We start from the raw sequence: 175,623 nt of genomic DNA on the forward strand, positions 1-175,623 counted from the left end.
ATGGCAACTCCGACTTCCTACAGGCTGCATATCGCGGACATGGATTGCGCCTCCTGCGCGATCAAGATCGAAACGGCAATCAAGCGGCTTCCCGGCGTGAGCGACATCGAGGTGAACGCCGGGTCTGGCCTCCTGTCGCTGAAGCTCGACGAGGATCGCACCCAGCCCTCTGATATCGCGGCCCGCGTGAAAGCACTTGGCTACAAGCCTGTGGAAGCGGGCGAGGGCCACTCAGGGCACCTTCATAGCCACGCCCACGGGCACGACCATGATCACGGTGAGGCTTGGTGGCAGGGCACGAAGGCGATACTTGCAGCCCTGTCCGGTCTGCTCTTTGCGCTGGCTTTCGCTGGAAGCTATCTGTTTCCCGAGCAGGAAGGGCTCTTCTTCACCATTGCCGCCGCCCTCAGCGTGCTGCCGTTCATGCGGCGTGCGGTGGCCGGGGCGATGCTCGGCGCGCCCTTTTCCATCGAGACACTGATGAGCGTGGCCGCCATCGGCGCCATCATCATCGGTGAATCTGCAGAGGCTGCCGCCGTCGTGTTCCTGTTTGCCGTGGGCGAGTTGCTGGAGAACGTGGCGGCAGGACGCGCGCGCGCCGGCATAAAGGCGCTGGTGAACCTCGTGCCCCGCACGGCAAGGCGCGAGACACCGGACGGGCAGATCCAGGAAATTGCGGCTGTAGAGCTTGCTGTCGGCGATGTTGTGCAGGTCCGCCCCGGTGACCGGGTGCCTTCCGATGGCGAGATCATCGAGGGTCGATCGCAGCTTGATGAGTCGCCCGTGACAGGCGAGTCGGTGCCCGTCGCGAAGGATGTGGGGGCTGCGGTCTATGCCGGAAGCGTCAACAGCGATGGTCTGCTGCGGGTGCGAATCACGCGGACCGCTGCAGACAACACAATCGCGCGCATCATCCATCTCGTGGAAGAAGCGCAGCAGACAAAGGCGCCCACGGCTCGGTTCATCGACCGTTTCGCCTCGCGCTACACGCCTGCGGCGATGGTGGTCGCGGCGCTGATCGCCATCGTTCCGCCGCTGTTTTTCGGCGGGACATGGCACGTGTGGATCTACCGTGGCCTTGCAACGCTGCTCATCGCCTGCCCCTGTGCGATGGTCATCTCGACGCCTGCTGCAATTGCTTCTGGTCTGGCCGCCGGTGCGCGGCGTGGATTGCTGATCAAGGGCGGTGCGGCGCTTGAAACCCTCGGGCACGTCAAGACGGTCGGCTTCGACAAGACCGGCACGCTGACGATTGGCAAGCCGCAGGTGACGGATGTCGTGGCACTGGCCGGACTGGAGGATGCCGTGCTTGCCAAGGCTGCTGCCGTCGAGCGCGGCTCCAGCCATCCCCTGGGGCTCGCCATCGTGCAGGCGGCAGAGCAGCGGAACCTCGACATTCCCAACGCCTTCGGCGCAACGGCGACGGCTGGCAAGTCAGTCCGTGCAAGACTGCGGGACGGATTTGTGGACGTTGGTTCACCCCGCTTTGCCGAAGAGGCCGGCGTTCTGGACGAGGCTGCGCGGGTGAAGATCGACGCCCTTGAGTCAGAGGGCAAGACGGTCGTCACCGTGATTTCAGGGAACAAGTTGCTTGGGTTGATCGCTCTTGCCGACACGCTGCGCGACGATGCAGCGGACGGCATGCAAAAGCTTCAGAACCTTGGCGTCAAGCCTTTCATGCTGACCGGCGATAACGCCCGGGCGGCAAAGGCGGTAGCAGCCCGGCTGCGGCTCGACTTCGAGGCCGAGCTGTTGCCGGAGGCGAAGCTTGCAAAGATCAATGCGCTGAAGGAGCGCGGCCCGGTTGCCATGGTGGGCGATGGCATCAACGATGCGCCTGCGCTTTCCACTGCAAGCGTTGGCGTTGCCATGGGCGGCGGCACGGACGTGGCGCTGGAAACGGCGGAAGCTGCCATTCTCAAGGACCGCGTGGTCGGCGTTGCTGAGCTGATCGCGCTGTCGCGGGCGACGCTCGGCAATATCCGGCAGAATGTCACGATCGCCATCGGCCTCAAGGCCATCTTCCTCGTGACGACGCTCCTCGGAATGACATCGCTATGGATGGCGATCCTGGCGGATACGGGCGCTACGGTTCTGGTGACGGCCAATGCGCTCAGGCTGCTTGCCTTCAGGCCGAAGGTATAAGCTCAAATGAAAGGGCGGCTTTGAGGCCGCCCTTGGTCAATGTTTTCACGTGAATCAATGTTATTTAGCAGTCCTTATCGGCCTTGGCGGCCATGGTCTGCTGGCCTTCCTGCTGAGCTTCAACGTCCTGCTGCGAAGTGGCAATGTCAGCGCCGCTCTTGTCGGATTCGCTGCTCTGAAGCGGCATGTTGTTGCCGTCCTTCTGAACCGTGTCAGCTGCTGCAGTGTCTGTCGACTGGCTGTCGGATGCGGCACCCGCCGGACGTTCGGCCGTCTGAGTGCTGTCCGTGGAGGCGTTTGGTGTGGTCGCGCCAGACGAGGTGTCCGTGGATGCCTGTTGTTCGCTCGACGTCTGCGCTCCTTCCAGAGGAGCCCTCGAGCCGTCCTTGGCAATCCGGTTGGCGTCGGCCGAGCCGGCGTTCGTGTCGCCTGAAGCTGAACCGGTAGCGGCCGGATGGTTCGTGGAGGCGGTGGTGCTGGTATCTACGCATTCATCTGCTAGGGCAAAGCCTGCAGACATGGAGAGTGCAAGTGCGCTGATTGCTGCGATCCGTGTAAATCCGGACATGGGCGTTTCCTTCCTTGTTTCCCAGAATTGGGGCTTGTGAACCGAACCGCATCGGACGCGAGATGTTCCCCGCACTGCTGTTTCTTTCATCAGCAAGCGGGGCTCGACACTCTCTTGGTCAGTCAAGGAAGGCAGTCGTGGATCACCCAGGCTACTGGGTGATCGGCTTGTCGTTCTCGTCCAGAAGCGGGACGTTGTAGTCCAGCAGGAGCTTGTTGATCTCCTCCTGGTTATCTTGGATCAGACGGTTTAGCGTCCGTTTCCACTCCTGATCGGAGGGGCGCACTCCCATGGTGATACGATAGCTCTGACGCGAGCTACCTTGCTCCTTCACCAGCGGAACCATGGTGAGCTCTTCCGAAGCATTCTTGACGTAGTAGCCGGCCATCGGTCCCCAAACGGCGGCAGCGTCGATGTTGCCGCTCAGCAAATCGCGGACCATCAGCTCCGCTGCCGGAGGCACTACGCGGGTATCAACCATCAGGGGATAGATCTTTGCCGTCTTCATCAGCCCAGCCTTGATCAGGCTCGTGCCAGGGGGTGTGGTATCGACCACCCCCACACGCTTGCCCGCGAGCTTCGGGTCGCTGATCGTTTCGACACCGTCCAGATCGCCGCCCTTCTTGTAGATGAGCACGTACGAGGAGCGGTAATAGTGGTTGGTGTTCTGAACCTGCTCGTCACCCTGAGGATAGCCCATGATGATATCGCAGCGGTTTGCACGCAACGTGTTGCGCACGAAGCCGGTCGCCATTGGATACCAGGTGTATTGCACGGACTTGCGGCCGAGCTTCTCGGCCACCAGTTCCGCGAGCTTGTTCTCGAATCCCTCGCCCTTCTCGTTGGAGTAGGGCATGCTGGAGGGATCCGCGCAGACGCGCAGATGTTCAGGATCAACGAGTTCCAGAGCCCGCTGCACCGCCCCATTCGCTGCATTGCCCTCGGACGGGCTCGCCAGATGGAAGAGGGCGAAGGCTGCAGCCAGCGCGAGGCCGCGTGAAACGTAGTTCCTGCACGATACTGTGGCGCTGGCGCGCGGTGATCCTTGGCTATTGAACATGGTCAGCCTTCCATGCAGCTGCGCTCTGCTTCGGCTGCCGCCTCTGTCTTGTCTTCACGCTTCGGCGGACGACCGCGCGGCATGCCGCCGACGGCACGAGCCCGAAGGTAGACATAGAGATCGTCCATGTAGCAATAGACGTTCTTGTTGTCGCCAAAGGCAGGCATCACGTTTTCCTTGCCGCCGCCGACGTTCTTACGTCCTTCCGCGACGATGGAGATGAACGTGCCGTAATCCATTTTCTTCAGAGATTCGGCGAGTGCGGGAGCGTAACTCGATCCCACCCCGTCAGGTCCATGGCAGACATGGCAATCAGAGTGATAGCGACGGTAACCGCTGAAGGTGAACCAGTCGACGACGCCTTCGGGTGAAATATTGTAAGTAGGCACTCCGTCCGCATCGAAATACTTGCCGTCTTCATTCGACACCGCCTTGGCGGCTTCCTTGGAGTCTTGTGCGTTGACGGGAGTGAGAGAAGCAATAGCGATGATAAATGCCGAAACGGCCAAGCGAACTGCCATGAGAGCCTCATATTGTGGATAATCGAACAAGAAAGCCCGGCCGGTTTTTGCCGGGCTTTCTTTAGACAAACCCATTTCTGGGCACGGATCAGTTCGATCCCGGGTTGGTATTAGTCCGGAAGACCGAACACGGTCAGCTGACCACCGAGAGCGGTGTAGTCAGCCAGAGCTGCGTAACCACCCACTGCGCCGAGACCTGCGGTGCCGATCGCCTGCTGCTGATCGGTCGGAGCGCGGTCACCAGCCACTGCCTGCTGCCAGGCTTCCGCACCTTCAGCCTGCAGGAGGCCGCCCGCCAGACCGATACCGGCCCAGCCGCCGACGCCCGACAGAACAGCGAGGTACTGCTTGCCGTCATGCTCGAAGGTGTTCACGTTGCCGATGATGCCGGACGGGGTCTTGAACTTGTAGAGTTCCTTGCCTTCCGTATCGACGGCCTTGATGTAGCCTTCCAGCGTGCCGTAGAAGATCACGTCGCCAGCGGTCGCCAGAGCACCGGACCATACCGAGAACTGCTCAGGGATTGACCAGACGATTTCACCCTTGGCAGCATCCCAGGCAATGAAGTTACCCATGCCGCCATGGCTGTCTGGGGTCGGATACATGGACACCGATGCGCCGACGTAAGGCTGGCCGGCGGTATAGCTCACCCGGTAGGGCTCGTAGTCCATGCAGACGTGGTTGGTCGGCACGTAGAAGAGCTTGGTCTTGGGTGAGTAAGCAGCTGGCTGCTGGTCCTTGGTACCAAGAGCTGCAGGGCAGATGCCGGTGGTGTTGGTGTCTTCACCGTTCTGGTGGGTCGAGTACTCGGCAACTACCTGCGGACGCCCGTATTGGTCGCTGTTTGGATCCATTTCAACGTGGGTTGCCCAGTTGACCTTCGGATCATACTTCTCGGCAACGAGAAGCTCACCGGTTGCGCGGTCAAGCGTGTAGGCAAAGCCGTTGCGGTCGAAGTGAACCACTACGTCACGGGGTTCGCCGTTGATCTTCATATCGTCAACGAGAATGTTTTCATTCACGCCGTCGTAGTCCCATTCGTCATGGGGCGTCATCTGGTAGACCCACTTGGCGGTGCCCGTGTCTGCATCGCGCGCAAACAGGGTCATCGACCAACGGTTGTCGCCGGGGCGCTGTACCGGGTTCCAGGTGGAGGGGTTGCCGGTACCGTAATAGATAAGGTTCAGTTCAGGATCATATGCGTACCAGCCCCAGGTGGTGCCGCCACCGGTCTTCCACTGGTCACCTTCCCAGGTTGCAATGCCTGAGTCAGGTCCGACTGGCTTGCCAAGATGGGTCGTGTTTTCAGGATCCATCAGCGTTTCAGCGTCCGGACCCGTGGAGTAGGCGCGCCAGGCGACGGAACCGTCAGACAGGTTGTAGGCCGTCACGTGGCCCCGGACGCCGAACTCAGCACCGGAGATACCAACCAGAACCTTGTCCTTGAACACCATGGGTGCGGAGGTACCGGACTCTGACAGGCTGCCGTCCTTGTGCTCGCCGTTCAGCACTTCCCAGACCACCTTGCCCGTCTTGGCATCCAATGCCACGAGGGTCGTGTCAGCCTGGTACTGCAGGATCAGAGCAGGGCGGTCGCCTTCCGGCGGCGCATAGGCAACACCACGGTTGACGGTGTCGCAGCACATGATCGGAATAACATTGGCATCCTGCTGCGGCTCGTATTTCCAGAGGATCTTGCCGTCGTTATTCAGGTCAAGGGCATATACGATGTTCGGGAACGGCGTATTGAAGTACATCACGCCATCATGAACCAGTGGACCACCTTCGTGGCCGCGCAGGACGCCAGTGGAGAAGCTCCACTTTACCTGCAGATTCTTCACGTTGTCCTTGTTTATCTGGTCAAGTTCTGAATACCGGGTGTTGGCGTAGTCGCCAGTCGGCATGATCCAGTTCTTTGAGTCTTTCGATAGCTCGATAAGCTGCTCATTGGCCTGTACGGCCAAAGGCGAGCAGCACATCAGCGCAGCCACCGATAAGAAGGCTGTAGTCTTGAGCACACGCATTAAAAGTCCTCCCGACGATCAAAAGTGACAATCGCTGCGCAGGGCTTCTCCCAAGCGCTACACGCGACCATTATGTCAGGGGAATATTTCCGGCAGCGTGTCACGACCGAAGCCCAGGTGAGCAGCGGGCACCTTAAGCTGCCCACCTCACTTGGCCTACGAAAGACAAGCTCCGCTCCCTAGACGAAGAAGTCCTTTGAAGCCGGAAACAAAAATAGATTAAGACAGATTGTCACAACGCACAAGCTTAAAAGTCTGCCCCAAGATGTTGCAATGCAAAATATATTTATTGCAACGCAATATTGCTGATTTTTGTAAAATTCGGGAGTCAATCAGCAAGCAAAAAATTCTTTCAAGCAAGACTTTGGGTGTTAGTATGACTCAGCCAATGGACATATGAATTGTCTCGACAAGATGTCGATGCGGAGGAATTTCATGAGAAAAAGGGGCCTGGCCGCAATGGGCGGTGTGCTCGGGATGCTTGCCGTCTCCGTCTCACCCGCCAGCGCGGCGAACGACTATCCTACGGTCGCAGTTGCAGACTACGTGGTGGCCTGCATGATCAGCAACGGCCAGACGCGTCAGGTGCTGGAGCGCTGTTCTTGCTCCATAGACGTCATCTCGTCCATCATGTCCTACGATGATTACGTGAAGGCGGAGACGGTTGCCCGCATGCAGCAGATGACCGGCGAACGAAGTGCAATCTTCCGTGAGACAGCACCTTCAAGGCAGTCTTTGGCGGCCATCAGGCGTGCCCAGGCGGAAGCCGATATCCGTTGTTTCTAAAGATTTCCGTCAGATCTTCCGCACAACATCCGGGTTTACGCATTCCCAGCGCTTGACGCGGAATCCGGGATGGCTATCCATCCAGCGGGCGATGTGGGGCTGAGCGCGGACCATGCACTGCATCTCAGTGCCGTCGTTTTCAAAGTAGATGTGCTCGGTGCGGCAGTGGCTTGCATCGCTCGCAAGGCAAACTGTCAGCATGAGATCAAAGACAATCATGGGCACCTCCATTCGGTGAATGGAACTTTATGCGTGTGTGCGGATTACTGCGGTGCCAGACAGTCGTCTTAAGTCTAAGCTAGGGTCCTTCGTGGAAGCCGTCAACGGAATAGAGGCAGAGCCTGAATTCCACAGGCGGACGGATGCGGCGTTGCTGTCCTTGACTTCCTGGTTGTGCCGGATAGCTTTGTGATATAGGGACGGAAACGGTTTAGGGGATCCGATACCCGAAAAATGGGCGCCCCCACAAGATCAAGGATAGTAGTGAAATGTTGCACAAATATATGCTTGCGCTCGTGCCAGTAGCGGCGCTCATGGCTGGTTCGGCCCATGCGCAGGACGCGGCCGCCGGTGAGAAGGTGTTTGCGAAGTGCAAGGCCTGCCACGTGGTGGAAGAAGACCAGAACAAGGTAGGTCCGTCGCTCAAGGGCGTAGTAGGCCGCAAGGCTGCTGCCCATGAGGGCTTCAAGTATTCGCCTGCAATGATTGAAGCTGGTGAAAACGGTCTCGTGTGGGATGAAGAGAACCTCGCCGAGTTCATCGCTAACCCGAAGGGCAAGGTGCCGAAGACCAAGATGGTGTTCCCGGGCCTCAAGAAGGAAGACGAGATCACCAATCTCATCGCCTATCTGAAGCAGTTCAGCAGCTAATCAGCTGATCGGAACGCCGCTCTGATGGCGGTCCGAACACGGCAGATTATCCGATAGCCAGGCCTCGCGGTCTGGCTATTGTCGTTTGGAGAAGTTGAGCGGCGTGGTTGGCCTGGAAAGAAGCTAACCCTTCTTGTCCGCGATCAACGGAACGATCGTATTCGCCAGACGGTAAAGGCGCTGTTCGATGAGCGTGGGAACCTCGCAGACATAGGTGATGGACTGCGCGCGTTCCTGGAACATTCGGGTGCTGAAGTTGAAGGCTTCAGTCTGGCGCTGGACTTCCGTCGGGTTCGCCTTCGGATCGCGGGTGAGGGAATCAAGCGCAAGGTTTTCCTTGCGGATGCTGTCAGCCAGCCTGATCTGCTTTTGCGCAACGCGCTCGATGCCGGACATGACATGCGAACGCTCCTGGTTCATGTGCTCGAACAGCCCTTCGGCGAGCTTGAAAAGCCGCTGATCGTGTTCTTCAGGCTTCAGCGATTCAGCGAAATCGCGAATTCTCTGCTGCGCTTCCTCCATGGGGACGCGACGCTGCGCAAGCTCCTGAACGAGGTCGGCCACCTCCCGATCCTCCCGCCAGTCCTTTGCCTCCTCCGGAATTTCCGGGCCGTTCCAGATCTGCGGCAGCGATAACTCGGGCACCTTGCGCTGGACGCAGGGCCAAAGATCTTCAGGTTCCGTCTGCTGCGATGGCTGTTGAGCCGCCGCCTGCGACAGAAGCAATGCAAGCACTGACATGACCACGCCCGTTGTTCGGGCAGGCAGACGCATCATGAGTTTCCTCCTGCGGCCGGTTTACGGGACATGAGCCCGCGCGAAGGATCATAGGCTATGACCGCTCCGGTGAGAAAGACAATAGTGCAGCCGGCAACAACCAATAATGATGTCATATGCAGCTGACCGTAGAAAGCAAAGCGAATCAGTTCCACGGCGTAGGTGAAGGGATTTGCCTGACAGATCTTGTAAAGGAGCGGACTTGCCTCCTGTATTCGCCACAGCGGATAAAGCGCTGAAGAGGCAAAATACATCGGGAAGATGACGAAGTTCATGATGCCGGCGAAATTTTCCAGCTGCTTTATAATCGAGGACAGCAGCATGCCGAGGGAGCCCAGCATCAGGCCCGCGAGCAGAAGCGCCGGCAGGACGGCGATGTAGCCGAAGGGCGGAGGCTTCACGCCCCAGAACCAGGCGATGCCAAGGAAGACGTAGACCTGGGCGAGCGACACGGCGACACCGGCCAGCAGTTTGGAAACGAGCAGATACCAGCGTGGGAAGGGACTGATCAGTAGCGTGCGCATGTTGCCCATCTCACGGTCATAAACCATGGAGAGGGAGGACTGCATGCCGCTGAAAAGCAGGATCATGCCGGCGAGACCGGGCGTGATGTAGATTTCATAAAGCACATAGGTCTTGTAGGGCGGCACGATCGAGACGCCGAGCACCTGGCGGAACCCTGCGGCGAAGATGAAGAGCCAGACCAGCGGTCGCACGAGCGAGGAGATGAAACGCTCCCGCTGGTGCAGGAAGCGCAGCGCCTCGCGGATCAGGATCCCCTTCATGCAGGTGAGGTAGGGTCCAATCCCATAAGGGCGTGAGAGCGGCTCGGGCGTCGTGACCTGCGGAGTGTCAAGGCTCATGGCTCAGGACCTCCTGCAGCTCCACCTTCCGGCAAAGCTTGTTGAATGCTTCCTCCACGGTGAGGGTGCCAGCATGGGTCATGATCGCCTGCAGCGGCCCCGCCGCAGTTACAACACCCTGTCGCAGCATGACGCCATGGTCGCGAACGTCCACCTCATCGATCAGGTGGGTGGCCCAGAGAACGCTGATGCCCTGGTTGGCCACGAGCTTGCGGATGAAGGCGACGATGCTCGCGCGGGACTGGATGTCGAGGCCCACGGTGGGCTCGTCCAGTAACAGAAGCCTCGGTTCGTGCAGCAGCGCGCGTGCGATCTCGACACGGCGCATTTGGCCGCCTGAGAGGCTGCGCACCTTGTCTTTCAGCCTCGTTTCCATTTCAACCGTGTGCAGCACCGCTTCAATACGCTGCTTGGTCTGCGCGTGGCTCAGACCATGGAGTGCGGCGTGATAGGCAAGGTTCTGCTTCACGCTCAGGTCCAGGTCGAGCGTGCGCGACTGGAAGACGATGCCGATGCGGCGGAGCGCCTCACGGGGCTCCCGCGCAATGTCGTGGTTGAAGATGCTGATGGAGCCCTTCTGGATACCGAATAGCCGGCTGATGAGCGAGAACAGCGTGGTCTTGCCCGCGCCGTTCAGCCCGAGGAGCATGGCGATCGATCCGGCTGGAACGGAAAAGTTCACGTCCTTGAGGGCAGGGTGCCTGCCATAGGAATGGCTGACACCCTGGACCGCAATGGCAGCGGGCTCGTTTCCCCCCGGAAATGGATGGATGTGCTCCATGTGCTCCATTGGGTGAGAACCCTGAGGGTTGCCACCCAGTTCCCGTTACTTGATGGTAATCGTGCCCTTCATGCCGCGACCTTCAAGATCGGCGACATGCCAGGTGTGCATGCCCGGACGGACGGCGACGAATTGTACCTGGATCGTGCCCTTGGCATCGAACTCAAGCCAGGCTGGCGCGCCGTTCATGTGGACTTCAAGCTCTTCGATGACGATCTGGTTCATCCAGGCGTTGCGGAACAGGTCGGTGAAGAACTTGTACTCCAGATTTCCCTGGGAGGTAATCTTCCAGCGATAGGCCTGACCGGCAACGAGTTCAAAGTCGGTCTGGTTGACGGTGAAATCGTCATCTGCCGAACCGAGGATCAGTTCGGGAAGATCCTTGCTCGCCCTGGTTACCTGCTGCGTCGCCTGCGCCTGGGGGGCATCATCATCGTCGTCGTCCTTGTCCTGCGCCAAAGCCGGCTGGATGTGAAGCATGGCCGCGATCGACGCTGCAACAAGGGCATAGAAATACTTACGCATGAATTTCTCCTCCTTACATGGTTGGTCAGACAGGACAGCCTCCATGTCCCATATGCCTCAAGGCGTTGGCATCAGTTTGGAGCAACAACCACGCCCCATGGCTGGTCCCCGACCGTTACCGACTGCACCGGTTCATCGGTTGCGACATCGATGAAGGTCACGTCGTTGGAAATGCCGTTCGTGCTGATGATGTACTTCTGGTCAGGGGTGAACGCGAGCTGCCAGACGCGCTGACCGACCAGCACATATTTGGTCACTTCGTAGGTGCTGGTGTCGATCACGGCCACGCGGTTTGCCGGCCCAAGCGCCACATATGCCTTGGTGCCATCCTCGCTGATACGAACGCCGACGGGCTGGATCGATTCGGTGCGCAGGCCGGGGATCTCGAAGGTGATCTTGTGCTTGATTTCGCGGCTTTCATTGTCGATTACCGAAACCGTGCCGCCGATTTCAGCACTGACCCAGACTTCCGAGCCGTCCGGATTGAACTCGGCAAAACGCGGACGCGAATCCACGAGCACGTTGTGGGTGATCTCATGCGTTTCCGTATCGATGAAGTGGGCCATGTTCGTCGTTTCCGACGTATTGACCAGCGTCTTGCCGTCCGGGCTCATGCCCATGCCTTCCGGCTCCACACCCACCGGGATCTCCACGATCATGCGCTTGGTCTCGACGTCGATCACGGTGACGAGGTTGTCGTCCTCGTTGGCGACGTAAAGCCTCTTGCCGTCAGGCGACAGAACGAAGAGCTCAGGATCCGGACCGGAGGGCAGGGTGCCGACGATCTTGTTCGTCGCGGTGTCGATGATTTCGACAGTGTCGTCATCGCTCGCGCAGAGATAGACGTACTTGCCGTCGTGCGAGATGGTAATGCCGCGCGGCCGCTGCCCCACGTTGATGGTCTCGATGACCTCCATGGTTTCCGTATCAACGATGGAAACGGAGTTCCCGCGCTCGTTCGAAATATAGGCCTTGTAGGCCAGAGCCGGCGTTGCAGTTGATGCCATCAGCGATATCGCTAAAAGCGGCAGATATCGTCGCATGCATTTCCTCCCTATTTGTTCTTGAACTGCCGAGTGCTTGGATCAGAGCTGACATGCGGTCTCGGGTTGATCGACGCCGAGCGTGTCGAGTTCGGATACCTGATGCAGGAAACCCTCCTGTGGTGACGTTGAGACAACCTGGCTGCCATCGCCAAGGAACACAGGCTGGCGAAGCTGCTGATTCCACTTGCGGTAGGTGAGCCGCTGGCCACGGAATGCTGCGACCTGGAAGTCATCCGAGCGAATGAACTCGGCGAGCTTTTCCGTTTCCCCGCTCTGGGTGCGGGTGGCCGCTTCGCCGATGCTGCGCACAGCCGTCCAGGCGTTCATGTCGACGGAGATCATGCGGCGCTTGACGGCCTTTTCGAACCGATTCTGGATCTGCGTCCCGCCCCATTGCTCGCTTGCCGGATGCCAGGAGGAGGGCCGCAAGCCGGCGCTTCCTGCAACAGGCCTCGGAACCCACGTCCGATAGGGAAGATATCCGGCAAAGACCTCACTTTCGTCAGCCGCCAGCAACACGTCATGGGCCGGCAGGTCCTGGGTGAAGACCGGCATCAGGCGCTGGATCTGCGTTACGCCCGTGTCACTGCGGCGGGCCGTGCCTGTATCTTCGAACTCCTTTTCGGCCACGATGCTGCCGCCGAAACGTTCAGCGGCGCGGCGGAGCGCTTCCGCAAACAGCTTGTCCTCCTCATGGGAGCCATAGATCAGCACCCAGTTCCGCCACTGCTTCCAGATCAGGTACTGCGCCAGCCCGTCCGCCAGCATCGAATAGGTTGGTGCGGTATGGAAGACATTGGCGCGGCACTGTTCCTCACGCAACGCATCCTCGCGCGAAGCAACATTGAAAACAATGATGCCCTGCTCGCGGCCCGCATCGGCTATCGCCAGCAGTTGCTCAGCAGAAAGATCGGCAAGCACGAATTTCACACCGCTCTGAACCATCTGGTTAAATGGTTCGACAGCATCTTCATTCGGTTTTATCTGTACCACATCGAGCGTAAACTTCTGACCGAGGAAGGAACCGGTGGTATTGTTATCGACAATCGCAACCTGGGCGCCGGCAACACCAGCATCGGCGGGTGGAATGTCCATGACGGACAGTGCCAGCTCCGGCTCATATGCGCGAAGGTAACCGATCTTGATTTCGATCGGCGTTTGACCGCCGGCTGCGTTTGACCCGCCCTGCGCGAACGCTGCGGAGACATTGAAGACGAAAAGAACCAAAAGAGGCAGCAAGAAGTTGGGCACTCTTTTATTTGTCACAACAACCCTCCTGCTGAAGATCGCATCTTCGCAGCCCAAATTTGTCAAATGGATAGGTGCCTAAACATCAGTCTAGTGAGATTGGATATTTTGACAATGGCATATATTCCCGGTTCATATGGCAAAAGTTCCCGAACCATCGTTTGTGGTTTGCATTTGGCGTAAATATTGTAGCAATTGGTGCTATGTACGGGTCAGCGGGAGGTGTCGATGGTTAGGTTGCTGGCGAGCGTCAATGGCGTAAACGAGGCTGAAACAGCGCTACTCGGCAATGTCGATATCATCGACCTGAAGAACCCCGCCGATGGCGCATTGGGTGCCCTGCCACCGCAGGCGGTGCGCGAGGTGGTGGACTTCATCGCTGGCCAGAAGCCGGTGAGCGCGGTCTGCGGAAACCTCGCGATGGACCCCGGGCAGGTTCTGAAGGCAGCCGAGACCTATGCCGCTACCGGCGTCGACTATCTGAAGATCGGACTGCTGCGGGAACCGGAAGCAGCCGCCTGCATCCGCGCACTCGGGGAATTGGCCAAAAGCGTTAAAATCGTCGCCGTGCTTTTTGCCGATCAGGAGCCGGACCATGAGTTGCTGCCCCTGCTTGTCGAAAATGGGTTCCATGGCGTGATGCTGGACACGGCAGAAAAGAGCACGGGCGGGTTGTTGCGCAAACTCTCCGTCGATCGGGTGGCACGCTTCGTGGCCCAAGCCAAGGCGTTGCAGCTCAAGGTGGGCCTCGCCGGATCGCTGGAAGCGCCTGACATTCCCCGGCTTCTTCCGCTGGAACCGGATTTTCTCGGCTTCCGCAGCGCACTTTGCACCAGTGGCCGCGACAGCGCGATCGATGAAGACGCGATCCGCAGCATCCGTTTGCTCATCCCTGAAGAAGTGAAGGCCAACGGTGCGGCGCCTGCCGATTTTCGGCTGCTTGCGCGCGGCTACACGCCGGCGGAGGTGGATCTCGGCACGGACAAGATCTTCGTTCGTGAGTTCGTGCTGCCGATGGAAATCGGCGCCTACAGCCATGAACGCGGGCGCACGCAGAAGGTTCGTTTCGACGTCACGGCAGAGGTGCAGCGCGTCACCGATAATCCGCAGGACATGCGGCACGTCGTTTCCTATGACATCATCATGGACGGGATCCGTACGATCGTCGCCTCCGGGCACATCGACCTCGCCGAAACGCTGGCGGAGAAGGTGGCGAGCCATGTTCTCGCCAATCCGCGCGTGGTGCGAGTTTTCGTGCGGGTCGAGAAGCTGGAGGTTGCGCCGGCGAGCGTAGGCGTGGAAATTGAGCGTGTGCGTCAGGAGGGAAGCACGAGATGAGCCTGATAGTCGTGAAGCTCGGCGGAAGTACCGCTGCCGACACACGGCTCTTCGCTTGGATCAAGGCATTGACCAAGGCCAATGTGCCATTTGTAGTCGTGCCTGGTGGGGGATCCTTCGCGGACCAGGTGCGGGAGGCACAGGGTAGGATCGGCTTTTCCGATGAGGCTGCGCACGAGATGGCGATCCTCGCCATGGATCAGTTTGGCCTGATGCTTTGTGACCTCAGCCCCCGCTTCCGGCCAGCCAGGGAGAGGGAGGAGTTTTGGCAGGTGCTTGAGGAGGGAAACATGCCCGTCTGGCTACCGTCAACCATGACGATCGGGAGGAGCGATATCGCAGCTTCTTGGAGCGTTACGTCGGATTCGCTCTCCGCCTGGCTTGCCGGAACAATCGGGGCGGAAAAGCTCTTGCTGATCAAGCAGACCGACGAATTTTCGGAGGAGGATGACATAGCAGCGCTTCAGAGCAGAGGAATTGTCGACGAGGCGTTCGGCGCGATGATGCGGTCGAACGTGCGCTTGTTTGTGGCTGGCCCACAGCATCTCGCCGAGGCCGCTTCCCTGATGGAGCAGGGCAGGCTGCCGGGGCTCAACATCGCACACGGAACCAGAGCAAGGAGCGCAAGCGCATGACAAAGCTGCATACGCCGCGCTGGGCCTGGGTGCTGACCGGCTCCGGCCACTTCTTCACCGAGAGTTTCGACATGATCCGCGAGCTCGATCATTGCGATATCTTCGTCTCGAAGGCGGCGGAAGAAGTGCTGCGCATGTACAAGCTGAAGCTCGATTTTCCCGAGCATATGCGCATCCTGCGGGACAAGACCGCGAGCTCGATCCCGGTGGGCGAGTTCTATCATGGCGTCTACCATACAGTCGTCATTGCGCCGGCGAGCTCGAATTCCGTGGCGAAATTCGTCTGGGGCATCTCGGATTCGCTGCCCAGCAATGTCTATGCCCAGGCGGGCAAGTGCCGGGTGCCCTCGATCGTGTTCGCCTGCGATACATCGCCCGAGATGATGACGCGAGCACCGCACGGCATGGTGCCGGTCTATCCGCGCCGCATCGATCTGGAGAACACCGAGCGCCTGAAAACTGCCGATTACACGGTGGTGGTGGAAACGCTTGAAGAGCTTACGGATGCCATCAGGGCGCGACGCAAGGTGCTGGAAGGCCATGGCTGAGATCCGCGCGTTCCTCACCGGCAAGCTTGCGCGTCCAAGGCTAGAGAAGGTGCTCACAGGTCTCGGTCAGACGGATTTCGAGTGGCGGATCGTCGACACCGGCGTGAAGATCGCGGCGCTGATGACGGAGGAAATCATCAAGCGGCGGGTTGAGCTTCCGGAGGGGACGTCGCTTGCCGTTCTGCCAGGGCGGTTTCGCGGTGAACCGGAGCGGCTGGCGGAGCACTTCAAGGTTCCTTTCACGCGAGGGCCGGACGAATTGGCGGACCTTCCCGCGTTTCTTGGCAGTGAAGGTGGGCCGCCGGATCTTTCGGAGTATGACATCCGCATTTTCGCGGAGATCGTCGATGCCTCGGCCTTGCCTATCGAAAAGATTGTCGAACGTGCGCAGGCCATGAAGGCTGCGGGAGCCGATGTGGTCGACATCGGCTGCCTGCCGGATACGCCGTTCCCGCATCTTGCCGAAACGGTGCAGGCGCTGAAGCGGCTGGGCATTGCCGTCAGCGTTGATTCCGCCAACCCTGAGGAATTGCGCACGGCGAACCGCGCTGGAGCTGATTTCCTGCTGAGCCTTACCGAGGAGACCCTTTCGATTGCCTATGAAGGCGAGGCGGTTCCGGTGCTGATCCCAGCCGTTCCCGGCGACCTTGCATCGCTTGACCGCACCATCGAACGCGCGAAGGAGAAGGGCCTTCGCTTCATCGTCGATCCGGTCCTGGACCCGATCCATTTCGGCTTTGCTGCGTCGCTGCATCGCTATTACGAGACGCGCCAGCGCTGGCCTGACGTCGAGATCCTGATGGGGACGGGCAACCTGACGGAGCTCACGGATGCCGACAGTGCGGGCATTACGGCAACGATGCTGGGGCTCTGTTCGGAGCTTGCGATCCGCAATGTGCTGGTGGTCCATGTCAGCCCGCATACGGTGCGAACGCTGGAAGAGCACGATCTGGCGCGGCGGATGCTGTTTGCAGCACGCCGGGATGGATCGCTGCCGCGCAAGTATCATGCGGGGCTGCTGCAGGTGCATGACCGCAAGCCCTTCCCGTCGTCAACGGAAGACGTGGCGGAACTCGCCAGCGAGGTGCGGGACAGGAACTTCCGCATCATGACGAGCCCCGAAGGCGTGCATATTTTCAACGCGCAGGGGCACCATGTGGCGCGCGATGCGTTTGAGCTTTTCCCGAAGCTTGGTGTTGAGAACGACGGCGCGCATGCCTTTTATCTCGGCGCGGAGCTTACCAAGGCGGAGATCGCCTGGAGCCTCGGCAAGCGCTACGCACAGGATGAGCCGCTCAACTGGGGCGTGGCGGTGCCGGAGCGGGTGGAGGAGCGTTCGCGCCTGAAAGAGGCCGGGCACACGCTGCGGCTGAAGAAGAACGCTGGCAACAGCGACGAGGAAGAGGAAGGCTGATGCCGTATATTCGCGAGTCAATCCTCACGACCGTGGACGGCGAGGGCGAGGTTCACATCGCGCCGCTCGGAATCATCCAGGATGGCGAACACTGGATCATCGCGCCGTTCCGCCCCTCCAAGACGCTCGACAATCTCCTGATGAACCCGGTCGCCGTTGCGAGCTACACGGATGACGTGCGGATCTTTGCCGGATGCCTGACCGGGCGCAAGGATTGGCCGATCGTGAGCATCAAGGACTGTCCGGTGCCGCGGCTCGCAGCCGCTCTCGCCCATAGCGTGCTGGAGGTCGTCGGTACGCAGGATGACGAGGTGCGTCCGCGCTTCCGCTGCCGTGTGATTTCAGAGGAAGCGCACGCGCCGTTCCTCGGCATGAATCGCGCCAGGGCGGCGGTTCTGGAGCTCGCCATTCTGGTGAGCCGCCTCAACATGCTGCCACAAGAGAAAATCGAAGCCGAGCTCGCCTATCTCAAGATCGCCATCGACAAGACCGCCGGGCCGGAGGAACTCGAGGCATGGGACTGGCTGATGGAACGCGTGAACGACCATTTTCGCGATCAGCTGCCGACGATCTAAATCATGTGCAGACCAATCTGAAGCCCTCGTGGTTCGGCAAGCTCACCATGAGGGAGTTTGTGCTTGGTTCACAACCCAGGTACGGCCAATAGTGCTACCGCAGCGGCAGGGGCTGCGTCGCTTGCGGAAATGCGGCAGCTGTCTTCCGAGGGGAGCAATTCCGCAAAATCGATGAACTTCCGGTCCAGCCGCTGGGCGAGGCGCTTCACCTGCCAGCGGCCGATGCCGGCGCCGATCAGCGGTGCGTCATCCGGCAGGTCGCCCGAGACAAGGATCGCGGCATCGTGGATGGTGCGCAGCTGCCGCTCGGCAAACCAGAGTGCGATCTGCCGCCACTCGTAGTCGCGGAGGTCGCCGGCGTCGTGTCCCACGAGCCGTGACACCCGGGCGATCGAAGCCTCGACGGTCTTCGGGCCATTGTCGGCAGTGCGGTGCTGGTCGTCCTCGTCGCGTAGCACACCGAGGATGCGGTAGACGTCGGACATCGAGGCAAAATACTCATTCATCAGCGGCGTGAAGCGCCCGCGAACCGGCGCTTCGGATGCCACGGCGATGGGGAAGCTGCGGACGAACCCAGTGTAGACGAGCTCGCCATGCGCGAGCCGTTCGGCGTCGGTGTAACCCGAGGCCTGCACCTTGCCATCGCGGATGCGGAGTATGTCTGTGGTGGTCGAGCCCATGTCAACGAACAGCGCGTCGGGGCGGAGCGAGCCCACGAGCGATGCGGTGGCGTGCCAATTCGCGGAGGCAACCTCCATCGGTATTTCGGCGGCCCGTTCCACGGAAACGAGGCCGGAGCGGGTGGCGTAAATCAGGTTGCGCGTGGTTGGAAATCGTTGTGCGATCTCCCGCAGGAGACCGGCGACGCCCTCGGCGCGTGTGGGATAAGCCTCGGATAGCTCACCGGTCATGGTGAAGGCGCAGACCGGCGCATCTTCGTAAAGGTGGCGCGATTGGTGGAGGGCGGCGTCCAGCGTCTCCATGCCCATCCAGAGCGGCATGCCGACGGTCATGGCAGCCACGACGCGGCCGTGCTCCACCCGCACCACCTTCAGATGCGCGCCGCCAATGTCGAAACCGACAACAGGATTTGAGCGTTCCGGCATCCGAGTTCACCTTGCTGCGTGATGAGACTAGAGTGGCGCATCATGCAAGCGAGGAGGCGCTGTTGCAAATCATTCCGGTGCTGGATCTGAAGATGGGCCAGGTGGTTCGCGCCGAAGGCGGCAAGCGCGACAGCTACCGCCCGATCGTCACGCCGCTGAGTGATACGTCAGAGCCCCTTGGCGTGGCAAAGGGGTTGCTGCGCCTGCATCGCTTCAGGACATTCTACGTGGCGGACCTCGATGCGATTGAGGGCAGGGGCGACAATCTTGATGTCATCAGCCAGTTGCGCGGCTTGGTGGGACGGGTCTGGGTCGATGCCGGGGTTGAGGATGAAGCCACGCTCGTCAAATTGCTTGCGGAAGACCATGTGCGCGTGGTTATCGGCAGCGAGAGCCAGGCTGACGCCGCGTTGCTTCTACGGTTTCGGGATGATCCGCGCATTGTACTATCGCTCGACTTTTTCGCCGACGGCTATCGGGGACCGCGCGAGATGCTTGAGAAGCCGGACTTGTGGCCGGGCGAAGTGATCGTCATGACGCTTGCGAAAATCGGCGGAAGTTCTGGCCCGGATTTCGAGAAGCTCGAGGAAATCATTCGCCTCGCGCCCGACAGAAAAATCTACGCTGCGGGCGGTGTTCGCTCCGAAGACCACCTCAATAGGCTCGAGGAAATGGGTGTCGATGGCGTGCTTATGTCCAGCGCACTGCATGGGAACAGCTTGAAAAGCGAGATTTTCTCGCAGTACGACTAGCAACGACAATAAAAATGCTGTCAGTACATCCTGGAACATCGATGGCAAATGCTCTCAGCGCAAGCGGCAGCCGCAGTATGTGCCGGCCTCGCGTCGCCTCCGCTTGGATCATTTCAGTGTTTCATAGAAATGCTGCGATGATGCGAGCCGTTGTTAATTCCGGACGGAAAATCGGTTCCCATTTTTCCTGGTTTGCTCCAGGTTGTACTCAATGTTGCACACATGTGCCGCTCAGACAGCCTCGTGCCCCGCGATAAAGCAGGCAAATAGCAACGATCGCGAAGCATATACAGCATAAACACCATGAAGCAGGCGCAGAGTTGCGCCCGCATTTAAGGCTACGGGAGGCAATAACCGTATCGGCTCAGCTCTTTTGCTGAGGGCCGAGGCCAACCATCGATTTCAAGTAGCTCCAGAGGGACCAGTATTCAGGGGTCCGCTCCGAGCGGTCAGTTCATGACGGAGCACCAAACGGATGGGTAACGGAATTGCGCCGCTCGGTCACTTCGGCAGCTGTCGGTGTACCGTTTACAGCACGCTCGATCGCTTCCTTGGTGGCGCGATAGTTGTAATCCTGGATCTTCGCATCATCGCTGGCTTCCCAGTGGATGAAGACGCCAACACAGATAAACACGTCGTCCGCTTCGTCGGCCGGAATAATGCCTTCGGCGACCGCGTCCTGCACTGCCTTGGCAACGCCGTACTGCGCAGGTCCAAACATCTGCACCGCCTGCTTGGCACCCTTGATCGTAACCTTGTTGAACATCACGGTGTTGGGTTTGCAGGGAAGATTTGGTGCAATAACGGCAAGCAGTGTGGTGAAGCCGTCCTTGTTGTTTGTCAGTGCGTTACAGAAGGCAGCCTCTACCGGGCTTCCACGCGGGCCAATGAGCAGGTCGATATGCGCCACTTCATTGCCATCACCCACCAATGACTCGCCAACCATTACTTTATTGATTTTCGCCATACCAATGTTCCTCCTAGACATGGTGAAAGTCCAAGGGTGCCGCACCAGGCAGACACCCAGTGGACCGACTATCCTTGTTGGCAGCACCCGGTATTCTACCAGGCCGGTTGGCTAGATAGTCACGGAAACTCGTCCTCCGCGAGTAGATTGAAGCATCAAGTTGGACTTATTGCAAGCTGGTCATTGAATGATGATTCAAGATTACGAATATTCGTGGGCTAAATACTTCCGCGCTCGATCGCGCGGATTCTTGTGCGCTGCAAGAAAGTGCAAGTCTGTAGAAAAATCGGACCCTGGTCAGCTTGCAGCCCGGCTCATTTTTCTTAGTTCGCTGGCAAAACAAGTTGCGACCGTCAGGTCAGCCGAGGTTCCGGGATTGAGACCCCGCGCTTTCAGCGACTGGTCGAATGCCAGCAGCTTTTCCATGCGTGCCTCAGGGTCTTCAGAGCTCAGATCGCGAAGGATTGCAGCGGCTTCGCGCCTTACTTCCGCTGCAGCGGGCTGGCCATGCTTGCGCAGGATGTGGCTGTCTTCGAAGAGGGAAAGAAAGGCGAGATAGGCAAAGATTGTCGGCCACATGCCGGTTTCACCGGCGTGAACGGCAGCTTCAAGTGCGGGTACGCCGGTTTCGAAGATGTCGGCATATCCGTTGGTATATTGCCTCGCGATCAGATCGCGATCGGCGGCGAGCGCCATGGCTTCCAGGATGCCGGTTTTCGGCTCCTCACGCACATCGTGCTCACCAGCGGAACCAAGGCCACCCGGCGAGGTCAGACGGATCGCTTGGTAGATCGCGCGGGTATCTTCCAAGTCGAGCGATGTCAGGATTTTTCCGACTGAGCCCCGGAGGTTTGCTGCGTTCCCTTCTGCGGCGCTGGCGAGCGGAACGCAGAGCAGGAGGATGCCCAGATTGGTGTTCGTCCGGACGGTTTCGCGGGTTGCCGCAACTGCCTGAAGGATGCGCTCGCCCGGCGACTGGATCGGGTCGGCGACGATCGGCGCAGTTACGCGCGCGCTCTCCAGAAAGTCATGGATCGTCATCCGGTGGCCGTCAGCGAAGCGGTGCACGTTGCCCGGCTTCAGCGCATCGATCTCAGCTTCGCAGGCGGAACGGTACGCTTCCTCGATCTGGCGGCGCGAAAGCATGTCAGACTGGCACGGCGGTTTGCAGCGGGATGGAGCGTGTCGCGTCGAGCGCGGAGAGCATGCCCTCCACGATTGCCTCGCCGACATCGGTTTGCGCCACTGTCTGGAGCCCGGCCCAGGCAGGCATGGAGTTTACCTCGATCACAGGAAGCGAGCCGTCAGCCGCAGGAACGATGTCCACGCCAGCGAAACCCGCCCCCACGGCGCGGGCAGCCCGGAGGGCGAGGTCAGACAATTGCGCGCGAAGCGCCAGCGGAACAGCCTCGGGCACTGCTCCACGTTGAACGTTCGTCACCCAGTCGTCGCCGCGACGGATCATCATGTCGACCACGCGACCGGCGCAGACGAAGACGCGAAAATCACGATAGGGCGGGCCATCGCGCCGGATGTAGCGCTGGAGGTAGTAGGTATCTGCCATGAGATCAGGCGCGGGCAAGTCTTGCACCTTGCGGATGAGCTTGATGCCTTTTCCCTGCGCACCGAACAGCGGTTTGAGCACAAGTGGACCGTTGGATAGCTCGCGCTCGGCCACCGCTTGGGCCTGCTCCAGACCCTCCACCGCGAAGGTGGGAGGGGTTGGAATTCCGGCCTGCTGCAGGAGGAAGGTGGTCATGGATTTGTCGACGCAACGCTCGATCGATTGGGCAGAGTTCCACACCATGACGCCGAGGGAGCCCAACGCATGCAGAATGCTCAGTCGCCGCGTGACAGCCTCGAACGTGCCCGCGCCCATGGAGCGGACAAGAACGGCATCCGGAAGCGTGTTGCCGAAGCCAGGCATGGCAAAGCCCGAAGGGCTCGTGCTGTCAAAATGGACGGCTTCCAGCCGGGTGAGGTGAACCTCACAGGCGCGCTTTTCGAAGGCTCGAGCCAAGGACTTGCTGCGGTCGCCAAGCTGGCTAGAGATCATCAGGATCTTCCACATTCAGTGCGGCTTTCCCTTTGCCACGCTCAGCCTTGGCCCCAGTCCAGGCGGCCGAAATCACGCGCGCCAGTCCGGAACGTCTCGCCCGTTTCCATTGAGGTCACGATCACCTCTGCAGGGCTGAAGAGCAAGGGGTCGATCGCATAGAAGTCGCCCTTGAAGCGTTCGAACACCTTCGTGAACGGCTCGCCATAGTCGCGCGACGAACTGCTGGGAAGCTTTTGCGCCAATTCCCGCGCGGCGTCGAGCGGACCGGTGACGAAGAGCTGTGCCAGACCGCCGTAGATGATCGCGTCATTGGTGCGGCCCATGGCCTGCATGAAATCAGGATGCGGTGCGGGGACGGGCGCGCGGGCAATGCCCTCGACAATGTCATCGATCGGAAAATCAATATCCTTCGCCTTGTGCAACGCCACTTCGAGAACGCGGGCAACGATCTGGATCGTGCCGGCAAGGCTTTGCGTGGGCGCATAGATGAAGGTCAGGTTTTCCGGGGTGACTCCGCTCGCTTTCGAGACCTTGCGCACAAGCGCTTCTGGTGGCGGGTCGGCGGTTTCCAGCACTACCACGGAGTGGCTTGCCTGCTCACGGTAGGTCAGAATTTCGAACAGCGGTTCCACGCCCGCGAGCACCCGCACGGGGCCGGACCCCATGGCGAAATACTTGCCCTCGGAGAGGTTCCAGCCGGCATATTGGCTGCCGAGGCAGGCCAGCACCGGCTGCGAGGAGCGAACCTCAATGTTCAGTGCCCAGGGCTCCGAAGGCCCCATGGCGAGCTTCACCGTCCCGAGGCCGCCCATGCAGATTTCCGCAATGCGCAGTCCTGCCTCTATGCTTCCGCGCACTTTCGCGCCGGCGTCGATCAGGCGGCAGTCGAGCGGCCCTTTCGCCACGGCAATGCGCAAGCGTTCCGCCTCATGGACCATGCCGTCCGCGATGGTATTTGCCCGTTCATTCAGAAATGCGGAGCCGTCCTTCATGCCGGCCCTCCCTTCTATCTCGATCCCGACACGATTTCTCTCAGATGCCCCTCCCGCTGGAAGAGCAGCTCCTGCGCTTCGTAGGCCGTTTTCCCTTCGGCGAAGATGGTGCAGATCGGCTCATCGCGCCGGATGTGCGTTCCTGCCGGCTGGCGGTCGGCGAGCCAAGCGGGCCAGTCGATCTCCGGAAAGGTTTCAATATCTTCAAACGCATAGACGACCATGGACGCCATGGAGTTCTCATGGACCGGCAAGGGCGCTTCTTCGCCACGGCTTGCCGCAAGATGAGCGGCCAGAAGCGGCGCATCCTCGTGATCGAAGATGTCGAGCGTTGCGCCCGGACGGGGATTGATCTCAAGCAGATGGTAGGTCTGGCCAGACTTGATGAAGTCGGCGCTGCACATGCCGATGAGGCCCGCGCTGCGGCTCAAGGCGGAGAGCCATTCTGCGATCATCGCCGCATCTTCATCGGGGAAGCTTTCGAGCCGTACCGCGCCGCAGAAACGATAGGGGTATTTGGGAGTCGGGCAGGTCCATTGGTGGCTGAAACCGACCATCCGTGCGCCGGTCGCATCGGCCATGAACAGAGCCGAGACGCTCGAACCCTGCACGGCGCGTTGGTAATAGATGCCGTGGGTCTGCTCGGCTTGCGCCGCCGGGAAGATGTGCAGACCGCCCGCGCCGCCGGTCAGTTTCGCAAGCCATCCTTTCGGCTCAGAAGGCAATCCAAGCTCGATCTCCGGGAACGGAATGCCGATACGCGCGCATTCGTCCGCCAGGAAGATGGGGTGCTTGATCCTGCGAATGGCGTCGCCACTGCATCCTGCAACGGGGAATTGTTGTGCCAGTTCGTCAACAAGTTCGGGATGTTCCTCGAAGCCCGAGCCGCAGATCAGTGCCGCAGGGGTTTCGCCGTCGCTGAGGCCCTGGAGCGCTTCGGCGAGCCCTTCGGCGGCGAGCCCCCCTTCAAGAGCGCCGGAAACGCGGACGGTCTTCTCGGCCAGATCCACGGTATCGAGGTCACAGAAGAGATCGGCCACAAGCGGGCGGTAGCCCGCACGCCGTGCGGCGGCGGCGAGGCTTCTTCCTGATACAGCCGCGATCAGCAGTGGCTCGTTACTTGGCGTAGGTGCGGGCAAGGGTGAACGCGTCCTGAAAATCGAGGGTAACTGGTTTTTCCGGCTCAATCATCTGCTTGAAGAGATTGAATTCCGTCTTGTACTTCACATTGCCGATGGCGAGTGCGCCAATGCCTAAGGCCGAGGTACCGGGGATCTCCACCGAATCCGCGTGGACATCCACGCCTTCGATGCCTGCCGGCGGGACGGCGTTGACATCGGCCGCGACGCAGAGCTTCTCGGCACCGTCGAGATGCGCCTTGGAAAGAACCTGAACGCCGGCCTTCGCGGCGGCAAGGACGATCTCGGCGTTGCGGACGAGCGATTTCTTCGCCTCATCCGTCGAGCCGTCGGCGGCTTGCACCTCGATGTCGTACCGCGACTTCATCTGATCGGCGATCGCCTGCACGCGTTTCGTGCCGTCGTGACCGGCAAGCGTGACCTTGGCGCCTTCGCGCGCCGCAATGACCGCGCAACAGTAGCCCACGACACCAGTAGCGCCGAAGATGACGAGTTCTGCGCCATCAAGTTTGCGGTTGAACTTCTTTTCCATCGCCTTTTCCACCTTGGCCAGCATCGCCGCTGCCGTGGTGAATGAGCCGGAAGGGTCGGCAAAGATGCTCAGGGTAAATGGCGGAACCAGCGCTTTGCGCGCGGTATCCAGCATATCAAGCGCAAGGGTGACGTCTCGTCCGGCGATGAACAGGCCCGAGTTTACGCCTGCATCGGGTGGGCGGGAGAAGATGGCATCCTGCACGAGGCCGGTCACTTCGGAAAGCTCCACGCCCGTGTAAGGGACGACGACATCGAAACCGGCATCAACGGCCATGTTCACGTCAAACGGGCTCATCTGGCGCAACGGCGTGATCATGTGCAGAATATTCTTGCGAGGCATGGCATTATCCGTGTGTTGAAGCAGGTGGAGTTTCGCAGGGCATCCGTAATAGCGAGGAGCCCTAGCTCATGGATCGCGCCCGGCGTTGCACAGGTGCGTCGGGCTCCTCGGTGATACTGGCACCGTGGTTTCGACCCCTGACGATCCGCAGCTCGATGGCGGGCTCCAGCGCGCCCTGCGCCTCCTTGATGAAGCGGCGTGCATCCAGCTCCGACGGCGCGAAGACGAAGCCCGTTGGCCCCCAGGAGCTCTGGCCGACGCCCCTCGCGCCGACTTCGCGCAGGCGCATCGCAGCGCGTTCCACCCGGGGGCTGGTGAACAGGCCACCCTGGGCCGGGGCGAAATACGTACCCATTTCCATCTGAATCACCTCGATCGCCTCGCCAAAGGCCGGGAAATCCTGCTCAACGACAGCCGGAAGCGCCTGCATCAGCACGCGCCGGCAGATCTCGCTCGCGCTCTCTACTGGGAAGGGCGGCAGCTTGCGGAAGGCGGCAATTTCATCCTCGCCGTGGAGGCCGACCGTGTTCGTGTGATCGAGGATCAGGATGGCGCGCCATTGATCCGGGAAGGGGTGGCGAGCCACGACAGGCGGTTCCGCGTCACTATGGTGCCGCCCCGCATCAACGATGAGACCGCCATCGCTGAAAGAGGCGATCCCGATGCCGGAGCGGGAGCCGCGGCCCAAGAGACGCGCATCTCCCGAAGCGTTGCCGTCGAAGCCGTGCAGACGGCGCAGCGCGGCGGAAACCGCCATGGCCATCTGCGTTCCCGAGCCCAAGCCCACATGCGGGGGAATGGCGTGATGGACGATGAGGCGATGGTGCGTGGTGATGCCCAGATGCCGGCAGAGTTCATCAAGGTGCCTTGAGGCGCGAGCGGAGTCCGGTCCTTCAACCGTGGTCGTGTCGGCATGGGTGAGGCTTACGAGCGTCTCCGGCTCGTTGAGGGGCAGGCCAAGGCTGCCAAACCGGCGCCCGGTGCTGCCATTGAGGTCAAGAAACCCCAGATGGAGGCGGGCTGGCACCGACGCAGTGACGCAATTCATCATTTGCTCCCCTTCGGGTGCGCAATGCATGGATCAGTGTTCGGGTGCCCGCGTTCATGATACTGGTTTTCCAATCGGGAGCAAGCGACGCGTGCGAGTTGGGAATATTGGTAGGCATAATTGATCGGTCCCCCAGCACGCCCAGGATACGGAGGAAGACATGTCCGAGAGGCAGAAGGATCGCGTTTACACTGAAGAAGAGATCAAGGAGCGTCTGAGCCGGGAACTGCCGAAGTGGTTCTACGAAAACGGCTGGATCCGGCGGAAGTACAAGACCCACAGCTGGAAGGGCACGCTGATGGTGATCAACACCGTCGGGCATCTGGCGGAGGCTGCCTTTCACCATCCGGACATCACGGCTTCCTATGCCTGGGTGGAGGTGCGGCTGACGAACCATGCTGCCAAGGGCGTGACCGACAAGGACTTCGCGCTGGCGAAGAAGATCGAGGAGGTGGTTCATTGGCAGCCCGGCACCGAAGGGCAGGGCCTGGAGGGGACGCCAAACAGCGACCAGCGGTTCGCCTATATCAAGTATGACTAGGCTTCACAGTCCATGACGAGCTGTCGCACACCTGTTCGAACGAAGGGGCTTCACGCACCCCAAGGATTATTCTAAAGTTCAGTCGGGCACCAGAAAGTAGCGGATAGAATGACGGTTGCATGGATCGGCAACCGGGACGCACAGGTGCCTCTCGCCATTGAACATGCGACGGCGCTGCTGGTGAAGAGCCGGTGCCCGGTTATTACGCTTGATACGGACGTGGACGCCACGCGGGCGGCGCTTGCGCTTGCACGCCGAGCAGGCGCGGTTTGCGACACCCTCAGTGATGGCGTGAGGCAGGAAACGGCGCTGTTCACCAGTTCCGGCGGTATGTTCATCGCGCCGACTGAGGCCATCCGGCGAGCGGATGTGGTGCTGATCGTGGGCACCTTGCCGCCATCCGCCATGGAATTCCTGCAAAAGCTGGCTCAGACGGAGCCAGATCTCGCAGGCGGTAAGTCGCGCACGGTTTTCTCACTTGCGTCGGGCGATCTGCCGGACGAGGTCGCCAAGGTGGCGCGTGTTATTTCTGCTAGGGATACAAGCGTTTCCGGAGCAGCGGCGCTGCTGCGCTCGATGCATGCCGTGCGGCGGACGGCCGTATCGCTCGAGGGCTTTGAAGAGCTTGGCGCGGCGCTGGCGGAGGCCCGGTTCGTTGCCATCGTCTGTTCGGGCCATGGCTGCGATGCACTTGCGCTCGAGATGCTGCAGGGCTTCGTCAGCGACCTGAACACCTCCGTACGCGCTTCCATGGTTCTCTGGCCGGCGAGCGAACGGGGTTGGGGCAGCGCGCTGGTCTCCACATGGAATGCCGGATTTCCTCTGCCTGTGAGCTTCCAGTCTGGTGTGGCGGAACATGATCCGCGACGCTTCCGCGCTTCACGACTGATCGAAGAGGGCGAGGCTGACGTGTGGCTGCACGTCGGATCCGAGCCCGTCAGTCCGCCTGATGGCATAGAGTTGATCGTGCTGGCGGATGTAGCGAATCCCATCGATAGGGCAGCCGTTACCATCGCCACAGCCGAGCATGACTCGGTGGTGTTTTCCGGAATGGCCGGGACGTTTGTCGCCAAAGCGGCGGAAGCTTCAGCGCCGTCGGCAGCTTCGGTCCTGAGCCAGATCCTCGAACAATTGCCCGAGCGTGAGGTCGCGCCATGCTGACGCTGATCAAGGGAGGGCACGTCGTTGATCCGGCAAGCGGGCGGAACGGCGTCGGCGATGTCTGGATCGAGGACGGACGGATCAACGCCGCACCGGAAAGTCGGGAGCCGGACGAGAGTTTTGATGCTTCCGGCTGCATCGTCATGGCCGGGGCGATCGACATCCATTCGCATATCGGCGGTGGCAATGTGAACACGGCGCGCCTGTTGCTGCCGGAATATCACAAGGCGCATCTGCTGCGCCCGAACGCGACACCGCTGTCGAACCTCGGCTGGAGCACACACCAGACCGGCTGCCTCTACGCGCAGATGGGGTTCACCACGGTCGTGGAACCGGCGATGTCGCCAGCCAACGCGCTACACACGCATCTGGAACTCGCCGACATTCCGATCATTGATCGGGGGACGCTCGCGATTCTCGGCAATGATGACTTTCTGCTGTCGCTCATCCGCGACAATGCCTCGCCTGACATGATCGAAGACTATGTCGCCTGGACGGTAGCTTCCGCGCGGGCGCTTGGCGTGAAGACGATCAATGCAGGCGGATCGGCGGCGTTCAAGGAGAACGTGCGCACCTTCTCGTTTGATGACGAGGTGCCATCCTACGGCGTCTCATCGCGGCGGATCGTCAAGACGTTGCAAACGGCAGTCGCGAGCCTCGGCATTCCACACCCGCTGCATGTTCATTGCAACAACCTCGGAGTTCCGGGCTCCTTCGAGACGGCGGCGACCACCATGGGTGCTGCGGAAGGCGTGCCGATGCACCTCGCACATCTGCAGTTCTATGGTTACGGCACCGAGGGCAAACGCCGCTTTTCCTCGGCTGCGGCGCAGCTGGCGGAGATCGTCAATGCCTCGCCTGAGATCACGATCGATGTGGGGCAGGTGATGTTCGGCCAAACGGTGACGATCTCGTCCGATGCGCTGCGCCAGTTCGCGGCCCGTGGCAGCGCACGGCCCAAGAAGAGCGTGATCTATGACGGCGAAGGCAATGGCGGCGGCATCGTGCCTTTCGCCTACAAGAACGATTATTACGGCTCGCTGCAATGGGCCGTGGGGCTCGAGCTCTTCCTGCTGATCAACGATCCGTGGCGGGTGTTCTTCACCACCGATCATCCGAACGGCGCGCCATTCACCGCCTATCCGGCGCTGTTCAAGCTGCTGATGAGCCGCGAGGCGCGGCGGGAGGCGATGGAGAACCTCAACCCGCAGGCGCTGAAGCACACGACGCTTGGCTCTCTGGATCGGGAGTATTCGCTTGAGGAAGTAGCGATCATGACGCGCGCCGCACCTTCGAAGCTGCTCGGCCTCGCTGATCGTGGGCACTTGGGCGACGGAGCGGTGGCGGACGTTGCCGTCTATCGCCGCGATGAGGATGCCGAGCGCATGTTTGGCGCCGCAGAACTTGTGTTCAAGAATGGGGAACTGGTCGTGCGCCAGGGTGAAGTCGTGAGCCTGCGCCCGGGCAAGACGCTGCGGGTCGCGACCCAGCCAGACAAGGCGATCGTGAAGAAGCTCGAAGGCTATCACCAGCAACGTTACGGACTTTCGCTCGACTGGTTCGACTTTCCCGACTGGGCGGTCGGCCGCGACGAGCCCTTTGGCGAGGTGCCATGCAGAACCTGACAGTCAATGGCGTGATCATAGACGATACATTTGCCGAGGCCTTCGGCATGCGCGCGACGGCCATCATCATCACCGCCCCGAGCCGGCAATGGGCGCTGGAGGCAGCGCGGTCCATGACGGGTTTTGCGACGTCGGTGATCGGCTGTGGCTGCGAGGCGGGCGTCGACGTGGAGCTGTCGCCTGACGAGACGCCTGACGGTCGGCCTGGCGTGCGGGTGCTGATTTTTGCCGTCAGCACGGACGAGCTGCAGAAGCAGCTCCTGAACCGGGTCGGGCAATGCGTTCTCACCTCGCCGGGCAGCGCCTGCTATGCGGGTTTGGAAGGGACAGAGCCGCTGAAGCTTGGCTCGGCCATGCGTTATTTCGGTGACGGCTGGCAGATATCGAAGAGGCTTGGTAATCGCCAGTTCTGGCGCTTACCGGTGATGGACGGGGAGTTCGTCTGCGAGGCGACGACGGGGCTCACCAAGAAGGCGGTGGGCGGCGGCAACCTGCTGCTGCTGGCGCATGGCGGGGCGGAGGCACTGGCCGCTGCCGAGGCCGGTGTGGAAGCGATGCGCGCGGTGCCAGGCGTTATCATGCCGTTCCCGGGCGGGATCGTTCGCTCGGGGTCGAAGGTCGGCAGCAAGTACAAGAGCCTCGTTGCCTCAACCAACGACGCCTATTCGCCGGTTCTGCGGGCACAGGTGGCGAGCGAGCTTGATCCGGACATAAATGCCGTGCTCGAAATCGTCATCGACGGGGAGACCGACGAAGCCGTTGCGGCTGCCATGCGGGCGGGGCTGAAGGCGGTGATCGACCTTGGGCCAGAGCGGGGCGCGCAGCGGGTGAGCGCCGGAAACTACGGCGGCAAGCTCGGCAAGTTCCAGTATCATCTGAAGGATCTCCTGCCGTGAGTGGTCTGACTTTCACATTGTTGGCGGAGCCTACGCAGCGGCTCGACCTGTCGCCTCTGACGCCGCAGAAGCTGGCAGGCCTCAGCGCTGGCGAGATCGAGAAGATCGAACTTGGCGGTGGAGGGGATCAGGTCAAGGTTGGCGACTGCTTCAAGGTTGAGGGCAGCGACCCGGAGACAATCGTCTTCGAAGGCGGGAGCAAGCGGCTCGACTGGATCGGTACGGATATGGAGGCCGGCAGCATACGCGTGACGGGCGATGCTGGTGCGCTGCTCGGTCGCCGCATGACCGGGGGCTCCATCGTCGTCAAAGGCTCGGTCGGACCATACGCCGGTTCGCAGATGCAGGACGGGCGGGTGGAGATCCAGGGAGACGCTGGCGACCTTGCTGCGGGACCAATGGCTGGTGAACTGCGCGGCATGTGCGGTGGCACGCTGATCATCCGCGGTCGGGCAGGGGAGCGTCTTGGCGACCGGATGCGGCGCGGGCTGGTGGCTGCACTTGGCGGCTGCGGCGATTATCCCGGCAGCCGGATGATCGCCGGAACGATCGTTGTCGCGGGGGAGGCGGGGCGGATGCCGGGCTATCTCATGCGGCGCGGCTCCATCCTCCTCGACCGGCCACCGCAGGAGCTGTCGCCCACGTTCATCGAAAGCGGGCCGTGGTTCAGCGCCTTCGCGTCGCTCCTGGAGCGGCATCTGATGCAGGAAGGGATCGTCGACTACCCCTTCCTGGGTGAAGGCCCGATGCGCTATGTCGGCGACAATGCCGTGCCGGGCAAGGGCGAGCTGGTTATTTCGTCTCTGAAGGTCTGACCTGCCGCTGCAAGACTGCATCGGCAAAGGCCAGTGCATCGCGATTGAACGGGATGTTGTGGACGCGGAAGATGAGCGCGCCCTGCATCCGCAGGAGCACGCTTGTAGCTGATGTGCCAACGTCGCGTGAGAGGCGATCGTCACCTGCCAGATGGCCGATCATGCGTTTGCGCGAGGTGCCAACGAGGATCGGGTAGCCCAGCGCATGCAGTTCGCCGAGACGCGCCATGAGGGTCAATTCCTCCTCGCGATCCTTGGCGAAGCCGAAGCCAGGGTCCAGCACGATCTGGCTGTCTTTCACGCCTGCATCATGGGCGATCTCCAGCGAACGGCGGAGGAAATGGAACTGATCCTCGATCACGTCCGGCAGTTTTTCGCGCCCGCGTCCGGTGTGCATGATCACCAGACCAGCGCCTGTTTCCGCAGCCACGTGGGCGATGTCAGGCTCTCGCTGCAGGCCATGCACGTCATTGACGATGTGGGCACCGGCCTCGACAGCCCTGCGTGCAGTTTCAGCCCGGTAGGTGTCGACCGAGATGATGCAGTTGCCTTCCGCTGCCAGCGCTTCAATGACCGGCAGGATGCGGCGCTGCTCCTCCTCGGGGGTCACTTCCGTTGCACCGGGACGGGTGGATTCGCCGCCCACATCAATGATTGCAGCGCCTTCTGCGATCATCTGCCGGGCGTGCGCCTGGGCGCGTTCCACGTCGTCGTGATCGCCGCCATCGGAGAAACTGTCGGGCGTCACGTTCAGGATGCCCATCAGCATTGACGTGGAAGAGAGCGTCAGCTGCTTGCCATGGGCAAGCCGCCATTCATGCGGTTTACTATCCAACAATGTACCACCCAACAGGATCTGATGCCGAAGCATCCACGGCCACAGGCTAGCGCCCAGGATATCGCTGCGCCGGGTTCGGGTCCAGCTGTTCATGGAAGAGAAAGGCAGCCCAAGAGAGGACCGCTCAATCATGTTCTGCTTAATCGTGGATAAACACCGCGCCAGCGCTTGGGAGCATTACGGTCGCGTGGTCAGCTATTCCCTGCCCTTTGGAGGCGGCGCCAACGCATTGCGCTGACTGCCGCCTCAAGATGATTGCGTTTTGCCGGTACGGCTGGCGTCAGATTCTGGCGCCGGATTCCGCGATCACGCGCTCAGCCCTTCGGCGCAGGTCGACCGCCGCGCGCTCTGCCGCCGCCTGTTCGACGAGAACGCCGTTACGCTTCAGCACCCTGCCTTCCACCATGACGGTGTCCACGTTGGACGGGTTAGCGAAGGACACGATGGCATCCACCGGATTGATGGCGGGGGCAAGGTTTACGCCTGTCCTGCGGATGAGGGTGATGTCCGCGCTCTTGCCGACCGTGAGCGAACCGATCCTGTGGTCCAGCCCGAACGCCTTGGCATTGCCCATGGTGGCCCAATAGAGGGCGTCATAGGAGCCAGGATTGATACGCGGCGGCAGCGGTTTATCGCGGCTCACAGCGTTGGTCGAGGCGGGCGCTTCCACGGTTTCCTTGCGCGCCTTCTCGATGTTGTTGAAGAGACGCTGGATGATCAGCGACCAGCGCATGCATTCCAGCATGTCGGCGGACGTGTTCGCTTCGGAGTCGGTGCCAATTGAGGGGGCGCCGCCAAGTTCCTGTACCCGGCGGATCAGCGGCTCGCGGCCCCCGCTGCCGATTTCAGTTTGAGAGGTGGCGGTGATGGAGCAGCCGTTGTCGAGGAGCGCGAGTAGTTCCTCGTCCTTGGCGGAGTTCAGGTGAACGCCGTTATGGCGGCCTTTCAACAGTCCCTCCTTGGCGAGTCCGACGTAGCCGCCGGGAACCTTGCCGGGACGGCCATGCGCATGAGCGCTCGACCAGATGCCGAGCTCATGCGCCAGCTGAAAGTCCTGGCGGCAGACTTCGATCGGAGAGTATTCCGGTCCGAGGAAGCCGAGCGCGAGGGTTATCCGTGCATCGTCGGAGCTATGCAGACGGCGCAGGCGGATCGCCTCCTCACGGGGATGCGGAATTTCCGAAAAATGCGGCTGGCCGGGCTGCGGCAGCGTCTTTACCGTTCCGTGAATAAATTTCGCGCGGATGCCGGACTTGTCCAATCCATCAATGGCTGCATCGCTGTGATCCGGCGTGCGGTTGCCGTGGCACCATTCATAGACGGTGGTGATGCCTCCGTTGATGAGGTTGAGTGCACCGAAATATTCGGAGGCGCGAATGTCGTCGGGCGTGTAGACGGGAACAAACTCCGTCTGCATGTGGAAATGGTGCTCGATGCCGGTCCAATCCACGCCGAAGCCGCGGACGGCCGTCTGCCACATATGAATGTGGGCGTTGATCAGGCCCGGGATGGCGATCAGGTTGGTACCGTCGATGACTTCGCATGAAGAACGGTCGATGCTGGAGGCGAGATCCGTGCCGATGGCTGCAATCCTGCCGTCCTCGATCAGCAGGTCGCCGACAGGCAGAATGCCGTGCTCATCGTCCATCGTAACAAGGGTGGAATTGGTAATCAGTGTGCGCGTCATGAAACTCTCGCCGGATGCCTGATGCGGGGATGCACCGGAGGTGCTCCGGTGCATCACAGATCTTGTGAAGTTAGTTGGCCTTTGTCACGCCATCCAGACGGATCATGCCGTCGGGGTAAGCGCGGAAGTTGCTAACTTCGTTGCGCACACCGTAGATCCACGGCTGGAAGTAGAGGAACACCTGCGGAACCTCTTCCGAAAGCACTTCCTGCACCACGGCGTAGTGTTTCTTGCGCTCTGCAGTGTCGGTTGTCTCGCGGGCAGCCTGCAGGGCAGTGTCTACCTTTTCGCTGCAGAAACCGCTGTCGTTTAGGGTGCCCTTGCACATGATGTAGTGGGCGATGTTGCCATCAGGATCGACGCGACCGGCCCATCCGGCTTGCGAAGCCTGGAAGTTGCCTTCCTTCATGGATGCCTGAAGCCCGGTGAACTCTACGGCGCGCAGCGACACGTCGAAGCCAGCTTCGGCCGCCATGGCCTGCACCAGCTCGTAGATCTGCTGCTGTTGCGTCGTGTTGGTGAACTGGATCTCTACGGGGACGCGGTCGAAGCCAGCTTCCTTGATCAGAGCGCGCGCCTTCTCGACGTCGCGCTTGATCTCGAAGCGCTCGTCATAGGCGAAGCTTGTTGGCGGGAACGGCATGGAGGCCGGCAGGAATGCGTTGGCGCCGACAACCTCAGCGATGACATTGCGGTCAATGGAGATGCTGAGGGCTTGGCGGAGACGGGCATCCTTGGCGATGGTGCTCTTCTCAGCGCCGCTGCCCTTCGTCAGGTTGATCATGAAGCCCTGATAGCCGAGGCCGTCGGCCTTCACGATGCTGCTTTCCTTGTCACCCTCGATGATCTCGATGTCGGTCGGAGACATGCGCTCGATCACGTCGAGGCTGCCTGCCCTGAGGTTCGCCATGCGCACCGTGGCGTCGGGGATCGGCATGAAGGTGAGGCGGTCGAAATGATACTGGTCGGCGTTCCAGTAGTTCTCGTACTTGTCGAAGACGATCTTGTCGTTCTGGACGCGCTCGACAAACTTGTAGGGCCCGGAGCAGGCGGGTTCCTTCGAGAAGTCGCCCTTCTCGGCGGCAGCAGGGGAAATGATCATGCCGGCCCAGCCGCTCAGCTGCGAGATGAGCGTACTGTCAGGACGCGACAGGTTCAGCTTCACGGTGTGCTCGTCGACCACGTCGACGGTGTCCACGGCTGCTATCTCACTGCGGCGCAGGCTTCCTTCCAGGTTCTTGGAGCGCTCCAGATTGTACTTGATGGCCTCCGCGTTGACCGGCGTGCCGTCATGGAACGTGGCGTCGTCGCGAATCTTCATGGTGAGCGACTTGTTGCCGTCGCCCCAGCTCCACTCGGTGGCGAGACGCGGGACGTAGTTCATGTTCTGATCGATATCGATCAACGTATCGCAGAACGAGGTGAACACGATGCGGTTCACAAAGGCGCGGGAGCGATCCGGATCGATGATGTCAATGTCGTCCTGTAGGCCAATCCTCAGGTCAGCTGCCTGGGCTGCCGAAGCGGATAGCAGGAGCGCCGCCAGGACCTTTGTTATGTGAAACTTTCTCATCCGTCCTCCACTTATACTGCGAAATCACCGGCGGGGCCGGTGACGAAACTGATTTTCTGGAGAAGAAGAAGCGATCGGACATCCCCCTCCAGATGTGGCTGATGCTCAGCCGAGATCGACCCGGGGAGCGCCTTTCCCCCTCAAGCCGTTCCGATGCGGATTTCTATCACGCCGGAAGGTGTGCCTGAAGGCGGACGCCGGATCCCAGATGGCGCTTTTCATAATCTGAAAATGCGTTCCGCGGAAGCTTACCGATAAAAGTTAGCTTTGTGACCAAACTTCATCCAAAAGCTACGCAGTTAAACGATTAACGCGCCTGTTCTGCGGAATTTTCCCTCAATACTACGACATTATGAAAATGTTTTTTATGGATGCGGAGTAGATTGACGTTTTTCACCCCTACAGCCAAGTTGAATTCAGGAGTTGAGGGAGTGAGCTAAGTGTCTACATTTGATGATGTGCAGCGCAAAGTGGCACTGACACCATCGGAACAGCGATACGTCGAGACCAAGCTGGCGACCGAGGCAAGAACAACCGACACGCGGTTGATCCAGTCGGTGGATCGCGCATTGGTGCTCATGGAAACGCTCGCCGGTCAGGACAAGCCGGTACTGCTGAGCGAGCTCGCCAGGGTTTCGGATCTCAACGTTTCGACATGCCACCATCTGCTGGCGACGCTGGTGGCGCGAGGATACGTGCTGCATGCCGGTCGTGGACGTGGCTACACCTTGAGTTCCAAGCTGCGCGAGCTGTCGGACATGACCAATCGCGAGCTCGACCTGCTCGATTTCGTGCAGGCTGACCTGCAGCGTCTCAATGCCGATCTGCGCGAGAGCGTGCAGATGGCGGTGATGCGCGGGACCGCCCTTATCACCCAGGTCCGCTACGGTTCGATGATGCCAACGCATATCGAGCCGGATGAAATCAAGAAGATGCGCGCAGCGCACGCGACGGCAACGGGCAAGGCCATTCTTGCCTGGCTTCCGGAAGCGGAGATGGCGCGGGTGGTCTCCGAGAATGGGCTGTCGGCCTTCACGCCCCACACGATCACGACGATCTCCGGACTGATCGAAGAACTGCGTCTCGTGCGCCGGTCCGGCTTTTCCATCGATGAGGAAGAGCTGCAGGAAAACGTCATCTGCTATGGCGCCGCTCTGCGTGACGGAAGCGGCAGGGTTATCGGATCGATCAGCTGCTCGATCCCGAAGAACCGAGCCACCCCGGAATATCGCTCCCACATCGCGCGCTCTGTCGTGAAGTGCGCCCAGGAGCTTTCAAACCGGCTGCGCGTCAGCCGCTGAACCGTTTGCTTACAATTGGAGGGATGTGCCTTATGGCTATGCCAGAGAACGTGAAAACGCACCCGGATTATCCGGTTCCGGAGAAGATGAAGGCCTGGGTACTGGGCGACCCCGGTGAACTGAACCTGGTGGAAAAGCCGGTTCCGGCGCCGAAGAAGGCTGAAGTGCTGGTGCGTATCGACGCCGTTGCCATCTGCGCAACCGACCTCGAGATCATCCATCATGGTCCGCCCGCGCAGATCCAGGGCGGTCTGCCGTTCAACAAGAACTACACGCCGGGCCACGAGTACATGGGCACCGTCGTTGCGCTCGGACCGGGCGTCGACGAGTACAAGATCGGCGAGCGCGTCACCGTGGAAATCCACGCTGGTTGCGGCCAGTGCAAGCGCTGCCGCATGGGCATGTACACGTCCTGCCACAACTACGGCAAGAACTACGGCGACGTCGACAAGGGCCATCGTGCCAACGGCTTCACCACCGATGGCGGCTTTGCCGAGTACGCGGTCAACAACATCAACACGCTGATCCACGTGGACGATTCCATGTCCGACGAGGAAGCGACGCTGGTGGTGACCGCCGGCACCTCGATGTATGGCCTGACAGAGCTTGGCGGTCTGATCGCTGGTGAAGGTGTCGTGGTTTCCGGTCCCGGACCGATAGGCCTGCTGGGCGCAGCGGTGGCAAAGGCCCTCGGCGCCTATCCGGTGATTCTGACCGGCACGCGTGACAACCGGCTGGAGATCGGCAAGAGGCTCGGCGCGGATTTCGTCATCAACGTGCGCAACGAAGATCCGGTCGCAGCCGTCCGTCGCCTGACCAATGGCAAGGGTGTCGACTATGTGGTCGAGTGCTCGGGTGCTCCAAACGCCGTCAACGAAGCTGCTCAGATGCTGAACCGTGGTGGCAAGATCTGCCTCGCCGCTTTCCCGGGCGACCAGGTGCCGATCGACGTGGCCTACCTCGTGCGCAACAACATCTACCTCTACGGCATCCGTGGTGAGGGCAAGACGGCAACGCACCGCGCCGAGGCTTTCATGCGCCAGAAGCGCTTCGATGCTTCCCTGATCCACACGCACACCTTCATGATGGACGATCTGAAGGAAGCGCTGCGCTACGCCAAGGATCGCGTGGAAGACGCGATCAAGGTGGTTGTGCGCAATCGTCCGGCGGAAAGCCAGCGGATCGCTGCCGAGTAAGCTTGAAATAATGTGCGCCGGTTCCGCCGGCGCACATGAACTGCCTACGTGCTGGGAGGCACGGAAATGGGAGGGAGGAAATGAAAGCCGCGGCCGCCGGCAAGCAGGTTTTCTACGCCCCCGTCAAGAATTGAGGCAGATCCGGCAGAGCACAAGCCGCACGGAATGCCAACGACAGAGCATCGGAAACGAAGGTTCCGCATTCGGCCATTCCGATGCTCCGAAGAATGCACTGCATGAGAATGTTGGAGCGTAACCCATGCTTACCTTTGACCAATACCTGACCCCGGATACGCTCGAAGAGGCGTTGTGGCTCTGGCGCGATGCGCCAGAAGGCACCCGCCTCATTGCAGGCGCGACAGACATTCTTCCGTGGGCAAGGGAAGGCCGAGCCGGCGACGTGCATCTGCCCGCGCTGATCGACGTTACCAAGATCCAGGAACTCTCCGGCTACACGGTCGAGGGTGGCCGCGTGCGTCTTGGCGCGAACGTCGTGTACCAGGATTTTCTGACGGACGAGACGCTTCGCAGGCTGCTGCCGTGCATGCCGTTCTGCTCCATCTGGTTCGCTGACGACCAGATCCGCGAGCAGGCAACGCTGGCCGGAAACCTCGTCAACGCTTCGCCCGCCGCCGACGGCACGCCGGCTGTTCTCGTGCTCAACGGCTCGATCGAACTGGCCCGGCTTGAGGATGGCGTAGTCGAGCGCCGCACGCTTCCCGTCGCTGAGTTCATCCAGGGTCCGGGCCGCACACTGATGGAACGCGGCGAGATCGTCACTGCGGTGACCATGGATGCGCTGGATGGTTACGGCGGCTCGTTCGAGAAGGTCGGCCATCGCCGTTCGCTGGTGATCTCCGTCGCCTGTGTCGCCGCTGTCGTGAAGACCGATGCTTCGGGCCGGAATTTCGAGGATGTCCGCCTTGGTCTTGGCGGCGTCGGCCCGATGGCTGTGCGGCTGACGGATATCGAAGAGCGCCTCAAGGGCCAGCCCATTTCGTCCGAACTCATTCGTGAAGCGTGCGCGAGCGCTGCAGACCGCGTCGCCTCGCGCTCACGCGTCGCCTATCGCCGGCGTGTCGTGCCCGGCTTCGTTGAAGCAGCCATCGAGGATGCGCTGGCTCACGCCGGCGCGCCGTACCGCGGCGAACATCAAAGGGAGATTATCAATGTCTGATGGCATGCTGCGTATGACAGTGAATGGCCGCAAGGTGGCAAAGTCCGCTGCCGGCCGTTATCGCCTCATCGACTTCCTGCGTGAAGAACTGTTCCTGACCGGCACCAAGGAAGGTTGCGGTGCAGGTGAATGCGGTACCTGCTCCGTTTTCGTCGATGGCAAGCTGGTCAAGTCTTGCCTCATGCCCGCAAGCAAGGCTGAGGGTGCGGTTATCGAAACCGTCGAGGGCCTCGCCTCTGGTAACGATCTTACGCCGGTTCAACGCGCCTTCCACAAGACCGGCGCCAGCCAGTGCGGTTACTGCATCCCCGGCATGGTGATGGCTGCCACCTCGACACTGCGCGAGAACCCGGACGCGGACATCGAAGAGATCAAGGAACGCATGGGCGGCAACATCTGCCGTTGCACCGGTTACACGAAGATCCTGGAGGCCGTCGAGCTCGCCCGTGACATTCTGAACGGCAAGGCTGCACCGCTGGCGCTTGAACCTGAGCCCATTGGTGAAAGCTTCATCGGCACCAACGTCCGCCGTATCGATGCGCCCAGCAAGGTGACCGGCAAGCTGCGCTATGCAGGTGACATGGTGTTCCCGAACATGCTGCACATGCAGGTGCTGCGCAGCCCGCATGCTCACGCGCGGATCGTATCTATCGACACGTCGGCGGCGGAAGCGCTGGAAGGCGTGGAGTCCATCATCACCGCAGCAGATGTGCCGGGCACCGACGGTTTTGGCGTGTTCGTTCATGACCAACCGATCATGGCCCGCGACAAGGTTCGCTATGTGGGTGAGGGCATTGCGGCAGTTTCCGCCGAGTCGGAAGAGATCGCCCGCAAGGCGCTCTCGCTGATCAAGGTCGAGTACGAGCTTCTGCCCGCTGTCTTCGATGCCGAAGAGGCGATGAAGGAGGGGGCGGTCGTGCTGCACGACTATGCGCCGACCAACATCGTCAAACACATTCCTGTTCGCAAGGGCGATATCGAGAAGGGCTTTGCCGAGGCAGATCTCGTCTTCGAGAACACCTACACGACCCAACAGGTGGAGCACGCCTATCTCGAGCCGGAAGCCGGCATCGGTTATGTGGATCACGATGGCGTGGTGACGGTCATTTCGCCCAGCCAGAACATCACCCACCACCGTCACATGCTCGCGGGCATCCTTGATCTGCCGATCAACAAGGTCCGCTGCATCATGAGCCCGGTGGGCGGCGGCTTCGGCGGCAAGGAAGACATGATCTATCAGGGCATGCTTGCCCTTGCCGCGATGAAGACGGGCCGTCCGGTTCGCCTCGTCTATACCCGTGAAGAGTCGATCACCACGACCGCCAAGCGGCATCCGTCGCGCGTCACGCTCAAGATGGGCATCAAGAACGACGGCACGATCACCGCTGTCCAGTTCAAGATGATCAGCGACGGCGGCGCTTACGGCATGTCCACGGAAGGCGTGATGCGCAAGGCGGCGATCCTGTCCGTCGGACCGTACGAGTACGAGAACCTTCAGGTCGACACCATCGGCGTCTACACCAACAACACGCCGTCCGGTGCTTTCCGTACCTTCGGCGGCATGCAGGCGCAGTTCGCAACGGAGTCGCATCTCGACATTCTGGCGGAAAAGCTGGGCCTCGATCCGTTCGAAATCCGCCGCAAGAACATGATGAAGGCGGGATCGCTCACCCATACCAGGCAGCGCCTCGATACAGCGGCGATTGGCGAAGTTCTCGATGTGGCTGAAAGCTTCAGCCGCTGGGAGAAGGGCGCTCCGACCAGCCGCGGCGCAACCCGCGGTGACCTTGGCGGACCGGATACGCGCCAGCCCTGCACCCTGGGCGCGCGCTTCCGCAAGCCGGCAGATAACAACAAGAAGCAGGAGGTCGCGTGATGGCTCGATGGAAAAAGGGACGCGGCGTCGCAGCATCCTGGTATGGCATTGCACGCACCGCAACGATCGACCGCGCAGGTGCATGGGTCGAGCTCGATGATGGCGGCACGGCGAAGGTCGTGACCGGCGTGACGGAAATCGGTGAGGGCATCCTCACCGTGCTGGCGCAGGTAGCGGCGGAAGAGCTTGGCGTGCGGCCGGAAGACGTCACCATCGGTGACAACGATACGGCGCGCTCGCCGGAAGCCGCGCATGCCGGTGCGACCCGCCAGACCTACATGATCGGCAACTCGGTTGCGCTGGCATCGCGTGACGCTCGCTCCAAGCTCGACGCCTTCCTCGCCAACCACTGGGGCGTCAGTGAATCGTCGATCAAGGCGTTCAACGGCTTCATCTGGTCGGAAGGCACGAACAACCGCATCACGATGGAAGAGGCAGTCGACCTCTGCAAGAAGAACGGCGTTGTTCCCGTTGGTTCGGCCTCGTTCACCGCGTTCGGCACGGGGCTCGATCCGGTCGATGGCTCCGGCGCGCCGTGGCAAACCTACGTGTTCGGCTGCCAGGTGGCGGAAGTCGAGGTCGATACGCTTACGGGCGAAGTTCAGGTGCTCGGCATGTGGGCCGTGCATGACGTTGGTCGCGTGATCAACCCGCGCGGTGTTGAAGGGCAGATCGAGGGCGGTATCGTCCAGGGTCTAGGTCAGGCGCTGATGGAGAACTATGAGCTCCACAACGGCCACACCACGACGCCGAGCTTCTCCAAATACATCCTGCCGACAGCGCTCGACGTGCCGCAGATCAACTGCCGCCTTGTTCAGGACATCGACCCGAAGAGCCCGCTGGGCGCAAAGGGTATCGGCGAACCCGCGCTGGTGCCGACGGCGCCGGCCATCATGAACGCGATCTATGACGCCATCGGCGTCCGCATCTCCAGCCTGCCGGCAACGCCGGAAGCAATCCTGGAAGCTCTGCAGAGGAAGGCAGAGGGAGAGGTGCGGCTGGCGAGCTGAGTTTTTGATCAGTGCAACCCCAGGCGGGAAACCGGTTCCCGTTCTTCCTGGAATTGCACCGGTGAAGGATGGCCGGCTCTGCCGGCCTATGGGGGGTCCAGCATGGCGAGTTCACGCTGGGGGTTCAAACGGAGGAGAGAACCATGAAGAGCACATTGAAAATGGCAATGGCCACGGCGCTGCTTGGAAGCGCGATCGGGCTGGCGTCGCCAGCCCTCGCCGATTTTCCGGAGAAGCCGGTGGAAATGACGATCCTGTTCGGCGGATCGGCGCAGACGGTCGGCCAGATCCTGGCTGACGGCATGTCGAAGGCGCTGGGCAGCCCGGTCGTTGCAGTCAGCCGCCCGGGTGGCGGTGGTGCGATCGGCTACAGCCACGTCAACGGCACCGATGCCGATGGCTACTCGATCGTCTGGAATTCGAACTCGATCTCGACGGTCCATTACCAGGGTAACATTCCGTTCGACTACAAGGCCTTCGCTCCGATCGCCCGTATCGGATCGGAAGTTCCGGTTCTGGCGGTCAGCACGAAGTCCGGCTGGACGGATCTGAAGTCCATGGCAGAAGCTGCCAAGGCCAAGGGACAGCCGCTCAAGGTTGGCGTTTCGGGGCTGGGATCGTTCACGCACCTCGCGGCCGCAGCGCTGTTCGACAAGCTGGGCGTCAAGGTCGTCTACATTCCGTACGGCGAAGGCCGTGCACCGGCCGAACTGCTGGCGGGCCGTGTTGACGCTGCGATCCAGTGGCCGGGCCAGTTCATCCCGCACGTCCAGAACAACACGATCGCTATGCTCTGCTCGACGGGCATGGAAAAGATCGCCATCGAGATCGACGTTCCGACCTGCCATGAGGCAGGTGCTACCGATCTCAACGTTACCATGTGGCGTGGCCTTGCCGCTCCGGCTGGTACACCCGACGACGTAATCGCCAAGCTTCAGGATGCCGCAAAGGCCACCGTGGAAGACGAGGCTTTCGCCAACGCTGCTCGCAATCTCGGCTTCGAGCCGGGCTTCCTGCCAGCAGCGGAATTCGGTGAGCTCATCGCCTCCGACGATGCCGTCATCAGCGAACTCATGACGACGCTTGGCCTGAAAAATAAGTGATAGCTAAATGACAGAAGTCTTTCGTGACAGGTTGCTTGGCGTCGTTCTGATGGCCGTGGCAATCGCATGGTTGGCTGCATCGAGGTTCACGATCCCGGAGGGTTACTCCGGGTCGTTCTTCGGCCCGCGCGCGTTCCCCAATGCACTCGGGTTCCTGCTGCTTCTATTGTCGGTGATCCTGGTCGCCCAGACTTTCTCCAAGAAGACCGTCGATGACGACGAGGAAGAAGAACTTGAGTGCAAGCCAACCTTCCAGCAGGAACTCTGGGCAACACTCGTTACCTTTGGCTTTTTGATCTCTTACTTTGTCGCTCTGCCGATTTTCGGTTTCGTTCTTACCACCACCTTGCTCATCGGAATTTTCCTGTTCTTCGTGCTCAGGAAACGTTCAATCCCGCTCATCATTTGCATGCCGCTGGGCTTTTCGATCGGCCTCTGGCTGCTGATGGGCAAGCTGCTTGGCGTCCACCTGCCGACCGGCATGTTTAGCTGGAGCTTCTGATGGATATTCTCCTTTCAACTCTGGCAATCTCCTTCGCCCCGGAAGTCGTGGGCGCCCTTCTTTTTGGTTCGATCTTCGGCCTCGTCTTCGGCGCAATTCCGGGTCTCACCTACACGATGGCGCTGGCGCTCATCCTGCCGCTCACGTTCACGCTCGACCACACGGCGGCGATTGCCATGCTGCTTTCCACCTTTATCGGTGGGGCAAGCGGGGGCACGGTTGCCGCGATCCTCGTCGGCGTTCCCGGCACACCGTCCTCTGCGGCGACAGTCGTTGACGGCCACCGGCTGGCGAAAGCCGGCAAGGCGAGCCTCACCGTCGCGATGGCGACGGTCGTCTCCACCATCGGCGGTCTGTTCAGCCTGATCGTGATGGTCTTTTCGGTCGATTTCCTCGCCAGTGTCGCGCTGCACTTCGGTCCGGCCGAGATCTTCGCGCTGCTAATCTTCGGCATGTCGACCATCTGCGGACTGGCGGAACGATCCATCGTGCGCGGCCTGATCGGCGGCGTCATCGGCCTGATGGTCATGATCGTCGGACAGGATCCGATCGATGGTGTCTCGCGCCTGACTTTCGGCCAGGTTCCGCTGTTGCAGGGCGTGGAGCTGCTGGTCGCGATGATCGCGCTTTTTGCAATCCCCCAGGTGGTGGAAGCCTTCTCGCAGCACCATAGCGGTGGCGAAACCGTCGTTGATCCGAACACGGTCAAGGTAGAGCTGCCGCGTCCCCGCTATGTCTGGGGCTTCCGCTGGAACATCTTCCGCTCGAGCCTTCTCGGCACCGTTATCGGCGCGATCCCCGGCACCAGTGGCACGATTGCAGCCTTCCTCGCCTATTCGCAGGAAAAGAAGCTCAACAAGGACAAGGTGGCCTTTGGCCATGGCAACATGGGCGGCGTTGTCGCGCCGGAAACGTCGAACAATGCCGTCACCGGCGGGTCGATGATCCCCGTGCTGGGCCTTGGCATCCCGAGCGATCCCGCGACGGCGCTGATTCTCGGCGGCCTCCTGATCCACGGTATCCAGCCCGGACCGTTGCTCTTCGTCGAGAACCCGCAGGTCATCTACAGCATCTACATGCTGTTTGCCGCTTCCTACGTCATCGTGATGATCTTCATGCTCTTTGGCGTGAGGTTGTTCGTCAAGGCGCTGCACGTGCCGCACCACCTGCTGGCGCTTGCCATCATGGTGCTCTGCATCGTCGGCTCCTACTCCGTCCGCAACTCGATGTTCGACGTTGGGACCATGATCGTCATCGGCTTCCTGGGCTACCTCCTGCAGAAGGCGCGCATCCCGCTGACGCCAATCCTGCTCGGGCTGGTGCTCGGACCGGCCATGGAACGCGAGTTCCGCACGGCGATGATCATGTCCAGCGACGATCCATCGATCTTCTACACTTCGCCAACCGCACTGCTGTTTTTCGCTTTCGCAGCGATCGTCGTGTTCAAGCACACGCTCAGCGGTTTGCGCTCCCGCAATAATCAGAAAAAAGAGGCCTGATATGCTCGAACGCCGAGATGTATCTGATCCCGCAACATTGATGCGCGAACGCGCTGAGTCCATCAGCAAGGCTGGCAATATCTCCCAGCTGCTGAAGGAAGGAACCCTGCCTGCGCGGATCGAAACCTCGCTTTCGGAGGCTCTCATTCTGGGGCTCCTGAAGCAGGGTGTGACGCAGTACTACGCCATCTTCGGCCATGGCTCGACCGATCTCGGCGAAGTCATGCGCATCTATGCCGAAGCTGGTGCGATCACTGTCATCAACTGCCGCAACGAGGTGGAGATGGCGCATGCCGCCACTGCCTATGCCTGGCAGTACAAGCGTACGCCGGCGGTCATTACGTCCATCGGACCGGGTAGTCTGCAGGCCATGGCCGGTTCGCTCGCAGCCGCTTCAAACGGCATCGGCGTCTACCACATCTATGGTGACGAGACGACGCGCGGCGAAGGCTACAACATGCAACAGGTGCCGAAGCCCGAGCAGGGGCTGTTCGGCCGGATCACGGCACTTATGGGCGAGTCCTATACGCTGCACACGCCGGAAGCACTGCGCGAGTGCATGCGTCGCGGTACCGCCTGCGTCCATCATCCCTACAAGGCTGGTCCCTTCTACATTCTGCTGCCGATCAACACGCAGCCGCAGATTACTTCGGTCAATCTCGGTACGCTTCCGGAGCGCATGGAGATTGCCCCAGTCGCGCCCGTGGACGAAGCTGTTTATGACGAGGCCGTGAGGCTCATCGGAAGCTACGAGAAGATCGTCATCAAGGCTGGCGGCGGTACGCGCGCCCATGCAGAAGCCGTCCGCAAGCTTGCGGAAGCTGCGGGTGCTGCCGTCGTTCTGTCGCCGGGATCGACCGGCGTTCTGCCGGATGCGCATCCGCAGAACATGCATGTCGGCGGTTCCAAAGGGTCGATCAGCGGCAACTATGCCATGAGCAATGCGGAGCTGGTGATCTTCATTGGCTCGCGTGGCGTCTGCCAGGCGGATTGCTCCGGCATCGGCTACCCGAACGCGAAGGCGGTCATCAACATCAATGGCGATATTGATGATGTCAGCCACTATGCGAATACGCTGGCGCTGCATGGCGATATTACCGCAGTGGTAAACCGGCTGCTGCCGCTCATCGAACAGAACCAAAAGACGACCATCAATACCTGGCTGCCAGCCTGCGCCGAGAAGAAAGCGGAATGGTCTGCCTGGAAGCAGTCGCGCACCAGCGCAGCACCGATCATGGATGATGCGTGGAAGCGTCCGGTGCTGACGCAGCCCGCAGCGATCCAGACGGTCGCAAGCTTTGCAAAGCGCGTCGGTGCTACCAAGTTCTTTGACGCAGGCGACGTACAGGCAAACGGGTTCCAGCTGGTCGAAGACGATCAGGTCGGCGAGACCTATACGGAGACCGGCGCTTCCTACATGGGCTTTGCGACCTCGGCGCTGCTCGGTTCCGCAGGTGTGAAGAACGCACAGTACGGTATCGCGTTTACCGGCGACGGTTCGTTCATGATGAACCCGCAGGTGCTGATCGACGCTGTCGAGCATGGTGTGAAGGGCATGATCGCGCTGTTCGATAACCGCCGCATGGCCGCGATCACCAGCCTGCAGTATGCGCAGTACGGGGTCGAGTTCCGCACCAATGACAGCGTACCGGTGGACTACGTACAGCTGGCGGGCGCTGTATCCGGCGTCAAGGCAATCTGGGGGGGCACGACGCAGGAAGAGCTGGAGGCAGCGCTTGCCGAGGCTCATGCGCATGACGGTCTGTCGCTGGTGCACATCCCTGTTTACGCGGGGCGCGAGCACATTGCCGAGATGGGCGCCTACGGCAACTGGAACGTCGGCAATTGGGTGGACGACGTTCAGGCCCGGTATCTCGAACAGAATATCTAGACTAGAGTGGCCCGGGGGGAAGGAAGAGCCTTCCGGGTCCAGCACCATAGAGGCTCCCATGTATCGCGATTTGCAGCTTTATATTGATGGCGACTGGCGCGCGGCCGCTAGCGGCGCCACCCGCGAAGTGACTGACCCGGCGACCGAGGAGGTGCTGGGCACGATCGCTTCCGCCGACGAGAAAGACCTGGATGATGCGCTTGCGGCTGCTGAGGCCGGCTTCAAGGTCTGGCGCCGCACAGGGCCATGGGACCGTGCCAGGATCATCCGCCGGGTGGCCGATCTGATCCGCAGCCGTGCTGACGAGATCGCCATGGTCATGTCGCTGGAGACGGGCAAGCCTATTGGCGAGGCCAAGGGTGAAGTGGGCGGCGCTGCCGACCAGTTCGAATGGTATTCGGAAGAAACCAAACGCATCTACGGTCAGGTAATCGAGGGCCGCACGGGCGAAAGTCGCATGGCCGTCATCCACCAGCCGGTCGGTGTCGTCGCTGCGTTCTCGGCGTGGAACTTCCCGGCGCTGCTGCCCGCCCGCAAGATGGCAGCCGCACTTGGTGCCGGTTGCAGCATCATCGTCAAGCCCGCCGGCGAGGCTCCCGCCTCCTGCGCGGCTCTGGTTCAGGCATGCCACGACGCTGGCGTGCCGAAGGGCGTGGTCAATCTTGTCACCGGCAACTCCGACAAGATTGCCCGCCACCTCATTTCCTCGCCGATCGTTCGGAAGGTTTCGGTCACCGGCTCCGTGCCGGTGGGCAAGCAGATCCTGCATCTTGCTGCTGACGGCGTGAAGAAGGTATCCATGGAACTCGGCGGGCACGGCCCTGTGCTCATGTTCGATGACGTCGATGCGGAAAAGGTCGCCGAGATGTGCGCCCGCACCAAGTTCCGCAATTGCGGACAGGTGTGCATTTCACCCACCCGCTTTTATGTCCATGAGTCGAAGTATGCCGCCTTCTCAGCGAAGTTCGCGGAAGTCGCCCGCTCGCTGAAGGTGGGTCGTGGTCTGGACGAGGGAACGGAGATGGGTCCGCTCGCCAATCGCCGCGGCCTGCAGACGATCCAGGAGATGGTTGAAGACGCCAAGTCTCGCGGCGCCGAAGTTCTGGCAGGCGGTCAGGTCCCGCCCGGTTCCAACCGCGGCTACTTCTTCGAGCCGACCGTTCTCGGCCGGGTGCCGGATGACGCGCTGATCATGCGTGAGGAGCCGTTCGGCCCGGTCGCTCCGATCGCGACTTTCAGCAGCTACAACGAGGTCATCGAGCGGGCCAACGCATTGCCGTTTGGCCTGGCCGGTTACGTTTTCTCGAACAATCTCAGTGTTGCGACGCGCGCCTATGAAGATCTTGAAGTCGGCATGGTCGGCGTCAACGAAATGCTGCTTGCCACGGCGGAAGCGCCGTTCGGCGGCATCAAGGAAAGCGGCATGGGGCGTGAGGGCGGCTCGTTCGGCCTCCATGATTACCTCGAAACCAAGTATGTGAAGATCAGGCTTCAGGAACAGGCATCGTAAATGACCAAGGACAACTCTCAGGACCAGCAGCCGCAAGGCCTTGCACGCGGATTGACGAACTACGGCGACATGGATTTCTCAGTTTACCTGCGAAATTCATTCGCCGCCTCGATGGGTTATTCCCGAGAGGTCCTGAAGAAACCAATCGTCGGCATCGCCAACAGCTTCTCCGGTTTCAACAATTGTCACCGGCACTTCCCCGAAATGCTGGAGGCGGTGAAGCGCGGCGTTCTCCTGGGCGGTGGCCTGCCGATCGAGTTTCCGACCATCTCGCTCGGCGAAGTATTCCTGAGCCCGACCAGCCTGAAGTTCCGCAACCTGATGTCGATGGACACGGAAGAAATGATCCGCGCCCAGCCGATGGACGCCGTGGTGCTGATGGGCGGCTGTGACAAGACCGTTCCTGCGCAGCTGATGGGTGCGGCTTCGGCTGGCATTCCGGCGATCCAGATCGTCGCCGGTCCGATGATGACGTCGCGCTATGAGGAAGAGCGCCTTGGCGCCTGCACGGACTGCCGCCGCTTCTGGGGCAAGTATCGCGCCGGTGAAGTCTCGACAGCGCAGATCAACGACATCGAAGGGCGGCTTGCCACGACCTCCGGCACCTGCGCAGTCATGGGAACCGCTTCCACGATGGCCTGTATCGCCGAAACGCTCGGCATGTCGCTGCCCGGCACGGCGGCAATTCCGGCTGTTCACGCCGATCGCCTGCGTGCAGCTGAGGCCACGGGTCTTGCGGCTGCCCGCATGATCGAGCGCCCGATCTTGCCCAGCGAGATCATCACCGAGAAATCCGTCGAAAATGCACTGCGCGTGCTGCTGGCGCTTGGTGGCTCGACGAACGCCATCATCCACCTGACGGCAATCGCCGGTCGATTGGGCATTCCTGTTTCGCTGCAGAAGCTCAACCAGCTTTCGGACGAGACTCCGGTGCTGGTGAACCTGAAGCCGGTCGGCTCGCACTACATGGAAGACTTCTTCTTCGCCGGTGGTGTGGGTGCGGTACTGCGTGAGTTGCGTCCGCTGCTCAATCTCGACTGTATGACGGTGACCGGTGAGACGCTGGGCGACCGCCTTGAGACGGAGACCGGCTGGGTCGACCGCCGCGTGATCGCGAGTGCGGCCGAGCCGCTGGAGCCGCAGGGTGGTCTGGTGGCGCTCTTCGGTAACCTTGCGCCGCGTGGTGCAATCCTGAAGCGTTCGGCTGCCGACGAGCGGCTGTTCGAGAAGGAAGGCCGTGCGGTCGTCTTCACCTCGCTCGAAGATCTCGCTGCCCGCGTGGACGATCCGGAGCTGGACATCACGGCGGACGATTTCATGGTTCTGCAGAACGCCGGTCCGCGCAGCGCCTCGGGCATGCCGGAGGCCGGCTATCTGCCGATCCCCAAGAAGCTGTCGTCAAAGGGCGTGAAGGACATGGTCCGCATTTCGGATGCGCGCATGTCCGGCACCGCGTTCGGCACGATCGTTCTCCATGTTTCGCCGGAATCCGCCGTGGGGGGGCCGCTCGCGCTGGTGCGTACCGGCGATCGCATTCGCCTCTCGGTCAAGAACAAGTCGATCGATCTGCTGGTGGATGAGGCCGAACTGGAACGCCGGAGGGCGGAACTTCCGCCGCAGCCGTCAACGGCAAACCGTCGGGGCTATGACAAGCTCTACGCGGAGCAGGTGTTGCAGGCGGACGAAGGCTGCGATTTCACCATGCTTCAGCCTGTGAAGGGGTAGTTAAACACCTTACAGGAGTTTCTGCTTTTCGCCGTTCAACTTGCCGATCCTAAGGGTGGGGCAGGTTGGACGGCATTTTTGTATACGAATACGCTCCAACGCCCGAAGGGGCCAAATGACGAGGCTGATAAGCTGTCGGTATATCCTGCGCGCGTGTCCGGTTATCCAGAAGCTATACTCGAAAATAGCCCTGTAACCCCATAGGCTTACAAACCGGGCAATCTCCCGTTAAGCACAAATGAACCAGATGGTTCACGAGCCCGATCTCCTGTGATATGAATTAGGAAAATACGGAAAAATCCGTCACATTCTAAGAACACGATACGGAGACTAGGGAAGCGTACCTCGGTATAGGGGACGAGGGATTTATATCGGTCTATCGGGCCGATGTGGGGGTTTGTGGGGGCAAATGGGGTTCGATCCCAGCACACTGTTTTTTGCAGCGGGCATCAGTGCTGTCGCGCTGGCTTTGACCATGTTCGGAGCCTGGCTGCAGAACCGTTTGGATGTATTCCTGATAGGCTGGATGCTCGGCATGTCTTCGCTGGGCGCTGGCGCCGTCATTTATTCGGCGTATCCGCCACAGCCGGTCGTCATCCTGATCTGTCTGACGCTGCAGACCGTGGGCTTCGTATCCGTTTATCTCTCCGCGCGGTTGTTCACGGGGACACCCGTCCACTGGCGAATAGCCATCATCCTCGCGCTCGCTGCGGTCGCGGCCGTGATCGTGCCGATCTCGTCGGGACGTGACGGCGTGGGAGTCGCCATCTTCAATGTCATAGCAGCTGTGCTGCTGTTCCTGTGTGCGCAGGAATACTGGAGGGCGAGGGAGCAATCTCCTCTCTCGATTGTGGCTCTGTCGGGTCTGTACGCGATTGCCGGCGTCTCCTTCCTCGCATGCGGTCTGGTGCTGATCTACGAACGGCAGTGGCAGTTGGTTGGACGTCCCGCCAACTGGGCCGAGAGCTTCAATGCCGTTGTTTCCATCGCCGGCATCACGGGTATCGGTGCGCTGTCGCTCGGTCTCAATCATTCGCGCATGGCAAGCCGGCTGTCGAAGGAGGCCGCCACGGATGCGCTGACGGGGCTCATGAACCGCCGCGCGCTCTTTTCGAACTTTGTAGCCAACAGGCTTCGTCCGGGTGACGCTGTCATTGTCTTCGACCTTGATCGTTTCAAGTCGATAAACGACCGCTACGGTCACCGCGCCGGCGATATCACCCTGCATCAGTTTGCCGAGGAGCTTCGCAGCAATGCGCGGCCGCAGGATCTGGTTGCGCGTCTTGGCGGCGAGGAGTTCGTGCTGGTGATGCGTCAGGTTTCCGTTGCCGAAGCCACCGCTACGGCAGAACGGATCCGAGCGGCCTTCTCGGCGACGCCGCTCAAGGTGAACGACACTGCCGTCCTGGTAACCGCCAGTGCCGGCGTAGCCTTCGCCGTCAGCGAAGACGACGATTTCGAACACGTGATGCACCGCGCCGACCTCGCGCTCTATCGCGCCAAGAACAGCGGCCGCGATCGTGTGCTCACCGAATTGCAGGTCGTCGCTTAACTCCACACCTGCAGGAGTTGCAGGAACATTTTAATCACTTAACACTTGATCGATAATCCGCAGGGGCGCATACCCGAGCCCTTCCGGTAACCCTCAGCCCTGCACTGAATTCCGCCGGGGCTATCAAACGCGCGTAGTTCAAATGGAATTTTTTACAGCTCTTTTGCAGGTCATCATGATTGACCTGGTTCTCGCTGGCGATAACGCCGTTGTTATTGGCTTGGCCGCAGCCGGTCTTCCCAAGGAACAGAGGTCCAAGGCGATCCTGGTCGGCATTCTGGCGGCCACGGTCCTGCGCATCAGCTTTGCGGTGCTGGCGACGAAGCTGCTGTCGATCGTCGGACTTCTGCTGGCGGGTGGTCTCCTGCTGCTTTGGGTCTGCTGGAAGATGTGGCGCGAGCTGCGTATCAGCGCGGAAGAGGAAAAACAGGCGCAACAGGCCCTGGAACAGGGCATTGCAGGCGGCGAAGGTGCCGGCAACGGCGCACCCCGCAAGACCTTCATGCAGGCCGCCGGGCAGATCATCCTCGCCGACGTTTCAATGTCGCTCGATAACGTGCTGGCTGTGGCCGGTGCAGCCCGCGAACACCCGACGGTGCTGATCATCGGTCTCGTGTTCTCCGTCGGCCTGATGGGTATTGCGGCCAACTATATTGCAAAATTGCTACACCGCTTCCGTTGGATTGCCTATGTGGGCCTGCTCATCATCGTCTATGTGGCACTTGAAATGATTTATCGAGGTGCTATGGATGTATGGCCAGTGGTAGCCGGCTAATCACTTTTCCGTGTTTAAGAATGCGGCAATTGAGCGTATGCAAGGCTTGGAGCGGGATGAACCAGTAAAACCAGGTGAACCCGCTGCCTCTCACGCGGTTCTTCTCCTCAAATACCGCAGGAATGTTTACCCCAATTGGGGGTATCGAGCTCGTACCGCCCGATGTATCATGGAAAAATCCAGGGTTTGGGGTTTCCCTGGCGGGGGTATGCTTGGGCATTGATTTAGAAAAACTTGATCGGGCGCTCGACCGCGTTCTGGACGCGGCTGTAGATTCCGCGTTGTGGTCGGTTTTCCTGGAAGAGGTGACCGAGGCGACCGGCTCTTACGCCGCGTCGATCGTTCGCTTCGACCGTCTGTCGCCGAGCACCACGCTGGTGACGCGTAACATCGCTTCGGCAAGTGAAGAATATTACCAGTCGGGCTGGCCTTCCAGCGACTGGAACCTGCACGCCCGCAATCTCCTGGCACGCGACGGCATTGCCCGCACGCAGCAGTTCACGCCGCCGGAATTTCTGGAGAAGCACGACTTTTTCCGCTTCATGGGCAAGCATGCGCTCAGGTATTCCTGCATGATCGAATGGCATGCGGTGCCGCACGAGATGCTGTGCCTTGGCCTGCACAGGACGCCGGATCAGGAACCCTATTCGGACGAGGAAGCGGCCATTCTCCTTGGCATTCGCGAGCGCCTGATGGTCGGCGCCCGCATGGCTTACCGGATTTCGCAGAACAGGGTTTCCGGCACGATCAGCGGCCTTGATATTGCACGCATCGCTGCGATCTTCTTTGACCCGCTCGGCCGGATCACGCACGTCAACAAGGCGGCGCTGCCGCTTCTCGACAGGGATCTGCGCGTGGTGGACCAGGAGCTGCGTTCCTTCGACGATGCCGAAACGGCGCAGATCCGTCGGGCCATCCGCTCTGTTCTGAATCACGAAGGTTCGGTCGGCAGCGAACATGTGGAAGGTGTGGCGATCGTCCGGAAGGAGCAGCCTTCACTTTTCCTTCGCATCCAACGGATTGCAGGTGAGATTGATCTCTTCGCACATTCAGCCGGGCTCTGCGTCATCGAGATTCCGGAACAACAACGCACCGCGCAACCGGATACGCTTCGCAAGGCTTTTGGTCTGACCGAGCAGGAGGCGCTGATTGCCGTGCGCCTCTGCGAGGGCCTCTCGCTGCGTGAAATCTCGGAAGCGACAGAACGTTCCTACGAGACCGTGCGCACGCACATGAAGTCGATCCTGCAAAAGACAGGAACGAGCCGGCAGGGCGAGCTGATCGCCCTCGTCGCGAAGATGAAGATGTATGAGTCCAACGCGGCGTAAAGCCGGACTCCGAAGCGCAACCCAGTTTTTCTATTGTAAATTAGCCGGCTTAGTAATATGCTTGAAGAAGTGTATAGTAGTACTTCGTGCGGCTAAATCTGGCGGGTGGCGATTTGAACACTTGTTGCAAGTATCCGATCCGGAGTTGCCGCACTCTGGCAAAAATATCACACAGATAGACTCCAAGATTCTGTTAAGCATTTAGAGGGTGGTTTCCACCCACTTGGGGTATTCAGGGTCTAAACCGGCAATGCTATCGACGCAGATAGTTATTTCTGGGTAGTGGCTGGGGGGCCGCTCTTTTCGCATCTGCGCGCCTCCCGCCCTTTGTCCTCCGGGGGGACCATGTCGAATAAGGTTGGTCGTAGCCGCGTACGTCGTAATGCAACTGTTTCCAAGGCTCTTAAGACGCAGCCGCGTACGTGGCGAGCCTCACTGCTCTCTGCAACTGCGCTTGTAGTTTTTACCGGCTCAGGCGCTGTGATGACGCCTCAGGAAGCGCTGGCGGCTTGTACTGGGTTTTCGACTGTCACTTGTTCAGGCAATACGACGACGACAAATGTTCTCAACCGTGAGAAGCTCGTGAATATCACGGTTAACAACGGGGCGAATGTTAACGGTATTGGCCTCGGAATGACAGGTGTACTGGGCGGTGGCTCAGTTACCAACAATGGTACGGTCCAGAGCAATCTGGGTACAAGCAGAAATGCTCTCGACATTACTGTTACTAATGTCAATATCATTAGCGGTACTGGCACAGCCACGTACACTGGCAATGCGGGAAGTGTGCTTAGCGGCGATCTAAGTGGTTTAAGCATTTCAACTTATACTGCCGGAAATGCCAACACGAATGTTATCCTCAATGGCGCGCGAGTGCAGGGTAACAAAGCCAATGGTATCGTAGCGATTTCCGGATCGCTCCGTAACGCGACAACTTCCATTACCGGAACTGGTGACAACACGGTCACCGGTGACACAAACGGTATTCTGGGTATTGCAGTTTCCGCAAACCGTGATGCCACCACGAATGTAAACCTTTCGGGCTACATCACTGGTGACAACGGCATAGTTGCCGTTGCTGGCAGCGTCGACCTCACGTGGTCCTCCCTGGGAGACTTTATCAGTAATCCAGCTGATCTGAATAATATCCTGAGTGGCGCGGCTGGCGACGGCAAAGCGACTGTTGATGTCATTCATAATGGCAACATTACTGCCACGAATGGCATAGGCATCGTTGCCATGGGTATCGGCAACGGCGGCAACGACGTCTCCGCCAGATCCAATGGATACATTGATGCGACGGACAGCCCCTTCGGCATCGGTATTCTTGCGGGCTCCATCGGCGAAGACGGCAAAGTCTCGGCGACGGTCACCGACGTCGATGCGAGCCTCGCGGGCGTAATTGCCTTCAACCCGGATGGCGATGCCAGTGCACACGGCCGCGGTGACATCAATCTCACAGGCGACATTAGCCTGGTTGGCGTCGGAGCGTTCGCGCAGAACGGCGATGCTCGGGCATCGCTTGGCCGCAACGGCAGCATCGAGGCTGACGGCCTGGGGATCGCAGGTCTGGCGGCGGTGTCTGTCGGCGGCAGGGCCATCGTCAGCAACCGCGGTGATATCTCGGACGTGCTGGTCGGCGCGGTTGGCGTTTCCCTCGGCGACGGAGATGTCATCGTATCGAACCGGGGATCGATCGAGGCTGGCCTCGTCGGTATGGCAGGATTCAACTATGGCAATGGCGACGTTCGCCTGATCAACCGAGGCGATGTCTCGGGCGGGCTGATCGGCATGGCTGCCGGTAACATTGGCAATGGTGACGTGGATGTCATCGTCGGCCGTGGCGCGGATGTGTTCGGCGGTCTGGCTGGTGTACTGGCGATCAGCGGCGGTGGCGACGGCGATGTCGACGTCAATGTCGGGCGTGGCGCCGATGTTATAGGCGGTCTCGCCGGTGTCGTCGCCATGAAGACCGACGGCGCAGGTGACGTCGATATCAACATCGGGCGATCTGCCACCGTCGGCGGACTGCTGGCCGGCGTCGTCGCAAGCAACGAAGTTGGCGACACGACTGTCACAAGCGGTCGCGGGGCGCGGGTCTTGAGCCTGGGCACCGCCATCGACGCGAGCTCGGATAACGGCGATGTATCGGTTGAGACCGGTGACCGCAGCATCACCTTCTCGCTGCTCGGCTCGGCGATTTCTGCCGATGCAGAAAACGGCTTTGCCGATGTTCACGCCGATGGTCTGGTGATCGGCGGCGCGCTCGGTACGGCGGTCGTTGACATCAATTCCGGAACCGGTGCGCACTTCGTGAACGACGGAGTCGTTGCAGCACTCGGTCTCGGCATCGGCAACGCGGCAGAAGGATTGGCGCTCAACGCTAAGGGCGGCGGCAGGATCTCTGCCCGCAACGAGGGTCTGATGGTTGGTCGCGTCGACCTTACCGACTATAACGACCGTATGGTCAACGATGGAGCCTGGCTCGTTCGCGAAACCAACGACTTCGGCGATGGCTGGGACCGCCTCAGGAACGATGGGTTTATCCAAACGGCCTTCGACGGTGGGGAGGCAGAGCAGACCTACTTCGATAACCTCGAAAGGTTCCGCAACCGTGGCATCCTGTCGATGCAGGATGAAGACGCGGGCAACGATGTCGATGTTGATCGTGACTACACCTACATTTCCGGGGCCTTTATCGGCGGCGGCTACCTCGGGATCGATGCCTTCCTGGGCGGCGTTGACTCGACGGCTGACGTGCTTGAGATCGATGGCAGCGTAAGCCGTACAACGCGGGTAAACGTCAACGATGTGAACAGCGGTCCAGGCGCCTACAATGCCGAAGGTATCACCTTCGCAGTTGTGAATGGTGGCGGGGCAGAGCTCGACAACTTCATCATGGATGAGGACAGTGCCAACGCTGTGCGCGGCGGCCGAAATGTCATCGACAAGGGCATGTTCTTCTATGACATCGCGCTTGTCCCAGCTGCGCCTTCGGCGCCAAGCGCTGACATATATAGCTTGGCAATTGAACCGGAGGTCATGCCCGAGCTGCCGGGCGATGAGTTCCGTCTGATCGGTGTGCCGGACCATGAGGCCATGGAGATGCCGACGCTGGCGACCGCAGCTCAGGGCATCTGGCACGATACCGCAGGCGTTTGGCTTGACCGTCAGGTCGACCTGCGCAACCAGATCCTGATGGCCGGCACGATGGAGCAGGGCGCGGACCTTCCGGTTGCGGCTGATCCGGCCCGCAAGCCGGGCGGAGCCTGGGGCAAGGTCATGGGCAGCTGGACCAGCCGTGACAATGGCGCAGCGCTCACCATCCAGGGCAACGACTATACGTACGACCTCGGTTACCGGCAGAATACCTTCGGCTTCCTCGGCGGCCTCGACATCGGTGATGAAGACGTCTTCGCCTCGGGTGATACGCTGCTGTTCGGCGTGATGGGCGGCTACATCGACTCGTCGCTCGACTTCAGGGCCTCGACCACCAGCATCGACTACTCGGGCGGCACGGTCGGCGTCTACGCCACCTACCTGAACAAGGGCTTCTTCGCGGATGCCCTGTTCAAGGCGGACATCCTGACCGCGACCTACTCCGCTCCGACACTCGGCGTGGAGGAAGATGCAAGGGTTCGCACCTACGGCTTCACGCTCGACACGGGTTACCGCTTCGAGCTGCCGAGCAGCCTGTTCATTGAGCCGGTCGCGACGCTGTCTTACGCCAAGACCCGTTCCCGTGACCTCGATCTGCCGGGTGCGACGGTCGAGTTCGGCGACAATGAAAGCTTCCGCGGAAGCCTCGGTGTCCGCTTCGGCGGCGAGGTTGCCCGGACCGATACGTATCGCCTGGAAGCATCCGTCACCGGCCGTATCTGGGACGAGTTCAAGGGTCAGAACTCCGCAGTCATCTACAATGCGGGTGATCCTCTGACGGTCCGCGACAGCTTCAACAGCGCCTTCGGTGAAGTCGGTGCGACGCTGAACGTGTACTCCGCCGACGACCACTGGTCGGGCTTCGTCAACGGTGCGTACAAGTTCAACGGCGACGCACAGACCGGAAGCGTCAAAGCTGGCCTGCGGTACAGCTGGTAACAGCAAGGGTTTGCCAGAGGATCCAAAAGGTTTCCTCTGGCAGGCAGCAACTTCGGAAGATCAAGACCTGGATCGTCTCGTGTTTCGCAGAAACACCGATGCGGTCCAGGTCTTTTTGATTCCGGAGTGGCTTGGAGCCGTTAGGACTTCCGCATAAACTCTGGCCTGCTCTAACCATCTGTTCTTCCGGGCTCCTGGACGGAAAGACCGGTTCCCACTTTTCCTGATGCTGCGCTTGGATGAAGAACAAGACCATGCTTCGCAGCTTCATCCTTTCAACCATGCCAACTGATCTTCGCAGTGTGGAACGGGCCTCCTTTTTGCTTGAATTCTGCCTCTGCTCGACATAGTGATCGCGTAATCAGGCCGGGCCCCTCTGGTAGTTCCCGCAGGAACTGCGATGTCGGACTGAAAGTCAAAATGGGTGGCTCGGCCATGGTCTAGCGATGATGTTCTCCGCAGGACGCTTGCACAGTTCAGTGCAGTTCTTGCTTTTCCATCAGGCGCGATCGCTTGCCGCTGCCCTTTGAGCTACAAACGGGAGCCAAATGAACGAACTTTTTACAGTCGAAGCCCTAACGGCGCTTCTCCAGGTGATCATGATCGACCTGGTGCTGGCAGGCGATAACGCCATCGTCATCGGCCTTGCAGCCGCGGGCCTGCCCAAGGAACAGCGCACCAAAGCAATTATCATCGGCATCGTCGCCGCGACGGTGCTGCGCATCATCTTTGCTGCGGCCACGACGCAGCTGCTCCAGATCGTCGGCCTGCTTCTCGCCGGTGGCGTCCTGCTTCTGTGGGTCTGCTGGAAGATGTGGCGCGAACTCAGGACCGGCCACGATGAAGAGGTCCAGGGAGAAGAGGCGCTCGCAAACGCCGATCTGGACAAGGATGGGAAGGTTGCGGGCGGTGCGCCGCGCAAGACCCTCGGTCAGGCTGCTCTGCAGATCATCATTGCCGACGTGTCCATGTCGCTCGACAACGTGCTTGCTGTCGCTGGTGCTGCGCGCGAGCATCCGGAAGTGCTGGTATTCGGCCTCATCCTGTCGATCGCGCTCATGGGTATCGCGGCATCGTTCATCGCCCGCCTGCTCGGCAGGCATCGGTGGATCGCCTATGTCGGTCTGGCCGTCATCCTCTATGTCGCACTCGAGATGATCTACCGCGGCTTCCACGAGGTTTGGCCCTACGTCAATGGAGCCATGTAGGCCGTTTGACCTGCTTCCATAACAAAGCTTCTGCGGCGCAGGTCACTGCGCCGCAGTTTTGTTTTCAGCCGGTCCCTGCTGAACCAGCCGCCGGCTGAACTGGCCCGGCCCTTATCCTCTCCCAGATCGCTCTTGAAGCCGATCAGCCTGTACAGCAGGTGAAGGTGCGGCTATTCCTCGGCGACGACGCGTTTCGCTAGCTGCGGGGAGAATAGCATGAGCTCGACACCGAACGATGGCCTTTGGAATTTTGCGCTGGCGCTCTATGGGTCCAAGGGCGTGGGTGATGCCTGCCTGCAGCTTCAGGATGAAAGCGGCGTCGACGTTCCCGTGCTGCTGTTCGCGCTCTGGCTGGCGGCAAATTCCGTAGAGCTGACGGAGACAGAGCTCGCCCGCATCGACAGCCTCATCAAAGGCTGGCGGGAAGAGGTCGTGCGGCCACTCCGCACGATCCGCCGGCGGCTCAAGGAAGGGCCGCATCCGGCACCTTCGGCCGATACCGATGCTCTGCGCAACAGCATCAAGGCCGCTGAACTCAATTCAGAAAAGATCGAGCTCGCCTTGCTTGAGGCGGAGGGCCGTTCCCTGATGACGCGAGCTGAAAACAAGCCCGATGCGGCGCGGGGCAATGCCGTCACTGTTGTCAGGCACTATCGCGAAGCTGATCTCGACGAGCCGGGACAGCAGGCATTGGACGCGATCCTGGCGGCGTTCGATCGGCTCTGAGAGCGTAGCTCGCCGAGGGGTGAGAAGCCGCCAAACCACCGCGCAAGTGGAGGGCTTGTTACTGCCCCTCCTGGCTCGCCAGATAGTCGAGCAAGGCGAGCGACTTGTCCCCGGTCACGACCAGGCGTGACATCAGGTTCCGCAAGATGTGAAACTCCTCCGCCGTCAGGTCCGCGAAAAGTGCATCATTCGCCGGACGCTGGATGACGGTAAGCGACTGCAACAGGTCCCTTGCCTTCTGGGTCACCGTCAGCAGAACCCTGCGGCGGTCGGAGGGATTGGTGCGCTTCGTGACCAGCCCTTCCTTCACAAGCTTGTTTACCTCGATCGTGACGAAGGCGCCGCTCAGATGCAGGTGGTCGGCAAGCTGGTTGACGCCGATGCCGTCATCACCCTGCAGGTGGCGGACGGAAATCAGGATGGTGAAGGCGGTTCCGGTGAGGCCGATCCGCTGTCCCAACCGGTTGCGGACTTCCTGCACACGTGAAGCAAAGGCCAACGTGTCGTAGATGAGCTGGCGGAACGCCAGATCCGTATTATCAACGAGAAGTTCTGGACGGGAGACCGTCAGGCTGGATTCGGGACCAGCCTTGGTATGTCGCGTCCGTTCGCGGCTCTTGGTCGTCATGCTCCCACCATCCTTCATCGCTTTCCGTTTATGCAATACGCAAAATTGCAGGACAACCAACGTTTCGCCACCGCATTACACAACTTTCCTGTTGACGCGACGGGTATGTTGACGTTCTATCAAAATTAGCTTTATAACCAAGCTATCTTGCAAAACGACACTGTAGCCCGACGAGGACAGTCTTGCCAACACCAGAAGCTGAAACAAAGAAGCAGGCACAGGACAGTGGAGCTGAAGACAGCCAGTTCGATGGGCGGGCATTCCGCCACGCGCTGGGTCAGTTTGCAACGGGCGTAGCCATCATCACCGCCATGGGGCCCGACGAGCAGCCGATCGGCATGACCATGAGTTCCTTCAACTCGGTCTCGCTCGATCCACCGCTTATCCTGTTCAGCGTCGAGCGGAAATCCTACAGCCTGCAGGCGATGCAGGATGCTGAGGGCTATGCGGTCAACATCCTCAGTCGGGCGCAGGAGCAGCTGTCGAACAAGTTCGCACGGGCTCTTTCCGACAAGTTCGCCGACGTGGAGCATGAGCCGGGCTTTGCCCAGGCGCCGCTGCTGCGGGACGCTCTCGCGCATTTCGAGTGCGCACCCTACGCCAACTATGATGGCGGCGATCACGTCATTTTCGTCGGACGGGTGGTTCGCTTCTCTGCGCGGACGGATCTCGATCCGCTGGTGTTCTTCCGTGGCAAGTACGCGGATCTGACGACTGAAACGAGGCCGGCGCCGCAGTGGCCGCTGCCGATACACTACTAATCAAAAAATCTTCCGAGAGGGATGATCACGATGGTCAAAGACGGACGTCAACATATCGAATCTCTGCGCGACGGGCGCGAAGTATACCTCAACGGCAAGCGCGTCGAGGATGTCACCACTCACCCGGCATTCAAGAACGTCGTCGCCTCGGTCGGCCGTCTGTTCGACTTCCATTCGGCGCCTGAAAACCAGGAACTGATGACCTTCGAGACAGAGACTGGTGTCCGCGCCAACAAGATCTGGCAGCTCACCAAGAGCTACGATGAGATGCGCGAGCGTCGCAAGGCCCTGGAGGCCTGGACCGAGCTGCACGCTGGCTTCATGGGCCGCGCACCCGACCACGTCGCTTCCTGCATCTCCGGCATGGCGATGGGCGTGGAAGTGTTCGAGGCCTATGATCCAAAGCGCGCAAAGGCGCTGGCTGACTACTACCGCTACGCCCGCGACAATGACCTTTACCTCACCTATGTGATCATCAACCCGCAGGCCGACCGCTCCAAAGCGGCGAATGCCCAGAAGGACGAGTTCCTGACGACCGCCGTCGTTGAACGCGACGAGGAAGGCATCACCGTCCGCGGTGCGAAGATGCTGGCGACGGGCGGCATCATGGCGAACGAAGTCTTCGTTTCCTGCATCCAGCCGCTGCAGCCGGGCGACGAGAAGTATGCGCTCTCCTTCGCTGTTCCCATGAACGCCAAGGGCCTGAAGATCCTGTCGCGCAAGTCCTATGAGGAAGCTGCGCCCAGCACGTTTGACAACCCACTCGCCAGCCGCTTCGACGAGAACGACGCCGTTCTCTACTTCGATGACGTGAAGGTTCCGTGGGATCGCGTGTTCGTCGATGGCAGCATCGAGATGTGCCAGAAGCAGTTCCACGCAACGCCGGCACACGTTTACCAAAACTACCAGGCGATGATCCGTCTGTCGGTGAAGCTGAAGTTCCTGCTCGGCATCGCTTACCGCACGGCTGAGACGAACGGTACGACCGTGTTCCCGCAGGTCAAGGAAATGCTTGGCCAGCTGGCGGCAGAGGCCGGCATGGTCGATGCGTTTGTGGCCGCAATGGAGGCCAAGGGCCGTTACCATGGCGATTACTACGTGCCGGATCGCCACACGCTCTATGCTGCTCAGACCCTGACGCAGCAGCTTTACAGCAAGGTGCTGAACACGCTGCGCGAGCTCGCCGGTGGCGGCATGATCATGCTGCCGTCCTCGATCGACGATTTCACCAATCCGGAGCTGGCAGCTCTCATCGAGAAGACCCAGCAGTCACCTGCTGCAAGCGCGCAGGACAAGGTGAAGTTCTACAAGCTCGCCTGGGATGCGGTCGGTTCCGAGTTCGCCTCGCGTCACAACCAGTACGAAATGTTCTATGCCGGCGCGACCTTCGTGACAAAGGGACACTCCTTCCGTACCTACGACTGGAAGGGTGCAACCGGCCTCGTGGATCGCATGCTCGACAGCTACGATCTGAATGAAGAGCTGGCCGCGCGGTCGAAGAAATAACAGGTCCGGACGGAGTATTGAAATGCCGGTAAACAAGAAGCACGACGAGTTCTATACGCTCGACATGGAAAGCGGTTGGGAAGTGCCTCCGGGCTACCCGTCCGGGATCAAGCAGAAGATCCTGTCGGGTGCGCTGGACGAGGTAAACAAGAGCGGCACGCGTACGCGCCTGCTCAAGTTCGACCCGGGCGTCTACACGACGAAGCCGTTCGTTCACGATTACTGGGAAGAGGTGTTTCTCTTCTCAGGCGACCTGACGGTTGGTAATGACGAGAACGGCGAGGGTGGTGAAGGTTTTACGCCGAACACCTATGCGGTGCGTCCGCCCGGTGCGTTCCACGGACCGTTCAAGTCCAATGGTGGATGTATCCTGCTGGAAATCCACTACTACGACCCGGTCTGAGTACAGTAGTGGGGCGGCACGTCTGATGAGGTCCACCTGGCACTTTCAAATGACGTGAATTGGAGCGTCTGCGTGGTAAAGTCCACGCAGGCGCTTCATCGTTGATGGGTTCAAAGCGTATGATTCTTGCAGTTCCGGACGGAAAGAGGGGTCCTTTCCCTGGAACTGCTCTAGCTGCTGTATGGTGGAAAAATGACTTCTAGTCTCAAGACGCTACAATCACTTTCTGAGGACCTGGCAGCTGGCCGTACGACGAGCCGCGCGCTGGTGGAGGACTGCCTGGAACAGATCGCATCGAGCGGTGGGCAGGGTGCTACGACCTTCCTCCAAGTGGATGCCGATGGCGCACTGCTGGCCGCGGACGCGATGGACAAGCTGCGGGCGGCCAAGGCAGAGCCTTCGCCCTATGCCGGCATTCCGGTCTCGGTGAAGGATCTGTTTGACGTTCGCGGACAGGTGACGCGCGCCGGATCGAAGCTGCTCGACGGCGCCGAGCCTGCAGAGGCGGATGCAACGGCGGTTGCTCGGTTGCGCCGTGCGGGCTTCGTTGTCATCGGCCGCACCAACATGACCGAGTTTGCCTTCTCTGGCCTTGGCATCAATCCGCACTACGGCACACCGCTCAATCCCTGGGATCGTGAAAACAAGCGTATTCCAGGCGGTTCGTCCTCCGGTGCTGCGATCTCTGTTGCCGATGGCATGGCGCATGGAGCGCTGGGTACGGACACGGGTGGTTCCTGCCGTATTCCAGCAGCGTTTACCGGGCTCGTCGGGTTCAAGCCGACTGCCGCACGTGTGCCGCAGAAGGGCGCGCTGCCACTTTCCACCAGCCTCGATTCGATCGGGCCGATCGCACGCAGTGTGGCGTGCTGCGCGGCGCTTGACGCTGTGCTTTCAGATGAGGCCTATACGCTTACGCAGCGGGACGTGCGCGGCCTGCGCTTCCTTGTGCCGGAAACGCTGGTGTTTGACGGCATCGACGAAACCGTCGCGGCCGACTTCGAGCGGACGATCAAGCGTCTGGCTGATGCCGGTGCGACTATCGTCCGCGCGCCGTTCCCTGAGCTTGGCGACATCGCCACCATCAACGCGAAGGGCGGATATTCCGCGGCCGAGAGCTGGGCATGGCACAAGGCTCATATCGAGAAGAGCGCGGACCTCTATGATCCCCGCGTCATCAGCCGTATACGCCGTGGCGAACAGCAGACTGCTGCCGATCTGATCGAGCTTGGCTATGCGCGCGAGAAGCTGATCCAGGGCGCGGAAGCGCGGATGTCGGCCTACGACGCCGTGCTGATGCCGACCGTGCCGATCGTTGCACCGCGTCTGGCAGAGCTTGAGACGGACGAGGAGTACACCCGCATCAACCTGCTGGCACTGCGCAATCCAACGACGATCAACATGATCGACGGTAGCGCGATTTCCATTCCGATGAGCGAGAAGGGCTCTGCACCAACCGGCCTGATGATTGCGGCAGCACGCGGCAAGGACAAGACGGTGCTGGAGATTGCTTCCGCGATCGAAGCGCTTCTGGCTGCCTGAATTCAATACGGTAAATAGAAAAGGGGACGCCGAGCGAACGGCGTCCCCTTTTCATTTGAAGGGCTTGTAACTAGCCGAGAACCGGGAGCTCCACCACGTCGTAGCCGTGGGAGATGCGGCGGCCGAGAACCGGATCCTCGATCTCGAACTCGAAGCGGCTGGCCGGGCGGATACCGCCCTTTGCGGCGAGCGTGCCGCAGAACATGACGGAATTTTCCGGCAGGCCATCGGCGGAGTAGCCGGCCATCACGTCTTCAGGGGCCAGCATCGAGACGACGTTGCCTTCCTGATAGAGCACGCGTTCGCCGTTGATCACAGCCCAGGAGCGCAGGATCAGCTGATCCCAATGATCCTTGACGTCATCGAAGGCCCAGAGCTCGGAAGCCATCGGCTTCTCGCACATCTGCTTCGACACGGTCACGTTGAAGGTTTCCGCCTTGCGGTCGGTGTGGTCGGAGCCAACGCCGATGTAGGTCTTGCCGCCGGAGCGCACGATAGCGAACTCGACTTCACCGCTCGACTCGCCGCCGCTCACTTCGATCACAGAGCTGGTAGTCAGGCGGGCATTGGCAACGCGATAGTAGATCGGCGTCGATGCGGGGCGAGCAACGCCCAGCTCTTCGAGTTCACGAATGTGCTTTTCAAGTGCAACCGGATCACGTCCGGTCCAGCCGGCGATGATCGTGGTCTCGATCGTCACCGTTTGCGCAGCACTCTGCTGTCCCTGATGGATCGTAAACTCAATGTGGGCTTTGCTCATGGCGTTATATTATTCCTTCGTAGTAGGCGCGGCCGGGAGAAACGGCATGCGAATTCGATCCGAGACGCCTCTATTGGCGGCTGGGATGAAGTCGCAAATTGCCGGGTAGAGTAGCGCAATTTTCTGCCTGCACAAATAGCTTTTTTACAAAGTAAATAATGTTTGTCTGACCCTTGAAAGCACCGACGTTGTACGGTGCAAGGCGAGTCATCACAGGGGAGATTCTCCTTGACTGGCTTTGTAAAATAGCTAACTATTTTAGCAATTGTGACGGAGCGCGACCTGCTGTATCGCGGGGAGCGAACGGATAAACGGTGGGGACATGACTCAGCAGATTTTGGATACGCGTTTTCGGTCGGCCTTGGGTCGTCTGTCAGAGGCCGGTCGGGTTCTGACCTACAATGAGGCCGTTGATCCGCATCTGGAACTTGCCGCCTACATGAAGAAGCTCGACGGGGACAAGCTTCTGCACTTCCCCAATGTCAAGGGCTACTCGATGCCCGTTATCGGCAACCTGCTGAGCAGCAAGGATGATTGCGAGGCGGCGTTCGGCACCGATTTCAACGGCATTCGCGGACTGGTGGAGCGCGCAATCGGCAATCCCATTCCGCCGCAGGTGGTTGAGGATGCTCCGGTCCACGAGGTCGTGCTGACCACGGGCTTCGACGTGCGCGAGCTGATCCCGGCGCTGTTCCATGCGCCAACCGATGCTGGCCGCTACATTACCGCAGGCATCGTTGTGGTGCGCGATCCGGTTACCGGTATCTACAACGCGTCCTACCACCGCCTGCAGCTGCTCGGGCCGGATCGGCTCGGCATCAAGCTCGACTTTGGCCGTCACCTGCGCCTTGCCTACGAGCGCGCCAAGGAACAGGGCCAGTCGCTAGAGGTCGCTGTCTGCCTCGGTGCTGATCTTGCCCTGCACTTCACCGCAGCCACGATGGGCTCTCAGATGCCGGAAGAGGCGGACGAGCTGGCAGTCGCCGGCGGTCTCTCCGGACGCGCGCTGACGGTGACGCAGGCGAAGACGGTCGACCTTCTGGTGCCGTCGGAAGCCGAGATCATCCTCGAAGGCTTCATTTCCGCTGCTGATGAAGAGGTCGAGGGGCCGTTCGGTGAGTTTGTTGGTTTTGCAGCGCCCGCTGCAGCTGCGCCAATCCTCAAGATCTCCGCGATCACGCACCGCAAGAAGCCGATCTATCACGCGATCAACGGCTATGGTCGCGAAACGATCATGCTGCGCAAGTATGTGCTGGAGGCGAGCCTACTCAAGGTTCTCCGCTCCGCTGTGCCGATCGTTGTGGATGCTGACATGACCGCAGGCGGCCTGCACCGTTTCCACGCCGTGGTTCAGGTGAAGAAGCAGTCGCGCCAGCACGACGGCCTGCAGCGCAATGCGATCCTGGCTTCATTCGGCGCGCTCAAGGATCTCGATCTGGTCATCGTCGTGGATGACGACATCGATATCCGCGATCCGATGGATGTCGAGTACGCCATTGCAACGCGCATGGAAGCTTCCAAGGACCTGATCAAGATCCCCGGTGCGCGCGGTCACGAATATGTCCGCGTCAGCGATGGCGGCATTCGCACCAAGCTTGGCATCGATGCGACGGTTCCGTTTGAGGAGCGCGATCGGTTCAAACGCGTGAAGTTCCTCGACATCGACGTCGATCCGAAGAAGTTCACCAACACTCCTGTCGATACAGCGTCCTGAGGCGATGGGTCGATCAACAAAACCAATAATCAAGTACCTAACGAGGGGTCTAAAATGAAGAAGATTACTGGAGCTATTCTGGCAGCAGCGATGTTGACGTCGGGCGCGGCATACGCGCAGGCCTGGCCGGCAAAGACGATCACGCTCGTCGTGCCCTATGCACCGGGCGGCTATACCGACTCCGTTGGCCGCATTACCGCTCAGTTCCTGGAGAAGGAACTCGGCCAGACCGTTGTCGTAGAGAACAAGGCCGGTGCCGGCGGCATCGTCGGATCCGACTACGTGGCGAAGTCCGCGGCTGATGGATACACGCTCTGCATGTGCAGCGTAGGCGCGATTTCCGTTGCGCCGGTTGCCCAGAAGGTCGAGTACGACCCGCTCACCTCGTTCACCCCGATCAGCATCGTCAGCGAAATCCCGCAGACCGTGATCGTGAACCCGAACGTGCCGGTCAACACCATTGAAGAGTTCGTTGCCTATGCCAAGGAGCATCCGGGCGAGCTCGACTACGGCTCGAGCGGTGCGGGCGGCCTGATGCACTTCGCCGTGCAGCTGTTCGCCTCCAAGACTGGCACGGATCTGGTTCACATCCCGTTCGGCGGTGGTGCACCGGCAACGGCGGCAGTGGTTTCGGGCGAAGTGGACTTCACCTTCACCAACATGACCGACGCGCTGCCGCAGCTCGAAGCCAACACGGTCAAGGGTCTGGCTGTGACCTCGGAAGAGCGCAGCAAGTTCCTGCCTGACCTGCCGACCATCAACGAGACCGTTGTTCCGGGCTTCTCGGCTGTGTCCTGGAACGGTGTAATGGCGCCTGCCGGCCTTCCGCAGGAAGCTGTGGCTCGCCTCTCCGATGCGCTGAAGAAGATGGCTGCAGACGAAGGCGTCATCGAGGCCATGGGCCGCGTCGGTGCCTCCACCGTGTTCATCACGCCTGAGGAATACTCCAAGCGCCTCGCTGACGAGGTTGCCCAGTGGACCGCAACGCTTGAAGAGATCAAGTAAGTCCCGGCCATTTGCTGGTTGACTGATGCTTCGATTGTCCGCCGGGAGAAATACCCGGCGGATGTCGCCATTGCGATGCAACAGCATGGTCAACTGGTAAACGCTTCACCCGGGCCGCCGCCCTGGGATTGAGTATTCCGTACCTGGAAGTCTTGCCGCCACGCGGAGTCAGTTCGCGGACCAAGCCGGCCAACAGGACTGTGAGGTTTTCCATGAAGCAATTCACATTGCGTGGCAGCGCTGATCTCTATCTCGGGTTGCTGCTGCTCTTCATATCCGGTGTCATGTACTGGTACGTCTCTGATCTGGAGATCGGTACGGTGCGCCGGATGGGGACCGGTTTCTTCCCCCTCGTTCTTATCGTTATCCTTGCAGGCTTTGGGGTAATCCTCGCCGTCAGGGGCGTTCTGACCAAGTCAGTGCGTGTCGCTCCGATCACCCTGCGGCCGCTCCTCATCATCCTGGTCTCGTTCGTGGCCTTTGCGCTACTGGTCGATCGCGTCGGCCTCATCCTTGCGATTTTCGCGCAGGTCGCGGTGGCTCACTTCGCCTCGGATGAAACCAAACCAGCCCAGAGCCTCCTCTTCGGCATCGTGCTTGCCCTGCTCTCGTCCGGCGTCTTCGTCGGCCTGCTCAACATGCCCGTGGAGCTCCTCCCATGATGGAAACCCTCGGTCTTCTCGGCCACGGTCTGTTCGTGGTTCTCACGCCTGAGAACCTCCTCCTCTGCCTCCTCGGCGCAGTCTTCGGTACACTGATCGGTGTTCTCCCGGGTCTCGGGCCCGTCGCGACGATCTCGCTGCTGATGCCGATCACCTTCTCGCTCGACCCGATCGGCGCCATCATCATGCTTTCGGGCATCTACTATGGTGCGCAGTATGGCGGCTCGACGACGGCCATTCTCGTTAACATCCCCGGTGAATCGACTTCCGTCGTGACGGCGATCGACGGCTACAAGATGGCCCAGCAAGGCCGCGCCGGTGATGCGCTGGCGATCGCGGCTATCGGCTCGTTCATTGCCGGCTGCTTCGGCACGCTCATCATCGCGTTTGCCGGTCCGCCGTTGGCAAAAGTTGCCCAGCAGTTCACCTCACCCGAATATTTCTCGCTGATGGTGTTTGGTCTGGTCGCGGCCGTGGTGCTCGCCAATGGATCACTGATCAGCGCGCTTGCCATGATCTTCCTCGGGCTGCTGCTCGGCATGGTCGGCATGGACGTCAACACGGGTGCGGCCCGCATGACCTTCGGCCTGATCGAACTGTCGGACGGCATCAGCTTCGTTGCCATGGCGCTCGGCCTCTTCGGCGTGGCGGAAGTGATCTGCAACCTTGAGGATGCTGCAACGCGCGGACTGAACAGCTCCCGCATCGGCCGGATCTGGCCCACTCGCGACGTGCTGAAGAGCGCACGCGGAGCGATCGCACGCGGAACCTTGCTTGGAAGCCTGTTCGGAATCCTGCCGGGCGGCGGTGCGACCATGGCCTCGTTCTCGTCCTACGCTCTGGAAAAACGCGTCGCCAAGGATCGCTCGCGGTTCGGCCGGGGAGCGATCGAAGGCGTTGCTGGTCCTGAGGCTGCGAACAATGCCGCCGCGCAGACGTCGTTCATTCCGCTGCTCACCATGGGCCTGCCCACCAGTGCGACCATGGCGCTGATGATCGGCGCGCTGACGCTCCACGGCATTGCGCCCGGACCGAACGTCATCGTGCGCCAGCCGGACCTGTTCTGGGGCCTGATCGTCAGCATGTTCGTCGGCAACGTGATGCTGGTCATCATCAACCTGCCGATGATCGGCCTTTGGGTGAAGCTCTTGCAGATCCCCTACCGCCTGCTGTTCCTCTTCATCGTGGTGATCAGCGCAATCGGCGTCTACTCGGTCAACAACTCGCCCTTCGACATCTACCTGATGATCGGCTTCGGCCTGCTCGGCTACCTGCTGAGGAAGTTCAACGCGGAGCCTGCGCCAATGCTGATGGGCTTCGTGCTCGGGCCGATGCTGGAAGAAAACTTCCGGCGCGCAATGCTTACCTCGCGCGGCGATCTGATGATCTTCGTTGAGCGGCCAATCAGCCTCGGGCTGCTGATTATCAGCGTGCTCCTGATCATCTCTATCGCTCTGCCTTCGGTGCGGGCGGGCCGAGAAGACGTGTTCCAGGAATAGACTTCGAGACGGCGGCTTCTGGCCGCCGTTTGCATATTCAGGTTTTGGGAGTGGTGGATGAGTTCTGTTTCAAAAGTTGCCTGCTTCATCAACGGCGAAGAGCGCTTAGAGGATAACGTCTTCGAGAAGTTCAATCCGGCTACCGGAGAGGTGGCCGCGCTGGTGGTGGAATCGAGCCAGAGCCTCGTCGATGAAGCAGTGATGGCCGCGCGCGCAGCCCTGAAGGGGCCGTGGGGGAAGGCGACGCTGGAACACCGCGTGGATGCACTGCGCAGGCTGGCGGTGCTCATGCAATCGCGGTTCTCAGAGATTGTCGCCGAGGAAATCCTTGACACCGGCAAGCCAATCGCGGCCGTGGCGACGAACGAGATCAACCGCGCCATCGCCAATCTGAATTCCTTCGCGGACATCGCGCTTTCCGAACGGATTGAACCCTTCCGCACTGAAATGGCCAATGGGGCGAGCGCGATCAACGAGACCGTGCGCACACCTGTGGGTGTGATCGGCATTGTCGCGCCGTGGAACCTTCCGCTCTTGCTGCTAACCTTCAAGGTTGCGCCAGCACTTGCCTGCGGCAACACCATCGTTGTGAAGCCTTCCGAGCAGACGCCGCGCACGGCTGTTCTCCTGGCAAAGCTTGCGCTGGAAGCCGGCATTCCGGCTGGAGTGATCAACGTCGTTCACGGGCACGGTGCGAATGCTGCGGGCAGCTTCCTGACGGCTCATCCGGGTATCGATGCGATCTCCTTCACCGGCGAGACCAAGACGGGTGAAGCCATCATGCGCAGCGCCTCGGTCGGTCCCCGCGCGGTTTCGATGGAGCTTGGCGGCAAGAACCCCGCACTCATCTTCAGCGACTGCGATTTCGATGCGGCTGTCACCGGGACAGTGCGCTCCATGTTCGACAATGCCGGGCAGGTGTGCCTGACGACGGAGCGCCTCTACGTTCAGCGGCCGATTTTCGACCGGTTCGTGGAGGCCCTGGCCGAAAAGGCCCTCGCACTCAAGCCGGGTGATCCGATGGATCCGAGCACAACCATGGGGCCTTCCATCAGCGCGGAACAGCAGGCCAAGGTGCTGGGCTTCTACGAGCGGACCGCCAGGGGAGGTGCGACCGTCATCACCGGTGGCGGACGGTTCGAAATGCCGGCACCTTTCACCAATGGCTACTGGGTGCAGCCGACCATCTGGACCGGGCTTGGCGACGACGCGGAAATCTGCCGCAACGAGGTCTTCGGACCTTGCGCCCATGTCGCGGTGTTTGATGATGAGGACGAGGTGATCGAACGCGCCAACAATTCCGAATACGGCCTCGCTGCTACAATCTGGACCAAGGATTCCGACAAGGCCTCCCGGGTTGCGCGCCAGCTGGAAAACGGCACGGTGTGGATCAACTGTTGGCGCGTGCGCGATGAACGGGCGGCGTTCGGCGGGTTCAAGAAGTCCGGCGTCGGACGGGAAGGCGGCAGCTGGTCGCTCAACTTCTACTCCCATCCAAAAACGATCTGTCGGCTGGATGGCTGAGTTTGGCCAGACCGGTTTCGATTTTCTCCGATACCGGTCTAGGCTAGAACAATGCGAGTCCGGCGAGTGCAAAAATCAAGGGGGACAACAGTGTCACAAGAAAAGCAGATGCGCAGCGGTGGTGAAATTCTTGTAGAGGCTCTCCGTATCCACGGCATCGATACCGTGTTCGGTGTGCCGGGCGAAAGCGCGCTTCCCTTCTTCGATGCCGTGGCAAACCCCGATGCCGGCGTTCGCTTCATCCAGTGCCGCCACGAGGCCAGTGCTTCCCACATGGCTGAAGCCGATGCGAAGCTGCGCGGTGCCCCCAGCGCCCTTATCGTGAGCCGTGGACCGGGCGCCATGCATGCGGCCATCGGCCTGCATACGGCGCGGCAGGACTCGACGCCGATGCTGATGATCGTGGGTCAGGTGCCGACCACCGAGCGCGGACGCGAAGGCTTTCAGGAAGTCGACTATTCGCGGATGTTTGCCGACATGACCAAGTTCGTGGCCGAAGTTCATTCGCCCGAGCAGATCCCGGAATATGTTCATCGCGCGCTTCATTTCGCGACGCATGGACGACCGGGGCCGGTCGTTCTCGTGGTGCCGGAAGACGTGCTCGAAACCATGAGCGATGTGGCGGATTTCCCGGCCTTCAAGCCGGCGCTGAGCAGCCCGTCCAGGTCTGACATTGCCGAGGTAGCCGAGCTTCTGCGCAAGGCCGAGCGTCCGCTGGTCATCGTGGGCGGCAGCGGCTGGACGCAAGAGGCTTCCGCGCAGGTGACGCGTTTTTGTGTGGCGAACAATCTGCCGGTGGTGGCAGGCTTCCGGTCGCAGGACATCGTCGACAACAGGCTGGATCAGTACATCGGCGACACGAGCCTTGGCGGCAGCATGGCGCTTGCCGAGCGCATCAAGCGGGCCGACGTGCTGCTGGTTATCGGTGACCGGTTGAGCGAGATCACCACGAAGGCCTACACGGCGCTCAACGTGCCGGTGCCGAACCAGACGCTGATCCATGTCTTCCCTGGACCGGAGGACATTGGCAGCGTCTACAATCCGCATCTTCCAATCGTTTCCAACCCCACAAGATTTGTCGAAGCGCTGGCTGAGGTTGGCCGGCTCGACTCTTCAGCCTGGGATGCGTGGACGCGTGATGGCCGCCACGCCTACGAGGCCTTCCAGGCGACGCCGAACAAGGCCGTCGGCATCAACAATGCCAATATCATCAAGCATCTGAGCCAGACGCTGCCGGAAGACGCCATCGTTACCAACGGCGCGGGCAACTACGCGATCTGGCTCCACCGCTTCTTCCGCTACAAGAAGTTCGGCACTCAGCTTGCGCCGAAGTCCGGTGCGATGGGCTATGGGCTGCCCGCGGGCATCGCCGCGAAGCTGCGCAATCCGGACAGGACGGTGGTGACGCTTGCGGGCGATGGCTGCTTCATGATGGCTTCGCCGGATTTCGCGACGGCCGTGCAGCACAACCTCGGTCTGGTAGTCGTGGTGTTCAACAACAACATCTACGGCTCGATCCGCATGCATCAGGAACGGCAGTTCCCCGGGCGTCCGAGCGGCACGTCGCTCACGAACCCCGACTTCGCGCAGCTTGCGAAAAGTTATGGCGTGTTCGGAACAGTGGTGGAGAGCGAGGACGAATTCCCGGCAGCGCTTGAGCAGGCTCTTGCATCCGGCGGGCCCGCCATCATAGAGGTTCGCACGTCCGAGCGGCAGCTGACGCCCGACTTCAGCATCTGAACTTCCTGCAAAAAATCCGTTCGGGAATGCTGGCATGACCAGCCTTTCGGGCGTCGAAAAGAGAGTGACCATGACCAATCCCCCGAAGAAGCGCATCGTTGTCGGTATCAGCGGCGCGTCGGGTATCATCTATGGCGTGCGGGTGCTGGAAGCACTCAGGATGGCGGGGGTGGAGACCCATCTCGTCATGTCACGCTCGGCCAAGGTCACGCTGGCACACGAACTTTCGCTCAAGGTGCGGGATGTCCACGAGCGGGCGGATTTCGTCTATCCCGCCGAGGATATCGGTGCGCGCATCTCCAGCGGCTCGTTCATCACTGCCGGCATGATCATCGCGCCTTGCTCCATGCGCACGTTGGGCGAGATTGCCACTAGTACTACGTCCACGCTTCTCAGCCGCGCGGCGGATGTAATGCTCAAGGACAGGCGCAGGCTGGTGCTGATGGTGCGCGAGACGCCGCTGCATCTGGGCCATCTGCGAACGATGACGCAGGTTACAGAAGCAGGCGCGATCATCATGCCGCCGGTGCCTGCGTTCTATGCCAAGCCCGAGACCGTGGACGATATCGTCAATCACAGCGTCGGGCGCGCGCTCGATCTGTTCGATATTCCAAACCAGCTCGTGCGCCGCTGGGGCGAAGACGAATAGGAAGAAGGGCTCACGGTCGATCAACCGCGAGCCCTTTCTTCTTCATGGCAATGGCTCAGGCTGCTTCCGCGTCCGTCTCGATAGAACCACGCTCGATGCGGATCATCTCGTCGGAGATATCGGCGAGCAGCTGCGGGCTCGATTCCGTGATGAAGAGCGTGAGCTCCGGCAACTGTTCGCGAAGCCTGCCCAATGTACGGGCGTATTCCAACGCGAGGGCAGGGGCGAGACCCTGGAACGGTTCATCGAGAAGCAAGGCCGAGCGCGTGACCATCAGGGCGCGACCGAGGGCCACCATCTTGCCCTGACCGCCTGAAACACCGCCGCCCGGGCGCTTGCGCATCCCCTCCAGCTCGGGCAGCAAGCGGTAGACACGAGCCAGCCGCTCCTCAGACTCTGCGCGCGAGAGTTTCAACGCGAGCGCGGGAAGAAGGAGATTGTCCTCGATGGTGAATTCCGGGATCAAACGTCGATCCTCGGGCGCATAGCCGATGCCAAGGCCCGCACGAGCATAGGCCGGGAGCGTCGTCAGTTCCGTGCCGTCCACCTTGATGGAACCACTCGTGGCAGGCAGCAGGCCCATGATGGTCCGTAGCAGCGTGGTCTTGCCTGCGCCGTTTCGGCCAATCAGGACTGTGGTGAGGCCCGGCTTCAGCTCGAAGCTGATGTCGCGCAGGATCGGAATGCCAGCAATGCTGGCGCTGACAGATGAGAGGCTCAGCATCAGACGGCTCCCACAACGGTTTCGATGACGCGCTGGTCCTGGAACACTTCCTCGGGACGTCCCTGGGTGAGCACATGGCCGCGGTTCCAGACGAGCACGCGCTCGGCGTAGCGGCGGACAACATCCATGTCATGCTCGACGAAAAGTGCCGTGACCTTCGCCTGCCGGAGGGCCGTCATAAGCGTCTCCATGAGGCCGAAGCGCTCGATGGCGCTGACGCCGCTGGTCGGCTCGTCGAGAAGCACCAGACGGGGTTTCAGCGCGAGGGCAACGGCGATGTCGAGCAACTTGCGGCGGCCTTCAGGCAAGGTCGAAGCCAGGTCGTTCGCATGGTCTGCGAGGTTGAACATTCTCAGCAGTTCCATGGCCTCATCCCGGTAGCGGGGTCGGTCCAGCGGCGACAACATCTGCCAGAGGTTCAGGCGGGCCGCGTTCGACAGCATGACGTTGTCGATGACACGATGGTCGGTGAAAAGCTGCGGGATCTGGAAGGCCCGCGCAATGCCGCGCTTGGCGATCTGGCGTGGCGAGAGGTGCGTAATCTGCTTGCCATCCAGATAGACGTGGCCGGCGCTGGGCTTCAGGTAGCCAGTGCACAGGTTGAGCAGGGTAGTCTTGCCGGCACCGTTGGGGCCGATGATGGCAAGGAACTCGCCTTCGTTGATCTCCAGGTTCACGCCGTCGGCGGCCTTCACCCCGTGGAACGAGATTTCCAGGTTTTCGGCTTTCAGCAGTGGCTTGCTCATACTGCGCTGCCCCCACGCTTCTTGTTGATGAGGCCGTAGAGGCCGCTCGGCAGGAAGAAGATGACGAAGAGCAGTGCAGCGCCGACGATCATGCTCCAGGCATCCGTGAAGCTTGCAGCAAAAGTGTGCACCAGCTCCAGGAAGATCGCGCCGATGAACGGTCCAGCAACGCCGCCGATGCCGCCGAGTACCGCCACAAGGATGAGGTGGCCGGATTCGGTCCAGAAGGCCATTTCGGGAAGGACGTGGCCGATGATCATGGCTGCGAAGGAACCACCGAGACCGGCGAGGGCTGCAGAGATGGTGTAGCCGACGAGTAGAACTCCCCAGACCGGAATGCTGATGTACTCCAGCCGGATCTCGTTGGTGTGGACGGCCTTCAGGGCCTCACCCAGGGGGCTGCGGAAGTACGCGCTGACGGCGAAGCCAACGAGCATGACGACTACGAGGCTGGTCAGGAAGACGATGAGTTCGAAAGTCTGCTCACCGGGAGCAATGCCGAAGAAGGTTGCGCGGGCAACGCGCATGCCGTCGGTGCCGCCGGTGATGTTGTAGAGCTTCGACAGAAGCGAGAACAGGACCATCGATACGGCGAGGTTGAGCATCGCGAAGAAGATCGCGCGGTAACGCACCATGAATGCGCCGACCACGACGCCAGCTGCGGTGGCAATCAACGTCGACAGGATCAGAAGCGAGACGAAGTCGGTGATGCCGTTGCGGGTCAGGAAGGCAGTGGCGTAAGCGCCGATGGCGAAGAACATGGCGTGACCGATGGAGATCAGGCCAGCGCGCAACAGGATGGCAACGCCCAGTGCCGCCAGGCCCTTGGCAATGGCAAGCGAGAGCAGGAACTGAAGCCAGGGGGCGGAGATGCCAGCGATCGCAACGATCACCAGCGCCGCGAGGCCAAGAAGAAACATGCGCATGCGGTCAGATCCTTCTTGTCGTGTCGGTGTGGAACAGGCCGTAGGGGCGGACCAGAAGCACGACAAGCATGACGAGGTAAGGAGCCACGGCATCGAGCTCGGGCGCGTAGTAGATGGCGAGAACGCGGGCGAGCGCTACAATGATCGCGGCAACGGCTGCGCCTTCGATCCGGCCCAGACCTCCAATGGCTGCGACAGCAAAGGCCAGAACCATCGTGTCGGCACCGAGGCCCGGTGATACGCCGGTCGTGGGCGTTGCAAGTGCGCCGCCGAGGGCCGCCAGGAACACGCCGAGCGTGAAGGCGAGCATGAAGATGCGGTTGGTGTTGATGCCGAGCGCCTGGGAGATTTCGCGGTCTGCCACGACGGCGGCGATCAGCTTGCCCATGCGGGTGTGGCTGATCATCAGCTTGAGACCGACGAGGGTGAGAATGGCAAGCGCGATGAGCAGCAGCTGGTAGTTCAGGTAGACGATGCCGCCGATCATCGTGCTGCCAAGCAGCCGCATGGGCGTGTCTTCATAGAGCGAGTTCACGCCGAAAACGATGCGCTGCAGGTCTTCCAGAATGAGGAAGAGGCCAAAGGTCACAAGGATCTGGAGAGCTTCGGACTTGCCGTAGGTCCAGCGGATGAGCAGGTGCTCGACAAACGGGCCAAAGATCGCTGCGACGAAGGCCGCGCTCAGGACCAGCGCCGGGAAGGTCAGCCATTCAGGCAGACCGGCTGAGACAACCCAAAGGCCGAGGCTCGCCGCCGCATAGGCGCCGATGGAATAGAAGCTGCCGTGGGCGACGTTAAGAACGCGCAGGACGCTGAAGACCAGCGTTAATCCGACGGCCACGAAGAAGATGATGGCTGCATTCGCAAGCGCATCAACGGTCAAGGGAATGAGTACCTGGAGCATCCGCTATGTCACCCGAACGGGTTGGGAAGGGGAGGCCCGAGAGCCTCCCACGACATATTACTTGTAGGAACCCGGCTGCGGCAGGGATGCCGGGAAGTCAGCCGGCAGCTTGCCGATCCATTCGATTGGGTCCTCGCCAACCGGCGGCATCAGGGCTTCGCCGCTATAGCGAACCATGTTGCCGAGCACGGGGAAGTCGAAGCCTTCAACCTTAACGGTGGTGCCGATGATCTGGTCGACGACGCCGTCATTGTCTTCGCGGACCGTCGTGGTGCCGGTGAAGGTCTCGACGACGCTTCCCTTCATGGCTTCTGCCACTTCATCACGGCTCGGCCACTTGCCGCCGTTCTTTTCCAGGGCGGTCTCGTAAGCCTTCTTGATGAAGAGGAAGCTGTTGGCCATCTTCATGGACGGGAAGACCGGGTAGGAGCCGAACTTTTCCTTGTAGGCTGCAGCGAACTTCTGGGTCTCTTCGTTGGCAGCCGCATCCGGCGAATTCCACCAGCCGTCACCCAGAACGCCGACGATCACGCCTTCGGGGATCTGCACGTTCTGCAGCGAGGATTCACCGAGTGCCAGAACGGCCTGGCTCATGGAGAAGAGGCCGCGTGGCGCTGCCTGGCGGACGAAGTTCTCGAGGTCGCCGCCCCACAGGTTGGAGAAGATCACGTCCGGACGGGCAGCGGTCAGGCGGGAGATTTCGGTCTGGAAGGTAGCCGCGCCGAGCTTCGGGAACAGTTCCGCAACGATCTCTGCGTCAGGCTTGAAGGCCTTGAGTGCTGCCTTGAAGATGTTGGCCGCATCGTGGCCGAACGCGTAGTCCGGGTTGATGATTGCGATGCGCTTGGCGTCCGGCTTCACCGACAGCATGTAGAGCGCGTAGGCCATGAATTCGGGAACGGTGTTGCCGTTCGGGCGGAAGTAATAGGGGTGAGCTTCCGAGGCGAAGAGCTGGTGGGTGTCGCAGTTCCAGCCAACGGTCGGGATCTTCAGCTGGTCAACGAGCGGTGCGAGCGCCATGCAGTTGCCGCTGGAAAGAGCAGCGATCATCACCTGGTTCTCTGCGTCGCCGGCTAGCTTGCGGAAGTCCGCGATAACGCCTTCGGTGCCCTGACCCTCATCGACGTAGGTCGCCTTGAGCGGAACGCCGCCGATGCCGCCGGCTGCATTGATCTGCTCGATCATCAGCTCTGCCGCGTTGCGACCGGGCATGCCGTAGGCAGCCGTCGCGCCAGACGTGAAGCTGAACACGCCGATACCCAATGACGCCGGCTTCTCCTGAGCGTAGGCAAGGGCAGAGCCGAACATGCTCAGGCCAAGGGCCGCAAGACCCAGATATTTCTTCAATCCATCCATATTGATCCCCTCGGTGAACCGAACCCAATCCAAGCTTTTGGCGCTGGATTTTAACGGATCATTGCGCAAAATAGCTTTGTCTGCAAGATGAAAATCTCTGTGAAATATCACGCGGTGATTAATTGTGCTAAATGTTTATAGCGCTTAAAGATTGGGCTCTGCAGGCGGTGCATGCTTCGGCTGGGCTTCAGTCTGCCGGTCACTCAGTTTGGAATGCAGCGATGACAGAAACGATCAAACCCGGTGCCACAGAAGCAGGTGAGCCTACGCGGAAGCCCCGTTCTGCCATCCAGTCTTTGCGCGACATTGCCTATGAAACCATCAAGCGGCAGATCATCACCTGCGAGTTGCGACCGGGCGAGGTACTAAGCGAGGCGGTACTGAGCGATACCCTGCAGATCGGTCGGACGCCCGTGCGCCAGGCCATCGACCGGCTGGTTACGAGCGGGCTGGTCGACGTGATGCCCCGCAAGGGGCTGATGGTGAAACCCATCTCGTTCGACGAAATCTTCGACATCATTGAAGCCCGGCTGATCAACGAGTCCCATTGCGCACGGCGCGCCGCCCTGCAGGCCGATGACAACGAAATCGCCCGCCTGACCGCCAATGTCAGCGCCATGTGGAAGGCGACTGAAGGTGCGGACATCGACACGATGATGGACCTCGACCGCGAGTTTCATTCGATCATTTCGCGAGCCGCAAGAAACCACGTGATTACGGAAATCCTTGCCAACCTGCACGACCGCTCGACGCGGTTGTGGTTCATCTCGCTGCGCGCAATTGAACAGCACGTTCGCGTCGGTGAGCAGCATGCCGCGATCGTTGAAGGGATCAGGAAGCGGGACCCGGATGCGGCTGAGGCTGCGATCCGCGCTCACATCGAGTCGTTCCGCGATAATCTTGCGCGACAGATCTAAGCGCTGCCGGCGATATTCATCTTTACATCCTCCGATTGGAGGCCTTGCCATTCGGGCCTGCACCCGTCTCAATGGTGGTGGGCTTGGAGAAACCTGCTGTTGTTCTGGCAGCGGCGGGGCAGTTATGGGGGGCTTTTAAGATGGTCGATCTGCTGAACGTTCATCCCGTCTTGCTGTGCGGCGGCTCCGGCACGCGGTTATGGCCGTTGTCGCGCCAAAGCTATCCCAAGCAGTTTACCCGCCTGATCGGCAACCAGAGCCTGTTTCAGGCTTCGGCCCTGCGGACGCTCGCCGAAGGGTTTGCTGCACCCGTGGTGGTCACCGGGGATTCCTTCCGCTTCATCGTGCTGGAGCAGCTTGCGGCGGTGGAGATGTCGCCCGCCGCCGTGCTGATCGAGCCCGACGGGCGCAACACCGCGCCGGCCGTGCTGGTGGCGGCGCTCTGGCTGATCCAGCAGGATCCGGAGGCGGTCATGCTGGTCTCGGCGTCCGACCATGTCATTCCAGATGATGCGGCGTTCCGCGAGGCCGTCATGGCCGCCGTGCCAAGCGCGCTTGAGGGCAAGCTTGTTACCTTCGGCATCCAGCCGACGCGGCCAGAAACAGGGTATGGCTACCTGGAGCTGGGCGAAGGCTGTTCGGCCGAAGCCAACGACCCGCAGCCGTTGCGACGGTTCGTCGAAAAGCCCAACGCCGAACGCGCCGCGCTGATGCTCCAGTCCGGCAATTTCCTCTGGAATGCCGGCATCTTCCTGTTCACCGCCCGCGCTGTGCTGGATGCGTTCAAGATCCATGCTCCTGAGCTGCTGGAGCATGGTGGAGCCGCACTTGCAGAGGCGACGCGGGACCTCAGCTTCACCCGGCTTGCACCGGAACCCTGGTCGAAGCTTGAGAACATTTCCATCGATTATGCCATCATGGAGAAGGCCACCAACCTGGTCGTGATGCCGTATCGCGCTGGCTGGTCAGATCTTGGAGGCTGGGAGGCGGTCTGGCAGGAGACGGGCCCCGACGAGACGGGTAATGTGGTTTCCGAGCATGCTACGGCAATCGCCTGCAGCGGGAGCCTGCTGCGTTCGGAAGCACCCGGCGTTGAACTCGTCGGCATCGGGCTTGAGGATATGATCGCAGTCGCAATGCCTGACGCGGTGCTGGTGGCAAAGCGGGCGGACGCGCAGCGCGTGAAGGATGCGGTGGCGGCGCTCAAGGAACGTGGCGCGAAGCAGGCGGGGGCATTTCCGACCGAACTTCGGCCATGGGGTTCTTCCGAGCGCATTGCGGGCGGCGAGCGCTTCCAGGTAAATCATGTCGTAGTCAAACCCGGTGGCGTGCTTGCATTGCAGAGCCATTTGCACCGGTCCGAACACTGGATCGTGGTTCAGGGAACGGCCAGAGTCACGATCGATGACGAGACGAGGCTAGTGGGTGAAAGCCAGTCGGTCTATATCCCGCTCGGCGCTCCGCATCGGATGGAAAACCCCGGCAAGGTGCCGCTGGTGCTGATCGAAGTGCAGACGGGTGGCTATCTCGATGAGGACGACATTGTCCGTCTGGAGGAGGTTTATGGGCCCGCGACGGACTAGCCGCGGCCTTCACGGTCGCTCTTCCAGCCTTCCTCGCCGATCAGGCGCACGAACATCACGAGCCCGAGATCCTCTTCCTCGAAGCGGGATTCGTGCGTTCGCCTGATCCGGAGGAGATGCTGGGTCTCATTGCCAACCGGCACCACGAGCCTGCCTCCGATGGCGAGCTGGTCCTTCAATGCTCGCGGCGCGGCGGGGCCGCTGGCTGCCACAACGATAGCATCGAAGGGCGCGGCCTCCAGCCATCCCTTCGTGCCGTCGCCCGTGCAAAGATGAATGTTGCTGTAGCCGAGCGTGTCGAACTTGCGCCTTGCTTCGTCGCTCAACGGCGCGTGACGCTCGATGGTGAACACTTCCGAGGCGATGCGGCTCATGACGGCAGCGGCATAGCCCGACCCGGTGCCTACATCCAGCACCCGCTCGTCGGGCTTGAGTTCGGCAGCTTCAATCATCACCGCAACAATGTAAGGCTGCGAGATGGTCTGGCCGGAACCGATCGGCAGAGGGCAGTCGTCGTAGGCCGCCTCCGCCTGATCAGTGGGGACAAAAACCTCGCGCGGAACCATCCGCATCGCGGCGAGCACACGTTGATCCCGCACGCCGCGACTGGCGATTTGCTCTTCAACCATCTTTTCGCGCGCGTCCCGGAAATCCATCGGCTTCAGCTCCTGCCAATAGACATAGAGCGAGCGCGATCAGGCAGTAGGTTCTCCGCTTGGGAAGGTCGGTTCCGGCGGGATCTCGGGTGGACCGTCAGGTGGGTCGCGAAAGGGTTCTTCCTGCGGTGACGGTATGGGGTCGGGCGTGGGCGGCGGAATGCCGGGCGGCGGATCGATCGGAGGCGTCTCCGGCGGTGTCGGTGGAGATGGCGGCAAGGGATTGGGATTGTCGGGGGCGGGGTTCGGGTCGTTTGGATCGTTAGGATCGGACATGGTCAAGGCTCCTTCAAGGATCCAACCCGCTGAAGTGCGACCGGTTCCCGCAAAACCCGAGAAGGCAGAAAACCCATCTCCACATTTCCCGGAATTGCACTATAGATGCGCGCAGCGCTCACCCTTGCCACCAGGATCGACGATGTCCGCCGCTTCGACAGATATGCTTGAAATTGTGCCGCCTGCAGGTCCGCTCAGGGGCGCTGTCACGCCGCCCGGATCAAAGTCGATCACCAATCGCGCGCTGCTGGTTGCCGCACTTGCAAAGGGCGAAAGCGTGCTCACCGGCGGACTTACCAGCGACGACACCCGTTACATGGCAGAGGCGCTCAGAGCGATGGGCGTGGCGATCGAGCAGGATGGCACGACGTTCATGGTCGCCTCGTCGGGAAGGCTAGCGCAGCCTGAGAAGCCGCTCTTCCTGGGCAATGCCGGCACGGCCGTGCGGTTCCTGACCGCCGCCTGCGCGTTCATCGATGGTCATGTGGTGCTCGACGGCGACGAGCACATGCGCAAGCGCCCCATCAAGCCGTTGGTCGCAGCGCTCAACAGCCTTGGCATTGATGCGCGCAGCGAGACCGGATGCCCTCCGGTCGAACTTTTCGGCAATCCGAAGGCTTTCGAGGGCAAGGACCATATCGTCGTTGAAATCGATGGCTCGCTCTCGAGCCAGTATGTTTCCGCGCTTCTCATGGCTGCGCCGCAGGCACCCGTGCCCGTGCTGGTGCGGGTCGCCGGGGATGGTATCGGCTCCAGGGGCTACATCGACATCACGCTTGAAACCATGCGGGCGTTTGGTGCCGCCGTGCATCAGGAAGACGCGCTCGCCTGGCGGATCGAGCCGACCGGCTACAAGGCCGCGAATTATGCCATCGAGCCGGACGCTTCCGCCGCGACCTATCTCTGGGCGTGGGAAAAGCTCACTGGCGGAGCGATCGACATTGGCATCCGGCCCGAGGAGATGAGCCAGCCCGACGCCGTCGCCTACGAGTTCATAAAGCAGTTTCCGCACCTGCCCGCCGAGATTGCCGGAGCACAGATGCAGGATGCCATTCCGACACTTGCGGTCATGGCCATGTTCAATGCAACGCCGGTGCGGTTCACGGGGCTCAGCAACCTGCGCGTTAAGGAATGCGATCGGGTCAGCGCGCTTTCGACCGAGCTCAACAAGATCCTTCCCGGACTTGCACGCGAAGAGGGCGACGACCTTATCGTCAACGGCAGCCCGGACCATGCCAACCTGAAGAAGCCTGTCGAGATCTTTACCTATGCGGACCACCGCATCGCCATGAGCTTCGCGCTCGCGGGACTTTGCAGGGAAGGGATCCGCATCCTCGATCCTGGCTGCGTTGCCAAGACGTACCCGAACTATTGGCGCGACCTTGCCTCAGTCGGCGTGGAGCTTAAGACGCCGAGCTGACTGTCGCCCGAGCCAGCTGTTGCATCCGCGCGTGCTTCTTCCTGCATGGCAGCCAATCTCATTAAGTATATTTACTTAACGAAGATCCAATAAGATGGTACTGCGGTATGGAAGTGGCGGGCGTCTAATGGGAATTCATCCTATCTCTCACGACAGTGACAAGGTGTTCGAGCTTGCGCCGATTTCGCTATGGCTCGAGGATTACAGCGGTCTTCGCAAACTTTTCGAAGAGTGGTGGGCACAGGGCATCACTGACCTGAAGGCGTTCCTGCGGGAGGATATCAGCCGTCTGCATCTGTGTACCCAGCAGATCCAGGTGCTGCAGGTCAACCAGAAGACGCTATCGCTCTATGAGGCCCGTGACCTTGCGCACCTGGTCGAGAACCTGGGTACGATCTTCGGCGGCGATATGCTGGAGCCGCACATTGAAGAGATGGTGCAGCTCTGGAACGGATCTTTGATCTTCGAAAGCAACACGATCAATCATTCGCTCAGCGGCAAGCAGATGCACATCCAGCTCAAGGGCAGGATCCTGCCGGGCTATGAACAGAGCTGGGACCGTGTTCTTCTGTCCATCGAGGATGTAACCGCGCGGGAAGAGGCGCGCGCTGGGCTTGAACGCCAGAGAAGCTATGCCGAAGGGCTCTTCGAGCATTCGCCTGTCTCGCTTTGGGTGGAAGATTTCAGCGCCATCAAGCGGCTGATGGACGAGGTGCGCGAGAGGGGCATTACGGATTTCCGCGTGTTCACCGATGTGCATCCGGAATTCGTCGAGCGCTGCATGAGCGAGATCAAGGTGCTGGACGTCAACAAAGAGACGCTCTCGCTCTTTCTCGCCCCTGACAAGAAGACCCTGCTGCAGAACCTGCAGAGCGTTCTACGGTCAGAGATGATCACGCAGTTCCGCGAGCAGCTGATCGAGCTCTGGAACGGAAGCCTGTTCCAGCGCCGCGAGGTGGTGAACTATGCGCTCGATGGTTCGGAGCGCCACCTGCTCATGCAGCTCTCGGTCCTGCCCGGATACGAGGAGGACTGGTCGCTCGTTCAGATCGCGATGACCGACATTACGGCGCGCAAGAAGGCCGAAGCCTACCTTGAGTATCTCGGCAATCACGATGTGCTGACGCAGCTCTACAACCGCGCCTATTACGTCAACGAATTGAAGCGGCTCGAACGGAAGGGTGAAAGCCCCGTCTCGATCATCTACATTGACCTCAACAACCTGAAGCTGGTCAACGACCGCTGGGGTCACGATACCGGCGACGGGTTGCTGCGCCGCATTGGCGAGATCCTGAACAAGGCGGTTGCGTATCCCAGCCACGCCGCGCGCATCGGCGGCGACGAGTTTGCCGTCGTGATGCCTTTTGTCGATGAAGCGGGCGCGGAGAAGATGGTCGAGGATATCCTCAAGCTCGTCGAGCTCAACAACCAATACTATTCGCAGATGGAGCTCAATTTCTCAATCGGCTGCGCCACGTCTCAGCCAGGCGAACGGCTGACCGCCGTTGCCCGCCGCGCCGACCTGCTGATGTATGAAAACAAGCGGGCGAAAGACGCTGCTGCCGGGACAGCGTAGGCGAGAAGGCCGTCTGGACAAACAAAAACCGCCGCAAGAACCCTGCGGCGGTTTTTTATTGGTCCGATTGGGCTGGAGCCAACTGCTCCAACTCTTTGTTTTCTCGTGGTTCCGGACGGAAAACCGGTTCTCACTTTTCCTGGAACCGCGGTAAAGGCTCCAAGCCAGGGATCTTCAGCCGGTCAGAACTTTACGTTCAGGCCGATCCGGCCACCATGCTCACTGACGCCCGAGCCAAACTGGCCGCCGTAGGAGAGGCTGAGGGTCGTCTCGGGTGCAATGGCGAAGTCCACGCCTGCTTCCACGACCGCAGTGTTCTTCGCAATCGGCGTACCGGTAACGGAGAAAGCTTCGCCGGACTGGAAGCGATGGTTGCTGACCGGGTCAATGTCGCCAAGCGCATGCTGCCAGCCAACCGTTCCGCGTGCCTTGATCTTGTAGCCTGCCACGTCAAGATCGCTCGCTGCATGCAGACCGACGGTCACGAACGTGGTGTCCATGGTGCTGGAGGAGGCGCTGAGCGATGCGTCGCCACCCGTTTCGCTGAAGCCATCGGTGTGGAGACGAACGTGGGCCAGGTTCGCGAAGGGCTCGATGGTAGCGCCGCCAACATTCATCTCGTAACCGATCTCACCGAAGGCGTGGAACGCACCGGCATTGTGATCAGCGGAGAGCGAGTCGGTGAGGCCACGGAGAGCTACGGCACGGTTCGTCTCAACGCTGGACCAGGCGTAGGCGATGCCGCCGCGGACGCCCAGGCCGTTCCAGCGATTGCCACCGTAGACGCCGACATGGAAGGTATCCGCGGAGGCCGAGGATGCACGGGCGTTGGCGTGGAGGCTCGAATGGCTGTAGCCCACGAGGCCGCCGAGGGTCCATCCTTCGAGCTGTCCATCGATACCGGTGAGGAAACCGCTGCTCGAACGATCGAGCTTCGCTGCATTGCCGTTGCCTGCGATGGATCCGCCGCTGGCAAAGGCATGTGCCCAGAGATTGTACCCAGGCTGGCTTTCATCCTGCGCGAAGCCAGCGCGGACACGGTCGTTGGCGGTGGTGCGGATGCGACGCGTGTCTTCAATCAGCGCAGTTCTGGCCGAGGCATGAATTTCGCCGGAGAGGACGTCGAAGGCCGATGGAGCTTCGTCTTCCGTTAGCTGAAGGATCGCCAGCTGAAGCGCACTGTCCTCGTCGGTTGTGATCAGAGCTTCAGCAACAGACGTCTGGTTCGCCGTGTTGGCAGCCTCTGCGAAGCCTGCCAGGTTGCGTTCCATGATCAGGCTGATCTGGCCCCTATCGACGACGACCTTGGCATCAAGGAAGGCGAAATCATCAATGATTTCAGCGAAGGCGCCTTGCACTGAGCCTGTGGTCATGAAGGTGTACGACGTGGAAGGCAGGAAGGAGCTTGCTCCTGCCAAAACGCGGAGCGTGCCGCCTGACAGGATTGCTCGCCCGTCAACCTGCAGCACATCCATGTCGCTGCCGTCAATTTCAGCCTCGTAGATGAGCCCACCGAGATCCAGCTCGTCTGTTACGATCAGCCTTGCGATGGAATTTCCAGGGGCAATCACGCCACCTGTCTGCCCAAATACGCTTCTGATGCTTCCGACAGTGCCGTTGCCGCCGAGCGTGCCGCCGGCACCGATCTCGATGTTGGCTTGGCCGTAGTCGTTGTTGATCGACAGCAATCCTCCATTCACGGTCATCAAACCAGAGAAGGTGCTTGCACTGCTGCCGGCCAGGTTGAGCCTGCCGGTTCCCGCCTTGATCAGCGTGCCGTTGCCTGAGATGGTGCCTTCAAAGGTGGAGGAGGAGTTGTTCGAGCCGACCGTCAGGTTGCCAGTGGAGAGGTCGATGAGGCCTGTGCCAGCCAGACCCGCGACGGACTGATTGAACTGATTGTTGTAGGTTGAGCCTGCCTGAAGCCTCAAGACGGAGGCAGCAGACATTACGCTGTCGGCGCCCGCTGCCAGAGTGGTTGCGTCGCCTACGATGGTTTCACCCGACCAGCTGAGGCTGCCGGTCAGGGTCACATCACCGCCGGTAAAGGTGACGTTGCCAGTGCCGGCGCCATCGCCTGCAAGGATGGCCACGCCATCGACGTCCACCGTGCCACCGGCTTCCCCGGCGACAAGGTCATTGGACAGCGTGAGGTTTTCCGTCAGTCTCAGCGTTCCACCGTTGAGGGTGGCAGCTCCTGCGCCAAGCGCATTGGCGTTTACTGCTTCAACTACGCCTGCCTGGATTTCGGTGCCACCTTCGTAAGTGTTTGCAGCGGAGAGGACCAGCTTGCCTTCGCCGACCTTTACCACGCCACCAGTTCCGCTCAGCAGGCCGGAATAGGTGAGGGTGTTGCCGTTCGAGTCGAAGATCGCGCCGTCGGAGCCGACCGTAGCATCGTGACTGACGGTAAGGTTTGATCCTGTACGTGCGCGCAGAGTACCGCCATTGAAGTTCAGATGGCTGGTCGCTGTCGAAGCAATCGTTCCACCGGCCTCCAGAACGCCGCCATTGAGGTTCAGCGTGCCATTGCCCTGGCCGAAACGGATGGTGCCACCCACGGTGACCAAACCGCCATTCACGTTAACCGTGCCACTTCCGAGAACACCTTCGGAGCCCTGGTAAAAGGCAATCTTGAGATTGCCCAGCAGACGTGCCTCACCGCCATTGACGTTGAAAACCGCTGTTGAGGTATTCGCGTTCTCGCCGACACCAACCTGGAACTCTGTTGCAATCCCCTCGCGGCCAACCTCCAGGACGCCCCCATTTAGATTATATTCACCGTAAGAGCCTGCGCCGCGACCGATGCCGACCAGAGCCAGTCCGGACAGATGGACATACGAATCATCGCCCTCTTGAGTGAACGTCCCGTTACCTCCGCCATAGCCGATCACGAAGTAACGGTCGTCGATGCCTGCATTGGTGCCGCCGCCCTTGATCACAATCGAGGAATTGTCCACGGTAACAGTTGCGGTGCCGGAGCCTTCGCCAACGCGGAAATGGCTCGCTGCATGAGAGCTATCGATTATCGAACCGTTGCGAAGCTCCAGGTTGGCATCGGCAGATATACCCAAGCGCACGGATGCGCCCTGGTCGCCTATGACAACGCTGCCGTTGTCCATCACCAGCTGACCGTTGCCGCCGGAATAACCGATGAAGAAACCGCTGTAGTTCTTGGCGCCCTCGTCGGTGCCAAGGTTCAGTTGACCGCCGTTGGTAATGCGCAGGATGCCGGTGTGGCCGTTGGCGTAACCCACCTGAATGTGATTACTGCCAGTATACGCGTTATCAAGATTGACCGTGCCGCCGCTGATGTTCAGCTCGCCAGTTTTCCCGGAGGACCCCAGCTGAATCTTTGAAAAGCCTGTCGTTGTGCCCAGGTTGAGCTGGGTGCCAGGGTTGATCGAGGTGATGCCATCCTGGATCAGGAGCTCGTTCGCTCCAAGATCGATCTGGAGGGAATCGTTGGTGCCCGGGGCAGAAATCGTTTGATCGATTATCAGAGCCTGCCCAGCTGGCCCACTATACGTCAGGTAGCCTGTACCCGTGCCTGTCGTGACGATATTCTGCAGCTCGGACTGGAATTGGGCGGGATCGCTGAAGGTGCCCTCTGGTACGTCGGCTGCGGCCAGATTCGGCATTAACAGAGCGGCCAGCGCACCGAACACCACGGATCTTGCGGAAAGCGCAGACGTAGTACGGCAATGCTTTGCTATACGTTGGGTGACGCTCAAACGAAAAAAATGGTTTACTTGCGGCACGCGGATCGCTCTCCGCTGCCTGGCGTGTGTTCAACATGGACTTCTCAGCTTTCGGATAAAGGCTTCAGGCTCGACCAAAACCTCTGGAGTTATGCGCGATCTAATCCAAATGAGTTATAAAAGTGTAGCTATTCGGCAATCCGGTATATTACATAACATGAAAATCAGTTCATAACGTGTTACCGCTGCAACGCCTGATTGGGTGCATCTTCACCGTCGGACTGGCCATTTTTCAGGGTAAGTCGTTAGATCCTATCGCTCTTTTCCAAGCCAATAATGATAGCGCGGACGGCTGCGATCCTGTTGTGGCTGATCGCTTTCAACCCGAAGATATTATAGGACGCTGGGGAAATCTGGCGGAGAGAGCGGGATTCGAACCCGCGATACGGTTCCCCGTATACACACTTTCCAGGCGTGCGCCTTCAACCACTCGGCCACCTCTCCAGCACGGATGCTTCGCCGAAGCGAAGAACACCATGGCGTCTTGCGACGCAGGGCTCATCTAGTCGATATGAACCAAAATGCCAAGATGGCTTTGCAGGTTTTGTGGCCATCCCCCGCATTTTTTCTCGCAGCATCCGAAAGTCCCCCAGGTTCAGCAAACTTCGCAAAGGCTTCCTGGTCGGCCGGCATACGTCCAACCGGCGACGATCAAATCTTTGTAAGGCAATTGTAAAGGATAGTGAGGAAGACTAGTTGTGATACCCGGCAAGGGTATGAACATGCGCATCAGGCCTGACGGGCTGATGCCGGTCGCGGGGCGGTAAAAGATCATGCGGTTCCTCAGTGTTATGCTCTCGTTGTTTCTGCTGGCGATCGGCGTGTTGCTGGCGGTGGTGGATGCCACGCGGTGCATTGCCGCCAATGAGTGGGTCTACACGCCGCTGATCGATTCCTGGCAGGCGTTCGCACCAAGTCTGCTCGCTGCGATGGAGCTGGCGATCAAGTCGAGCTCGGCTGACTTCCTGTGGGACAAGGCGGTTGTCCACGTACTGCAGGCGCCAGGCTGGGCAGTCTTCTTCGTGCTCGCCTTCGTCTTTCATGCTGCGGGCTGGCGGCGCAAGAAGCAGAACCACTTCGCCCACGTCTATCGTTGAAAAAGCGAAGGGGGTCGACGCCTCCGCTGGTCGTGCACGGCTGATCAAATCTGTGGCTGGAAGGCGCTTTGAGCGGCTAGCGCTCTGGCATCTGTGCCCACAATTCCTACCTTACCGGTGAAAACCACGGGCATTCCATTGGAGTGCCCGCAACTGGAGGCTTCCCCATGTTCTATCACGTTCCGGAAGAGAAACTCAGAATGCCAAGGCCGGAAGAGGCGCTGCCGGGCCGCTCGGACCCGGTCCCTACCGCGCAGACCCATTTCGTCAATGGCAGGCCGCTCAAGGGGCCCTATCCGGAAGGTAGCGAACGCGTTCTGTTCGGCATGGGGTGCTTCTGGGGCGTCGAGCGCCTGTTCTGGCAGATTGAAGGCGTCTGGGTCACCGCAGCGGGCTATGCCGGCGGGGTGACGCCGAACCCGACCTATCGCGAGACGGTAACGGGCCTGACCGGCCATGCGGAAGTGGTGCAGGTGGTCTACGATCCAAAGGTGGTGAGCTTCGAGCGCCTGCTGAAGACGTTCTGGGAAGAGCATGATCCCACTCAGGGCATGCGCCAGGGCAATGACGTCGGCACGACCTATCGTTCGGCCATCTTCTATACGACCGAAGAGCAGAAGGCCTTGGCCGAGGCTTCCCGGCAGGATTACCAGCGGGCGCTGACTTCGGCCGGTGTTGGCGGCGTGACGACAGAGATCACCGAGGCCGGCGAGTTCTATTTCGCAGAACCGGAGCATCAGCAGTATCTTGCGAAGAACCCGGGCGGTTATTGCGGCCTGCAGGGCACGGGCGTCTCCTGCCCGGCGCCGCGCAGTGCTGCCTGAGCTTGAAGCTGGAGTGATGCAAAGGGGCCTCGGGGCCCCTTTGTTATATAAGCATAATGGTTGGCTGCATCAGGCAGCGACCAATCGCGTAAATTGCTTGAACGCATTTCCTTCTGTCGTCAGGATGGAGTAAAGCTCTCCCCGTGCCGAGCGAAATAAGGAACGTACCATGGCCGACGTCGAATCCGTGTTGAACCATCTTGATAGCCAGCTGGAGGCCAGCCTCGAAAGGCTGTTCGGCCTTCTCGAGATCCCGTCGATCTCCACCGATCCTGCCTACAAGAATGATGTGAAGCGCGCCGCCGAATGGCTTGTCGAAGATTTGAAGAGCATCGGGTTTGACGCAAGCGTGCGCCCGACCGAGGGACATCCGATGGTTGTGGCGCATCACGACGGCCAAGGTCCGCACGTGCTGTTCTACGGTCACTATGACGTGCAGCCGGTCGATCCGCTGGAGCTGTGGAACGAAGATCCATTCAAGCCGGGGATCAAGGAGATCGGGCCGGATCATCGGGTGATCACGGGCCGCGGCACGTCGGATGACAAGGGCCAGCTCATGACCTTCGTGGAAGCCTGCCGCGCCTACAAGGCGGTGCATGGCAAGCTGCCCTGCAAGGTGACGATCCTGTTCGAAGGCGAGGAAGAGTCCGGCTCGCCGTCGCTGATCCCGTTCCTCAAGGCGCATGCCGATGAGCTGAAGGCTGATTTCGCGCTCGTCTGCGACACCTCCATGTGGGACCGCGAGACGCCCGCCATCTGCGTCGGTCTGCGCGGCCTCGTTGGCGAGGAAGTAACGGTGAAGGCCGCCAATCGCGACCTGCATTCGGGCTACTACGGTGGTGCAGCTGCCAACCCGATTCGCATCCTGGCCAAGGTTCTGGCGGCGCTGCACGATGAAAACGGCGGCGTGACCATTCCTGGCTTCTACGAAGGTGTGGAAGAGACGCCGACGGAGATCCTGCGCAGCTGGGAAGCGCTGGGCGAAGACGCTGAATCGTTCCTTGGACCGATCGGCCTCAGTGAGCTCGCGGGCGAGCGTGGCCGCTCCGCCCTGGAGCTCGTCTGGGCGCGTCCGACCTGCGAATTCAACGGCATTTCGGGTGGCTATACAGGCGAAGGCTTCAAGACGGTCATTCCTGCCGAGGCCTATGCCAAGGTTTCGTTCCGCCTGGTTCACAGCCAGGATCCGGCGAAGATCCGCGAAGCTTTCCGCGAGTTCGTGCGCGAGCGCATCCCGGCCGATTGCTCGGTCGAGTTCAGCCCGCATGGTGGTTCGCCAGCGATCCAGCTTTCCTACGATTCGCCGATCGTGACGACGGCGCAGGCGGCGCTCACCGAGGAATGGGGCAAGCCGGCGCTTGCCATCGCCATGGGCGGATCGATCCCGATCGTCGGCGACTTCCAGCGCCTGCTCGGCATGGAATCCCTCCTTGTGGGCTTTGGCCTTGCTGATGATGCGATCCATTCGCCCAACGAGAAGTATGAGCTTACGTCCTTCCACAAGGGGCAGCGCTCCTGGGCGCGCATCCTCGCTGCACTGGCCAACAGGTAATTCCTAGATGATCCGATTTCACAAGAACGACCTTCCCGATCTCAGCCACTACGAGAATGCGGAAGCTGTGGCCATCGACACGGAAACGCTGGGGCTGAACCCGCATCGGGATCGCCTCTGCGTGGTGCAGCTGTCGCCGGGTGACGGCACGGCCGATGTGGTGCAGATCGCGGCCGGGCAGAAGAAGGCGCCGAACCTGGTGGCGTTGCTGCGCAATCGCCGCCTGCCGAAGATCTTTCATTATGGCCGGTTCGACATCGCTGTGCTCTATCACACGTTCGGGGTGACGACGGAGCCGGTGTTCTGCACCAAGATTGCATCCAGGCTCACGCGCACCTATACGGATCGCCACGGGCTCAAGGACGTGACCTACGAACTGCTTGGCATCAACATTTCCAAGCAGCAGCAGTCGTCCGACTGGGCGGCGGAGACGCTCTCGAAGGAGCAACTGGAATATGCGGCGTCTGACGTCCTGCATCTCCACAAGCTTCGGGAGATCCTGTTGCAGCGCCTGGAGCGCGAGAAGCGGATGGATATGGCTGAGGCCTGTTTCCGCTTCCTGCCGACGCGCGCCAAGCTCGATCTGGCCGGTTGGGCGGAAGAGGATATCTTCTCCCACAGCTAAGTCAGCTCCGACAAGGCAGAACTGACAGAACTGCTCTTAACCTCCCTTAAATGGCCATGATCTAGCCTATAGGCGGGGCTGCGTGGAGTTGCTGCGCGGTGCGAGAGTATCTGTATGGGCAAGAGCAAAAAAGGCAGGCGCATAGAGCCGCATTTCGATGCGCCTTCCGCCAAGCGCAAGGGATCTGCGCTTTCGCTGACGTCGGAGGACCGTGTCTTGCCGAACGCCTCCGCTAAGCGCCGAAAGTCTGCGCGCGCGCGCCCATCCAGTGGGGCCAAGCGCAAGAAGCGCGGGTTTTTCCGCGGCCTCTTCTATTGGACGCTGGTTCTCTCCATCTGGGCAGGCGTCGCGGTGGTTGGCGTCGTTGCTTATTACGGTGCGCAGCTGCCCAGCGCCTCTTCCTGGAACATTCCGGACCGTCCGCCCAACGTGAAGATCCTGTCGGTCGACGGACGCCTGCTCGCCAACCGCGGCGCGACCGGCGGCGAGGAGGTGGGGCTACACGAGATGTCGCCCTATATCCCTCAGGCTGTCATCGCCATCGAGGACCGGCGGTTCTATTCGCATTTTGGCGTTGACCCCATCGGGCTTGTGCGCGCTGCCTTCCAGAATGTGGTCACCGGCGACGTGTCACAGGGCGGCTCCACCATCACCCAGCAGCTTGCAAAGAACCTCTATTTACAGCCGGACCGCACGTTGAAGCGCAAGGTCCAGGAAGCATTGCTGGCGATCTGGCTGGAGCGGAAATACACCAAGAACCAGATCCTGGAGATGTACCTGAACCGTGTCTATTTCGGTTCGGGCGCCTATGGCGTGGAAGCCGCATCTCGCCGCTATTTCGGCAAGTCGGCCCGTGAAGTGGATCTTGCGAGTGCTGCGCTTCTGGCCGGTCTCCTGAAGGCGCCGTCGCGACTGTCTCCCGCACGTGATCCGCAGGCAGCGGAAGCGCGGGCGCAGACAGTGCTTTCCGCCATGCGGTCGCAGGGCATGATCGGCGACAGCGAACTGGCCGCGGCCATAAGCGCGCCCGCAGTTCGTGCGGCATCGTTCTGGACCGGCTCCGAGCACTATGTTGCCGACAGAATCATGGAAGAACTGCCGGGCCTGATCGGCCCGGTGGAGAAGGATGTGGTCGTGACGACCACCATCGATCTCGAGTTGCAGAAAGCGGCAGAGAAATCGATCCAGACCGCGATCAACGAGAAGGGCAAGGAACTTGCCGTGTCGCAGGCTGCGCTCGTCTCGATCGATCGCGCCGGTGGGGTTCGGGCGATGGTAGGCGGCTACGACTATGCGCACAGCCAGTTCGACCGCGCGTCGGAAGCGCGACGCCAGCCGGGCTCTGCGTTCAAGCCCTTCGTGTTCATGGCGGCGATGGAGCAGGGGCGCTCGCCCACGAGCGTACGCAACGACGCTCCGGTGCAGATCGCCAACTGGCGGCCATCGAACTACCAGAACAAGTATCTGGGACCTATTACTCTGGCGGAGGCGCTCGCCCGCTCGTCCAACTCCGTCGCAGCACAGCTGACGATGGAAGTGGGGCCCAAGACGGTGGCAGAGGTCGCCACCCGCATGGGGATCGAGTCCAAGCTCCGGGCGGATGGTTCGATCGGTCTGGGCACCTCCGAGGTGACGCCGCTGGAACTGACGGCGGCCTATGTGCCCTTCGCCAATGGCGGCTACCGGCCTGAGATCTATTTCATCGAGAAAGTGACTGATGCGTCGGGCAAGGTGCTCTTCCAAGAGCAGGGTTCGAACCCACCGAGGGTGGCGAGCCCGGAAATCATCGGCATGATGAACTACATGATGGCGGGCACCATTTCCTATGGCAGCGGGCGGTCTGCGTCCTTCGACTGGCCAGCGGCAGGCAAGACCGGCACGACGCAGGATTCGCGTGATGCCTGGTTTGTCGGGTATACCGCAAACCTCGTGACCGGCATCTGGGTCGGCAATGACGACGGGAAACCCACCAACGCAACAGGCTCGTCCCTTCCCGCACGGATGTGGAAGGAGTTCATGGTCGAAGCGCATCGCGGCCTGAAGCCGCGCCCGCTCCCCGGGGGCTGGCAGCCGCAGCCGGCAGTGGCGACCGGCCAGCAGGCGAACCCCGACCAGGAAGGTGCCTCTTCGCAACGACGGGGGCCGCTCTCCATCATCGAGGCCATCCTCGGGCATTGAACCGAGGCAACTTCGCTCGTCACGAGGACGCTTCTGCACGTCGCAACATCCCGCATAAAATCTGAATATTAAAGTTAAGTTTAGTCTGAGAGCAAAGCTTTACTTTTGGATTGACGTAAATTCGCAACTTTATAGCTGTTGCCTGAGTGTCGTTGTCATATAATTTCAAATCGAACAGCCGTTATAGCTAAATAGTGGCGCTAGATATATTTCCAGTAGCAGTGGAGATCTCGGCTGACGGAGATATCAAAGTAATGGGAAGTGGTATAAAAAGTGAATGTATATCAATAACATAGCTGGTTAAGCTGAGGGGATTCCACCGTCGCCCCTCGGTCAACGTGCTCTTGGAGTTTTCAACACCTGTTTCTTTTATTTTGGATGTTCTTCGTATAAGTTACGGTGACATTTGAGAAATAAGCGCAATTAAAGTTATCTGTATTATTTTTATTTATCATACAGTTTGCGCCTTTGTGGTGGAGAAGTACATTTATGGGTGATGTGATTTCATATTCCAGTTATATTATTTGGAATTATATTCTCATATATGTGCTAATAGGCGTGGGGCTGTTTTTCACAGTCAAGTTGCGGTTCATTCAGGTTCTCTATTTCTCAGAAATGTGGCGGGCCCTGCGCGGCAAGGCCGCGGATCCGGGCGGCATTTCACCCTTTCAGGCACTTGCCATCAGCCTCGCTTCCCGCGTTGGCACCGGCAACCTTACCGGCGTGGCGCTGGCACTTTACCTCGGCGGGCCTGGCACCGTGTTCTGGATGTGGGTCGTGGCCAGCCTCGGAATGGCGACCGCCTACGCTGAAAGCATGTTGGCGCAGCTCTACAAGATCAGGGGCGTGGACGGACGGTACCGCGGCGGTCCTGCCTTCTACATCTCGCGCGGACTGCATGCACCGAAGGCGGCTGCCGTCTTCTCGATCTGCCTCATCATCAACTTCGGCCTCATCTTCAATGCGGTGCAGGCCAACTCCATCTCGGATGTCATGGAAGGGGCGCTCAACATTCCCAAAGCTGCCTCAGGCGCAATGCTGATGTTGCTCGCTGCGGTCGTTCTCTTCGGCGGATTGCGCTACATCGCCAAAGTCGTCCAAGTGGTCATGCCGATCATGTCGGTATCCTACCTCCTCCTGGCGCTGTCGATCATCGCGGTGAACTTCTCCGTCGTCCCAGACCTGCTTGCAGAAATCGTCCGCAGCGCATTCGGGGTCCGGGAGGCGGCCGGGGGCATTGCGGGCAGCATGGCCGCCGCTATGCTCAACGGCGTGAAGCGCGGGTTTTTCTCCAACGAAGCAGGCATGGGATCGGCGCCCAACATCGCCGCGGTCGCGCGTCCCGATCCTCACCACCCGGCTGCGCAGGGACTGGTGCAGGCGCTGGGCGTCTTCATCGATACCATCCTGATCTGCACGGCGACAGCAATCATCATCCTCCTGTCCGGTGTGCTCGAGCCGGGTTCTGGTCTCAACGGCGCACAGCTCACGCAACAGGCACTCTCCGTTCACCTCGGAGATGCAGGGCGCTACTTCATCGCCGTCGCAATATTCTGCTTCGCGTTCGCCTCAATCCTCGGCAACTACACCTATGCCGAAAACGCCATGAACTACCTGGGTGCACGGTCCCGCTTTTCGCTGACGCTGCTGCGATGCTTTGTGCTGGCAACCATCATGTGGGGCTCTGTCACGCATGTGGAGACCGTCTTCTGCATCGCCGACATCACCATGGGGATCATGGGTGCGATCAACCTGACAGCCATCCTCCTGCTCTCGGATGCGGTGATCAAGGTCACCTACGACTACTTCCATCAGCGTAAGGAAGGAGCTGCCCCGGAGTTCAATCTTGCCAGCTTTCCGGACCTGCGCGGTACGGTCGACAGCAATATCTGGTCACCCCAGCGGGCATGACGTTAGGCATTGCAACCAAGGGACGCGGCAAAATTGCCGCATCCGGGAAACCATGAGCGATTTCTTCAAGTTTATATTGACAGGGCGGCCCCGACGCTGTTTTGTGCACGCGTCGCATAACGTTCTTGATGTCTGGGCCTTGAACCCATTCCATCGGATACGCCCAAAGCCGGTTCCCCTCTCAGGCGGCACAGTCTCCGGCGGGCTCTTCCTGGGTCTCAAGCTTCTGGTGCAAGTGCGTGAGCGGCACGCATTGAATGCTCCAAACGGCTTGGGAAAAATGCTCGTCTGCTCCTGCAATGTCATCACGTTGAGAGAGATTGAAGACACGATCCGCGAGATGCTCGATGAGGATCCGTGGCAACTAATTGTGCCGGCAAAAGTTCTCCACACGATGAATAGCAGAGGGCGGTGTTGCGGTTGCTTTCCAAATCTGGTCGAAACTATCATCCGGGTAACGGAAGCATACCACCGGGATACTGGCGCTCGCGAAGCAGATGTCATAGCTTATCTCGACAAGGTCCGAGAGTTGCGCAACAAGTTTGGGAGCAAGTTCAATGAAAGGCGATATAAAGGTCATAGAGCGGCTTAATCAGGCTCTTTTCCTGGAGCTGGGTGCCGTCAACCAATATTGGCTGCATTACCGCCTACTTGAAGACTGGGGCTACCTCCGCCTCGCCAAGAAGGAGCGTGAGGAATCCATTGAAGAGATGCACCATGCCGACCGTCTGGTCGCGCGCATCATCTTCCTCGAAGGCCATCCGAACCTCCAGACGCTTGCTCCCCTGCGCATCGGACAGAATGTTCGCGAGGTGCTGGAGGCGGATCTCGCTGGCGAATATGACGCCCGCACGGCCTACAAGGACTCCCGCGACATCTGCCACGCTGCCGGTGACTACGTTTCCATGAAGCTGTTCGAGGAACTGCTCGCCGACGAGGAAGGTCACATCGACTTCCTCGAAACCCAGCTGCAGCTGCTCGACACGATCGGCGAAGAGAAGTACGGCCAGCTGAACGCTGTTCCCGCCAACGAGGCCGAGTGATACGGCCGCGGCGAGCCATAGGGTTCGCCGGTTCGAATTCGAGGGAAGGGCGCAATTTTGCGCCTGACCCCGATAGACCGTCCAAGCGCAAAAGAATTGTCGTCGCGAGCGCACCTTTGATGCGCCCCCGCTTGCCGGAACCCGGCTCTGCTGCTACACGCGCGGTATGACAAACACGCCCCTTTCACGCATCCGAAATTTCTCCATCGTCGCCCACATCGACCATGGAAAGTCGACACTTGCCGACCGCCTCATCCAGATGACTGGTTCGGTGGCAGATCGTGATATGAAGGATCAGATTCTCGACTCGATGGACATCGAGCGCGAGCGCGGCATCACGATCAAGGCCAACACCGTCCGGCTGGAATATAATGCCAAGGACGGCGAGCACTATGTGCTGAACCTGATCGACACGCCCGGGCACGTGGACTTCGCCTATGAAGTGTCGCGGTCGCTGGCTGCCTGCGAAGGCTCGCTGCTGGTCGTGGACGCATCACAGGGCGTGGAAGCCCAGACACTCGCCAACGTCTATCAGGCGCTCGACAACAATCACGAGATCGTTCCGGTCCTGAACAAGGTCGACCTTCCGGCGGCAGAGCCGGAGCGCATCAAGGCTCAGATCGAAGAGGTGATCGGCCTCGACGCTTCCGACGCCGTCATGATCTCGGCCAAGACTGGTCTTGGCGTGGATGAAGTGCTGGAAGCCATCGTCAAGCGCCTGCCCGCGCCGAAGGAAGGCGACATTACGAAGCCGCTCAAGGCGATGCTGGTCGATAGCTGGTACGATGCCTATCTCGGCGTGATTGTGCTGGTCCGCATCATCGATGGCGAGCTGAAGAAGGGCCAGACCATCCGCATGATGGGCACGGGCGCGAAGTACCCGGTCGAGCGCGTTGGCGTCATGACGCCTTCGATGGTCATGGTGGATTCGCTTGGACCTGGCGAAATCGGGTTCATCACCGCCTCCATCAAGGAAGTGGCCGACACCCGCGTGGGTGACACGATCACGGAGGACAAGCGCCCAACCTCCGAAGCCTTGCCGGGCTTCAAGCCTGCTCAGCCGGTGGTGTTCTGCGGTCTTTTCCCGGTCGATGCTGCCGAATTCGACGACCTGCGCGCTGCCGTGGGTAAGCTTCGCCTGAACGACGCGAGCTTCACCTTCGAAATGGAATCCTCGGCCGCTCTCGGCTTCGGCTTCCGCTGCGGCTTCCTCGGCCTGCTGCATCTGGAAATCATCCAGGAGCGCCTGTCGCGCGAGTTCGACCTCGATCTGATCGCGACCGCACCTTCGGTCGTCTACAAGATGAACCTCACCGACGGTAAGACCGTCGAGCTGCACAATCCGGCGGACATGCCGGACCCGGTGAAGATCGACACCATCGAAGAGCCGTGGATCCGTGCCACCATCCTCACGCCCGACGAATACCTCGGCAATATCCTGAAGCTCTGCCAGGACCGCCGCGGCATCCAGGTGGATCTCTCCTATGCCGGCTCGCGTGCGATGCTCGTCTATGACCTGCCGCTCAACGAAGTCGTGTTCGACTTCTACGACCGTCTGAAGTCGCTGTCGCGCGGCTATGCATCCTTCGACTACAACCTGACGGATTACCGCGAAGGCGATCTGGTCAAGATGTCGATCATGGTCAATGGTGAGCCGGTCGACGCGCTCTCCATGCTGGTGCACCGCTCGCAGGCCGAGCGCCGTGGCCGCGCCATGGTCGAGAAGCTCAAGGAACTCATTCCGCAGCACATGTTCAAGATTCCGATCCAGGCGGCCATCGGCGGCAAGGTGATCGCGCGTGAGACCCTTTCTGCGCTCCGCAAGGACGTGACGGCCAAGTGTTACGGTGGTGACGTTTCGCGTAAGCGCAAGCTGCTCGACAAGCAGAAAGAGGGCAAGAAGCGCATGCGCCAGTTCGGTAAGGTCGATATCCCGCAGGAGGCCTTTATCCAGGCCCTCAAGATGGACGATTGATCCGGCCTAGCTGCAGCAGGCAGTGGACGTTGGCATCGGAAAGCAGTTGCGCTATATTAACTTCCAAATGGAATGGGGATTCTCGTTCGGCGTCAGGCCTCGGTTCAACCGGGGCCTTTCGCTTATCTAAGGGAATATCTTGGGTGGTCCTGCCGAAAACTTGGTTTCAATAATGTCGTAAGACCGGTTTGGCTGAAGTGGTCGCATGCACTTGATGCCAATGGGTCGAGCAACGAGATCGGCTAATTGCAGACCGATTGAGTTGCTCGTCTTTGGAATAATCTTCAGATCCAGCCCCTTAAAACCTGAGCGCGCTAAGTAATGCTGGCCATCCATGATGCGCCTGAACTCAAGTTCCAATATGCGATCTTCCTGCCCACCTCCGGTCCTGCCGCCCCGTTGTTCAAAGACTATGTGGGTCAAGTAATCAGCTCCTCCGTTCTCTGCCAGATGTTCCGTAAGACGCTCGATACAGAACAGCAAAGCCAGATGATATGGGTTGTCGGGACTGGTGTATCTCCTCTTTGAGATGCTCTTTTCTGATGACCGTCGCGATAATCGCCATTGGCGCTTCCGCGATAATTTGGGTTAGTTGGCCGATAAACTGTTTCTTGATGTATGCGGTTTTCAGGAAATCAAAGGGTGCTAGATCCTTTCTGATCTCTCTTTCATGCAAAATGCACGCATCATGGCCAAACCAACGAAGCTTGAAGGCCTGAATGCTGGGGCATACATTCGCGATGTAGTCCGCCTTTCTGAACACGCAGAAGGCCAAGACGAAAACAGGAAACTCGGGGTTGATCACTTCGAGATTGTGATCCCCACTCTCATCGACAAAAACGATGTAGTCGCTGAACTCCATATCCCTCCGTCGCCACGGCAGGAAGGACTTGAGCGAGCCTCCTTGAAACCGTGACTGTCCCCAGCACCCATCATGGACATGGGAACGGTAGGGTCAATACCCTCTCGCTCGATCCACTAGGTGCTTGAGTGGCTCGCCGCGTTCGAAGGCTTCCATCTGGGCGACCATGAGGGGGCCGAGGTGATCCGGGTCTGAGCTCGCGGCAGCGTGGGGCGTGACGAAGATGCGTGGGTGCTGCCAGATCGGGCTTTCCTCGGCCAGAGGTTCGCGCTCGAAGACATCGAGGCTCACTTCCTTGAGGAGGCCGTCATCAAGCGCGCGCAGGATGTCCGCTTCCTTCTGGAGGCGGCCGCGACCGGCGTTGACCAGGCAGGGGCCGCCAAGTGGGCCGTCTTGCCGGAGGTTCGTGAGGAGATCGTAGTCGATCATTCCTTCTGTCTCTTGTGTCAGCGGTAGCAGGACGACAAGGATATCGGTCTTCTGCAGGAAGGGCGTCAGGCCTTCCGGACCTGCGTGGCAGTCAACACCCGGCAGTTCGTGCTGGGTTCGGCTCCAGCCTGCAAGGTTGAAGCCCAGCGCGCCTAGCTTTGCAGCGACCGAGCGGCCAAGTTCGCCAAGGCCCATGATGCCAACGGTGACCCTGTCGGTAGTAGGCTGGGGCGTGTCATTCCAGGTTCGCTGCGCTTGCTGATGGCGGTAGAAGGCACCCTGACGGTGATGGTCCATCACGCGCCAGAGGACATATTCCACCATGTGCTGCGTCAGGTTCGGCGCCACGACGCGGACGATCGGCACATTGGCATGCATGCCGTGGATGTCAGGGTCGGACATGATGTGATCGACACCCGCACCCGCCGAAAAGATGAGCTTCAGGTTGGGGAGCCGCTTCAGAAGGCCATGGGGGTAGCGCCAGAGCACGGCGTAGTCGATTGACGGGTCCTCGCCTGCTGCCGGTTCCAGCACCACGTCGCGACCGCCTGAGGCGAGCACGCGGGTCCAGTGGTCGGAATTCATGCCCTGAGCTGTGAGCAGCAGGCGGCCTTTGGTGTTGGCTGACATGTCTGTGGTCTTACTCGCTTACAACGCCCGTGGGCGCGGTCTTGATATCGAACGCGGCGGCAATGAGCGCGCGCGTGTAGTCGGTCTGGGGCTCGGTGAAGATCTGTTCCGCCGTGCCTGTCTCCACCACCTTGCCGTTGCGCATGACGATCACCTCATTCGCCAGCGCGCGCACAACCTTCAGGTCATGGCTGATGAAGAGGTAGGCAAGGTCGTGACGCTTCTGCAGGTCACGCAGAAGGTCGACCACCTGTGCCTGCACGCTCATGTCGAGCGCCGACGTAGGTTCGTCCAGCATCACGAAGCGCGGTTTCAGCACCATGGCGCGGGCGATGGCGATGCGCTGGCGCTGGCCGCCGGAGAACTCGTGCGGATAGCGGAAGCGCGCCGCCGGATCGAGGCCCACTTCCTCCAGCACGTCCACCACCATCTGGTCGCGCTCCTCGGCGGAGAGCCTCTTCTCGTGGATCTTCAGGCCTTCCTCGATGATCTCGCTTACCGACATTCGGGGGCTGAGCGATCCGAACGGGTCCTGAAACACGATCTGCATCTCGCGGCGGAGCGGGCGCATTTCGCGGAACGAGCGCTGGTCGATCCGTTGACCCCGGAAGGTGATCTCGCCCTGGGAGGAGATCATGCGGGAGAGGGCCAGACCAAGGGTCGTCTTGCCGGAGCCGGACTCACCCACCACGCCGAGCGTCTGACCGGCGCGAACTGTCACATCGATACCGTCGACCGCCTTCACATGGTCCACGACCTTGCGCAGGAAACCCTTCTTGATCGGGAACCACACGCGGACGTCGCGCCCGGTCATCACCGTCTCGGCCTCAAGATCGGCCGCAGGCGGTTGGCCCTTTGGCTCGGCAGCGAGCAGGTGACGGGTATATTCGTGCTGCGGGTTGGCGAAGATTTCTGCGGTCGGGCCGGTCTCGACAATCTTGCCCTTTGTCATCACGCAGACGCGGTCCGCGATCCTGCGGACGATGCCGAGGTCGTGCGTGATGAAAAGCATAGAGAGGCCGCGCTTGCGCTTCAAATCTGCGAGAAGCTCAAGGATCTGCGCCTGAACGGTGACGTCGAGCGCGGTTGTCGGCTCGTCCGCGATCAGCAGCTTCGGCTCGTTGGCGAGCGCCATGGCGATCATCACGCGCTGGCGCTGCCCGCCTGAGAGCTGGTGCGGGAAGGCATCAAGGCGCTTCTCAGGCTCGCGGATGCCTACCTGATGGAGAAGCTCCAGCGTGCGTGCGCGTGCCTTCTCGCCGCTCATGCCGCGATGGAGCTTCAGTACTTCGCCGATTTGCCGCTCGATCGAGTGGAGCGGATTGAGCGAAGTCATAGGCTCCTGGAAGATCATGCTGATGTCGTTGCCGCGCACGCCACGCAGCTGCGGCTCTGCCGCCTTCAGCAGATCCATGCCGCCATAGTGGATTTCACCCGAGGGGTGGCTTGCTGCCGGGTAGGGCAGAAGTTTCAGCACCGACAGGGCGGTAACCGACTTGCCGGAACCGGATTCGCCAACAAGCGCCACGGTTTCGCCGGGCTGGATGTCGAAGGAAACGTGGTCAACGGCGATGCTCGTCCCGCCGCCCTGCGAGAATGCGACGGACAGGTCGCGGACCGAGAGAAGTGGCTGGTTCATCTGAATGTCTTCCTCGGGTCAAACGCGTCACGCACCGCCTCGCCGATGAAGATCAGCAGGGACAGCATGATGGAGAGGCTGAGGAAGCCGGAAATACCAAGCCAGGGCGCATTCAGGTGACGTTGGCCCTGCCGCAGCAGTTCGCCGAGCGATGGCGAGCCGGGCGGCATGCCGAAGCCGAGGAAGTCGAGCGAACTCAAGGTCGTGATCGAGCCGTTCAGGATAAATGGCAGGAAGGTAAGCGTCGCGACCATGGCATTGGGCAGCAGGTGGCGCAGCATGATCGTACGGTTGGGCACGCCCAGCGCGCGCGCGGCGCTCACATATTCGAAGTTGCGGGCACGCAGGAATTCCGCGCGCACGACGCCGACGAAGGCCACCCATGAGAACAGGAGCATGATGCCGAGCAATATCCAGAAGCCCGGCGGTAGCACCGCTGCGATGATCAGGATGAGGTAGAGGACCGGGATGGAGGACCAGATTTCGATGAAGCGCTGGAAGAGCAGGTCGGTCCAGCCGCCGAAATAGCCTTGCACCGCTCCCGCCGAAACGCCAATCACGGCGGAGGCGAAGGTGAGGATCAGGCCGAAGAGCACCGAAATGCGGAAACCGTAGATGACGCGGGAAAGCACGTCGCGTGCCTGGTCATCGGTGCCGAGCCAGTTCCAATTGCCGACGGTGCAGTTCGGGTCATCGACGCCGAGGTCATAGCGCCCGCAGCGTTCTTCCTTGGTGTAGAGCCAGGACGGCTTGGCAGGCGCCGCGCCCGGGATTTCGTTGTTCACCGTACGGTAGGAGTAGCGAATGGGCGGCCAGATCATCCAGCCATTCGCGTTGATCTCTTCCTGGATGAAGGGGTCGCGATAGTCGGTGACCGCCAGGAAGCCGCCGAACTTTTCTTCCGGATAGTCCACCAGCACAGGGAACAGGATCTCGCCGTTGTAGGAGGCGACGAGCGGTTTGTCGTTGGCCAGGAACTCGGCAAAGAGCGAGAGGATGAAGAAGCCCAGGAAGATCCAGAGCGACCAGTATCCACGGCGGTTGGCCTTGAAATTCTGCCAGCGGCGCTGGTTCAGCGGTGACAGGAACGGGCGCCTGACGGTGTTGCGCACGCGCTCAACTTCAGCTTTCGCCTGTATCTCCGACATCTAGACGTCTCTCCGTTCGAAGTCGATGCGGGGGTCGATCAATGTGTAGGTGATGTCGGACAGAAGGCTCACGAGCAATCCCATGAGAGAGAAGATATAGAGCGTGGCGAAGACCACGGGGTAGTCGCGGTCGATCACGGAGCGGAAGCCGAGAAGGCCCAGCCCATCGAGCGAGAAGATGCTCTCGATCAGCAGCGAGCCGGTGAAGAAGGCGGAAATGAAGGCCCCGGGAAAGCCAGCTATGATGATGAGCATGGCGTTGCGGAACACGTGCCGGTAGAGAACCTGCTGCTCAGACAGGCCCTTGGCACGAGCCGTCACCACATATTGCTTGCGGATTTCCTCAAGGAAGGAGTTCTTCGTGAGCAGCGTGGTAGTGGCGAAGGCCGAAAGCACCAGTGCTGTCAGTGGCAGCGCCAGATGCCAGAAATAGTCGAGAATGCGTTCTGGCCACGACAATTGTGCCCAGTTGTCAGAGGTGAGGCCGCGCAGCGGGAACCAGTCCAGGAACGAGCCGCCGGCAAAGAGCACCATCAGCAGGACGGCAAAGAGGAAGCCCGGGATCGCATATGCAATGATGATGACGCCGCTCGTCCAGACGTCGAAGGCCGAGCCGTCCTTGACTGCCTTGCGGATGCCAAGAGGGATCGAGATCGCGTAGGATATCAACGTGATCCATAGGCCCAGCGAAACCGAGACGGGCATCTTCTCCAGGATCAGGTTCACCACGGAGATGTCGCGGAAGTAGCTCTCGCCGAAATCGAAACGGATGTAATGCCAGATCATCAGCAGGAAGCGTTCGTGCGCGGGTTTGTCAAACCCGAACTGCTTTTCCAGCTGCTCGATGAACTGTGGATCAAGACCTTGCGCGCCGCGATAGCGCGACGTGACGCCGGACGTGTCCATGCTCTGTCCAGCGTCCATGGACGAACCGCCGCCGATGCGGGAATCGGCGCCTCCGGCCTGTCCCGTAAGCTGTGCGATCACCTGTTCAACCGGGCCACCCGGCGCGAACTGGATGACGACGAAGGAGATGAGCATGATTCCCACAAGGGTGGGGATCATCAAGAGCAAACGCCTGAGGATGTAGGCTCCCATCAGCCAGCCTCTCCACTACGAACACTTTGATTTGCAAGAGTTTCCGTCAGGAAAGCTGCCAGTCGATGATGACTCATTCGCTCAGAGATGCCTCGTCACTTGCCAATGGCTTTTGCCTTTGCCTCGTCGTACCACCATAAGGCCTCAACTGGAAAGCCATAGTCCGGCTTCGGTTCCCTGAAACCGAACTTGTTCCAGTAGGCCACCCGGTGATTCGGTGTGTCCCAATTTGGAATCCAGTCGAGCCGCGCACGCAAGACCCGATCCAACGCTTTCATTGCCACCACGAAATCTTCGCGATTTTGGGCCGCGGCAGCAATTTCCACCAGTTTGTCCACGGCTTCGTCGGCCATGCCGACGTAGTTGTTACTGCCTTGGAGATCGACAGTGCTGGAATGGAAGAACTGCAGCAGCGTGTCGCGTGTCGGCGTTGCGCCCAACGAGAACGCGGTATCGATCAGGTCAAAATCGAAACTGTTGACGCGCAGCTGATACTGCGAGGAATCCACCTGCCGCATGGTCGCATTGATACCAATGGCGCGCAGATTGCGTATGAAGCCGGGCGAGATGCGAAGGAAAGTCTCGTCGTTCACCAAATATTCGATGGCGAATGTCTCTCCGTCCTTTTGCAGCCAGCTGTCTTTCCGCTCCCATCCGGCTTCCCGCATGAGACGGGCTGCCTCGCGCAGGATGGTGCGGTCGCTGCCGCTGCCATCGGTCTTGAGCTGGATGGGCGCTTCGCCGAATGCCTCCTCGGGAATCTTGCCGCGCAGGGGCTCAAGCAGCGCCAGTTCTTCCTTGCTCGGCGTGCCTTCGGCCACATAAGGCGAGCCTTCGAACGTCGATTGGCTGCGCCTGTAGAGGTCGTAGAACAGGTTGCGGTTGATCCACTCGAAATCGAAGCAGGCGGCAATAGCCTTGCGAACCCGGGGGTCACGAAAACGCTCGCGCCGCTGATTCAGGGCTTTGCAATAGAAGCTCGGGCGGAGCTCGTCGGGGAATTCGCGTTTGACCACCTTGCCCTCGCGGATCGCGGGAAAGTCGTATTGCGTTGCCCAGACTGAGGAAGTGAACTCACCACGCCACTCCGTTTCGCCCTTTTTAAAGGCTTCGAAAGCCGCATTGCGGTCAGAGAAGAAGTCGATGCGGATCCGGTCGAAGTGATAGAGCCCGTTGCGGAAGGGCAGGTGGTTTGCCCAATCATCCTCCACCCGCTCATATTCAATGTAGCGGCCGGCGGAGAAGCGGCCGACCTTGTAAGGACCGGACCCAAGGAAGGCCTCGATTCGGGAGCTGTCGAACGGCTTTTGCTCCAGGTCCTTTTCCGAGAGGATCGGGAAGCCGGCCGCGCCGAGGATCGTTCTCTGAGACTGCTTGCCTGAGAAGGTCAGGCGGAACTCGCGTTCGCCGACCGCTTCCGCAGCCGTCATTTCGGCCAGCACCAGCATCAGCGAAGGATGGCCTTCCTTCTTGAAGAGGTTGTAGCTGAAGGCCACGTCTTCCGCAGTGATAGGCGAACCGTCGTGGAAACGGGCTTCGGGGCGCAGCTTGAAGAGGAAGCTGTTGCGGTCCTCCGAGATGGTTACCGTTTCAGCAACCAGGCCGTAGATGGAATCGGGCTCGTCGAGGCTTCCGTCCATCAAGCCGTCGAAGCAGAGTTCCATTCGTGGCGGAGCGCTGCCTGTGCGAACGAAGCTGTTCAGCGTGTTGAAGGTCTGGACGTTCTGGTTGAAAAGCCAGTTGCCTGGCTGGAGCCGGATGATCCCGCCTTTCGGGGCGTCCGGATTGGCGTATTCGAAGGTGGTGAAACCAGGGGGATACTTCAGATCGCCAAAGGCTGACAGGCCGTGTACCGGCGTGTCCGCCGGTACTGCTGCAAAGAGCGGGCGGCCAGCGGCCATCGCACCCAGCGACGCCGCACCCAGGAGGAACCGTCGTCGGGTTGTATCCAGCATGGCCGCTACCTCGTGGCCGCTTCTGGCAGGATCCACCAGGAATCAAGGTCGATCCCGGCATACTCCGGCTGCTTTTCCGGAATGCCGAACTTGTTCCAGTAAGCGAAGCGGAGGGTCGGCTGGTAGTATTGGGGAACGGTGTAGTAGTTCCAGAGCAGCACTCGATCCAGCGCATGGGTGAGGGCCAGCAGCTCGTCGCGATTCTCAGCGAAGATGATCTTGTCCACGAGCGCGTCGATCACCGGATCCTTGATTCCCGCCACGTTGCGGGAGCCCGGCATGTCCGCAGCCTTGGTGCTCCAGTAGTCGCGCTGCTCGTTGCCGGGGGAGTTCGACTGGGAGAAGCCGCCGGTGATGGCGTCAAAATCGAAGTTCTGCACACGCTGAACATATTGGGACGCATCGACGATGCGCAGGCTGGTCTCGATGCCGAGCTTGCGGAGATTCGGGATGATACCGTCGCTGATGATCTCGGCCGTCTCGCTGGCACCGAGGAATTCGATCCGGAATTGTTCGCCGGTCTGCGCATTGACCAGCTTGCCACCCCTCGTCTCCCAGCCAGCTTCCTTCAGCAGGCGGGACGCTTCACGCAGGTTCTGACGCTCGGCAGTCGGGCTGTCCGATACCGGCAGCTTGAACTCTTCGGTGAAAAGCTCAGGCGGCAGCTTGTCGCGGAACTGCTCGAGGATCTCCAGTTCGCGGCCTTGCGGGATGCCGGTGGAAGCGAGCTCCGAGTTCTCGAAATAGCTGCTCAGCCGCTTGTTGAGGCCGAAGAAGTGCTTCCGGTTCTGATCCTCGAAGTTATAGGCGAGCGTCAGCGCCTGGCGCACGCGGCGATCGGCAAACTGCGGGCGGCGCAGGTTGAACACGAAGGCCTGCATGGGCTGCACCGTGCCGCTCTGGAACTCGTGCTTGACGACCCGGCCATCCTGAGCCGCGGGGAAATCGTATTCCGTCACCCAGCGGCGGGTGGAGGTTTCACGTCGAATGTCCTGAATGCCGCCCTTCTTGAAGGCGAGGAAGGCTGCGTTGTCGTCCTGGAAATAGGTGAAGCGGCGACGGTCGAAATTGTTGCGGCCGACGTTAACGGGGAGATCCTCGCCCCAATAATCCTTCACCCGCTCCCAGGTGATGTCGGAGCCGGGGCGGAACTGGCCGATCCTGTAGGGGCCGCTGCCGAGCGGGGGTTCAAGGGTGGGCTGGGAGATATCGCGCTTCTTGCCATTGGCGTCCTCGCCTTCCCACCAGTGCTTCGGAAGAACGGGAAGATCGCCCATGATATGCGGCAGCTCACGGTTGCCGGCCTCGTCAAAGCGGAATTCGACCTCATGGTCGGAAATGGCGACCGCCTCTTTCACGTTCGCGAAATACTGCTGGTGCATCGGGCTGATCTTCTTCAGCGTCTCGAGCGACCAGATGACGTCCTCCGCAGTAATCGGCTCGCCGTCGTGCCAGCGGGCATTCTTGTTCAGACGGTAGGTGGCCGACGTGTAATCAGCCGGGTACTTGAACGCCTCTGCGATCAGGCCGTGGCTCGTTCCCGGCACGTCGAGGGCCTGCTGCATGAGGGTTTCCCAGAGAAGGCCGCCGAACTCCGTCAGCCCTGCCGCGACCGTTCCGCGAACGATGAATGGGTTGAAACTGTCGTAGGTGCCGAACCCGATCTGGTTGAGGGTGCCGCCTTTGGGAGCCTCGGGATTGACGTAGTCGTAGCGCTCGAACGGGGCCGTCTCTTCATCGGGGTTGATGATCGAACTTGCTGTCCGCCACTCCTCCTGAGCGCTGAGGTTGGTGGCCGTCAGGCCGATGGCCAATCCAGCAAGTGCTGCATATCTGAGGGCAGCCGTAGCCGTTCTTCGCATCGATTAGCTCCTGATACTTTACCATCAAGAAACTATTCCATTCGCGGAAGAACGCAATTGCAGACGCATAACAAAAGAGCCGACCCAAGGGCCGGCTCTTTCAACGTTTGGTGATAAATCGGCTTACTGAGCGGGCCGTACAACCGGTGCATCAGTTGCCGGAGCTTCCGTCGCCGGTTGCTCAGCAGCAGGTTCCTGGGCCGGCTCAGCCGGAGCCGCATCCGTTGCCGGCGCTTCTTCAGCAGGAGCTTCCGTTGCAGGCTGCTCAGCAGCGGGTTCCTCTGCAGGAGCTGCATCGGTGGCCGGAGCCTCTTCAGCAGGAGCCGCATCGGCCGGTGCTTCCTCTGCGGGAGCTGCGTCAGCCGGAGCTTCCTCTGCAGGGGCGGCTTCTTCGGCGGGCGCTGCTTCTGCGCCAGCTTCCGGAAGCGGAGCAGGTGTTGCAGCCAGCGTGCGCAGGTAAGCGATCACGTTGGCGCGATCCTCAACCTTCTTCAGGCCAGCGAACGCCATTGCCGTGCCAGGAATGAAGCCCTTCGGGCTGGTGATGAAATGATCGAGGTTCTCGTAGGTCCAGTGCTTGGAACCACCCTCGGAGAATGCCTGAATGGCGCCCGAGTAGGAGAAACCTTCATGCGAAGCGATCGGACGATCAACGACACCGTAGAGGTTCGGACCGACCTTGTTGGCGCCACCTTCTTCCGTGGTGTGGCAAGCCGCACAACGCTTGAAGACGCCCGCGCCAGCTTCAGGATCGGCAGATGCCAGAAGAGGCAGGATTGATTCGGCGGCTGCGCCACCTTCGTCACCACCCTCTGCTGCTCCAGCCTCCACTGCCGCAATGGCGTAGCCAGGAGTCTCCGGTGCATGCGAACTGAAGATCGCATCCGAAACCAGGCTTACGGAAAACACGACAAAGACAGTGCCGAGGACCGCGCCTAAAACCTTATTGAGCTCGAAAGAATCCATGCGCCCTGAGGCTCCTTCTCCACACGCTGCAAGTACCTACCGCTATACGAGCGGCCAATAGTCCTCACGCAACCGCTGCCCGTAAAAACCGCGCGGAAACTAGGTCTTTTGCTCAAGCCTTGCAACACCTATAAGACGTTCCGCTACTGCTACTTTTTGACACTTTTCACAGAACCCAGATCCGGAAGCAACTCCATGAGCGCCATAATCCTGATCCCGGCACGGATAGATTCCACAAGGTTGCCCGGCAAACCCTTGGCGGATATAGCCGGCAAGCCCATGATAGCCCAGGTTGCAGCCCGCGCGCTAGAGAGCAAGGTCGGGCGCGTCATCGTGGCCACCGATTCGGCGGACGTAGCCGATGCCGCCAGGAAAGAGGGCGTCGAGGCTTTCGTCACGCGCGGGAATCACCAGTCAGGTTCTGACCGCATCTTCGAAGCTTTGCAGGCGATCGACCCTAAGGGTGAGGTCGATATCGTCATCAACCTGCAGGGCGACCTGCCGACGATTCCGCCGGCAGACATCAGCGCCGTGCTGCGGCCTCTCGATAATCCGGAAGTCGACATCGCCACGCTCGGTGTCGAGATCACGGATGAAGAGGAAAAGACCAATCCGAACGTCGTGAAGATCGTTGGTGTTCCCACGGGCGATTCCGGTAGCCGCCTGCGCGCACTCTATTTTACGCGTGCGACGGCGCCGTGGGGCGACGGCCCGCTCTATCACCACGTGGGGATTTATGCGTACCGGCGCGCGGCGCTGGAACGTTTTGTGTCGCTTCCGGCCGGCTCGCTTGAAACGCGCGAGCGGCTGGAGCAATTGCGGGCGCTTGAGGCGGGGATGCGAATCGACGCCGAGATCGTCCAATCAGTGCCGCTCGGCGTGGATACGCCGGCGGATCTTGAAAAGGCGCGCCAGATGCTGGCGCAGAAGGTGTAACGATGGGTCCTACAAAGACAAACAGGATCGCTTTCCAGGGCGAGCCGGGTGCAAATTCAGATACCGCATGCCGCAACATGTTTCCCGGCATGGAACCCCTGCCTTGCCCCACCTTTGAGGACGCCTTCAACGCGGTCGAATCGGGCAAGGCCGATCTGGCGATGATTCCGATCGAAAACACGCTCGCCGGACGCGTCGCCGACATCCACTACCTGCTGCCCAACTCGAAGCTCTACATCGTCGGCGAGTACTTCCTGCCGATTCGCTTCCAGCTGATGGTGCTGCCGGGCGTGGCCCTGTCGGAGATCAAGTCGGTGCACAGCCATATCCATGCGCTGGGCCAGTGCCGCAAGATCATCCGCAAGCACAAGTGGAAGCCGGTCGTGTCGGGCGACACCGCGGGCGCTGCCCGTGAGGTTGCAGACCGCCAGGACCGCACGCAGGCGGCACTCGCCCCGCGTCTGGCTGCCGAGCTCTACGGTCTCGACATCGCGCAGGAGAACGTCGAGGACGAGGAAAACAACGTCACGCGCTTCGTGGTGCTGTCGAAGGAAAAGCGCTTTGCGGCAAGAACTTCGCCAGAGCAGGCGATGCTCACGACTTTCATCTTCCGTGTCCGCAACGTGCCGGCAGCGCTCTACAAGGCGTTGGGCGGCTTCGCGACAAATAGCGTGAACATCACCAAGCTGGAGAGTTATCAGCTTGGCGGCAAGTTCTTCTCATCGCAGTTTTATGTGGATGTGGAGGGCCATCCGGAAGACCGCAATCTGCGGCTGGCGCTGGAGGAACTCAGCTTCTTCTCGCACGAGGTGCGGTTCCTCGGCGTCTACGAAGCGCATCCGTTCCGGCTTGAGCAGGTTCAGGACGACGATTGATCAATGGGAAAGCCGCCCTGTTCTCCGTTGACCTGAACCAGAGTTGAGGTCGACGGCAGGGCGGCTTTTCTGTGGGGTTCTCAGTAGCGTTTGCGCAGGATCATGCGATCAAGCGAGAGGTAGCCGCCGCCGAAAGCTGCGTACAGGAAGGCAATGCCGGCCCAGAACAGCGAGAGCAACTCCGCTTTTCCCTGCGCCAGTTCTGCAAAGTGGCGTCCGCCATCCTTCAGCAGAGTATATCCCGTTTGCGTCAACATGTCGGGACCCGCGGTGAGTACCTGAAGGCCCGCACTCGTGATGAGTTGGTTGTCGAACGGATGTGCCAGGTGAAACCAGAGGGTCACGAGCAGCATCACGCCGACGGCAAATGCAGCAGGCCGCGTATAGAGGCCGAGGGCGAGAAGCGCGCCTCCGACGACCTGGACGATCAGCAGGGTGACCGACCAAACGTGGCCGGGCAGGAAGCCGATCCCCTCAAAGAAGCTCGCCATGCTGAGCGGATCCTTGATCAGTGGGATGCTTTGAACAACGAGGATAGCCCCCGCCGTAAAGCGTAGCGCCACCCAGGCAAAGGGTTGGGCTACGCGGTCGTAGAATGTTGCGAGTTTCGGGAAGTGCAACTCTTTCTTGGTATTCGTAAATGGCAATGCGGTGGCCATACCTAGACTCCAAATGTTTCAGACATGGGACTGCAACGTGCAGCCTCGTCCGAAAGCCTGCGTGGAGCGGGAGCAGGGCACAAGAAAAGGGGGAGGGCGTTACGCGATCAAGGACGCGTAACACCACTGAATTTACGGCCACTCGCTGTCAGCCCAAAGCGCGACCAACTGGCGGGCAATGGCGCCCTTGGTGGCGGCCCACAGTCCGTCTGGATGCGTCCCGTCCAGCATCTGGCGCACCTCAGCCCGGGAGAACCAGCGGCAATCCTCAAGCTCGGTGGCGTCCGGGTCGATCTCGTCGCTGATGGCCTCTGCAATGCAGCCAATCATTAACGAGAAGGGGAACGGCCAGGGCTGGCTTGCGATGTAGCGTACCGTACCGATACGGATGCCAGACTCTTCGAACGTTTCCCGGCGGACGGCAGACTCAATCGTCTCGCCCGGCTCGATGAAGCCGGCAAGGCAGGAGTACATGCCTGGGGCAAAGCGCGCGCTGCGGCCCAGAAGGCAGCGGTCGTCCTTCACGGCAAGCATGATCGCGACAGGATCGGTGCGCGGGAAGTGCTCTGCTCCGCAGCTCTGGCAGACACGCCGGTAACCGCCGGCACGCATCTCGTTCTGGCCGCCACAGCGTCCGCAGAAGCGGTGCGTGTTGTTCCAGGAGAGCAGAGCTGCCCCCTGGGCGAGTGCACCAACGATCTCCGATGTCAGCAGATTGTTCGAATAGGTGCTGCGCAGATCGACCACCTCGATGCCACTCACCACTGGCACTTCGGCAGGTCGCATCGGAACCGCGAGGACCGGACCATCAGGGCCGTTGCCCAGCAGAATCGCTTCATCCAGGTTCATGCCCAGCGCCTGAGCGCCCTGAGGCTTGAACAGGGCATTTGGCTCGACCCCATCGGTCCGGATGCAAACCTTGCCTTCGCCGATCAGGAGGATCCTCGTAGCCTCATTTTCCAAGGCGATCTGCACGGCGTCGTCCGAGCGCTTTTCGGAAAGCGGGTCGATGACATTGCCGGTGAAGGCGAGCCATTCCCTGGGCTGCGGACGGGTTTCCTCGGGCGAAAAGAAGTTCATTTGCTGCTCGGCTCAGGGCGGGTTTCAGATGGCGTCACGAATCTGGTTTGCCAGATCTGCGAGAACGTCTTTGTGGTAGGGCAAACGCTCGCCGTAGCCCCAGACAGGTCCGGGCCAGTTGGCATCGCCTTCATTGCGGGCGATGACATGCACATGCAGCTGGCGGACGATGTTGCCGATTGCCGCCACGTTGATCTTCGTGCAGCCGGTCAGGTCTTTCAGTGCCTTGGACACAAGATTGGTCTCAAAGCTCAGCATCGCCTGGTCGAGCGGGGTCAGGTCGTGCGGTTCCTCGATCTCAGGACGCTGCGGCACCAGAATCAGCCATGGCCAGCGGGAGTCGTCACGCAGGCGCAATTGGCAAAGACCAAGATTCGCCACCAGAAGGCTCTCACCTTCCAGGCGGGGATCAAGTTGAAATCTTGGCCTGCGGCCGGGTTCGGAAACTGGCTTATCCATAAGGAACCAAGCTAATTTGCAGCCGAACCGGCTGCAAGCTTTATCGTAACAGCGTACTTGCAATTCTTCGCGCGATTGACGATATGGAACCTGGGAGGTTGGTGGTGGACGAGCCACTCGCCAACCGGGTCAGGTCCGGAAGGAAGCAGCCCCAACGAGCCCGGCACGGGTCATTGTGCCAGCCTCCCACCTTTCAGGCTTTCGGCCAGCAAATGGCTGCCGAACTTGCCGTTGCACGATTTAGCGACTACCCGTTCATGGGGAACATTCGCACAGCCATCATGGAGAGCGCGACCGCATGAATGACGCCGGGCAGACTGTTGGCAGCAAGGCCGGCGCCTATCGCGTTCTGGCTCGAAAGTACCGTCCGCGCGATTTTTCGGGGCTGATCGGCCAGGAGCCGATGGTCCGCACCCTCACCAACGCCTTCTCCACCGGCCGAATCGCGCAGGCCTGGATGCTGACCGGCGTTCGCGGTGTGGGCAAGACCACCACGGCTCGTATTCTGGCGCGTGCGCTCAACTACAAGACAGCGACGGTCAACCAGCCGTCCATTGATCTTTCCGAAACGGGCGAGCATTGCGAAGCGATTCTCGAAGGCCGCCACGTCGACGTGATCGAGATGGACGCCGCTTCGCACACGGGTATCGACGATATCCGCGAGATCATCGATCAGGTGCGCTATGCGCCGGTGTCGGCCCGCTACAAAGTCTACATCATCGACGAGGTTCACATGCTCTCCACGCAGGCCTTCAACGGCCTGCTGAAGACGCTCGAGGAACCGCCGCCGCATGTGAAATTCATCTTCGCGACCACCGAAATACGCAAGGTTCCGATCACGATCCTGTCGCGTTGCCAGCGCTTCGATCTCCGGCGCATCGATGCGGCGCTGATCAAGGAGCATCTGGCGCGTATCGCCGTGTCGGAAGAGGTGCAGGCGGACGACGACGCCCTGTCAATGGTGGCGCGTGCCGCCGAAGGTTCGATGCGCGACGCGCAGTCGATCTTTGATCAGGCGATCGCCCATTCCGGCGGCAATGTCACAGCGGAAACCGTGCGCGACATGCTGGGTCTTGCCGACCGCGCCCGCGTGATCGACCTGTTCCAGCATCTGATGCAGGGCGACGTGGCGGCGGCTTTGGCCGAGTTCCGCGCGCAATATGATGTGGGTGCCGATCCGGCGACCGTACTGACCGACCTTGCCGAGTTCAACCATCTGGTGACCCGCCTGCGGTTCGTGCCCGAGGCAGCGCATGACAATGCGCTGTCGCACGAGGAGCGCCGGCGCGGTGCAGAACTTGCCGAGCGGCTGTCGATTCGCGTGCTGTCTCGCACCTGGCAGATGCTGCTCAAGGGCATCCAGGAAGTGCAGAATTCCAACCGTCCGGTGGCGGCCGGCGAGATGGTGCTGATCCGCATCGCTCACGCTGCAAATCTGCCGACCTTGGACGAGGCGCTGCGTTCGCTTGAAGGCATGGCGTCAGGTAATGGCGGTCCATCTCATCCAGGCGGCAACGGTGGTGGCGCGCCCCGGGGCAATGGTGGCGGCGTCAATGCCATGGGCTCTGCCTATGTGCCGAGTGGCGGCGGTGGCGGCCAGACAATGCGGCTGGTGCAGTCGGAGCCCGCGCCGATGCAGGCGGCTCCGGTCCGTGCGCCAGAGCCCGAGCCAGTTGCCGATGTTCAGGTCAAGACGCTCGCGGATATCGCGGGTCTAGCCGAGACGCATCGCGACATCGCGTTCAAGATCATCTTCAAGCGGAATGTGCGGCTGGTGAGCATTGAGCCGGGACGGCTCACCGTCAATCTCGTGCCCGATGCGCCGAAGACGCTGCTGGGCGACCTGACCAACCGTCTGCAGAAGTGGACAGGGCGTCGGTGGATCGTTTCGGTCTCGAACGAGAAGGGTGGTCCGACCCTCTGGGAAGAGGAGAACAATCGCCGCGAGATGGCAATTGCCGACGCGCGGTCAGACCCGACCGTCGCCGCCATACTCAAGGCGTTTCCGGGTGCCAAGATCGTCGACGTGCGGATCCCGGATGCGGTGGCGCAGGAGATGGCGGCCGACGAGGACATGCCGGCTCCTGAACTCGATGCCGACGACGAAGACGAATAACTAAATACAACCGGATGCGGAGACTATCATGCGTGACCTGATGGGCATGTTGGGCAAGGCCAAGGAAATGCAGGCCAAGTTCCAGGCGATGCAGGAAGAAATCGCCAATATCGAGATCGAAGGCCTGGCTGCTGCTGGCGCCGTCAAGGTGACGCTTTCGGGCAAGTTCGAGATGCGCAAGCTCTCCGTTGACCCGTCGCTGCTCAAGGCAGACGAGGCGGAGATCCTCGAGGACCTTATCCTTGCCGCACACAATGATGCGCGCGTGAAGATCGAGTCCGAGATGCAGCGGAAGACGCAGGAAATGACGGCTGGGCTGCCGATCCCGCCCGGGTTCAAGCTGCCGTTCTAAGCGGCCGCCCCTTTCTGCATGTTCTAATGGGCGGCCGAATGTGCCGCCCGTCCCATTTCTGACTACGTGACGAAGGTTCCATGTCCAAGCGTATCGCAGGACCGGAGATTGAACGGCTGATCCAGCTTCTGGCCAAGGTGCCGGGGCTTGGGCCCCGATCGGCCCGCCGGGCGGCACTGCATCTGATCAAGAAGAAGGAGCAGCTCTTCGCTCCCCTGAGCCTTGCGATGGGTGAGGCGCTGCAAAAGGTGCGCGTCTGCTCCACCTGCGGCAATGTCGATACGGTGGACCCCTGCACCATCTGCAGCGACGTGCGCCGCGATCCGGCAACGCTGATTGTCGTTGAAGACGTTTCTGACCTCTGGGCGCTGGAACGGGCGGGCGCGATGAACGTGCGCTATCACGTGCTCGGCGGAACGCTGAACCCGCTCGACGGCGTTGGACCTGACGATCTCAACATTGCCGGGCTCATCAGCCGCGTTGCCGAAGGCGGGATCTCGGAAGTGATTCTGGCTGTGAACGCGACCGTCGAAGGGCAGGCGACCGCGCATTACATCACCGACCAGCTTTCCGGACTTGAGGTCAAGGTGACGCGTCTGGCGCATGGCGTTCCGGTCGGCGGCGAGCTCGACTATCTCGATGAAGGGACTTTGACTGCGGCTATCAAATCGCGGACAACTTTCTAAGGAGTTCGGGATTCGGGCAGCTTCGATCGGGAGGATTACATGCGGCGGAGACTACGGGCACTCTTCGTTTCAGTTGTCATCGCCGCGTCGGGCGTACTTCCCGCTGCCGCACAATCCATCGACAAGCAGTTCCAGCAATGGCTGGTGAGCGATCTCTGGCCTGAGGCGCGCGCGCGAGGCATCGACCAGCGCGTGTTCAAAAAGTCATTCGCAGGTATCAAGCCGAACCTGAAGCTGCCTGACCTCGTTTTACCTGGCCAGAAGGAGCCGACCGGCAGTAGCGGCCAGCATCAGGCTGAGTTCCGCGCACCTTCCGCCTATTTCGATTCGGTCCGGGGCATCGTTGCTGGCGGACGATCCCGCGCTTCCCAATACGCGCAGGCTCTTGCCGCCGTGGAGCAACGCTTTGGCGTGCCGCGCGGTATCGTGCTTGCCGTCTGGGGACGCGAGTCCGGCTTCGGCGGCGCGAAGATCCCCCACAACGCCTTTGAGGTGCTGGGCACCAAGGCGTTTCTCGCTACCCGCAAGGCAATGTTCCGCGAGGAGGTGCTTGCCGCGCTGGAGATGGTGCAGAAGCGCGGCGTCAGCCCCGATTCCATGCGCTCGTCCTGGGCGGGAGCGCTGGGTCAGCCTCAGTTCATGCCGAGCTCATACCTGAAATATGCCGTGGATTTCGACGGGGACGGACGCGCCGACATCTGGAACTCGGTGCCGGATACGCTGGCCTCCATCGCCAACTATCTGCGCAGCCACGGCTGGGTGCCCCGGCGTGACTGGGGTTTCGAGGTTCGTCTGCCGGCACAGCTCTCCTGCGCTCTGGAAGGGCCTGATCAAGGCCGTAGAGTTGCGGATTGGGCGGCCATGGGCGTTCAACGAATTTCAGGCAAGCCGTTCCCGCAGCAGGAGATGTCGGGCGAGGGCTTCCTGATGCTACCGGCCGGCCGTAATGGGCCGGCATTTCTGGTGACGCCAAATTTCTACCGGCTGAAGGACTACAACGAGAGCGATCTCTACGCGCTGTTCATCGGCCACGCAGGCGACCGGATCATGTATGGCGATGTCGCTTTCACGGCCCCGTGGGGCAAGGTGGAAGGTTTTTCGCGATCCGAGGTCGCTGCCATGCAGCGCGCGCTGGAGCGCCTGGGCCATGATGTCGGCGGCTCCGACGGGCTGGTCGGCTTCAAGACCCGGCGCTCGATCGGACTTTGGCAGGAGAAAGCCGGAATGGTTCCAACTTGCTATCCGGACAAAGGCCTTGTGGCAAAGATACGCTAGATCGTCTCAGCTTTTTGTTGGAACGGTGAAACGATCCAAGCTTCTGTTTTCTGGCAGTTCGGGACGGAAAACCGGTTCCCACTTTTCTGGAACTGCGCTAGGCCAGCCAAATCAATAGTTTACGTGTGATCCAATTGCAGGCACTATGCTGCTAATTGTTATCCAGCCATAGGAGAGGGTTGCCGTGCGTATCAATCAAGGACTCGGAAAACTCACCCTTGTCGGTCTCGGCCTCTTAGTGCTGAGCTCTTGTGCGGTCGTTGTGGACGAAGGTCCGCGCCCGCTACCGCCCCGACCAGGCGGGCCACAAGCCTGCACGATGGAGTATAATCCGGTCTGTGGCGAGCGTGGGGGACGTCAGCAGACGTTCGGCAACAGCTGTTCGGCCCGTGCTCAGGGCTTCCGCGTCGTTCATGGCGGTGAATGCCGCAGCCAGTGGAGGCCTCCGGTTCCGCCGCGGCCAGCTCCGCCCCAGAGCCAAGCGTGTACGCGCGAATTCAGGCCTGTCTGCGGACAACGGGGCAATACGCTACAAACGTTCCCGAACGCTTGTGAAGCTGACAGGGCCAATTTCCGCGTCGCCCATCCGGGCGAGTGCCGTCCTGTCAGAGGGCGCTGAGCCGCTGCATGGCCCATTGGGCCAGTGGCGTCTGGGTGTAGGTGATCAATCCACCTATGCCCAGCGCAACGCCATATGGAATGCCAGCCTTGGCATCGGCGAAGTGGCGCAAAAGAATGTTGTTGCCGGTAAACGTGGCCCACACCGACTTTCGGTAGACCAGCAGGCCGAGCGTCAGCGCGCCGCCGAGTACAGCGGATGTGGTCAGGTATTCGACCAGTGAGAGATTGAAGCCGAACCACACGGCTGTAGCAGCCATCAGCTTGGCATCACCGCCGCCCATCACGCCGAGCGCGAAAAGCGTGAATGTAACCAGCAGGACTATGGCGCCCGTGCCGAGATGCAATCCTATGTCGGTGGAAGGCATTCCGGTGAGGAACGCGAGGAGGAAGAAGGCGCCGACCAGCAGAAGAGAAACGCGGTTAGCGATGGTCATGGAGATCATGTCCGACACGGCGGCGTACACCATGCAAAACGGGAAAATCAGAAGAACCGCACTCTCGACCATGACTCACTACGCAAAACAGATAAACCGATGTTGGCAGAAACGTCTTAACAATGCGTGAGAGTAAGGCCATCGCCCGATGAGGCGATGGCCTTAATAGTGTTATTCGCCGCTCTCGGGGAGTTCTCCTGCAATTTTCTTGAAGGTTGCTTCAAGGCCATCACCTACGGTGCTAACCGCACCAATAATCACGACAGCGATGAGCGCAGCGATCAGACCGTATTCGATCGCGGTTGCTCCTGATTCATCCTTGGCAAAACGTGCAAACAGCTTCGTCATAAGACTGCTCCTTAGCTCCGATTTTTAACAGCACTTCCGTGGGCGTTCTGTTGTGCCGTTCGAAAGTAGCCTGACCCTAGAGCGCAACTCTTGAAAGCTGTTTAATAAACAAGCTTACCTAATCCTTGCTTTGGAAGTTGCGGGTTGCGGTTAATTATTCCTTGCTGGTTGTTTACTCAATTGGAGGTACCCGCCGGTTCAGCTTTAACATCGGATTCACCTCTACAGCGCATGATGCAAACGGGTATCCGTTGGGGTGACATATGGCGGGACGTATGAAGTTTGGTCTGGCGCTTCTCTGCGCATTCTACGCATCAGCTGCGTTTACAGCTGCAGCATCCGCTGAGGCGATCCATGTCTTTATGAACCAGGCCAAGATCGTCAAGCTGCCGAAGCCTGCCGATACGATCGTGATCGGCAATTCCGACATAGCCGACGCAACGGTGCAGGACCCGCAGACTGTGGTGCTGACGGGCAAGGGTTTCGGTACGACGAACCTCGTGGTGTTTGATACAGACGGCAAGGTGGTACTGGATTCCCAGCTGGCCGTGTCGCGCTCCACAGAGAATTCCGTGCGCGTTTACAGGCCTGGTCAAGTGCAGACCCTCTCCTGCTCGCCCTATTGCGAAGCGTCCTTTAAGTCCGAAGCCGAAGAGAGATCAGACGCTGAGATGGGTCGCTGAGGCGGTCTTGCGGGGGGTGAGATGACGGGGCTGCGCTTCGCATTCGGCATGGCAGCATCCTGCTTCAGGAGAAGGCTGCGCGGCTTTGCGGGGGATCGTCGCGGTGCTGCGGCGCTGGAGTTTGCGATCCTCGCGCCCATCTTCTTCATGCTGCTTTTCGCCATTCTTGAATGCTGCATCACGTTCGGCGCCCAGCAGATCCTGACCAACGCAACGGACGATATAGGGCGCGACATGCGTACCGGCCGGATCAGGCCGGAAGGGCTGACGACTGCCGTCCTGCATGACATGTTCTGCGATCGCATGCCGGCCCTGTTTTCCAGCGGCTGTCCCGGCCTGAAGATCGACGTCCGCAACTTCGACACGTTCGAAAAAGTAGCGGATGAATTCTCCAAAGGCATCGTGCCGGCAACGTTCCGTGTCGATCTGGGGGGGCCACTCTCCAAGAACATCATGCGGGTCTTCTATGAGTGGCCCGTTATTCTGACGGTTTTCAACGACCGTGTGGAGGACCCCAAAAGCGGAAAGACCCTGCTGTTCGCCACACAGACCTGGCAGAACGAGCCGTTCGACTGATGCGCCGGCTTGTGAGATCAGCAAGGGCATTCCTTCGCCGCACACAGGGCGTGGCGGCGGTTGAATTCGCGCTGCTGGCGCCGCTGATGATTGCCCTGTTCATTTTGACGATGGAATTCGCGCAGGCGATCGATACCAGCCGCAAGGTCGCTCGCATGACCGTGCAGATCGGCGATCTGATCACCCAGCAACCGGACATGACGCCTACAACGCTGCAGTCGATCGTCAAGATCGCTGAAGCGACGATACAACCCTACAAGCGCAGCACTGCAGCGGTCCGTGTCACGGCGATCGACATCACCACGGGTTCAGCGCCGCAGCCGAAGGTCGCATGGTCAAAGTGCTACTACGACTGCGCCGCACTGCCTTCTGCCACGAAGGGTGCGACGGTGACGCTCAGCAACGACCTCAAGATCCCCGGCATGTATCTGATCCGTGTGGAAACGAGGCTTGCCTATCGGCCTATGGTCGCGTGGTCAGAGGGAGCGAAGCAGGTGCTGGGGCTCTTCTCCCTGGACAATATCATGATGGGCGACCGCTACGACCAGCATCCGCGCGTGAGCACGAAGATTCCCTGTAACAACTGCTGAGATCGTGTGGGGTGTTAGAGGCTAGTCGAACACTTCGCCGGGATAGACGCCCCAGATCATGCCCTGCTCGATCCAGCCTTCGTGGGTGCCAAAGCGCATCAGGCACCATGCGCCGTCACATTCCTTCACCTGGCCAGTCACGCCTGGCTCCACGTTGGCGATACGGCGCGCATTGATGTCGCGAGACGCCACGACCGGGAGCGTTGTTTCCTTGCCCTGGAGCCAGGGCGAGACGATTGCCGTGCGGGTGCCGGAAAGAAGCGCCTGGTTGACCCAGCCTTCGGTGCCATCGACGTCGCGAATGCGCCGCCAGTTGTCGAACTCCTGGATGATCTCCACCGGCAAACCTGCCTTGAGGTACATCCAGTCGACCGCATAGCTCGTGCCCGGCCCGACGCGGAGGTTAACCCTTGCCGATTTCAGGCTGACAAAGCGAGGGATCGGCAGGCCGCTGGAGCCCACCTTGACGGAGGCGCTTCCCTCCTCCGACTGGGCCATTGCTGGTGCTGAAGACAGGCCAATTGCGACAACGAGAATCGACAGGAACCCACAAAATACATCACGACGCCGCATTTCTTACTCCTGGAGCGGGGATGCCGCGCTGCCAGTATGCCTGCCGGCATCTTCAGTGCTGCGCCCCACGCAAAAAAATCGATGGCCTTTTCCTTTGTCTTGACTGCGCTTGCTTGCTAGACATCATCGCCTTCTGGCGACACAGGACCGGCTCCGCCTTGCAGTATTTACGGTCTTGGTTAAAGAGGTCTGAAGGAAAAGGGGTTGAGCTTTCATGTCAGGTCGCAAAAAGCCGCTGGTCGTCATCACTCGCAAGCTCCCGGATCAGGTCGAGACGCGCATGCGCGAGCTGTTCGATGCGCGTCTGAACATCGACGATCAGCCGATGTCGCAGCCTGAGCTGGTTGCCACCGTCAAGGAGGCCGAGGTTCTCGTTCCCACCATCACCGACCGAATCGATGCTGCCCTGATCGAGCAGGCAGGACCTCAGTTCAAGCTGATCGCGAACTACGGCAATGGCGTGGAACACATCGATGTTGCCGCGGCCGCTGCCAAGGGGATCGTCGTTACCAATACGCCCAACGTGCTCAACGAAGATACGGCCGACATGACCATGGCGCTGATGCTGGCCGCACCGCGCCGTCTCGTGGAGGGCGCTGAAATGCTGCGCCGGGGCGAGAAATGGGCCGGCTGGTCACCGACCTGGATGCTTGGTCGCCGCGTCTGGGGCAAGCGTCTCGGCATCGTCGGCATGGGCCGAATCGGCACCGCTCTGGCACGCCGCGCGAAGGCCTTCGGCATGTCGATCCACTACCACAACCGCCGCCGCGTGGCGCCGATGATCGAGGACGAGCTGGAGGCAACCTATTGGGACAGCCTCGACCAGATGCTCGCCCGCATGGACGTTATCTCGGTGCACTGTCCGTCGACGCCCGCGACCTATCATCTGTTGTCTGCTCGGCGTCTCGCCCTGATGCAGCCGACCTCCTATCTCGTGAACACGGCGCGCGGCGATATCGTCGATGAAGAGGCGCTGATTCAGCTGATCGAGGATGGCAAGATCGCCGGCGCGGGTCTCGATGTGTTCGAATATGAGCCCGCCATCAACAAGCGGCTCGTCAAGCTTGCGGAAAAGGGCAAGGTCGTGCTGCTGCCGCACATGGGCTCGGCCACAATCGAAGGCCGCATCGACATGGGCGAGAAGGTGATCATCAACATCCGCACCTTCTTCGACGGCCATCGTCCGCCAGACCGGGTGATTCCCCGCAAGGTGTAAAGCTCAGGCTGAAGCTGGGGCAGGGCCTATCCCTGCTTCACCTTCCTGCGCCGGTAGATGATCGTATCGAATCGCGCGGCCAACCCGTCATAGAGCAGAAGGCGACCAACCAGAGGCTCGCCGATTCCCGTGATGAGCTTGATGGCTTCCATGGCCTCAAGCGTGCCGATGACGCCCACCAGTGCGCCGATGATTCCCGCCTCGGCACAGCTCGGCACCAGCCCTTCCGGTGGAGGCTCGGGAAAGAGATCACGGTAGGTCGGGTTTTGCCGTCCCTCGGAATCAGCCTCGTAAGGCTTCAACACTGTCACCGATCCGTCGAATCGACCTACGGCAGCAGTCACCAGAGGTACGCGAGCAGATTCGCAGGCATCCGCCAGCATGTAGCGGGCGGCAAAGTTGTCGGAACCGTCGACCACGAGGTCATACCGAGAGATCAGCTCCAACGCATTCTGCCCGTTCATCCGGATTGGAAGGCGTTCGACCCCAACGTTCGGGTTGAGTCGCACGATCGATTCGGCTGCGCTTTCGACCTTCGGCTGGCCCACCGACTCGGTCGAATGGATTACCTGCCGCTGGAGATTGGAGAGTGATACCGTGTCGTCGTCAACGATGCCGAGCGTGCCGACGCCTGCAGCTGCCAGATACTGCAGGACGGGCGTGCCGAGGCCACCCGCACCAAGCACCAGAACACGCGCGCGCTTCAGCTTCTGCTGGCCGGCTCCGCCCACTTCAGGAAGCAGGATGTGGCGGGAGTAGCGCTCGAGTTCCTGGTCGGTGAGTGGCGTGACGGTCAAGGCGATTTCCTCCCGCGGCTCGATCACGCTTCCGTAATGCTGCCGCCTGAAACTTTCAGGAACTTAGCTCTGCCTACGAGGCTCGAGAAAAGCAATGGCTCGGTTCCGGTCATGAAAGACTGGCAGTTCAGCTCCTCAAGGATCTCGAAGAGCGCAGCGCGCCGGTCCGCATCGAAATGGGCCGAGATCTCGTCGAGGAGCAGGATGGGTGCTGATCCCGAAAGCTCTGATGTAAGCCTTGCATGCGCAAGCACAAGGCCAAGCAGCAGAGCCTTTTGTTCTCCGGTCGAGCAGCTTGCGGCCGGCATTGCCTTCGGCTTGTGCCAGACCAGCATGTCGGCGAGGTGCGGGCCTTCCAGTGTGCGGCCGGCCGCGCGATCACGGCCCCGTTCGGTGTTGAGCCGCAGACGGAATTCCTCCTCCACCTCCACAGCCGGACGGCCATCGAGAATGCCTTCCACGAAACCGGAGAGTGCCAGCTCAGCCTTGGGGAAGGCACCTTCGGGCAGGCGCTCGAACATGGAGGTGAGAAGCCGCAGCATCTCAGCCCTGGCGGCGGCGATCGCCACGCCTGTTTCGGCCATCTGCACTTCGATCGCGTCGAACCAGGCGTCGTTGCGGATGTCGTCGGCGAAGAGCCGGTTGCGCGCACGCATGGATTTTTCATAATCCAGCGTCCGCCGGCCATGGGCCGGGTCGATGGCGAGAACCATGCGGTCGAGGAAGCGCCGGCGCTCCGAGGAAGGGCCTGTGAAGAGCGAATCCATCGACGGGGTGACCCAGATAACGCGGAGCCAGTCGAGCAACGCCTCGGTGTTCTTCGCCGGCTCGCCATTGATGCGCACGCGGCGACCTTCCGGAGAGCCGTTCGTACCGGTGCCGATGCGGCAGTCGCCAAAGGGACCTTCAAGCTCGGCGTGGATCACAAAGCCGTCGGGCGCGCTCAGCTTTGCCACTTCATCAAGCTTGGCGCGGCGCAGTCCGCGGCCGGGCGACAGGAATGAGACGGCTTCAAGCAGGTTGGTTTTGCCCGCACCATTTTGCCCCGTGAGCACGATCGCTCCGGGCTGCAGCGGCAGGGAGAGGCTGCTGTAGTTGCGGAAATTGGTCAGCGTCAGCTTGCTGACATAGACCTGAGCCGGCTTGTCAGCCGGCCCCAAGGCTTCATTCGTTTGCGTGGTCACACTCGCATCGGCATCAAAACGTAGAGCACGCGCTCATCGGCCGTATCCTGGATCAGGGTCGGCGATCCGGCATCCGCAAACAGGAAGCGGGCATCGTTGCCCGAAAGCTGTCCGGCGACATCCAGCAGGTAGCGCGCGTTGAAACCGACCTCAATGGGCTCGGCTTCGTAGGAGGCCGGCAGCTCGTCGGTCGCACTGCCCGAATCCGGGTTGTTGACGGCGAGCGTGACGTGACCATCGCCGATGGAAAGTTTTACCGCCCTGCCACGCTCGGTGGAAACGGTGGAGACGCGATCCACGGCAGCAGAGAAGCTCTGGCGGTCGATCACCAGTTCCTTGTCGTTGCCGGTCGGGATGACGCGCTGGTAGTCCGGGAAGGTGCCGTCGATCAGCTTGGAGGTCAGCACAACGGTGCCGATCTGCAGGCGGATTTTGGTGTCGGAGAGCTGCACCTGGACGGTGACATCCGGCTCGTCGAGCAGCTTCTGCAGCTCGCCAACGGTCTTGCGCGGGATGATGATGCCAGGCATGCCTTCCGAGCCAGACGGCGCCTCGATCTCGGCGCGGGCCAGACGATGGCCGTCCGTCGCCACGGCACGGAGCATCAGCTTGCTGCCGACCTCGATCGTGTGGAGGAAAATACCGTTCAGGTAGTAGCGGGTTTCTTCAGTTGAGATCGCGAACTGGGTCCGGTTGATCAGGAGCTTCAGGTCTTCCGCCTGGATGCTGAAGGTGTGGCTGAACTGACCGGCGGAAAGTTCAGGAAAATCCGTCTGCGGCAGGCACTGCAGGCGGAAAGTGGAGCGGCCAGCGACGACGGACATGGAGTTGCCGCTGTCGTCTGTCTTCAGCATCACTTCAGCGCCGTCAGGCAGCTTGCGCACGATGTCGTAGAGAAGGTGAGCCGGAACGGTGGTGCCGCCGCCCTGCTCGATGCTTGCCGGTGCGGCTTCCGTCATTTCCAGATCGAGATCGGTCGCCTTCATTTCGAGATTGCCGCCTTCGGTGGTCAGCAGCACGTTCGAAAGGATCGGAATCGTGTTCCGACGTTCCACCACGCGGTGCACGTGGCCGAGTGACTTCAAAAGATTGGAGCGTTCCAGAATTACACGCATGACTGCAGAATCTCGCCTGGATTAGAACAAGAAGGGTGCCGCAGCACCCTTCCACGCGGCCTTAAAGCCAAGTTTTCGCAAACTGCCGGTAAATAGGCAAAAACGCAAGCCCGCGACCATGGAAGCCGCCATTTTACACGGAAATGCGCGCGTTCGCAGAGCAATTCCTGCGTAATGGCTGCAGGAATTGCTAAGCCGATAAGTTTAGGCTTGGTCGCTGATCAGCCGCTTCAGGAGCTCGATCTCCTGGGCGAGCTGGCGGTCTTCACCAAACAGTCCCTCAATCTTGCGAACAGCGTGAAGAACGGTGGTGTGATCGCGTCCGCCGAAACGACGGCCGATTTCCGGAAGCGAGCGCGGCGTCATGACCTTGGCCAGGTACATGGCGACCTGGCGCGGCTTGACGATCGTGCGCGTGCGGCGGTTCGACAGGAGCTCCGTCTTCGACACGTTGTAGTGGCGGGCGACGATGCGCTGGATGTCCTCGATGCGGACCCGGCGCGGCTCGCCGGTGCGGGAGACCGGTCCGAGAATCTCGTCGATCCGATCGAGCGTGATTTCCTGCTCGAAGGAGTGACGGAACACCAGCTGGTTGAAGGCGCCTTCGAGGTCACGTCCGCTGCCGGTGATCGTGCTTGCCACGTGCTCCAGAACATCGTCCGGAATGGAAAGCGACGGGTCGTCAACCTGCGCCAGCTCAAGCCGCTGTTTCAGCATGACGAGGCGCATCTCGAAGTCGGGCGCGCCGATTTCAAGGGAGACGCCGCCGTTGAGGCGCGACTTGACGCGAGGCTCCAGCGATTCCAGTTCGGAAACCGGGCGGTCGGCTGCAACCACCACCTGGCGGGCGCTGTCGAGCAGCAGGTTCAGGAGATGGCAGAACTCGTTCTGGATCGACTTGCCCTGCAGGAACTGCAGGTCGTCGATGATCAGAAGGTCGATGTCACGCAGCTGTTCCTTCAGCGTCAGGGCATTGTTGTCCCGAATCGCGGTGGCGAAGCGCCACATGAAGTACTCGGCCGTAAGGTAAACCACGCGGGACTGCGGACGCGTCTTGAGCGATGCGGCAGCGATTGCCTGCAGGAGGTGAGTCTTGCCGAGGCCAACGGAGGCATGAAGGAAGAGCGGGTTGAACCGCACTGCTCCACCCGGAGCCGATTCCGCGACCGTGCGAGCGGCTGCACAGGCGACTCGGTTGGAAGATCCCTCAACGAACGACTCGAACGTGTAGCGGCTGTCGAGAGGAGAACCGAGAACGTTGGGGCGAGTCGTGATGTCCTGGCGTGGCGGGGGCGGCGTCTGGCCACGCACGTTAACGGCTGCAGTGCCCGAGGACAGGCTTGCCGCAGACGGAAGAACCGGCTTGCGAACCACAGGAGCCTTGGGCTCGGCGCGGGCAACAACGTTGCGCGTTGCGGTGCGCACGACAACTTCCACCTTGAGAACGGAGGCGTCTTCGGCCTGCCAGAGCTCGGTGATCAGGTCGAGGTAGTGTCCGTTGATCCAGGCGCGCAGGAATGCGGTGGGTACGGAAATGCGGACCAGGCCCTTGGAAGCTTCAGCCAGCTTCATGCGGCCGAACCAGCTGGAATAGACCTCGGTGCCCAGTCGGGCCTTCAGTTGTGCACGCACCCTCTCAAAGGTGGCGGAGGCTAGATCGCACTCCGCGTCAGGCGTGGCATCCGTAGATGAATACCCGCTGTCAATGTCCCTCTCAACGCCGCTCTGCATCCTCGTCGTCCCTGTAAAAAATGTTCTTGTTATAAACGGGCGCGTCAACCGACACGCAAATTACTAAAGGGGTTTCGCCCGTCCCGGTACTCACACTCGCTCAGGTCCTTTCGTGGCACTCAGTATTTCCTTCCGGCCAGACCCTCATCCAACCAGACGGGTACTCCTTACAAAGCTCAAGAGATCAACTCTCCATCTTACCCATACGCAAAACGATGCCCTGCAGTGGCGGGGCCACGCATCTTATCGCCCTGTGTTGACTAAATCTTCTCAGGCTCGCTGGCCTTTGCTGAAGGTGAGAAGACCTTACCGAAAACCTCCCGCAAAGAGCAAGTCCGGGGGATAGTGAATCTTTCCTCTTGCCAACGAGAATCGGTGCTAAAAGGTCGCGGGCAAATCAGCGGTTTTGCGTTAAGCCATTTTGATTCAATACGGATTCTTTCAGGCCTCGGCAAAAGTCGTGGAGGAAGAAAAATTTGAAAAAAATTGCTTGACTTCATTGGGCGGAATGGACCCCGCTGAGTCCTTGTTCAACCTGTGGATAAACTTCTCTAAGACCCTGATTATGTTGTGATATCGTCAGCGGGCATGGGTTTTCCGCAGGTGTCCGCGCGGGGCATTGCCGCACCTAAAAATCATATGCCGGCAAATGACAAAACCATGCCCTATGTGAGGCGCGTGAGCGTAACAATTTGGCGCAAAAGAAAACCCGGCCACAAGGACCGGGTTTTCAAAAAATCAAAGCTGGAACTGACGCTTGTTAAGCGCTGATCTGCTTCACGCGATTGGCGAGGCGAGATACTTTCCGGGAGGCGGTGTTCTTGTGAATGACGCCCTTGCCAGCAGCGCGCATCAGTTCAGGCTGAGCAGCCTTGAATGCGTTCTCCGCTGCAGTCTTGTCGCCGGCAGCAATCGCCTCTTCGACCTTGCGAACAAAGGTACGAACGCGTGAACGACGGTTCTTGTTCACTGCAGTGCGAGCTGCGATCTTACGCACTGCCTTCTTGGCCGAAGTGGTGTTGGCCATGTGTCCTCTCTCATATCTCTCAAGGAGCCGGAGGTTAGCACGAATGGCGACCTTCGGCACAAAAACAAATGGGCAGCCATCCGGCCACCTCAGTCGTCGTGGCTTATAGAGGAGCTTTCGGGCGGCGTCAACGCCTTGAAACGACTCTGTTTGCGCATTCTTCGGTGGCAGTTTGGCGCGGTGATCGGGCGTCCGGAAGGGAGCACGTGGCGAGGGCGCCAGTTGATACTAGCGCTGGCAGGTCGGGCAGTAGAATGTCGAGCGTCCGCTCTGCACGATGCGGTGGATGGTGCCGCTGCAGTCGGGCGACGGGCAGGGGTGTCCCTCCCGGTCATAGACATTGAATGTGTGCTGGAAATAGCCAAGCGAGCCGTCTGCCTGCCGATAATCGCGCAGGGAGGATCCGCCCGCAGCTATGGCGTCGGCGATAACGGCGCGGATTGCGGTGGCGAGTCGCTCGCTGCGCACTGTCTGCTTGCCGCCCCTGCCTGATATCGTGCCCGCAAGCCTGAGGGGCGATAGTTTTGCCCGCCAGAGGGCTTCGCAGACGTAGATGTTGCCGAGGCCGGCGATCAGCGTCTGGTCGAGGAGTGCTGCCTTCAGGGGCGCCTTCTTTCCCGCAAGCATCTTAGCGAGCACCGCTCCATCCAGCATGTTGCCGGTGGGCTCGACGCCAAGATTGCGCAGGAGCGGGTGTTCGTGCAGCTGATTCTCAGCGGAAAGCAGAAGAAATCCGAAACGCCGCGGATCATTATAGATGACGGACGCCCGCTTGCCGTCGGGCCGGGCAAGATCGATCACCGCGTGGTCATGCAGCGGGCTCTTCGAGCGATCGTGGTGGAAGACGCCGGGGACGGCAGCTTCGCCTTCCCAGTCGATGCGGAAGGAGCCTGACATGCCCAGGTGCGAGATCAGCACGGTGCCGTCATCCAGATGCATCAGCAGATATTTTGCGCGGCGGGAGATGCTCGTGAAGGTGCGCCCCTCAACCGCCTCCGCCAGACCTATGGGGAAAGGAAACCGCAGATCCGGGCGGCGCAACTCCACTTTCGTCACACGCGCACCTTCCATCACGGGCGCAAGGCCGCGACGGACGGTTTCTACCTCAGGCAATTCGGGCACGGTCGACCACCACTTGCTTGCACTTGTCTGTCAATATGACCCTGAGCGCGGCCGCCACTCCCTTATTTCTTCGGGGCTGGTTCCGGTGTTGTCGCGGGTGCGGGGACGCAACTGATCGAGCCGATCTGGTTTGAACCATAGTGCACGTAGGGTGCGCCTTCTGTCGGCGTGTTCTGCGCAATGATCGGCATGTAGATGTAGCAGATGGCGCCGGTTTCCGGATCCCGCCAGCGCTGGATCAGCGTGTCCTTCATGGGACCCCGGTAGAAGCCCTGCAGCTCCATCATGGGCAGTTCTTCCCAGCTCTGCTGGGCGTGAGCGCCGGTGGATAGCAGGCCGAGAACGACGAAGGCGACCTGGAGCCGCCTCACTGAAAGCAGGCCCTTGCGGGCCTGCAAGACTTTGGAAGAGGAGTTAGAACTCAAAAGACATTCCTACGCGGCCGACATGCTCGTTGCCGCCGCCGTTTGCATAACCGGCGTGAACCATAACAGGAATGTTGAAGTTGAGTCGATGGGCAACGCTGACGCCGACGCCAACTTCACCCTTGTAGAAGCCTACGGACCCGTTGACCGTGGTCTTGCCGGGCGCCGAAGGCATCAGCGGGCTCGCCATCGCAACCGCAGCGGCGATGCCGCGACGGGCTTCGCCACGCACTTCGCCGATCTCCTGCGAAAGGCCGGAAAGCGCGTTCGAGACGTTGTTCAAGGCGGAATTGAACTGGCCCACGTTGACGGCGTCCGTGGCATTGACCCCTGCCGCCACATTAGTGATGCGACGTTCTGCGCCGAGCGATCCCACGGAAACCGTGTTGGCTTCGCTGGCGACCGAACCGCTGCCCAGGGCAACCGAATTTGCAGCCGTTGCACTGGCGCCCGAGCCCATGGCGATCGCATTGGCGGCGGTTACGCTGGCGTTCGAGCCGTACGCAATCGCATTGGTCGCACCCGCGGCTACGGAAGCCTGGTAACCCAGTGCCGAAGAGTAGTTGGCGCCTGTCCCGACCGAGGCTCCGTAACCGAAGGCTGTAGAGTAGGTGGTGCTGGCCGCCACTGAAGCGGAGGTTCCAATGGCTGTCGAGTTGGATGAGTTTGCGCCAACCGAAGCGCTCCTGCCGAGAGCCAGGCCATTGGCGGTATTGTCGCCAACAGATGCTCCGTGGCCGACCGCCGCGGAGCTGTCGGCATTGTTGCCGATGGTGGCGGAACGGCCCGCAGCCAATGCGTTGGACGCATTGTCACCCACGATTGCCCCCGTGCCGAGAGCAGTCGAGTCGTTCGCATTATCGCCAACTATTGCCGAGCGGCCGATCGCGTTCGCGCTTTGGGAGTTGTCTCCGACGGTTGCGTCCACGCCAACGGCAGCAGAGCCAGCGGAGTTATCTCCAACGCTTGCCCTGGCGCCGAATGCCGTGCCGCTGTTGGAATTGGCGCCGACCGTTGCCTGGTCGCCAAAAGCTGTCGCGCTGTTTGAACCCGCGCCAACTCCGGCCTGATGTCCTATCGCAGTTGCGTTAGCTGAGCTCGCACCAATTGTGGCAGAATGGCCAGCAGCAAGCGAGCTTGCTGATCCGTTGCCGATCGTTGCATATGCGCCAACTGCCGTTGAGTGCGCGGCATTGTCGCCGATTGTCGAAGAACGACCGAACACAGTGGAAACTGAGGAGTTGGTGCCAACGGAAGACTGAATCCCGACAACGGTGGAGACGGAAGAATCCGCTCCGACCGTGTTTCCGAAGCCAATTGCGTTGGAGAAGTGCGAGTTCGCACCGATGGATGTGGCATTGCCAATAGCCACGGAGTGGTTCGTACCCCCGGTTGTGGCAGCATCACTTCCGCTACCTGTCGAGATGGCAACGCCGGATGTGTTTCCACCGGTATTGCCGGTGCCCAGTTCAAGCGCATTGGCGTGAAGCGCGAAGATCGTTAACGCGCTCGTAAGGACGAGTGTATGGTACGCACGGCTACGCGCGCCTCTATAGGTGTTCAAATTGCCAGCCCCCGTAAATATGATAATTATTTTTTATGATGCTTAAACAGAATACGCAAGTGCAAATTGCAGCTGATACTTGCATATGCAGATAATTAACAACCAGCTGTTGCTTCGCTCGTGTAACGGAGGCTTGCTTGCTTCGTCCGTGGAAGCTAGGTACGTGGAAGATCCTCTTGGAATCTGCGCGTTGGAAGCCTCCAGCATCAGGGTCCAGCTCCAATGTGCAGCATCAAGTTTACCCTGAAACCGTGTTCTCGCGAGTGGTGACAGCAAGGAGTTTACCTTGCGCGAGGTGAGGAGAGGGCGCGCTAAACCCTATAAGCGTTTATTATTCAGTTCCTGCCGAAGTAGTGCTCAACGAGACTGCGAACGCTGGTGAATGCTTCTCTTGCGCCATCAATCACGAGGTCTTCGTCTGCCTGCGGCAGGTCGAGCGCATCCAGCGCGGCTGTAAAGTTGCGCCAGTAAGCGCCGCGCCCTTCCGAAGGGGCTGCCAGATGCCGGGCGCCGAACGCGGGGGTCAGGCCTAGGCTAGCCGCCTCCTTCAACAGAAAGGCCGCACCCAGATTCGAGCCTTCGGCGACATAGAGCCAGCCAAGAGCTCGCGGCAGATCTGAAAGAGCAGGTGACGCGAGGGGAAGTGTTGCGTGGTGATCGGGGCGAGCCCCAAGATCTGCTAGATCCTGTTCAATGAGGCTCAGCCGGTATATACATTGGAACGTGGAGAGGCGTGGATCCCTCGGAATGCCTTCATAGATCGGCTGCAGACCGCCTTGGAAACGGTACTGCATCTGCAGAAACAGGCGGTATCGGGCAAGGTCGGCGAAGGGCTCATACCCCATGATCGTCTGATCCAGTCGGTCGTGCGCAGCACTGGTGGCCTGCTTGATCCGCTTAGAGCGGCCGAGTGCGACAGGCATTTCCAGAGTATCAAGATCCATCGTTCACCACATGCTGGAGGGGTTATAAATAAAAAGCAGGTTTCCGGCCCCTCTGTCCCGCCTGATCATTGATCAGTAGTGAAATATGATTAGCAGGGCAAATAATGGTTTCAGTTTTCGCTGAAATATCCCAAACTGGTACAAAAGTGGAATATGGAAGGGAATAGTCGGATGCTTGAACGGGTCGCGACAAATCTTACGAATTGCGACCTGGAACCGATCCACATCCCCGGATCCATCCAGCCGCATGGGTTAATGATCGTAGCGGACGCCCACGGCACAGTCGTCGGAAGCGCGGGTTGCGGTGCCGAAGCCAAGCGGCTGCGCGGCAACAGGCTGCAGGACGTGCTTGCGATTGATCTTGCCGGCTTTTCACACCAGAGCCTGCCGCAAACGGGCTTTTCCGTTTTGGGACAGGCCGAGTGGAACGGAAGGCTGCACGATGTCATCGCCTATCGCAGTGGCGAATATGCTGTCTTCGAGCTGACGGAGGCCGAGGCAGGCTCGCAGTTTGGCGCCACGTTCCTGGCGAGACTGGAAAGCATCGGCTCAAGGCTCAGCCGATCGATCACCCTTACGGATCTCGCCAACCAGACGGCAAAGATTTTCCAGGAAATCACCGGCTACGGTCGCGTCATGGTGTACCGCTTCATCGATGACGAAGCCGGCGTTGTGATCGGCGAGAGCATCGCCGACGGTTCCGACAGTTTCATGAACCATCATTTCCCCGGTTCGGATATCCCGAAGCAGGCGCGCGCACTTTATCTGCGCAACCGCGTGCGGGTGATTGCAGACGTCAACTATACGCCGGTGCCGATCGAGAGCTACAGAGAGGATCTCTCCGCGCTCGACTTGAGCGACTCAACGCTGCGCAGCGTGTCGCCGGTCCACATCCAGTATCTGAAGAACATGGGCGTAAATGCATCGGCTTCCATGTCTATCATCAAGGACGGGGTGCTCTGCGGCATGGTCGCATGCCATCACCATGAGCCGCGTGTCCTGTCGCTCGCCACGCGCCTGACCTGCCAGACGGTTGCTTCAGCAGTCGCCCGGCAGATCAAGATGCGGGAAGAGGGAGAGCTCAATCGCGAGCGCGTGCGACTGCGCGCGCAGGAGGACCTGATCGTCAACAGGCTCGGCACCGATGAGAACCTCAGGTCGTTCCTTGGCGGTGCTGCACGAGATCTGACGCATCTATTGCGTGCCGACGGGTTTGCGGCAGTCCAGGGCAATGAGGTTTATCGCTCGGGCACCTGCCCCGCACCCGAGATGGTATGCGCCATTGCGGAATTTGCGGGAGAGTCCGGACACTCCAAGCCATTCGCCAGCAGCCATCTTTCGGAAGACATGCCGGCGGCGGCGAGCTGCAAGGATATCGCGAGCGGCGTCGTCGCGGTCACGATGGACACCGAAGTTCCGTCGACGCTCCTGTGGTTTCGCGCGGAAAAGGTGCAGACGGTCTACTGGGCGGGACACCCGCACAAGAACGTTACTCAAGCCGAAGAGCGCAAGGCGCTGACGCCACGCGCATCGTTTGCCACCTGGGCGCAACAGGTGGCCGGCCGTTCCGAGGATTGGCTCGACGCCGAGAAGGAGTCCGCGATTCGGCTCACCAAGCGGATGCTGGATGCCTGGAATAACAGGCGGATAAACCGGCTCAACCAGGACCTGCTTTCGACGCTGAGAAAGAACGAGAGCCTGATCCAGCAGAAGGACTTCCTGCTGAAGGAGGTCAATCACCGCGTCCAGAACAGTCTGGCGATTGTCTCCGCGTTCCTGCGCATGCAGGCCCGCAATGCCGAGCCGATCGTGCAGGAGCAGCTGGCGCAGGCCGAGCAGCGTCTGCGCGCCGTCGGTCTGGTCCATCGCCGGCTCTATCAGGAGAACGACGTGCAGACCGTCGATCTTGGCCGCTATCTGGATGAGCTGGTAGGAGAACTGGCAAGTACGCTGGACCCGCGCTGGCGCCAGCAGTTGAGCCTCGACCTCAATCCCACCTGGATCGACCCAGAGCGGGCCATCAGCGTCGGCCTTATCGTCAACGAGCTTCTCACTAATTCCGTCAAGTACGCCTATGGCGGTGAGCCCGGGCCGATCATGCTTTCGCTTGAGCCGGCGCGGGGCGGTTTCCGCCTCACGGTGGCCGATCGTGGCCGCGGCGTCACCGGACAGGTGGAAGGAACCGGTTTCGGCTCGCGCGTGATCAACGCGCTGGTCGAGAGGCTGAACGGAACCATCAGCAGCGAGGACAACGAGCCTGGACTTCGGACCATTCTCTCGGTGCCGACGAACGCTTAGACGTACCTCGTCTTCTCAGTGGCTGTAGTTGTCAGGATTGTTTGCGGTCCCTCTTCATCCCGCCAGTTTGTCCCGGCATACTCTTCAGACAAAGAGGAGGGTTCGGGATGTCACTTGTCCGCGTGCAGCACTTTGCCATTTCCCTCGACGGGTTCGGGACCGGGGAAGGGCTCAGCCTTGAAGAGCCGTTCGGTCATGCCGGCCAACGACTGCATCAATGGATGCTCGGAACCCGTTGGTGGCACTCTCTCGTTGGTCAGGCGGACGGTTCTGGCGGCATTGATGACACGCTGCTCAGAACCTTCGATGTCGGTATTGGCGCAGAGATCATGGGCGCGGGGAAGTATGGCTATCCGGGCTGGCACGAGAACCCTGACTGGAAGGGCTGGTGGGGGGACAATCCGCCATTTCACACGCCGGTTTATGTTCTGACGCACCATCCGCGTCCGCCTCTTGAAATGGAGGGCGGGACGACGTTCTATTTCCTCGACGCCTCACCTGAAGAAGCGCTCGCCGAAGCGCGCAAGGGTGCAAAGGGCAAGGATATCCGCATCGGCGGCGGCGTGCGCACGCTGCGTGACTTCCTCAAGGCCGGTCTGGTCGACCAGATGCACATCGTGCAGACGCCGATCCTTCTCGGTCGCGGTCAACGCCTGTGGGACGGGCTGGAAGGGCTTGAGCAAAGCTTCGACGTCGAAACGGTCTCATCTCCCAGCGGCGTGACGCATATGATGTTTACGCGGAGGGGATGACACGCTCCAGGCGGGCAGCAGGCGGCACATTCTCGATAAGAACCTGCGACGAAGCCCAGGAGAGTAATACTTTCGGAGTGCCCGGATGCAACGGAGGTAGTGCCGGGCAAGCCCGGTTCGCCGAATTGCCAGCATGTGTACGGCCAAGCCGCCTGCGATAAAGGCTTGCAGCAGATCCGACTGGTCATGTTCCAGAGGGGCTGCATGTGAGTGGGACGGGGGAACAGGTATGTCGGCTGGAAGCATTCATGGTGCGCATGCGTCCACAAGAGTAGGCCCGATAGACGCGCTGCGGTGTTTCGCAATGACCGCGGTGGTTGCGCAGCATAACGGCCTGCTGCCGTTCGGCTGGACCGGGGTCTGGTTATTCTTTGTCATCTCCGGATTTGTGGTCACGCAGTCCGTTATTTCACGACCTTCAGCAGACAGCCCAGCGCAGGGTTTATCCCGTTTCTTCGAGAGACGGGTGCGGAGAATTGTTCCAATCTACTATGCCTATATCGGCGCTGCCCTTCTCTTCTGCCTCTTCGTTGGGGGAGAGGCAGATCCAATCGTCTTTGCTTCGCTTCTCGGCTTCTTCAACAATATTGCAATGACGCTCGGGCATGGAGCGCTGCGCCTGTGGCCAGTCGGGCATCTCTGGACCATCTCGGTGGAGATGCAGTTCTATGCGGTCTACGGTGTGCTCTTGTTCCTTATGTCGCGCAACCGGTTGATGGTGCTGCTTGCGTGTTCCGTCGTTGCCGCACCTATTCTGCGCATGCTGGCATCCATTTATATCTCCGGGTTCGGCTGGGACAGTGAGGCCATGGCATTCGCCATCTATGCGGGATCGTTTCTGCACGTCGACGCCTTTGCTGTCGGCGCGCTCCTGGCCATGGCTACACAGAAAGGCTTGATCGATCGGATCGCGCGCCCACTGGCGGTAACAGGTTTCAGCGTCCTCGGATGCTACGCGACCATCTATGTCAGTATCAATTACAGCACCGGCGCCCGCGGCATCGACGCCTTCCGGAATGTGATCTCCGGCATCATCTGGGGCCAATATCGCGAGGTTTTTCTCTACAGCGCAGTCGTCATGGCCAGCGGTGGGCTGGTGGCGCTTGCCGCCGTGAAGGACCCGCTGGTGGACTGGTTGCTCAGGTCACGTGTGCTGCAGAGGATCGGCGAAATCTCCTACGGTGCCTATGTCTACCATGCGCTGGCAATCGTTCTGTGCTGGAGCTTCCTCCGCGAGATCTTTGGCGTTCCAGGGGATGACTGGCCGCTGCACTGGCGCATCGCACGCTTCGTGCTCTCCTACACATTGACGATCGTTGCTGCAGAACTTTCGTATCGCTATTTCGAAACGGGCTTCATCCGCGGCAAGCGCGGGAAGACAACAGCAGCGCAGGTCCCGCCATATTCAACGGCGGACTTGAGGTAGGACTTGGCAATCCCAAGTCCCAACGTCTCACACGTATGCCGGTTGGGGCCAGGAGAACGAGGCGTGTCTCTGGCACCCTGCCTGCGGACGGGGCATGCCCTGGCCATAGAGCTCAAGCAGGTCCGTTGCCTCCTCGAAGGAGACTGCGCGTGAATAGTAGAAGCCCTGGCCGAGCTTGCAGCCCATGCGGTGAAGCTCACGGGCCTGCTCACGCGTTTCCACGCCCTCGGCGATGATCCGCATGCCAAGCTTGTTGGCGATCTCGATCAGCGCGGAGACGATAGCCTGGCTGCCCCGGTCGTGGCAGAGGCGCTGAACAAAACTCTGGTCGATCTTGATCAGGTCCACCGGAAATTCCAGAAGGTGTGTGAGCGAGGCATAGCCTGTGCCGAAATCGTCCAGCGCCACGAGCATGTGGTTCGTGCGCAGGTTCTCGACACTGGCGGCAACAGTGTTGTCACCGCCGTGGCCCATGAAGACCTTCTCGTTGACCTCCAGCACCAGGTGTTTGAGGGGCACATTGTGCCGGCCGAACACCTCGGAGATTCGTGCTTCAAGATTCCCGCGATGGAAGTCCGGCGAGGTGACATTCACGCCCACGTGCTGGATCGGCAATCCCATGTCGAGCCAGAAGCGCAGGTCGGAAGCGACACGCTCGAGCACCGCGTCGGTCACCATGTAGGCGAGGCGCGGTTCGCTCAGCGCCTGATGAAATTCGCCAGCGGTCAGCACGGTGCCATCAGTGTTCCGGATGCGCACCAGCGCCTCAACGCCGACCACTTCCGCCGTCTCGATCTTGATCACCGGCTGATAGTACGGAATGACCCGCTCTTCGCGCAGGGCTTGATCAAGCAGGGAAACAGCGTTCAGACGGTGGGTGATGGCGGTGCGCATGCCCAGTTCGAAGGGAACGAAACCGCCGCGCCGGGTCGACTTGCCGTGGTAGAGCGCGAGATCGGCGTTCTGGGCAATCGCCTCGGCTTCTCCCGGTGGATTGCAGAACACGCCGCCCACGGTGACGTAGCAGTTGAGGGTGCTGCCGTGAAACTCCACCGGAAGATTTACGGCCTCGAGGATGGCGGTCGCCCACTCGGCCATCTGTTCTTCGCTGGAGCATGCGGGAACAAGAACGCCGAATTCGTCGCCCCCCAGCCGATAGGAAATGATGTTGTCGCCGAGCGAGGAAAGGCGGATGCCAACGGCGCGGATCAATGCGTCGCCCGCGGCGTGGCTCAGGCTGTCGTTGACGCCCTTGAGGTCGTTTAGGTCGAGAAGCAGCAGCGCGAAGGGACAGGATCCCCGCGCAAACTTGGAGAGATCGTCGAGATAGCCGTTACGGTTGCGCAAGCCTGTGAGGGGATCGCGATAGACGAGCGACAGAAGCTCAGCGCGGGTCTTCTCGTTTTCGATGGCGATGGCACAAAGCTGGGTGCAACAGGCAACCAGTTCACGCTCGAAATCGGTGGGTCCGGTTCTGGTCTTGAAATAGAAGGCGAAGGTGCCGATCACATCGCCTGCACGGGAACGGATGGGTGAGGACCAGCAGGCCTTCACCTTCAGATGCGACGCCAGATCCTGGAAGGGAGCCCAGTTGGGATGCCGGTTGAGATCGACGGTGGTGACTTCGTGTCCGTGATAGGCGGATGACCCGCACGAGCCAATGTTGGGGCCAATCGCAAGGCCATTGAGCGCCCTGGAATATTTCAGGGGCAGGTTGGGGGCGGCGAGAGTGCGCAGTTGCTTTTCAGGGGTCACCGCGAGGATGGAACAGAGCACGTCATGGTTCGCGGCATGCTCTGCCTGCCGGCAGATGAAATCCATGATGTTGGGCAGCGCAACCGCATCCCCGATCATCTGGATCACGGCATTTTGCAGGGTCCATATGATGTCACGATGGCTCTGTTGACCAGTAGTCTGCATCCATGCGTCCCGTGTGGAGGTCACACCTTGCGCACCCTCGACAATCCGGTGACGCAAATCAAGCGGAAAGCGAGCCTGAGACGAATTTTGGTTGGCAGACTTTTTCCAGGACGGCACAGGCTTAATGTGCGTCCCAAGTATTTGTAATGCTTTGGCTTCTCCTTGATGAAGATGCAGAAAGAATATGGCTGTCTGCAGGGGTGTTATGCGAAATATGATGGAAATACAAAGCAGACAGCTCGGAGGGGCGAAACCTTACCTGGTGCTGATTTGGGCTACTGCTTCCACCTCCATCAGAAAGTCAGGTGACAGCAGACCCTTGACGATCACGGCCGTGCCGCAGGGCGGATTGGCGTCGAAAAGCGCGTTCTTCACGCCCGCATAGGCCTGATAATACTCTGCATCGACCAGATAGCAGCGGAGCGCCACGACGTCATCCAGCGTGGCACCGGCAAGCTGCAGCACTGCCATTATGTTGGCGAAGCATTGCCTTGCCTGCGCCACCGGGTCGCCGATGCCGACGACCTTTCCTTCCTGCAACGAGACCTGACCCGAAACATGGATCAGATCGCCCTTCAAAACGCCTTGGCTCATGCCCGGAAACTTCATGCCCGGTGGGTTGAGGTTCCTGCGTTCCATGGTCTTCTCCTTCCGAGTCACGGACACGCGCCGCGGGCGGCGGGTACGGTCACCCGGGCCACATCGATCCGGCCGCCACGCTTTTCCAGCGTTTCCGGCCGCATGCTGGGATTTGCGACGCAGATGTAGAGGTCGCGGCCGTCCTCTCCGCCGAGCATGCAGGCGAACGCGCCGGCACCTTCAATGGTCACGGTCTCCACGATTTCACCACCCTCACGGACACGGACGACCGAGTTGGTGAAGGGGGAGGCAGCCCAGATGCATCCTTCCGCATCGAGGCAGATCCCGTCCGGGACGTGGCCCGGCATGTCGGCAAACACCCGTCGGTTGGAGAGACTGCCGTCTGGGGCAATGTCGAAGGCCGTAAGCCTTGGAGCGAGGGACTCCGCTATGATAAGAGTCTGCCCGTCGGGTGTTATCACCGTGCCGTTCGGACAGACCAGTTCGTCAGCCACGATACGTGAGGTTCCATCGGTGTCGACCATCACCAACATGGTCGGCGTGACGGAGTCACCTGCCTCAAAGTTGAACCCGATGTTGCCGACGTAGGCTCGGCCCTTGCTGTCGACGACCATCTCGTTGGTGAGATGGCGGTGGATGTGGTTGAGGTCGCAATGAAGCGACAGGCCGTTCTTGCCACGGCGGAACAGCTTGTGCTCCTCCATGGAGACCACCAGCAGGTCGCCGTCAGGAAGCCAGCCCATACCGGAAGGACCACCCTCGACATGGAAGCTGTCGACGCGCGTACCATCCGCAGCCAGGATGTGGACGGTTTCGTCGTGCTGGTCGGCAAACCACAGCTGGCCTTCATGCCAGCGCGGTCCCTCGGGGTAGGCAAACCCCGAGGCGATGGTGCGTGCTACATTCATGCGGGCACCCGCACGCATTCGCGCAGGATGGCGCCGAGACGAGCGAGACCTTCTGCGATGACCTTCTCGCTGACGTGTCCGTAAGAGATGCGCAGGAACTTGCGGTCATCCGGCACGCCTGCAAAGCGCTCGCCGGGACGGAAGAAGATGCCTTCCTTTGCAGCACGGGCGGCGGCGGTGTCCCAGTCCACGCGGTCGTCGATCTCAACCCAGATGTAGAACGAACCCTGCGGCATGTGAAAACGGACGAAATCGCCGCAATGCTCGCGCAACGTCTGCGCCGCGATGTTGGCCTTGCGGCCATAGACCTTGCAGACGCGCTCCAGATGCGGTTCGAGCAGGCCTTCGTCCATGTAGGATGCCATGAGGCGGGCGATCCACTGGGCGACGCCGAGATCCTGGCGCATGATCGCCAGCGGCTCGATCGCCTTCGGGTCGCCGACGAACCAGCCCATGCGCAGGGCAGGAGCAACCATCTTCGAGAAGGAGCCGCACTGGATGACGCGGCCGTCGTCATCGAGGCTCAGGAGCGAGGGCAGGGGTTCTCCGGCAAAGCGCAGATCGGAATAGACGGCATCTTCAACGATGAGGAAGTCGTGCTTCTTGGCCGCTTCTACAAGCATCTTGCGGCGGGGGATCGACATTTCCGTGCCCGTCGGCGTCTGGAAGGTCGGGATGGTGTAGACCAGCTTCACCCGCTTGCCTTCAGACTTCACTTGCTCGATCAGTGCTTCCAGATCCTCGACCACCATACCATTCTCGTCGATGGTGATGGTCCGGATCTCGCCGCCCTGCATGGTGGCAAAGCGCAGCGCGTAGGGGAATGACGAGGCTTCGGCGATGACGACGTCACCCGGATCGATATAGCCAGCCATGGCGAGCGCCAGACCCTGTACGGAGCCGGAGGTGAGGATGACGCCATTGTGCCCGAAGTCATGGCCCTGCATCTTCCTGGTGCGCTCTGCGATGCGGGAACGCAGGCCTCGATAGCCGAAGATCAGTTCTTCGTAGCCAACACCCGGGTCGAAATAGTCGAGCACCGATGGTCCCGCCGAGTCCAGGACCTTCTTGGCGAGGCGCGTCAGGTCCTCAACAGGGTAGGTCTCAGGGGCGGCGAGGCCCTGGTCGAAGTTGTAGATCGCCGGGACTTCCGGGTCCGGGAAAAACAGCGCGGGGCCAGTGTTCGCTGCTTTCGCGCGAAGTGCTTCTACAGACATGGGGTTTCCTCCTCCTCCAGTTTGTTATTGCCCGCTTCCCGCGCCGGATTGCGCGGTGATTGGACTTTCATGGTTCCTGCCTTTGAGCAGGCGGCTGATGACGCCGGTGAAAGCGGCGAATGCTTCGCGCGGGCTTGCCTCCAGCAGGCCGGCGCGGACGACCCGATGGCCAGGATAGCGCGGGCGAGGGCTGCGGGTAACGGCGAGGCCCATCAGTCGCCAGAACACCGAGCGTTTTTTCAGGGCGTGGTCATCGTGCATGGCTTCGAGTTCAGCGACAGAGAACGCCTCCTCGTGCAGATAGCAGGCGGCGATCGCCTCCTGGATGAGATCCACGCCGCGCTTGGTTCGTGCGATGTGGATGTTCCAGCCGTCTCCAGCCTCGCGATGGCTCGGCTTGCCGTTCTCCATCACCCAGCAGTCGCCTGCGACCACGTCGGCATGTTCGCTGATGCCATCAACGCAGATCTTGCAGCGGAACATGAGTTCGTAGCGCAGGCCCGAATACCAGGTTTCGTCATAGGTCTGGCTGAACTGCCGACCGTCCTCGGTTCGCACGAAGGTCGGACCAGGCCAGCCATGGCCGCGATAGCGAAATTCGGTCACCTCGGAAGGATCGACGCCGAAGCGGCGGACGACGTTGTGTGTGGCGTCAATGCTGGGCGAACCGCCGCAGAACATCGCCAGCATGTACGGTACCTGTCGGTCGATGCGCGGATCGGTAAGCGCCATGCGCCGCAGTGCGGCGACGTCGCACGGCTTACCGATGAAGGCGAAGCGGCGGCCCTCGTCGAGGAGCTTCCCCACGATGCGCAATGGCGCAGCCGGGCCATAGCGCGAGCCGCTGCAGGCCAGCACTTCCTCCCGCGTGGTGTTGAAACGGGCCTCGTTTTCCATCGGATTGCCTGAAGCGGTGCCGATCTGCAGGATGCCGTCCACGCGTTCGCAATCGATGAGAAACGTCGCAAGTGCCGTCAGTACGCCGCCGGTCGCGCCGCGAAAGCGTATTTCCGGATCGGTGGCATGGCCACGTCCCATGTGCAAAATGCGCCCGAACATCCGGTGCACCGGCCCATCCGCTTCCGGTGGGTGCGGCATTGCCCGACCCGTGCAGACGGCTAAAACTCGCTCCTCTGTCTCGTGGCTCAGTTCGCCCGTGAGGCTCGGGCGCATGAAGCCTTCCGGCGACAGACCCATGCGCAGGACTTCACAGCTCGCGATGCTCTCACAAGCGCCGCAACCGGTGCACAATCCGTTCGTCACGATGTCGTTGACACTGGCTGCGCGCATCTCTCCCCCAATGCATAGCCGAAGCCTTGCCTGCACTATTCAAGGGAAGAGCGGCAGCCGCAAATTTCATTTTGCAATATGGGTTATCACTGGGATGAATGACCTGCAGCCTGCTCATCACGAGATGCCGTCAAACGCTGCATGATCTGCTTGACCCAGCCGTGAGCGGGGCTGCGTTCTGTCGCCGGATGCCAGAGCAGCCATGTCTGCAGCGGCGCCATGGGGAAGGGCGTTGGGCGCATCGCGAAACCTTCGTCCGGGAGGAAGCGCTCGACGAATATGCGCGGAATGGTCACGCAGAGGTCGCTCATTGCCAGGATGGAGCCTACGGCAAGGCAGTGCTCTATGCTTACCGTGACCCGGCGGCGCTGTTTTGCGGCGGCCAGCGCGCCGTCCACGAGGTTGGAAAAGCGAGGGCGGTTGAAGATGTGGAGGTGTTCGAGCTGCAGGTAAGCGCCGAGCGTGAACTCGCCCTCAAGAGCGGGATGCCCGCTACGCATGACGCAGACGAACTCGTCTTCCATGAGCAGGACGCGGCGCAGGTTCGGCTCGGAAGGAGGTCGGAACTCGATGGCGAAATCCAGCTCGCCCGAAGCGAGCTTCTCGTGCAGGTCACGCTCGGGCACGAAGAAGTTCTCGACTTTCATGCGCGATCCGGTGCTGCTGAGTTCGCCCACCAGCGGTGCAAGTAGGATCGCTTCGGCGAAGTCACTCATGCTGAAGCGGAGGATACGGTGCGAGGTGGCAGGATCGAAGGGCTCATGCTCGCCGAAGGCGCGTTCTAGGGTGGAGAGCGCCTCGCGAACCGGCACGATCAGCCGCTGTGCAAGCGGTGTTGGCGCGACGCCGTTCCCGGCACGCACAAAGAGCGGGTCACCGAACAGGCTCCGCAGCTTGGCGACGCTGTTGCTCACCGCCGGCTGGCTCAGATTGAGCACTTCCGCGGCCCGCGTGATGCTCGCCTCCTGATGGATGACGACGAAGACGTGCAACAGGTTCAGGTCTATGCGAGACAGATTGCGCAGCAGCATGGCGTCCTCCCGCTCCAGCAGCCTGAGGCATTCTGCTACGTCAGGGTCGCACCGGCTTCGTCCAAACCAACTATGCTACCTGCAGTTGAAGCCACTGTTCAACGATCAGCAGGGCTGCAATGACGATCATCACCAGGCCGGAGGTCTGGCTAACGAGCCGGGCGATCTGTGGCCGGGTCTTTAGAACCGCGCTGGAGCTCAACGAAACGGCCGTATAGACGAGCGTGCAGTTGACGATATGGATCGCGCCGAGTGCCACGATCTGGCCTGCGATCGGCCAGTGGGCGACGCGGCTGGTAAACTGCGGCAGGATCGCCAGGAACAGCAGGAGCGCCTTGGGATTGATCCCGCTCACGCCGAAGCCGCGCACAAACCATTGCGACCACGAGACCTTCGCCTCTTCGCCGGCTTCCGGAACGGGCGGATTTCGCAAAACGCCGACGCCCAGATAGAACAGATAGGCGGCGCCCACCAGCGTGATCGCCGTCATGGCAACCGGCATGCTCGACACGAGCGCACCCACGTCGGCAGCAACGACGGCTGTGATCACCACGTATCCGAGCATCATGCCGCTCAGCGCCGGTGCAATCGCGCGTTCGCGCAAGCCGGCGGCGATGGCGTAGGCCCAATCGGCGCCCGGCGTCAAAGCCAGCGAGATGGAAAGTGCCCAGAATGCGAGGAGGAGTGCGGAGTCCATTTGATCCGTGTGTGGTCAAAGAGAATGGCAGCCCACGCATCGCTGTGCAGGCTGCCATTGGTGTTGTTGCCAGGGCTCTTAGTTGAGCGTGTTCTTGACGATCTCGCCGCTCTTGATGATGAGCTTCATGTTGTCAGGCTTGGACAGCAGCGTTACGTCTTCGGCCGGGTTGCCCTCGACCAGAAGCAGGTTCGCCTTGGCGCCGACGAAGACGTTGCCAAGCTCGTTCTCCTTGCGGAGCACCTTGGCTGCATTGATCGTGGCGCTCTGCAGGACGTCCTTGGCCGGCAGGACGCGCGACCGGTAGGTGAACTCGTCCGACTGATGGTGGTGCAGGCTGATGTGCGTCAGGTCCGTACCAAAGGCCATCGGAACGCCTGCTTCCTTCAGGATTACCATGGCGTTGTATGCGCTTTCGCGGGCCTGGCGGGCGCGTTCCTGCTGCTCCGGGGTCATCGAGGAGGACTTGCCTTCCAACGTCTCGAAGGTCGCCATGGTCGGGACTGCGATGCAGCCCTTTTCCTTCATCATCTGCGCCGTCTCTTCGGAGACGAAGACGCAGTGCTCAATGGTGCGCACGCCGAGGCGGACGCAGCGCTCGATCGACTTGTCGGTGTAGGCGTGGGCCGCGACGTAGGTGTCGGCGATGGCCGCTTCCTCAACGATGGCTGCGATTTCTTCCTCGGAGAAGGCGAGGTGGTTGATCGGCACACCGGTCGGGGCAAGACCGCCGTTTGCAATGATCTTGATGTAGTCGGCACCAGCGCGGATTTCCTGGCGTACAGCCTTGCGCACTTCCGGAACGCCATCGCACATGTGCGACTTGGAGCCGAGCTGGAAGCGAAGATACTCCGGATCCTGATTGTCCCACTTGGCGCGGACATCCTGATGGCCGCCGGTCTGGCACAGCATCTTGCCGCAGATGACGAGATCCGGACCGACAATGGTGCCCTCATCGGTCGCGATGACGTAACCCTTGTCGGCGCCACCGGTATCACGCACCGTGGTGAAGCCGCGCATCAGCATGCCATTGAGGATGCGCGTAGCACGTGCCGCGACGAGCGAGTTGTGCAGCGCTGCATTCTGTGGAGTGGACCAGGACGACATGTTGATGTGAACGTGGCAGTCGATCAGACCCGGCATCAGCGTCAGCCCGCCGCAATCGATCACGTCCTTGCCGTCTTCGGAGGTCGGGGCGGTATTGATCTCGACGATCTTGCCGCCCTCGAGGACCACGTTGTCATAGCGGGTGACCTCGCACGATTCTGTGTCCAGGACGCCGACGTTCTTCAGCACAAGTGCCGTCATATGAGGTCTCCTCAAGGTGTCTATGTATCTAGTGCTTCGGGTAAAAGGTTTTAACCAAAAGCAAATTGTTGCGTGGACAACCTAGGGATACAGCGTCGCACCGTTCGTTGGCAGGATCCGCGCAGCGCGCGACTATTATGAACCATGCTGGCTGATTGCAATGGCGAAGAACGGGATAAACACCTGCAAAATCGCTGTTTCAGGTGGATACCAGCCGTCGCGGCCTCATGCGCCACGGATCCTGATCACAAGTTATATCCCATAGCAGACGGTATCTTGTGGAAGGCCCCCCGCTCTGTCAAAGAACCATCTGAACAAGAAGCCATGCGACTTGCGGCCGACGCCCTCGCAGCGCCAGACGCCTAACATGCTTCCTGCCCGTTCAGAATGGAGTTCCAGTGTGATGAGAAGTATTTTGGTTCGCGGCATCGCCGGCGCCATGGTGTCCATGGCTGCGCTGGCCGTGCATGCTCAGGCCGCTGAGTTGCGGATCGGCATGCAGGACGATGTCGATATCCTCGATCCGGCACAATCCCAGACCTTCGCCGGTCGCCTCGTTTTCAGCAACCTGTGCGACAAGCTTGTCGACATTTCTCCCAATGTCGAAATCGTCCCGCAGCTTGCGACGGACTGGTCGGTTTCCGACGACGGTCTCAAGCTGACGATGAACCTGCGTCAGGATGCGGTTTTCCACGACGGCACCCCGTTCAACGCGGAAGCGGTCGTCTACAACATCGAGCGTTCCAAGACGCTTGATGAGTCACGCCGCAAGTCCGAGCTGAAGTCGATCGAGAAGGCCGAGGCAACCGGACCGTACCAGGTCACCTTCACGCTGACGAATCCGGATGCGACCCTGCTGTCGCAGTTCTCCGACCGTTCCGGCATGATGGTTTCGCCGAAGGCCGCTCAGGAAGCTGGCGCACAGCTCGCGCAGAACCCGGTTTGCTCCGGTCCGTTCAAGTTCGTCCAGCGCGTCGCACAGGACAAGATCGTTCTGGAGAAGTTCGCGGACTACTGGAACGCTGACAACATCCACATCGACCGCATCACCTATCTGCCGATCCCGGACTCCACCGTTCGCCTGGCCAACCTGCAGTCGGGCGATCTCGACATGGTCGAGCGCATGGCTGCAACCGATGCCGCTGCCGTCGAGGCCGACGCTAACCTTCAGCTGTTCGACGTTGTCAGCCTCGGCTACAACGCGCTCTACGTGAACGTTGGCGACAAGGCCAAGACCCCGATCGGTCAGGACAAGCGCCTGCGTCAGGCCTTCTCCAAGACCATCGACCGCGACGCCCTCTACCAGATCGTCTACGAAGGCAAGGGTCAGGGTGGCAACCAGCCGTTCTCCCCGTCCAGCATCTGGTACGACAAGAGCCGCCCGGTGGAGCCGCGCGACATTGAAGGCGCCAAGGCCCTGATCAAGGAAGCCGGCTTCGACCGCGTGCCCGTCGAGCTTCGTCACGCCAACAACCCTGTCGTTTCGCAGATGGCCCAGGTCATCCAGGCGATGGCTTCCGAAGCTGGCTTCGATGTCAGCCTGCAGGCGATGGAATACGCCGCCATGCTGGCTGAGCAGACTGCCGGCAACTACGAGATGGGCCGCATGAACTGGTCGGGCCGTCCTGATCCGGATGGCAGCATCCATCAGTTCCTCACCTGCGCTGGTGGCCTGAACGACGTTCACTACTGCAACCCGAAGGTTGACGAGCTGCTCAACAAGGCCCGCACGTCTTCCGACTTCGACACCCGCAAGGCTCTCTATGACGAGGCCAACGCGATCCTGCTGGACGAACTGCCGATCATCTACCTCGGCCACGAGGCATACCTCTATGGCCTGAACAAGAAGATCCAGGGCTTTGAGCTCTACCCGGACGGTATGCTGCGCCTCGCAGGCGTGAAGATCGTCGAGTAACGGATTCCTTCAGAGACAAAAAAGATGGGCCGGAAGCAGATGCTTCCGGCCCATTTTCTTTTCCGCAAACGCGGACCGAAAAAGGTTTCCCTCTTTTCTGGAACCGCACTATTCCGCCGATGCGGATTGTTCCTCTTTCTTGATCAGGGCGCCGATGGAGTCGGGGCGTGGCGTTGGTGTCGGAGCGTTGAAGGAAAGAGCCTCCGACTGAGGCGCGGAAGCTTGAGCCTCTGCCACCTGCGGCTGTGAGGCTGGTGCCGGCGCTTCGGCAACCTGCGGAGCGGCCTTGTTCTCCACGCGACCTTCAGCAGCGAGCTGAGACTGGCTCCGGATGCGTTGACCTCGGCTGCGCTTCTCGTAGAAGGCATTGCCGCCCGCGACGAGCACGTAGTGCATGTTCTTGTAAGGGAATTTGAGCCCAGCCGTATGGAAGAACTTGGCATTTCCGACTTTCGGATGCCGCTCTCCCTTCAGCACGGCATCGGCCGCGGCCATCACATCGGGCAGGGCCTTGGAATTCATCTTGCGGGTCATGACGCCGGGCGCGAACTGTTTCTTTTGTGCGACGACCCCGCAAATGGTGTCGGGGTATTCCTCTGACTTGACGCGGTTCATCACCACACTGCCAACGGCGACAAGCCCTTCACGGCTGGAACGGTGGGATTCAAAGAACATCGCACGGGCCAGGCATTCCCGGTCGCTCGCAGTGTGGGAGGTGGGGCCAACCGACGACGTCACAACATCATCGAGCAGATTGCTTGAGCTACAACCGGACACAGCAAGCGACAGTACGGCTGCCGTGACGGCAGCTGGGAGCCGAATGGACACGTTACAAACCTCTTCGAACGGCCCCCGCCGCTGATACCCGTTTTGAAAAGACCTTTTTGGGCGAAAAATGGGCGAAGGTGGCGAAAACCTTTCCCAGTTGCCCTAAAGGCTTATGCCTCAAACCAGATGAGGCCATTGTGCAGGCAAGTTCTTGTCAGTTGGTTAACGAATTAACTTATTATTGACTATGCTGCCGCTGCTGCCGACCGATCGAATACTCAGGCGGCTGGGCTTCCCGTCAACGAGACAAACACTGCACTGTAGTGAATGATGGCGCCGGCCAGCACGAAGCCGTGCCAGATGGCGTTCTGGAAGCGCAGGCTGTGCCAGACGTGGAACACCACGCCGACGGAATAAACCACGCCGCCAGCAAGGATCAACCAGAGCACCGTGGGCGACAGGCTGGTGAGCATCGTGTCGAAGAGCGCGGCGCCGCTCCAGCCCAGCCCCAGGTAGAGGAGGATCGCCAGACGGTCAAAACGACCGGGAAAGACGATCTTCAGGAATACACCGGTGGCTGCCACCGACCACATCCAGACAAGCAGGCCCGTGGCCTCCATCTGCAGCGCAAAGGGCGTATAGGTGCCGGCAATCAGCAGGAAGATGGCGGCGTGGTCGTATTTGCGGAGCTTCCATTTCACCGGGCTCACCGGCCACATGTTGTAGACCGCCGACATGGTGAGCGTCGCCACGAGTGTCACCGCATAGACGGAGGCCGCAAGCGCCACGCCGGGCTCCGGATGCCACAGGTTGCCGATGATGAGTGCGCCAGCGCCCATGAGGGCGAACAGCACACCGGCGACATGGATCGCGCCGTCCGCAATGGACTCGGATCGATCATAGCGCCAGGACATCTCGTTCATGCAACCCTCTCCAAGCCTAAATCTCGCCCATGATTATGGCGTCAGAAGGAAAGCATGGTGACAAACCTTTGACGCCGGCCATGGCCGTTCGGACGACGATCCATGGAATGACGAAGCAGTGCGGAGGTTCCATGCGCGGCGGAATGTGCGCAGCGCAACGCACGGCACGGAACCACGCACCTTACCGTCCTGATCCAGAGTGAAGCTGGACAATCCTGACGCAGTTGGACTAGGCGGTTTTCTGTCTGACCACGTAGTTGATTCAAGCTATCCGAACAGTATTCAGTCGAAAGCCGCTCTACCATGACCGCAAACTCTCCCGTGACCGTGCGTGAAGCCACGATTGAGGACGCATCCGAAATACTTGCGCTGATCAAGGAGCTTGCGGCTTTCGAAGACTTGTCCAATGCGGTCGCCATGGATGAAGAACGGCTGCGCGAGGATGGGTTCGGCTCCGCCCCCCGGTTCCATGTTCTGCTCGCGGAAGATGTTGAGGGCGTGGTCGGCTACCTCAGCTACATGATCCGCTATTCGATCTGGGGAGGCGGCGAGTTCATCAATCTGGACGACATCTATGTGCGCGAGAGCGCCCGCGGCAGGGGCGCCGGCCTGGCACTGATGCGCCGGCTGGCCGAAATCGCCGCAGCACGGAAGATGACGGTGCGCTGGGAACTGCTCGTCGACAACCTGCCGGCCAGGAAGTTCTACACCATGCTCGGCGCAACGATTTCCGAGAAGCTCATCGCACGGTGGTCGGTTGAGACTGTTCAGGCGTTGGTGAGAGACGGACAGGACTAGCGGACGAGCTGCTTAGCCCGTTTGCGTATTCAAGTTACTCAAAATGAAAATGGCGCACCCGACAGGATTCGAACCTGTGACCTCTGCCTTCGGAGGGCAGCACTCTATCCAGCTGAGCTACGGGTGCCTGTTCCAGCGCATCGCCGGAAGCCGAACTGCCGCCTTCATAACCTAAGCCTCCCCATGCATCAATGGAGAATGTGCGTTTCTCCCAAGGCAGTGGTCACAGGTTCGAAGCCTGTCGGCTGCGCGCCGAAAATGTGCCGGGAGTGGCGGGGATGTGGCGGTAGGTGATACCGACGGAAGCGCGTCGATGAAGCCATTCCAAGCGCGTTCATCAATCGAGGGAGACCAGAGCGTCCATGCAACAATAGCCAGCTCTCTAAAATCCGTAGGCCTGTCCATTACGTTGACGCGGCGGTCCACAATGCCCATGCCAGTCTCTCAAGTGTCCGCAACAAGCCGTATCGATGCGGCCGTGCAACGTTGCATTTTCGTGCTCTGTGCGGGAAGTTGTCTCGCCGTGGAATCGGCGTGGCCGCTTCGGCGAGACGGTAAGGTGGACCACTAGATGCTTTAGACGGAGAGCTCCTTTCGGATGATTTCCGCTCCTGCGCTCAAAGCCTTCAGCTTGCCTGTCGCTACGTGACGAGGCAGCGGGGCCATGCCGCAGTTGGTGCATGGGTAGAGCTTATCTGCATCTACGAACTGAAGCGCTTTTCGCAGCGTATCGGCCACTTCCTCCGGCGTCTCGATTGTATTTGTCGCCACGTCTATGGCGCCTACCATCACCTTCTTGCCTCGAATGAGTTCGATCAGATCGATTGGAACATGCGAGTTGTGGCATTCAAGCGATATCAGATCGACACTAGATTTCTGGAGTTTGGGGAAGGTCTCCTCATACTGTCTCCACTCCGACCCGAGGGTTTTTTTCCAGTCTGTATTGGCCTTGATGCCGTAGCCATAGCAGATGTGGACTGCGGTTTCGCACTCGAGCCCTTCCAATGCCCGTTCCAGGGTGGCTATCCCCCAATCGTTCACCTCGTCGAAGAAGACGTTGAACGCAGGTTCGTCGAACTGGATGATATCGACGCCAGCAGCCGCCAATTCCTTCGCCTCTTCATTGAGAATTTTGGCGAATTCCCAGGCCAGTCTCTCACGACTCTTATAGTGGGCATCGTAGAGCGTATCGACCATCGTCATGGGACCAGGCAGTGCCCATTTGATGGGCTGCCGGGTTTGCTGGCGCAAAAACCTGGCATCTTCGACAAAAACCGACTTCGGACGGGAGACCGCGCCGACGACCGTCGGCACACTCGCATCATAGCGGCTACGAATTCTGACCGTCTCACGTTTCTCGAAATCAACGCCGTCAAGGTGTTCAATAAATGTGGTGACGAAATGCTGGCGCGTTTGCTCGCCGTCGCTGACGATATCGATACCCGTCTGCCGTTGATCGTCGAGTATCAGGCGCAGGGCATCCTGCTTTCCCGCAATCAATTCCTCATCTTCCAGTTTCCATGGCGACCAAAGTTTCTCCGATTCCGCAAGCCAGGAGGGCTTTGGCAAGCTGCCGGCGGTGGACGTGGGCAAGAGTGTTTCCAAGACAGATGACCTTGTGTTTCGGTTGATCAAAGAGTGTAATTGGCAGACCACTGCGCAAGGATGGCCCCGTATGGTTTGATGAAGCGCTCCTCGGCGAATTTCCCCTGTTCGACAGCAAGCCGGCTTCGCTCTTCGCGGTCGTAGACAATTCGGGTCAGTGAATAGTCCTGATGCTTCAGACTTGGCTGATAGCAGGCGCTTGCCGCAGAATTGGCATTGTAGATCTCGGGCCGGTAGATTTTCTGGAAGGTCTCCATGGTGCTGATGGTGCTGATCAGCTCCAGATCAGTGTAGTCGCCGAGCAGGTCTCCTACAAAATAGAAGGCTAGAGGCGCAACGCTGCCCTCGGGCATGAAGTAGCGAGCCTGCATCCCCATCTTCTTGAAGTATTTATCGGTAGATGAGAATTCGTCCTGTTTGTATTCGACGCCCAACACAGGATGCCGGTTCTGGGTCCGGCGATAGGTGTTGCTGCTAGAAATGCTCAAGCAGATGACCGGTGCCTTGGCGAAATGCTCGTTGTAAGCGTCGGATTTCAGGAAACTCTTGAAAAGGTTCCCATGCAGATCACCGAAGTCGTCCGGCATGCTGAAATCAGGCCGGTTTTTATTGTGCTCTGACAGGACTACGCTGAAGTCGTAATCCCGAACGTAAGAAGAAAAATTGTTGCCGACAATTCCCTCGATCCGATGGTTGTTTCTTCGATCCAGGATCGTCGTATTCAGGATCTCAATCAGCGGAAAGGCTTCGATCTTTCCGTATGCAGCGACTGTCATCTCGACGGAAATGATATCGAGCTCGACAGAGTAACGATCGCCTTTGGGGTTGTCCCAATGCGCCAGAGCGTTGAAGCGATTGTCAATCATCCTCAAGGCGCTGCGCAGGTTCTCTGACCGGTTTTCCCCTCTGGCCAGATTGGCGAAATTCGTCGTTATGCGCGTATTTTCTGCCGGACGGTAATCCTCATCAAAACGAATACTCTTAAGGCGGAACGTGAAGTCGTTTCCCGTCGCGCTCGGCTGGGGATCGACGGGCGACACGGCCGGAGCGGCTATACGAGTTGCGATTTGCGACATGGCTTACCCCAATGAGTTGGGGGCAAGGATCAGCGGACACATAGCAAATGAGGCCGTCACGCGGCCTCCGCTACGGCACACCGGGACACCCCGCCCGTGGACGTTACATGTCAGGGCAGGTCTCCTGGCTCGCGGGTCGTAGCCTCCTTCCGTCTTCCCAAGGCTCACGCCTCAGTGACATTGATGGATTTGGCTCGCCGCATACAGTTGCGGGGGCAGCGCCGGCATTGCACTCGCGCACCGGCTTCCCTCTTAGCTCTGGCCGCTCCCAATGGGTGGCCAGAGAACCATGACGCCGCGACTCTGGGACAAAAAAACCGCAGCGTCAATGGGACATAAAGAAATATTTATATCTTTACGTCTGCATGGCGTTCGAGGGGTTTAATCTCAGTAACATCTTGCGTGGGCGCTTCTAGTGTGTCGGCGGCCCTGACAGATCCGACGTGCAATTTCCCTCATATACTGATTGGGAATGTCCTGCAGCGGCGAACGCTTCATACGTTGCTTTCACCACTTGACGCAGAGTTGCGCACTGGCGAGCGCCTGCGGCTTGGAGGCTCACCATCGCGCCAGTGAGCTTCTATGAGTCAATGGATGCTTGCGCTGTAGGTGCTTTGTTCAGGAATGACCCCACGATTTTCATCGTTAAAGATCGCGCCTGCGAGCTCGCTGGTGCCCGGTTGGATCCCCATGCATCAATGGAGAATGTGCGTTTCTCCCAAGGCAGAGGTCACAGGTTCGAATCCTGGCGGGTGCGCGGGGATGAAAGGGGAGTGGCTGGGTTGTGGCGTGGGTGTGGGTGCGAAATGCCTAACGAGTGCACCCACCCTCACTGAGATGGCTTACGCTTCGAGCCTATATCGAGCTCTCTAGAAGAGCAATTTCTTGTTCGGTTAATTCGAACAGCTCATAGACGATGCTATCTATCTGGGCTTCAGCCTGGGCAATTTCCGCGGTCAGGCGGGCGATCTCGGCGCGGTCACGGTTGATCCAGTCTTCCCAGTCGGAGCGATCGGCCAGCGGGATGTCGGCCTTGAACACCTTCTTCACCTCGGCGCGGAAAGTGGCGAAGTCGGGCAGGGTCCACCATTCCTGAAGCCGGGTTGTCAGCTTTGGTTCACGTTCAGGCGGGCAGAGATCGGGAATCCGGCGCGTCAGGGCCGTTTGCAGGGCCAGACGTTTATGCGCGGCACTACTGGCGCGCTTGCTTTCAGCGGCGAGCTGCGCACGCCTTGTCTCATCCCATTTTGGGATTGGCAGCTTTTCAACGTATTGCACCCGCAGCTCATGGTAGCCGCCCCGCACTGGCGGGCTCATGGATGATAACATGAACCAGAGGACCTGACTGTTTAGGAGCGCCAGCAAGGCCTGGTCATCGGACGGGATCAGATAGGACTTGTCGTTCGAGAAAGCCCCTTGGGGTTCGAATGAAAAATTTCGCTCGGCGTTGAAATGCGGATAACTGATCTTCGGCGCGACAAAGTGCGGAGCATAGGCTTCTTGCGCTTGTTGCAGCTCGAACCATTCCTGTTTTGTGGCGCGCTTTTCCAGCTTGTCCCTAAAGGGCAACAGCCATTCCCGGATGGCCGGATAATCGTCAATGTCGATCCGATTCTTGGGAATGTAGATGAGCCACAGGCCGCGCGGTTCGGCCCGCCAGCGTTTCAGGTCCTTGCCTTCGAGGAAGGGCTTCAGCAGATCGGCAGACTTTGGGTCTTGCGCACAGAGGCGTTCCTTGGTGGCGTTGTCGATCACAAAGGCTCCGTTCAACCCTGTAACAATTCCCCGGCAGGGTGCGCCATATACGCTTTTCAGGGTCTTCCTACCCTTTTTGATCTTGTCCCGCAGGGCGCGCAGGGCGGGGTTTTCCAGTTCCCATGACCCGGCCCCCAGGGCCATTTGTGGATACGGGCCGGCAGCGGCTTCCCAAGTGGCGAGGAAGTTGTTTTCTGGAAGGGCATCCACCTTCCAGAAGCGCAGCTCATGCCCCTCGGGCGCAACTCCGCGTTTCATAGTCAGGATGGCCGGATAGGTGGTCACCCCCTCGAAGACTTGCAGGTCGCCAAAATCGACTACGCTTTCAATGGTTGCCTCTTTCAGAAGGTATTCGCGCAGGGGCTTGCCCGAGCCGGTCTTGAAGAAGGTGTTCGAGGAAATGTAGCCCAAGCGCCCGCCCAGCTTCAGCAGGCGCAGGCCGCGCTCGTAGAAATAGCAGTAGAGATCAGCCCTGTCGGAAACCACCTCATAGCGCTTTTCCAGATAGGGTTTCAGGAGCTTCAGAAACTCCATGCGGACGTAGGGCGGATTGCCCAGAACCACGTCGAACCCACCTTCGGCAAAGACGCTGGGGAAGGCGGTTTCCCACGTAAAGGCTTGATCGAGATAGGCGAAGTTGCTGTCCTCGATCAGGCTGTCGCCGACGCGGATGGTGCCCGAGAGGCTGTCCAAAACCTTGCCGCGCCGCGCGGTCTTGATCCAGAGTGATAGCTTGGAGATCTCGATGCTTTCCTCGTTCACGTCCACGCCGAAGAGGTTGTCGGTCAGAATTTCACTGTCCGGGACATAGTCGAGCAGATCGCCAAAATGCTCCGCCTTAGGCAGCAGGTCTTTGATTTTGTCGTTCACGCGGGTCAGTTCGGCCTTCATGAAGTCGAAGGCCATGATCAGGAACACACCGGAGCCACAGGCGGGATCAACAATGCGCAAGGATTTCAGGCGATCGCGATAGGACTGCCAGGCTTCCAGCTCGGCCGACTTTTTCCGCCAGGGGATGTTTTGGTAGTCGGTGACATCCGCGCCCTTCTTGGCGTGCGCGCGCAAGGTGTCTTCGAAGATTTCCCGCAGGTGCGTGCCCAGGGTTTCGGCCACGATGAACCGCGCAATGTAATCAGGGGTATAGACCACCCCGTCACGTTTGCGCCGTCCGCTTGTGCCAGTGGTTTTCTCGGGCTCTTCCTCTTCACCGCGGGCGATCGCTTGCAGACGTTCCACGTCCGCGATGGACTGTTCGAAGATATGGCCGAGGACCGTGACAGAGACTTCGGAGGCGAAGTCATACTCGCCCAGGGTTTTGAACCCTTCGCAGATGTCATCGGGGATGTTCAGCCCATTGATCACCGCGTCTTCGCGGAACAGACCCCCGTTGTAGCGCGGGATTTTCAGCTCGTTGTTACCCTCGTCGATGGCGCGGAACAGACCCTTGAAATTGTCCCAGACGGGGCGCGGATTGTAAGGGTCACGTGCGATGAAGGCGTTTTCCAGCGTGTTGTCTGGCAGCAGGCCGGTATCTTCGGCAAAGGCGATAAACAACACCCGATCGAGGATCTTCTGCGCCAAGGCGATCGCATCGAGGGGCGCGATCGCGGCGTCTGCCTTCTGGACGGCGCTCAGGAGCTTGAGGCGTAGGTCCTTGTAGTCCTGATACAGGCTGTCGGTGATGTCCTTGTCTTCGCGGCGGCTTTCTTTCAGAATCTCAACTGTGCGACCAGACAATAGATTTTCCGCCGACAGGAGCAGCATGAAGCGCGCATATTCTGCCGGGTCAGTCAGCTGGTCGAGACGAAACACTTCATAGGCCGCGGTGCCTTCCCCGAAGCCGTAGAGCCGCAGTTCAACCATGTTCGAGACCAGCACCCACTGCACACCCCGCGCGTTCATGGCGTATTCCCACGCCTGTTGAACAGGGCTCTTGTTTCGGCCTGGCATTACCGCGTCAAGGTTGAGTGTATCAGCGCCCTTCAACTCAAAAGGAGCGATGATTTCGGGGGTCTTGCCTCCGAAGCGCCCCAGTGCCAGATCTACACTTCCCCTTAAGATGGATTGTTCGGTGGAGAGATTATATTCGGCGCCGCCCGCCGGGCCGTGATAGCCAAGGATGCTTTCAACGATCTTGGAAGCAAATTGCCCATGAAGAGCCGTTTCTTTAAGATTGTTGATTCGGCCAGAGGTAATCAGATCTGCCCAGGCCTCGAGCGTCGCCAAGTGTTCTGATGGGATCGCTACCGCCTTTATATAGCGACTTAATGTTTTACGGTTGAACAGATTCATGAATGCAATCCCGCCGCATGGGCTTGAGGCGCTGAATTCTAGCCGTCTTAGACGGCGAGCCATTGAACTTCTGGGTTCTGAAGTTGGCTCTTCCTAGCGGGTTTCGAACTTCGCGTTTGGTGTAACGCAGCTCCCCATCCGATTATTGCGGCAGAGACAATCAACGTTTTCAAAATTCTTCCCCATCCCATATATCCCTGAAGCAACGTCTATCGCCTTGGTTGCTGGTGTCAACGGGATCCGCGCCGGAAATAAGTGCAGTGATCTCTCTAGGTAGGTGTTCTGATCGTCATGGAGTAACGCTGGCGAAATAGTCTTCATCCACTGACCGGATAAGATAGGTTTGTCGAGTTCTAACACCCACGCCATGCAGGATCATCAACTGCGCCAATCGTTGCCCGTTGATCAACACCACACGGTGCTGAACGCGTCGAAGATAGTCATGGGCTTCGCGTGAAAAGTCCGAGGTCGTTACAAAAACGCCCTTTGTTGCTCCTTCGCCGGTCAAAGAGCCGATAAAGCGCTGAACGTCCGGCCTGCCGACCCGATTGTCCTCTGCGTAGCGTTTCGCCTGGATGTAGACGGCATCTAACCCTAAGGCGTCTTCATGGATAATCCCATCAATGCCACCATCACCCGTCGCCTTCGTGAGGCTGCCGCGTTCAATATTCCCTCCACCGTAGCCCATTGCACTCAAGAGATCGAGAATGAGCCGTTCAAACCGCTGGGGCGAAAGTTGGAAAAGCAGCGCAAGCAGTTCATCCCTGAGAGCAGCGTTGAGGAGTGTAGATGCAGCCTCTATTGCATCTTCCGGAGTTTGGCTGTCATCTATTAACGTAACGTCCCCTGAGACGGGCTCCGTCGAAGTGGCCCTATAATCCTCCCGTCCTGGTGCCTTCGAGTTTTCGATCCACTCGGAAAAATTCGTAAACTGCGCGAGATATGCATTATCGATCTTAACAGGCTCATCAGCGAGAACGTTGCGTCCGAGCTCCGTAATCACGTGTAAATTCCGTCGCGGAGAAGTAAGTAGGCCGGCCTTAGCGAGATACGTGCGTGCCCAATGAGCTCGGTTCTGAAGCAAGGTTTGGGTGCCACTCGGAATTAGCTCGGCGGCCTCTTCGTCAGTGATGTTGAACTGCACTCGGAGTTTAGGAATACAGCTTTGCACGTTCGGCAGGCCTTCGGCAAAAAGGCGCAACAAAGGGAGCATGAGTGTTTCGTAGTCTGGGATGGGCATGTTCCCCACATTCCTCGTTATTTAGGTGCTTGCGTCAGCTTATTTGCCGCAGCGATGCCATTGCATCTGATAAGCGAACTGGCCGGGACGGCCATAGCACCATCCCATTGCGGTAAGGGCAGTGTCCGTATATTCGCGCTCATCGCATGATCGCCAGGTGTCGGTTGAATCTCCAGAACCACCGCGGCATTTCCCATTTCGTTCATGCCAGCGCACGAGCATTCCGTCGGGCTTGGCTGATTGACCTTTCAAGACCTGGCCCGTCTCTTTCAGGATGCGAAGGTTTTTCGTATCAAGGGAGAAGCTGAATATCGCAACGCCGCTGGAGCGCTTCTTCCGACTGGGGCTGTAGGCGAACCAATCGACCGTCGCTGACACGATGCAAAGCGCTCCTTGACAATCCGTCAACAGACTTCCTTCCCGAAGGCTGTAGTCCCGAATAGGCCATCTCTGCGCAAATTTTTGTTTCTCATCCATCAAGCTGTCCAAGGTGATTGGCTTGCCGTAGAAGTTGACGTTCCTCGCATAGACGCTGCTCATGAACTCCAACGCGTCTTCGTTCGGCATGGACCAGGCGTCGTGATAGACACGCGCGAAGGCTGCCGCGAGATCTGATGGACTAACAGTCGATACGGTCCCCTCTTGCCTGGTAGCAACTTGCGACTGGGCAACAGATTGAGTCTCTTCATCTCCATAGCAGAGAAGCTGAAGCACACCTGGCGTTGTAGTTTCAGCCAGATCGGCAGTCGATAATGCCTCCGAGCCGGCCGACTTTTGATATGCAATGGACCTGCTTTGTAGAAAGAGCTCAAGCACCATCGACCGAATGGCGAAGTTGACGTTTTGTGGGAGAATGCCTGTGTTCTCAGCGAACTTCGTCCCAAGAACTGCGGTGGCTACACCAATTACGGCACCGGAGCGATCCACAACAGGACCGCCGGAGTTGCCTGGTTGAAGTGCCGTCGAGATTTGCAGGTAGCGCGTATCGTTGTCGATCCCGACAAGCGAGTTGATGATGCCGGTTGTAATCTTGATCGAGTCTGAGAGGATGCCGTGAAGAGGATAACCAAGGGCCGCGATGTCGTCACCCAAACGCGGTGGTGTGTCGCGCAACGCCAAGAACGTCCGTGAGTTAGAGCCTGCCTCAAACTTCACAGCTGCAAGGTCATTCTGCCGGTCTATGATCCAGTTTAAAGCCTCCCCGATACCAGGAGCGGCCACTCTCGAGCATTCCTCGAGAACGTGAGCGTTGGTGACCGCCCATCCGTCTCCGTTCACAAAGAACGCTGTCCCCGATGAGTGTGGGCGGTTATCTGCAAAGGCAGAGCTAGACAGAACACCGGCAGATAGACCGATCGTCAGCAATACTTTCCACAGCATCTATCCCGCCTCCTTAGCTCACCGTGAGTTTCGCCGGTGAGCTGATGCTTGCCTCAGAATCTCTCGTGCGTGGTCAATGTCTACCCAACGGGAATGCAGAACCATAGCGCGATGAATGAGACGATGGCAGTTGGCGCAGAGTAGCGCGAGGTCTGAAAGCTTGGTCTTACGCTCGCCGGCGTCCGCAAGCGGCACCAGATGATGCGCTTCGAACATGGCCTCCTGCATTGATGTATCCAGATCCTGGCGGGTGACCTCACATATTTCGCAGCAGAGTCCTTCGCCTCGTCGAGCTTCTAGCAAGAGCTTTCTCAGCTTCGGATTTCGCTCGCGACGAACATGCAACGCAGTAAGTAAACGTCCCTCGGGAAGCTCCTGATCGATTTCTGGTAGGGGTTCCAGCCCTGCGACTTCGATGCCTGTTTTGATAGCACTGGCAATTCGATGCACTTCATCTTTCCTGTGCCCGAACTCAGCCCATACTTGGCGATCCATACTCGAGACATTGCCTAATCCCTTGCCGGTTGCCACCTGGCGGATATTCATCAGTTTGAAACCTACACCGTCAGGGTTTCGGAACGTTGGCTGCTTCGCCGCTTCCTGATGATAAGGCAGCGACCGGAGCATGTTCGACAGTTCAATGACAGATGCAGACTTTGGGGAAGGCACCACTCCATCTAGCTGGAGATAGAGATCGAGAGCGAGGATTGTCTCGTCTCGTGTCCATTTAGGATTACCATGACCTTGTGTTCTCGCCATTCCGAACCCCGACAGCTCTCTCTTCAGATATACGGGCCTGGCCAGGTCGCATCATGCATGGGCTTGCCGGCACACAGATAATCAGCCACGAAGCGTCCCGTGGCGCGATCACGGCAGCGCCACATCGAGCCGTAGGGACCATAGAATTGATCCCAAGCAGTTCCGTAGCTGGGAGAGTAGCCCCCGCCATAGCCATTGTGTGCTGCTGCTCCAGCGGCAGCCGCAGCTCCCGCAATAGCGATGCCTGTGACGATAGCTCGATCATTAGCCATCAATCGTTGACATTTCTCGAGGGAAGCTCCTCGACGGACTAGTAAGTTCGCAGCCGCCTGTCTTTGACCCTCATCAGAATTACCGAGCCACTCACGGCAAAGCGTGTTCGTGCTCTCTGCGGTAAGGTCACGTTGCACTGCAGTTGTATTGGTGGCGCAACCGCTTAGGATCCCCACGGCAATGAGAAAATATGCCTCTAACTTCATTGTATTCCCCCAACCCTACCCAGTTTAAGCATACTGATCCAGGAGTAGTCCAGCAGGGAACTCGCCGGCGATCGCTTACGATCTCGTTGCATTCCACCGCGCTAGTGAGCTTCCCTGACCCGATGGCAGATGCTCGTGGCGAAAAGCTGATGGTTGCAAGCTGGGCGCAATGGATGAGGCCAACTGCATCAAGGTGACGGCAGGCTATTCATGTGGGGATAGAAGGCCCGCAGTCACCAGGACTCAGAAGCACTGAGTCCTTTCCGATAGATTATGACCATGAGCCATGACGAAACCGGCGATAAGTGGTTGTAGTCGATCCCGGTCCGCAATTCAAGATTGTATCTAAGAACGCTTACGATTCTAACTTTATCGAGTGCCCACCTGTGGAACTCAGACAATCGCGATTCGCCGCATGTATCCGCAGCCTCTCGCATCTGCGCTGTATGAAATGAGGCTCACCGGCAGCGTTCGCATCCCCGATGCCCGCGGAGCGTTGGGCGACAATGGTTGCGTTACTGGTAAGCGCGGAAAGCCAACGTCAGCTTACTCTCTTTGCCTCAGGGAAGCTCCCTAGCGAGCGTTTGCGGTCCAGATGCTCTCTGTGCGCTCTTCGGCATTGGTCGTCCCGGTGAGCTTCTCTCGGCATGCGAACCGTCAGCTACCTCACTGTGTTCGCTATCTGGTTTATGTGCAGCCAGTTCAGGCATTGCCTGGTTGTCTGCAGGACGTCTGACCTTCTTGCGGTAAAGGTCACTATCAGTGTGAGACATGATATCGCGAAAGCTTGTTCCAGGTCGACATTGTTGCGCCCCTACGGAGATCGATAACGGGACGTTTTTCAGCCCACTTCTGGTGCGGAACTCTTGAGCTGCAATCATGTTTATTTCGGCAGAAAGCTGTTCTGCCTTCTTCACTTCAGCGTGCGGGACAAAGGCGCAAAACTCATCTCCGCCAATCCGCGCTATCAGGCACCCATCGCCAATAACGGCCGAAAGTGCCGAGGCCGTGGCTATGATCGCGTCGTCTCCGATAAGATGACCATGTCGGTCATTGATCTGCTTGAGGTAGTCAACGTCGGCCAGAATGAACTTGCCGGCTGACCGATGCCTCATGGCGCTATCAAATTGAGCCTCGAAGCTACGTCGGTTCAATAAGCCGGTTAATGGATCCGTATTGGCTTGTTTTGCAAGATCCTGGGCTTCTTTCAAGAGTTTCGTGTAGGCGGTTTCCAGCCTCTCCAGCCATGAGAACACCACGACGGAAATCGGGAACGCGATGACAAGCGGCAGGATTGTTCGAACCAAGATCGTGATGTTGTCGGATTTTACGCCCGCTAAAAGCCGAATTCCCGTGGAAATCGAGATCGACATTGTCGCGACGACCAATGTGATAGTGGCTGCCCGCTTCAGCACGAACCGTGAAGGAAATTTCACTGCCCTGACCCCCCGATCGCATTGGCATAGTAACGCAAGCTGTTCTGACAGTGCAGACGCGAGAAGTCCAGCGGTGCTGTCCATGTGGAGATGCTCTGGTTGACTCGGGGAAGCTCGCTGGCGAGCGTCTGCATGCTGGGCGATCTCAGAGTGCTCTGACGCCACCGATCGCGCCTGTGAGCTCGTATGAATCAATGGCGGCTCGTGCAAAGACGCCGCGCTGAAGGCTGATCCACCAGACGGGGCGAAGACTGGCTGACTATTCGGTCTGCGACGTTGGACCTGGTTGATCACGCCAACCCTGCTCATGCGTGCAGCCGTCCAGGCAGCGATGTCGTCCGGAACAGTGGGCAGTTTGGTTGCTTGAGTATGTCCTGGTTGACTCAGGGAAGCTCGCTGGCGAGCGTTTGCTGTCCGGACGGTCTTCTTGACCGCTTCCAGGCATGGATCGCGCCAGTGAGCGTCTATGAGCGTGCAGGCGCGCCGATAGCTATCCACCTACCTAGAGCGACTGGTCAATGAAGAGCATAAGAATGCGCTCAGCATCGTGGTTATAAATGAGATGGCTAGAAAACACGGGGTTTCATTGTGAGTTGCTACGAACGGCCGGAGTGCCTAACGTCTAAGCGCCTGAGCAGTATCTATATCATGGTGTGGATGCCTAAAATACCTCATCCAATCACATCCACGACATCAGAACGCCGCGGAAACGTAGTTCCGTTGGTTGCATTCGGCTCAAAAAAGTTATTCCGCAGCGTCCTAATGTAAACTTGATGTAAACTTACTCAACGTTCCGGAACGTTGATGAGACAGAAACTGGTTGCGGATGTAAACTTAGTGTCCCGCAGGATGCTCTCTGTGATCCTGAGAAGTTGACAAGTTCCTGCCTCTTGGAGAATACCTCACAAGCTGAGACAGCCAGGCCGGACGTTGGATCGGAGTCTTGGCTTTCTTCGCCATCACTCGTGGAAGGACTGAGAGCACGTGCTTCCTGCAGTCAGTGTAGATCTCGTCCGTGAGTGACCTCAGACAATTCGTGGCTGCCATCCAGTCGCCATTGATTGGACGACGAGGGGCGTAACGAAACTTCGTGCGCCTCATCTTCCAAGCGTCCTTAGCAACATAGTTCGTCCACCAGATACCGGGGTTGCGGCGCAGCTTCACTTGATGCTGGCGGTTCCTATTCCATTCACCGCAGGCAAGCCGCATTGCTTTGCGACACTTTTCAATTGTCGCCAGATCTTCATTGATAGTGATCTCGCCGTGAAGGTGGATTAGGCCGCGATCGCTTTGTTCAATAATGAACCAGAACTCCGGGGAATAACCTAGCTGTTGTTTGAGCCGCCTGGAGAGACGATCACGCAGCCAACGAGCTGCTGAAGGCTTCACCTTTGCTTGTTCAGACACATCCGGCGCAAGATTCGCCGTAAAGTCAAATGCCGGGCCGGTAACTCTGAGTGTGTGATGAAACCATTCGAGGCTGGCTTGATCCGAAAGATCTCGGAACGCAGCTGGTGTTCGATGAAGACGTGGTCCGTCCGCATAGAATTGACTCCAGTGTCTCGCGTCAGCAAAAAGCTCGGCATCGTCGAGTTCTTCTGGTTGAAGAGGAAATGGGGGAAGCTTCTGCAGAGAAGAAAGATCCTGTTCGTTTATGCGTAGGATGGGAAAGAGGGGATGATGGGGATTGCAAACTATAACTGAAGTCTCGCCATCGGCTCGAGCAGCATGAAGATGTGCCAGGCCTTGAAATAGAGGGCGAAAGTGGGCGTCGCGATAGGGCGATTTTGGTCTGGTGTTCTTTGTCTTCTTGTCAATTTCCTGTCTGGTGCCGATCGTTTCGTAACCTACTTCCTGGGTATTATTCATGATCAATTATCCTATCTCGTCCAGCAGATGGGTGAGATGATTCATTATAGCGAGATCGGGACGGATTGCTCTTTCGGAGAGTCGTTTTTGGATGGGTGGATAGGATCCCGAAACCTGTCGGCGCCAGAATGCATCCGGATTGGTCAGGTCGGATTTTTCTAGGACTTCGCTCCAGGCAGGCGCTGGGCTGAAATCAGCCCAGACGCGACACCAGGTCTTCTGCCCGGAGGTGTGAGTAGCGCTGAAGCATGCGAAGCTCCTTATGACCGGATACGGTCGCGACCTCGATCACGTTCCAGCCTTTCTCGAGCAGGCGTGTGACAGCTTCATGTCTCAGATCATGAAAGTGTAGATCAGGGGAGCCAGCTCTCTCCCGGAGATGCTGCCACGCTTGCTCGACAGCGCTCTTGGTGGTGTTGAAGACCCGAACACTGTTTGCAGTCTCCTTCAGCCCCTGAAGAACTGAAACAGCGCGTGTCGACAATGGGATGTCCCTACTGTCACCGTTCTTTGTGAGCGGCAGGTGCGCAAGGCGTCGATCCAGGTCGACGTTGTCCCACGTCAGTCCTAGAAGCTCGCCCTGTCGCATGGCTGTCTCGAGGGCGAGAATGATCAAGGGGCGCATGAGAAGGTTGCGTCCGGTGCAAGCAGCTTCGAGCAAGCGTGCTTCTTCTCCCGGTTGCAAGCGGCGATCTCTTCCACGGGGAGGCTTAGGACGACGGATCATCCGGCAGGGGTTCTCTGACAGATGCACGCCCCACTCTTTACGTGCGATGTCGATCGCATGTCCGAGAGAGTTGAGTTCTCGAATGACGGTGGCAGGTGAGGCTACGGCCAACCGCTCATCCCGGTAGGTGGCGATGTGCTGTGGCGTCAGCGTTGCAAGCGTCCTATGAGCGATGTCACGTTTGAGCATCGCCTTCAGCCGATAGACCTCTGTTGAGGCCGAGCGCTTGTGTGGTGTGATCTCTCTGAGGTAGCGCTCGAATAGCTCCCGCACTGTCATCTGCTCAGCCAGGCGTGTATCTGGAAGTGAACCGCAGCGGTCGAGTTCGGCTTCTAGATTGCGTGCCCACTTCTCTGCGTCGATTTTCGTGTCGAAGGACTTGGCACGCGGGGGAATTCCTTTACGTCTAACTTGGGCCTGCCACCGCCCACGAAGCCGTCTGATCGTTGCCATGAAGCACCTCCTTGTTCTGTGCCTCATGATGCGTAGGACGCCCCGTAGACGGCGCCAAGGAGCTTTCCCGGTCCGATGTGACCGGATTGTGCCGCGGCACTGAACGGCGCTGTAGGGTGCCTTCCTAAGTCGCTGCGGGGCTTTGCAGGATCAACGGGTTAGACCAGAGGATATGTGCCGGAGAGTGCTGCCTTAGTTAGGCAGCGGTCACAGGTTCGAATCCCGTGGGGGGTCCAGCAGCCGAAACTATGACTGAAAAAGGGAATATGGAACAGTCTGCATATCGGAATGTCGAGAAAAGGCGGCGTTTGGCGGCAAAAAGTTCGCATCGCTTACGGTCGATTAGTCGCCTTGATCCTTCGCAGTAGCCAAATTGTGCGGCTGTGCATGGCAGCTATGCGCCCTTGATGTCAGCGGCCCTACGAAATCAGCAGGGGAGTGCTAAGGCGCGCATTGGCGCATTGAAAGCCTGGATTCGGTCCGGATCTTTAAGTCTGGGAACATCCACATCGACAGCATCAGCTTGTTGATGAGACCTCGTAGGTCCATACCCTAAACCCCTTCAGGGCGTGTGGTCCGAAAGAATTTATCAGCGGTATGTCGGTTGCGTCGCGGCCGCGCGCCACCACGATCCTGCCGATTCGAGGGACGTTGTTGCGCGGATCGAAGGTGCGCCATTCGCCATCGATGAATACTTCCATCCAGGCGCTGAAATCCATGGGATCGACAACCGGCAAACCAATGTCACCGAGATGGCCGTTAACGTAGCGCGCGGGGATGTTGAGGCATCGGCAGAAGGTTATTGCCAGATGCGCGAAATCGCGACAGACGCCAACCCGCTCACTGGATGTCTCGCATGCCGTCCGCGTAGATCGAGCCTGCATGTAGTTCGAAGCGGATGTGGTTGTGCACGAAGTCGCAGATCCCTTGCACGCGACCCCAGCCCGCAGGGATCGCACCAATAAGGTCCCATGCGATCTGGCTGAGCCGATCGGTTTCGCAATAGCGGCTACCCATGAGGTAGACGAGGCAGCCGTCCGGCAGGTCCCGCACCGCGTGTTCGCGCGCGCCAGGAAGCACCCTGTCCAGTTGTCCGCTGTCCCGGATTGTTGCGTCGCGCCACATGGTCAGGTCACCAGCCGGCGCGACCAGACGGAGGCAGCGGTTGCCGAAGAGATCGCGGTAGGTCGAGACCGGTAGCTCAGGATTGGTAAACTTCGTTTCCGGCACTGTGATGTCGGCGGCGCGGTCCTCATGGACCGATAGCAGGCAAACCAGGGCAGTCTGCTGCTGGCACGTCAGTGTGATCTCATACCCATAGCGGATCAGCATCGAGCGATGTGCTTACCGGAAATCGGCGGCGGTAAGCATATAGTAGGTTTGGCGGCGATGGGCGTAGGCCTCGTGCGCGACATCTTCGATCGACCCGCGCGCAGAATCGAAAGTCGAAAGATAGAATTCTTCCGATAGCTCCATGCTGCACAATCCGGCAGAGGACATGGCGAGCCTGGTGAGCGCCTTGACTTCGACAAAGAACGGCACTTCGGACATGCCGTCATGCCCGACAAAGCGAATGGCGTTGCGCGCTTCGTCAAAGCTGCGGCTGGGGTTCAGGAATTCAAGGGTCATCGTCGATCTGCTCTAGCTGTTGGCAATAGCGGTGTCACACCCAAAAGGCGGGTGATGTCCTATTTGCGTCGGCCCTCATTCCGACGATTCAGGGAACGCATGCCATCGGTTGCGACCGAGCGGCTAAGGCCGATCATCTCCCGTCCTTCGCGGCGGGCTGGAATGCCGGTGAAGACATGGTAGATGGTCCAGGATCGGTCGGCTTCGATGCGGCGGCCATATTGTTCGTCTCCTAGTGTGCGGACGGATGCACCGCCTTCATTGTCCCAGACGTCGATCGCGCGGTCGTGCCGCTCCCGTTCGGTTTCATCTACGTATCGGGTCATGATCGTGGCCTTTCTTAGTTACGAGACATCGACGATGCCGGAAAATAGCGCGTTACCGGATAAGTCGGTAATCGCGATGGCGTCGGGCCTCTGAGGCATGTCGAGCGTCTGCGAAAGCAGGCGCGCTACCTCAATGGCTTCGGCGAGATCGCCGGCCTCTATCGTCTCTCGCCCGACGACCGCATGGGCGTCATCTGTCTCCCGCGTGCGGTAAAACTCGATGACAAATTTCAAGTTGCCCATTGCTCTTTCAGCCGGAGTAGCACTGCCTCAGTGCTTGCCTTTGCCGTAAGATGGGTTGGCATTTGCAGCGATCTTAATCTGGTTGCCGAAGGTGTTTTCAGTTTTTGGAGGGGCCTTCACCTGCTTCTGCTTTCTGATCTCGCGATTGCTTCGTTTCTGCCCTTTAGCCATGTCCGAACGTCCTTTCGAAGAAAGTTGCGCCAACGCCAGACTTCTGGAGGCGGAGAGCCTCTCCGATCGGGAAGAGGTGAGCAGGAGCATCATGCCGGGCGCGTCGGTTAGCGCGTCGGTTTGGGTTGGTCGATATCATGATAGTTGGTGACCCTTTTCGATAGCGGCATCGAGATCGGCGGGATCAATCGGCGCCATTTGATGTGTGTGGCCGTCGATGCCAATGGCGGGCAGGTGAATAAAGGCCGCGACACGTCTCCAGGCGAGGCGGGAGGATACCTCCAGCAGCTCTTCGTCCTGGTCCACCAGATAGTCGCCGACAGGCTGTTCGGCGTCGAAGCCCGGCAGCATGAAGGGTGCGGAGAACCGGACGATGGTTTGTGTGGTGCGCGTTGTCATGGTCTTCTCCTCCGGAGAAGCACGTAATCGCCCCTCCTGCTTTTCCTTTTCGAACCGAAAATCCGTGCTGCCAGTAAATCGGTTGTCAGCGGCGGCTTCCATTCCAGGGTTCGAACAGAGCGATATGTGCGCCGGGTCGGCGCTTGATACATTCGCTATCGAGAACTCGGTGGTAATTGGCGGGGTCTCTGACACCGCAAGAAGCCAAGTCTGCCAAATCAACGAGATTTGTATATGGGAATTACCCTTAACGTTCGCAAGGATCGATCAGATTATATTTCATTGAATAACGTCTCTTCAATAAAAGACATCGCTGCAAAATAAAAAATTCGCTTTGAAAGAAAGCTAATTTCGCTGAAAATAGCGGCAATGTAATTTTTCCATGCGTCCCGATTTCTTTCAGGAAAATACATTTGGCACGTTGTCATCCGATTGCCAGATGATGGAGAAATTTCTGATGGGTCGAGTTTGGAAGAGAGCCGTTGCTCCGAAGCTATAACGAGGCGTGTGCGACCAGAGTGTGCCGCTCCGTTGAACGGCGCTGTGTGGGCAGACACTGCTGCTAGATCGATCCCAGACGCGTCCTCTCTTCGAACTTCTCGGCTGTTTCCTTACGCTCGCTGTAGCGGTCCGTGAGATGGTCTGCGATCCCGCGCGTCAGCAATGTGAACTTCACAAGTTCCTCCATCACATCAACCACGCGGTCGTAGTAGGATGATGGATTCATTCGCCCCTCCGGCGTGAACTCCTGCCACGCCTTCGCAACGGATGACTGGTTTGGGATCGTTATCATCCTCATCCAGCGACCGAGAACGCGCATTTGATTGACCGCATTGAAGGACTGTGACCCACCGGAAACCTGCATCACAGCCAAGGTTCTTCCTTGGGTGGGGCGGATGGCTCCGCCAGGGAGCGGGATCCAGTCGATCTGTGCTTTCATGACACCACTCATGGCCCCATGACGTTCAGGACTGGTCCACACCTGGCCTTCAGACCACAGCATGGCCTCTCGTAGTTCCTGCACCTTTGGATGGGTATCAGCCTCATCATCAGGAAGCGGCAAGCCGTCCGCATGAAACACACGTGTCTCAGCCCCTAGAGCAGTGAGCAGGTGCTCCGCTTCAAAGGTAAGGAGGCGACTATAGGAGCGCTCCCGCAACGAGCCATAAAGGAGAAGTATGCGTGGTTTGTGGTCGATCTTCGCAGGCGTCAGCCGCGCAAGGTCCGGGAGTTGAAATGCTTCCGAAAGAAGGTTCGTGAGCTCCTCCATGTCAGCCATCTGATGCACTTCGCGACGGCACGACTTCACCATCCTCCTTGGTGAAGTCACCGATATCGGGATTGGGCAAGATCTCGAGGACGACCTCAGAGGGTCGTGCCAGGCGCACGCCTTTTGGCGTCACCACAAAAGGCCGGTTGATCAGGATGGGATGAGCCTCCATCGCGTCGAGCAGCGCCTCGTCGCTCAATATTTCGTCATCGAGGCCGAGTTCCAGATATGGCGTTCCCTTTTGGCGGATTGCCTCGCGCACGGCAAGCCCCGCGGCCGCGATCATCTGTTGCAAGCGCTCGCGCGATGGCGGCATCTTGAGGTATTCGATGATCTCGGGCTCTTCACCACTCGCTCGGATCATCGCGAGCGTGTTACGCGAAGTGCCACACTTCGGATTGTGATAGATCGTGATGCTCATTCTGCCGGACTCTTGAACCCTGTTGTTGTTTGGACGGCGGCGCCACGCTCATACCAGCCCTTGCTTCTGTTGACGATCCACACGACCGAAAGCATCACGGGCACTTCCACCAGGACGCCCACGACCGTGGCAAGAGCCGCACCGGAATTGAAGCCGAACAAGCTTATGGCGGCGGCTACTGCCAGCTCAAAGAAGTTTGATGCACCGATCAGCGCCGAAGGTCCCGCCACGCAATGTTGCTCACCGGATGCTCTGTTCAGCAGATAGGCCAGGCCCGAGTTGAAATAGACCTGTATAAGGATCGGGACCGCTAGAAGCGCTATCACCAGCGGCTGTGCGATGATCTGCTCGCCCTGAAAGCCAAACAGCATCACCAGCGTTACCAGAAGCGCCACGATGGAAAGCGGCTGTAGAAAGGCGAGTGCCTTGTTGATCGCCTCCATGCCGTCCTGTGACAGAAGATACCGGCGCAGGATCTGCGCTGCGATGACCGGCACAATGATGTAGAGAGCGACCGATAGAACGAGGGTTGCCCAGGGAACGGTGATGGCAGACAACCCAAGGAGGAGAGCCACAACCGGGGCGAATGCTACGATCATGATCGCGTCATTTAGTGCAACTTGCGACAGCGTGAAGTGGGGTTCGCCCCTGGTCAGATTCGACCAAACGAACACCATGGCCGTGCAGGGCGCGGCTGCCAGGATGATCAGGCCGGCGATGTAGGATTCGATCTGCGCTTCGGGCAGTAGCGGACGAAAAAGGTAGCCAATGAACAGCCAGCCCAACAGCGCCATCGAGAATGGCTTCACGGCCCAGTTTATGAACAGCGTCACGCCGATCCCGCGCCAATAGTTGGTTACATGCCGCAGGCTTGCGAAATCGATCCGCACCAGCATGGGGATGATCATCAGCCAGATCAGCACCGCCATGGGTATATTGACGTTCGCATATTCAGCAGAGCCCAGGAGCTGGAATACACCTGGTATGAAATGTCCAAGTGCGACACCGATGATGATGCAAAGACCAACCCAAATGGTCAGGTAGCGTTCAAATATAGACATGGTTACGCGTCCTCGCCATCTGGGCTGGTTGTGCCATCCATAGCTCCAATGCCTCGCAATTTGGACTGAAGTGACATGCGGTCGATAGAGGTAAGCGGCAGGCTCATGAACGCTGCTATGCGGTTGCGCATGAACCGGGATGCATCTTCGAAGGCTGCTTGCTTGACGAACTCAGGGCCATCTGCATCCGCAGGATCTTCGATCCCCCAATGGGCCGTCATAGGTTGCCCTGGCCACACTGGGCAGACTTCACCAGCTGCATTATCGCAAACGGTGAATACGAAATCCATCTTTGGAGCATCTGGGGTGGCAAACTCGTCCCAAGCCTTCGAGCGTAGTCCTTCGGTGGAGATCCCCACATTGGTTAGCGTCTGGATGGCTAGAGGATGCACCTCCCCCTTTGGCATGCTGCCGGCCGAAAAAGCTTTGAAGCGCCCTTGTCCAACGTGGTTCATCGTGGCTTCAGCGAGAATCGAGCGAGCGGAGTTACCGGTGCAAAGAAAAAGGACGTTGTAGATTTTCTCGGTCATTGGGTGGCCTCTTGCGGTGAGCAGCAGGGGGTGAGTTCAGCGATTAACGGTGCGCAGAGGTCGGCATTGCCACCGCAGCAGTCCTTGAGCAGAAACAGCATAAGCTCTTTGAGGCCATCGAGCTTGGCGCGGTAGATGATGGATCTGCTTTGACGCTCACCTTCAATAAGCCCAGCCCGGGCAAGGGTGGAGAGGTGCGACGACATGGTGTTTTGCGGCACGTCGAGCAAGCGGGCTAACTCGCCGGCAGGAAGACCATCCGGTTCATGCTGAACAAGCAGCCGGAAAGCTTCGAGCCGAGTTGTTTGGGCGAGCGCGGCGAGCGCGGTGATTGCGTTATCTGATTCCATATATCGAGATTACTCGATTTGTGGATCAATGCAAGATGATGGAGTCCCGGTCTGCTAGCGGTGTCCGGGAAGTGGCGTGGCTGTGCCGTTCCAGCACGTGCCTGATCACGCGGGATTCACAAATCCTTGCCCGGCAAGGCGTTGAAACAGTAGGGCAATTTCCGATGGGCCGAGTTCGGAGGGCAGCACTCTATCCAGCTGAGCTACGGGTGCCTGTTCCAGCGCATCGCCAGAAGCCGAACTGCCGCCTTCATAACCTAAGCCTCCCCATGCATCAATGGAGAATGTGCGTTTCTCCCAAGGCAGTGGTCACAGGTTCGAATCCTGTCGGGTGCGCATTGGAGACGTGCCGGGAGTGGCGGGGTTGTGGCGGTTGGCGAGCAGTTGTTTCGCAGGAGGAGCAGTATAAAATGTTCACCAGAAGCGTTGCCGGGTAATCTAACTGTGGCTATCCCCTTCGAAGTTTTGCCGCATACAACGTCGCCTCATTTCGCGCCCAGGCATCATTCACAAGGTCCTGCCACTGGATGACTTCAATGGAGCCATTTACATCCCCTTGCAAAGGCATGAACCGCCCCTGACCATTCGCCGACTTCGCCCATGTGGACAGTTGCCGTTTTAAGTCACCTTCGATGTCGGCCACCACATAGCAATAGAAGACACAATCGGGAGCGATGCGAATGCGCTGTCGTTGGAAGCCTTCAATCTCCCCACCACGTAGCTCGTCTATATATTTAGTAATCTGGAAGTGGATCTGGTCTTCAGGTCCGTAGTGGGTTCTGCCTGGCTTTTTGAACTCTACAATCATGACCTTATCGAGGGGTCGGCTCGTGTCCACCGTTTCACCATCGCGCAGAGGGTCCGTTACGCCCAGACCGCTCGCAAAATCCCATACAATCAGGTCGGAACGCTCAGCATTTTCTGAAGCTCTAAGGAGCGTATCGAATCTCTTGTCTGAAGAAAAAGCTCTCGTGAATGCTAGGCGCTCATCTAATATCCAGAGGTCGTGTGCTCTTGAACGCTTCTCGGCGGCGTCGTGGCCCATCACGTGCATGGGCACAATGAAGGAGTGCAGGGTTTGCTCGAGATGGTAGTCATCCGGCCTGCCGTCTCGTTCTCTGACACGTGTCAGAAGCTTTCCCATTAGGTCGAGAACCAGTTTCCTACGAACTACGTGCTGAGCAAGTGCAAGCTGCTCTGAAGCTTGCACTTCTCGCACTGCGTTGTGCACTCGTTGGGCGAAACTCTCAGGAACGTCTTCTCCCCGAGCGAGCAGTTCGATAACATTCTCCATCGCCGATTGGCGTTCCTCGTCGCGCCGGATTTGATATTTCACCAGCCCCGTCGCAAATTCCTCCGCGGTTTGGGCACTGAATGGCACACGATCGAGCTGGACTTCCGGGTCATCAAAGCCATAGATGGGGTGTCGTGACACGAAATCGTTGTAGCTAATCCGTCGGCGTGCATTGTAGCCCACCATTTGTTGGTTTCCACCCAGAACTGAGCCGGTTAGGCGCATAATTTCCATTGAGAATTGAGCCATGTGAACCTTCCCCCCAACGCGGTGAGCGACGGGGGCAACGGAGTGATCCACATGGGACTTTTAAA

The 175,623-nt window shown here is 59.9% G+C and carries 157 protein-coding genes, 2 tRNA genes, 1 other RNA gene, 2 pseudogenes and 1 riboswitch; of the genes and pseudogenes, 72 read left to right on the forward strand and 90 right to left on the reverse strand.

Annotated elements, in window-relative coordinates:
• On the forward strand, window positions 1-2,145 hold the full coding sequence (locus IEX27_RS05305) for a heavy metal translocating P-type ATPase (protein ID WP_188719893.1): 2,145 nt from the start codon (window positions 1-3) through the stop codon (window positions 2,143-2,145).
• A 64-nt stretch (window positions 2,146-2,209) separates the two neighbouring features.
• Here the strand turns inward: IEX27_RS05305 and IEX27_RS05310 are convergent, their stop codons facing one another.
• From IEX27_RS05310 to IEX27_RS05325, 4 genes are all read right to left on the reverse strand, one after another.
• Entirely contained in the window at window positions 2,210-2,713 is a 504-nt protein-coding gene (locus tag IEX27_RS05310) for a prolipoprotein diacylglyceryl transferase (RefSeq protein ID WP_188719894.1), read from the reverse strand.
• Window positions 2,714-2,864: 151 nt separating this feature from the next.
• The gene (locus IEX27_RS05315) at window positions 2,865-3,773 is read right to left on the reverse strand and encodes a substrate-binding domain-containing protein (RefSeq protein ID WP_188719895.1); all 909 of its coding nucleotides are present in this window, start codon (window positions 3,771-3,773) and stop codon (window positions 2,865-2,867) included.
• A 2-nt stretch (window positions 3,774-3,775) separates the two neighbouring features.
• Window positions 3,776-4,294 (reverse strand): c-type cytochrome, methanol metabolism-related, encoded by a 519-nt coding sequence (locus IEX27_RS05320; RefSeq protein ID WP_188719896.1) that lies wholly within the window; start codon window positions 4,292-4,294, stop codon window positions 3,776-3,778.
• A 110-nt stretch (window positions 4,295-4,404) separates the two neighbouring features.
• Window positions 4,405-6,318, reverse strand: a complete 1,914-nt coding sequence (locus IEX27_RS05325) for a methanol/ethanol family PQQ-dependent dehydrogenase (protein ID WP_188719897.1) — start codon at window positions 6,316-6,318, stop codon at window positions 4,405-4,407.
• A gap of 435 nt (window positions 6,319-6,753) precedes the next feature.
• Here IEX27_RS05325 and IEX27_RS05330 point away from each other — a divergent pair, with 435 nt between their 5' ends.
• Entirely contained in the window at window positions 6,754-7,104 is a 351-nt protein-coding gene (locus IEX27_RS05330) for a hypothetical protein (protein WP_210315501.1), read from the forward strand.
• 9 nt (window positions 7,105-7,113) lie between these two features.
• On the opposite strand, the gene IEX27_RS05335 is transcribed toward IEX27_RS05330, so the two are convergent.
• Window positions 7,114-7,323, reverse strand: coding sequence for a hypothetical protein (locus IEX27_RS05335; protein ID WP_188719898.1), 210 nt, complete (start codon window positions 7,321-7,323; stop codon window positions 7,114-7,116).
• A gap of 269 nt (window positions 7,324-7,592) precedes the next feature.
• Here IEX27_RS05335 and IEX27_RS05340 point away from each other — a divergent pair, with 269 nt between their 5' ends.
• Window positions 7,593-7,973: a c-type cytochrome gene (locus IEX27_RS05340; protein WP_188719899.1), complete on the forward strand. Its 381-nt coding sequence runs from the start codon at window positions 7,593-7,595 to the stop codon at window positions 7,971-7,973.
• Window positions 7,974-8,096: 123 nt separating this feature from the next.
• Here the strand turns inward: IEX27_RS05340 and IEX27_RS05345 are convergent, their stop codons facing one another.
• The 6 genes from IEX27_RS05345 to pedA1 form a co-directional block, all read right to left on the reverse strand.
• Window positions 8,097-8,750 carry a hypothetical protein gene (locus tag IEX27_RS05345; protein WP_188719900.1) on the reverse strand — a complete coding sequence of 218 codons (654 nt, stop codon included), beginning with the start codon at window positions 8,748-8,750 and terminating at the stop codon, window positions 8,097-8,099.
• Entirely contained in the window at window positions 8,747-9,613 is an 867-nt protein-coding gene (gene pedC, locus IEX27_RS05350; protein ID WP_188719901.1) for a lanthanide ABC transporter permease protein PedC, read from the reverse strand. Before pedC ends, IEX27_RS05345 begins: the two co-directional genes overlap by 4 nt.
• A complete protein-coding gene (gene pedB, locus IEX27_RS05355; protein ID WP_188719902.1) occupies window positions 9,603-10,394 on the reverse strand; it encodes a lanthanide ABC transporter ATP-binding protein PedB/LutE in 792 nt (263 codons plus the stop codon). Before pedB ends, pedC begins: the two co-directional genes overlap by 11 nt.
• 45 nt (window positions 10,395-10,439) lie before the next feature.
• Window positions 10,440-10,919 carry a cupredoxin domain-containing protein gene (locus tag IEX27_RS05360; RefSeq protein WP_188719903.1) on the reverse strand — a complete coding sequence of 160 codons (480 nt, stop codon included), beginning with the start codon at window positions 10,917-10,919 and terminating at the stop codon, window positions 10,440-10,442.
• 71 nt (window positions 10,920-10,990) lie between these two features.
• Window positions 10,991-11,962 (reverse strand): YVTN family beta-propeller repeat protein, encoded by a 972-nt coding sequence (locus tag IEX27_RS05365; protein ID WP_188719904.1) that lies wholly within the window; start codon window positions 11,960-11,962, stop codon window positions 10,991-10,993.
• A gap of 42 nt (window positions 11,963-12,004) precedes the next feature.
• A complete protein-coding gene (gene pedA1, locus IEX27_RS05370; protein WP_244630222.1) occupies window positions 12,005-13,231 on the reverse strand; it encodes a lanthanide ABC transporter ABC transporter substrate-binding protein PedA1 in 1,227 nt (408 codons plus the stop codon).
• Between the two features lie 210 nt (window positions 13,232-13,441).
• On the opposite strand from pedA1, the gene IEX27_RS05375 reads away from it, so the two are divergent.
• The 5 genes from IEX27_RS05375 to IEX27_RS05395 are packed head-to-tail and all read left to right on the forward strand — an operon-like array spanning window position 13,442 to window position 17,723.
• On the forward strand, window positions 13,442-14,551 hold the full coding sequence (locus IEX27_RS05375; protein WP_188719905.1) for a (5-formylfuran-3-yl)methyl phosphate synthase: 1,110 nt from the start codon (window positions 13,442-13,444) through the stop codon (window positions 14,549-14,551).
• Window positions 14,548-15,186: an amino acid kinase family protein gene (locus IEX27_RS05380; RefSeq protein WP_188719906.1), complete on the forward strand. Its 639-nt coding sequence runs from the start codon at window positions 14,548-14,550 to the stop codon at window positions 15,184-15,186. Before IEX27_RS05375 ends, IEX27_RS05380 begins: the two co-directional genes overlap by 4 nt.
• On the forward strand, window positions 15,183-15,734 hold the full coding sequence (locus IEX27_RS05385; RefSeq protein WP_188719907.1) for a flavoprotein: 552 nt from the start codon (window positions 15,183-15,185) through the stop codon (window positions 15,732-15,734). Before IEX27_RS05380 ends, IEX27_RS05385 begins: the two co-directional genes overlap by 4 nt.
• Entirely contained in the window at window positions 15,727-17,148 is a 1,422-nt protein-coding gene (locus tag IEX27_RS05390) for a DUF6513 domain-containing protein (protein WP_188719908.1), read from the forward strand. The genes IEX27_RS05385 and IEX27_RS05390 overlap by 8 nt, the downstream gene beginning before the upstream one ends.
• On the forward strand, window positions 17,148-17,723 hold the full coding sequence (locus tag IEX27_RS05395; RefSeq protein WP_188719909.1) for a DUF447 domain-containing protein: 576 nt from the start codon (window positions 17,148-17,150) through the stop codon (window positions 17,721-17,723). Before IEX27_RS05390 ends, IEX27_RS05395 begins: the two co-directional genes overlap by 1 nt.
• A gap of 68 nt (window positions 17,724-17,791) precedes the next feature.
• Here IEX27_RS05395 and IEX27_RS05400 read toward each other — a convergent pair whose 3' ends face one another.
• The gene (locus IEX27_RS05400) at window positions 17,792-18,829 is read right to left on the reverse strand and encodes a hydantoinase/oxoprolinase family protein (protein ID WP_188719910.1); all 1,038 of its coding nucleotides are present in this window, start codon (window positions 18,827-18,829) and stop codon (window positions 17,792-17,794) included.
• A 62-nt stretch (window positions 18,830-18,891) separates the two neighbouring features.
• Between IEX27_RS05400 and IEX27_RS05405 the strand changes: the two genes are divergently transcribed.
• Entirely contained in the window at window positions 18,892-19,581 is a 690-nt protein-coding gene (locus IEX27_RS05405) for a HisA/HisF-related TIM barrel protein (protein ID WP_188719911.1), read from the forward strand.
• Window positions 19,582-20,035: 454 nt separating this feature from the next.
• Here the strand turns inward: IEX27_RS05405 and fae are convergent, their stop codons facing one another.
• The 7 genes from fae to IEX27_RS05440 all read right to left on the reverse strand — a co-directional run bounded on the left by fae (window position 20,036) and on the right by IEX27_RS05440 (window position 26,660).
• The gene (gene fae / locus IEX27_RS05410; RefSeq protein WP_188719912.1) at window positions 20,036-20,548 is read right to left on the reverse strand and encodes a formaldehyde-activating enzyme; all 513 of its coding nucleotides are present in this window, start codon (window positions 20,546-20,548) and stop codon (window positions 20,036-20,038) included.
• A 297-nt stretch (window positions 20,549-20,845) separates the two neighbouring features.
• Window positions 20,846-21,694, reverse strand: a complete 849-nt coding sequence (locus IEX27_RS05415; RefSeq protein WP_188719913.1) for a triphosphoribosyl-dephospho-CoA synthase — start codon at window positions 21,692-21,694, stop codon at window positions 20,846-20,848.
• A 1-nt stretch (window position 21,695) separates the two neighbouring features.
• A complete protein-coding gene (locus IEX27_RS05420; RefSeq protein ID WP_244630223.1) occupies window positions 21,696-22,604 on the reverse strand; it encodes an ATP-grasp domain-containing protein in 909 nt (302 codons plus the stop codon).
• A gap of 41 nt (window positions 22,605-22,645) precedes the next feature.
• The gene (gene mch, locus IEX27_RS05425) at window positions 22,646-23,599 is read right to left on the reverse strand and encodes a methenyltetrahydromethanopterin cyclohydrolase (RefSeq protein ID WP_188719915.1); all 954 of its coding nucleotides are present in this window, start codon (window positions 23,597-23,599) and stop codon (window positions 22,646-22,648) included.
• Window positions 23,600-23,613: 14 nt separating this feature from the next.
• Entirely contained in the window at window positions 23,614-24,738 is a 1,125-nt protein-coding gene (locus IEX27_RS05430; RefSeq protein ID WP_188719916.1) for an ATP-grasp domain-containing protein, read from the reverse strand.
• Window positions 24,716-25,612 carry an NAD(P)-dependent methylenetetrahydromethanopterin dehydrogenase gene (locus tag IEX27_RS05435; protein ID WP_188719917.1) on the reverse strand — a complete coding sequence of 299 codons (897 nt, stop codon included), beginning with the start codon at window positions 25,610-25,612 and terminating at the stop codon, window positions 24,716-24,718. Before IEX27_RS05435 ends, IEX27_RS05430 begins: the two co-directional genes overlap by 23 nt.
• A 61-nt stretch (window positions 25,613-25,673) precedes the next feature.
• Window positions 25,674-26,660 carry a beta-ribofuranosylaminobenzene 5'-phosphate synthase family protein gene (locus IEX27_RS05440; protein ID WP_308642603.1) on the reverse strand — a complete coding sequence of 329 codons (987 nt, stop codon included), beginning with the start codon at window positions 26,658-26,660 and terminating at the stop codon, window positions 25,674-25,676.
• Window positions 26,661-26,820: 160 nt separating this feature from the next.
• On the opposite strand from IEX27_RS05440, the gene IEX27_RS05445 reads away from it, so the two are divergent.
• From IEX27_RS05445 to IEX27_RS05465, 5 genes are all read left to right on the forward strand, one after another.
• Window positions 26,821-27,201, forward strand: coding sequence for a 4a-hydroxytetrahydrobiopterin dehydratase (locus IEX27_RS05445; RefSeq protein ID WP_188719919.1), 381 nt, complete (start codon window positions 26,821-26,823; stop codon window positions 27,199-27,201).
• Between the two features lie 108 nt (window positions 27,202-27,309).
• On the forward strand, window positions 27,310-28,362 hold the full coding sequence (locus IEX27_RS05450) for a molybdopterin-binding domain-containing protein (RefSeq protein ID WP_188719920.1): 1,053 nt from the start codon (window positions 27,310-27,312) through the stop codon (window positions 28,360-28,362).
• The gene (locus IEX27_RS05455; RefSeq protein ID WP_188719921.1) at window positions 28,356-29,987 is read left to right on the forward strand and encodes a formylmethanofuran dehydrogenase subunit A; all 1,632 of its coding nucleotides are present in this window, start codon (window positions 28,356-28,358) and stop codon (window positions 29,985-29,987) included. The genes IEX27_RS05450 and IEX27_RS05455 overlap by 7 nt, the downstream gene beginning before the upstream one ends.
• Window positions 29,975-30,883 carry a formylmethanofuran--tetrahydromethanopterin N-formyltransferase gene (gene fhcD / locus IEX27_RS05460; RefSeq protein ID WP_188719922.1) on the forward strand — a complete coding sequence of 303 codons (909 nt, stop codon included), beginning with the start codon at window positions 29,975-29,977 and terminating at the stop codon, window positions 30,881-30,883. Before IEX27_RS05455 ends, fhcD begins: the two co-directional genes overlap by 13 nt.
• Window positions 30,880-31,698 carry a formylmethanofuran dehydrogenase subunit C gene (locus IEX27_RS05465; RefSeq protein ID WP_188719923.1) on the forward strand — a complete coding sequence of 273 codons (819 nt, stop codon included), beginning with the start codon at window positions 30,880-30,882 and terminating at the stop codon, window positions 31,696-31,698. Before fhcD ends, IEX27_RS05465 begins: the two co-directional genes overlap by 4 nt.
• On the opposite strand, the gene folP is transcribed toward IEX27_RS05465, so the two are convergent.
• From folP to IEX27_RS05480, 3 genes are all read right to left on the reverse strand, one after another.
• Entirely contained in the window at window positions 31,676-32,467 is a 792-nt protein-coding gene (gene folP, locus IEX27_RS05470; protein ID WP_244630247.1) for a dihydropteroate synthase, read from the reverse strand. The genes IEX27_RS05465 and folP overlap by 23 nt on opposite strands.
• Window positions 32,468-32,816: 349 nt before the next feature.
• Window positions 32,817-34,223: an amidohydrolase family protein gene (locus IEX27_RS05475; protein ID WP_188719925.1), complete on the reverse strand. Its 1,407-nt coding sequence runs from the start codon at window positions 34,221-34,223 to the stop codon at window positions 32,817-32,819.
• 70 nt (window positions 34,224-34,293) lie between these two features.
• Window positions 34,294-35,796 (reverse strand): ABC transporter substrate-binding protein, encoded by a 1,503-nt coding sequence (locus tag IEX27_RS05480; RefSeq protein ID WP_188719926.1) that lies wholly within the window; start codon window positions 35,794-35,796, stop codon window positions 34,294-34,296.
• A gap of 440 nt (window positions 35,797-36,236) precedes the next feature.
• Here IEX27_RS05480 and IEX27_RS05485 point away from each other — a divergent pair, with 440 nt between their 5' ends.
• From IEX27_RS05485 to IEX27_RS05565, 17 genes are all read left to right on the forward strand, one after another.
• The gene (locus tag IEX27_RS05485) at window positions 36,237-37,097 is read left to right on the forward strand and encodes an IclR family transcriptional regulator (RefSeq protein ID WP_188719927.1); all 861 of its coding nucleotides are present in this window, start codon (window positions 36,237-36,239) and stop codon (window positions 37,095-37,097) included.
• 32 nt (window positions 37,098-37,129) lie between these two features.
• Window positions 37,130-38,293, forward strand: a complete 1,164-nt coding sequence (locus IEX27_RS05490; RefSeq protein ID WP_188719928.1) for a zinc-dependent alcohol dehydrogenase — start codon at window positions 37,130-37,132, stop codon at window positions 38,291-38,293.
• Window positions 38,294-38,552: 259 nt separating this feature from the next.
• The gene (locus tag IEX27_RS05495; RefSeq protein ID WP_188719929.1) at window positions 38,553-39,470 is read left to right on the forward strand and encodes an FAD binding domain-containing protein; all 918 of its coding nucleotides are present in this window, start codon (window positions 38,553-38,555) and stop codon (window positions 39,468-39,470) included.
• Complete coding sequence (locus IEX27_RS21550) at window positions 39,463-41,346, forward strand: molybdopterin-dependent oxidoreductase (RefSeq protein ID WP_188719930.1); 1,884 nt, start codon at window positions 39,463-39,465, stop codon at window positions 41,344-41,346. The genes IEX27_RS05495 and IEX27_RS21550 overlap by 8 nt, the downstream gene beginning before the upstream one ends.
• A complete protein-coding gene (locus IEX27_RS21555) occupies window positions 41,346-42,356 on the forward strand; it encodes a xanthine dehydrogenase family protein molybdopterin-binding subunit (RefSeq protein WP_188719931.1) in 1,011 nt (336 codons plus the stop codon). The genes IEX27_RS21550 and IEX27_RS21555 overlap by 1 nt, the downstream gene beginning before the upstream one ends.
• 143 nt (window positions 42,357-42,499) lie before the next feature.
• Window positions 42,500-43,459 (forward strand): Bug family tripartite tricarboxylate transporter substrate binding protein, encoded by a 960-nt coding sequence (locus IEX27_RS05510; protein WP_244630224.1) that lies wholly within the window; start codon window positions 42,500-42,502, stop codon window positions 43,457-43,459.
• 7 nt (window positions 43,460-43,466) lie between these two features.
• Entirely contained in the window at window positions 43,467-43,961 is a 495-nt protein-coding gene (locus IEX27_RS05515) for a tripartite tricarboxylate transporter TctB family protein (protein ID WP_188719932.1), read from the forward strand.
• Entirely contained in the window at window positions 43,961-45,460 is a 1,500-nt protein-coding gene (locus IEX27_RS05520) for a tripartite tricarboxylate transporter permease (RefSeq protein ID WP_188719933.1), read from the forward strand. Before IEX27_RS05515 ends, IEX27_RS05520 begins: the two co-directional genes overlap by 1 nt.
• 1 nt (window position 45,461) lies before the next feature.
• Window positions 45,462-47,351: a thiamine pyrophosphate-dependent enzyme gene (locus tag IEX27_RS05525; protein ID WP_244630225.1), complete on the forward strand. Its 1,890-nt coding sequence runs from the start codon at window positions 45,462-45,464 to the stop codon at window positions 47,349-47,351.
• A gap of 58 nt (window positions 47,352-47,409) precedes the next feature.
• On the forward strand, window positions 47,410-48,861 hold the full coding sequence (locus tag IEX27_RS05530; protein ID WP_188719934.1) for an NAD-dependent succinate-semialdehyde dehydrogenase: 1,452 nt from the start codon (window positions 47,410-47,412) through the stop codon (window positions 48,859-48,861).
• Window positions 48,862-50,586 carry an IlvD/Edd family dehydratase gene (locus IEX27_RS05535; protein ID WP_188719935.1) on the forward strand — a complete coding sequence of 575 codons (1,725 nt, stop codon included), beginning with the start codon at window positions 48,862-48,864 and terminating at the stop codon, window positions 50,584-50,586.
• A gap of 409 nt (window positions 50,587-50,995) precedes the next feature.
• Entirely contained in the window at window positions 50,996-52,138 is a 1,143-nt protein-coding gene (locus IEX27_RS05540; protein ID WP_188719936.1) for a GGDEF domain-containing protein, read from the forward strand.
• Window positions 52,139-52,280: 142 nt separating this feature from the next.
• Window positions 52,281-52,913, forward strand: a complete 633-nt coding sequence (locus IEX27_RS05545; RefSeq protein WP_188719937.1) for a TerC family protein — start codon at window positions 52,281-52,283, stop codon at window positions 52,911-52,913.
• Window positions 52,914-53,125: 212 nt separating this feature from the next.
• A complete protein-coding gene (locus IEX27_RS05550) occupies window positions 53,126-54,241 on the forward strand; it encodes a helix-turn-helix transcriptional regulator (RefSeq protein WP_188719938.1) in 1,116 nt (371 codons plus the stop codon).
• An 873-nt stretch (window positions 54,242-55,114) separates the two neighbouring features.
• On the forward strand, window positions 55,115-58,339 hold the full coding sequence (locus IEX27_RS05555; RefSeq protein WP_188719939.1) for an autotransporter domain-containing protein: 3,225 nt from the start codon (window positions 55,115-55,117) through the stop codon (window positions 58,337-58,339).
• 548 nt (window positions 58,340-58,887) lie between these two features.
• Window positions 58,888-59,547, forward strand: coding sequence for a TerC family protein (locus tag IEX27_RS05560; RefSeq protein ID WP_188719940.1), 660 nt, complete (start codon window positions 58,888-58,890; stop codon window positions 59,545-59,547).
• A 216-nt stretch (window positions 59,548-59,763) separates the two neighbouring features.
• Window positions 59,764-60,273 (forward strand): TIGR02444 family protein, encoded by a 510-nt coding sequence (locus IEX27_RS05565; protein ID WP_188719941.1) that lies wholly within the window; start codon window positions 59,764-59,766, stop codon window positions 60,271-60,273.
• A 58-nt stretch (window positions 60,274-60,331) separates the two neighbouring features.
• Here IEX27_RS05565 and IEX27_RS05570 read toward each other — a convergent pair whose 3' ends face one another.
• The gene (locus IEX27_RS05570) at window positions 60,332-60,901 is read right to left on the reverse strand and encodes a MarR family winged helix-turn-helix transcriptional regulator (protein WP_188719942.1); all 570 of its coding nucleotides are present in this window, start codon (window positions 60,899-60,901) and stop codon (window positions 60,332-60,334) included.
• Window positions 60,902-61,083: 182 nt separating this feature from the next.
• On the opposite strand from IEX27_RS05570, the gene IEX27_RS05575 reads away from it, so the two are divergent.
• The 4 genes from IEX27_RS05575 (at window position 61,084) to IEX27_RS05590 (ending at window position 65,113) form a co-directional block, all read left to right on the forward strand.
• On the forward strand, window positions 61,084-61,662 hold the full coding sequence (locus tag IEX27_RS05575; protein ID WP_244630226.1) for a flavin reductase family protein: 579 nt from the start codon (window positions 61,084-61,086) through the stop codon (window positions 61,660-61,662).
• Window positions 61,663-61,692: 30 nt separating this feature from the next.
• On the forward strand, window positions 61,693-63,168 hold the full coding sequence (locus IEX27_RS05580; RefSeq protein WP_188719943.1) for a 4-hydroxyphenylacetate 3-hydroxylase family protein: 1,476 nt from the start codon (window positions 61,693-61,695) through the stop codon (window positions 63,166-63,168).
• Window positions 63,169-63,190: 22 nt separating this feature from the next.
• Window positions 63,191-63,571 carry a cupin domain-containing protein gene (locus IEX27_RS05585; protein WP_188719944.1) on the forward strand — a complete coding sequence of 127 codons (381 nt, stop codon included), beginning with the start codon at window positions 63,191-63,193 and terminating at the stop codon, window positions 63,569-63,571.
• A 192-nt stretch (window positions 63,572-63,763) separates the two neighbouring features.
• On the forward strand, window positions 63,764-65,113 hold the full coding sequence (locus IEX27_RS05590; protein WP_188719945.1) for an amidase: 1,350 nt from the start codon (window positions 63,764-63,766) through the stop codon (window positions 65,111-65,113).
• 70 nt (window positions 65,114-65,183) lie between these two features.
• Here the strand turns inward: IEX27_RS05590 and IEX27_RS05595 are convergent, their stop codons facing one another.
• Window positions 65,184-65,873 carry a DUF2848 domain-containing protein gene (locus IEX27_RS05595; protein ID WP_188719946.1) on the reverse strand — a complete coding sequence of 230 codons (690 nt, stop codon included), beginning with the start codon at window positions 65,871-65,873 and terminating at the stop codon, window positions 65,184-65,186.
• A 322-nt stretch (window positions 65,874-66,195) separates the two neighbouring features.
• On the opposite strand from IEX27_RS05595, the gene IEX27_RS05600 reads away from it, so the two are divergent.
• The 7 genes from IEX27_RS05600 to IEX27_RS05630 all read left to right on the forward strand — a co-directional run bounded on the left by IEX27_RS05600 (window position 66,196) and on the right by IEX27_RS05630 (window position 74,666).
• A complete protein-coding gene (locus IEX27_RS05600; protein WP_188719947.1) occupies window positions 66,196-67,587 on the forward strand; it encodes a UbiD family decarboxylase in 1,392 nt (463 codons plus the stop codon).
• A 54-nt stretch (window positions 67,588-67,641) separates the two neighbouring features.
• On the forward strand, window positions 67,642-68,592 hold the full coding sequence (locus IEX27_RS05605; RefSeq protein ID WP_188719948.1) for a Bug family tripartite tricarboxylate transporter substrate binding protein: 951 nt from the start codon (window positions 67,642-67,644) through the stop codon (window positions 68,590-68,592).
• Window positions 68,593-68,804: 212 nt separating this feature from the next.
• Window positions 68,805-69,254: a tripartite tricarboxylate transporter TctB family protein gene (locus IEX27_RS05610; RefSeq protein ID WP_188719949.1), complete on the forward strand. Its 450-nt coding sequence runs from the start codon at window positions 68,805-68,807 to the stop codon at window positions 69,252-69,254.
• Complete coding sequence (locus IEX27_RS05615) at window positions 69,254-70,753, forward strand: tripartite tricarboxylate transporter permease (RefSeq protein WP_188720058.1); 1,500 nt, start codon at window positions 69,254-69,256, stop codon at window positions 70,751-70,753. Before IEX27_RS05610 ends, IEX27_RS05615 begins: the two co-directional genes overlap by 1 nt.
• Window positions 70,754-70,810: 57 nt before the next feature.
• The gene (locus tag IEX27_RS05620) at window positions 70,811-72,277 is read left to right on the forward strand and encodes an aldehyde dehydrogenase family protein (protein ID WP_188719950.1); all 1,467 of its coding nucleotides are present in this window, start codon (window positions 70,811-70,813) and stop codon (window positions 72,275-72,277) included.
• Window positions 72,278-72,367: 90 nt separating this feature from the next.
• Window positions 72,368-74,017: a thiamine pyrophosphate-dependent enzyme gene (locus IEX27_RS05625; RefSeq protein ID WP_210315502.1), complete on the forward strand. Its 1,650-nt coding sequence runs from the start codon at window positions 72,368-72,370 to the stop codon at window positions 74,015-74,017.
• Between the two features lie 70 nt (window positions 74,018-74,087).
• Window positions 74,088-74,666 carry a UbiX family flavin prenyltransferase gene (locus IEX27_RS05630; RefSeq protein WP_188720060.1) on the forward strand — a complete coding sequence of 193 codons (579 nt, stop codon included), beginning with the start codon at window positions 74,088-74,090 and terminating at the stop codon, window positions 74,664-74,666.
• A 55-nt stretch (window positions 74,667-74,721) separates the two neighbouring features.
• Here IEX27_RS05630 and IEX27_RS05635 read toward each other — a convergent pair whose 3' ends face one another.
• The 5 genes from IEX27_RS05635 to IEX27_RS05655 are packed head-to-tail and all read right to left on the reverse strand — an operon-like array spanning window position 74,722 to window position 79,322.
• On the reverse strand, window positions 74,722-75,390 hold the full coding sequence (locus IEX27_RS05635; protein WP_188719951.1) for an ATP-binding cassette domain-containing protein: 669 nt from the start codon (window positions 75,388-75,390) through the stop codon (window positions 74,722-74,724).
• Entirely contained in the window at window positions 75,390-76,136 is a 747-nt protein-coding gene (locus IEX27_RS05640) for an ABC transporter ATP-binding protein (RefSeq protein WP_188719952.1), read from the reverse strand. The genes IEX27_RS05635 and IEX27_RS05640 overlap by 1 nt, the downstream gene beginning before the upstream one ends.
• Window positions 76,133-77,062: a branched-chain amino acid ABC transporter permease gene (locus tag IEX27_RS05645; RefSeq protein WP_188719953.1), complete on the reverse strand. Its 930-nt coding sequence runs from the start codon at window positions 77,060-77,062 to the stop codon at window positions 76,133-76,135. Before IEX27_RS05645 ends, IEX27_RS05640 begins: the two co-directional genes overlap by 4 nt.
• A gap of 4 nt (window positions 77,063-77,066) precedes the next feature.
• A complete protein-coding gene (locus IEX27_RS05650) occupies window positions 77,067-77,966 on the reverse strand; it encodes a branched-chain amino acid ABC transporter permease (RefSeq protein WP_188719954.1) in 900 nt (299 codons plus the stop codon).
• Window positions 77,967-78,023: 57 nt separating this feature from the next.
• Window positions 78,024-79,322: an ABC transporter substrate-binding protein gene (locus IEX27_RS05655; RefSeq protein WP_188719955.1), complete on the reverse strand. Its 1,299-nt coding sequence runs from the start codon at window positions 79,320-79,322 to the stop codon at window positions 78,024-78,026.
• 221 nt (window positions 79,323-79,543) lie between these two features.
• Between IEX27_RS05655 and IEX27_RS05660 the strand changes: the two genes are divergently transcribed.
• The gene (locus IEX27_RS05660) at window positions 79,544-80,239 is read left to right on the forward strand and encodes a GntR family transcriptional regulator (RefSeq protein ID WP_188719956.1); all 696 of its coding nucleotides are present in this window, start codon (window positions 79,544-79,546) and stop codon (window positions 80,237-80,239) included.
• 140 nt (window positions 80,240-80,379) lie between these two features.
• Complete coding sequence (locus IEX27_RS05665) at window positions 80,380-81,822, forward strand: mannose-1-phosphate guanylyltransferase/mannose-6-phosphate isomerase (protein WP_188719957.1); 1,443 nt, start codon at window positions 80,380-80,382, stop codon at window positions 81,820-81,822.
• On the opposite strand, the gene IEX27_RS05670 is transcribed toward IEX27_RS05665, so the two are convergent.
• Both IEX27_RS05670 and IEX27_RS05675 read right to left on the reverse strand, forming a co-directional pair.
• Window positions 81,819-82,478: a protein-L-isoaspartate(D-aspartate) O-methyltransferase gene (locus tag IEX27_RS05670; protein WP_188719958.1), complete on the reverse strand. Its 660-nt coding sequence runs from the start codon at window positions 82,476-82,478 to the stop codon at window positions 81,819-81,821. The genes IEX27_RS05665 and IEX27_RS05670 overlap by 4 nt on opposite strands.
• 39 nt (window positions 82,479-82,517) lie before the next feature.
• Window positions 82,518-82,754: a hypothetical protein gene (locus IEX27_RS05675; RefSeq protein ID WP_188719959.1), complete on the reverse strand. Its 237-nt coding sequence runs from the start codon at window positions 82,752-82,754 to the stop codon at window positions 82,518-82,520.
• Between the two features lie 142 nt (window positions 82,755-82,896).
• Here IEX27_RS05675 and IEX27_RS05680 point away from each other — a divergent pair, with 142 nt between their 5' ends.
• Window positions 82,897-84,174 (forward strand): 3-phosphoshikimate 1-carboxyvinyltransferase, encoded by a 1,278-nt coding sequence (locus IEX27_RS05680; RefSeq protein WP_188719960.1) that lies wholly within the window; start codon window positions 82,897-82,899, stop codon window positions 84,172-84,174.
• 127 nt (window positions 84,175-84,301) lie between these two features.
• Window positions 84,302-85,750, forward strand: a complete 1,449-nt coding sequence (locus IEX27_RS05685; RefSeq protein ID WP_188719961.1) for a sensor domain-containing diguanylate cyclase — start codon at window positions 84,302-84,304, stop codon at window positions 85,748-85,750.
• Between the two features lie 182 nt (window positions 85,751-85,932).
• On the opposite strand, the gene IEX27_RS05690 is transcribed toward IEX27_RS05685, so the two are convergent.
• Both IEX27_RS05690 and IEX27_RS05695 read right to left on the reverse strand, forming a co-directional pair.
• Window positions 85,933-89,391 (reverse strand): autotransporter domain-containing protein, encoded by a 3,459-nt coding sequence (locus IEX27_RS05690; protein ID WP_188719962.1) that lies wholly within the window; start codon window positions 89,389-89,391, stop codon window positions 85,933-85,935.
• Between the two features lie 474 nt (window positions 89,392-89,865).
• A tRNA-Ser gene (locus tag IEX27_RS05695) sits at window positions 89,866-89,955 on the reverse strand.
• A 329-nt stretch (window positions 89,956-90,284) separates the two neighbouring features.
• Between IEX27_RS05695 and IEX27_RS05700 the strand changes: the two genes are divergently transcribed.
• The 9 genes from IEX27_RS05700 to lepA all read left to right on the forward strand — a co-directional run bounded on the left by IEX27_RS05700 (window position 90,285) and on the right by lepA (window position 100,716).
• Window positions 90,285-90,608 (forward strand): hypothetical protein, encoded by a 324-nt coding sequence (locus tag IEX27_RS05700; protein ID WP_188719963.1) that lies wholly within the window; start codon window positions 90,285-90,287, stop codon window positions 90,606-90,608.
• 167 nt (window positions 90,609-90,775) lie between these two features.
• Entirely contained in the window at window positions 90,776-91,432 is a 657-nt protein-coding gene (gene msrA / locus IEX27_RS05705) for a peptide-methionine (S)-S-oxide reductase MsrA (RefSeq protein WP_188719964.1), read from the forward strand.
• A 169-nt stretch (window positions 91,433-91,601) separates the two neighbouring features.
• Complete coding sequence (locus tag IEX27_RS05710) at window positions 91,602-92,984, forward strand: dipeptidase (protein WP_188719965.1); 1,383 nt, start codon at window positions 91,602-91,604, stop codon at window positions 92,982-92,984.
• Window positions 92,985-92,991: 7 nt separating this feature from the next.
• The gene (locus tag IEX27_RS05715; RefSeq protein ID WP_188719966.1) at window positions 92,992-93,609 is read left to right on the forward strand and encodes a ribonuclease D; all 618 of its coding nucleotides are present in this window, start codon (window positions 92,992-92,994) and stop codon (window positions 93,607-93,609) included.
• 114 nt (window positions 93,610-93,723) lie between these two features.
• Window positions 93,724-95,787, forward strand: a complete 2,064-nt coding sequence (locus IEX27_RS05720; RefSeq protein WP_188719967.1) for a transglycosylase domain-containing protein — start codon at window positions 93,724-93,726, stop codon at window positions 95,785-95,787.
• Between the two features lie 489 nt (window positions 95,788-96,276).
• Window positions 96,277-97,698 (forward strand): alanine/glycine:cation symporter family protein, encoded by a 1,422-nt coding sequence (locus tag IEX27_RS05725; protein ID WP_188719968.1) that lies wholly within the window; start codon window positions 96,277-96,279, stop codon window positions 97,696-97,698.
• 280 nt (window positions 97,699-97,978) lie between these two features.
• On the forward strand, window positions 97,979-98,290 hold the full coding sequence (locus IEX27_RS05730; RefSeq protein ID WP_188720061.1) for a (2Fe-2S)-binding protein: 312 nt from the start codon (window positions 97,979-97,981) through the stop codon (window positions 98,288-98,290).
• Window positions 98,256-98,741 carry a bacterioferritin gene (bfr, locus tag IEX27_RS05735; protein ID WP_188719969.1) on the forward strand — a complete coding sequence of 162 codons (486 nt, stop codon included), beginning with the start codon at window positions 98,256-98,258 and terminating at the stop codon, window positions 98,739-98,741. Before IEX27_RS05730 ends, bfr begins: the two co-directional genes overlap by 35 nt.
• Before the next feature lie 166 nt (window positions 98,742-98,907).
• The gene (gene lepA, locus IEX27_RS05740; protein WP_188719970.1) at window positions 98,908-100,716 is read left to right on the forward strand and encodes a translation elongation factor 4; all 1,809 of its coding nucleotides are present in this window, start codon (window positions 98,908-98,910) and stop codon (window positions 100,714-100,716) included.
• A 126-nt stretch (window positions 100,717-100,842) separates the two neighbouring features.
• On the opposite strand, the gene IEX27_RS21320 is transcribed toward lepA, so the two are convergent.
• The 9 genes from IEX27_RS21320 to IEX27_RS05780 form a co-directional block, all read right to left on the reverse strand.
• Window positions 100,843-101,247 (reverse strand): DUF3800 domain-containing protein, encoded by a 405-nt coding sequence (locus IEX27_RS21320; protein WP_507763572.1) that lies wholly within the window; start codon window positions 101,245-101,247, stop codon window positions 100,843-100,845.
• The gene (locus tag IEX27_RS21325) at window positions 101,144-101,578 is read right to left on the reverse strand and encodes a DUF3800 domain-containing protein (protein WP_244630228.1); all 435 of its coding nucleotides are present in this window, start codon (window positions 101,576-101,578) and stop codon (window positions 101,144-101,146) included. The genes IEX27_RS21320 and IEX27_RS21325 overlap by 104 nt, the downstream gene beginning before the upstream one ends.
• Before the next feature lie 93 nt (window positions 101,579-101,671).
• The gene (locus IEX27_RS05750; protein WP_188719971.1) at window positions 101,672-102,637 is read right to left on the reverse strand and encodes a 2-hydroxyacid dehydrogenase; all 966 of its coding nucleotides are present in this window, start codon (window positions 102,635-102,637) and stop codon (window positions 101,672-101,674) included.
• Window positions 102,638-102,647: 10 nt separating this feature from the next.
• Window positions 102,648-104,276 carry an ABC transporter ATP-binding protein gene (locus tag IEX27_RS05755; RefSeq protein WP_188719972.1) on the reverse strand — a complete coding sequence of 543 codons (1,629 nt, stop codon included), beginning with the start codon at window positions 104,274-104,276 and terminating at the stop codon, window positions 102,648-102,650.
• Window positions 104,273-105,424 carry an ABC transporter permease gene (locus tag IEX27_RS05760; protein ID WP_188719973.1) on the reverse strand — a complete coding sequence of 384 codons (1,152 nt, stop codon included), beginning with the start codon at window positions 105,422-105,424 and terminating at the stop codon, window positions 104,273-104,275. The genes IEX27_RS05755 and IEX27_RS05760 overlap by 4 nt, the downstream gene beginning before the upstream one ends.
• Window positions 105,425-106,522 (reverse strand): microcin C ABC transporter permease YejB, encoded by a 1,098-nt coding sequence (locus IEX27_RS05765; protein WP_188719974.1) that lies wholly within the window; start codon window positions 106,520-106,522, stop codon window positions 105,425-105,427. It abuts the gene before it with no gap.
• A gap of 95 nt (window positions 106,523-106,617) precedes the next feature.
• Entirely contained in the window at window positions 106,618-108,477 is a 1,860-nt protein-coding gene (locus IEX27_RS05770) for an extracellular solute-binding protein (RefSeq protein WP_188719975.1), read from the reverse strand.
• A gap of 5 nt (window positions 108,478-108,482) precedes the next feature.
• The gene (locus IEX27_RS05775; protein WP_188719976.1) at window positions 108,483-110,339 is read right to left on the reverse strand and encodes an extracellular solute-binding protein; all 1,857 of its coding nucleotides are present in this window, start codon (window positions 110,337-110,339) and stop codon (window positions 108,483-108,485) included.
• Between the two features lie 123 nt (window positions 110,340-110,462).
• Entirely contained in the window at window positions 110,463-111,305 is an 843-nt protein-coding gene (locus IEX27_RS05780) for a c-type cytochrome (RefSeq protein ID WP_188719977.1), read from the reverse strand.
• A gap of 195 nt (window positions 111,306-111,500) precedes the next feature.
• On the opposite strand from IEX27_RS05780, the gene IEX27_RS05785 reads away from it, so the two are divergent.
• Together IEX27_RS05785 and IEX27_RS05790 are read left to right on the forward strand one after the other, a co-directional pair.
• Window positions 111,501-112,241, forward strand: a complete 741-nt coding sequence (locus tag IEX27_RS05785; protein ID WP_188719978.1) for a 3-deoxy-manno-octulosonate cytidylyltransferase — start codon at window positions 111,501-111,503, stop codon at window positions 112,239-112,241.
• A 2-nt stretch (window positions 112,242-112,243) separates the two neighbouring features.
• A complete protein-coding gene (locus IEX27_RS05790) occupies window positions 112,244-113,116 on the forward strand; it encodes a prephenate dehydratase (RefSeq protein ID WP_188719979.1) in 873 nt (290 codons plus the stop codon).
• A gap of 80 nt (window positions 113,117-113,196) precedes the next feature.
• Here IEX27_RS05790 and IEX27_RS05795 read toward each other — a convergent pair whose 3' ends face one another.
• The 3 genes from IEX27_RS05795 to IEX27_RS05805 form a co-directional block, all read right to left on the reverse strand.
• Window positions 113,197-113,775: a DoxX family protein gene (locus tag IEX27_RS05795; RefSeq protein WP_188719980.1), complete on the reverse strand. Its 579-nt coding sequence runs from the start codon at window positions 113,773-113,775 to the stop codon at window positions 113,197-113,199.
• A 132-nt stretch (window positions 113,776-113,907) separates the two neighbouring features.
• Window positions 113,908-114,855 carry an NAD(+) diphosphatase gene (gene nudC / locus IEX27_RS05800; protein ID WP_188719981.1) on the reverse strand — a complete coding sequence of 316 codons (948 nt, stop codon included), beginning with the start codon at window positions 114,853-114,855 and terminating at the stop codon, window positions 113,908-113,910.
• A 24-nt stretch (window positions 114,856-114,879) separates the two neighbouring features.
• The gene (locus IEX27_RS05805) at window positions 114,880-115,314 is read right to left on the reverse strand and encodes an HIT domain-containing protein (RefSeq protein ID WP_188719982.1); all 435 of its coding nucleotides are present in this window, start codon (window positions 115,312-115,314) and stop codon (window positions 114,880-114,882) included.
• Window positions 115,315-115,407: 93 nt separating this feature from the next.
• Between IEX27_RS05805 and ffs the strand changes: the two genes are divergently transcribed.
• The 6 genes from ffs (at window position 115,408) to IEX27_RS05835 (ending at window position 120,362) form a co-directional block, all read left to right on the forward strand.
• An RNA gene (ffs, locus tag IEX27_RS05810) (signal recognition particle sRNA small type) lies at window positions 115,408-115,504 on the forward strand.
• A gap of 108 nt (window positions 115,505-115,612) precedes the next feature.
• Window positions 115,613-117,430, forward strand: coding sequence for a DNA polymerase III subunit gamma/tau (locus IEX27_RS05815; RefSeq protein ID WP_188719983.1), 1,818 nt, complete (start codon window positions 115,613-115,615; stop codon window positions 117,428-117,430).
• Between the two features lie 28 nt (window positions 117,431-117,458).
• Entirely contained in the window at window positions 117,459-117,782 is a 324-nt protein-coding gene (locus tag IEX27_RS05820) for a YbaB/EbfC family nucleoid-associated protein (protein ID WP_188719984.1), read from the forward strand.
• An 80-nt stretch (window positions 117,783-117,862) separates the two neighbouring features.
• Window positions 117,863-118,468 carry a recombination mediator RecR gene (recR, locus tag IEX27_RS05825; protein WP_188719985.1) on the forward strand — a complete coding sequence of 202 codons (606 nt, stop codon included), beginning with the start codon at window positions 117,863-117,865 and terminating at the stop codon, window positions 118,466-118,468.
• A 39-nt stretch (window positions 118,469-118,507) separates the two neighbouring features.
• Window positions 118,508-119,743, forward strand: coding sequence for a lytic murein transglycosylase (locus tag IEX27_RS05830; RefSeq protein ID WP_188719986.1), 1,236 nt, complete (start codon window positions 118,508-118,510; stop codon window positions 119,741-119,743).
• Between the two features lie 319 nt (window positions 119,744-120,062).
• The gene (locus tag IEX27_RS05835) at window positions 120,063-120,362 is read left to right on the forward strand and encodes a Kazal-type serine protease inhibitor domain-containing protein (RefSeq protein WP_188720062.1); all 300 of its coding nucleotides are present in this window, start codon (window positions 120,063-120,065) and stop codon (window positions 120,360-120,362) included.
• Here the strand turns inward: IEX27_RS05835 and IEX27_RS05840 are convergent.
• Window positions 120,349-120,870, reverse strand: a complete 522-nt coding sequence (locus tag IEX27_RS05840) for an A24 family peptidase (RefSeq protein ID WP_188719987.1) — start codon at window positions 120,868-120,870, stop codon at window positions 120,349-120,351. The two genes, IEX27_RS05835 and IEX27_RS05840, sit on opposite strands and share 14 nt — an antisense overlap.
• Before the next feature lie 99 nt (window positions 120,871-120,969).
• The gene (locus tag IEX27_RS05845) at window positions 120,970-121,146 is read right to left on the reverse strand and encodes a Flp family type IVb pilin (protein ID WP_188719988.1); all 177 of its coding nucleotides are present in this window, start codon (window positions 121,144-121,146) and stop codon (window positions 120,970-120,972) included.
• 275 nt (window positions 121,147-121,421) lie between these two features.
• On the opposite strand from IEX27_RS05845, the gene IEX27_RS05850 reads away from it, so the two are divergent.
• From IEX27_RS05850 to IEX27_RS05860, 3 genes are read left to right on the forward strand one after another with little or no spacing between them, the layout of a single operon-like run.
• A complete protein-coding gene (locus IEX27_RS05850) occupies window positions 121,422-121,829 on the forward strand; it encodes a pilus assembly protein N-terminal domain-containing protein (RefSeq protein ID WP_244630230.1) in 408 nt (135 codons plus the stop codon).
• Between the two features lie 21 nt (window positions 121,830-121,850).
• Window positions 121,851-122,405: a TadE/TadG family type IV pilus assembly protein gene (locus IEX27_RS05855; protein ID WP_188719990.1), complete on the forward strand. Its 555-nt coding sequence runs from the start codon at window positions 121,851-121,853 to the stop codon at window positions 122,403-122,405.
• The gene (locus IEX27_RS05860) at window positions 122,405-122,995 is read left to right on the forward strand and encodes a TadE/TadG family type IV pilus assembly protein (RefSeq protein ID WP_188719991.1); all 591 of its coding nucleotides are present in this window, start codon (window positions 122,405-122,407) and stop codon (window positions 122,993-122,995) included. Before IEX27_RS05855 ends, IEX27_RS05860 begins: the two co-directional genes overlap by 1 nt.
• A gap of 21 nt (window positions 122,996-123,016) precedes the next feature.
• Here the strand turns inward: IEX27_RS05860 and IEX27_RS05865 are convergent, their stop codons facing one another.
• Entirely contained in the window at window positions 123,017-123,568 is a 552-nt protein-coding gene (locus tag IEX27_RS05865; RefSeq protein ID WP_188719992.1) for an SH3 domain-containing protein, read from the reverse strand.
• 214 nt (window positions 123,569-123,782) lie between these two features.
• On the opposite strand from IEX27_RS05865, the gene IEX27_RS05870 reads away from it, so the two are divergent.
• Window positions 123,783-124,784: a 2-hydroxyacid dehydrogenase gene (locus IEX27_RS05870; protein ID WP_188719993.1), complete on the forward strand. Its 1,002-nt coding sequence runs from the start codon at window positions 123,783-123,785 to the stop codon at window positions 124,782-124,784.
• A 26-nt stretch (window positions 124,785-124,810) separates the two neighbouring features.
• Here IEX27_RS05870 and IEX27_RS05875 read toward each other — a convergent pair whose 3' ends face one another.
• The 9 genes from IEX27_RS05875 to IEX27_RS05915 form a co-directional block, all read right to left on the reverse strand.
• Entirely contained in the window at window positions 124,811-125,581 is a 771-nt protein-coding gene (locus tag IEX27_RS05875; protein ID WP_373869863.1) for a molybdopterin-synthase adenylyltransferase MoeB, read from the reverse strand.
• A gap of 23 nt (window positions 125,582-125,604) precedes the next feature.
• Window positions 125,605-126,765, reverse strand: a complete 1,161-nt coding sequence (gene recF, locus IEX27_RS05880) for a DNA replication/repair protein RecF (RefSeq protein WP_244630231.1) — start codon at window positions 126,763-126,765, stop codon at window positions 125,605-125,607.
• Window positions 126,762-127,880: a DNA polymerase III subunit beta gene (gene dnaN, locus IEX27_RS05885; RefSeq protein WP_188719994.1), complete on the reverse strand. Its 1,119-nt coding sequence runs from the start codon at window positions 127,878-127,880 to the stop codon at window positions 126,762-126,764. Before dnaN ends, recF begins: the two co-directional genes overlap by 4 nt.
• Before the next feature lie 204 nt (window positions 127,881-128,084).
• A complete protein-coding gene (gene dnaA, locus IEX27_RS05890) occupies window positions 128,085-129,611 on the reverse strand; it encodes a chromosomal replication initiator protein DnaA (RefSeq protein ID WP_188719995.1) in 1,527 nt (508 codons plus the stop codon).
• A 760-nt stretch (window positions 129,612-130,371) separates the two neighbouring features.
• The gene (rpsT, locus tag IEX27_RS05895) at window positions 130,372-130,638 is read right to left on the reverse strand and encodes a 30S ribosomal protein S20 (protein ID WP_188719996.1); all 267 of its coding nucleotides are present in this window, start codon (window positions 130,636-130,638) and stop codon (window positions 130,372-130,374) included.
• Between the two features lie 228 nt (window positions 130,639-130,866).
• Window positions 130,867-131,760 (reverse strand): bifunctional DNA-formamidopyrimidine glycosylase/DNA-(apurinic or apyrimidinic site) lyase, encoded by an 894-nt coding sequence (gene mutM, locus IEX27_RS05900; protein ID WP_188719997.1) that lies wholly within the window; start codon window positions 131,758-131,760, stop codon window positions 130,867-130,869.
• 62 nt (window positions 131,761-131,822) lie between these two features.
• A complete protein-coding gene (locus tag IEX27_RS05905; protein WP_188719998.1) occupies window positions 131,823-132,185 on the reverse strand; it encodes a hypothetical protein in 363 nt (120 codons plus the stop codon).
• A complete protein-coding gene (locus tag IEX27_RS05910; RefSeq protein WP_188719999.1) occupies window positions 132,175-133,749 on the reverse strand; it encodes a YadA family autotransporter adhesin in 1,575 nt (524 codons plus the stop codon). Before IEX27_RS05910 ends, IEX27_RS05905 begins: the two co-directional genes overlap by 11 nt.
• Window positions 133,750-134,084: 335 nt before the next feature.
• Window positions 134,085-134,693 carry a biliverdin-producing heme oxygenase gene (locus tag IEX27_RS05915; RefSeq protein WP_188720000.1) on the reverse strand — a complete coding sequence of 203 codons (609 nt, stop codon included), beginning with the start codon at window positions 134,691-134,693 and terminating at the stop codon, window positions 134,085-134,087.
• A gap of 171 nt (window positions 134,694-134,864) precedes the next feature.
• On the opposite strand from IEX27_RS05915, the gene IEX27_RS05920 reads away from it, so the two are divergent.
• From IEX27_RS05920 to IEX27_RS05930, 3 genes are all read left to right on the forward strand, one after another.
• A complete protein-coding gene (locus tag IEX27_RS05920) occupies window positions 134,865-136,991 on the forward strand; it encodes a histidine kinase dimerization/phosphoacceptor domain -containing protein (protein ID WP_188720001.1) in 2,127 nt (708 codons plus the stop codon).
• A gap of 107 nt (window positions 136,992-137,098) precedes the next feature.
• The gene (locus tag IEX27_RS05925) at window positions 137,099-137,743 is read left to right on the forward strand and encodes a dihydrofolate reductase family protein (RefSeq protein ID WP_188720002.1); all 645 of its coding nucleotides are present in this window, start codon (window positions 137,099-137,101) and stop codon (window positions 137,741-137,743) included.
• Window positions 137,744-137,972: 229 nt separating this feature from the next.
• On the forward strand, window positions 137,973-139,169 hold the full coding sequence (locus IEX27_RS05930) for an acyltransferase family protein (RefSeq protein ID WP_280516459.1): 1,197 nt from the start codon (window positions 137,973-137,975) through the stop codon (window positions 139,167-139,169).
• 27 nt (window positions 139,170-139,196) lie between these two features.
• On the opposite strand, the gene IEX27_RS05935 is transcribed toward IEX27_RS05930, so the two are convergent.
• The 8 genes from IEX27_RS05935 to IEX27_RS05970 all read right to left on the reverse strand — a co-directional run bounded on the left by IEX27_RS05935 (window position 139,197) and on the right by IEX27_RS05970 (window position 148,140).
• Complete coding sequence (locus IEX27_RS05935; RefSeq protein ID WP_188720004.1) at window positions 139,197-141,089, reverse strand: bifunctional diguanylate cyclase/phosphodiesterase; 1,893 nt, start codon at window positions 141,087-141,089, stop codon at window positions 139,197-139,199.
• Window positions 141,090-141,344: 255 nt separating this feature from the next.
• The gene (locus IEX27_RS05940) at window positions 141,345-141,728 is read right to left on the reverse strand and encodes a RidA family protein (RefSeq protein WP_188720005.1); all 384 of its coding nucleotides are present in this window, start codon (window positions 141,726-141,728) and stop codon (window positions 141,345-141,347) included.
• A gap of 17 nt (window positions 141,729-141,745) precedes the next feature.
• Window positions 141,746-142,597 carry an SMP-30/gluconolactonase/LRE family protein gene (locus IEX27_RS05945; RefSeq protein WP_188720006.1) on the reverse strand — a complete coding sequence of 284 codons (852 nt, stop codon included), beginning with the start codon at window positions 142,595-142,597 and terminating at the stop codon, window positions 141,746-141,748.
• Entirely contained in the window at window positions 142,594-143,814 is a 1,221-nt protein-coding gene (locus tag IEX27_RS05950) for an aminotransferase-like domain-containing protein (protein ID WP_188720007.1), read from the reverse strand. Before IEX27_RS05950 ends, IEX27_RS05945 begins: the two co-directional genes overlap by 4 nt.
• Before the next feature lie 24 nt (window positions 143,815-143,838).
• Window positions 143,839-145,104, reverse strand: coding sequence for a Coenzyme F420 hydrogenase/dehydrogenase, beta subunit C-terminal domain (locus tag IEX27_RS05955; protein ID WP_188720008.1), 1,266 nt, complete (start codon window positions 145,102-145,104; stop codon window positions 143,839-143,841).
• Window positions 145,105-145,190: 86 nt separating this feature from the next.
• Window positions 145,191-146,135, reverse strand: coding sequence for a LysR family transcriptional regulator (locus tag IEX27_RS05960; RefSeq protein ID WP_188720009.1), 945 nt, complete (start codon window positions 146,133-146,135; stop codon window positions 145,191-145,193).
• Window positions 146,136-146,205: 70 nt separating this feature from the next.
• A complete protein-coding gene (locus tag IEX27_RS05965; protein ID WP_188720010.1) occupies window positions 146,206-146,832 on the reverse strand; it encodes a LysE family translocator in 627 nt (208 codons plus the stop codon).
• Between the two features lie 78 nt (window positions 146,833-146,910).
• On the reverse strand, window positions 146,911-148,140 hold the full coding sequence (locus tag IEX27_RS05970) for a metal-dependent hydrolase family protein (RefSeq protein WP_188720011.1): 1,230 nt from the start codon (window positions 148,138-148,140) through the stop codon (window positions 146,911-146,913).
• 403 nt (window positions 148,141-148,543) lie between these two features.
• Here IEX27_RS05970 and IEX27_RS05975 point away from each other — a divergent pair, with 403 nt between their 5' ends.
• Window positions 148,544-150,055: an ABC transporter substrate-binding protein gene (locus IEX27_RS05975; RefSeq protein ID WP_188720012.1), complete on the forward strand. Its 1,512-nt coding sequence runs from the start codon at window positions 148,544-148,546 to the stop codon at window positions 150,053-150,055.
• 341 nt (window positions 150,056-150,396) lie between these two features.
• Here the strand turns inward: IEX27_RS05975 and IEX27_RS21615 are convergent.
• Both IEX27_RS21615 and trhA read right to left on the reverse strand, forming a co-directional pair.
• Window positions 150,397-150,763: pseudogene (locus tag IEX27_RS21615) on the reverse strand (cell wall hydrolase); the annotation flags it as partial.
• Between the two features lie 338 nt (window positions 150,764-151,101).
• Window positions 151,102-151,746 (reverse strand): PAQR family membrane homeostasis protein TrhA, encoded by a 645-nt coding sequence (gene trhA, locus IEX27_RS05985; protein WP_188720013.1) that lies wholly within the window; start codon window positions 151,744-151,746, stop codon window positions 151,102-151,104.
• A 303-nt stretch (window positions 151,747-152,049) separates the two neighbouring features.
• Here trhA and IEX27_RS05990 point away from each other — a divergent pair, with 303 nt between their 5' ends.
• Window positions 152,050-152,544, forward strand: coding sequence for a GNAT family N-acetyltransferase (locus tag IEX27_RS05990; RefSeq protein WP_188720014.1), 495 nt, complete (start codon window positions 152,050-152,052; stop codon window positions 152,542-152,544).
• 50 nt (window positions 152,545-152,594) lie between these two features.
• On the opposite strand, the gene IEX27_RS05995 is transcribed toward IEX27_RS05990, so the two are convergent.
• The 23 genes and pseudogenes from IEX27_RS05995 to IEX27_RS06105 form a co-directional block, all read right to left on the reverse strand.
• Window positions 152,595-152,671 (reverse strand) — tRNA-Arg (locus tag IEX27_RS05995).
• A 449-nt stretch (window positions 152,672-153,120) separates the two neighbouring features.
• Window positions 153,121-154,149: a methionine synthase gene (locus tag IEX27_RS06000; RefSeq protein WP_188720015.1), complete on the reverse strand. Its 1,029-nt coding sequence runs from the start codon at window positions 154,147-154,149 to the stop codon at window positions 153,121-153,123.
• Window positions 154,150-154,175: 26 nt separating this feature from the next.
• Complete coding sequence (locus IEX27_RS06005) at window positions 154,176-155,225, reverse strand: DUF1852 domain-containing protein (protein WP_188720016.1); 1,050 nt, start codon at window positions 155,223-155,225, stop codon at window positions 154,176-154,178.
• Window positions 155,226-155,322: 97 nt separating this feature from the next.
• A riboswitch (cobalamin riboswitch) is annotated at window positions 155,323-155,532 on the reverse strand.
• Window positions 155,533-156,080: 548 nt separating this feature from the next.
• Window positions 156,081-159,272 (reverse strand): Eco57I restriction-modification methylase domain-containing protein, encoded by a 3,192-nt coding sequence (locus IEX27_RS06010; protein ID WP_188720017.1) that lies wholly within the window; start codon window positions 159,270-159,272, stop codon window positions 156,081-156,083.
• 289 nt (window positions 159,273-159,561) lie between these two features.
• Window positions 159,562-160,512: a restriction endonuclease gene (locus IEX27_RS06015; protein ID WP_188720018.1), complete on the reverse strand. Its 951-nt coding sequence runs from the start codon at window positions 160,510-160,512 to the stop codon at window positions 159,562-159,564.
• 39 nt (window positions 160,513-160,551) lie between these two features.
• Window positions 160,552-161,892 carry a S1 family peptidase gene (locus tag IEX27_RS06020; protein WP_188720019.1) on the reverse strand — a complete coding sequence of 447 codons (1,341 nt, stop codon included), beginning with the start codon at window positions 161,890-161,892 and terminating at the stop codon, window positions 160,552-160,554.
• Between the two features lie 18 nt (window positions 161,893-161,910).
• Window positions 161,911-162,651, reverse strand: a complete 741-nt coding sequence (locus IEX27_RS06025; RefSeq protein WP_188720020.1) for an HNH endonuclease — start codon at window positions 162,649-162,651, stop codon at window positions 161,911-161,913.
• 23 nt (window positions 162,652-162,674) lie between these two features.
• A complete protein-coding gene (locus tag IEX27_RS06030; protein ID WP_188720021.1) occupies window positions 162,675-162,923 on the reverse strand; it encodes a hypothetical protein in 249 nt (82 codons plus the stop codon).
• Between the two features lie 767 nt (window positions 162,924-163,690).
• A complete protein-coding gene (locus tag IEX27_RS06035) occupies window positions 163,691-164,566 on the reverse strand; it encodes a GGDEF domain-containing protein (protein ID WP_244630233.1) in 876 nt (291 codons plus the stop codon).
• An 834-nt stretch (window positions 164,567-165,400) separates the two neighbouring features.
• A complete protein-coding gene (locus tag IEX27_RS06040; protein WP_188720023.1) occupies window positions 165,401-166,435 on the reverse strand; it encodes a hypothetical protein in 1,035 nt (344 codons plus the stop codon).
• A gap of 193 nt (window positions 166,436-166,628) precedes the next feature.
• Window positions 166,629-167,615, reverse strand: a complete 987-nt coding sequence (locus IEX27_RS06045) for a tyrosine-type recombinase/integrase (protein ID WP_188720024.1) — start codon at window positions 167,613-167,615, stop codon at window positions 166,629-166,631.
• A 518-nt stretch (window positions 167,616-168,133) separates the two neighbouring features.
• Window positions 168,134-168,947 (reverse strand): annotated as a pseudogene (locus IEX27_RS06050) (transglutaminase-like domain-containing protein).
• 12 nt (window positions 168,948-168,959) lie between these two features.
• Complete coding sequence (locus IEX27_RS06055; RefSeq protein ID WP_188720025.1) at window positions 168,960-169,244, reverse strand: DUF1488 family protein; 285 nt, start codon at window positions 169,242-169,244, stop codon at window positions 168,960-168,962.
• A 59-nt stretch (window positions 169,245-169,303) separates the two neighbouring features.
• Window positions 169,304-169,570, reverse strand: coding sequence for a hypothetical protein (locus IEX27_RS06060; RefSeq protein ID WP_188720026.1), 267 nt, complete (start codon window positions 169,568-169,570; stop codon window positions 169,304-169,306).
• Between the two features lie 18 nt (window positions 169,571-169,588).
• Window positions 169,589-169,804: a hypothetical protein gene (locus IEX27_RS06065; RefSeq protein ID WP_188720066.1), complete on the reverse strand. Its 216-nt coding sequence runs from the start codon at window positions 169,802-169,804 to the stop codon at window positions 169,589-169,591.
• Between the two features lie 36 nt (window positions 169,805-169,840).
• On the reverse strand, window positions 169,841-169,984 hold the full coding sequence (locus IEX27_RS06070) for a hypothetical protein (RefSeq protein ID WP_188720027.1): 144 nt from the start codon (window positions 169,982-169,984) through the stop codon (window positions 169,841-169,843).
• Between the two features lie 135 nt (window positions 169,985-170,119).
• Window positions 170,120-170,383: a hypothetical protein gene (locus tag IEX27_RS06075; protein ID WP_188720028.1), complete on the reverse strand. Its 264-nt coding sequence runs from the start codon at window positions 170,381-170,383 to the stop codon at window positions 170,120-170,122.
• A 562-nt stretch (window positions 170,384-170,945) separates the two neighbouring features.
• Window positions 170,946-171,653 (reverse strand): arsenical resistance protein ArsH, encoded by a 708-nt coding sequence (arsH, locus tag IEX27_RS06080; RefSeq protein ID WP_188720067.1) that lies wholly within the window; start codon window positions 171,651-171,653, stop codon window positions 170,946-170,948.
• 1 nt (window position 171,654) lies between these two features.
• A complete protein-coding gene (arsC, locus tag IEX27_RS06085; RefSeq protein WP_188720029.1) occupies window positions 171,655-172,074 on the reverse strand; it encodes an arsenate reductase (glutaredoxin) in 420 nt (139 codons plus the stop codon).
• The gene (arsB, locus tag IEX27_RS06090; RefSeq protein ID WP_188720030.1) at window positions 172,071-173,135 is read right to left on the reverse strand and encodes an ACR3 family arsenite efflux transporter; all 1,065 of its coding nucleotides are present in this window, start codon (window positions 173,133-173,135) and stop codon (window positions 172,071-172,073) included. The genes arsC and arsB overlap by 4 nt, the downstream gene beginning before the upstream one ends.
• Window positions 173,136-173,137: 2 nt before the next feature.
• Window positions 173,138-173,665, reverse strand: a complete 528-nt coding sequence (locus IEX27_RS06095; protein WP_188720031.1) for an arsenate reductase ArsC — start codon at window positions 173,663-173,665, stop codon at window positions 173,138-173,140.
• Window positions 173,662-174,015 (reverse strand): ArsR/SmtB family transcription factor, encoded by a 354-nt coding sequence (locus IEX27_RS06100; protein WP_188720032.1) that lies wholly within the window; start codon window positions 174,013-174,015, stop codon window positions 173,662-173,664. The genes IEX27_RS06095 and IEX27_RS06100 overlap by 4 nt, the downstream gene beginning before the upstream one ends.
• Before the next feature lie 448 nt (window positions 174,016-174,463).
• Complete coding sequence (locus IEX27_RS06105; protein ID WP_188720033.1) at window positions 174,464-175,558, reverse strand: hypothetical protein; 1,095 nt, start codon at window positions 175,556-175,558, stop codon at window positions 174,464-174,466.
• Between the last annotated feature and the right edge of the window lie 65 nt (window positions 175,559-175,623).

It is taken from the genome of Nitratireductor aestuarii (assembly GCF_014641695.1).
In the GTDB taxonomy this organism is placed as follows: Bacteria; Pseudomonadota; Alphaproteobacteria; order Rhizobiales; family Rhizobiaceae; genus Chelativorans; species Chelativorans aestuarii.

Coding starts and splice junctions, on each gene's coding strand:
- IEX27_RS05305 (WP_188719893.1), top strand. CDS start 1: ATGGCAACTCCGACTTCCTACAGGCTGCATATCGCGGACATGGATTGC.
- IEX27_RS05310 (WP_188719894.1), bottom strand. CDS start 2,713: ATGTCCGGATTTACACGGATCGCAGCAATCAGCGCACTTGCACTCTCC.
- IEX27_RS05315 (WP_188719895.1), bottom strand. CDS start 3,773: ATGTTCAATAGCCAAGGATCACCGCGCGCCAGCGCCACAGTATCGTGC.
- IEX27_RS05320 (WP_188719896.1), bottom strand. CDS start 4,294: ATGGCAGTTCGCTTGGCCGTTTCGGCATTTATCATCGCTATTGCTTCT.
- IEX27_RS05325 (WP_188719897.1), bottom strand. CDS start 6,318: ATGCGTGTGCTCAAGACTACAGCCTTCTTATCGGTGGCTGCGCTGATG.
- IEX27_RS05330 (WP_210315501.1), top strand. CDS start 6,754: ATGAGAAAAAGGGGCCTGGCCGCAATGGGCGGTGTGCTCGGGATGCTT.
- IEX27_RS05335 (WP_188719898.1), bottom strand. CDS start 7,323: ATGATTGTCTTTGATCTCATGCTGACAGTTTGCCTTGCGAGCGATGCA.
- IEX27_RS05340 (WP_188719899.1), top strand. CDS start 7,593: ATGTTGCACAAATATATGCTTGCGCTCGTGCCAGTAGCGGCGCTCATG.
- IEX27_RS05345 (WP_188719900.1), bottom strand. CDS start 8,750: ATGATGCGTCTGCCTGCCCGAACAACGGGCGTGGTCATGTCAGTGCTT.
- pedC (WP_188719901.1), bottom strand. CDS start 9,613: ATGAGCCTTGACACTCCGCAGGTCACGACGCCCGAGCCGCTCTCACGC.
- pedB (WP_188719902.1), bottom strand. CDS start 10,394: ATGGAGCACATCCATCCATTTCCGGGGGGAAACGAGCCCGCTGCCATT.
- IEX27_RS05360 (WP_188719903.1), bottom strand. CDS start 10,919: ATGCGTAAGTATTTCTATGCCCTTGTTGCAGCGTCGATCGCGGCCATG.
- IEX27_RS05365 (WP_188719904.1), bottom strand. CDS start 11,962: ATGCGACGATATCTGCCGCTTTTAGCGATATCGCTGATGGCATCAACT.
- IEX27_RS05375 (WP_188719905.1), top strand. CDS start 13,442: ATGGTTAGGTTGCTGGCGAGCGTCAATGGCGTAAACGAGGCTGAAACA.
- IEX27_RS05380 (WP_188719906.1), top strand. CDS start 14,548: ATGAGCCTGATAGTCGTGAAGCTCGGCGGAAGTACCGCTGCCGACACA.
- IEX27_RS05385 (WP_188719907.1), top strand. CDS start 15,183: ATGACAAAGCTGCATACGCCGCGCTGGGCCTGGGTGCTGACCGGCTCC.
- IEX27_RS05390 (WP_188719908.1), top strand. CDS start 15,727: ATGGCTGAGATCCGCGCGTTCCTCACCGGCAAGCTTGCGCGTCCAAGG.
- IEX27_RS05395 (WP_188719909.1), top strand. CDS start 17,148: ATGCCGTATATTCGCGAGTCAATCCTCACGACCGTGGACGGCGAGGGC.
- IEX27_RS05400 (WP_188719910.1), bottom strand. CDS start 18,829: ATGCCGGAACGCTCAAATCCTGTTGTCGGTTTCGACATTGGCGGCGCG.
- fae (WP_188719912.1), bottom strand. CDS start 20,548: ATGGCGAAAATCAATAAAGTAATGGTTGGCGAGTCATTGGTGGGTGAT.
- IEX27_RS05415 (WP_188719913.1), bottom strand. CDS start 21,694: ATGCTTTCGCGCCGCCAGATCGAGGAAGCGTACCGTTCCGCCTGCGAA.
- IEX27_RS05420 (WP_244630223.1), bottom strand. CDS start 22,604: ATGATCTCTAGCCAGCTTGGCGACCGCAGCAAGTCCTTGGCTCGAGCC.
- mch (WP_188719915.1), bottom strand. CDS start 23,599: ATGAAGGACGGCTCCGCATTTCTGAATGAACGGGCAAATACCATCGCG.
- IEX27_RS05435 (WP_188719917.1), bottom strand. CDS start 25,612: ATGCCTCGCAAGAATATTCTGCACATGATCACGCCGTTGCGCCAGATG.
- IEX27_RS05440 (WP_308642603.1), bottom strand. CDS start 26,660: ATGAATTGCGTCACTGCGTCGGTGCCAGCCCGCCTCCATCTGGGGTTT.
- IEX27_RS05445 (WP_188719919.1), top strand. CDS start 26,821: ATGTCCGAGAGGCAGAAGGATCGCGTTTACACTGAAGAAGAGATCAAG.
- IEX27_RS05450 (WP_188719920.1), top strand. CDS start 27,310: ATGACGGTTGCATGGATCGGCAACCGGGACGCACAGGTGCCTCTCGCC.
- IEX27_RS05455 (WP_188719921.1), top strand. CDS start 28,356: ATGCTGACGCTGATCAAGGGAGGGCACGTCGTTGATCCGGCAAGCGGG.
- fhcD (WP_188719922.1), top strand. CDS start 29,975: ATGCAGAACCTGACAGTCAATGGCGTGATCATAGACGATACATTTGCC.
- folP (WP_244630247.1), bottom strand. CDS start 32,467: ATGCTGATGGGCATCCTGAACGTGACGCCCGACAGTTTCTCCGATGGC.
- IEX27_RS05475 (WP_188719925.1), bottom strand. CDS start 34,223: ATGACGCGCACACTGATTACCAATTCCACCCTTGTTACGATGGACGAT.
- IEX27_RS05480 (WP_188719926.1), bottom strand. CDS start 35,796: ATGAGAAAGTTTCACATAACAAAGGTCCTGGCGGCGCTCCTGCTATCC.
- IEX27_RS05490 (WP_188719928.1), top strand. CDS start 37,130: ATGGCTATGCCAGAGAACGTGAAAACGCACCCGGATTATCCGGTTCCG.
- IEX27_RS05495 (WP_188719929.1), top strand. CDS start 38,553: ATGCTTACCTTTGACCAATACCTGACCCCGGATACGCTCGAAGAGGCG.
- IEX27_RS21550 (WP_188719930.1), top strand. CDS start 39,463: ATGTCTGATGGCATGCTGCGTATGACAGTGAATGGCCGCAAGGTGGCA.
- IEX27_RS21555 (WP_188719931.1), top strand. CDS start 41,346: ATGGCTCGATGGAAAAAGGGACGCGGCGTCGCAGCATCCTGGTATGGC.
- IEX27_RS05510 (WP_244630224.1), top strand. CDS start 42,500: ATGAAGAGCACATTGAAAATGGCAATGGCCACGGCGCTGCTTGGAAGC.
- IEX27_RS05515 (WP_188719932.1), top strand. CDS start 43,467: ATGACAGAAGTCTTTCGTGACAGGTTGCTTGGCGTCGTTCTGATGGCC.
- IEX27_RS05520 (WP_188719933.1), top strand. CDS start 43,961: ATGGATATTCTCCTTTCAACTCTGGCAATCTCCTTCGCCCCGGAAGTC.
- IEX27_RS05525 (WP_244630225.1), top strand. CDS start 45,462: ATGCTCGAACGCCGAGATGTATCTGATCCCGCAACATTGATGCGCGAA.
- IEX27_RS05530 (WP_188719934.1), top strand. CDS start 47,410: ATGTATCGCGATTTGCAGCTTTATATTGATGGCGACTGGCGCGCGGCC.
- IEX27_RS05535 (WP_188719935.1), top strand. CDS start 48,862: ATGACCAAGGACAACTCTCAGGACCAGCAGCCGCAAGGCCTTGCACGC.
- IEX27_RS05540 (WP_188719936.1), top strand. CDS start 50,996: ATGGGGTTCGATCCCAGCACACTGTTTTTTGCAGCGGGCATCAGTGCT.
- IEX27_RS05545 (WP_188719937.1), top strand. CDS start 52,281: ATGGAATTTTTTACAGCTCTTTTGCAGGTCATCATGATTGACCTGGTT.
- IEX27_RS05560 (WP_188719940.1), top strand. CDS start 58,888: ATGAACGAACTTTTTACAGTCGAAGCCCTAACGGCGCTTCTCCAGGTG.
- IEX27_RS05565 (WP_188719941.1), top strand. CDS start 59,764: ATGAGCTCGACACCGAACGATGGCCTTTGGAATTTTGCGCTGGCGCTC.
- IEX27_RS05570 (WP_188719942.1), bottom strand. CDS start 60,901: ATGACGACCAAGAGCCGCGAACGGACGCGACATACCAAGGCTGGTCCC.
- IEX27_RS05580 (WP_188719943.1), top strand. CDS start 61,693: ATGGTCAAAGACGGACGTCAACATATCGAATCTCTGCGCGACGGGCGC.
- IEX27_RS05585 (WP_188719944.1), top strand. CDS start 63,191: ATGCCGGTAAACAAGAAGCACGACGAGTTCTATACGCTCGACATGGAA.
- IEX27_RS05590 (WP_188719945.1), top strand. CDS start 63,764: ATGACTTCTAGTCTCAAGACGCTACAATCACTTTCTGAGGACCTGGCA.
- IEX27_RS05595 (WP_188719946.1), bottom strand. CDS start 65,873: ATGAGCAAAGCCCACATTGAGTTTACGATCCATCAGGGACAGCAGAGT.
- IEX27_RS05600 (WP_188719947.1), top strand. CDS start 66,196: ATGACTCAGCAGATTTTGGATACGCGTTTTCGGTCGGCCTTGGGTCGT.
- IEX27_RS05605 (WP_188719948.1), top strand. CDS start 67,642: ATGAAGAAGATTACTGGAGCTATTCTGGCAGCAGCGATGTTGACGTCG.
- IEX27_RS05610 (WP_188719949.1), top strand. CDS start 68,805: ATGAAGCAATTCACATTGCGTGGCAGCGCTGATCTCTATCTCGGGTTG.
- IEX27_RS05615 (WP_188720058.1), top strand. CDS start 69,254: ATGGAAACCCTCGGTCTTCTCGGCCACGGTCTGTTCGTGGTTCTCACG.
- IEX27_RS05620 (WP_188719950.1), top strand. CDS start 70,811: ATGAGTTCTGTTTCAAAAGTTGCCTGCTTCATCAACGGCGAAGAGCGC.
- IEX27_RS05630 (WP_188720060.1), top strand. CDS start 74,088: ATGACCAATCCCCCGAAGAAGCGCATCGTTGTCGGTATCAGCGGCGCG.
- IEX27_RS05635 (WP_188719951.1), bottom strand. CDS start 75,390: ATGCTGAGCCTCTCATCTGTCAGCGCCAGCATTGCTGGCATTCCGATC.
- IEX27_RS05640 (WP_188719952.1), bottom strand. CDS start 76,136: ATGAGCAAGCCACTGCTGAAAGCCGAAAACCTGGAAATCTCGTTCCAC.
- IEX27_RS05645 (WP_188719953.1), bottom strand. CDS start 77,062: ATGCGCATGTTTCTTCTTGGCCTCGCGGCGCTGGTGATCGTTGCGATC.
- IEX27_RS05650 (WP_188719954.1), bottom strand. CDS start 77,966: ATGCTCCAGGTACTCATTCCCTTGACCGTTGATGCGCTTGCGAATGCA.
- IEX27_RS05655 (WP_188719955.1), bottom strand. CDS start 79,322: ATGGATGGATTGAAGAAATATCTGGGTCTTGCGGCCCTTGGCCTGAGC.
- IEX27_RS05660 (WP_188719956.1), top strand. CDS start 79,544: ATGACAGAAACGATCAAACCCGGTGCCACAGAAGCAGGTGAGCCTACG.
- IEX27_RS05665 (WP_188719957.1), top strand. CDS start 80,380: ATGGTCGATCTGCTGAACGTTCATCCCGTCTTGCTGTGCGGCGGCTCC.
- IEX27_RS05670 (WP_188719958.1), bottom strand. CDS start 82,478: ATGGATTTCCGGGACGCGCGCGAAAAGATGGTTGAAGAGCAAATCGCC.
- IEX27_RS05675 (WP_188719959.1), bottom strand. CDS start 82,754: ATGTCCGATCCTAACGATCCAAACGACCCGAACCCCGCCCCCGACAAT.
- IEX27_RS05680 (WP_188719960.1), top strand. CDS start 82,897: ATGTCCGCCGCTTCGACAGATATGCTTGAAATTGTGCCGCCTGCAGGT.
- IEX27_RS05685 (WP_188719961.1), top strand. CDS start 84,302: ATGGGAATTCATCCTATCTCTCACGACAGTGACAAGGTGTTCGAGCTT.
- IEX27_RS05690 (WP_188719962.1), bottom strand. CDS start 89,391: ATGCCGAATCTGGCCGCAGCCGACGTACCAGAGGGCACCTTCAGCGAT.
- IEX27_RS05700 (WP_188719963.1), top strand. CDS start 90,285: ATGCGGTTCCTCAGTGTTATGCTCTCGTTGTTTCTGCTGGCGATCGGC.
- msrA (WP_188719964.1), top strand. CDS start 90,776: ATGTTCTATCACGTTCCGGAAGAGAAACTCAGAATGCCAAGGCCGGAA.
- IEX27_RS05710 (WP_188719965.1), top strand. CDS start 91,602: ATGGCCGACGTCGAATCCGTGTTGAACCATCTTGATAGCCAGCTGGAG.
- IEX27_RS05715 (WP_188719966.1), top strand. CDS start 92,992: ATGATCCGATTTCACAAGAACGACCTTCCCGATCTCAGCCACTACGAG.
- IEX27_RS05720 (WP_188719967.1), top strand. CDS start 93,724: ATGGGCAAGAGCAAAAAAGGCAGGCGCATAGAGCCGCATTTCGATGCG.
- IEX27_RS05725 (WP_188719968.1), top strand. CDS start 96,277: ATGGGTGATGTGATTTCATATTCCAGTTATATTATTTGGAATTATATT.
- IEX27_RS05730 (WP_188720061.1), top strand. CDS start 97,979: ATGCTCGTCTGCTCCTGCAATGTCATCACGTTGAGAGAGATTGAAGAC.
- bfr (WP_188719969.1), top strand. CDS start 98,256: ATGAAAGGCGATATAAAGGTCATAGAGCGGCTTAATCAGGCTCTTTTC.
- lepA (WP_188719970.1), top strand. CDS start 98,908: ATGACAAACACGCCCCTTTCACGCATCCGAAATTTCTCCATCGTCGCC.
- IEX27_RS21325 (WP_244630228.1), bottom strand. CDS start 101,578: ATGGAGTTCAGCGACTACATCGTTTTTGTCGATGAGAGTGGGGATCAC.
- IEX27_RS05750 (WP_188719971.1), bottom strand. CDS start 102,637: ATGTCAGCCAACACCAAAGGCCGCCTGCTGCTCACAGCTCAGGGCATG.
- IEX27_RS05755 (WP_188719972.1), bottom strand. CDS start 104,276: ATGAACCAGCCACTTCTCTCGGTCCGCGACCTGTCCGTCGCATTCTCG.
- IEX27_RS05760 (WP_188719973.1), bottom strand. CDS start 105,424: ATGTCGGAGATACAGGCGAAAGCTGAAGTTGAGCGCGTGCGCAACACC.
- IEX27_RS05765 (WP_188719974.1), bottom strand. CDS start 106,522: ATGGGAGCCTACATCCTCAGGCGTTTGCTCTTGATGATCCCCACCCTT.
- IEX27_RS05770 (WP_188719975.1), bottom strand. CDS start 108,477: ATGCTGGATACAACCCGACGACGGTTCCTCCTGGGTGCGGCGTCGCTG.
- IEX27_RS05775 (WP_188719976.1), bottom strand. CDS start 110,339: ATGCGAAGAACGGCTACGGCTGCCCTCAGATATGCAGCACTTGCTGGA.
- IEX27_RS05780 (WP_188719977.1), bottom strand. CDS start 111,305: ATGGATTCTTTCGAGCTCAATAAGGTTTTAGGCGCGGTCCTCGGCACT.
- IEX27_RS05785 (WP_188719978.1), top strand. CDS start 111,501: ATGAGCGCCATAATCCTGATCCCGGCACGGATAGATTCCACAAGGTTG.
- IEX27_RS05790 (WP_188719979.1), top strand. CDS start 112,244: ATGGGTCCTACAAAGACAAACAGGATCGCTTTCCAGGGCGAGCCGGGT.
- IEX27_RS05795 (WP_188719980.1), bottom strand. CDS start 113,775: ATGGCCACCGCATTGCCATTTACGAATACCAAGAAAGAGTTGCACTTC.
- nudC (WP_188719981.1), bottom strand. CDS start 114,855: ATGAACTTCTTTTCGCCCGAGGAAACCCGTCCGCAGCCCAGGGAATGG.
- IEX27_RS05805 (WP_188719982.1), bottom strand. CDS start 115,314: ATGGATAAGCCAGTTTCCGAACCCGGCCGCAGGCCAAGATTTCAACTT.
- IEX27_RS05815 (WP_188719983.1), top strand. CDS start 115,613: ATGAATGACGCCGGGCAGACTGTTGGCAGCAAGGCCGGCGCCTATCGC.
- IEX27_RS05820 (WP_188719984.1), top strand. CDS start 117,459: ATGCGTGACCTGATGGGCATGTTGGGCAAGGCCAAGGAAATGCAGGCC.
- recR (WP_188719985.1), top strand. CDS start 117,863: ATGTCCAAGCGTATCGCAGGACCGGAGATTGAACGGCTGATCCAGCTT.
- IEX27_RS05830 (WP_188719986.1), top strand. CDS start 118,508: ATGCGGCGGAGACTACGGGCACTCTTCGTTTCAGTTGTCATCGCCGCG.
- IEX27_RS05835 (WP_188720062.1), top strand. CDS start 120,063: ATGGAGTATAATCCGGTCTGTGGCGAGCGTGGGGGACGTCAGCAGACG.
- IEX27_RS05840 (WP_188719987.1), bottom strand. CDS start 120,870: ATGGTCGAGAGTGCGGTTCTTCTGATTTTCCCGTTTTGCATGGTGTAC.
- IEX27_RS05845 (WP_188719988.1), bottom strand. CDS start 121,146: ATGACGAAGCTGTTTGCACGTTTTGCCAAGGATGAATCAGGAGCAACC.
- IEX27_RS05850 (WP_244630230.1), top strand. CDS start 121,422: ATGAAGTTTGGTCTGGCGCTTCTCTGCGCATTCTACGCATCAGCTGCG.
- IEX27_RS05855 (WP_188719990.1), top strand. CDS start 121,851: ATGACGGGGCTGCGCTTCGCATTCGGCATGGCAGCATCCTGCTTCAGG.
- IEX27_RS05860 (WP_188719991.1), top strand. CDS start 122,405: ATGCGCCGGCTTGTGAGATCAGCAAGGGCATTCCTTCGCCGCACACAG.
- IEX27_RS05865 (WP_188719992.1), bottom strand. CDS start 123,568: ATGCGGCGTCGTGATGTATTTTGTGGGTTCCTGTCGATTCTCGTTGTC.
- IEX27_RS05870 (WP_188719993.1), top strand. CDS start 123,783: ATGTCAGGTCGCAAAAAGCCGCTGGTCGTCATCACTCGCAAGCTCCCG.
- dnaN (WP_188719994.1), bottom strand. CDS start 127,880: ATGCGTGTAATTCTGGAACGCTCCAATCTTTTGAAGTCACTCGGCCAC.
- dnaA (WP_188719995.1), bottom strand. CDS start 129,611: ATGCAGAGCGGCGTTGAGAGGGACATTGACAGCGGGTATTCATCTACG.
- rpsT (WP_188719996.1), bottom strand. CDS start 130,638: ATGGCCAACACCACTTCGGCCAAGAAGGCAGTGCGTAAGATCGCAGCT.
- IEX27_RS05915 (WP_188720000.1), bottom strand. CDS start 134,693: ATGGATCTTGATACTCTGGAAATGCCTGTCGCACTCGGCCGCTCTAAG.
- IEX27_RS05920 (WP_188720001.1), top strand. CDS start 134,865: ATGCTTGAACGGGTCGCGACAAATCTTACGAATTGCGACCTGGAACCG.
- IEX27_RS05925 (WP_188720002.1), top strand. CDS start 137,099: ATGTCACTTGTCCGCGTGCAGCACTTTGCCATTTCCCTCGACGGGTTC.
- IEX27_RS05930 (WP_280516459.1), top strand. CDS start 137,973: ATGTCGGCTGGAAGCATTCATGGTGCGCATGCGTCCACAAGAGTAGGC.
- IEX27_RS05935 (WP_188720004.1), bottom strand. CDS start 141,089: ATGCAGACTACTGGTCAACAGAGCCATCGTGACATCATATGGACCCTG.
- IEX27_RS05940 (WP_188720005.1), bottom strand. CDS start 141,728: ATGGAACGCAGGAACCTCAACCCACCGGGCATGAAGTTTCCGGGCATG.
- IEX27_RS05945 (WP_188720006.1), bottom strand. CDS start 142,597: ATGAATGTAGCACGCACCATCGCCTCGGGGTTTGCCTACCCCGAGGGA.
- IEX27_RS05950 (WP_188720007.1), bottom strand. CDS start 143,814: ATGTCTGTAGAAGCACTTCGCGCGAAAGCAGCGAACACTGGCCCCGCG.
- IEX27_RS05955 (WP_188720008.1), bottom strand. CDS start 145,104: ATGCGCGCAGCCAGTGTCAACGACATCGTGACGAACGGATTGTGCACC.
- IEX27_RS05960 (WP_188720009.1), bottom strand. CDS start 146,135: ATGCTGCTGCGCAATCTGTCTCGCATAGACCTGAACCTGTTGCACGTC.
- IEX27_RS05965 (WP_188720010.1), bottom strand. CDS start 146,832: ATGGACTCCGCACTCCTCCTCGCATTCTGGGCACTTTCCATCTCGCTG.
- IEX27_RS05970 (WP_188720011.1), bottom strand. CDS start 148,140: ATGACGGCACTTGTGCTGAAGAACGTCGGCGTCCTGGACACAGAATCG.
- IEX27_RS05975 (WP_188720012.1), top strand. CDS start 148,544: ATGAGAAGTATTTTGGTTCGCGGCATCGCCGGCGCCATGGTGTCCATG.
- trhA (WP_188720013.1), bottom strand. CDS start 151,746: ATGAACGAGATGTCCTGGCGCTATGATCGATCCGAGTCCATTGCGGAC.
- IEX27_RS05990 (WP_188720014.1), top strand. CDS start 152,050: ATGACCGCAAACTCTCCCGTGACCGTGCGTGAAGCCACGATTGAGGAC.
- IEX27_RS06005 (WP_188720016.1), bottom strand. CDS start 155,225: ATGTCGCAAATCGCAACTCGTATAGCCGCTCCGGCCGTGTCGCCCGTC.
- IEX27_RS06010 (WP_188720017.1), bottom strand. CDS start 159,272: ATGAATCTGTTCAACCGTAAAACATTAAGTCGCTATATAAAGGCGGTA.
- IEX27_RS06015 (WP_188720018.1), bottom strand. CDS start 160,512: ATGCCCATCCCAGACTACGAAACACTCATGCTCCCTTTGTTGCGCCTT.
- IEX27_RS06020 (WP_188720019.1), bottom strand. CDS start 161,892: ATGCTGTGGAAAGTATTGCTGACGATCGGTCTATCTGCCGGTGTTCTG.
- IEX27_RS06025 (WP_188720020.1), bottom strand. CDS start 162,651: ATGGCGAGAACACAAGGTCATGGTAATCCTAAATGGACACGAGACGAG.
- IEX27_RS06030 (WP_188720021.1), bottom strand. CDS start 162,923: ATGGCTAATGATCGAGCTATCGTCACAGGCATCGCTATTGCGGGAGCT.
- IEX27_RS06040 (WP_188720023.1), bottom strand. CDS start 166,435: ATGAATAATACCCAGGAAGTAGGTTACGAAACGATCGGCACCAGACAG.
- IEX27_RS06045 (WP_188720024.1), bottom strand. CDS start 167,615: ATGGCAACGATCAGACGGCTTCGTGGGCGGTGGCAGGCCCAAGTTAGA.
- IEX27_RS06055 (WP_188720025.1), bottom strand. CDS start 169,244: ATGACCCTTGAATTCCTGAACCCCAGCCGCAGCTTTGACGAAGCGCGC.
- IEX27_RS06060 (WP_188720026.1), bottom strand. CDS start 169,570: ATGACCCGATACGTAGATGAAACCGAACGGGAGCGGCACGACCGCGCG.
- IEX27_RS06070 (WP_188720027.1), bottom strand. CDS start 169,984: ATGGCTAAAGGGCAGAAACGAAGCAATCGCGAGATCAGAAAGCAGAAG.
- IEX27_RS06075 (WP_188720028.1), bottom strand. CDS start 170,383: ATGACAACGCGCACCACACAAACCATCGTCCGGTTCTCCGCACCCTTC.
- arsH (WP_188720067.1), bottom strand. CDS start 171,653: ATGGAGGAGCTCACGAACCTTCTTTCGGAAGCATTTCAACTCCCGGAC.
- arsC (WP_188720029.1), bottom strand. CDS start 172,074: ATGAGCATCACGATCTATCACAATCCGAAGTGTGGCACTTCGCGTAAC.
- arsB (WP_188720030.1), bottom strand. CDS start 173,135: ATGTCTATATTTGAACGCTACCTGACCATTTGGGTTGGTCTTTGCATC.
- IEX27_RS06095 (WP_188720031.1), bottom strand. CDS start 173,665: ATGACCGAGAAAATCTACAACGTCCTTTTTCTTTGCACCGGTAACTCC.
- IEX27_RS06100 (WP_188720032.1), bottom strand. CDS start 174,015: ATGGAATCAGATAACGCAATCACCGCGCTCGCCGCGCTCGCCCAAACA.
- IEX27_RS06105 (WP_188720033.1), bottom strand. CDS start 175,558: ATGGCTCAATTCTCAATGGAAATTATGCGCCTAACCGGCTCAGTTCTG.